The organism is Holdemania massiliensis AP2 (assembly GCF_000327285.1).
GTDB lineage: Bacteria > Bacillota_I > Bacilli_A > Erysipelotrichales > Erysipelotrichaceae > Holdemania > Holdemania massiliensis.
In genome coordinates this window covers 390,810-606,932 of record NZ_HE998568.1, presented here as the reverse complement: position 1 = coordinate 606,932, position 216,123 = coordinate 390,810, and the positions used below count along the sequence as shown (strand labels likewise).

Annotated in this window: 201 protein-coding genes and 1 pseudogene; 161 read left to right on the top strand and 41 right to left on the bottom strand. The window is 46.1% G+C overall.

What is annotated here, in order from left to right; all coding sequences use genetic code 11:
- Both BN162_RS17975 and BN162_RS17970 read right to left on the bottom strand, forming a co-directional pair.
- Positions 1 to 1,048: type II TA system antitoxin MqsA family protein (locus BN162_RS17975; RefSeq protein WP_208854754.1), on the bottom strand; the 1,048-nt coding region annotated here is incomplete at its 3' end.
- 4 nt (positions 1,049 to 1,052) lie between these two features.
- Positions 1,053 to 1,253, bottom strand: coding sequence for a hypothetical protein (locus tag BN162_RS17970; protein ID WP_020225084.1), 201 nt, complete (start codon positions 1,251 to 1,253; stop codon positions 1,053 to 1,055).
- 520 nt (positions 1,254 to 1,773) lie between these two features.
- Between BN162_RS17970 and BN162_RS10640 the strand changes: the two genes are divergently transcribed.
- Entirely contained in the window at positions 1,774 to 3,753 is a 1,980-nt protein-coding gene (locus BN162_RS10640) for an alpha/beta hydrolase family protein (protein ID WP_020225083.1), read from the top strand.
- Between the two features lie 448 nt (positions 3,754 to 4,201).
- Here BN162_RS10640 and BN162_RS10635 read toward each other — a convergent pair whose 3' ends face one another.
- On the bottom strand, positions 4,202 to 5,977 hold the full coding sequence (locus tag BN162_RS10635) for an FAD-dependent oxidoreductase (protein ID WP_020225082.1): 1,776 nt from the start codon (positions 5,975 to 5,977) through the stop codon (positions 4,202 to 4,204).
- Between the two features lie 494 nt (positions 5,978 to 6,471).
- Between BN162_RS10635 and BN162_RS10630 the strand changes: the two genes are divergently transcribed.
- Genes BN162_RS10630 through BN162_RS10585 form a run of 10 tightly spaced genes read left to right on the top strand, consistent with a single transcriptional unit; the run spans position 6,472 to position 20,753 of the window.
- Entirely contained in the window at positions 6,472 to 7,920 is a 1,449-nt protein-coding gene (locus BN162_RS10630) for a M81 family metallopeptidase (protein WP_020225081.1), read from the top strand.
- 20 nt (positions 7,921 to 7,940) lie between these two features.
- On the top strand, positions 7,941 to 9,383 hold the full coding sequence (locus BN162_RS10625; protein WP_020225080.1) for a M81 family metallopeptidase: 1,443 nt from the start codon (positions 7,941 to 7,943) through the stop codon (positions 9,381 to 9,383).
- Between the two features lie 11 nt (positions 9,384 to 9,394).
- A complete protein-coding gene (locus BN162_RS10620; RefSeq protein WP_020225079.1) occupies positions 9,395 to 10,837 on the top strand; it encodes a M81 family metallopeptidase in 1,443 nt (480 codons plus the stop codon).
- Positions 10,838 to 10,866: 29 nt separating this feature from the next.
- Positions 10,867 to 12,306 (top strand): M81 family metallopeptidase, encoded by a 1,440-nt coding sequence (locus BN162_RS10615; protein ID WP_040451971.1) that lies wholly within the window; start codon positions 10,867 to 10,869, stop codon positions 12,304 to 12,306.
- A gap of 12 nt (positions 12,307 to 12,318) precedes the next feature.
- Entirely contained in the window at positions 12,319 to 13,539 is a 1,221-nt protein-coding gene (locus BN162_RS10610; RefSeq protein WP_020225077.1) for a Zn-dependent hydrolase, read from the top strand.
- A gap of 54 nt (positions 13,540 to 13,593) precedes the next feature.
- Positions 13,594 to 15,036, top strand: a complete 1,443-nt coding sequence (locus tag BN162_RS10605) for a M81 family metallopeptidase (protein WP_020225076.1) — start codon at positions 13,594 to 13,596, stop codon at positions 15,034 to 15,036.
- Between the two features lie 12 nt (positions 15,037 to 15,048).
- Complete coding sequence (locus BN162_RS10600) at positions 15,049 to 16,491, top strand: M81 family metallopeptidase (RefSeq protein WP_020225075.1); 1,443 nt, start codon at positions 15,049 to 15,051, stop codon at positions 16,489 to 16,491.
- Positions 16,492 to 16,506: 15 nt separating this feature from the next.
- Positions 16,507 to 17,922: a glycoside hydrolase family 1 protein gene (locus BN162_RS10595; RefSeq protein WP_020225074.1), complete on the top strand. Its 1,416-nt coding sequence runs from the start codon at positions 16,507 to 16,509 to the stop codon at positions 17,920 to 17,922.
- 8 nt (positions 17,923 to 17,930) lie between these two features.
- Entirely contained in the window at positions 17,931 to 19,304 is a 1,374-nt protein-coding gene (locus BN162_RS10590) for a glycoside hydrolase family 1 protein (protein WP_020225073.1), read from the top strand.
- 30 nt (positions 19,305 to 19,334) lie between these two features.
- Positions 19,335 to 20,753: a glycoside hydrolase family 1 protein gene (locus BN162_RS10585; RefSeq protein ID WP_020225072.1), complete on the top strand. Its 1,419-nt coding sequence runs from the start codon at positions 19,335 to 19,337 to the stop codon at positions 20,751 to 20,753.
- Between the two features lie 214 nt (positions 20,754 to 20,967).
- Here BN162_RS10585 and BN162_RS19065 read toward each other — a convergent pair whose 3' ends face one another.
- Positions 20,968 to 21,045, bottom strand: a complete 78-nt coding sequence (locus tag BN162_RS19065; protein ID WP_081587923.1) for a type II toxin-antitoxin system mRNA interferase toxin, RelE/StbE family — start codon at positions 21,043 to 21,045, stop codon at positions 20,968 to 20,970.
- Between the two features lie 29 nt (positions 21,046 to 21,074).
- Entirely contained in the window at positions 21,075 to 21,677 is a 603-nt protein-coding gene (locus BN162_RS10580; protein WP_020225070.1) for a uracil-DNA glycosylase family protein, read from the bottom strand.
- Between the two features lie 219 nt (positions 21,678 to 21,896).
- Here BN162_RS10580 and BN162_RS18950 point away from each other — a divergent pair, with 219 nt between their 5' ends.
- The 4 genes from BN162_RS18950 (at position 21,897) to rpiB (ending at position 24,503) form a co-directional block, all read left to right on the top strand.
- Entirely contained in the window at positions 21,897 to 22,799 is a 903-nt protein-coding gene (locus BN162_RS18950) for an AAA family ATPase (protein ID WP_208854753.1), read from the top strand.
- A complete protein-coding gene (locus tag BN162_RS18945; protein ID WP_208854752.1) occupies positions 22,784 to 23,356 on the top strand; it encodes a DUF234 domain-containing protein in 573 nt (190 codons plus the stop codon). The genes BN162_RS18950 and BN162_RS18945 overlap by 16 nt, the downstream gene beginning before the upstream one ends.
- Positions 23,357 to 23,431: 75 nt before the next feature.
- Positions 23,432 to 24,037 carry an L-threonylcarbamoyladenylate synthase gene (locus tag BN162_RS10570; RefSeq protein WP_020225069.1) on the top strand — a complete coding sequence of 202 codons (606 nt, stop codon included), beginning with the start codon at positions 23,432 to 23,434 and terminating at the stop codon, positions 24,035 to 24,037.
- Positions 24,038 to 24,056: 19 nt separating this feature from the next.
- Positions 24,057 to 24,503 (top strand): ribose 5-phosphate isomerase B, encoded by a 447-nt coding sequence (rpiB, locus tag BN162_RS10565; RefSeq protein WP_020225068.1) that lies wholly within the window; start codon positions 24,057 to 24,059, stop codon positions 24,501 to 24,503.
- Between the two features lie 40 nt (positions 24,504 to 24,543).
- Here the strand turns inward: rpiB and BN162_RS19285 are convergent, their stop codons facing one another.
- Positions 24,544 to 24,999 carry a Fic family protein gene (locus BN162_RS19285; RefSeq protein ID WP_020225067.1) on the bottom strand — a complete coding sequence of 152 codons (456 nt, stop codon included), beginning with the start codon at positions 24,997 to 24,999 and terminating at the stop codon, positions 24,544 to 24,546.
- Positions 25,000 to 25,395: 396 nt separating this feature from the next.
- Here BN162_RS19285 and BN162_RS17965 point away from each other — a divergent pair, with 396 nt between their 5' ends.
- Positions 25,396 to 27,669, top strand: coding sequence for a protein kinase domain-containing protein (locus BN162_RS17965; protein ID WP_147612175.1), 2,274 nt, complete (start codon positions 25,396 to 25,398; stop codon positions 27,667 to 27,669).
- A 632-nt stretch (positions 27,670 to 28,301) separates the two neighbouring features.
- On the opposite strand, the gene BN162_RS10550 is transcribed toward BN162_RS17965, so the two are convergent.
- Positions 28,302 to 29,072 (bottom strand): LytR/AlgR family response regulator transcription factor, encoded by a 771-nt coding sequence (locus tag BN162_RS10550; protein ID WP_020225065.1) that lies wholly within the window; start codon positions 29,070 to 29,072, stop codon positions 28,302 to 28,304.
- A gap of 860 nt (positions 29,073 to 29,932) precedes the next feature.
- Between BN162_RS10550 and essC the strand changes: the two genes are divergently transcribed.
- The 20 genes from essC (at position 29,933) to BN162_RS10450 (ending at position 48,476) form a co-directional block, all read left to right on the top strand.
- Complete coding sequence (gene essC, locus BN162_RS10545; protein ID WP_020225064.1) at positions 29,933 to 34,504, top strand: type VII secretion protein EssC; 4,572 nt, start codon at positions 29,933 to 29,935, stop codon at positions 34,502 to 34,504.
- Positions 34,501 to 35,220, top strand: coding sequence for a LytR/AlgR family response regulator transcription factor (locus BN162_RS17960; RefSeq protein WP_020225063.1), 720 nt, complete (start codon positions 34,501 to 34,503; stop codon positions 35,218 to 35,220). The genes essC and BN162_RS17960 overlap by 4 nt, the downstream gene beginning before the upstream one ends.
- Positions 35,217 to 35,540 (top strand): hypothetical protein, encoded by a 324-nt coding sequence (locus BN162_RS10535; RefSeq protein ID WP_020225062.1) that lies wholly within the window; start codon positions 35,217 to 35,219, stop codon positions 35,538 to 35,540. The genes BN162_RS17960 and BN162_RS10535 overlap by 4 nt, the downstream gene beginning before the upstream one ends.
- Positions 35,541 to 35,555: 15 nt before the next feature.
- Complete coding sequence (locus BN162_RS10530) at positions 35,556 to 35,807, top strand: hypothetical protein (RefSeq protein WP_020225061.1); 252 nt, start codon at positions 35,556 to 35,558, stop codon at positions 35,805 to 35,807.
- 390 nt (positions 35,808 to 36,197) lie between these two features.
- Positions 36,198 to 38,192 carry a serine/threonine-protein kinase gene (locus BN162_RS17955; protein ID WP_020225060.1) on the top strand — a complete coding sequence of 665 codons (1,995 nt, stop codon included), beginning with the start codon at positions 36,198 to 36,200 and terminating at the stop codon, positions 38,190 to 38,192.
- Positions 38,193 to 38,312: 120 nt separating this feature from the next.
- A complete protein-coding gene (locus tag BN162_RS10520; RefSeq protein WP_020225059.1) occupies positions 38,313 to 38,648 on the top strand; it encodes a hypothetical protein in 336 nt (111 codons plus the stop codon).
- Positions 38,641 to 39,981: a WG repeat-containing protein gene (locus BN162_RS10515; RefSeq protein WP_020225058.1), complete on the top strand. Its 1,341-nt coding sequence runs from the start codon at positions 38,641 to 38,643 to the stop codon at positions 39,979 to 39,981. Before BN162_RS10520 ends, BN162_RS10515 begins: the two co-directional genes overlap by 8 nt.
- Positions 39,982 to 39,991: 10 nt before the next feature.
- Positions 39,992 to 40,924 (top strand): tetratricopeptide repeat protein, encoded by a 933-nt coding sequence (locus BN162_RS10510; protein WP_020225057.1) that lies wholly within the window; start codon positions 39,992 to 39,994, stop codon positions 40,922 to 40,924.
- Between the two features lie 318 nt (positions 40,925 to 41,242).
- Entirely contained in the window at positions 41,243 to 42,193 is a 951-nt protein-coding gene (locus BN162_RS10505) for a tetratricopeptide repeat protein (RefSeq protein WP_020225056.1), read from the top strand.
- A gap of 189 nt (positions 42,194 to 42,382) precedes the next feature.
- Entirely contained in the window at positions 42,383 to 42,691 is a 309-nt protein-coding gene (locus BN162_RS10500) for a WXG100 family type VII secretion target (protein WP_020225054.1), read from the top strand.
- A 2-nt stretch (positions 42,692 to 42,693) separates the two neighbouring features.
- A complete protein-coding gene (locus tag BN162_RS10495) occupies positions 42,694 to 43,011 on the top strand; it encodes a WXG100 family type VII secretion target (protein WP_020225053.1) in 318 nt (105 codons plus the stop codon).
- A gap of 13 nt (positions 43,012 to 43,024) precedes the next feature.
- A complete protein-coding gene (locus BN162_RS10490) occupies positions 43,025 to 43,366 on the top strand; it encodes a hypothetical protein (protein ID WP_020225052.1) in 342 nt (113 codons plus the stop codon).
- 317 nt (positions 43,367 to 43,683) lie between these two features.
- Positions 43,684 to 43,989 carry a WXG100 family type VII secretion target gene (locus tag BN162_RS10485; protein ID WP_020225051.1) on the top strand — a complete coding sequence of 102 codons (306 nt, stop codon included), beginning with the start codon at positions 43,684 to 43,686 and terminating at the stop codon, positions 43,987 to 43,989.
- A gap of 12 nt (positions 43,990 to 44,001) precedes the next feature.
- Positions 44,002 to 44,325: a WXG100 family type VII secretion target gene (locus BN162_RS10480; RefSeq protein WP_020225050.1), complete on the top strand. Its 324-nt coding sequence runs from the start codon at positions 44,002 to 44,004 to the stop codon at positions 44,323 to 44,325.
- Between the two features lie 53 nt (positions 44,326 to 44,378).
- The gene (locus BN162_RS10475; RefSeq protein ID WP_020225049.1) at positions 44,379 to 44,738 is read left to right on the top strand and encodes a hypothetical protein; all 360 of its coding nucleotides are present in this window, start codon (positions 44,379 to 44,381) and stop codon (positions 44,736 to 44,738) included.
- Entirely contained in the window at positions 44,725 to 45,873 is a 1,149-nt protein-coding gene (locus BN162_RS10470) for a hypothetical protein (protein ID WP_020225048.1), read from the top strand. The genes BN162_RS10475 and BN162_RS10470 overlap by 14 nt, the downstream gene beginning before the upstream one ends.
- Before the next feature lie 15 nt (positions 45,874 to 45,888).
- Positions 45,889 to 46,893 carry a hypothetical protein gene (locus BN162_RS10465; protein ID WP_020225047.1) on the top strand — a complete coding sequence of 335 codons (1,005 nt, stop codon included), beginning with the start codon at positions 45,889 to 45,891 and terminating at the stop codon, positions 46,891 to 46,893.
- Complete coding sequence (locus BN162_RS10460; RefSeq protein WP_020225046.1) at positions 46,887 to 47,171, top strand: DUF4176 domain-containing protein; 285 nt, start codon at positions 46,887 to 46,889, stop codon at positions 47,169 to 47,171. The genes BN162_RS10465 and BN162_RS10460 overlap by 7 nt, the downstream gene beginning before the upstream one ends.
- Positions 47,172 to 47,187: 16 nt before the next feature.
- Complete coding sequence (locus BN162_RS17950) at positions 47,188 to 47,763, top strand: FHA domain-containing protein (RefSeq protein ID WP_020225045.1); 576 nt, start codon at positions 47,188 to 47,190, stop codon at positions 47,761 to 47,763.
- Between the two features lie 8 nt (positions 47,764 to 47,771).
- On the top strand, positions 47,772 to 48,476 hold the full coding sequence (locus BN162_RS10450) for a PP2C family protein-serine/threonine phosphatase (RefSeq protein WP_020225044.1): 705 nt from the start codon (positions 47,772 to 47,774) through the stop codon (positions 48,474 to 48,476).
- 541 nt (positions 48,477 to 49,017) lie between these two features.
- Here the strand turns inward: BN162_RS10450 and BN162_RS10445 are convergent.
- Complete coding sequence (locus BN162_RS10445; protein ID WP_020225043.1) at positions 49,018 to 49,896, bottom strand: AraC family transcriptional regulator; 879 nt, start codon at positions 49,894 to 49,896, stop codon at positions 49,018 to 49,020.
- A gap of 141 nt (positions 49,897 to 50,037) precedes the next feature.
- On the opposite strand from BN162_RS10445, the gene BN162_RS10440 reads away from it, so the two are divergent.
- From BN162_RS10440 to BN162_RS10430, 3 genes are all read left to right on the top strand, one after another.
- Positions 50,038 to 52,002, top strand: a complete 1,965-nt coding sequence (locus tag BN162_RS10440) for an FAD-dependent oxidoreductase (protein WP_020225042.1) — start codon at positions 50,038 to 50,040, stop codon at positions 52,000 to 52,002.
- A gap of 230 nt (positions 52,003 to 52,232) precedes the next feature.
- On the top strand, positions 52,233 to 52,448 hold the full coding sequence (locus BN162_RS10435; protein ID WP_020225041.1) for a hypothetical protein: 216 nt from the start codon (positions 52,233 to 52,235) through the stop codon (positions 52,446 to 52,448).
- A 14-nt stretch (positions 52,449 to 52,462) separates the two neighbouring features.
- Complete coding sequence (locus tag BN162_RS10430) at positions 52,463 to 53,422, top strand: HipA domain-containing protein (RefSeq protein ID WP_020225040.1); 960 nt, start codon at positions 52,463 to 52,465, stop codon at positions 53,420 to 53,422.
- A 568-nt stretch (positions 53,423 to 53,990) separates the two neighbouring features.
- On the opposite strand, the gene BN162_RS10425 is transcribed toward BN162_RS10430, so the two are convergent.
- The gene (locus tag BN162_RS10425; protein WP_020225039.1) at positions 53,991 to 55,604 is read right to left on the bottom strand and encodes a putative manganese-dependent inorganic diphosphatase; all 1,614 of its coding nucleotides are present in this window, start codon (positions 55,602 to 55,604) and stop codon (positions 53,991 to 53,993) included.
- Positions 55,605 to 55,847: 243 nt separating this feature from the next.
- Between BN162_RS10425 and BN162_RS10420 the strand changes: the two genes are divergently transcribed.
- Positions 55,848 to 56,420: an ECF transporter S component gene (locus BN162_RS10420; RefSeq protein WP_020225038.1), complete on the top strand. Its 573-nt coding sequence runs from the start codon at positions 55,848 to 55,850 to the stop codon at positions 56,418 to 56,420.
- Positions 56,421 to 56,490: 70 nt separating this feature from the next.
- Here the strand turns inward: BN162_RS10420 and BN162_RS18380 are convergent, their stop codons facing one another.
- Positions 56,491 to 57,030, bottom strand: a complete 540-nt coding sequence (locus tag BN162_RS18380) for a biotin transporter BioY (RefSeq protein WP_081587890.1) — start codon at positions 57,028 to 57,030, stop codon at positions 56,491 to 56,493.
- Entirely contained in the window at positions 57,024 to 57,992 is a 969-nt protein-coding gene (locus BN162_RS10415) for a biotin--[acetyl-CoA-carboxylase] ligase (RefSeq protein WP_020225037.1), read from the bottom strand. Before BN162_RS10415 ends, BN162_RS18380 begins: the two co-directional genes overlap by 7 nt.
- Before the next feature lie 361 nt (positions 57,993 to 58,353).
- Here BN162_RS10415 and BN162_RS10410 point away from each other — a divergent pair, with 361 nt between their 5' ends.
- The 23 genes from BN162_RS10410 to BN162_RS10305 all read left to right on the top strand — a co-directional run bounded on the left by BN162_RS10410 (position 58,354) and on the right by BN162_RS10305 (position 80,321).
- Entirely contained in the window at positions 58,354 to 59,544 is a 1,191-nt protein-coding gene (locus tag BN162_RS10410) for a CaiB/BaiF CoA transferase family protein (protein ID WP_020225036.1), read from the top strand.
- Between the two features lie 24 nt (positions 59,545 to 59,568).
- Positions 59,569 to 61,110 (top strand): acyl-CoA carboxylase subunit beta, encoded by a 1,542-nt coding sequence (locus BN162_RS10405; RefSeq protein ID WP_020225035.1) that lies wholly within the window; start codon positions 59,569 to 59,571, stop codon positions 61,108 to 61,110.
- A 48-nt stretch (positions 61,111 to 61,158) separates the two neighbouring features.
- On the top strand, positions 61,159 to 62,400 hold the full coding sequence (locus BN162_RS10400; protein WP_020225034.1) for an SLC13 family permease: 1,242 nt from the start codon (positions 61,159 to 61,161) through the stop codon (positions 62,398 to 62,400).
- A gap of 24 nt (positions 62,401 to 62,424) precedes the next feature.
- Entirely contained in the window at positions 62,425 to 62,748 is a 324-nt protein-coding gene (locus BN162_RS10395) for an OadG family protein (RefSeq protein WP_020225033.1), read from the top strand.
- A gap of 9 nt (positions 62,749 to 62,757) precedes the next feature.
- Positions 62,758 to 63,123 carry a biotin/lipoyl-containing protein gene (locus BN162_RS10390; RefSeq protein ID WP_020225032.1) on the top strand — a complete coding sequence of 122 codons (366 nt, stop codon included), beginning with the start codon at positions 62,758 to 62,760 and terminating at the stop codon, positions 63,121 to 63,123.
- A 14-nt stretch (positions 63,124 to 63,137) separates the two neighbouring features.
- Entirely contained in the window at positions 63,138 to 64,292 is a 1,155-nt protein-coding gene (locus tag BN162_RS10385; RefSeq protein ID WP_020225031.1) for a sodium ion-translocating decarboxylase subunit beta, read from the top strand.
- Positions 64,293 to 64,402: 110 nt separating this feature from the next.
- Positions 64,403 to 66,391 (top strand): BglG family transcription antiterminator, encoded by a 1,989-nt coding sequence (locus BN162_RS10380; RefSeq protein ID WP_020225030.1) that lies wholly within the window; start codon positions 64,403 to 64,405, stop codon positions 66,389 to 66,391.
- 11 nt (positions 66,392 to 66,402) lie between these two features.
- Positions 66,403 to 66,909: a pantetheine-phosphate adenylyltransferase gene (gene coaD / locus BN162_RS10375; protein WP_020225029.1), complete on the top strand. Its 507-nt coding sequence runs from the start codon at positions 66,403 to 66,405 to the stop codon at positions 66,907 to 66,909.
- 201 nt (positions 66,910 to 67,110) lie between these two features.
- On the top strand, positions 67,111 to 67,731 hold the full coding sequence (gene upp / locus BN162_RS10370; RefSeq protein ID WP_020225028.1) for a uracil phosphoribosyltransferase: 621 nt from the start codon (positions 67,111 to 67,113) through the stop codon (positions 67,729 to 67,731).
- Positions 67,731 to 67,916 (top strand): AtpZ/AtpI family protein, encoded by a 186-nt coding sequence (locus BN162_RS18375; RefSeq protein ID WP_147612174.1) that lies wholly within the window; start codon positions 67,731 to 67,733, stop codon positions 67,914 to 67,916. Before upp ends, BN162_RS18375 begins: the two co-directional genes overlap by 1 nt.
- Positions 67,917 to 67,925: 9 nt before the next feature.
- A complete protein-coding gene (locus BN162_RS10365) occupies positions 67,926 to 68,279 on the top strand; it encodes a hypothetical protein (protein WP_020225026.1) in 354 nt (117 codons plus the stop codon).
- Entirely contained in the window at positions 68,272 to 68,997 is a 726-nt protein-coding gene (locus BN162_RS10360; protein WP_020225025.1) for a F0F1 ATP synthase subunit A, read from the top strand. The genes BN162_RS10365 and BN162_RS10360 overlap by 8 nt, the downstream gene beginning before the upstream one ends.
- A 21-nt stretch (positions 68,998 to 69,018) precedes the next feature.
- Positions 69,019 to 69,249 carry an ATP synthase F0 subunit C gene (gene atpE, locus BN162_RS10355; RefSeq protein WP_020225024.1) on the top strand — a complete coding sequence of 77 codons (231 nt, stop codon included), beginning with the start codon at positions 69,019 to 69,021 and terminating at the stop codon, positions 69,247 to 69,249.
- A 40-nt stretch (positions 69,250 to 69,289) separates the two neighbouring features.
- The gene (atpF, locus tag BN162_RS10350) at positions 69,290 to 69,814 is read left to right on the top strand and encodes a F0F1 ATP synthase subunit B (RefSeq protein WP_020225023.1); all 525 of its coding nucleotides are present in this window, start codon (positions 69,290 to 69,292) and stop codon (positions 69,812 to 69,814) included.
- Positions 69,795 to 70,337 carry a F0F1 ATP synthase subunit delta gene (locus BN162_RS10345; protein ID WP_020225022.1) on the top strand — a complete coding sequence of 181 codons (543 nt, stop codon included), beginning with the start codon at positions 69,795 to 69,797 and terminating at the stop codon, positions 70,335 to 70,337. Before atpF ends, BN162_RS10345 begins: the two co-directional genes overlap by 20 nt.
- 4 nt (positions 70,338 to 70,341) lie before the next feature.
- Positions 70,342 to 71,862, top strand: a complete 1,521-nt coding sequence (atpA, locus tag BN162_RS10340) for a F0F1 ATP synthase subunit alpha (RefSeq protein WP_020225021.1) — start codon at positions 70,342 to 70,344, stop codon at positions 71,860 to 71,862.
- A 3-nt stretch (positions 71,863 to 71,865) separates the two neighbouring features.
- Entirely contained in the window at positions 71,866 to 72,708 is an 843-nt protein-coding gene (gene atpG / locus BN162_RS10335) for an ATP synthase F1 subunit gamma (protein ID WP_020225020.1), read from the top strand.
- A 14-nt stretch (positions 72,709 to 72,722) separates the two neighbouring features.
- Positions 72,723 to 74,126, top strand: coding sequence for a F0F1 ATP synthase subunit beta (gene atpD / locus BN162_RS10330; protein ID WP_020225019.1), 1,404 nt, complete (start codon positions 72,723 to 72,725; stop codon positions 74,124 to 74,126).
- Between the two features lie 3 nt (positions 74,127 to 74,129).
- Complete coding sequence (gene atpC / locus BN162_RS10325; RefSeq protein ID WP_020225018.1) at positions 74,130 to 74,522, top strand: ATP synthase F1 subunit epsilon; 393 nt, start codon at positions 74,130 to 74,132, stop codon at positions 74,520 to 74,522.
- Between the two features lie 195 nt (positions 74,523 to 74,717).
- Positions 74,718 to 75,998: an amidohydrolase family protein gene (locus tag BN162_RS10320; RefSeq protein WP_020225017.1), complete on the top strand. Its 1,281-nt coding sequence runs from the start codon at positions 74,718 to 74,720 to the stop codon at positions 75,996 to 75,998.
- Positions 75,999 to 76,677: 679 nt separating this feature from the next.
- A complete protein-coding gene (locus BN162_RS10315) occupies positions 76,678 to 78,234 on the top strand; it encodes an FAD-dependent oxidoreductase (protein ID WP_020225016.1) in 1,557 nt (518 codons plus the stop codon).
- 241 nt (positions 78,235 to 78,475) lie between these two features.
- Positions 78,476 to 78,829: a BlaI/MecI/CopY family transcriptional regulator gene (locus BN162_RS10310; RefSeq protein WP_020225015.1), complete on the top strand. Its 354-nt coding sequence runs from the start codon at positions 78,476 to 78,478 to the stop codon at positions 78,827 to 78,829.
- A gap of 10 nt (positions 78,830 to 78,839) precedes the next feature.
- Positions 78,840 to 80,321 carry a M56 family metallopeptidase gene (locus BN162_RS10305; RefSeq protein ID WP_020225014.1) on the top strand — a complete coding sequence of 494 codons (1,482 nt, stop codon included), beginning with the start codon at positions 78,840 to 78,842 and terminating at the stop codon, positions 80,319 to 80,321.
- Positions 80,322 to 80,408: 87 nt separating this feature from the next.
- Here BN162_RS10305 and BN162_RS10300 read toward each other — a convergent pair whose 3' ends face one another.
- Complete coding sequence (locus BN162_RS10300) at positions 80,409 to 80,894, bottom strand: hypothetical protein (protein WP_147612173.1); 486 nt, start codon at positions 80,892 to 80,894, stop codon at positions 80,409 to 80,411.
- Positions 80,895 to 81,099: 205 nt separating this feature from the next.
- On the opposite strand from BN162_RS10300, the gene BN162_RS10295 reads away from it, so the two are divergent.
- The 4 genes from BN162_RS10295 to BN162_RS10280 all read left to right on the top strand — a co-directional run bounded on the left by BN162_RS10295 (position 81,100) and on the right by BN162_RS10280 (position 84,349).
- Positions 81,100 to 81,300 carry a DUF1146 domain-containing protein gene (locus tag BN162_RS10295; protein WP_020225012.1) on the top strand — a complete coding sequence of 67 codons (201 nt, stop codon included), beginning with the start codon at positions 81,100 to 81,102 and terminating at the stop codon, positions 81,298 to 81,300.
- Positions 81,301 to 81,348: 48 nt separating this feature from the next.
- On the top strand, positions 81,349 to 81,981 hold the full coding sequence (locus tag BN162_RS10290; protein WP_167540017.1) for a M23 family metallopeptidase: 633 nt from the start codon (positions 81,349 to 81,351) through the stop codon (positions 81,979 to 81,981).
- Positions 81,982 to 82,109: 128 nt separating this feature from the next.
- Positions 82,110 to 83,096, top strand: coding sequence for a rod shape-determining protein (gene mreB / locus BN162_RS10285; protein ID WP_081587922.1), 987 nt, complete (start codon positions 82,110 to 82,112; stop codon positions 83,094 to 83,096).
- 59 nt (positions 83,097 to 83,155) lie between these two features.
- Positions 83,156 to 84,349, top strand: coding sequence for an MraY family glycosyltransferase (locus tag BN162_RS10280; RefSeq protein WP_020225009.1), 1,194 nt, complete (start codon positions 83,156 to 83,158; stop codon positions 84,347 to 84,349).
- Positions 84,350 to 84,618: 269 nt separating this feature from the next.
- Here BN162_RS10280 and BN162_RS10275 read toward each other — a convergent pair whose 3' ends face one another.
- A complete protein-coding gene (locus BN162_RS10275) occupies positions 84,619 to 85,494 on the bottom strand; it encodes a LysR family transcriptional regulator (RefSeq protein WP_020225008.1) in 876 nt (291 codons plus the stop codon).
- A 109-nt stretch (positions 85,495 to 85,603) separates the two neighbouring features.
- Between BN162_RS10275 and BN162_RS10270 the strand changes: the two genes are divergently transcribed.
- The 18 genes from BN162_RS10270 to BN162_RS10185 all read left to right on the top strand — a co-directional run bounded on the left by BN162_RS10270 (position 85,604) and on the right by BN162_RS10185 (position 102,428).
- Entirely contained in the window at positions 85,604 to 87,004 is a 1,401-nt protein-coding gene (locus tag BN162_RS10270; RefSeq protein ID WP_020225007.1) for an MATE family efflux transporter, read from the top strand.
- Between the two features lie 217 nt (positions 87,005 to 87,221).
- The gene (locus BN162_RS10265) at positions 87,222 to 87,794 is read left to right on the top strand and encodes a hypothetical protein (protein WP_020225006.1); all 573 of its coding nucleotides are present in this window, start codon (positions 87,222 to 87,224) and stop codon (positions 87,792 to 87,794) included.
- 76 nt (positions 87,795 to 87,870) lie between these two features.
- The gene (locus BN162_RS10260; protein WP_020225005.1) at positions 87,871 to 89,766 is read left to right on the top strand and encodes a SpoIIE family protein phosphatase; all 1,896 of its coding nucleotides are present in this window, start codon (positions 87,871 to 87,873) and stop codon (positions 89,764 to 89,766) included.
- Between the two features lie 143 nt (positions 89,767 to 89,909).
- A complete protein-coding gene (gene tilS / locus BN162_RS10255; protein WP_020225004.1) occupies positions 89,910 to 91,133 on the top strand; it encodes a tRNA lysidine(34) synthetase TilS in 1,224 nt (407 codons plus the stop codon).
- A 21-nt stretch (positions 91,134 to 91,154) separates the two neighbouring features.
- Positions 91,155 to 91,694, top strand: a complete 540-nt coding sequence (gene hpt, locus BN162_RS10250) for a hypoxanthine phosphoribosyltransferase (RefSeq protein WP_020225003.1) — start codon at positions 91,155 to 91,157, stop codon at positions 91,692 to 91,694.
- A 21-nt stretch (positions 91,695 to 91,715) separates the two neighbouring features.
- The gene (ftsH, locus tag BN162_RS10245; RefSeq protein WP_020225002.1) at positions 91,716 to 93,638 is read left to right on the top strand and encodes an ATP-dependent zinc metalloprotease FtsH; all 1,923 of its coding nucleotides are present in this window, start codon (positions 91,716 to 91,718) and stop codon (positions 93,636 to 93,638) included.
- A gap of 237 nt (positions 93,639 to 93,875) precedes the next feature.
- Positions 93,876 to 94,163 carry a helix-turn-helix domain-containing protein gene (locus BN162_RS10240; RefSeq protein ID WP_020225001.1) on the top strand — a complete coding sequence of 96 codons (288 nt, stop codon included), beginning with the start codon at positions 93,876 to 93,878 and terminating at the stop codon, positions 94,161 to 94,163.
- 57 nt (positions 94,164 to 94,220) lie between these two features.
- Positions 94,221 to 95,066, top strand: coding sequence for a Nif3-like dinuclear metal center hexameric protein (locus BN162_RS10235; RefSeq protein WP_020225000.1), 846 nt, complete (start codon positions 94,221 to 94,223; stop codon positions 95,064 to 95,066).
- A 447-nt stretch (positions 95,067 to 95,513) separates the two neighbouring features.
- Positions 95,514 to 96,614: an SIS domain-containing protein gene (locus BN162_RS10230; protein ID WP_020224999.1), complete on the top strand. Its 1,101-nt coding sequence runs from the start codon at positions 95,514 to 95,516 to the stop codon at positions 96,612 to 96,614.
- 2 nt (positions 96,615 to 96,616) lie between these two features.
- Complete coding sequence (locus BN162_RS10225) at positions 96,617 to 97,036, top strand: PTS sugar transporter subunit IIA (RefSeq protein ID WP_020224998.1); 420 nt, start codon at positions 96,617 to 96,619, stop codon at positions 97,034 to 97,036.
- A gap of 61 nt (positions 97,037 to 97,097) precedes the next feature.
- Positions 97,098 to 97,595 carry a PTS sugar transporter subunit IIB gene (locus tag BN162_RS10220; protein WP_020224997.1) on the top strand — a complete coding sequence of 166 codons (498 nt, stop codon included), beginning with the start codon at positions 97,098 to 97,100 and terminating at the stop codon, positions 97,593 to 97,595.
- A gap of 25 nt (positions 97,596 to 97,620) precedes the next feature.
- Entirely contained in the window at positions 97,621 to 98,388 is a 768-nt protein-coding gene (locus tag BN162_RS10215; RefSeq protein WP_020224996.1) for a PTS mannose/fructose/sorbose/N-acetylgalactosamine transporter subunit IIC, read from the top strand.
- Between the two features lies 1 nt (position 98,389).
- Complete coding sequence (locus BN162_RS10210) at positions 98,390 to 99,211, top strand: PTS system mannose/fructose/sorbose family transporter subunit IID (RefSeq protein WP_020224995.1); 822 nt, start codon at positions 98,390 to 98,392, stop codon at positions 99,209 to 99,211.
- A 25-nt stretch (positions 99,212 to 99,236) separates the two neighbouring features.
- Positions 99,237 to 99,959 carry an N-acetylmannosamine-6-phosphate 2-epimerase gene (locus BN162_RS10205; RefSeq protein WP_020224994.1) on the top strand — a complete coding sequence of 241 codons (723 nt, stop codon included), beginning with the start codon at positions 99,237 to 99,239 and terminating at the stop codon, positions 99,957 to 99,959.
- Positions 99,952 to 100,359: a hypothetical protein gene (locus tag BN162_RS10200; protein ID WP_020224993.1), complete on the top strand. Its 408-nt coding sequence runs from the start codon at positions 99,952 to 99,954 to the stop codon at positions 100,357 to 100,359. Before BN162_RS10205 ends, BN162_RS10200 begins: the two co-directional genes overlap by 8 nt.
- Positions 100,356 to 100,622 (top strand): hypothetical protein, encoded by a 267-nt coding sequence (locus tag BN162_RS10195; protein ID WP_020224992.1) that lies wholly within the window; start codon positions 100,356 to 100,358, stop codon positions 100,620 to 100,622. Before BN162_RS10200 ends, BN162_RS10195 begins: the two co-directional genes overlap by 4 nt.
- Complete coding sequence (locus BN162_RS10190; RefSeq protein ID WP_020224991.1) at positions 100,623 to 101,327, top strand: GntR family transcriptional regulator; 705 nt, start codon at positions 100,623 to 100,625, stop codon at positions 101,325 to 101,327.
- A gap of 12 nt (positions 101,328 to 101,339) precedes the next feature.
- Complete coding sequence (locus BN162_RS10185) at positions 101,340 to 102,428, top strand: SIS domain-containing protein (protein ID WP_020224990.1); 1,089 nt, start codon at positions 101,340 to 101,342, stop codon at positions 102,426 to 102,428.
- Positions 102,429 to 103,018: 590 nt separating this feature from the next.
- Here BN162_RS10185 and BN162_RS10175 read toward each other — a convergent pair.
- Genes BN162_RS10175 through BN162_RS10160 form a run of 4 tightly spaced genes read right to left on the bottom strand, consistent with a single transcriptional unit; the run spans position 103,019 to position 105,515 of the window.
- A complete protein-coding gene (locus BN162_RS10175) occupies positions 103,019 to 103,843 on the bottom strand; it encodes a PTS system mannose/fructose/sorbose family transporter subunit IID (protein WP_020224988.1) in 825 nt (274 codons plus the stop codon).
- 2 nt (positions 103,844 to 103,845) lie between these two features.
- Positions 103,846 to 104,586 carry a PTS mannose/fructose/sorbose/N-acetylgalactosamine transporter subunit IIC gene (locus BN162_RS10170; RefSeq protein WP_020224987.1) on the bottom strand — a complete coding sequence of 247 codons (741 nt, stop codon included), beginning with the start codon at positions 104,584 to 104,586 and terminating at the stop codon, positions 103,846 to 103,848.
- Between the two features lie 15 nt (positions 104,587 to 104,601).
- Positions 104,602 to 105,102 (bottom strand): PTS sugar transporter subunit IIB, encoded by a 501-nt coding sequence (locus BN162_RS10165; RefSeq protein WP_020224986.1) that lies wholly within the window; start codon positions 105,100 to 105,102, stop codon positions 104,602 to 104,604.
- Between the two features lie 14 nt (positions 105,103 to 105,116).
- Positions 105,117 to 105,515, bottom strand: a complete 399-nt coding sequence (locus BN162_RS10160) for a PTS sugar transporter subunit IIA (protein WP_020224985.1) — start codon at positions 105,513 to 105,515, stop codon at positions 105,117 to 105,119.
- A gap of 336 nt (positions 105,516 to 105,851) precedes the next feature.
- On the opposite strand from BN162_RS10160, the gene BN162_RS10155 reads away from it, so the two are divergent.
- The 4 genes from BN162_RS10155 to BN162_RS10140 all read left to right on the top strand — a co-directional run bounded on the left by BN162_RS10155 (position 105,852) and on the right by BN162_RS10140 (position 110,823).
- Positions 105,852 to 107,000, top strand: coding sequence for an SIS domain-containing protein (locus tag BN162_RS10155; protein ID WP_020224984.1), 1,149 nt, complete (start codon positions 105,852 to 105,854; stop codon positions 106,998 to 107,000).
- A gap of 66 nt (positions 107,001 to 107,066) precedes the next feature.
- Positions 107,067 to 107,837, top strand: a complete 771-nt coding sequence (locus BN162_RS10150; RefSeq protein ID WP_020224983.1) for a GntR family transcriptional regulator — start codon at positions 107,067 to 107,069, stop codon at positions 107,835 to 107,837.
- A 466-nt stretch (positions 107,838 to 108,303) separates the two neighbouring features.
- The gene (locus BN162_RS17945) at positions 108,304 to 109,263 is read left to right on the top strand and encodes a Gfo/Idh/MocA family protein (protein WP_081587887.1); all 960 of its coding nucleotides are present in this window, start codon (positions 108,304 to 108,306) and stop codon (positions 109,261 to 109,263) included.
- Positions 109,264 to 109,455: 192 nt separating this feature from the next.
- Positions 109,456 to 110,823, top strand: a complete 1,368-nt coding sequence (locus tag BN162_RS10140; RefSeq protein WP_020224981.1) for an MATE family efflux transporter — start codon at positions 109,456 to 109,458, stop codon at positions 110,821 to 110,823.
- A gap of 301 nt (positions 110,824 to 111,124) precedes the next feature.
- On the opposite strand, the gene BN162_RS10135 is transcribed toward BN162_RS10140, so the two are convergent.
- On the bottom strand, positions 111,125 to 111,697 hold the full coding sequence (locus BN162_RS10135; RefSeq protein ID WP_020224980.1) for a pyruvate kinase alpha/beta domain-containing protein: 573 nt from the start codon (positions 111,695 to 111,697) through the stop codon (positions 111,125 to 111,127).
- 149 nt (positions 111,698 to 111,846) lie between these two features.
- Between BN162_RS10135 and BN162_RS10130 the strand changes: the two genes are divergently transcribed.
- From BN162_RS10130 to BN162_RS10095, 8 genes are all read left to right on the top strand, one after another.
- Positions 111,847 to 112,512 (top strand): HAD family hydrolase, encoded by a 666-nt coding sequence (locus BN162_RS10130; RefSeq protein ID WP_020224979.1) that lies wholly within the window; start codon positions 111,847 to 111,849, stop codon positions 112,510 to 112,512.
- An 85-nt stretch (positions 112,513 to 112,597) separates the two neighbouring features.
- Positions 112,598 to 112,999: a PTS sugar transporter subunit IIA gene (locus tag BN162_RS10125; RefSeq protein ID WP_020224978.1), complete on the top strand. Its 402-nt coding sequence runs from the start codon at positions 112,598 to 112,600 to the stop codon at positions 112,997 to 112,999.
- A gap of 55 nt (positions 113,000 to 113,054) precedes the next feature.
- Positions 113,055 to 114,626: a PTS system mannose/fructose/sorbose family transporter subunit IID gene (locus BN162_RS10120; protein WP_020224977.1), complete on the top strand. Its 1,572-nt coding sequence runs from the start codon at positions 113,055 to 113,057 to the stop codon at positions 114,624 to 114,626.
- 100 nt (positions 114,627 to 114,726) lie between these two features.
- A complete protein-coding gene (locus BN162_RS10115; protein WP_020224976.1) occupies positions 114,727 to 115,815 on the top strand; it encodes an SIS domain-containing protein in 1,089 nt (362 codons plus the stop codon).
- 18 nt (positions 115,816 to 115,833) lie between these two features.
- Positions 115,834 to 116,313: a PTS sugar transporter subunit IIB gene (locus BN162_RS10110; protein ID WP_020224975.1), complete on the top strand. Its 480-nt coding sequence runs from the start codon at positions 115,834 to 115,836 to the stop codon at positions 116,311 to 116,313.
- A gap of 50 nt (positions 116,314 to 116,363) precedes the next feature.
- Positions 116,364 to 118,283, top strand: a complete 1,920-nt coding sequence (locus tag BN162_RS10105; RefSeq protein ID WP_167540016.1) for a BglG family transcription antiterminator — start codon at positions 116,364 to 116,366, stop codon at positions 118,281 to 118,283.
- A gap of 13 nt (positions 118,284 to 118,296) precedes the next feature.
- Positions 118,297 to 118,680, top strand: coding sequence for a PTS sugar transporter subunit IIA (locus BN162_RS10100; RefSeq protein WP_020224973.1), 384 nt, complete (start codon positions 118,297 to 118,299; stop codon positions 118,678 to 118,680).
- Positions 118,677 to 119,159 carry a PTS sugar transporter subunit IIB gene (locus BN162_RS10095; protein WP_020224972.1) on the top strand — a complete coding sequence of 161 codons (483 nt, stop codon included), beginning with the start codon at positions 118,677 to 118,679 and terminating at the stop codon, positions 119,157 to 119,159. Before BN162_RS10100 ends, BN162_RS10095 begins: the two co-directional genes overlap by 4 nt.
- A 162-nt stretch (positions 119,160 to 119,321) precedes the next feature.
- Here the strand turns inward: BN162_RS10095 and BN162_RS10090 are convergent, their stop codons facing one another.
- The 3 genes from BN162_RS10090 to BN162_RS17940 form a co-directional block, all read right to left on the bottom strand.
- Positions 119,322 to 119,882: a hypothetical protein gene (locus BN162_RS10090; RefSeq protein WP_020224971.1), complete on the bottom strand. Its 561-nt coding sequence runs from the start codon at positions 119,880 to 119,882 to the stop codon at positions 119,322 to 119,324.
- Between the two features lie 469 nt (positions 119,883 to 120,351).
- The gene (locus BN162_RS10080; RefSeq protein ID WP_020224969.1) at positions 120,352 to 120,537 is read right to left on the bottom strand and encodes a hypothetical protein; all 186 of its coding nucleotides are present in this window, start codon (positions 120,535 to 120,537) and stop codon (positions 120,352 to 120,354) included.
- A gap of 194 nt (positions 120,538 to 120,731) precedes the next feature.
- A complete protein-coding gene (locus tag BN162_RS17940; protein WP_020224968.1) occupies positions 120,732 to 121,616 on the bottom strand; it encodes an AraC family transcriptional regulator in 885 nt (294 codons plus the stop codon).
- Between the two features lie 151 nt (positions 121,617 to 121,767).
- On the opposite strand from BN162_RS17940, the gene BN162_RS10070 reads away from it, so the two are divergent.
- Entirely contained in the window at positions 121,768 to 123,729 is a 1,962-nt protein-coding gene (locus tag BN162_RS10070) for an FAD-dependent oxidoreductase (protein ID WP_020224967.1), read from the top strand.
- 76 nt (positions 123,730 to 123,805) lie between these two features.
- Here the strand turns inward: BN162_RS10070 and BN162_RS10065 are convergent, their stop codons facing one another.
- Positions 123,806 to 124,522 carry an SDR family oxidoreductase gene (locus BN162_RS10065; protein ID WP_020224966.1) on the bottom strand — a complete coding sequence of 239 codons (717 nt, stop codon included), beginning with the start codon at positions 124,520 to 124,522 and terminating at the stop codon, positions 123,806 to 123,808.
- 349 nt (positions 124,523 to 124,871) lie between these two features.
- Between BN162_RS10065 and BN162_RS10060 the strand changes: the two genes are divergently transcribed.
- Positions 124,872 to 127,316, top strand: coding sequence for an excinuclease ABC subunit UvrA (locus BN162_RS10060; protein ID WP_020224965.1), 2,445 nt, complete (start codon positions 124,872 to 124,874; stop codon positions 127,314 to 127,316).
- Between the two features lie 270 nt (positions 127,317 to 127,586).
- On the opposite strand, the gene BN162_RS10055 is transcribed toward BN162_RS10060, so the two are convergent.
- A complete protein-coding gene (locus tag BN162_RS10055; RefSeq protein ID WP_020224964.1) occupies positions 127,587 to 129,299 on the bottom strand; it encodes a class I adenylate-forming enzyme family protein in 1,713 nt (570 codons plus the stop codon).
- A 213-nt stretch (positions 129,300 to 129,512) separates the two neighbouring features.
- Between BN162_RS10055 and hslO the strand changes: the two genes are divergently transcribed.
- The 9 genes from hslO to BN162_RS10010 all read left to right on the top strand — a co-directional run bounded on the left by hslO (position 129,513) and on the right by BN162_RS10010 (position 139,869).
- Positions 129,513 to 130,400, top strand: a complete 888-nt coding sequence (gene hslO, locus BN162_RS10050) for an Hsp33 family molecular chaperone HslO (protein ID WP_020224963.1) — start codon at positions 129,513 to 129,515, stop codon at positions 130,398 to 130,400.
- Positions 130,388 to 131,392, top strand: coding sequence for a tRNA dihydrouridine synthase DusB (gene dusB, locus BN162_RS10045; protein WP_020224962.1), 1,005 nt, complete (start codon positions 130,388 to 130,390; stop codon positions 131,390 to 131,392). The genes hslO and dusB overlap by 13 nt, the downstream gene beginning before the upstream one ends.
- Before the next feature lie 154 nt (positions 131,393 to 131,546).
- Positions 131,547 to 132,992 carry a S41 family peptidase gene (locus tag BN162_RS10040; protein WP_020224961.1) on the top strand — a complete coding sequence of 482 codons (1,446 nt, stop codon included), beginning with the start codon at positions 131,547 to 131,549 and terminating at the stop codon, positions 132,990 to 132,992.
- A 252-nt stretch (positions 132,993 to 133,244) separates the two neighbouring features.
- Positions 133,245 to 134,468 (top strand): S41 family peptidase, encoded by a 1,224-nt coding sequence (locus BN162_RS10035; protein ID WP_390620513.1) that lies wholly within the window; start codon positions 133,245 to 133,247, stop codon positions 134,466 to 134,468.
- 2 nt (positions 134,469 to 134,470) lie between these two features.
- The gene (locus BN162_RS10030) at positions 134,471 to 134,848 is read left to right on the top strand and encodes a GntR family transcriptional regulator (RefSeq protein ID WP_020224959.1); all 378 of its coding nucleotides are present in this window, start codon (positions 134,471 to 134,473) and stop codon (positions 134,846 to 134,848) included.
- Entirely contained in the window at positions 134,842 to 135,726 is an 885-nt protein-coding gene (locus BN162_RS10025) for an ATP-binding cassette domain-containing protein (RefSeq protein ID WP_020224958.1), read from the top strand. Before BN162_RS10030 ends, BN162_RS10025 begins: the two co-directional genes overlap by 7 nt.
- Positions 135,723 to 137,132 carry a hypothetical protein gene (locus tag BN162_RS10020; protein WP_020224957.1) on the top strand — a complete coding sequence of 470 codons (1,410 nt, stop codon included), beginning with the start codon at positions 135,723 to 135,725 and terminating at the stop codon, positions 137,130 to 137,132. Before BN162_RS10025 ends, BN162_RS10020 begins: the two co-directional genes overlap by 4 nt.
- A 414-nt stretch (positions 137,133 to 137,546) precedes the next feature.
- A complete protein-coding gene (gene lysS, locus BN162_RS10015) occupies positions 137,547 to 139,037 on the top strand; it encodes a lysine--tRNA ligase (protein ID WP_020224956.1) in 1,491 nt (496 codons plus the stop codon).
- Between the two features lie 283 nt (positions 139,038 to 139,320).
- Entirely contained in the window at positions 139,321 to 139,869 is a 549-nt protein-coding gene (locus BN162_RS10010; protein ID WP_020224955.1) for a hypothetical protein, read from the top strand.
- A 647-nt stretch (positions 139,870 to 140,516) separates the two neighbouring features.
- On the opposite strand, the gene BN162_RS10005 is transcribed toward BN162_RS10010, so the two are convergent.
- Complete coding sequence (locus BN162_RS10005; RefSeq protein ID WP_020224953.1) at positions 140,517 to 140,708, bottom strand: hypothetical protein; 192 nt, start codon at positions 140,706 to 140,708, stop codon at positions 140,517 to 140,519.
- A gap of 307 nt (positions 140,709 to 141,015) precedes the next feature.
- Here BN162_RS10005 and BN162_RS10000 point away from each other — a divergent pair, with 307 nt between their 5' ends.
- Positions 141,016 to 141,804: a MerR family transcriptional regulator gene (locus BN162_RS10000; protein ID WP_020224952.1), complete on the top strand. Its 789-nt coding sequence runs from the start codon at positions 141,016 to 141,018 to the stop codon at positions 141,802 to 141,804.
- A 71-nt stretch (positions 141,805 to 141,875) separates the two neighbouring features.
- Complete coding sequence (locus BN162_RS09995; protein WP_020224951.1) at positions 141,876 to 143,384, top strand: FAD-dependent oxidoreductase; 1,509 nt, start codon at positions 141,876 to 141,878, stop codon at positions 143,382 to 143,384.
- A gap of 107 nt (positions 143,385 to 143,491) precedes the next feature.
- Here BN162_RS09995 and BN162_RS09990 read toward each other — a convergent pair whose 3' ends face one another.
- Positions 143,492 to 143,836 carry a winged helix-turn-helix transcriptional regulator gene (locus BN162_RS09990; RefSeq protein WP_020224950.1) on the bottom strand — a complete coding sequence of 115 codons (345 nt, stop codon included), beginning with the start codon at positions 143,834 to 143,836 and terminating at the stop codon, positions 143,492 to 143,494.
- Between the two features lie 144 nt (positions 143,837 to 143,980).
- Here BN162_RS09990 and BN162_RS09985 point away from each other — a divergent pair, with 144 nt between their 5' ends.
- From BN162_RS09985 to BN162_RS09910, 16 genes are all read left to right on the top strand, one after another.
- Entirely contained in the window at positions 143,981 to 144,382 is a 402-nt protein-coding gene (locus tag BN162_RS09985) for a pyridoxamine 5'-phosphate oxidase family protein (RefSeq protein ID WP_020224949.1), read from the top strand.
- A gap of 59 nt (positions 144,383 to 144,441) precedes the next feature.
- Positions 144,442 to 145,056 carry a 4Fe-4S dicluster domain-containing protein gene (locus tag BN162_RS09980; protein ID WP_020224948.1) on the top strand — a complete coding sequence of 205 codons (615 nt, stop codon included), beginning with the start codon at positions 144,442 to 144,444 and terminating at the stop codon, positions 145,054 to 145,056.
- Positions 145,043 to 145,831 carry a protein-ADP-ribose hydrolase gene (locus BN162_RS09975; RefSeq protein WP_020224947.1) on the top strand — a complete coding sequence of 263 codons (789 nt, stop codon included), beginning with the start codon at positions 145,043 to 145,045 and terminating at the stop codon, positions 145,829 to 145,831. The genes BN162_RS09980 and BN162_RS09975 overlap by 14 nt, the downstream gene beginning before the upstream one ends.
- A 70-nt stretch (positions 145,832 to 145,901) precedes the next feature.
- Entirely contained in the window at positions 145,902 to 146,762 is an 861-nt protein-coding gene (locus BN162_RS09970) for an SIR2 family NAD-dependent protein deacylase (protein WP_020224946.1), read from the top strand.
- A 289-nt stretch (positions 146,763 to 147,051) separates the two neighbouring features.
- Positions 147,052 to 149,328 carry a hypothetical protein gene (locus tag BN162_RS09965; protein WP_020224945.1) on the top strand — a complete coding sequence of 759 codons (2,277 nt, stop codon included), beginning with the start codon at positions 147,052 to 147,054 and terminating at the stop codon, positions 149,326 to 149,328.
- A 106-nt stretch (positions 149,329 to 149,434) separates the two neighbouring features.
- Positions 149,435 to 150,667, top strand: a complete 1,233-nt coding sequence (locus tag BN162_RS09960) for a metallophosphoesterase family protein (protein ID WP_020224944.1) — start codon at positions 149,435 to 149,437, stop codon at positions 150,665 to 150,667.
- A gap of 219 nt (positions 150,668 to 150,886) precedes the next feature.
- Positions 150,887 to 151,531, top strand: a complete 645-nt coding sequence (locus BN162_RS09955) for a DUF3796 domain-containing protein (protein ID WP_020224943.1) — start codon at positions 150,887 to 150,889, stop codon at positions 151,529 to 151,531.
- Positions 151,532 to 151,535: 4 nt separating this feature from the next.
- Entirely contained in the window at positions 151,536 to 151,736 is a 201-nt protein-coding gene (locus tag BN162_RS09950; protein ID WP_020224942.1) for a helix-turn-helix transcriptional regulator, read from the top strand.
- A 61-nt stretch (positions 151,737 to 151,797) separates the two neighbouring features.
- Positions 151,798 to 152,733, top strand: a complete 936-nt coding sequence (locus BN162_RS09945; RefSeq protein WP_020224941.1) for a MerR family transcriptional regulator — start codon at positions 151,798 to 151,800, stop codon at positions 152,731 to 152,733.
- A 199-nt stretch (positions 152,734 to 152,932) separates the two neighbouring features.
- On the top strand, positions 152,933 to 153,358 hold the full coding sequence (locus BN162_RS09940) for a DUF3842 family protein (protein ID WP_020224940.1): 426 nt from the start codon (positions 152,933 to 152,935) through the stop codon (positions 153,356 to 153,358).
- Between the two features lie 114 nt (positions 153,359 to 153,472).
- Positions 153,473 to 153,988: an ECF transporter S component gene (locus BN162_RS09935; protein ID WP_020224939.1), complete on the top strand. Its 516-nt coding sequence runs from the start codon at positions 153,473 to 153,475 to the stop codon at positions 153,986 to 153,988.
- Positions 153,985 to 154,491, top strand: a complete 507-nt coding sequence (locus tag BN162_RS09930; RefSeq protein ID WP_020224938.1) for a hypothetical protein — start codon at positions 153,985 to 153,987, stop codon at positions 154,489 to 154,491. Before BN162_RS09935 ends, BN162_RS09930 begins: the two co-directional genes overlap by 4 nt.
- 197 nt (positions 154,492 to 154,688) lie before the next feature.
- On the top strand, positions 154,689 to 155,177 hold the full coding sequence (locus BN162_RS09925; RefSeq protein ID WP_020224937.1) for a pyridoxamine 5'-phosphate oxidase family protein: 489 nt from the start codon (positions 154,689 to 154,691) through the stop codon (positions 155,175 to 155,177).
- A 170-nt stretch (positions 155,178 to 155,347) separates the two neighbouring features.
- Positions 155,348 to 155,761, top strand: coding sequence for a DUF3788 domain-containing protein (locus tag BN162_RS09920; RefSeq protein ID WP_020224936.1), 414 nt, complete (start codon positions 155,348 to 155,350; stop codon positions 155,759 to 155,761).
- A 139-nt stretch (positions 155,762 to 155,900) separates the two neighbouring features.
- A complete protein-coding gene (locus BN162_RS09915; protein ID WP_020224935.1) occupies positions 155,901 to 157,049 on the top strand; it encodes an aldo/keto reductase in 1,149 nt (382 codons plus the stop codon).
- 49 nt (positions 157,050 to 157,098) lie between these two features.
- A complete protein-coding gene (locus BN162_RS09910) occupies positions 157,099 to 157,461 on the top strand; it encodes a MerR family transcriptional regulator (protein ID WP_020224934.1) in 363 nt (120 codons plus the stop codon).
- 162 nt (positions 157,462 to 157,623) lie between these two features.
- Here BN162_RS09910 and BN162_RS09905 read toward each other — a convergent pair whose 3' ends face one another.
- Genes BN162_RS09905 through BN162_RS09880 form a run of 6 tightly spaced genes read right to left on the bottom strand, consistent with a single transcriptional unit; the run spans position 157,624 to position 161,399 of the window.
- A complete protein-coding gene (locus tag BN162_RS09905) occupies positions 157,624 to 158,031 on the bottom strand; it encodes a PTS sugar transporter subunit IIA (RefSeq protein WP_020224933.1) in 408 nt (135 codons plus the stop codon).
- Positions 158,032 to 158,592 (bottom strand): YcxB family protein, encoded by a 561-nt coding sequence (locus BN162_RS09900; protein WP_020224932.1) that lies wholly within the window; start codon positions 158,590 to 158,592, stop codon positions 158,032 to 158,034.
- Complete coding sequence (locus BN162_RS09895; RefSeq protein WP_020224931.1) at positions 158,582 to 159,292, bottom strand: N-acetylmannosamine-6-phosphate 2-epimerase; 711 nt, start codon at positions 159,290 to 159,292, stop codon at positions 158,582 to 158,584. Before BN162_RS09895 ends, BN162_RS09900 begins: the two co-directional genes overlap by 11 nt.
- Positions 159,292 to 160,137: a PTS system mannose/fructose/sorbose family transporter subunit IID gene (locus BN162_RS09890; RefSeq protein ID WP_020224930.1), complete on the bottom strand. Its 846-nt coding sequence runs from the start codon at positions 160,135 to 160,137 to the stop codon at positions 159,292 to 159,294. Before BN162_RS09890 ends, BN162_RS09895 begins: the two co-directional genes overlap by 1 nt.
- Positions 160,137 to 160,901 carry a PTS mannose/fructose/sorbose/N-acetylgalactosamine transporter subunit IIC gene (locus BN162_RS09885; RefSeq protein WP_020224929.1) on the bottom strand — a complete coding sequence of 255 codons (765 nt, stop codon included), beginning with the start codon at positions 160,899 to 160,901 and terminating at the stop codon, positions 160,137 to 160,139. The genes BN162_RS09890 and BN162_RS09885 overlap by 1 nt, the downstream gene beginning before the upstream one ends.
- Before the next feature lie 12 nt (positions 160,902 to 160,913).
- Positions 160,914 to 161,399 carry a PTS sugar transporter subunit IIB gene (locus tag BN162_RS09880; RefSeq protein WP_020224928.1) on the bottom strand — a complete coding sequence of 162 codons (486 nt, stop codon included), beginning with the start codon at positions 161,397 to 161,399 and terminating at the stop codon, positions 160,914 to 160,916.
- A gap of 330 nt (positions 161,400 to 161,729) precedes the next feature.
- On the opposite strand from BN162_RS09880, the gene BN162_RS09875 reads away from it, so the two are divergent.
- The 4 genes from BN162_RS09875 (at position 161,730) to BN162_RS09860 (ending at position 164,604) form a co-directional block, all read left to right on the top strand.
- Positions 161,730 to 162,554, top strand: coding sequence for a MurR/RpiR family transcriptional regulator (locus BN162_RS09875; protein ID WP_167540015.1), 825 nt, complete (start codon positions 161,730 to 161,732; stop codon positions 162,552 to 162,554).
- Between the two features lie 156 nt (positions 162,555 to 162,710).
- On the top strand, positions 162,711 to 163,484 hold the full coding sequence (locus tag BN162_RS09870) for a nitroreductase family protein (RefSeq protein WP_020224926.1): 774 nt from the start codon (positions 162,711 to 162,713) through the stop codon (positions 163,482 to 163,484).
- Positions 163,481 to 163,855, top strand: coding sequence for an ArsR/SmtB family transcription factor (locus BN162_RS09865; protein WP_020224925.1), 375 nt, complete (start codon positions 163,481 to 163,483; stop codon positions 163,853 to 163,855). Before BN162_RS09870 ends, BN162_RS09865 begins: the two co-directional genes overlap by 4 nt.
- A gap of 2 nt (positions 163,856 to 163,857) precedes the next feature.
- On the top strand, positions 163,858 to 164,604 hold the full coding sequence (locus tag BN162_RS09860; RefSeq protein ID WP_020224924.1) for an EFR1 family ferrodoxin: 747 nt from the start codon (positions 163,858 to 163,860) through the stop codon (positions 164,602 to 164,604).
- Positions 164,605 to 164,666: 62 nt separating this feature from the next.
- On the opposite strand, the gene BN162_RS18935 is transcribed toward BN162_RS09860, so the two are convergent.
- Positions 164,667 to 165,401: an ATP-binding protein gene (locus BN162_RS18935; RefSeq protein WP_208854751.1), complete on the bottom strand. Its 735-nt coding sequence runs from the start codon at positions 165,399 to 165,401 to the stop codon at positions 164,667 to 164,669.
- 241 nt (positions 165,402 to 165,642) lie between these two features.
- The gene (locus BN162_RS18930; protein ID WP_208854750.1) at positions 165,643 to 165,945 is read right to left on the bottom strand and encodes an AAA family ATPase; all 303 of its coding nucleotides are present in this window, start codon (positions 165,943 to 165,945) and stop codon (positions 165,643 to 165,645) included.
- A gap of 224 nt (positions 165,946 to 166,169) precedes the next feature.
- Here BN162_RS18930 and BN162_RS09850 point away from each other — a divergent pair, with 224 nt between their 5' ends.
- From BN162_RS09850 to BN162_RS09830, 5 genes are all read left to right on the top strand, one after another.
- Positions 166,170 to 166,991 carry a Cof-type HAD-IIB family hydrolase gene (locus BN162_RS09850; protein WP_020224923.1) on the top strand — a complete coding sequence of 274 codons (822 nt, stop codon included), beginning with the start codon at positions 166,170 to 166,172 and terminating at the stop codon, positions 166,989 to 166,991.
- A 49-nt stretch (positions 166,992 to 167,040) separates the two neighbouring features.
- A complete protein-coding gene (locus BN162_RS09845; protein ID WP_020224922.1) occupies positions 167,041 to 167,553 on the top strand; it encodes a nitroreductase family protein in 513 nt (170 codons plus the stop codon).
- Between the two features lie 225 nt (positions 167,554 to 167,778).
- Positions 167,779 to 170,037 (top strand): hypothetical protein, encoded by a 2,259-nt coding sequence (locus BN162_RS09840; RefSeq protein WP_020224921.1) that lies wholly within the window; start codon positions 167,779 to 167,781, stop codon positions 170,035 to 170,037.
- A 190-nt stretch (positions 170,038 to 170,227) separates the two neighbouring features.
- Positions 170,228 to 171,301: a hypothetical protein gene (locus tag BN162_RS09835; RefSeq protein WP_147612172.1), complete on the top strand. Its 1,074-nt coding sequence runs from the start codon at positions 170,228 to 170,230 to the stop codon at positions 171,299 to 171,301.
- Between the two features lie 144 nt (positions 171,302 to 171,445).
- Positions 171,446 to 172,102: a Crp/Fnr family transcriptional regulator gene (locus BN162_RS09830; RefSeq protein ID WP_020224919.1), complete on the top strand. Its 657-nt coding sequence runs from the start codon at positions 171,446 to 171,448 to the stop codon at positions 172,100 to 172,102.
- A 227-nt stretch (positions 172,103 to 172,329) separates the two neighbouring features.
- Here BN162_RS09830 and BN162_RS09825 read toward each other — a convergent pair whose 3' ends face one another.
- Entirely contained in the window at positions 172,330 to 174,651 is a 2,322-nt protein-coding gene (locus BN162_RS09825; protein WP_020224918.1) for an FAD-binding protein, read from the bottom strand.
- 123 nt (positions 174,652 to 174,774) lie between these two features.
- On the opposite strand from BN162_RS09825, the gene BN162_RS09820 reads away from it, so the two are divergent.
- The 7 genes from BN162_RS09820 (at position 174,775) to BN162_RS09790 (ending at position 183,250) form a co-directional block, all read left to right on the top strand.
- Complete coding sequence (locus BN162_RS09820) at positions 174,775 to 175,653, top strand: LysR family transcriptional regulator (protein ID WP_020224917.1); 879 nt, start codon at positions 174,775 to 174,777, stop codon at positions 175,651 to 175,653.
- A 68-nt stretch (positions 175,654 to 175,721) separates the two neighbouring features.
- A complete protein-coding gene (locus tag BN162_RS09815; RefSeq protein WP_040451784.1) occupies positions 175,722 to 176,219 on the top strand; it encodes a membrane lipoprotein lipid attachment site-containing protein in 498 nt (165 codons plus the stop codon).
- Between the two features lie 193 nt (positions 176,220 to 176,412).
- Positions 176,413 to 177,501, top strand: coding sequence for a BMP family ABC transporter substrate-binding protein (locus BN162_RS09810; protein WP_020224915.1), 1,089 nt, complete (start codon positions 176,413 to 176,415; stop codon positions 177,499 to 177,501).
- Between the two features lie 43 nt (positions 177,502 to 177,544).
- Positions 177,545 to 179,068 carry an ABC transporter ATP-binding protein gene (locus BN162_RS09805; RefSeq protein WP_020224914.1) on the top strand — a complete coding sequence of 508 codons (1,524 nt, stop codon included), beginning with the start codon at positions 177,545 to 177,547 and terminating at the stop codon, positions 179,066 to 179,068.
- On the top strand, positions 179,052 to 180,122 hold the full coding sequence (locus BN162_RS09800; protein WP_020224913.1) for an ABC transporter permease: 1,071 nt from the start codon (positions 179,052 to 179,054) through the stop codon (positions 180,120 to 180,122). Before BN162_RS09805 ends, BN162_RS09800 begins: the two co-directional genes overlap by 17 nt.
- Positions 180,112 to 181,020: an ABC transporter permease gene (locus tag BN162_RS09795; RefSeq protein ID WP_020224912.1), complete on the top strand. Its 909-nt coding sequence runs from the start codon at positions 180,112 to 180,114 to the stop codon at positions 181,018 to 181,020. Before BN162_RS09800 ends, BN162_RS09795 begins: the two co-directional genes overlap by 11 nt.
- 10 nt (positions 181,021 to 181,030) lie before the next feature.
- Complete coding sequence (locus BN162_RS09790) at positions 181,031 to 183,250, top strand: CehA/McbA family metallohydrolase (RefSeq protein ID WP_020224911.1); 2,220 nt, start codon at positions 181,031 to 181,033, stop codon at positions 183,248 to 183,250.
- A gap of 398 nt (positions 183,251 to 183,648) precedes the next feature.
- Here BN162_RS09790 and BN162_RS09780 read toward each other — a convergent pair whose 3' ends face one another.
- On the bottom strand, positions 183,649 to 184,110 hold the full coding sequence (locus tag BN162_RS09780) for a DUF1307 domain-containing protein (protein ID WP_020224909.1): 462 nt from the start codon (positions 184,108 to 184,110) through the stop codon (positions 183,649 to 183,651).
- Positions 184,111 to 184,392: 282 nt separating this feature from the next.
- Here BN162_RS09780 and BN162_RS17935 point away from each other — a divergent pair, with 282 nt between their 5' ends.
- The 6 genes from BN162_RS17935 to BN162_RS09750 all read left to right on the top strand — a co-directional run bounded on the left by BN162_RS17935 (position 184,393) and on the right by BN162_RS09750 (position 191,157).
- Positions 184,393 to 184,971: a TetR/AcrR family transcriptional regulator gene (locus BN162_RS17935; protein WP_020224908.1), complete on the top strand. Its 579-nt coding sequence runs from the start codon at positions 184,393 to 184,395 to the stop codon at positions 184,969 to 184,971.
- Positions 184,972 to 185,382: 411 nt separating this feature from the next.
- On the top strand, positions 185,383 to 186,045 hold the full coding sequence (locus BN162_RS09770; protein WP_020224907.1) for a response regulator transcription factor: 663 nt from the start codon (positions 185,383 to 185,385) through the stop codon (positions 186,043 to 186,045).
- Complete coding sequence (locus tag BN162_RS09765) at positions 186,042 to 187,532, top strand: sensor histidine kinase (protein WP_020224906.1); 1,491 nt, start codon at positions 186,042 to 186,044, stop codon at positions 187,530 to 187,532. The genes BN162_RS09770 and BN162_RS09765 overlap by 4 nt, the downstream gene beginning before the upstream one ends.
- Positions 187,532 to 188,323: a hypothetical protein gene (locus tag BN162_RS09760; RefSeq protein ID WP_020224905.1), complete on the top strand. Its 792-nt coding sequence runs from the start codon at positions 187,532 to 187,534 to the stop codon at positions 188,321 to 188,323. The genes BN162_RS09765 and BN162_RS09760 overlap by 1 nt, the downstream gene beginning before the upstream one ends.
- A 111-nt stretch (positions 188,324 to 188,434) precedes the next feature.
- Positions 188,435 to 189,139, top strand: coding sequence for a coenzyme F420-0:L-glutamate ligase (locus BN162_RS09755; protein WP_020224904.1), 705 nt, complete (start codon positions 188,435 to 188,437; stop codon positions 189,137 to 189,139).
- Positions 189,140 to 189,384: 245 nt separating this feature from the next.
- Complete coding sequence (locus tag BN162_RS09750; RefSeq protein ID WP_020224903.1) at positions 189,385 to 191,157, top strand: FAD-dependent oxidoreductase; 1,773 nt, start codon at positions 189,385 to 189,387, stop codon at positions 191,155 to 191,157.
- 135 nt (positions 191,158 to 191,292) lie between these two features.
- Here BN162_RS09750 and BN162_RS09745 read toward each other — a convergent pair whose 3' ends face one another.
- From BN162_RS09745 to BN162_RS09725, 4 genes are all read right to left on the bottom strand, one after another.
- Positions 191,293 to 191,703 carry a YbaN family protein gene (locus BN162_RS09745; protein WP_020224902.1) on the bottom strand — a complete coding sequence of 137 codons (411 nt, stop codon included), beginning with the start codon at positions 191,701 to 191,703 and terminating at the stop codon, positions 191,293 to 191,295.
- Positions 191,704 to 191,740: 37 nt separating this feature from the next.
- Positions 191,741 to 193,396 (bottom strand): amino acid ABC transporter ATP-binding/permease protein, encoded by a 1,656-nt coding sequence (locus BN162_RS09740; RefSeq protein WP_020224901.1) that lies wholly within the window; start codon positions 193,394 to 193,396, stop codon positions 191,741 to 191,743.
- The gene (locus tag BN162_RS09735) at positions 193,393 to 195,132 is read right to left on the bottom strand and encodes an ABC transporter ATP-binding protein/permease (protein WP_020224900.1); all 1,740 of its coding nucleotides are present in this window, start codon (positions 195,130 to 195,132) and stop codon (positions 193,393 to 193,395) included. The genes BN162_RS09740 and BN162_RS09735 overlap by 4 nt, the downstream gene beginning before the upstream one ends.
- A gap of 762 nt (positions 195,133 to 195,894) precedes the next feature.
- Positions 195,895 to 196,824, bottom strand: a complete 930-nt coding sequence (locus tag BN162_RS09725; protein WP_020224898.1) for an aldo/keto reductase — start codon at positions 196,822 to 196,824, stop codon at positions 195,895 to 195,897.
- A gap of 318 nt (positions 196,825 to 197,142) precedes the next feature.
- On the opposite strand from BN162_RS09725, the gene BN162_RS09720 reads away from it, so the two are divergent.
- The 10 genes from BN162_RS09720 to cas5 all read left to right on the top strand — a co-directional run bounded on the left by BN162_RS09720 (position 197,143) and on the right by cas5 (position 208,428).
- On the top strand, positions 197,143 to 197,424 hold the full coding sequence (locus BN162_RS09720; protein WP_020224897.1) for a co-chaperone GroES: 282 nt from the start codon (positions 197,143 to 197,145) through the stop codon (positions 197,422 to 197,424).
- A gap of 25 nt (positions 197,425 to 197,449) precedes the next feature.
- Complete coding sequence (gene groL / locus BN162_RS09715; RefSeq protein ID WP_020224896.1) at positions 197,450 to 199,072, top strand: chaperonin GroEL; 1,623 nt, start codon at positions 197,450 to 197,452, stop codon at positions 199,070 to 199,072.
- A gap of 255 nt (positions 199,073 to 199,327) precedes the next feature.
- Entirely contained in the window at positions 199,328 to 200,773 is a 1,446-nt protein-coding gene (locus tag BN162_RS09710; protein WP_020224895.1) for an MATE family efflux transporter, read from the top strand.
- A gap of 27 nt (positions 200,774 to 200,800) precedes the next feature.
- A complete protein-coding gene (locus BN162_RS09705; protein WP_020224894.1) occupies positions 200,801 to 201,937 on the top strand; it encodes a diaminopropionate ammonia-lyase in 1,137 nt (378 codons plus the stop codon).
- Positions 201,934 to 202,647, top strand: coding sequence for a hypothetical protein (locus BN162_RS09700; RefSeq protein ID WP_020224893.1), 714 nt, complete (start codon positions 201,934 to 201,936; stop codon positions 202,645 to 202,647). Before BN162_RS09705 ends, BN162_RS09700 begins: the two co-directional genes overlap by 4 nt.
- A gap of 62 nt (positions 202,648 to 202,709) precedes the next feature.
- Positions 202,710 to 203,450: a hypothetical protein gene (locus BN162_RS09695; protein WP_020224892.1), complete on the top strand. Its 741-nt coding sequence runs from the start codon at positions 202,710 to 202,712 to the stop codon at positions 203,448 to 203,450.
- Positions 203,451 to 203,473: 23 nt separating this feature from the next.
- Complete coding sequence (locus tag BN162_RS09690) at positions 203,474 to 205,891, top strand: ATP-binding cassette domain-containing protein (protein WP_020224891.1); 2,418 nt, start codon at positions 203,474 to 203,476, stop codon at positions 205,889 to 205,891.
- Between the two features lie 509 nt (positions 205,892 to 206,400).
- Complete coding sequence (locus BN162_RS09685) at positions 206,401 to 206,868, top strand: MarR family winged helix-turn-helix transcriptional regulator (RefSeq protein ID WP_020224890.1); 468 nt, start codon at positions 206,401 to 206,403, stop codon at positions 206,866 to 206,868.
- Positions 206,869 to 206,871: 3 nt separating this feature from the next.
- Positions 206,872 to 208,239 carry an MATE family efflux transporter gene (locus tag BN162_RS09680; RefSeq protein WP_020224889.1) on the top strand — a complete coding sequence of 456 codons (1,368 nt, stop codon included), beginning with the start codon at positions 206,872 to 206,874 and terminating at the stop codon, positions 208,237 to 208,239.
- Positions 208,240 to 208,344: 105 nt separating this feature from the next.
- Positions 208,345 to 208,428 (top strand): CRISPR-associated protein Cas5, encoded by an 84-nt coding sequence (cas5, locus tag BN162_RS19275; RefSeq protein WP_390620517.1) that lies wholly within the window; start codon positions 208,345 to 208,347, stop codon positions 208,426 to 208,428.
- On the opposite strand, the pseudogene BN162_RS09675 reads toward cas5, so the two are convergent.
- Positions 208,418 to 210,715 (bottom strand): annotated as a pseudogene (locus BN162_RS09675) (response regulator); the annotation flags it as partial. The gene cas5 and the pseudogene BN162_RS09675 sit on opposite strands and share 11 nt — an antisense overlap.
- Before the next feature lie 284 nt (positions 210,716 to 210,999).
- Between BN162_RS09675 and BN162_RS09670 the strand changes: the two are divergent.
- The 3 genes from BN162_RS09670 (at position 211,000) to BN162_RS09660 (ending at position 214,140) form a co-directional block, all read left to right on the top strand.
- Complete coding sequence (locus BN162_RS09670; protein ID WP_020224887.1) at positions 211,000 to 212,502, top strand: GntR family transcriptional regulator; 1,503 nt, start codon at positions 211,000 to 211,002, stop codon at positions 212,500 to 212,502.
- Between the two features lie 200 nt (positions 212,503 to 212,702).
- Positions 212,703 to 213,461, top strand: coding sequence for a hypothetical protein (locus BN162_RS09665; protein WP_020224886.1), 759 nt, complete (start codon positions 212,703 to 212,705; stop codon positions 213,459 to 213,461).
- 52 nt (positions 213,462 to 213,513) lie between these two features.
- A complete protein-coding gene (locus BN162_RS09660; RefSeq protein ID WP_020224885.1) occupies positions 213,514 to 214,140 on the top strand; it encodes a hypothetical protein in 627 nt (208 codons plus the stop codon).
- Between the two features lie 205 nt (positions 214,141 to 214,345).
- Here BN162_RS09660 and BN162_RS09655 read toward each other — a convergent pair.
- Positions 214,346 to 216,123, bottom strand: a 1,778-nt coding sequence (locus tag BN162_RS09655; protein WP_020224884.1) for a vitamin B12-dependent ribonucleotide reductase, incomplete at its 5' end; no start/stop codon positions are given.

The window sequence follows — 216,123 nt, the reverse complement described above, 5'->3', positions numbered from 1 at the left end:
CTTGTCTGCAACAGGACAGGCCTTTTTTGAAGGAAATCAAGATTCGTTGAGATCCATCTCTTTTGCATAAGCGTAAGAGATGACTTCTCCCTGTTTTGTCGAGCGATAAACCGACTTCGTTATGAGAGTAATTAGATATTTCGACAGAACCGAACGCGGCAAATTTTTCGTTAATTCGTTCCAGTACTTTGATTTCACGGTCAGAGAGTACACCATCCATCAATTTATGATCTGGAATGACCTGGTGTTTTTCATAACCATTTTTATAAACGACATGAACATGAGCTATATGATTTGTTGTCAATAGACCGAAAAGCAAATCAAAGTCTTGGGGAACTGGCCCATAAGGTAAATGGATATATCGTGTTCCAGAGATAGAAATACCGTTTTCTTTATAGAAAAGCATATCTGAGTAATTTAATAATTTCAGCAATTTTACTTTTGGCAAGCCAGGACATTGATGGGTAAAGAAGAGCACCATGGCACAAAATTTTTCGTAATCAAAAGCTTTAAAACCATTTTCAATAGAAGGCTTCTTATTAAAAATAAGATTGGTCATCTTTTTGGCTAGGGATGATTGCGATTGATCATTCAGTTGATCTAGTGTCTTTAAAAGTTTGTTCTTTTGCTTTTCATCAATAATAATTTCATTATCAGACAAATAATTACGCATGTTTTCTGGGTTTTGTAAGAACAAAAGCAGACTGTTATGGACTTTATCCTGAATTGCTCCATTCTCATAACGATGCACTGTTTTATCACCCCAATTAAGAAGCTGTGCGAAACTTCTTTGACTTAGTCCGTACATTTCTCTGATTTTCTTAATTTCTTCTGGAAACAACAATTTGTGGTTTCTGCGATACTGATTATAGGCAGCGGTAAGCGTTGCATTATCTAGTTCTTCACAATAGAATTCTTCTTGGCAATGAGCACAAACTAAGATTTGTGCGCAAACCTCGATGTTTTCACCACACACATTATAAATTTCTTGTTTTGAGATGATTTGAGTTTCAACAATTTTTCCACAAACTTCACAGAATTTTTTCATAGCCTTAACCTCCTACAACTTCTCGGGCAAATTCATCTTCGTGAAATGCCAGACATTTAAGAATATTCTCTCCATCTTCCTGAACAATTTTTATTTTAATGTAAAAATTAGATCCAGCGAGTATTTTTTTAAATTCCCATAGTACGCCAGGTCTGTCAAAGTCTTGCTTAGGCCCTTTGTAGTAATCATTGACGGTTAATGACATGATTTCATCTTTTACGTCTTGGATCGTAAACCAATTTGTGCTAATGCCTGTAAATTTTTTCTTCTGGGAACAAAGTCATATTTTCCGGTAGAGACTGATCTTTTAGCTTCTTCAAGAAATGTTACGATTTCTGCAATCCTAGCTTGATGGACCATGAACTCACCTCTACCTTAATTATATTCTATAGGGAAGTTGATCAAAATGGTATCATATGACCGCGAATTATTTCCCCTTGTAAAATATCGATACTTGAATTATCGTTGCTTGCAATAAACATAACGTAATCAATGAAGTAAGAAAGTAACAGGAAGAGTTTATGGATTTTCCTTTATTCTAAACCAGAGATTAAATAGCTTTCGAACCGGACTTTTCATAAAAGGACAAATAAAAGATTTTTTATTCCACTGAATCAATTTGAGAGAGGAAAAGAAGCGGAGGCTGAGAATTTTATTCGATCTGCGTCCAGGTTCTTTTCAGATTGAGAAAAGATGCTAAAGTAGGATCAGAAAGAAGGAAAGTGATGATGAAACCCATTCAACCTATGGATCTGAATAGCTACTGGTTCTTGTCCAAATTAACGATGAATCCTTATCGTGAAGAAGTCATTGCCTGTGTTCGCTCCCAAATGGAGCTGCAGGAAAATCGTTACTGTCATGAACTGATGATTAAAAAAGGAAAGGCGTGGGAAACACGGCTAAAATTGAAGAAACCTGGGTTAGTCTGCTTTTTGGATGCGGACACCTTACTTTTAACCAACGCAGAAACATCTTTATTTCAGAGTGATCCCAAGAAAACTCAATTTTTAACCTATTCATTGAAAACCGGCGATCTGACTGAGATCTTTTCTCTTCCGTTTCCAGTATCCTCAGCCCATTATTTAGGCGGCACACAGCTGATCGTCAAAGCTGAGGTGGATGAAAATGTTGGGGAGGATGAAGCGAATTTCCCAACAGGAAACACGTATAAAGAAAACGTTATGGTCTTGGAAGAGCTGCCCTGGTGTGCAAATGGCCGTGGCTTCATTAGCCGTCATCGAAACCGGTTGTTTGTGGCCGACTGGACGACACAGCAATATCAGTCGATCACCTCTTCCGATTTTCAATGTGGCGGTGTGGCGGTTTGCCCGGATCGTCATCAGGTTTTATTTACCGGAATGACTTACAAGGATAAAGCTTCTCAGAAGGAAGGTCTTTTCCTTTATGACGCAGTCAGGCAGGAAGTAACGACGTTGATTGAAGAGGGCGTTTTCCGCCGGATTAAAGAACCTTGTTTTTTGAATGACAGCCTTGTGTTTGCGGCTACGAAAGGCGAGCGTTACGGAAAAAATGAAGCGCTGGATTTCTATCTTCTGAATCCGATGACGAAGCAATACCGGATTTTGAAAGCGCTGGATCATCCTTTGGGAAACTCAGTTGTATCCGACTGCCGGTTAAACAGCGGCAGTGCCGTCAAGGTTGTTCAAGATCAGCTTTACTTTACGATGACCGTGGGATGGACGACGCCGTTATTTCGTCTGGATTGTGATGGAAAGCTGGAAAAGATCCTGGATTTTGATGGATCCATTGACGACTTTGCTTTTAGCGGTCAGACGTTGTGGTTGATAGCGCAGCGGACTAACGCTCTGCAGGCTCTGGTTACGGTTGATTTAAAAACAAAGAAGCTAAAAACTGAAATAGATTGGAATCAGGCGGCGCTGCTTGACCGTTATGTTGCTCAGCCGCAGTATTTTCCTTTTTCTTCACGCGGCCGCAGGATTGACGGCTGGGTTATGCCGCCGATTAATTACGATCCCAGTCAACAATATCCGGCGGTACTGCAAATTCACGGCGGTCCTAATCTGGCTTATGGAGAAGTATTCCATCATGAAATGCAGATGCTGGCCAGCGCCGGATATTTCGTGCTTTTCTGCAATCCTGTCGGATCGGTGGGCCGGACTGATGAATTTGCGGATATCCGCGGCCGGTATGGGGATGAAGATTATCAGAATCTATTGGATTTTATCTCAGCTGTGCTGCCGGCTTTTCCAGCGATTGATTCTAAACGGGTGGCGGTCTGCGGCGGCAGTTACGGCGGGTTTATGGTCAATTGGATTATCGGCCATACATCTCAATTTGTCTGTGCCGTCAGTCAGCGATCGATCGCTAACTTCATGACGATTTACGGTTTGAGTGATTTTGGTTATTATTTCGTGCGCGATCAGCTGGCGGCGGAGCCTTTAAGTGAAGCGGGGCAAGCTGCGATCCATCAGCAATCGCCGATCCGGTATGTTGGTAACGTACAGACGCCGACACTGTTTCTGCACAGCGATCAGGACTGGCGGTGTCCGCTGTCGGAAGGACTGCAGATGTTTACAGCTCTGACCGATTTGGGAGTCAAGACGCGGATGGTCTGTTTTCAAGGGGAGAATCATGAACTCAGCCGCAGCGGGAAACCTCAGGCCCGGCAGCGCCGTTTATTTGAGATCCAAAGCTGGCTGGATCAGTGGTGTCATAAGCAGTGAAAGAATTAAAAATGAGATAAAACGATTAAAATCACAGCCTATCGTTCGCATGAATGATACGATATAGGAATAAAGCGGAAAGACGGCAATGCTGCCGCCTTTTCATTTGCTCATTGAGGTTTTCTTTCGTGAATTGCAAAAGTAAATGCAAGCTTCCTAAATCAAGAGTGATATTTACTTCTGCAAATTACGATAGTCACCAGAGATACCGGTTTTTCAATTTTTTGTTGTAATTTTATCGATCTTGCAAATTCGAGCTGAACATCTCAAAAGCAGGAACATCTGAATAATCTAGTGCATCGTTGAGTTTTTACGATTCTTTAACCCTTGCAATGACTTTAAGATGGAAAAGGGAGGGGCATTGTGTAAAAAATGGAGTATTCTAACCTAAGCGGCTGAAATACTCCATTTTGTTCATTGTTTAAAGGTTTTTATCTTATCGGATTAATTATTCAGCCAAAGCCGCAGAAACAACTCGGCCGGCTTCCACACCCGAGGTCATGGCCCATGTGAATGTTGAACTTGGCAAATACAAGTCACCTTGAACGCCGCCGACCACTTCACCGGCCGCATACAATCCAGGAACAGCTTCTTCCGATGTGTTTAAGACCTGCATGGAATCATTAATGCAGATACCGCCTAATGACGTTGAATAACGGATTGACATTTCCAGTGCATAGTAACGGCCTTCTTCAGCAATGGTCGTGGTTAATTGGCGTCCGAATTCATCTTCGGCCCCGGCAGTCACAGCTTCATTGTACTTCGCAACCGTAGCCTTGAGAGCCTCCGCCGGAACATCCAGTTTTTCTGCCAGTTCTTCTAAAGTATCGGCCCCCTTATAGAACGGCTGACCTGTATAGTCATCCGCTGTCCACTTAGCCGCATCTTCCGCGGAGTAAATGCTGGCCATCGCAGCATTGAACGCATCATAGTTTTCCTGATCCATCAGTAAGTATTGTCTTTCATTCTTTTCCATCGCCAGCATCAATTCCCAAGTATCCCCGTTTTCACAAGCGAATCTTTCCCCTTTTTCGTTGATCAGGATACCGCTCATGTTGTAGGCTTTGCCAACACCCATGTTTGTGTACTGAGGAGCACCGCTTGGAAGAATCATCGTGTTAGGCTGCTTATTTAACCAAGTCAAGTTACGAGTAGCACCGTCAACTGCCTTGATCATTTCCAAAGCATCGCCATCATGACCGGAATGTCCTGAATAACGGAAGGCGAAGTATTCTTCCGGAACGATGTCCTTGTTATGACCATAACCCCCGGTTGCCAGAATAACCGCTTTAGCATTGATTGTGTAGTTAGCCTCTTCTCCAGTGGCCTTAACGCCTACAACGCTACCCTCATTGACAATGAGTTCAGTGGCCTGAGTGTTCAGCAGCAATTCAGCTCCTGCATCCAGCATAATTTCTTTCAGCTTGAGCATTGCCCCGGAACCGCTGCCTTCAAAGGAATAGCTTGCCCCGGAACCTTCATGCTTGTACGGCATGTTGCCGCCATTTTCATCTACGATCCAGTCGAAGTTAGGTCCGATAATTCTGGTGAATAATTCAAGGGTTGGAAGATGGTTTTTGTTATGGCCGATGGCCAGCAGCCGTTCTTTTAGGGCTTCTGGTGAATCTTCATAACCCGCTTCTTTTTGCCATGTGCTGTTTGTAGCGGACAAAGTTCCCCCTGCCATAGCGCTGGCGCCGCCGACCATCGGTGTTTTTTCAAGCAAGATTACTTTATAGCCATCTTTTGCAAGATACTGCGCCGCCATCATCCCTGAAGATCCGCCGCCTACGACAACGACGTCCGTATCCAAGGTTTCCTCTTTTAATTCGGCTTTTTCCGGGGCGGCACCGAATTTATCCATATCCGCTCCGGCTTGAGCCAAAGCCTCATTCACCGCAGTTCTGAAACCGGCGGATGTAACGGTAGCGCCAGCCACCAGATCTACCCCTGTCGTTTGGTATTCTACCATCTTATCTGCTAAAATAGTAACGGCTTCTGAACCAATCCCCTTGGTTTCTTTGTGATCCACGACCTTAATTTCAGTAATGGCGTCTTCAGTGACGGTAACATCCAGTTTGATGTCGCCTTTGAACCCTGTCCCCACGGAAGAATAAGTGCCGGGAGTCATTTTTGTTTCCGGATTGGCTGTTGGCGCTGGCGATGATGAACATCCGGCTAACAACATCAGTCCGCACAACAAAAGTGCTGATAAACGTTTCATTTTTTTTCTCTCCTCACTAGACAATCGTCTACTATTATTTTATTGGTAATATCCGGCCGTGTCAATTCATTGGACGCACAATTTTAGAATCATTTTTATTTTTTCAAGTGAAAAGTTAAATTCCAAATATAGGCAGGGCATGCGGATAAAAATTTAATATGATCAGAGGAAACATGAAATAGAACAGTTTTGGCTGCTGGGAAGTCGTATTGTTTGTTTGTTGTAAAGAATTCAATGCCATCGGACAAAGGTTGATAAAAAGAGCAGAAGAAGGTTTTTTTAGGATAATCAAGGTTATTGCCGGGATGCGGAAAACAAGTTGACACCCCTATCGAAATCGCTTACAATTAAAACGAAGTTGGATTGTTATTGTTTTACAAAACAAGCAAAACCAATTTGCAGGACTTTTGTGTCTTGCAGATTGGTTTTTTTGCTTTTTTGAGATGATTTTAAAACAATCCAGCCCGCAGGAAACAGAAAGAGAGGAATCCCGTATGAAAGTTTTGATCGGCCAGTTTGTGACGGAATCCAACGCCAACATCCCTCATCAGTGTGAAATCTCAGACTATGATATTGCCTTTGGTGAAGAATGTATCCAGAAAATGCAGATTCGTGATGTGTTTGATCGCCATGACATCGACTTGATCCCCGCGATTTATGCCAATGCCGGAGCTAACGGCGTTGTCAGTGAAGCCGCCTTTGCTTATATTGAAAGCTGTTTTTTAAAGACGGTGAAGGAGCATCGTCATGAAATCGACGGTATTTATCTCATGCTTCATGGAGCCAGTGAAGTTGCCGGGCTGGCAGGAGGTTCTGGGGATCATCATATTATTCAGGAAATCCGCAAGCTTGTCGGACCCTACATTCCCATCGCTGTTTCCTGCGATCCTCACGGCAATTTAAAAAAGGATTATGTGGAAGCCCTGCAAATTCTGCGCAGCTACCGCCAGTCTCCGCATACGGATAAGGAAGAAACCTACGAAAAAGTCACGGAACTCTTATGCCAGCTGCTAAAGCAGCGTCAGCATATCCATGCCGTTTACCGCAAGCTGCCCCTGATCTTAGGCGGGGAACAGAGTGTTTCAGCGGATGAGCCGGTGCGTTCGATTAACATTTATATGGATGAATTAGAACAAGACCCGCGGATTCAGAGCTGTTCCTGGCATGTCGGCTATATCCGCCATGACTGCGCGGTCGCTGGCTGCGGCATCGTGGTCGTGCCTGCCCGCACGGAAGATCAGGCCTATGCGGAAACAATCGCTGATCAGCTGGCAGACTATGTTTGGCAGCGCCGGCATGAATTCCATTATACCGGCTTAACAGCTAAGCCTGAACAAGCCCTGGCGATGACGCTGGACTTTGCGGGAAGCCCGGCGGTCATTACCGATTCCGGCGATAATACAACCTCCGGGGCGACAGGATGGAACACATTTGTGCTGCGTCAGGTCTTAGCGGAGCCCAACTTGAAGAAATCCTTTCTGTTTGCGCCGATCTGCGATCCGAAAACCGCAGGCCAACTGAAAAACTGCCAGCCAGGGGAAGCCGTCAAGATCTGTTTGGGTGCGGGGGTTGACGCACTTTCAGAAAGCGTCCCGCTGGACGTTGTCGTGAAAAGGCATGGTGAAATCGCGCGGTTTGTCGGCGAGGAGCTGATTAAGGTGTTCGGCGGCTGTACCCTCGTCAGCGTTAAAGACAAGCCCATCGACATTCTGATTTCAGAAACCAGCCAGCCGATCATCATGAACGCGCAGCTGCGGCATATCGGCATTGAATGGACAGATTATGATGTAACGGTGGTGAAGCAGGGTTACATCTTCCCGGATTTTAAAGCTCAGGCCGGCTTCTATGTCATGTCGCTGACCGACGGCGCGACACCGCAGGATACGGCTTCCATTCCATTTAAGCGGATCATGCGCCCGATGTTTCCCATTGATCAGATCTAAATAGAAAAGAGGATAAGAATATGAAAGTCTTAGTCGGTTTGTTTACAACTGAATCCAATGCCAATGTTCCGGGAAAGAATGAGATAACGAGTTATGATCTCGGCTTCGGCGAGGACTGCATCCGCAAATTGCGGGTGGCTTCGGTCTTTGAGGAAGAAGGGATTGAGATGATCCCCGCGGTGTATGCCAGCGCCGGGGCTTCCGGGGTGGTCACCCGTTCCACCTTTGATTATATTGAATCGCTGTTTCTGGATACTGTCCGCAAGCATCTCCATGAGCTGGACGGTATTTATCTGCATCTGCACGGCGCCAGTGAAGTAGAGGAAATCGGTTCGGGCGATCATCATATCCTGTTGTCCATCCGCAAGCTGGTCGGGCCGTATCTGCCAATCGCGGTGGCCTGCGATCCACATGGCAATCTGTGTCAGGAATATGTGGAAAACTGTACGATTCTGCGCAGTTATCGGGAAAGTCCGCATACCGACGCCGATGAAACCAAGCGCAAAGTGGCGAAGATGCTTTGCGATCTGCTGAAAAAACGTCAGCATATCCATGCCCTTTACCGCAAGCTGCCTTTGATCTTAGGCGGAGAACAGAGTGTATCAACGGATGAACCCGTCCGTTCGATCAATCAGTATATGGATGAGTTGGAACAGGATCCGCGGATTTTAAGTTGTTCTTGGCATGTCGGCTATATCCGTCACGACACGGATGTGGCCGGCTGCGGCATCGTTGTTGTTCCGGCATCACAGAAGGATAAAGCCTATGCTGAAGAAATTGCCGATCAGCTGGCAGCTTATGTCTGGGATCGCCGGCATGAATTCCACTATACCGGTCTGACCGCCAAGCCGGAGGAAGCGCTGCGGATGGCGCTGGAGTTTGAGGGGAAACCAGTGTTCATCACCGATTCCGGGGATAATGTGACTTCCGGCGCGACCGGTTGGAATACCTTCATCCTGCGTCAGGTCTTAGCGCTTGATCAGTTAGAAAAGAAGTTCCTGTTTTCCAATATCTGCGACCCGGAAACCTGGAAACAGCTCAACGAGCTGGAAATCGGCAGCGAAGCGCACATTCGCTTAGGCGTCAATGCCGATGAGTGGTCGAAGGCGACAGAGCTGGATGTAACCGTTCGTTCCAAAGGTTATTTGCGCGGATATCTGATGCATGATCATGACGCGCACTACGGCGATGCAGTGGTCGTTTCCGTCAAGGGACTGCCCATCGATATCAGCGTGGCCTCGACCCGTCAGACGATGTGTGAAAAACACCAGTTTGACCAGATCGGTCTGGATTGGGATAACTACGATGTGATCGTCGTGAAGCAAGGCTACATCTTCCCGGAACTGAAAGAAAAGGGAAAACTCTGCATCATGTCCTTAACGATGGGAGCAACACCGCAGGACACAGCTTCGATTCCTTTCAAACGAATTATGCGGCCGATGTTCCCGGTGGATCAGATTTAGAGGTGCGTAGGATGAAGGTTTTAATCGGCTTCTTTACCACGGAGTCCAACGCGAATATCCTCCAGAAGGCCAATCTGGCGAATTATGACTTAGCTTTCGGTGAGGAATGCCTGCGTAAAAACAAAATCAGCGATGTCTTCGATCAGACGGGGATTGCGATGATTCCCGCGCTGTATGCCAACGCGGCCGGGGCCGGGGTGATTGAAAGGAATGCCTTTGATTATATTGAAAGCTGCTTCTTGAAGGCGGTGCGGGAACATCTGAATGAACTGGATGGGATTTATCTGCATCTGCATGGCGCCAGTGAGGTCGAGGGTCTAGGCTCAGGTGATCATCATTTGATGAAGAAAATCCGCGAGCTGACCGGGCCGTATCTGCCGATTGCGGTGGTGTGTGATCCCCATGGCAATCTGACGCGGGAGTACGTGGAAAGCTGTACGATTCTGCGCAGCTATCGGGAAAGTCCGCACACCGACGCGGACGAAACCAAGCGCAAGGTTGCGCAGATGCTTTGCGATCTGTTGAAAAAGCGTGAACATATTCATGCCATCTACCGCAAACTGCCTTTGATCTTAGGCGGGGAACAGAGTGTATCCACGGATGAACCGGTGCGTTCAATCAATCAGTTTATGGACCAGCTGGAACTCGATCCGCGGATCTTGAGCTGTTCGTGGCATGTCGGCTATCTGCGGCATGATTGTCCGGAAGCAGGCTGCGGCATCGTCGTTGTTCCTAAGAAAACCGAGGATCAGGCTTATGCGGAAAAGATTGCAGACCAGCTGGCAAACTATGTATGGAATCAACGTCATGAATTCCATTATACAGGACTGACAGCTCAGCCGGATGAAGCCTTGCGGATGGCGCTGGAGTTTGAAGGCAAGCCTGTCTTTCTCACGGATTCCGGGGATAATGTCACCTCGGGAGCCAGCGGCTGGAATACTAGCATGCTGCGGCAGTTTCTTGCGGTTAAGGATTTAAAGAAACGTGTCCTGTTTGCGACGATCTGCGATCCGCAGGCAATCGCACAGCTGCAGGACAAGGCGATCAGTGAAAATACCGCGCTTGACTTAGGCATGAATGTTGATGATCAATCTAAAAGAGTTGCCTTGAAAGGGAAGATCATCGCCAAAGGCCCCCTGATGGGCAATCTCTGGAGCGGGCGCAGCCGGGTTTGGGGACAGACGGTTACCGTTCGTCTGATTTCACAGCCGATTGACATCATCATTGCCTCCAACAATAATACGCTGTGCGAGCAGCATCAATACATCGCGGCCGGTGTGGATTGGGATCAGTATGATGTGATCGTTGTCAAGCAAGGCTATATCTTCCCGGAATTAAAAGCAAAAGGGAAACTGTGCATCATGTCGTTAACGATGGGCGCAACGCCGCAGGATACCAAAACGATTCCATTCAAGCGGATTATGCGGCCGATGTTTCCAATCGATGAAATGTAAAAGAAGGTGAGATTTTGAAGGCAAAAGGAATGAAAGTGCTTGTTGGCCAGTTTAAAACTGAATCCAACGCCCAGGTTCCGATGCTGAACGAACTGGATCGTTATGATTTAGCCTTTGATGAAGAATGTCTGGTCAAATCGGAGGTGGCGGAAGTCTTTCGCAGCGAAGGCATCGAGCCAATTGGTGCCTTGTATGCGGATGCCGGGCCTTCGTGCGTACTGAGTTGGGCAGCGTTTACTTATCTTGAACAATGCTTTTTACGCTCCGTTCGGGAACACCTGCACGAATTGGACGGCATCTACCTGCTTTTGCACGGCGCCAGCGAGGTGGAAGGGTTAGGTTCCGGTGATCATCACTTGTTGAAGAAAATCCGCGAACTGACCGGGCCGTATCTGCCGATTGCGGTGGCGTGTGATCCGCATGGAAATCTGACGCGGGAATATGTGGAAAACTGTACGATTCTGCGCAGCTATCGGGAAAGTCCGCATACGGACGCGAAGCAAACGAAGCAGAAAGTGGCGCGGATGCTTTGCGACTTATTAAAAAACCGACAGTCTTTCAAACCTGTCTACCGCAAGCTGCCGTTAATCTTGGGCGGGGAACAGAGCGTATCGACGGATGAGCCGGTGCGGTCAATCAATCAGTTTATGGACCAGCTGGAACAGGATCCGCGGATTCTAAGCTGTTCGTGGCATGTCGGCTATCTGCGTCATGATTGTCCGGAAGCGGGCAGCGGTGTCGTCGTCATCCCCGCTTCCCTGAAAGATCAAGCTTACGCGGAAGAAACCGCGGATCATCTGGCAGAATACGTTTGGGAAAGACGCCATGAATTCCATTACACAGGCCTGAGTGCAAAGCCCGAAGAAGCTTTGCGGAGGGCATTGGAGTTTGAGGGGAAACCGGTGTTTCTGACCGATTCCGGAGATAATACAGGCTCCGGCGCTCCGGGATGGAATACCGAGCTGCTTCGGCAGACCCTGGCGCTGCAGCCGCAGAAACGCTTCCTGTTTGCCAATATCACCGATCCGCAAGCCTACGCCCTTGTGCGGGATCTGCCTGCGGGGACGACGCTGACGCTGGATTTGGGAACCAACGCCGATCCTTGGAGTCAGTCGGTTTCACTTCCTGTTCAGATACAGGCGAAGGGTGAGCTGAAAGGCTGCATGATGCATGACCGCAGCGCCACCTTTGGCCATTCGGTGCTGGTTTCCATCCTGGATACGTCAATTGACGTCAACCTTGCGGATACCAACTGGGGCATGTGCGAAGAACATCAGTTTGCCAGCGCCGGGATGGATTGGGATGAATATGACATTATCGTTGTGAAGCAGGGCTATATCCAGCCTGAATGCAAAGCGAAAGGGAAGCTGTGCGTGATGGCGCTGACGCCCGGAACGACACCGCAGGATACGACTTCGATTCCATTTAAGCGGATCATGCGGCCGATGTTTCCAATTGATGAAATTTAGGAGGAAAAAGTAATGGAAATCAATGCAGGCCGGTTATGGAACCGGCTTCAAGAACTCGGTAAAATCGGTGTGGATCCCCATGGCGGTATCACCCGCTGGACGTTTACCGAGGAGGATATGCAGGCCCGGGACTGGCTTGCGGATCAAATGAAACAAGCCGGTCTGAGTGTGCGGGAAGATCCGGTTGGCAATGTGATCGGCACTTACAATCCTGCCGACAGCTTAGAGGCTCCGGTACTCAGCGGATCCCACTTTGACACCGTCCGCTGCGGCGGAATCTTCGACGGCTGTCTGGGCTTGCTAGCAGCCCTGGAAGCGGCGCAAACGCTTAAGGAAAACAACGTGATGCTCAAACGTCCCTTGATGGTGATCGGCTATCGTGATGAGGAAGGCAACCGGTTCAGCTCCGGCATGGTGGGAAGCAAAGTGGTTACGGGCAAAGCGGACGATGCCGATTTTCTGGCACAGGATGCGACGGGGATCACGATCGGGGAAGCGATGAAACAGCGCGGCTATCACCCGGAAGATTATAAACAAGGCCGGATTGATCCGATTCATGCCAGCGTGGAGCTGCATATCGAACAGGGCAAGGTTTTGGAACAAGCCGATTGTCCGGTCGGCATCGTCGAAGGGATTCCTTATCTGCGCTTCTACGAAGTCACCCTCAGTGGCTGCAGCGGCCATGCCGGGGCGACGCCGATGAACGACCGTCAGGATCCGGTTGTCGCGATGACGAAGTGGATTCAGAAGATCACAGCACTGGCATCCCAGCAGCCTTACACCGTCGCCACCGTCGGCAACATCCAGACCTTCCCTGGTTCTACGAATGTGATTTGCGATCATGTCACCTTCTCACTCGATATCCGCAGTCTAAAAGAACATCACATCGACGACTGCCTGGCGGCGATGAAGCCCTTGGAAGCGGAGCTGGAAAGCGCGGGGATTGGCGTAAGCTGTCAGCTGCGCCATATTCTCTACGGTCTGGCTTGCGATGAACGTCTGAAAACGGATCTGGAACACATCATGAGCCAACGCCGGATCCCTTACCAGCGGTTGATGAGCGGCGCGGGGCATGACAGTCAGAACTTCAAGGATGTCTGTCCCTGCGCGATGATCTTTGTCCGCTCCCAACACGGCTATTCCCACCGCAAGGAAGAATACAGCACGCCGCAAGACTGCGCGGCCGGAGCTCAGGCTCTGCTGGATTTGCTTGCCCAGCTGACTATGGAATAAAGTCATCCAGCTTCCATTACAGAAGAAAGATAAAAGAAAGAAGGAATTCTATCCATGAAAGTTTTAATCGGAACCTTTGTTACTGAATCCAATGCCAACGTACCCGCAAAAGCCCGGATGAACAATTACGATCTGGCTTTCGGCGACGACTGCCTCCGTAAGATGAACGTTTCTGACATCTATGAGGATGCTGGAATTGAGATCGTTCCGTCGATCTACGCCGATGCCGGCGGCAACGGGGTGGTTACCAAGGAAGCTTTTGATTATATCGAAAGCTGTTTTGTGAAGTCAGTGCGTGCGCATCTGCATGAATTAGACGGCATTTATCTGTTTCTGCACGGCGCCAGCGAGGTTGAGGAAATCGGCTCGGGTGATCATCACATCTTAAAGACGATCCGGGAAATCACCGGTCCGTATCTGCCGATTGCGGTCGTCTGCGATCCGCATGGCAACTTGTGTCAGGAATATGTGGATAACTGTACGATTCTGCGCAGCTACCGCCAGTCGCCGCATACCGACGCCCAACAGTCCAAGCGGATTGTTTCCCAAATGCTTTGCGATTTGTTGAAGGATCGGCAGCACATTCATTCTGTCTACCGCAAGCTGCCGCTGATTCTGGGCGGGGAACAGAGCGTGTCCGCGGATGAACCGGTGCTTTCCATTAACCGTTATATGGATGACCTGGAACAGGATCCAAGGATCCGCAGTGTTTCCTGGCATGTCGGCTACATCCGCCACGATTGCGACGTGGCGGGCTGCGGCATCGTGGTCGTTCCGCAGAACACGGAAGATCAGGCCTATGCTGAAGCGATTGCCGATCGGCTGGCGGCTTATGTCTGGGACAAGCGGCATGAATTCCATTATACCGGACTGACAGCCCAGCCCGACCAGGCTCTGAAAATGGCGCTGGAATTTGCCGGGAAACCGGCGATTATCACGGATTCCGGCGACAATGTCACCAGCGGCGCGACCGGCTGGAACACGTTTATCCTGCGTCAGGTGCTGGCTGTGGAAAATTTGGAAAAGAAGTTCTTATTCGGTACGATCTGTGATCCGGACTGCTACAAAAAGCTGGCGGAGCTGCCGGAGGGAACGGAAACCACGATCAGGCTGGGTACTGGTTATGATGAATACTCCGCCCCGGTCACCCTCGATGTGACGATTCAGTCGCATGGGGAGCTGCGCGGCTTCATGTACCGTGATCACAACAAGGCCTACGGCTATGCGGTAACCGTCAGCGTCAAGGGGATGCCGATCGATATCATGGTGGCCTCCAACCGGTTCGCGATGGTGGAAATTCATCAGTTCGTCGACGCCGGCATCGATCTGGACGATTACGATGTTTTGGTTGTCAAGCAAGGCTACATTTTCCCTGAACTGAAGGACTATGGCAAGCTGTGCGTGATGTCCTTAACCGGCGGAGCGACGCCGCAGGATACAGCTTCCATTCCGTTCAAACGGATTATGCGGCCGATGTTTCCCATCGATCAAATTTAAAAGGAGGACGCTATGAAAATTATCGCGGCGAAATTTACACTGGAAGCCAACGAACACGTTCCGATGTTTTGCGATCTGGAAAACACAGCGCTGAGCTTTGGTCAAGAGGCGCTGTCGCATATGCAGCTGGGCGAGGTGACTGAGCGGCCGAATTTAGAACTCATTCCGGTCTTGTGCGCGGATGCCGGCTGCAGCGGCGTCATGCGGAAGGGCTGCTTCGACTATCTGGAGCAGCGGATTCTTGGCGCGATCCGTGAGCATCTTGCGGATCTCGACGGTATCTATCTGCATTTGCACGGCGCGAGCTTTGTGGAACAGATCGGCAGCGGCGAGCAGCATTTGCTTCAGCAAATCCGCAAACTGACCGGACCCTATCTGCCGATCGCGGTCGCCTGTGATCCGCATGGCAACCTGACTCAGGAATATGTTGAAAACACGACGTTTATCCGTTCCTATCGGGAAGCTCCGCATATTGATATCGCGGAAACGGTTCAGCGCACATTTCAAACGCTGATCGATCAGATTGAGCATCCTCAGGGTGGCCGGCCGGTCTACCGCAAGCTGCCGCTGATCTTAGGCGGGGAACAGAGCGTATCGGTGGATGAGCCGGTGCGTTCCATCAATCATTATATGGATGAGCTGGAGCAGGATCCGCGGATTCTAAGCTGTTCATGGCATGTCGGTTATCTGCGCCACGATTGCCCTGAAGCGGGATGCGGAATCGTTGTGATTCCTGCGGGCGCTGCGGATCAGGCGTATGCGCGGAAGATCGCGGATCAGCTGGCAGAAACCGTCTTCAGCAAGCGGCACGAATTCCACTACACCGGCACGACGGCCAGCCCGGAAGAGGCCTTGCGGATGGCGCTGGAGTTTGACGGCAAACCGGTGTTCATCACTGATTCCGGCGACAACGTCACCTCGGGGGCGATGGGCGCCAATACGTTCATCCTGCGTCAGGTTCTGGATCTGCCGCAGCTGAACAAGTCATTTTTGTTCGCGGCGATTAACGATCCGGCTGCCTGCGCCCAGCTGAGCGCCTGCGCTGATGGGCAATCAGCATCGGTGACCTTGGGGATGAATCTGGATGAACACAGCCGCCCTGTCAAGCTGAACGTCACCGTGCTGAATCATGGCCGGCAGGCGGGGACAGCGATGTATGGTGAGAAAGGGGATTATGGCCCGATCGTCACGGTTCGGGTTGAAGGCACGCTGATCGACATCGCGGTGACCGACAACAACCATTCCTTTGTCGAAGAGCGTCAGATTTCCGCCTGCGGGGTGAGCTGGGATGATTATGATGTGATCGTCGTCAAGCAAGGCTACATCCATCCGGAAATGAAAGCTAAGGGCAAGCTGTGCGTGATGGCGCTGACCGGCGGGGCGACGCCGCAGGATACCCGCCTGATTCCATTTAAGCGCATCCAGCGGCCGATGTTTCCAATTGATGAAATTTAAAGAAAGGATATAAGGATGACTGAAAAATTTTTATGGGGTTCCGCGACCGCGGCTTACCAATGCGAGGGCGCGTGGAACGCGGACGGCAAGGGACCGAGCATCTGGGATGAGTTTTGCCACAGTGAAAAGAACACGACCGGCATCACCGGCGATGTGTCCTGCGATTTCTTCCACCACTACCAAGAGGATATCCGGATGATGGCGGAGGGCGGACAGAACACCTATCGCTTTTCGATCAGCTGGTCGCGGATTGTGCCGAAGGCTGACCGCGTGATCAACGAACAAGGTTTTGAGTTTTACGACAACGTGCTGACAGAATGTGAGAAATACGGCATTGTTCCTAATGTCACGTTGGTTCACTACGATCTGCCGGACTATGTCGGCGCTCAGGGGGGCTGGTGCTGGGAAGGCATCGCGGATGAATTCGCGTATTACGCGGCGGCGGTATTCCGCCATTTCGGCGACCGCATCCCGCTGTATGTGACGATCAACGAGCCGACGCACAATGCTTCCTGCTGCTACATGGTCGGCAACTATCCGCCCAATGAGAAAGTCAATATGCAGCACTTCTGCCACTGTGCCTACAACATGGTGATGTGCAATGCCAAAGCGATCCGGGAGTTCCGCAAGCTTCATCTGAAATCCCAGATTGGTCTGGTCCACGCCTCCTGCAGCGCTGAAGCGCTCAAGGCGACGCCGGATTATCTGGAAGCGGTGGAAAACGGCGATTTGTTTACCAATGACTGGGTGCTTGATCCGGCGATCAAGGGGGAAATCCCACAGAAGCTGATCGACAAGGTAAAGGCCTCCGGGATTGATCTGTCGTTTATGAAGGCGGAGGACCGCGCGATCATCGCGGAGAATACGATTGACTTCCTCGGTCAGAATGCCTACAGCCGGCTGTTGGTGAAGCCGTATCATTCCGGTGAAACGTGCGCGACGGTCAACAATGCCGGTAACAACGATGGTTCCGGGAAGGCCGCCAAGGAAGGCAAAACCGTGAAGGGCTGGTTTGAGTCCGATACCGATCCGGACGTACCGCTCAACCCTTGGGGCCGGGAAATCTATCCGCAGTGCATCTATAATACCTTGATCAAGCGGAAACAGAAATACGGCGATATTCCAATCTATATTACGGAGAACGGGCATGGCGCGTATGACGTTGCGGATGAACAAGGCTATGTCGTTGATGACGACCGGATTGAATTTCTGAACAATTTTCTTGAACAGATTCTGAAAGCCAAGTCCGAAGGGGTCAACGTCAAGGGCTATTACGTCTGGAGTACGATGGATTTATACAGCTGGATCAATGGTTATAAAAAACGTTACGGCTTGGTGCGGGTCGATTATGACGATCCGGACTTAAAGCGCACGCCGAAGAAAAGCTACTTCTGGTATAAGCAGTTCATTGAAGACCATCAGGATTTGTAATCACGGGCATGCAAAAAGAAGCCAGACAAGGCACAGCCTTTCCCGATGACTTTCTGTGGTCAGCCTCGACCAGCGCTTACCAATTTGAAGGTCACTTTGAAAACGATGAAAAAGGCTTGTCCGTGCAGGAGGTGAAGGCTGGGCAAAAAGTAGTCTTGTGGAAAGCCGCGGATCATGTCCATCATCTTGATGAGGACATCGCGTTGTTGAAGCAGTTGGGTGTCCGTGCCTATCGGTTTTCGATCGCCTGGTCACGGATTCTTCCCGAAGGAAGCGGCCGGGTCAGCGAGCAAGGGCTGATGTTTTACCATCGTCTGATCGACGGATTGGTGGAGAATGGAATCCTGCCGATCGTCACCCTGCTGCACGATGATCTGCCGCTGGCGCTGGCTAGGCAGGGCGGCTGGTTTAACCGGAAAACGATCGACGCTTTTTTGACGTACTGCCGGATCCTGTTTGAACATTTTGGCCGTCAAGTGTTCCTGTGGCAGCCGATTGGTGAACAGAACCTGCAAGTGATTGCCGAGATCACAGCCCAGCGTCACACGCTCAGTGAGATCTTCCAGATGAATCATCATCTCTTTCTGGCTCAGGCCGGCGCGGTTAAGCTGGGGCGCGACTATGGTGTTTGCGGAAAGTTCAGTCCGGCCTTGAATCTGGTTGAGGTCATCCCCGCCAGTCCGAATCCTTTGGATGTGCTGGCAGCCAAGCAGATGGCAACGATCCGCAACTGGATGTTTCTGGACGTCGCGATGCAGGGGGAGTATTCCAGTTCAGACCGGGCGTTGCTCAGGCAGCTGAACGCCGAACCCGTATGGCAAGTGGAGGATGAAGCGCTGCTGCGGGAGGGCGTGTGTGATCAGATCGCCTTCAGTACGTACACCTCGGTGTGTGTTGGAGCATGGAAGCAGAGCGGATTTCAGGATCATACGGGTATGAAATATGGGTTTAACCTGCCGGGAATGTTTGAGATTGTGCCCAACCCCTGTTTGAAACCAACGGAATTTGCGGCGGAAGTGGATCCGTTAGGAACCCGGCTGATTTTGCAAGAGGCTGCCCAACGATACCAGAAACCGATCTTTGCGATTCTTCGCAGTCTTGGTCAGGAAGAAACGATCAGCGAAGAGGGCAAGATTCACGATGAAGCGCGGATCCGCTATTTAGCGCTGCAGTTTCAGCAGATGAAGGCGGCGATAGCCAACGGTGTTCAGCTGATCGGGATCTGCCCTTGGAGCGCCTTTGATCTGGTCAGTACCGCTGAGGGGTGGAAGCGCCGGTATGGATTTGTCTATGTGGATCAGCAGCAGAATTGCAGGCGGATTCCGAAGCAGAGTTATGCTTGGTATCGCGGCGTCATCGCGGAAAATGGGCGGACACTATGAAACTTTAAAATGAAAAATGAGGTGAAGAAAATGGAAAAACGACCGTTTTTATGGGGCAGCGCCACGGCGGCCTATCAATGTGAAGGGGCTTGGAACATCGAGGGTAAGGGAGTTGGCGAATGGGATGTCTTTTCGCATGAAAGTCCGCTGAACATTAACGGAGCAACGGGCGATGTGTCGTGCGATTTCTATCATCATTACGAAGAGGACATCCGGATGATGAAGGAAGGGGGTCAGAATTCTTATCGCTTTTCATTGTCCTGGTGCCGGATTTTACCGGAAGGACGTGGCCGTGTGAACGAGCAGGGGATCGCGTTTTATAATCGGGTGATCGACTGCTGCCTAAAACATGGCCTGGAGCCGAACGCCACGCTGTTTCATTACGATCTGCCGCAGGCGCTGGCCCAACAGGGCGGCTGGGCAAACCGGGATATTTTGGATGCCTTTGCGGAATATGCGAAAGTTTGTTTTGAGGCTTTCGGGGATCGAGTTAAGCTGTGGGTGACGATCAATGAGCCAAAATATTATGCTTACTGCAGCAACATGGTCGGCAATTATCCGCCGAATCACAAACTTGATTTCGATCGATATTTCAAGACGGTTTATCATGAAGCGGTGGCCAGCGCCAGAGCGGTGAAAATCTATCACGATTTACAGCTGGGTGGGGAAATCGGGATTGTTCATGATTCGAGCAATGTTGAGGTCGCCCCGCAGACGAAGGAACCGGAGCGGATTAAGGCGATCGCCGATCTGTTTTATAACCGTGTGATCTTGGACGGCGCTATCTTAGGCGAATTGCCGGGCGGCTTGATTCCATGGCTGCGGGAAAATGATATCGACACTTCCTATATCCGCTTTGAGGACACGCTGACATTGGCACAGGGCAAGGTCGATTTCCTCGGCCTGAATGTCTATAACCGGTTTTACATCACAGATTACACTGAGGGTGAAACCGAGGTGTTCCATAACAACAAGGGCGCCGGTTCCACTGCCAAGGAAGGAATCCGGATTAAAAACTGGTATGAAACGACGATTGACCCAACGACGAAGCGGAATCTGTGGGGCCGCGAAATTTATCCGCGCTGCATGTTGAATACACTGATGGAAATTAAAGAACGCTATGGCGAGATTCCGGTTTATATCACGGAGAACGGCCATGGCTGTTATGAAACACCGGATGAAAATGACATGGTTCAGGATGATGAACGGATTGAAATGATGCAGGGGTACATTGATTTCATGTTCAAAGCGATGGAAGCAGGCTGTGATGTCCGGGGGTATTATGCCTGGAGCACGATGGATTTGTACAGCTGGGTCAACGGCTATGAAAAGCGGTATGGTTTAGTTCGCGTTGATTTTGACAACAACTGCCGCCGAATACCGAAGAAGAGTTATTTCTGGTATCAGAAGCTGATTCAGGGTTTTCAGAATTGCATAAAAGAGAAATGAAGAAAAGATCCGCAGACAACACGCTGCGGATCTTTTTGAAAAAGTGCTTGGAAGAATCAATGATGGTGAGTTCGGAGATTTCCGGTAAGATATTTTGTATGCAGTCCTTGGGTAAAGCTTTTACTTTACTTTCTTTCGTAGTTTTTATTTGATATTGATGAGTTTTTCAGCGTACCTATGTCGGCTAAGGTTAAGGTAAGAACTTCATCTTCGATTAGATAAATAAGCACCAATCAGGTTGAATATGACATTTGCGAAAACCCTTAAAATTTCCTTTTAGTTGATGATCCATATTTTTTTATCTAATGGAATTCAGAAAGCTTAATCCCGCGATGGAATCAGATCCAGCATGCGAGCGATATCTTCTGCGGCCATCGTCATCTTTGATTTTTCGATTAGAAGATTACCGCCTGTCATAATATAGGATGGAAGAATCCGGATGTTTTGATAAGTAAGCACGCTGTTGCGGAGCTTATAGGTAGAAATAGCAGGGACAGCATTTTTGCCTGTCGTCTTCTTTGCGATCTTGTTGAAGGCTTTCTTGGCGACATCGCCCATCAAAAGAATGACTTTCAGATTGGGAAACAAAGCAATTTCTTTTTCTAAATAAGGAAGACTACGGTTGAGTTCATCATTACTGATGGAAGTGCTGACTTTGGGTGTTTTTACGGCGTTGGTGATGTAGATCCCCCGCTCCAGCAGCTGTTGAACGTCAGTAATAGGAAAACCGGCAGCTTCAAATAAGGCAAAGGTAGTTGTCAGGTAATCAGCATCAGCATAGCCATAGAAATCCTGCATGGGATCGGTTGGTACAACCTCGTTGATCAGTAGGGCGTGGATGGATAGAGGATCGAGTTCGATGTTATTGAGCTGGATATCAGGATGAATCCCCAGCTCTTTCTCAAGTTCATGACGAATATTCATACTCGGTTTCCTTTCTTTTCTTCCTTTATTATAAGGGAGAATAGTTGACAGCGGGGTGTCAGGATTGATTCTCTTTTGCCAAGGAGTTCACAAGATAAAATCACAGAGGATAAAGAAGTCAAAAAGAAATTGAAGTTCTGATATTTTTTCTTTTATTTGAGGGGATAATGATATTAAATCACGATTTACTAAATTTAGATTTAGTAAAAGGAGGGAACTATGTTTATCGGGAGAGAAGCAGAACTGCAATTTTTGGAAAGTCAATATCGTTCAACAGGTGGAAAGCTTGTTGTTCTTTACGGACGAAGAAGGGTCGGAAAAACTGAAACATTGAGGCAATTCTGTGAAGGAAAGCCGCATGTCTATTATGCTTGCCAGGAAAGTCCGGATCGCATGCAGCTGAGGGCGTTTTCTCAGAAGCTTTTAAAAGAGAAAATCCAAGCCAGCGCGTATATCCAGGAATTTGATGAATGGGAAAAAGCATTTTGGGCAATTCTTGAATTACCCTATAAAGATCAGAAAAAACTAGTTGTTATTGATGAATTTCCCTATATGTGCAGAAATAATCCAGGTATTCCATCAATTTTACAGAACTTATGGGATGAAGTCTTAAAAGATTCCGATGTCATGATTGTTTTATGTGGGAGTGCCATGAGTTTTATTGAGAAAGATCTGTTAGCTGAAAAAAATCCACTTTATGGAAGAGCGACAGGTATTTATAAAATGACGGAAATGGGATTTTATGATGCTATTCGGTTTTTCCCAGATTATTCAAATGAAGATAAGATATTGGCGTATTCCATTCTTGGCGGAGTTCCTCATTATCTTCGCCAGTTTGACTCCAACTTATCTTTAACAAAAAATATTAAACAAAACATTTTAATGAAAGGCTGCACCTTATACAGTGAGGTTGATTTCTTATTAAAACAAGAACTCAGGGAAACAGCAGTTTATAATTCAATCATTGAAGCTGTTGCGATGGGCAATACACGGTTAAATGAAATTAGCCAGAAGTCATTGGTGGAGGATACAGCAAAGACTGGAGTTTATCTTAAAAATCTTATAGAACTTGGTATTATTGACGTGAAATTTCTGTTGATGCGGGAATGCAAGAACGAGTAAATACAAACCGAGGCTTATATAAGCTGACAGATAATTTCTTTCGTTTTTGGTATGCGTTTGTTTTTAATCACTATTCGGATCTGGAAATGGGGGATGTAGATGGCATCTATGAGTATGTCGTAGCTCCGCAACTGCATAAATTTGCTTCTTTCACTTTTAAAGAGGTTTGCAGACAGTTTGTAAGACGTTTACAAAAAGAAAATAAACTGCCTTTTTGGTTTTCAAAAATGGGCCGTTGGACAGGAAAGACAACAATTCGTGATAAGACCAATGATTCAGGCTACCGCATCGGTGAAACAGAAATTGATATTCTAGCCCTTTCACAGGATAAGAAGAAATTGCTTGTAGGCGAATGTAAGTTTAAGAATACGTCGTTTCGTTACTTAGAATACTTGGATGTTTTGGCAAAATTAACCCCATTAAAAGAAACAGCTGAATTTTACTATGCCCTTTTTTCACAGTCTAGATTTGATGATCAGCTACAGGCGCAGGCTAGGCTTGATGATCATCTTTGTTTATATGATTTAGCTGACATTATTTTAGGAGATAAGCTTTAAGATTGTTCGTGAAAACAGGCTTGTAAGATCGAGAAAATCCGATATAATGAATCTGGAAAGAAATCGGGTGAAAGCATGGAAACACAGCGTTTAACAATGAAAGACAGTGGTAAAATTGTTGAAATTTTAAACAATGGCGGTGTAGTAGCATTTCCAACAGATACAGTCTATGGCCTGGCGGTGCGGTATGATTTGAAAGAGGCAATTCTAAAGATGAAAGCGGCAAAGCAAAGGCCGGAAACGAAGCCCTTTCCAATGATGGTGGCCTCAAAAGCTCAGATTGAAAAAGTAGCGGTCACCGACGCTCGCTCCCAGCGATTAATCGATCATTGGATGCCGGGGGCGTTGACATTGATATTTCAAAAGAAACCGGAAATTGATGATTTGGTAACGAATGGGTTTCCAACAATAGGCATCCGGATGCCGGATGATGAATTTGTTTTGGAGATTATCAATCGTGTCGGAGTGCCGTTGTTAGTGCCGAGTGCGAATTTGAGCGGATATCCACCCTGCACAACCTCGGAAGCGGTGCTGGAACAGTTGGATGGACGAATCGATGCGGTTGTTCTGGGCGAAAGTGGAGCGAGTACGTCGAGTACCGTTTGTGATACGACAGGCAATGAGTTAAAAATTTTGCGTCAGGGACCGATTCGGCTGGAAGATTTAGAAGCGACAGAATAAAGGAAATGAGGAATCGAAAATGAAAATTGCGATGGCTTGTGATCATGGAGCATTTGAAAATAAAGAAGCGTTAAAGGCTAAATTAATCCAGGAAGGCTATGAAGTGGAAGATTTCGGCTGTTTCAGCGCTGATAGCATTGACTATCCGAAAGTCGCCTATCCGTGCGCGAAAGCGGTAGCGGAAGGCAAAGCAGACCGGGGTATCGTCATGTGTGGTACGGGTATTGGTGTCAGTATCGTCGCCAATAAGGTGCCAGGGATCCGCTGCGCGCATGTGCATGATCTGGAAACGGCGAAACTGACTCGAGAACACAATGATTCCAATGTTCTTGCAATGGGTGGACGGATTATCAGTCAGGAATTAATTGAACAGATCGCGGAAGTCTGGCTGACGACAGAATTCTCCCACCAAGAGCGGCATCAGCGACGAATTGATCAGATTGCTGAACTTGAGAAAAAAGCATAACGACGAAGAAAACGGCAGTTGAGTTGAAAGCTGCCGTTTTTTATTTTTTGGTTTTAAATGATTCTACTTTTACATATTTTTGATTACGGCTATGGGGCTTATCTGGAATCGTCATTCTAATTTTACCGCTATTCAGCAAAGGTTTAAGGTATGCTTTGTGGAAATAACTAGAATTAATAAGTTTTGCATAAACCATCATCTCGGCTTTAGTCCTTGGAATAGAACAAAATTCAATTAGTCCGGCTAAATTTACTGCGTTATCTTTAGCGTTATCTTGAAGATTGTTTAACGGCCCAACCGTTGCAGTTGCTGCATCAGTTAAAGGAATAATTGTTCTAAAAACATCCCCTTCTAAAAATATAGGTTCAGAGTCAGAATATAAGCGAGTATACTTATAAGTATTTCTCATTCCTGAACCTAGTTCATCAGCTAATCCTATTTCGCGGAATACTTTAAAAATTGGAGGGTTTTTAGGAAAGGGTTCAAAGTTTGTCAAACTCAAAGCACCAAAACCATGAGAACGATTGCTATTTTCAGGTCTATTGTAACATTCCTATCATCGCAAATCTTTTAAAAATTTCAATTTATATGTAATAAAAGGATTAATTAATGTAATAAAGCGAACGATAAGATTAGATTAAACGCTGTAAAATAAATGTATAAAAAATTGAATAATGGCAGGAATGAGGCAGTAATATGAATTAATTAATCCGTAATTTAATCAAATAGATTTAAAGAGAATATCAAACCTCAAAAGATTCTTTCTTCTATACTCATAATGATTAGTTAAAAATCTATGATAAGGGCAGAATTATAGCAAAGAATTAATTTTGAATATGCATTTAATAACATTAGTCGATTATGAAAAAATTTATTATATGGGGGTGTTAATTTGAAAAGTTATTGTCCATATTGCATGAAGCTGATTTCGTCTAGTCAATTTTGTCCATTTTGCGGTAAAGATGTTAGTAAATACACTTCTTCCAGCCATCATCTTCGTATTGGAACAAAACTTAAAAATCAATATATTATTGGACGTGTATTAGGAGAAGGTGGATTTGGAATCACGTATTTAGGCTTAGATACTAACTTGGAACGAATTATAGCAATCAAAGAATATTTTCCTACAGCATTTGTAAAGCGCGAGACTTCATTAGATACGAAAGTGACGTGTTATACTGATGTTGGCAAAGTTGCTTATGAAAAAGGAAAAAGCCAGTTTATTCAGGAAGCCAGAATTATAGCTCGATTGGATTATATACCTGAAATTGTGAGAGTCATGGATTATTTTCAGGAAAATAATACGGCTTATATCGTTATGGAATATTTGAAAGGAAAGACGTTAAAACAACTGGCTGATTGTGAGAGGATTCCAATAGAAGATTTACTTCAAATGTTGAAGCCATTGTTTCAAGGAATGCAGGTTATGCATCAAGCAGGTCTTATCCATCGAGATATCAGTCCAGATAACCTTATTCAACTAAATAATAAAAAGATTAAACTTATGGATTTTGGTTGTGCTCGGGATCTTGAGGGTGGGCATACGATGACGGTTGTTTTGAAACATAGCTACGCGCCAATTGAACAATATACAGGACATGATCAAGGACCTTGGACGGATATCTATGCACTTTGTGCGACAATTTATTATTGCCTAACACAGAAGCTTCCACCGCGAGCCTTGACACGAAAATCCGGAAGTGAGGATGAACTAATTCCGCCAAGAAAATTAGGGGCTGCACTTACTGCAGGGCAAGAAAAAGTACTTTTAAAGGGACTTGCTGTCCAACCATGTGACCGTTGGCAGAGTATAGAGGAATTCTATGAAGCACTTTATGGTCAAACTATGGGTCAGCCTGTTCGAGAATCTTTGGAATTTAATTCTGCTTCTTCTACAAATGAAAAAAATGGATCTTCAACGGAAATAATTGTCCCTATGCCTCAAACTAATGGAATAATGCAAAGTAGTAAGGGAAGCTCTAAACAAAAGAAATCTGAACCAAATGATTCAAATTTGATCAATAATAATGGTTCACAAGATGTTCATTATTCTAAAATAAACAAAGTAGGGATTGTTGCTGCAATAGTTTGCTTTATAGTTTTGATTATAGTTGCAATTGGATTTAATCAAAAATTTTCGTCTGCTACTCCGCCTTCCTTAGATGCATCCTTAGATAATCAGGAAAATAATCGCATTCTTTCAAGTATTTCTGAAGATGGTATTATACAGTATATAGTGTATAATTCTGATAAACAGCCTAAAATAGATCTGCCAGAAAGTGAGTTGCAGCCTGACGTCATTTACGATAACCTTGTCTATATTCCTGAGATGTTCTATGGCAGATATCAATTGTTAGGAACTGATGAAGAAACACAGTCTTTTTGTCAATCAACTGATGAGATAATTGAATATTCAGAATATTCAGCGATTGCAGGGGGAAATAAAACAAAAGATCTGGCAGCAATGCCAATTATGATTTTGGCAGGGCCGAAGAATCTTAACATTAGTCGAGAAAATCTTGATATTGGGAATAGAAATCCGAATTATCTTATGCGAGTATCTTATAAGGATAAATACACGGAGGAGTTGATTATCCTAACATGCTGTTATGAAGTAGAGGGAAGAAAACTTAAACTGTGGCCGTTACAGCAAAATCAATATATAGATGGAATTATGACGTATAAGGTTGATGAAGTCTTTTTTGAATATGAATTTGAATTTAGTGGAACATCATTAACACTCAAAAGAAATGGATCAAGTGTAACATTGAATGCAGGCTATAACTATGGAACTGAGGAGAATCCACGCATATATATCGACGCGTATCGGACTCCAGGTTCTGAGCAATTAGAAGATATTGTAGCATTTCATTTACTTTGGGATACAGAAGAAAATGGAAAATATAATCGTTTCTATGTTAGCTATATTAATCGCGACGACCAAATTACAATTTCTTATGATGATACTGCGATTTTGTCTGAAAATGGGTTATTTACATTTACTCACACGTATTTGGAGGGGGAACAGAAGGTGCTTACTTATCAATACGTGTATTTCCTTTGTAAAGATGATGGCATAATTCTTACAGATGGAATAAATATTTATCAATACTCGATAAATACTTTTGAATATAAAGAAGCTGTACTTAATGGTCCATATAATTAACTAAACTATCAACACCATATATAAAGGAGGGCTCAATGATAATCGAGTCCTCTAAATTAGTTCATGGTAGTATATAATTAGAAGCTAATTAGAGATGTGAAGAACAAACCCAAATCAGTTTGAAGACTAGTTAAATGAAAGCTGGATCAACTCAATTCTAGCTCCAATTTTGGGTATACATTCAATAGAAAGAAGTGAAATCCATCTCATCTGACGTTTGTAAGAAAATATCACAAGATAGGCTATTTTGGCTAAGATGCATTCTTTTGCGTATATAAAAGCTTTGTTTATGTTGTCCATTTTGTGAATCAAAAATGACATCAATAGATGAAAAGGATTCCCTTACATCAATCAGACTGGTTTAATGGAGTTTTTCGAATTAAGGTTGCTCTCCTTTTTGTTTGATTTTAGTTCGGCTTGAACCTCGCGTTAACTGACTTCATTCTAAAAAAAGGTAATGTATATATCATAACTATTGCTTTGTAACTTACTAATTAATGCTATGAAAGCTGAAACAAATAGATTTTAACAGTTGAATATTTTGTATGAAATTAATAAATTGTGAAAGGTAATGAAGCAGTCTGGATGTTAATGCTAGGGAAGAAAGTTTTAGCAATAACGACATCAATTTATTAGAGAGGATCAAAATAAAGTGCGGAGATTTTTCTGCTGACATGTTTGCGAAAGTTTCGAGAGATAGGGATGATTTCATCATTGAATAAAACAAGAGTGTTGTTGCTAACAGTTTTAACATAGTTCATGTTTACAATATAAGAACGATGAGTTTGAACAAAATTATCTGGAAGAATAGAAAAGTATTTATCAAAACCTCCATAGGTTGTTATAACAATATGATTTTTTTCTATTGTTTCTGAGAATGAGTTAAGAGGTGTGTTTTTTGATTTTCGACAGACAAACTGTATTTTCCGTAACGATTTTTCTAAATAAAGAATATCATGCGTTGGAACGATTTTTGTAATTCGATTCATCGTAATTGGAATATCTGTATAATTAAGATCTTTATTAATAATTGAAATGGCTTTTTCTAGCGCTATAGGAAGTTTTTTATCTATGTCTTCCTTTAATATGCAGTAAATATGCTGGCAGATATAAACTTCAGGGAAATAACATGGATAATTAGTTAAGAATATGATCTTTGCGGTAGGAGCTATATCAGACAATTTTTGTGCTAGGGAAAGACTTGTTGTTTTTTCTGTATCAAACCAGATGTCTAATAAAAAAATGTCAAATGGATTGTTTATTAGATCACTTTGTAGGCTCTTCAAATCAGAATATTCATTAATGATAAAACTCATGTTTAAATTATTTGCTATTTTTCTAGTGAATCTGCTGATAAGTTCTAAATTCTGAATATTGTCATCGCAGATGGCTACTTTTATCATAATGTTCCTCCTAATATAACTTAAAAGTTAGAATTCATGAGATAATCATGAATTGTTCTCTTAATACTCTGACTAGTACAACGTAAATTAACAACAATAATAAGAGAATTCTATCATTACTTATTATATGTTTGTTGTACTAGCGAATGTATCTGTGTTGGCATGTCACCATTTTCACAAACTTGGTATAAAAATAGAATGTCAAAGTATCAAATTAACTTTTTATACAAAATTGTCTGTTGTTCGAATAAAGTTGCACAGAGATTGCATTGTTTCAACGAACAATATTATACAAGAAGAATACTGTATTCAGACTTAAGATACTGCAATATTAATGCTTTCTAAAAAGTTTGTATCATTGGTAAACAGATATAGACTATGGGAAAAGTCTTGAGGCGTGTGATAAACAGAAGCTTTGTTATCAAACAGCTACTTAGGCATCACCTGAGAAGGATAAGATAAATTAATTTGCGGATTAGAAAAGGCTATGGAAAATTTAAAACCTATTTAATGTTCAGGATACTAATCATATAAGTCAATACATATTTGATATAATAAGACAAATAAATGTACTGTTTTTCGGATTGTTTTAGAATACATTCAACTGACATAAAATTAGACCTAGTTTCTTGGATATTATTGCCGTAGAAACTGTGAAATTATATGGAATCTCCTAAAAAACTTCACTCTTCGACAATTGCCTTTGTCTAAGAATAAATATATTTTCCCTCGAGAACACATTAATTTCAACTTAATTGTATTTTTAGGTATATTTTGTGTAATAAGTGGTAAAAAATATTAGATTAATTCATTTTAAAATTAAATTAGAAATTAATTTTTAAGTAAAGGGGATATTTTTTATGAATTACGTTTTACGCCTCCATTTTGAAAAGAGCTATAAAGAATGGGTTTTGCCTGATGTGAATAATCAAACACTGAATTATATCGTGAAGAAAGAATTATGTGGCTTGGAACGCGATATTAATTTCAAATTGAATGTTTATGATGGAATTTGGTCTTTAAATATTGAAAATCCTTTGATAATCACAGGAAAGTCAGAGGGTGAATGCACTCTTCAGAATAATGAATTATTGTACGCAGAATATTTGGGGCATAAGTTCAATGTATCATTTCATCTGATTACAAACGATTATCTTCAATTTACTAAATATAAAATTCCCAATTCAGCGATTACCATAGGAAGACTGGAAGATAACACGATTTCCTTTGATTTTGAAAATAATGTATCGGGACATCATGCTGAATTGAGAGCTCAAAATGGTATCTATGGTTTGTATGACATGAGTCGAAATGGAACATATATTAATGGTTGTCGGGTAGGTGAATATAAAAATCCACAATTCAGAGAGTTAAACTATGGTGATGAAATCTATATATTAGGTTTGAAAATTATTTATTTGAAAGATGTTCTGGCAATAAATCGAGATTATTTGCCCAATGTTATGGTTCATCTTGAAGAAGATATGGGAGAAACATTAAAAATTACTCGAAAGGGTTATGCAGACATCTATGAGCGTTCTCCTAGAAAAGTTAGGAAGCTAGAAACAGAGTCTGTTGTAGTAGAAGGTGCTCCTAATCCAGCACAAAATCGTAGACAGCCATTATTATTAACAATAGGTCCTTCATTAACAATGGTGATTCCGATGGCCATTGGAGTTTTGTTTACTCAATGGAGCTATTCTCAATCGGGAATGATGTCCAATAGTGCTTTTATGTATATGGGTATTGTTACTTCTGTTACTTCAGCAATTATTGGCGTAGGATGGGCTTTGGTGAATATACGATTCACTTCGAAGCAAGCAAAAGAAGATGAGAATAAACGTGTTTTAGGATATGGGAAATATATAGATAAGATTAAGGAAATGTTAAATGAAAATGGTTCATATAATTTAAATGCGTATAATGAAAAGTATCCAACTAGTGAAATATGGCTATCTTGGATCCCTGAGCAGTATCATCGCGTTTGGGAGAATAATTTAAAACATGAAGATTTTTTGGATGTTCGCATTGGAACGGGTACCATAAAAAATCCAGTAGAAATTGTTGTTCCCAAAGAACGATTTTCATTAATTGATGATAAATTACAGGAGCAGCCACATAAAATTTATGAGGAATTTAAAAATATTGAACAGGCTCCTGTGTTATTGAACTTGAAGAGAACTCGACTATTGGGAATCGTTGGAGAAAAGCGGATTGATATCTTACATGTGTTAATTGCGCAGTTAGCTTCAAGGTATTCCTATGACGAGGTAAAGACTGTATTTTTATTTAATCAACAAAATGAAGAAATAGAAATGATGAAATGGCTTCCCCATACATGGACAGATAATCGTAGAATGCGGCTAGTTTCTCAGCAAAAAGAGGAATGGAATGAAATACTATACTTATTGAATAATGAGATAAGGACAAGGATGGAAAACAAGAATGCATCAAAAATTCCACATTATATTTTGGTTGCAGCACAAGATATTGTTTTTGAGGATGAATATCTTGTTAAAGTTATTGAAAATAATGATTTGGGTATGTCATTAATTGTCTTGGCAGACCATGTTGAAAAATTGCCAAATAGCTGCAATGAGGTGCTGGAAGATCAGAATGGTGGCAGCTATCTTTTCCTCGATGAAAAAGAAGAAGGCAATCATTCCTTTACTTTTGATTATATAAGCAAAAACACATTACAATCAGCATTGAGAGCGCTTTCTAATTATCGCATCCAGGAAAGAGGCTCAGTTGGCGCTGTTCCTGAAATGATTACTTATATGCAGATGCTTCACATCAGGAATTTGGCACAGTTTAATATTTATCGTAAATGGCTAGAAAATCGAACCTACAAAAGTATGCGTTCGTTAATTGGCTTAAAAGCAGGAAATCAACCGTTGTATCTCGACATTCATGAAAAGGTTCATGGTCCTCATGGTTTGGTTGCTGGAACAACCGGTTCGGGAAAAAGTGAATTGTTGCAGACTTATATTTTATCATTGGCAATGAATTATCATCCATATGAAGTCTCCTTTATCTTAATAGATTACAAAGGTGGCGGAATGGCACAAAGCTTTGAATGCTTACCGCATACATCAGGAATCATCACGAATTTAGGTGGAAATCAGACGACCAGAGCACTAGCATCAATTAATAGCGAGATTCGTCGGCGTCAGAAAATATTTAATGATTATCGCATTAAGCATATTGATGAATACATCGAAATGTTCAGAAATGAAAAAGTAGATATGCCGATTCCACATTTAATAATGATTGCAGATGAATTTGCAGAATTAAAGAAAGAACAACCTAATTTCGTAAAAGATCTAGTCAGCGCATCTCGTGTGGGGCGTAGTTTAGGAATTCATTTAATATTAGCAACACAAAAACCTAGTGGTGTAGTTGACGAAGAAATTTGGGGAAACTCTAAATTTAGAATTTGTCTGCGTGTGCAGGATAAACAGGATTCTAAAGATATGTTGAAGAGAACGGAAGCAGCGTATATTACGAATGTAGGAAGAGCTTATTTGCAGGTGGGTAATGATGAAATTTTTGAAGAATTTCAATCTGCATGGAGCGGAGCTCCTTATGTGGAAGATCAGGAAGGTATAATGGATAATTACCCACTTAGACTGATTGAATTGTTGGGTCGTAAAATGCCAGGAAAAAAGAAAAAAGAGAAAACCAAAGAGAATGTACAGAGTCAGTTGGATACAGCTGTATATTATATTCGAAAAACGTTTGAAGAGAATAAAGTTCAAACATTAAAACCAATTTGGTTACCACCTTTGAAGCGGCGGATAGGATTGGAGGAAATTCCCCTTACGATACAGGAAAATCGACTGGATGTTTGTTTAGGAATTGTTGATGATCCTGTGCGTCAACATCAGTTTCCATTCCTTCTAAATCTGATTGACAGTGGTCATATTATGGTTTCAGGGAGCATTGGCAGTGGAAAAACAACTTTGCTACAAACATTGGTATATTCATTAATTAACAATAATGATGTAAACACAGTACATGTTTATATAGCAGATTTTGGAAGTAAAACCATGAATATCTATCAAAATGCTCCACAGGTAGGAGCTGTACTGTTCGAGAATGAAAGTAGTCGTTTACATAAACTGATCAAAACTTTGATTGCTGAATTGGGCAGAAGAAAAACGAATTTTGCTAAAAAAGGTATTGTAACATTCCGAGAGTATTTTAAGAAATACAGTAATTGCCCTGCATTTATATTTGTGGTTGATAACTACGCATCCATGATGGAAGAAAATCCGAAAATAGAAGATGATTTGTTCCTGTTGAGTAGAGAAGGTTCTGCCTATGGTATTTTTATGATTTTTTCCTGTCTGGGTTCTTCTGAAATCAAAACAAGAATTCGTACTAATTTCCAAACGGGAATTGGTTTGCAGTTGAATGATCGTTTTGAGTACGAATCAGTACTACAGGGGAAAATAGAAATGCTTCCTGAAAGCAAGACACCGGGGCGCGGTTTGATTAAAAGTAAAAACGAATGTCTGGAGTTCCAGACTGCACTGATTTTAGATTCCACGAATTCTGAAGAAACACATGCATATATTGTGGAAACTATAGAACATTTAAAGTTGAAAACACAAGGGAAAAAGGCGTTGACAATTCCATCGATTCCTTCTGAAATGGTAATAAAAACATTTGTTGAATCTGAAGAAGTTAAGTGTTTGCGCAATTCTCCACGATATTTACCAATAGGTTATGATCTTGAAGAAATTGAAATTGTGAAGATAGATCTTTCCAAACTCTTTTGCTTCTGTGTTTCTGGTCTTCCTAGAAGTGGTAAAAGCAATTTTCTGAAATTAATTGCAGCGTTAAAGAAAGATCAAAATGCTGATGTATATGTAATTTCAGAAAATTCAAGTATGAAATCAGAGTTTGAGAGCTTTGGAGTAAAGTCATTAATTACAAATGATAAAGAACTATTTGATGTTATGAATGAGAAGGTAGTTCCTGAATTCATCTTACGTAATAAAACATGTAAAGCACAATATAATCGAAATCCGGATATAGAGATGGATGAATATCTGGGAATGATGAAGCCGATTTTCGTTCTTATCGATTCAATGCAATTTTTCATTGATACAATTTATTCGTCAGAGAAGAATATGTCAAGATTCTTTGAAATGTGCTTCGAAAAGGGAGAAAAGCATGGAATTTACTTCTTTGCGGCAATAGCGCCAAATGATTATCAGAATTGTCTGCTCAGGCCAGCGTTCAAGGAATTTGTGAGCTGGAAGACAGGCTTGCATTTCGGTGGGCAAGCAGATCAGCAACGCATCTTTGATTTTGACATTGCTTTAAGTGAAAGAAGCAAGAAACTTAAAGCGGGAGTAGCCTGGATGATAGAAGAAACGAAAACAATCCGATTGGCTGTACCGAAAGCAAATAAAATATGAATGTATGCTTACTGAATTTTCAGGAAAATCCCGGAGAGTTTATCAAGATTTATCGTGAAACAATCCATAGAAAGTATCGCTTTATTAAAAATACTGAGTTTTTTCAAAAGGAGCAAGTCAAAGTTTTGTTGGGAACTAAGCCATATCATGATGTGTATATTATTTTGCTTGATGACTGCACTCAATCTATTCTTGAAATGATTGAGATGATCCGCAGAATCAATGAACGTACATATTTTATCTTTTCGATAAAGCAAACTGACGAATTTATGGAGCTTGTTCGTCCATCAATTCGTCCGAGCGCAATATTAACATATCCATTAAACAGGGAATTGCTGCGGAAGACTTTCGAGGAAATTCATGTTGATCAGAATAAACGATGTCAAAAACAAAAAAACCTATGTGTAAAAATAGAGGGAGAAATTCACAATATTCCTCAAGCAATGATTTTATATATCGAAGCAAGAAGCAAGAAAATGGTTATTCGTACCTTTGGACAGGAAATTGAATTTTACTCAACATTTGGTCAAATAGCAGATAAATTGGATGAGCATTTTCTTCGTTGCCATAAAGGTTACATGGTTAACTGTGAAGAAATCAAACAGGTTGATTCACACAACTCTTTATTGATTTTGACGAATAATGTTAAGATTCCTTATTCTAGAGGATATAAAAATAATGTGAAAATGTGGCTTGAAAAGAGGAAGAGCGAATGAAAGTCGCCTATATATTTACTCAGGAAGAATTGAGTGCGCTGTGGAGTCTGTTGATTGATCAAGTGTCTTCAGAAAAAGTATTCTGCGAACATTTATCTTGTAAACAAAGTTTGATTAAAAAGAAATTTATTCATTACGAGCTTGAACAGCTTAAAATAGATCCTGTTATCGCTTTGATTTTAAAAGAAATGTCGATAGCAGATAAAGTAAATCAGTATGAAAATAAAAAAATTTATCAAGGAGAAAAAATCGTATTAGAAATCTGTTCTAATAATCACGAAATAAAAATACAAGTTTTTGATATTGAACTATACCGATAGAAGGAGGAACCGCATATGGCAAGAATATATTTGGAAGCAGAGTTTGTAAGTTTGCATCAAAAGTTTGAAATAGAGACCGATGATTTGATTTCTGGAATAAAATTTAAAGAACAGCTTTTAAAGCAAATGGAAAATATTAATCCAGGTTTATCTTTCTCAATAAACCAAACAAATTTATATATTCCTAAATTGCAAGTTGCACTTAATGAGCATTGGACTTTAAAAGAAAACAACATTGTAGGCGGAGATATTGTACTAGTTCTTTGATGAATCGAATAAATAAGAAGGAAAAATTAAAAGTTGATTTATGATATGCCATAGTTTTTTCATAGTAGATTATCGTTTTAATCAGAGAAATATAAAGTAAGTATTATTATTTTCAATCTAGTTGAGGAAAAAGGTGTACGCTTTTAAAGCCATATAGAATCAGTAAATCTCGATAACGGAGTTATCATCTACCAAAGAAGTTTCAATGTTCTAGAACGGGAACAATAGAATAGTAAAATTTGCTTCCTAACTCTTGGCTAGAAAACTTACAAGTAGATTTATTCACTGCGATCACACTTGCAATTAAAGCATTGTTTTAAGCATCATTTTTATCCAGGAACATACTGAATATCGTAAAGCATTAAATTTATTTAACAGGAAGAAGGAAAAATGGAACAACTAATTAATAATACATATCGCATTTTAGAAATAATCGGAAAGGGGGGCATGTCTACTGTTTATAAAGCAGAACATGTCCGATTGGGGACAATCTGGGCTGTAAAACAAGTATCAAAAAATCAGAAAGCAAAGTTTGACTTTCTAGCAGAAGCGAATATATTGAAAAAATTACAGCATCCCATGTTACCCAAAATTGTTGATATTTTTGAAGATAATCATTATTTGTATGTTGTAGAAGATTATGTTGCCGGTGATAATTTAGAAACCGTTTTAAAACGTCAGATTAAGTTTGATGAAAAAATCGGATTAATCTGGTTTAAACGCATTGCTGAATGCTTAGGGTATTTGCATAATCAGAAGCCTAATCCAATTATTTATCGTGACATGAAGCCTTCTAATATCATGATACAACCTGACGGCAATTTGAAACTAATTGACTTTGGTATTGCGCGTGAATATAAGGAAGAAGCAATTGCTGATACAACATTTGTTGGAACGAAAGGTTACATGGCTCCAGAACAGGCTGGGAAAGCGCAATCAGATGCTAGGACAGATATTTATTCATTGGGTGTTACAATGTATCATATTCTATCTGGAAAAAGTCCGTATGAGCCTCCATATCGCTTTATTCCGATTCGAGAATTAAATCCAGAGTTGTCTGTAGGAATTGAAACGATTATAGATCGTTGTATCCAACAGGAACCAGAAGATCGTTATGCTTCTACGAAAGAACTTATTGAGGATTTAGATCATATTTATCGTTTTGAGGAAACGTATCAAAAATTCATTAAAAGGAAAAGATATAGAAAACTTAAACTTTGGTTAATGGGAGGGATGTCCATTATATTGATTCTTGCTGGTTTTGTAGTCAAAAAAAATGAAAATGCCAGTATTTATCAGCAATATATCAATTCAGCTCAGCAGCTGATTGATAAGCAACCTATGGAGGCTCTTAGCTATTTGGAAGAGGCTCAAAAGCTGGATAGTAAACAAACATCTGCATATATTTTAAAGGCTCGTGCTTATTATAACGCTTTAGATTATGATCAATGCATTGCGTATATAACAGAAATTCAGACAACACAAGATGTATTAAAGCAGGATCAAACTATGGAATTAATTCTAGCTTCTGCTTATTTTGAAAAAGAAAAATATCCTGAAGCAGTAGCTTGTTATGAAAAGCTGCTGAGAGAAACAGAAAATCCAGATGAGAATTTGTCAAGAGATTATGCTGTTGCTCTGGCAATGAATGGAAATATAGACGACGCTGAGATGATTTTGGACCAGCTACAAGATGAGGGGGCGGATAAGGATCTGATTTCTTACATAAGTGGAAGCATTAGTTATTCTTTGAAGAAGTATGGTAACGCAGAGCAAAGTTTTAAAGATGTAATAAATCAAACTGGCAATACAACTTTAAAGAGAAAGTCAGTGATCTCCTTGGCTGCAGTATATCGAGATGCTGCTTTAATTTCAAATAGTGAAATTGAAAACGCTAGAACTAAAGAAATAGAACTCATTAATCAGTCGATACAAAAAGATGGATGGAGTAATGATTCTATTTTGTGGGAAATGTTAGGAGCTGCTTATTATAATCGAGCAATCTATGAAACAGATAAGGATTACGATGATTTAATTAGTTCTGCTAAGGCTTTTCAACAGATATTGGATCTAAACATTCAAAAAAAATATATCTATGTTAATATTTTTATTGCTTATCAACAAGCCGGAGAATATGAACAGGCGCTTACAGTTTTGGATAAAATGGAGTCTGCTTATCCTGACGCCTATGAAGCTAACGCTTATAGGGCAACTTTATACATTGTAATAGAGAATGAAAAGCCTCAGGAGAAAAGAAACTACTGGCCAGCTTATGAAGAATATCAAAATGCGAAGAAGAAAATAAAGGACGAGGATAATGATTCTCAATTTGTTCAACTTCAAGGGTTGATTGATCAGTTAAAGAAAGGCCATTGGCTTGATTAAGAAGGCGACTTTAGGTGTGAGTAGTAATATTCCAACATGCCCATGCTTTATGGCTTAAAAAATAACAGTATAGATACAAAAATTAACAAGGATTAGAATAGATTCACTGGGGGAGTAAATATGGGAAATATTTTAATGCTGTGTGGGATTATCTTATTTGTGATTACAATTGGGTTAGCGTTTTATTATAAAAAGAGGCCGCTGATTTATGAAAAAAATAATGAAATTCAACCTAGTAAAGGGAAGACAGAATTTATAAAAAAAGGTTATGCAACAGAAGATATACTAGATAAAAAGGACACAGAAATGTATCATGATGATCATTTGATGACTACAGAAGTGTTACAAAAAGAAACAGAGCTGCTAGATTCTAGAAGTCAAACTAAACCAATGGAGTCATTGCTTGGGGATACAGAAATTTTAAATTCTGTTAGAAAAGATGAATATCATGATTAAGAAATGGGGATTAATTCTATGCTTATTAATTAGTATAATAGGGTGTCAGTCTAAAAAGGAAATCTCAAAATTCAATAAAGGGTTACAGCTAATTCGAGAAAATAATTATGAAGAAGCAATTTTGTATTTTGAGGAAATGATTACTATTGATCCACAAGATCAAAATGGTTACACTGGTATAATTATTGTCGCAGCTATACAAAAAGATCCTGAACTGATTGGCTATTATATTGAAGAGGCAATTCAAAATATTCCAGATAAGCAGGAGAGTTTGTTTGCACAGATTAAAGATGAATTGGTGCAGTTAAAAAAATCAGAATCTGCAGAATTAATTGGAGAGTTTGAAATTCAGGTCAACGAAGGAATGCTTCATTCTAAAACATCACCCATATGGATTATTGAACCTCAATTTGATTTTGATTATGTTGATGTGGTGAATTGGAACAGGGGGAGAATTACTGCAGATAGTTTTATGAATGGTGCTGAGGATTATCGTAGTTGTTATGTTGATGCATTATCTTATGAACTAATGAATGAACGAAACTGCCAAGGTTACTATGACAAAGATTATGTTAAAGTAGTTCAAGCAGGAAACTTTAGTATCTATGACTTTCATGGAAATAAAATTAAAGAGTTGAAAGATGAAACTATTCAATATGGGTACACAATTACAGCACGTGGAGAGATCTATTTGGGCTATTCAATTACTTCAGAAGTTTTTGATTCGAATGGAATGATAGAATATTTGGACGTTGAATTTTATGGTGATGATTTCAGTCAAAATGTAAGAATTCGGGGTATTCCTACATTTGCAGGAGATGGATATTTTTTGAATAAAACAAATAATGGGATAGAATATTGCAATTATGAGGGTTGTTTTGGCATTGAAACATTAGGATTATCCAATGGAGCTTATCTTATTGATTCTCAAACAATTGTTGATCAAGCGGGCAATGTTTATTATCTGAATGGTTTTGCTGTTGGTGGAATATCCAACAATTTTATTCGCGTTTCTGATAAAGAGATTAATTATTGGAGAGAATCAGAGCCTAGAATAGAAGATTATCGATTTGGATTCTATGATATTTATGGAAATCAGATTACAGAGATGATCTATGAGAACGCCTATGATTTTACAGGAGGCTATGCGGCAGTTAAATTGGATGGAATGTGGGGCTATATTGATACGAACGGAAATATAGCGATACCATTTGAATTTGAAGAGACACGACCTGTTTATGATGGAAAGGATTGGGCGAAACGAGATGGTTTATGGGGAATTTTAGATGTTGAACAGTCGGTTTCTAAATATACGATTTACATAAAGGAGTGAATTAGAAGAAATGAAAAAAATACTATTAGTATTAATTATTATCTCACTAAGTCTTTTGGCTTGTTCAGCAGAAAATAAAGGTGATGTTAGCTCACAATACAACTTGGGAATTAAATATGTAAATGAAGGAAATTATGAAGAAGCAATTCTTGCTTTTGAGGAAGCAATTAATATAGAACCTAAGAATTCCGATCTTTATCTTAATATAGCTGATATCCTTATTAGAAAAAATTTATTTGAAGAAGCAGAAACTATATTGGAGAGAGGATATAAAGAAACCAAGTCAAAGGAAATAAAAGAGAAATTGGATGAGTTTAAATCAGGAATTATTAAAGATAATACCGGACAAATACGTAAGGAAAGTGCTTATGACACTTCACAGAATTTAATCTGGTATCGAGTTTATAATGTGGAATTTGATCATGGAAGTCAAGACGGAGAAATTATTTCATATAATCATTTAGGAGAAGAGACAAGCAGATGTTTACTTGGTTATAAAGAAAATAATTATTCAGTAAGTTATGCGTGTGGTTATGATGATAATACTGGAGAATTAATCCAAATGATATACCATATAGGAGAAAACCAACGTATTGAAAAAACAGAATGGCTCGATAAGCAAGGAAATGTTACACAATACGATCTTTTTATTGATATAGATGCAAATACTCGACGAGTAGAAACATATTCTTTTGGTAAGCTACATTATTATACAGTTTTCGAAACAAGTGGTAATACAACGAAACAAACACGTTATGATGCTGAAGATAACGTAACAAGTATGTTTATTATAGTAACAGAAGATGATAAAATAACATATTCTACTTATGATTCTGAGGGGAAATTAAATGGAAAACATATTCGAATCATTGATGAAAACGGAGATATTACTGAATACTATGACGCAGATGGAAATTTATTGCAGACAATAAAAGATAACTAAGTAAATATTAAAGGCCAGCTAAGCTGAGGAGAAATGTGATTGAAATAGGTTGCTAAAAAATGATATTTGAGTTGCGTCTAAATTTCTTCTTGATATATGGATTAGCCGTATTATTACGTATTGAAGTTATAAAATGCCATTGTAAATTCATAAATATACTTTTTCAGCAGCCTAGATTAAACTACCTTTTACCAGTATTTGAGGCCGTATCATTTTCATGAAGGAAAAGCGTGGATAAATTGAAGAATTCTGAAATTGAGCAGTCGTCTTCCAAATTAACGAGTTTACATGAAGGAAGGGAAATGAAGAAATGAAGAAATGAAGAAAATACTATCAATGCTAATTATTATATCGCTAAGTCTAGCAGCTTGTTCAGAAAATAAAAATGCTGCTAGTTCACAATATGAGTTAGGAATTAAATATTTAAATGATAAAAAGTATGAAGAAGCTATACTTGTGTTTGAAGAAGCGATTGAAATTGATCCGCAGAATCCTCAGAATTATATTGCGTTATCTGATGCCTATGCACTACAGAATTTATTTGATAAAGCAGAAGAAATTTTGGAAAAAGGATATAAGAACACAAAATCTATAGATATAAATGAACTCCTTTTGGGTGTATATGGACAAGAGAAGAAGGATACTTATAGCAGAATAGAAACGGTTGTTGACGTAAATGGTATTCGAACAGAAACTGCTTATAACGCAAATGATGAAGTTTTGTGGTATCGGGTACACAATGTCCAATGGAATAGAGAGAAGTACTGTCAGGAAGGAACAGTGCAAGCATTTGATGTGGAGGATAGGCTAATGAGCGAATGTTCTATGTATAGAGAAGGTGAAAAGATTTACACTTGTGGATTTAATGAAGATACTGGAGATGTATTAAAATTAGTTTTATATCGTAATAATATAGATAAAAGTATTATAACGAAACAGGAATACTACTATGTTGAGGGGAATATGATATCATATCTAATTCGAGAGGAAATAGACAAAAAGAATTATAAAATGATTGAATATACTTCAGAAGGGGATTTGAAAGGATATGTTCAATTTAACAATGATGGAAATTCTGAGATACAAACACATTATAATAATCAAAAGGAACTAACTTACAAAATTGTGACATTGATAGGTGAGGATTCAATAATTTATACATATTATGACGAAGCTAATATTCTTTTAAAAAAAGAAGTTCGTATTAATAATGATGACGGAAGTTCGATGGTAAAATGCTTCGAAATAACCTCACTAACTCAGCAGTAAAAAAGAAAGTGAGTTAAAGTAAAGAAGATATGATTATTGATTTTAACACTTCTCTAATATTTTGAGGGACTCAAGAAAAAGCAAGTTATGAAGCCCAGCATGCTGTTTGTCATCAAAAAGATGCAGGTTGTCAGGAAAATCTGCATCTTTAAAATTTTAAAAATAAAATATATTTAGAAAGGAGGCAACATGGCTAAAAAAAAGATAGAAGTAACGGTAGATGGAGCGGAACTTATAAAGTTGAGTGATCAAATGGCAGAAGAATACCGAAAAATAAAAGCTCAGATCGATAAGTTAGAATCAGAAATCACTCCTGCTATCGAACAAGCCTGGGGTGGAAAGGCGGGTGTGGCGTATATTAAAGAACTCAGGCAAAATATTAAATCACTTCAAAAATATAGTGACTCATTGGTCACTTTGCTTGCTGCGCTTTCCATTTGTGGAAAACATTATGAAGCGACAGAAAGTAATGTTATTCAGCATGTTGCAGCAATTTGATCATGTCGGATATTAAGTACAATGAGGGGACTTTAAAAACGCAAGCAGAAGAAATGAATCAATGTTATTCGCAAATTGTTTCATCAAACATGTTATTGGATCAGAAGTTAAACATTGTTGGTAACTATTGGCAAGGTGATTCTTTTGATGAGTTCATGACTTTGATCAAGAAAATAAAATTGACACAAGAAGTCGTGATGGAAAATTTTAAAGAATCAATTTCAAAGCTTGAGCAGATAACAGGTGTTTACACTTCCGCTAGCGAGAAAGTAAGAAAGAAAAATGAAAGTTTACCTACAGATGGAGTCTTTTTAGAGTAGCAGAGGTGATTGGATGAAAATTAACTTTAATTACGGAAAAGCTATGGCTGATGCGGGAAAATTAGATGAATTTGCAGGTGAACTCGAATATTTAGCTAATCATAGAATTGAAATGGTACTTGAAAATCTCAACATGTCATGGCAAAGTGAAAGTTCTGGAATGATGCTGGAAAAATGCAGAAATGAAAAAGAAAAAGTTTTAGAGCATGCTTCAGAACTTAGAAGAGCAGCTTCTAATTTAAGAAGTGCAGCCGCGCAAATAAAAAAAGCAGAAGAAGAAGCTTTGGAAGCGTTGAGGAGGGCAAGACAGGAAGCGTCAGAAAAGGCAAAGGGTACAAGCAAAAATTTTGATTAAAAGTTCATATTGAATGAATAAGATGTTTTTCAGTAATGATAAACTATTATTTTAAGTATGATAACCAATATCAAGTTATGGTTAAGCAGTTTTGATAAAAGCCTTAACTTGGAAAACATGTTTGCATTGCGATTAAGAAAATTAATTGATAATGGAAAACACATAAAGTTTAAACGTTAAGATGTAATTATAAAACGCTTAAAAAGAAATAATGTATAAATAATAAATAAATTATTTGTGCATAGAATCTAGTTAGTTATATTAGGAATATGAGAGTTAAAATAGAATTATCTTAAATCGTAAAGGAGGAATTGAAAATGGCTGGAATGGGTACGGAATTAACGACATCAAAAATGAAAGAGGTAGTTAATCATCTTTCTGAACAGGTTAAAAGCTATGATAAAGCAGTGGCAAGGCTGTATGAAATTGGTGAAGAAATGGATACGATGTGGGAAGGTGAAGCATCCAATAAATTCAAAGCAAATTTAGGAAATGATAGAAGTAGATTTAATGCTTTAACAACGATGCTAAATCGTTATATTGAAGTATTGACTCAAGATATTCAAACGTATGCACAAGCAGAATCAGAAGCAATCCAAATTATTGCAAGTAATCGTAAATAGGAGGGAAAGAACATGACAGATATGATTTTAAAGGTACAACCTAATGTATTAATTTCCAAGGCATCCGAAATGGCTACACAGAAAAATACAATTATATCCATTATGGAGCAGTGCAAAACTGAAATTAATTCTTTACAGGCAGGATGGAAATCGCAAGCTTCAGATGAATTTCAGATTAAGTTCAAAGGTGTTTACGATGATATTGATAACATGGCTGCAATAATTGATTCTTATATTAAAACTGTAAATGAATTGGCAAATATTTACGAACAAGCTGAAAAGCGAGCTACAGCTGCGGCGGAAGGACTGCCTACAGACGGTGTATTTAAAATGTAGCTTCCATGTATCTTAAATATAACTGGCAAAATATTGTCGAATGCTCGGAGGAAATGAATCGAATCTATCTTCAGATAGATTCGATTTCTTCGCAGATTGGCTTGATACAGAATGAGTTACAAAACAATCAGTTGTCTTCAATGACAGGGCAATTACTCAATTTGCATTCAAGGCTTAATGAAACGATTGCTAAAGGATTTATTTTTTCAAAAATGCTTGAAGAAATAGCGGAACTATTCTATACAGCTGACTGTACTATACTCAAAAATAATGACAGTCTTCCGATTAATATAACCGATATTCAAAGTTCATTACATTGGTCGAAAGATCAAAGCTTTGGAGATAATGCTGAAAATCTTGTCGTTGAACCTTGGTTAAAGAAAATATTGGAGGAAAAATATGACAAAGATTAATTTTAAACTAAATAATATGAAGGAATGTGCTGAAGAGCTTTTGACTGTAGGGGAGATTCTTGATCAAAATCAACAACGGTTGACTACTTTTGTTCGTTCTTTGGATCACTCTCAAAGATCAATTAAAACAATTCGGGATTATGTCTATACAATTCAAATAGGACGTTCTGGCAATCATTTTACACAACTAGGTGGATCTGTAAAAGCATGCTGTGAATTGTACGAGTATAATGAAGAATATAAAATTTTCGGTCAAATTAACAATTTAAAATCTGTTATGAATGCGAATAATGTGTCTGATAATGATTGTTTAACAGATTATATTAGATTGTTGACTGTTGGTGGTGGCGTTATCAGCAATATTATTGGCGGAGGTGTTATCAACGATATTATTGATAAAATCATTATTGGGAATAGTAAAGATAAAGTTATAAAGCCAATTGAAAGGCAAGAACTTGAACCAGATGATATGCAGATAAAGCCAATAGAGTCAGAGCAGGAAAAGATAATTAATAAATATTTGAATGAAAATCCGGATAAGCAATCATATATAACTATTCTGAGAAAACTTGGAATGGCAGATGAAGAACTTCGGAATAAGGTTCAAAATAATGCAAATATGTCATTGGAATTAAAGAATGCGCTCCAAGTACGCAATGATGGTTTTATTGAGGCAAATGGAGGAACTTTTGGAAAAAATCAATGTGTAGCTTTGACCCATGCAAAGTTTAAATATTATATGTCTGGAGATGGCCCTAAATTTATTAATGGATACAGTGGAAATGGCTGTGATTATGTTAATAATTTAGTTGATAATTCGAGCCAGACAGGCGTACCAATCACACAAACAAAATACACTGGAAGTGATTGCCTTCAGCAAATTGTTAATAGTCATCCAGGAGAGCCTGTCACAGATATTATAGTCTCTTTTCAATTTTCTGGTAGTGGAGGGAGTGCTGGCCATGTGATTTATATTGATGCAATTGTAGATGGTCAGGTGTATTTAACTGACAATTGGAAAAGTAGTGAAATCCTGTGTTATTCTATGGATGAATTTATAAAGTTTTATAATGCTCAAGGAAATGGCAATCATTGTGGTCTTCCAATAGGTGCAGTCCATTTTACAAAAAACTAACAAAGGAGTTATTATATGGCGCAATTGGCATTCAAGATTGCAGCGATGCAGGAATGTTCAGAACAAATGTTTGAGATTGCAGATTATTTGAATGATAAGCAGAGGGAAATAACGTTTTTTGCAAGAAGTTTTGATAGTTCTCAACGTTCTATTAAAGCGCTACGGGATATCGTGTATCGTATTGAAATTGGTCGCTCAAGTAATCGTTTTTGTGCTTTGGCCGGGGGGATACGTGAATTTTGCGATTTATATAACAATAATGAGCAAGTTGTAAGAAATATACTTAATAATCATTCTGACGAAAGCAAACAAGGACTAAAGGTAATAGAAGAAAATATTAGCACAGCTGTTGATGGATATGAATCATTTTCAGATTTCTATGCATTATTAAAAATTATTACTGCAGAACAAGGAAATAAAAGATTTCAGAATATAGGAATTTTAAAAGAATTATTTGATGAAGATAAATTTTTTAGTCAGTCTGCGGAATATTTTAGCCTGTTTGCTGACTCATATGAAATTACAAATAAGCTGATGCATGGTGATGTTGAAGGAGCACTATATCAACTATTTCAAGAAGCAGAAGAAAAAATTCCTGAAATTATATCAGGCGGAGTTATTGGGCCGCTTGAAGGAAAGTTATATTACAACTTCGGAAAAGCTATTGGGGATAATTTTATGGAACACTATGAATTGCTTTTTAGTAAGCAATCAGGAAATTTTCTTAAAGATCTAACAGATGTGGCATGGGGCATGACAGTGGAAACTTTATATGATTTTGGAATGGAAACAGGTTTGGAAATAGTAGAAAAAGGTGCTGCATTATTTGGAATTGATTATTCGGAAATATTGAGAGATCTTACTGGTAAAGATGGAATTGAAGGTGTAAACATCATGATGGAAGATTTTACCGAGTTGATGTTTGACGGCACTGTTTCAATTGTTCAAAATGTTGGCAGTTTTATTGGTGATAAACTAAATGATGTCGGAAAAGCAATAGGAGGAATTTTGCCATGGTAGCCAAAGATTTTTTACCAATAGGAAGTATAGTGAAATTAAAAGAGTATAAGAAAAAGTTAATGATAACAGGGATTCTTCAATATATTAAAGACCGTCCGGAGCAAAGATATGATTATCTTGGTGTGTTATATCCAGAAGGTGATATTGGTAGTCAATTTCGATTGACTTTCAATCATAGCGATATTCAAGAAGTTGTTTTTCGTGGATATGAGGATGAAACGCGAGAGAAGTTTATAAAAAAAGTGGAGTCTCTTATAGGGGAAAAGAACGAGGTGTAGAAAGGAAATTAAAGACATGGAATATATTATTTTTGCGTTATTCGGGATAATCGTTTTGTTTTTTTGTTATAGGGAGTATAAAAAAAGGAGAGTAAAGCCTCAAGGTTATTGTCCTAAATGTGGCGCTGCATTACAAGAAATAAATGAATTTTGTCCAAGATGCGGGCATCGTTTGAAAGAGGTAAAACCAGAGATAAAAGAGGAAATAAAAAAAACTGAAATAGAAGAAACAGGAACTAGTTTTTTCATTCCCCAGGATGAAGCTAAAACTCAAAGTCTGTGTGAAGTAGAAAATCCAAAGCTTGAATTAAGAGTAGATATTAATTCTATGATAAGCGAAATTCAAATTAAAAAGTTTCCATGTCTCGTAGGACGCTTAGCTGGAGAATGTGATGTTTTGATTGAAGAGCCAGCGGTTGGAAGAAGACATGCGGTAATTGATTGTGTAAATAACGAGTTTTATATTACAGACTTGAATTCTAATAATGGAATTTATATTAATGGGCTTAAAATAGAAGGTTCTAAAAAAATTAAAATTCGCAAAAATGATGTTTTGAAAATTGGAAGAGCTTTAATTACGATTGCTGAGTAAGATGGATTATGATTAAGGTTTCAGGATTCACAACTCAAGGTAAGATTAAATCTGTAAACGAAGATAGCATTTTTGCAAAGCGTTGGATTTTTAAAGATCAAGAAATCGCAGCTATTGCAGTTGCTGATGGAATGGGCGGGTATGATTGTGGAGAAGTTCATTCCCAGACAGCCATTAAGATTTTAAAAGAGCATGTGCAATGGGAAATTTTGAATATAGAGAATAGTCAAGAAATTTTGGATCAATGTTTTTCGATTATTGATCATTTAAGCCGATTATACAATCAAGAAAATATGAAACAAGGGGGGACGACACTAACAGTTGCAGTAATTATTGAAACTATCCTAATTATGAAGAATATCGGCGATACACGTTGTTTTTTCATAAGAAATGGCGTAGTTGAACAATTAAGTGAAGATCATGCAATTTTTGACACAAAGGGAAATAAAACTTCAACTTTAACAAAGTGTCTGGGAATGGGAATGTCGGAACGAGCCTATACAACCATGCGTAAGTTGCAAAAAGGTGATATTGTTATTATTACGTCTGATGGATTTTATAATAAATTAGATGAAAATGAAATGATTAAGATAGCTGAATTAATGGAAAAACAAGATGAAACAGTCATTTCATCTACAATTCAGACATTATATGATCGTGGGGAAAATGATAATATTTCAATAGTTTTTTTCAATTTACTTAATAAACTATGATTCTAATATCTATTACGCAAATTACTTAGCAACAATCCAATTTGTTATTGAGTTGTTGCTTTTCCTTTTAAAGATGGGGTTAACGACCCTAAATCAGTTTGATATGGAAGACAGAAACAAGGATCAACCCGATCATAGCCCCATTCTTGGGGCGTCGGGGCTCAACTGAAACGGATTCCCTCACATCAGTTAGGTGTTAATCCAATGGAGTTTGTTTCTATAAGAGTAACCTCATTTCAGTTTGATTCTTCTTTGCCTTAGACCCCACGTTAATGAGTTTCATTCCTAAACCCCGAGATAATGTATATAATCGAATTTTAAAACACGGCAGTTCATTGAAATGACAATGGCTGCCGTGTTTTGATGAGTGCATATAAATTTATTCTTTAATAATATATTATTTCTTCGAGATTCTTATTTCTGCTAATTAGGCAAAAATAAAGAATGGATGAATCTAAGTAAAGGACATAGATAAGATCACGAAAAATTCTGTTCGCCTTTTGAATTGGTTTGTGTATGCTGCTTGCTGAAATATTTTATATCACTGATCGCGTCGGCAAACACAAAGCTTTTCGCGATATTGCGTAGGAGAAAGCAGAAAATTTCTTTTGAATTGACTGCTGAAGTAAAATGACTCATAACCAATCATCGCTGCTATTTGCTGGATTGACAATTCCGGATCTTTTAATAATTGCTTTGCTCGGGATAATTTATAACGGATAATCAGTTGATTTGTAGAACAATTCATAACGTTTCGGCAGCAACGATAAAGATGACTCTGGGATAAAGCAAGATAAGAACAAAGTTGACCGACCTGAACAGGTTCATCAAGATGTTCGTTCAGATAAAGAAATAGCTTGTCGACAACCGCCTGCTCTTTTACACGACCTTGGGGATCCATGATAGCCAAAGGCTGCCGGCGCAGGATCTTAATCAGCAGCATTGTTAAGCTTGCTTTCAATTGAGCGTAACAGCCATCTTGCTTCGACTGCAGGCTGGCATAACAATGGCTGAAGCTTTTCCATTCAATCCCTGTAATTAAATGGGTAAAAACCAAGGTTCCTTCAATTTTCATCCTAGATAAAAATTCTTGTTCTCGAGTTATTGGATATACGTTAAAGAATATTTCATAAGAATTAATTGGTTCGTTTCCTGTTACTGCGTTATATATCGTATACGGCGGAATGATTAGGCAGTCTCCTCCGCTTAGCTTATATTTTGTATCTTGAATCATGATTTCGCAGTTTCCCCGTTCGACAAGAATAATTTTAATATGCGTTCCAATAATGTTCTTAAGCGTTTTTCCACTCTGATTCGGCCAGTTAGTAAAATAATCAATATCCAATCGAAATTGATCAAGATAGGCAGAAATTGGATCTTTCTGAATGCGGAACTGATTGAGCCGTTTAGATGTATCCATCGCTTCCTCCTTTGTCATTTTTGTGCTTCTAACATGGAAGGTTTTCTTGACAGCCTTAGCATGATAATCACAAAAAAGAAATGAATATGATATGTGAATTTACTACCAAATAGTATATCGTAGAAACAGGAGGAAAGAAAGATGAAAAAAACAGGGATGAAATCGACGGCAGCCCTGCTGTGTGCTTTCTTAGTAAGTACGCTGATCAGCGGCTGTGCAGCTCAACCCAAAACAGATCAACCAGATGTTTCACCAAAGACGCAGTTTGATGTTGTAGAGAAAGCGGATGTGGTCATTGTTGGTGGTGGCGGAACAGGAATCAGCGCTGCATTGACTGCCGTGGAAAATGGTGCGGAGAGCGTCATTTTGGTAGAAAAGCTTCCTGAACTTGGCGGCTTTATGCGAATGAAAACCGGTCAGTTTTCAGCGGCCAATACCACTCTGCAAATCGAACAAGGTTTAACTGAGGATACAGTTGAACGCTATGAAAAAGAAATTTTGAAATTTGGAAACTCCAATGGCGGACATCCGATTGAGTACTTGGTTAAAAGCTATGCAGAAAATGCAACAGAAGCTTGGGAATGGGTGTATGAAATGGGTGTGAAGGACTATCCATTTATGACGGATAAAGATGGCAATAAGGTCATTGTTAATCCTGGACATATGCCGTATGAATATAACCGGACGTATGTTCCGATGCCGAAGGAAGATTCAAAATTAGCCAATCCGGTTATTGAAGTCATGCTAAAAGAATTAGAGAAACAAGATAAAATCCAAGTATTTACTTCAGTGGCGGGTACAAAACTGATCACCAATGAAAAAGGTCAGGTTTGCGGGGCAGAAGGTGTCGGAACCGATGGCAAGACTTATCAGTTTCATTCTAATTACGGAGTGATTATGAGCACCGGCGGCTATGCAGCAAACCCTAAATTATTTGAGGCATATTCTACGGATCTGCATAATTTGATTTCGGCGTCCCTTTCCAGCGATGATGGTTATGGATTGCGAATGATGCAGGAAGTCGGCGCCGGAATTACAGAAGAAGCCATGAGCTGGATTGAAACGTATCCAAAAGGGATGGTCAATGAAGGTTCAACGACGCAAGGTGTCAATGGTTCGACCGGCACTTATTATACCGGAGGTATTCTGGTTAATATTCTGGGAGAACGCTTTATCAATGAATGTGCTTGGGATGATGAAGTCCGCAATGCGGGTCTGAAAGCTCAGCCGGAAAGCTACATGTTTGAGATTTTTACAGATAAAATTCTGGAAGATACCCAGGGTACGTTACGTGGTGCTTATGATTCCTTTAAGGAAGGTGGAATTTATCGTTCTCGTTTAGTGGAAGCAAATACGTTGGAAGAGTTGGCAGAAAAACTTCAAATTCCAGTGGAAACCTTTGTTCAAACTGTTGAAGATTACAACAAGGCTGTAGAGGCAGGGGTTCCTGATCAATTCGGACGTGAGTTTGAAGTGAAACCGAATGAAAACCGTGTTGAAGCGATTAATAAAATTGAAGGTGATCGTTTCTATGCACTGAAGCTTCAGCCGATTGTTCTTTCTTCGCGAGGTGGTATTTTGGTCAACGATAAAAACCAGGTTACGACAGCTGAAGGAACAGTTATCCCAGGTTTATATGCCGGCGGCGAAGTCGTGGGTCAAATGTGGGGAAAAACCATTGCCCCGGGCGTTGGCATGAATGGTGCTGTAACGTGGGGACGAATTACAGGAAGAAACATCATGAATCTGCCAATGGAAGAAGGCTACGAAGTTAAGCCTGCTCCGGATATGTTCGATCTTTCTCTCTTTGAAAAGGATACAGCTGCCGTTTCTGGAGTTGATTTTAAAGATTTAACCGATGGTGTATATGAAGGAACTGCCGATGGTATGAATGCAGCTGTAAAGGTCAGCGTTACAGTCAGTGGTGGTGAAATTACCGAAATTAATATTGTTGAGCATCAGGAGTCATCAGGAATCAGTGATCCGGCAATCCAGCAAATGCCAGAAAAGATCATTGAAGCTCAATCCAGTAAAGTGGATGCCATCAGCAACGCCACAATCACTTCCAATGCGATTAAACAGGCGGTGGAAAACGCTCTGCAATAAAGGGGAAGACTAAATCAATACGTTGTTTAAACCATTGCCGGATTTGTTGACAAGTGCCAATAAGTCCGGCTTTTTTATATCATTTTTTGTGCTATTGAAAATAATAAGCAACTTGAGCAGTGTCATATTTGCTTTTATCCGTCATGGAATTTACTAAGGAATTTAATCGTATATGATTTTAACATCGTGTATAATATAGATAATAAAGATCGAGGAAGGAGGTATTAGGTATGTCTAAGTGGATTGACGATAGCATCATAATTGATTTCCCCATTCCTAATCCGATTCAACAGATTATAAGCGAATTAGAAAAATATGATCAAGAAGAGGATGATTATTTCTACTTTGATAGAAGTGAACTATTAGAGAATTTGACAAAGGATTATGTCTATGAAGAAGTGTTGACCGCAGAGCAGAGAGAGCTGCTAATACAAAAATACAGTTAGGAGGTCAGGGATAGATGCAAAAGATCATTGATTTCAATGCATGCGAAACAACTTTACGATTTTATGGTGGCGCAGCTGGAAGTAAGTTAGGAATTTTGTACCAAGGAGAACCATGGTTTTTGAAGTTTCCGAAATCAACTAAGGGAATGCGAAGAATTGATACTTCCTATACCACGGCCTTATCGGAATATTGTGGCAGTCATGTTTACGAGATCCTTGGATATGATGTGCATCAGACTCTATTAGGTATTAAAGACTCTAAGCTCGTTGTGGCTTGTAAAGATTTTACAGATAAGAATCATCGCTTACTAGAATATCGGGAGTTAAAAAATGCCTATAATAAAGACTTAGAAGAACAATTAGATCGATCAATATCGGAATCAGATTCGGGAATGCATGCGACGAATTTACAAGCTGTGATGATTCATTTAGATTACAATCCTGTTTTAGTTCAATTACCTGAGATAAAAAAACGCTTTTGGGATTGCGTTGTTATCGATGGCTTTATAAACAATAATGACAGGAATAGCGGAAACTGGGGAATTCTCATCGCTGCATCGAAGAATCTTCAATTGGCTCCTATTTATGATAATGGCGCAGCATTCTCAAATAAACTTTCAGATCAGCAAATACAACGAATTCTAAGTGACCCTATTCGATTAAAGCAAAGTACAACGATGAATATTAGTTCAGGGTATTTACTAAATGGAAAGTTAATGCATTATGAAGACTTAATTAATCAAGATTTACCAGACTTAAAAAAAGCTTTGCAGCGAGTCGTTCCTAATTTGAGAGAAAAAATCGAAGAAATATGTAACTATATACAAGAGATTCCCTTAGAATATCAAGGGATATCTGTAATGAGTCCATTAAGAAAAGAGTTTTACATAAAAGGATTGAAGTTCAGATTAAATGAAGTGTTAATTCCAGCTTATGAGAAGTGCGCAGATAAACAAGCTGGGGATATAATCTAGAACGTGAAATATAGTTTATTTGATTTCACTCGATAACCAACCGAAATAATAGCATCCAGATTGTAATATTCAGTCATATGTGTCTGAGTTTTTCCAGATATAGTCCCATGAACAGTGGTAGTCGCAAATTTTGCGACTACCACTTGTTGGATAAGGAAAACCCCTTGCTATGGAGAGCCAGTAAAAACAAACAAGAAATAAAAAGCGCTAAGGGCGCTAGTTAGGGCAAGGTTACCTGTCAGATCCTCAATAAACCTTTAGGTTTCCGCAGCGTCAGACCCTTATAGGGTTGTGATTCGGCCAGTTTTTCTGACAGAGGGCAAAATTTCAGAGCAAACGTATAGATGAATGAATAACATAAATTAAATACATATTTTAATATAGTTATAAGCAACAATAATATTAACGATTGATAGGCACCCTACACAATTTTAAAGATCCACCTAACCCTATGCAATTTTAAAGCGCCGAAAGTTGTTTCTATTAAAAAAGATCTCTCTTTTACCGTCCAACGTATGAATCTGGTTGTCTGTTTCAGAGAAATCCTATTAATTTGGCAATAAGCTGTTTATTTATTCAGCGTATCAATCACCACAGGCAGCACCTGTTTCTTTCGCGAGATGAAGCCCGGGGCAAAACTATCGGTTAAGACCGTTTTGAAGCCTTCTTCAACGACCCAGCTCTTCTTTCCGGTATACAGGAAATGCGACCCGGATCCTTTCGGATCGGTAAATAGAATCAGGAGTAAATCATAATGGAGCTGCAGATTCTGATCTTCCAGATAAGCTAAAAACTCCGGTTTGACTTTCTGGTATTCTGCGGCACAGCGGCAGACAACCTGACCGATTGCGACTTTGCTGTCCTGAACACGATACTCTTTGAAATCTTCATACATCAATTCCTGAAACGACTTGTTCATCAGGGAGTCTGAAGTGCCCACTAATTCCTCGGCTAAAGTCTGAGCCTCAACTCCTGAAATCTGGGATAACTTCGCTGCCATCACACGATCCACATCGGTGGTTGTTGGTGATTTCAGATTCATCGTATCCGAAAGCAGACCGGACAACAATACACCAGCGATCGCCGGCGGCATTTCGACCTGATGCTGCTCATACAATCCGGCGACAATCGTACAGGTAGATCCGACGATCTGATTGACGAAGGAGATCGGACTTTGCGTTTCAATTCCGCCGAGGCGGTGATGATCGACGATTTCAATGATTTCCGCGAATTCCAGATCATGAATACTCTGCTCTTTTTCGTTATGATCGACGAGAATCAGCTGTTTCTTGCGGTAATTAAACAGATGATAACGCGAGATGGCGCCGATGACTTCTTCTTTCTCATTGACAACCGGATAGGTGCGGAACCGGGTCTTGGCAATTCGCTGGCTGGCGCCGTCTACCGTTTCACTAGTGCGGAAAACAACGACGGCGGAGGTCATGACTTCAGCGACACTGGGACTTTGGAAGATACTGTGGGCCACCGTAATCGCGCTGAGCGGCGTGTGCAGGATCGACACCTCTTCTTCCCTAGCCATTTCCAAAGTAATAGAATCGACCCAGTTTTCGCCGCAGATTAAAATCAAGGAAGCCTTCTGGCGAATGGCGGAGCGCTGCACTTCAGGGTTGTTGCCGACGATGACAATCGTTCCTGCTTCAATCGTGCTGTTCTGACCTAAAGAAGGCATAAGATGAACTTTGCCATTCGGATGAAATGGTGCCTGATGCAAAAGCGAAGCTTTCGTCGTTTTGATAATGTTGGCTAAAGGAACACGGCTCATCAAATCCTGCAGTGCTTCTTCATCCGCAGTCCACAGGTTTGTTAAGTCAGAAACAGAGACAATGCCTTCCAGATGATGCTTGGAATCCACGATAAAGATGCCTTTATTCTTGCGCGATAAAATCGCATCCAGGGCTTCTTTCATCGTTGTATCCTTGCTTAAAAGCATGGCTTCATCCATGTCGATTTCAGCCAAGGTGCATTTGGCACTGGTCAAAAGCATCGGAACGGGCAGGTGGAAACGCTCCAGAATGTATAAGGTCTCCTTATTAATTGCGCTGAGCCGGCAGGGCAGTGTATGCATCCCCAGCTGATTTTTCAGCGCTGAGTAAGCGATTGCCGAACAGATCGAGTCAGCATCCGGGTTTTTATGACCGATCACATAAATAGGTTTATCCATAGCTTATCCTCACTGAATTCATCATAGCGAAGTTTCCATAGAAATACAAGATGTTGAATATGACGAATGTCTGAAGAATTAGGAAATCTGCCTATATTAAGGCAGATTTACATGTTTGAATTCATTTTACCTTAAAGTGAAGGTAAAGAAAAAGCAGGCTTTAACTGCTTGTTATGCTATAGTGAAAGACAGAGATAATATACATTTGTCTGGTGTATTTGAGAGCAGAGTGAGGCGAACAAAATGAAATCGTTGACAGTAAAAGAAATGACCCAGTTAGGATTGCTCATGGCTATGGTGTTGGTGATGGCATGGGTTCCTTATCTGGGATACATTTCAATCGGACCTATCTCCGTAACGCTGATTCACATTCCTGTATTGATTGCGGGTCTTTTATTCGGAGTCAAAGGCGGAGCCTTGACAGGACTCACGTTTGGAATTTCCAGCATGATGATTGCGATGATACGTCCCGCGGCAGTAACGGATGTATTGTTTGTGCATCCCCTTGTTTCTGTGCTTCCACGAATTTTATTTGGGGTTATTGCCGGTTTAGGCAAACCACTGCTCAAAGGGAATCCAAAGAAAAGTATTCAAATTTTGTGGTGTATAGGTGCGACTCTAATCCATACAGTTATGGTAATGAGTGCTCTGTATCTTGTGCATTTTTCAAAACTAAGTGAACTCGGTTTAGTGACTTCAGGGATGGGAATTACCGCCTTTGTTTTTGGATTTATCGGTGTGGCATTGATTGAAGGGATTGTGGGCGGAGTGATCGCCTCAATGGCTTATGGACTGCTGAAGAAGCAAGTTCGTTAAACATGGTTGTGAAGACTTCAATGTAGAGCTTGGGTATTGCGATTTGATGATCGTGAATACCTGAGCTTTTTTACTGAAAGAATGAGGTTGGTAAACGGTGAGCAAGGATCGAGGCTAAAGCGATGCCAGCTAAATCCGAAGGAACAAAGGTGAGAAAATAGACACTGAGCAAAGTTGATAAAGAACGGGGGGCTTGCAGTACCCATGAAAATAGACAGGCGAGATAGGGAAGGGCAAGACCGTATAACACAACCATACCACAAAGTCCACAAAACAAATCCCTAAGTAAAGTATGCCGGGGCAATCTGTGATAAAGCAAACTGCATAGACCAGAGGCTGGAATAAAGCCTAATAAATAACCAAATGTAGGACTTAACAGATAACCCAGTCCACCACCGCCGGTAAAAACAGGCAGACCCATTAAACCCAAAACAACATAAAGACTGACGGTCAGCATTGCTTCTTTCCAAGAAAGCAGAAAAGCAATCAGGACAACCATGGTCCATTGCAGGGAAATCGGTACGCCTGGAAGGGGAATCTTTAATTGACTGCTCAGGCATAACAACGCAAGCAGCAAGCCGCAACGGGCAAGCTTTTGCGTTTTTAACATCGGATGCTGACCTCGCCGCTGTTCAGCAGGCAGGAACTGCCATCCTCTTTCTCAATCATCAGCTCGGCCTGATCATTTATCCCCTTAACATAAGCGGGATAAGGTGTTCCATAGAAGGGGAAAACCTGGATTTTGCGATCTAGACAACAGGAATAATGCCGGTACTGCGGCATGAAACTGCGTTTGCCTAAACCGCGGTAGAGATCGAAGAATTCATTGATAAAGGAAGATATTAAAAAGTTACGATCATACGCCAAAGGCGCAACCGCAGTCAGCGAGGTCGCTATGGACTGCAAGGCTTCGGGGAACTCTTCCTGTTTTTCGTGGACGTTCAATCCCAGACCTAAGATAACATAGCTAACATGATTCGCTTCCATTTCGAGTTCAGCTTCAGTTAAAATCCCTGCGATTTTCTTGCCTTGAAGCAAAACATCGTTCACCCACTTAATCGAAGGCTGTAAATTATAATTCTGGCGCAGAACGTGACACAAAGCAACGGCAGCCGCAGAAGTAATCAGAGTAGCGTCTTGAACGGTACAGGCTGGGCGCAGAAGCAAACTCATATAGATTCCTTTGTGTGCAGGGGAGAAGAAACTACGTTCTCGTCGTCCACTTCCGGAAGTCTGTGCTTCAGTTAAAACCAAAGTTCCTTCAGGGGCTTTTTGCCTTGCGAAGATTTTGCATTGCCGATTCGTTGAATCGGTCTGATCTAGCAGATGAATTTGAGTGATTGTCTGTGCTTTGAGATTCTTTTCAATATGATGAATACTCAAAGCATCCCAATTACGTAACAGGCGATATCCTTTGCGCGTTGAGGCCTCAATTGGATACCCTTCTAATCGTAGCTTTTGAATTTGACGGCTGATGCAAGTCCGGGAACAACCGCATTGTTTAGCCATCGTTTCCCCCGACACCCATTTTCCAAGATGAATTTCTAAGGTCCGAATTAATCGTTCTGTCATCATTACACCTCATTTTCTGGTTTCATGATAACGTGGAAAAAGATTGTAAACAAGAAAAACAACAAAGCTGCAACAATCAGAATGTAAGCGCTTTTATTTGATATGTGAAAAAAAAGGTAAGAATGCCTTTGATCAACGGAATTCAAGGCTCATGACAATAAGAAAACGATCTTTTCCGCCTGAATTAAGTTCTGAAAAAAATAATTTATTGTTTACAAATGGCCTTGGACAAAGGCTTTTTTAATTATATTGATAAAAATAGGAGATTGTTACAATGAAACCATAGGAAGAGGCACCCTGAATCAACTTATAGCGCGCGGATAAGACAGCGGTGAGCCGCTTCCCAAGGAGGAAGATTGATATGTTACCACTGGAAGGAATTAAGATCGTCGACTTGACACGTGTATTGTCAGGACCTTATTGCACGATGATCCTTGCGGATTTCGGTGCGGAAGTCATCAAGATTGAAACACCGAAGACAGGGGATGATTCCCGCGCCTTCGGACCTTATGTCAATGGGGAAAGTGCTTATTATATGAGCATCAACCGCAACAAAAAGAGTATCTCCGTCAATACACGAACCCCTGAGGGCTGTGATTTAGTAAGAGAGATGATTGCCAAAGCAGATGTTGTTGTTGAAAACTTTAAACCTGGAACGATGGAAAAATTGGGAATGGGATATGAAGATCTGAAAAAGATCAATCCTGAGATCATTTATGTAGCTTGTTCCGGCTTCGGACATACAGGTCCATACTCAAAACGTCCGGCTTACGATGCCATCGTTCAGGCGATGGGTGGGATTATGTCGATTACGGGTGCGGGCCCTGGCCAATATACCCGAGTCGGAGCGTCGATCGGTGATATTACCGCAGGCTTGTTTTCAGCCATTGGGGCTTTAATCGCGATTGTTGAAAAACAAAAGACAGGCAAAGGTCAAAAGGTCGATGTAGCCATGCTGGATTGCCAGGTTGCCATATTGGAAAATGCGATAGCTCGCTATTGTGTCAGCGGGGAAATCCCTCAACCTAAAGGCAATCGCCATCCATCTGTAACACCATTTGAGGATTTTGAATGTTCCAATGGAGAGAAAGTGATGATTTCAGTTGGCAACAATGGCCTGTGGGAAAAGTTCTTAAAAACAGCAGGACGCATGGAACTGTTTGAGGATCCGCGCTTTGCGACCAATCCACTACGAACCGCAAATTATGCAGAACTGAAACCGATCATGGATGAAATTATGAAGAGCCGGACATCCGATGAATGGTACGAACAGCTTGTTGCAGCCAATGTACCAGTAACCTTTGTCAATACCATTGATAAAGTCGTTAATAACGAACAGATTTTGGCACGTGACATGATTATTGAAGCCAATCATCCGAAGGTAGGGCCGTTTAAAATGGCAAATACACCGATCAAAATGTCGCACAGCCAAGGCGGCTTGCGGACACCGGCACCGACCGTGGGTGAAAATACCGATGAAGTGCTGCGTGAATTCTTAGGAAAGAATGAAGATGAAATCGCGGCAATTCTGGCTAGCGGAATTTTGGAATGAGTATTTCTGAAAGGAAGAATACGCATGAATAAAATTGAACAAATGCAGCAAAAACGCGCTGTTATTGAAGCGGGAGGCGGTGAAAAAGGGGTCGCGAAGCAGCATGCCAATGGTAAGCTGACGGCTCGGGAACGCATTGTCAAGCTGCTGGATCCAGGCAGTTTTGTCGAGTTGGATGCTTTTGTTGCCCACCGATGCACGAATTTCGGGATGGAAAAGACATCTGTACCTGGAGAAGGTGTTGTCACGGGTTACGGAACGATCAACCACCGGTTAGTTTATATTTACGCTCAGGACTTTACTGTCCTGGGCGGCTCCCTGGGTGAGATGCATGCCCAGAAAATTGTCAAAGTTCAGGAAATGGCGTTGAAGACAGGGGCGCCGATTATTGGAATCAATGATTCCGGCGGAGCCCGCGTTCAGGAGGGCGTGGATGCCCTTTCCGGTTATGCCAAGATCTTTTATAACAATGTTGCCGGATCCGGTGTGATTCCGCAGATTTCAGTGATCCTGGGTCCCTGTGCAGGCGGGGCGGTCTATTCACCGGCGCTGACTGATTTTATCCTGATGGTAGACCAAGTCAGCAAGATGTTTATCACCGGTCCGGAAGTCATTAAAACGGTAACGGGAGAAGACATTCCGCAGGAAACCCTGGGCGGAGCCTATACGCATAATTCTGTGAGCGGCGTTGCACATTCGATTGATTCAACTGAAGAAGAATGCTTCCAACGGATTCGTTCTTTATTGAGCTATCTGCCGCAGAACAACATGGAAACTGCGCCACAGTTGGCATGTTCGGAAGATATGAATCGAATTGATCCGCAGCTCAACACAATTTTGCCGGATTCTGTCAACAAAGCTTACGATATGAAAGAAGTAATCACGACGTTGGCGGATCATGGCGAATTGTTGGAGATTATGCCTCTGTATGCTCAAAACATCATCACCGGCTTTATTCGTTTGAACGGGAAAAGTGTTGGGGTTATTGCCAATCAGCCGAAAGTCAACGGTGGATCGCTGGACATCAATGCTTCCGATAAAGGAGCCCGGTTTATCCGAACGTGTGATGCTTTCAATGTCCCAATTCTAACATTACAGGATGTGCCAGGCTTCCTTCCAGGATCCGAGCAGGAATATGGAGGAATTATTCGTCATGGAGCAAAGATGCTGTATGCCTATTCTGAAGCCTCGGTGCCTAAGGTTACTGTCATTTTGAGAAAAGCTTTTGGCGGTTCCTATATTGCGATGTGCTCGAAAGAGATGGGTGCGGACTTTGTCTATGCTTGGCCAAGTGCGCAGATTGCGGTTATGGGTGCTAGCGGCGCAGCCAATATCGTCTTCCGCAAAGAGATTAAAGCGGCTGAAGATCCAACAGCCATGCGAACGGAAAAAATTAAAGAATATGAAGATACGGTTGCCAATCCGTATGTGGCGGCTGCCAGAGGATATATTGATGACGTTATCGAACCGGCGGAAACTCGCCGCCGCATCATCAATGCTTTCGACGTCCTGCAATCTAAAAAAACGACATATCCTGCCAAAAAGCATGGGAATATTCCGCTGTAAAGCGGAGTTTCCCCACTTTCTTCAAACCAAGTAAAGGAGATGAATTTAATGAGTATTGAGGTTATCACACTCATTTTGTTGGTGCTGACTATCGCGATCGGATATTTCCGCAAGATTAATACAGGACTGGTAGCCTTAGCTGTAGCCTTCTTCGCCGGATTGTTTCTGGTCAAGATGTCAGGCAAGGAAATCATTGCTGGTTTTCCAACATCCCTAATTTTCACACTGATGGGAATGACTTTCTTATTCAGTATTGCCAAAGTGAATAAGACGATGGAAATGATTGCTCTGACAATTGTAAAAATGGCTCGCGGCAATACCAAAGTTATTCCGTTGTTATTCTTTATTTTAGGCGCTGTTCTGTCTGCCCTGGGACCGGGACCGGTAGTCATGACCGCGATCATTGCGCCGCTGGCCATGCCGGCAGGCAAAAAAGCAGGAATTCCGGATATTTTAACCGCCTGTTCGGTCATGACAGGCTGCTTAGCCGGCGGCTTAGCACCGATTACTGCTTCCGGCTTAATCGCCTATAATTTAGGCCAGGAAGTGGGCGTAGCAAATTATACGCCGGTCATGCTTAATTGCATGTTGACCAGCACCATCCAATTTGTGCTGTATTACATTATCTTTAAAGGATACAAGCTAAAGAAGCAGCCTTTAGAAGATACGGAAGAAAACAAGGTTAAATTAGATCAAAAGCAGATTATCACGTTGATAGGAATCGCCTGTGTTATCCTCAGTATTGTGTTCTTAAAAACAGATACGGGATTGACGGCTTTCTGCGGCGGCGGCATTTTACTGCTGTTGGGAGTTGCCGATCAGAACAAGGCTATCGCAGGAATATCGTGGTCAACGATCCTCTTGGTCTGTGGCATGGCGGTTTTAGTGAATGTAGTAAAAGTGGCCGGCGGCATTGATATGCTTTCAACAGCTTTGGGCAGTGTGATGACACGCAGTACTGGTGGACCAATTTTGATTGCGATGTCGGGATTGATGTCTTCTGTTTCCAGTGCCTCCGGCGTGGTTATGCCAACGCTGATTCCGACAATTCCAGGGATTATCGAACAAATGGGCGGAACGTTATCGGCAACGGCCTTGTTGTCAGCGATTGTAATCGGAGCGCACTGCGTCACGTTGAGTCCTTTATCCACGCTGGGAGCGATGAGTTTAGCCAGTGCGAATGAAGAAACCAACAAAGAAACAATGTTTACCCAGTTAATGATCTTAGGCTTCAGTGCTATTCCGCTTTGTGCCCTGTTCGCTTTCCTGGGATTGTATAACATTTTCTGATTGTTCACAAAGGAGGATCCAGTGATGTATGGAAATGAAGTTTCTCTGACCCAATCTGCGATTGTCACTGTTTTCAGTATTTGCCTTGTCTTTCTGGCCTTATTTCTGATCAGTGAATTAATTACGGTGATGGCCAGACTGATTAACAGAAAGAAAGAAACACCGGATTTTAAGCCGGCTGCTGAAAAAGTGGAAACTCCTGAAGAAGCGCCGCTTCCGTTGGCTGTAATTACGGCTGCCGTCGCTTGTATGGAGGGTGCCGATAAGCTTGTCATCAGAAAGATTGCCGTTGCCAAACCAAGTGAATCCACTTGGACGCAGGCAGCCCGCCTGCGAGCGGTTAAATAAGGAGGATGTATGAAAAAATTCAATATTACTGTTGAGGGAAAGACCTACGAGGTCGAGGTTGAGGAAATTGGAAGCACAGCTGCCGCAGTCTCCCGCCCGACTCCAGCTTCAGCTCCGGCTGCGGCGCCTGTCAAAAAGCCAGCGGCTCCAGTAAGAGCCGGCAGCAATGAAGTCAGAGCCCCAATGCCGGGAACCATTCTGCAGATCAAAGTAACAGAAGGGCAAAGCGTCAAAGCGGGCGATGTACTCTGCATTTTAGAAGCTATGAAAATGGAAAATGAAATTGTTGCACCGCAGGACGGTGTTATTGCGAAGATTCATGTCGCTAAGGGGACGAAAGCCGCTACAGGAGACATTTTGATCTCACTCAAATAAAAGGAGGGTAACCTATGCTTGAATTACTGACTAGTTTCTGGGAAAGCACCGGGTTCTCTATGATTTTTGAAATGATGCCGTTGGAACTTTTTGGACTCCAGCTCATGCTTCCCGGCCATCTGATCATGATCATCATTGCCTGTATCTTTCTGTATCTGGCAATTTGGAAAGGCTACGAGCCCTATCTTCTGATTCCAATTGCTTTCGGTATGCTGCTGGTCAATCTGCCTTTAGCTGGACTAATGGAAGAGGGCGGTTTGCTGCGCCTTCTATATACAGGAACAGAATTGGGGATTTATCCGCCGTTGATCTTTCTGTGCATCGGTGCGTCAACTGATTTTGGACCTTTAATTGCTAATCCCAAAAGCTTATTGTTGGGAGCAGCGGCTCAGTTAGGTATTTTCTTCACCTTTATCGGTGCAATTCTTCTGGGCTTTACCGGACCAGAGGCGGCTTCAATCGGGATTATCGGCGGTGCAGATGGCCCGACAGCCTTGTATTTAACAGGAAAACTAGCGCCGCATCTGCTGGGTTCCATTGCCATTGCCGCTTATTCTTATATGGCGTTGGTGCCGATCATTCAGCCTCCGATTATGAAGCTGCTGACAACCAAAGAAGAACGGCAAATCAAAATGGTACAGCTGCGGCCGGTATCCAAAACGGAAAAAATCCTGTTCCCGATTGTCGTCACGATTTTTACAGTATTGCTGCTGCCATCAGCTGGTGCGTTGATCGGTATGCTGATGCTGGGCAATTTAATCAAGGAATCTGGTGTCGTTCCGTTTTTAACCGATGCGATCTCCAATTCATTGATGTATATCGTCAGTATTCTTCTCGGTCTGACGGTTGGGGCAAAGGCAGATGCTTTACATTTCCTTAACACACAGACAATCTCCATCGTTGTGCTAGGCTTGGTTGCCTTCTCTGTAGGTACAGCCGGCGGTGTGTTATTTGGTAAGCTGATGTGCAAGCTGACTAAGGGCAAGATTAATCCACTGATTGGAGCTGCGGGAGTCTCAGCAGTGCCAATGGCAGCGCGTGTTGTTCAAAAGGAAGGCCAGAAATACAATCCGAGCAACTTCCTGCTGATGCATGCTATGGGACCGAATGTCGCAGGGGTCATCGGTTCAGCTGTTGCCGCAGGACTGCTGCTGATGTTCTTCGGCTGATCGCAACAGGCTGGAAAATTTTTCCAGCCTCATTTTTACTTGAAGGGTGTAAAAGAACAATTAGATTATGATAGGCTGATAAACAAAGCTAGGGGAAGGTGGGAAGAACCATGGCGACATTCTCGAACCGGCAGCTGTCAATCCTGACACAGCTTGTCAATCATCCGCAATATGTCAGCAGTGAAGAATTAAGCTTGGTGACCGGTTTCAGTCCAAAAACAATTCGTAAGGATATCCAGGAAATGACGGAGATTTTAGAAGAAAGCTATGGAATCCGCGTTCAGTCCAAAAAGGGAATTGGATACAGTCTTCCGGCTTTGAGTTATGATCAGATGGAAAAGTTAATTCCGATTTTTGACAATGCCTACAGTGCAATGATTCCTTACTCTAGCAATGAATTGCGGATTCATTATATTATTCAGAGACTGATTGCCAGCGATGAAGTCATTCGGATTAATGATCTGGCTGAAGAACTCTATATCAGCCGTTTTACAGTAACGGAAGATTTAAAGATGGTTCGCCATCTGCTTCATAATTATAATCTGAGACTGCAGCGGCAAAGCAATGCCGGCTTAATCGTAGCTGGTTTAGAACGGCATAAACGCAGCTGTATTCTAAATGAATACGGAATCTTTCAGCTGATGCGAAATACCATATATGACTGCAGTAGCTACAAGGAACTGGTCTATTTGGATCCTGCTTCTTATCACTATATCCGTCAGAAAATTCAGGAAATATTCAAGGAAAACAACAAATACACAATCTCGATGAAAGGGGTTGAAAAGGTTGTTTTAGCTGTAATTGTGATGATCAACCGCAAGAAAAAGGGCTATGATGTCGATTATTCTCAGGATCATGAAGAACGCTATGCCATGCAGAGTACATTTTCTTATTTGGTATCCAAACGGATTTTAACGGTGATCGGGGCCCATTTGAAGATTCTTTTTAGTGAAAATGATTTTATCTTCTGTGCTGTGATTCAGCTGGGTTTTCGTAATTTTCTTTCTTATGATGAGGTCTATGTCAAATCTTTTTTTGATGAAGGCTTTCGCATGGCACAGTTAATCGTGGATACCTTGGTAGAACGAACGCAAATCGTTGAATTTTCCCGTGACCGCTTGCTGAAAGAACGCTTGGCCATGCATTTGATTCCAGCCTTGATCCGCATTAAACATAATTTAATCAACGACTATATTCCTGGCTACATCACACATAAAAAGTACACTTTATCGACGGAATTTGCGGTTATGGCCTGCGAGGTAATCCGCAAAAAACTTCAAATCAATTATATCAGTCCCAATGAAATTAATTATATGGCCTTTGTCTTTTATTCAGCACTTTGTCGGATAAAACCGGATAACAATAAAGATTGCCGTTTTGCCATTGTTTCGGTCATTGGCCGGGATGTCGCAACTGTACTTGCGGAAGGCGTGCTCAAACGATTTGATCAATTTGCTCGTCTGATCGTTCCTTTTGCCCAATATCAGATCGATTTGATCCATGATGATGACTTTGATTATGTAATTACCGATCTGCCCCGAGAAGCGTTTAATCATTTAAATATTCCGATTTTGGAAGCGAATTTTGCTTTGGGTTTTGATAATGACCGGCTGATTGCCCAGCACTATCATAACTTGTTTTTCAAAGTGGTTACGTTAAAGACCTTCTTTAATCCTGAATTATTTTTCATTGATCCGAGTTCTGTCAACGCTGAACAGGCGTTACATTTTATGGCAGCGCAAATTCAGCAGGTTCTAGGCGTGAAAAAGGATTTGGGCAAGGACTTATTACGCCGGGAAAGAGCTTGCACAATTGAGCGAAGCAATAACTTGGCTTTTATGATTACTCAGGATTTTTATATGCCTAAAAGTTTCTTTGCGGTCAGTATCTTTGAGCATCCGATGATGTGGTTTAGAGAATCGGTGCAGATCCTGATGATTTTCAGTCCTGGACAGCAGTCTAGGCGGGACATTCTTCAGCTGAATCGGGAATTTGAACATTTTATCAACGATCCTGAAGCCATCGTGAAGATCCTTCAAGAACCTACTTATGACAATTTTGTTCAGACAATGGAAACTGTCATCCTTTCGCTGGTGTGAAGGAGGATAAAATGAAAGTCGTAATCCCTGATGCTTTCGATCCATTAACATGGATGCATATGGATTTAATTCATCGTACTGTCCAAATTGCAGAGGAAGTCGTGCTTTTAGTCATGGAAAATTCAGCGTTGTCTGACTGGTTTACGATTGATCAGCGGATACAGATGATTAGGGACAACTTCCCGCAATGCAATACGCTGCAGATACAGTCAGGTACAGGCTTAATTGTTGACTGCGTCAAAGCGATGAACATTTCGGTTATCATCAGACCCTTAACTGAAAGGAACTGCCTGCAATCTGAATTGAAACAGGCTTCCGTCAATGCTGTACTGGAAGACCAGATTGAAACGCTCTTTCTGCCCATCAGACCTGAATATGCGTTTATTGACAGTGAAGCGGCAAAACAAGTGGCTTTATTTGATGGGGAATTATCTTATTTTGTACCTCCGTCTGTTCTGCTTCCGCTTAAGCACAAAGCTGAATCCTTAAAGTATTTAATTCGTCGTGAGACGGGTTGACATTTACTTTGTAATTGTCTTTTTTCCTGACAATCTCTGCGGTTTGTCTATGTTGCCAAAGGCGATTTTTCCGTATAATATCAACCGAAAAGGAGGGCGTGAGAAAACTCGATGCACAACTGACGGAATCCTTTGTATTTTCCACTTTTTCAATGGTATAATAACAAATGATAACGCTTTGCAAAGAGAAGGAGAGAGCTTATGTTAAAAGTCATGAATCACCCGCTGATCACGCACAAGCTGACTCAGATGCGGAAGGTGGAAACCGGAACCAAAGACTTCCGGCAGAACCTCGATGAAATTGCCGGGTTGATGGCCTATGAGATCTGCCGCGATCTGCCGACCAAGCCGGTTATGATTCAAACGCCGATCTGTGAATGTCAGACTGAAGAATTATCGAAGGAAATTGTTCTGATTCCCATTCTGCGCGCCGGGCTGGGACTGGTCAACGGCATTACTGATCTGATTCCGACAGCCAAGGTTGGATTTATTGGTCTGTACCGCGATGAAGAAACACTTCAGCCGCATGAGTATTTTGCCAAGTTTCCCAATACGATGCCGGATGCTGTAAATATGGTTCTGGATCCGATGCTGGCAACCGGAGGCTCCGCGGTGGCCGCGATTGATATGATCAAAAAGCGCGGAGCGAAGACAATCAAGCTGGTTTGCCTAGTCGGGGCTCCGGAAGGCGTCAAAGCTGTTGAAGAAGCGCATCCGGATGTCGATATCTATCTGGCGGCGCTGGATGATCACCTGAATGAAAAAGGCTACATCGTTCCAGGACTTGGCGATGCCGGCGACCGCATTTTCGGCACGCGATAGTGAAAAGCTGGATCCAGGCGATGACGCTGGGATTCACCGTGATCGTATCCATTCTGGCGCCGACGCTGATCGGGCTATTGCTGGATGAGACCTGCGGGATTCGCCCCTGGGGTGTCATCGGCGGCATCCTCTGCGGGGCTGGGTGTGCGTTTGCGGCCTTATGGCAGCTGACGAAAACGAAATAAGGAAAACGTATGCGTAAACAAGGAATTTCATTGACGCTGATCCTGTCGGGCCTGGTCGTGCTGATCGGGGTCCTGACTGACTGGCGGATTGCGTCCGGCTTCATCCTGGGCGGCGCCATTTCGGTTTTGCTGTACTGGCGCACAACGATGTTCTGTGATCAGGTTTTAGATCAGCAGGCATCGGGAAAACTTGGATTGATCGGCCATTTTCTGTTCAGCTATCTTCTGATGGCGATGCCGCTGTTGATTTCCGCGCTGGTTCCGGAGGTGTTCAATATCTTCGCAGCCGCCGGCGGCCTGTTTCTGATGAAGATCGTTTTGATTCTTGATTCAATATTAGAAAGGAGGGAAAAAGATGGGTAAACCGCTGCACCTGACGATTCAGTCGGATGTGTTCATCATCTTGGGCGTGACGGCACTGCTGTGTCTGGCCGTGATCGCCTTGTCTAAAAAGATTGATAAAACCGATCCGCTGGCCAAACCGCACGGCGTGGTTCTGTTGGCAATCATGCTGGTGGAAACGCTGGATAACCAGGTCAAGGACAATGTCGGACCCCGGATCGCTAAAAATCTGTCGCCGTATGTCACGACGATTGCGATTTACATCTTTTTAAGCAATATTCTGGGCCTGTTCGGCTTCTCTTCTCCCACAGGCAATTACAGCGTCACGCTGATGCTGACGATCGTTACCTGGGTGCTCGTTCAGATTGCCCAGCTCAAAGCCGGCGGCTTTAAGGCGTATATGCACGCCTTTATTGAACCGATGCCGGTCTTTCTGCCGATGAATATCTTCGGCAAATTTTCGACGATTCTGTCGATGTCCTTGCGACTGTTCGGCAACGTGTTGTGCGGAGGCATCATTATGTCTTTGGTCTACAGCTTTACGTCATGGTGCTCGACTGCATTGATTAATTTACTCGTTCCCGTCGGATCGGCGGTCAATTTTATCGCCCCGATTCTGACCCCGGCGCTGCATTTCTACTTCGATCTGTTCGCCGGATTTATTCAGACCCTGATCTTCATTACGCTGACGATGGTCTTCATCGGCAATGAAGTTCCGGAAGAAATGAAAAAAGCATAACCATTTTAGGAGGAAAAAATTATGGATATCGCAAAAGGTTTAATCGCTATCGGCGCTGGTCTGGCTGTTATGACCGGTATGATGACAGGTATTGGTGAAGGTTTTGTCGCCGGCAAGGCGGTTGAGGCTATCGGCCGCAATCCGGAAGCTGAAGGTAAAATTCGTTCGACGATGATTCTGGGTATCGCCTTATCTGAAACCTGCGCTATTTACGGCTTATTGGTAGCGATCCTGCTGATCTTCGCGTTCTGATCGGGCCTCGATACGAAACGGATAGAGCAGGAGGGAAGATATGATTGATATTGATGTAATAGGCCAATTGCTTCCCAATCCGATCACGATGCTGACGCAGCTGTGTTCTACGCTGGTGCTGTTTCTGATCATCAAAAAGTTTTTGTGGAAGAGCATCACCAACATGCTGGATCGGCGTGCCGAGAAAATGCAGGAAGAACTGACGGCGAGCGAACAAGCTCACCAACAGGCGCTGCAGGATCGTGAGGATGCCCGTTTACAGCTGAAGGAAGCGGTGACACGGTCACAGACGATCATTGAAAAAGCGACGGTGGAAGCCAAGTCGGTGCGGGAAGAAATTGTCCGCAAGGCTAAAACCGAAGCCGATGATCAGATCGTTCGGGCCCGCGGCCAGATTGAGTTGGAACGTTCACAGATGCAAAGTGAAATCCACAAAGAGATGGTTGAGGTGGCGATGAGCGCGGCCGAAAAGCTGATCGGAGAAAAAAGCAACGAAGCCAGCGATCGCCAGGCTGTCGATCAATTTGTAAAGGAAGTAACAGCGTATGGCCAGTCAGGTCGCTGAACGGTACGGCCAGGCACTCTTTGAACTGGCTAAAGAAACCGGAAACCTCGTTCACTGGGGTCAGCAGGCCCGTTATTTAGCGGCAGTGGTGGAAGAAAATCCGCAGCTGCTGGATTTTTTCAACGCGGTGAAGATCAGTGCGGAAGAAAAAAAACAGATGGTTAACACTTTGTTTTCCGGTCAGATTGATCCCTTGCTTGTGCATTTTCTGGATCTTTTGATTGATAAAAAGCGAACGAAGAACACCGTTGAGATTCTCCGTCAATTTATCAGTCTGGAAAACGCCGAACGCGGGGTAGCCGAGGGTTATGTGTACTCGGCACGCAAACTGGCAAAAGAAGACATGATCCGCATTGCTGAAGCTCTGACTCAAAGTCATGGACAAAGTCTGGAACTGACCAACCGGGTTGATCCGCGGTTAATTTCCGGATTTAAAGTGGTGATCGGCAACGAGGTGATTGACGGCTCCATGAAATCAAAAATTGAATCACTGAAAAGTGAACTGTTGAAGGAAAGCAGGTGAGAGAATGAGTTTAAGACCTGAAGAAATCAGTGCCCTGATCAAAGAACAGATCAAGCACTATGAAGATAAAATTCAGTCGAACGACGTCGGCTATGTCATTCGTGTCGGCGACGGAATCGCCTTAATTCAGGGATTGGACAAAGCGATGTCATCCGAGCTGCTGCTGTTTCCGCATGATGTCTACGGCATGGTGCTGAATCTGGAAGAAGACCATGTGGGCGCAGTCTTGCTGGGCGATGATACGCTGATCAAAGAGGGCGATGAAGTCAAACGAACCGGCCGGATTGTCGAAGTTCCGGTGGGCGACGGGATGTTGGGCCGGGTAGTTAACGCCTTAGGCCAGCCGATTGACGGCAAGGGCCCGATTGTCTGTAACAGAACCCGTCCGATTGAACGGGTAGCGCCCGGGGTTATGACGCGGAAAGGCGTGCATCAGCCGTTAATGACAGGCTTAAAAATAATCGACTCAATGATTCCGATCGGCAAAGGCCAGCGTGAGCTGATTATCGGCGACCGCCAAACCGGCAAAACCGCGATTGCCGTCGATACCATCCTGAATCAGAAGGGTCAGGATGTGTACTGCATTTATGTCGCAATCGGTCAGAAAGCCAGCACCGTGGCGCAGATTATGGAGAAACTTCGGCAGCATGATGCGATGGGATATACGACGATTGTTGCGGCAACGGCCAGTGAAATGGCTCCGCTGCAGTATCTGGCGCCGTATGCCGGCTGCGCGATTGGTGAGGAATGGATGGAACAGGGCAAAGACGTGCTGATCATCTATGATGACCTTTCCAAGCATGCGGTCGCTTATCGTACCATGTCGCTGTTATTAAGAAGACCGCCGGGACGTGAAGCTTATCCGGGTGATGTTTTCTATCTGCATTCCCGGCTTCTGGAACGGGCCGCAAAGCTGAATGATGAACTGGGCGGCGGTTCTTTAACCGCCTTGCCGATCATTGAAACACAGGCCGGCGATATTTCGGCCTACATTCCGACCAATGTCATTTCGATTACGGATGGTCAGATCTTCTTACAGACAGAACTGTTTAATGCCGGCGTCCGTCCGGCGGTGGACAGCGGATTGTCTGTATCCCGAGTCGGCAGCGCGGCGCAGACCAAGGCTATGAAGCAGGTTTCCGGTTCCTTGAAGCTGGATCTGGCGCAGTATCATGAAATGCTCAGCTTCTCGCAGTTTGGTTCCGATTTGGATCCGGTGACCAAAGCGACGATTGATCATGGCGCGCGGCTGACGGAATTGTTAAAGCAGGGACAGTATTCGCCGTTAACGATGAGCGAACAGGTTTTATCACTGTTTGCCGCCAAGAACGGTTATCTGAAGAACGTACCGGTCGAACAGATCAAGAACTTTGAAGAAGGCATGCATAAATTCTTTGCACAGGACAAAGCCGATCTGATCGATCGGATTGACACAGAGAAAAAATTGGATGCGGATTTGGAAGCGGCGCTGAAGCAGGCGATGGATGAATATCTGCAGCAGTTTCAGCTGATCAGCGGGATGTAGTGCATGGCGCAGGGAAAGCAAGCGTTAAAGGGACGCATTCGTTCCGTCAGCGCCACCCGGAAAATAACCAGTGCGATGGAGCTGATCGCCAATGCCAAGCTGCAGAAACAACGCATTCAGATGGAAAAAAACCGGGAATATGCGGATACGCTGCGTCAGATGGTCAGTCAGATTCTGGCGAACAATCCGGAAAGTGACTGCGTCTATTTAAAGAAAAATCAATCACCCCGCACCTTAACGTTTATGTTTACCTCGGATATGGGGCTGTGCGGAGCGTATAACGCCAACCTGCTGCGGATGGCTCAGGAAATCCTGGATCCGCAGGATCCGATGATTGTGATTGGCACCAAAGGCACCAGTACATTGCGTCAGAAAGGATTCAATCTGATCCATGAGCCGATAGGGTCCGATCATGTGGATTTCTATGTGTTCAACGATTTGGCGGATGAAGCGCTGAATCTGTATGTTGACGGTGAAATCGGAAAGATTCAGATTCTTTATTGCCAGTTTGTCAATGCGGTAACCTTTACCCCGCAGCTTTTGACGCTGCTGCCGGTCAGTCCGATGGAGCGGGAAGGCCGGGAGTTTAAGGTGGAAACCTTATTTGAACCAGGTCCGGATGAAATCCTAAAATCCCTGATTCCGATGTATGTCCGTTCTTTGCTTTACAGCACGCACATGCAGACGAAAACGGCGGAACAGGGTTCGCGCCGGGTTGCGATGGAAAGCGCGACGGACAATGCCGACGAGCTGATCGATAAGCTGACACTGCAGTATAACCAGGCGCGTCAGGCGGCGATCACACAGGAAATCACAGAAATTGTCGCCGGGGCCGATGCCTCGTAGCGAAAGGAGAGTTTATGGCTAATAATATTGGAAAAATCGTACAGGTCATCGGACCGGTTGTCGATATTCGGTATGCCGCCGGAAATCTGCCGGCGTTAAACAACGCGATTGTTGTAGATAAGGGCGAAGGACAGCGGATTACCGTTGAAGTCGCTCAGCATATCGGCGATGACGTTGTTCGCTGCATCGCGATGGCTTCGACTGACGGTCTGGTCCGCGGTATGGAGTGTCTGGATACCGAAGCGCCGATCAGCGTACCGGTCGGCCAGCAGGTACTGGGCCGGATGTTCAATGTCCTGGGCGATGAGATCGACGGTTTGGGCGGCTTGCCGGAACCGAACAAGAAACTGCCGATTCACCGCGCTGCGCCTTCCTTTGAGGAACAGCTGACGTCGGCGGAAATTCTGGAGACCGGCATCAAGGTCATCGACCTGCTTTGCCCGTATGCCCGCGGCGGTAAGATCGGCCTGTTCGGCGGCGCCGGGGTTGGCAAAACCGTCTTGATGCAGGAACTGATTCACAACATTGCCAAGGAACATGGCGGCATGTCCGTTGTGGCTGGGGTCGGTGAACGAACCCGTGAAGGCAATGACATGTACCACGAAATGAAGGACTCCGGCGTTCTGGACAAAACGGTTCTGGTCTATGGTCAGATGAACGAAAGTCCGGGCGCAAGAATGCGCGTGGCGCTGTCAGGCTTGACGATGGCGGAATACTTCCGCGATCAGGAAGGTCAGGATGTTCTGTTGTTTATTGACAATATCTTTCGTTTCACCCAGGCGGGTTCAGAAGTCTCGGCGCTGTTAGGCCGGATGCCGTCTGCGGTGGGTTATCAGCCGACGCTGGCGACAGAAATGGGACAGCTGCAGGAGCGCATCACATCAACCAAGCGGGGTTCGATTACTTCCGTTCAGGCGATTTACGTTCCGGCGGACGACTTGACAGACCCGGCTCCGGCGACGACCTTCTCGCATCTGGACGCGAAGACGGTTCTGGATCGTTCCATCGCGGCTTTAGGTATCTATCCGGCGGTCGATCCGCTGGAATCCAGCTCACGGATGCTGGATCCGTTAGTCGTGGGTGATGAACATTACGAAGTGGCCCGCGGCGTCCAGCAGTTACTGCAGCGCTATAAAGAGCTGCAGGACATCATCGCGATTTTGGGTATGGATGAACTGTCGGATGAAGATAAGAAGATCGTAAACCGGGCACGCCGGGCGCGGAACTTCCTGTCGCAGCCGTTTCATGTTGCCGAACAGTTCTCCGGTTATAAGGGAACTTACGTTCCTTTAGCGGAAACTGTGCGAAGCTTCAAGGAACTGCTGGCGGGAAAATATGACGATCTGCCGGAACAGGCCTTTATGTTTGTTGGTACGATTGAAGAAGCGGCGGAGAAAGCCCGTCAGCTGGGGCAGTAGCGTATGATCCACTGCCGCGTGGTGACGCCGGAAGGACTGGCGAAGGAACTGGATACCACCATCCTGAATGTGGTCAGCACTGTCGGTCAGCTGGGAATCTTATCCCGTCATGTACCGCTGGTCACACCGCTGGCCATATCCCGCATGATTACGGAAGAAAGCGACGGCCGCAGGGAATACGCGGTCGCCGGCGGTCTGTTATATTTTGAAAATGATCTGGCAACGATCCTGACCGATGCGATTGAGTCCAAAGAGGAAATTGATCTGCGCCGGGCAGAGGAGGCCAAACAGCGGGCTGAAGCTCGGATGGAGGATCCCAATATGGATATCCGCCGTGCTGAAGTTGCTCTGAAGAAGGCCATGAATCGAATTTCGGTGAAAGGCGAAGTAAAATAAAACTAAGCGACGATTTCTTTCTTTAGAAAGAAACCGTCGTTTTTCTTTTAAAAGTGAAGCCGGAAAAAATATAAACGGTCAACTTAGAGAAAGCTTTATCAAGATAAGCTCCACGGTAATTCATACGTTCCGGTATAAAGCGGTTTCAATCTGCAGAATAAACTCTTATAATAATAACAAAGGGAAGGGTGACTTATGAAAACAGTCTATATCAATGGAATTGTGTTGGACGGATCGGAGAACATGCAGCCTAAGACAGGGCTGGCGATTGTAACGGAAGGGGAAAAAATCGTGGCGGTTGAGCCGTGTCAGGCGGCTTATGATGGATCGCAGATCATCGATTTGAAAGGGCATTATATCATGCCGGGGCTGATCAATCTGCATGTTCATCTGCCAGCCAGTGGAAAACCAAAGAAAAAGCAGAGTGATCCGAAGAAATTAGTAAAGCTGATGACAAGCAATAATTTCCTGCGCAAGATCATGCTGAAAATGTGCGAAGGTTATGCGAAGACGCAGCTGATGAGCGGAGTGACAACGATTCGTACGGTTGGCGGCGTTGAGGACGTCGACACGCAGATCCGAGATGCTATCTTAGCGGGAAAGATGGACGGTCCGCGGATCCTGGCGGGAAATATGGCGATTTCTGTACCTGGCGGGCACATGGCCGGTTCCCTGGCTTATGAGGCTACAACTCCAGAGCAAGCTCGTTCTTATGTCCGTCAGATTGCCAAGGACAAGCCGGATCTGATCAAATTGATGATTACCGGTGGCGTCTTGGATGCGAAGGTCAAAGGCGAACCTGGAGAGTTAAAAATGTCGCCGGAAATTGTGAAAGCGGCATGCGAGGAAGCGCACGCGTTAGGTCTGCATGTCGCGGCGCATGTGGAAAGTCCGCAGGGCGTGCAGGTTGCGTTGGAGAATGGGGTAGATACGATTGAACATGGGGCATTGCCGAGCGAGGCAATCATCCAGCTGTTTCAAGATCGGAAAGCGTGTCAGGTAGCCACGTTGTCGCCGGCCCTGCCGTTTGCGTTATTCGACCGTCATGTCAGCCATGTGTCTGAAATGGAGCAATATAACGGCAAGATCGTTTTTGACGGCATTGTGGAGTGTGCGAAAGCGTGCTTGGCGAATGGAATCCCAGTTGGCTTAGGTACGGATACGGGCTGTCCCTATATCACCCATTACGATATGTGGCGGGAAGTGAATTATTTCCATAAGTTCTGCGGCGTATCCAATACGTTTGCCTTATACACCGCAACGAAACGGAATGCGGAATTAGTCGGCATTGGCGATCAAACCGGTTCGATTGAGGTCGGGAAGTGCGCGGATTTCATGGTCACTGAGAAGAATCCTTTGGACGATCTCACAGCATTGCGGAATATTAAGATGGTTGTCGCCCGCGGCAAGCGTTATGCGGATCCGCAGGTTAAGAAAATGTCGGATGTGGAACAGGCACTCGATCCGTTTATTTAAATATAGAATGAAAAGAAACAGATCGTCGGACTGTAAGCGGCAGCCCGGCGGTCTGTTTTCAAAATGGTTAAGGAACAAGCAATGATGATGCAGTCATTGGTTTTGATGATCAGTTAGTTAAGTAGCTGCAAAAAATAAGGTTGAATATAATCAAAGTTTTTAACTTGAAAGTTGAAAAGTTTATTTGTTTTTATAGTTTTAGATGAAGAAGTCTAAAACTTCTTTTGCATATTAGCGCGATTTTATTAAGCACAGATAAAAAACAGGGGTTTAATAGAATTCCGATATAATCGTTTCATTCCGTTTTGTAAATATTTATATCGGAAAAAATAATTGGTATTTATAAAAAGATTCTGAAATCGGAATGAAATTTCTCGGAGTGTTTAAAATATTCTATAATCAAAACAGGAGTAAGGCGATAAAATGATCGCGGGAACGGAGTATTTAGAGCGGCTTTGGTCTTAGAAGGACGAACAGTTGATTAAGGTTGTTACAGGATTCAGACGATGTGGAAAATCAACATGCTCCATGCCTGGACTATAAAGTAAGGTTAGCACGAATGTCATCTGTTGTTTATCAACGCGGAAAAGATCACGATTGCTGGACTCTTGTGAATATATTGACGTGCTATTTCTTTCGTATTATACTGACTTTAACATTCATAGAGGAGGGAAAATGAATGACTAAAATTTCCAGAAGAAGCTTTTTGAAAGGTTCGGCCTCGTTGGCAGTCTTGGGTGTGCTTGGCGGATGCGCCCAACAGAACGACTCAGGGAAAACGCCGGAGAATACCCCGGCAGCACCGAAATACAACGCGACGAGCAAAACGGGGTTGTGTCCGCTGGATTTCTCTAAAATGGAGAAGTTAACCACTGATGTCGCGGTGATCGGCGGAGGCGGCGCGGGCATCTGTGCGGCGATTGCGGCAGCACAGAACGGCGCTCAGGTCCTGTTAATGGAAAAGTTGGGCATGCTGGGTGGCGCGACAATTCTGTCCGGCGGCAAGATTCCGGCAACCGGTACGGAAGAACAATTGGCCTATGGTGTGACTGACGATACAGTTGAAGCCAATGCCCGTGATATTCTGCGTCCTAATAATTACAGTGTTCGTGAAGAGCTCGTTTATACGGTTTGTGAAAATGCCAAAGATATGATTGAGTGGACACGCGAAATGGGTGTGAAATGGACAATCATGGATTCTCTATACTATGGTCAGTCGGAATACCGCATGCACAATGCTGAGGGCAACGGTGCAGGCATGACTCAAGCGATGATCGATACGCTCAATGCAACGGAAGCCATTACGACTCTGCTGGAATTCTCAGTTGAAGGTCTGACTTTAGAAGGCGATGTCGTAACGGGATGTTACGGCAAGGATAAAGCAGGAAAAGAATTTGTGATCGAAGCTAAAAATGTGGTTCTGGCTTCTTCCGGTTTTGGCAATAACGATGAAATGCTGGCGCAGTATTGCCCAGAAACGCTGCCGGCGGTTAAGATTGTCGCAAGCGGAGCGACAGGCGAAGGGATTCTCTGGGGCGAACAGCTGGGGGCGAAGCTGGCCTGCATGGGAGCATATCAGGGCTATGCCTTCCACAATGTGGACAACGATACAACCAGCGATCAAGGCTTAGCGAATAACGGCGGGATCTTTATTAACGAACAAGGCCACCGCTTCTGCAACGAGTACGGCGGATATTCCGAATTAACTCCGCATATTCTGGCGCAGAGTCACAACCTCTGTTATCTCTGCTTCACAGATATTCAAAAAGAAAAATGCGCAAATTTCGCGAAATGGGATGAAGAAGGGATTGTGTTCAAAGCGGAAACCATTGATGATTTAGCTGCGGCGATTGGCGTAGATCCGGCAGTAATGAACAAGACGGTGAGTCAGTATCAGGCGGGTATCGAAAAAGGCGAGGATCTATATAACCGCACAAAACTGCCGGCCAATTTCGACGGACCTTATTACGCGATTAAGATTACTGGGGAAATTCGGCATACACAAGGCGGAATTGCTACCGATGTGGATGCCCATGCGCTGCGCGTGGATGGTTCTGTAATTCAGGGCCTTTATGCGGCAGGGGGTTGTACAGAAGGCTTTTCTTCGGGTGATGGAGCCGCATATATGTCCGGCAACGGGCTGCTGCAGGCCATGATTTTTGGGAAAATTGCCGGCATCAAAGCGGCAACCGAACAGCGGGGAGAAATCAAGGCTGTTCAATGGTCAAAAGCCTGACGATCAGAACAGGGAAATCGATTAAAAACGGCGCATTCGATGAGAAACGTCGTTTTTTTATTCCAAATGGACTGCTTAAGAAGCGATGGACATGATTGTTCTTCTGCAGCTGGAAACGGCGTAAGATATAAATCTTTTTCATCTTAGAATCAGACTATCGGAATCGTCTTGACAACTTTAAACTATTGTAGTAGTCTATAACTATCATGAAGACTATTGTAATAGTCTTGAGGAGGCAGAGATGAAGCTATTTGACTCAGAACTAAAGATCATGGATGTTTTATGGCGGCGCGGGAAAACGCCGGCGAAAGAAATTGCGGATGAATTAGGCAATACCGTCGGCTGGAATAAGAATACCACGTATACGGTGATTAAAAAATGCGTTGATAAAGGAGCCGTGCTGCGGACGGAGCCTAATTTTCAATGTGAAGCCTTGATTCAGCGGGAGGAAGCTCAGCGTGAGGAAACAGAGGAGCTGATCAACAAAATGTTCGGCGGCAGCGATGAGTTGTTCTTCTCTTCCTTCTTAAAAACCAAAGGACTCAGTGATGAAAAAGCCGATGAACTTTTAAAACTGATCGAGAAAATGAAATGAGGAACAGACAATGTGGATTGTAAAAATGAATATGCCATTGATTCTGATGAGTCTTGTGGGGGCGGGGATGATCGTCATTGTCATTCTGTTAAAAAAAGGTTTCGGGCGGTTTCTGCCGCAGCGATTGTTTCCTTTGCTTTGGATTTGTGTTTTAATTCGCCTGCTGATTCCTTTTTCAATATCCAGTCCGTTGAATCTGACGTCATTCTCGAAATGGGGAAATTGGGCTGAATTCAGAACGTTTGGCATTGCGGAAAGCACGAATATCGTTGTCATGGATGAAGCCCCGGCAGTTCAGAAAGGAACGCAGACGCAGACCTCAGTAAACAATGAGATTTCAGAACAGATAGCTATGCAAGCCCCTGCTTTTCAGCTGAATTGGAATATTGAAACAATTTATACGACAGGCGTATTGGCAACGGGGATATTTCTGATCTGGCACTTTATCCAGACACGCCGTAAGTTTGATGCCAGTGTTTTGATCGAAGGGGATCCGCGGATCATTTCAGTGTTGGACGCCCAAAAGGTCACAGCCGAAGTCTATCTCAACGATCGGATTCAGGGACCCTTAGTTTTTGGTTTGCGAAGACCTTTGATCTTCCTGCCTTCAACGCTGGATTTTACCGACAGTGAGCTTCTGCGGAATATCCTGCAGCATGAATGCACGCATATCCGTCGGCATGATAATTGGATGAAGCTGGCCGCTGTGGCAGCCTTAAGCATCCATTGGTTTAATCCGCTGGTTTGGCTCATGGTCAATGCGATCAGCCGTGATCTAGAGGAAGCGTGTGATGAAAGCGTGCTGACGCAAATGAATCTGGAACAACGGCAGAGTTACGCCCGGGCATTGATTCAGATGTCGCGGAAGCAGCTGAAATTCGCCTGGAACTACTGTGCTTTTAGCCGCAATGAAGTGGAACGGCGAGTGCGCAAGATCGCCGCATATAAGCCATTGCGGAAAATTGTGATGGTTGCCTGTGTGGGCTTCATCGCTCTGTTTTCGATGTTCACCGCTGCGGCTGCTCAGGCACCGTTTATCGCAGAATTATCCTCCAGCTGTTCCAGTTCCGATTCCCGGTTTATCCTGGAAGCCGAGCTGAGGCGAGATCTTAATCTTTCGCTGTCATCGCAAACTCGCAGCCGGGCAGATCAGGCGCTGATTCAGGTGCTGAAAGACAATCCTGACAGCGGACTGGCGGCGCTGAAACAAAAAGCTGCTGCGGCATTAGCGGAAGAGTTCCATGCCGAAGTGCAGGCATTCCATATTGACGCCTATCTGAATTTGGATGAAGCGGAGCTTCAAAAGGAATATCAGGCACATGCGATCCTCTATCAGAATCAACGATATACTTATGAAGGAAAACCGGTCAGGAATTTTGAAGATTCGATGGCGGGGCGTTATTTTATGAATGATGAAGGGGACGTGGATGTGTATGTGGTTCGGGATGATCTAGGGAGGATCACAGAGCTGAAAACATACGTTGTGAAATAAAGTTAAAAAATCCCGGTACAGTCTTTTGCGAGAAAGCAATGCGCCGGGATTATCCTTATTCATTGAGTAAATAAAGATGTTCCCTATTTACCGGTAAAGAATGATGGAAGGAAATAAAAACAGATATGGTGCTGTCAGAATTGCCAGTAAGAGCGCGGCTTTCCGTTTCTCAGACAATGTCCAAGGAAGCCGGCGAAAACTGATTTTTAAATTGAACAAATAGATTAAGCCGCCGGATAACACGGTGATCGCAGCGGTGATCAGAAAGCCCAGAAGATGAGCGTACGGATTAAACTGAATCGCATAGGCAACAGAACTGCCGACACTGAAGGAAATGAACATCAACAGAGCACCGCCGATAAAATCGGAGAGATAGCCAAATCCAAAGATCCAGAGGAAACATTTTTTCCAGGCTGATTTGAAGTCCTGATGATTGAGCCTGCAGCCTAAGAACAGGACCAGCGTATCAATGATGATGTTGCCGATGAAGGTTAGGATAAAAAATCCGGTTGAAGGGATGAAGAGGAAAAACCAGAGGGGAAACAGGACATTGTATAAACGATATTTATGCATAATTTCTCCTTCCATATCATTCAGGTCAGAAATGCTGGAGATCAGCACGCTGTCCTTTCACTTGTTTTCATTATAAAGGAAGCGCGGAAAGCGGAAAATAGGAAGTGAGGAACCGTAAGAAATTTGACAGAACTGTCAAGAATCGCTATCATGAGAAAAACGAGGGAATTCCGGCTTTCCCGATAAGAAGAAAGGAAGATTCTTTATGGAGGCAATCGTTCGTGTCGCTGTGCACTTAGGCTGTTTTGCGTTGGCGCTCTATGCCATGCAGGCGCTGAATTATGAAAAACTGATCCGCAGCGGTCGTGTTGTTCAGGCACAGCTGCTTTATCTTTTGGTCGCGATGTGCATCGCGCTTTTATCCGCGCAGTTTTTACTCAATCTCGTCATCAAGATTCATGTATAAATAAAAAGGACATGGACATACTCACCACTAGAGGTGAAATCCATGTATATGTACGAAAAGAAAAGTACCAAGGGCAAAGCGGCCGCGGTCATTTTAATGACGATGATCCTGATTCTGATCTCCGGCTTCTTCATTGCCAATTCCACTTTATTCAACAACCGTCCCGTCCTTCCGGTTAATCAGCCGGACGCCGTTGCTTCTTTGCATATTCCGGTGGTGCTGCCGGCCGATGAAACCGTTGCCGCACCGTTTGCGATCAACGCCAAGGAAGTGCTGCATTTCTTTGAGAAAACAAAAAGTGAGGATGTCCTCGCTCAGGCTGTCACCGAATTTGAAGGCGTGTACCGGCCGAACCAGGGACTGGATTATGCTTATGACGGCAAAGTCTTTGAAGCGACTGCGATGTTAGGCGGTACGGTAACCGAAGTCAAGGAAGACGCGATGTTTGGAAAAAGCGTGACGGTCAAAACCGGAGAAGATCTGGAAATTACGTATCAGAGTTTATCTCAGGTGTCGGTGAAAAAAGATCAGGTTGTCAATCAGAACGATGTTCTCGGTTTAGCCGGAGAAAACATCTATAACAAGGATCTGGGAATCCATCTTCATGTCGTGGTGCAGAAGGACGGTAAGCTGATTGATCCGGCAACGATCATCGGCATGAAACCGGCTGAAATAAAATAGCACTTCGGTGCTGTTTTTTTCTGAGAGATACGCTTCTGAAATAGTTACAAATTCATTAATTCTGGTGTTATTTTGAGGAGTTGTGTTATAATGTTTGTGTTTACACGAGATGCGGAGGTTGGTTTATGTTGTTTACCAAAGAAGTAGGTATCGATTTAGGTACTGCAAATACATTAATTTACGTTAAAGGTGAGGGCATCGTGTTGAACGAGCCTTCCGTTGTTTCATTAGATGCGGAAACGAAGAAGTGTCTGGCAGTCGGCCAGGATGCGAAGGAAATGCTGGGCCGTACACCGGGACGGGTCATGGCGATCCGTCCGTTAAAAGACGGTGTTATCGCTGACTTTGAAGTCACGGAACTCATGCTTGAGCATTTTATCCGCAAATTAAAGCTGAAAGGCATGTTCTCCCGTCCGACGATTTTAATCTGCTGCCCATCCAACATCACATCGGTTGAACGGAACGCGATTCGCGATGCCGCTTACCGCTGCGGTGCAAAACGCGTTTACATTGAAGAAGAACCGAAGGTGGCAGCCATCGGTGCAGGTTTGGATATTGCCAAGCCAACAGGCTCGATGGTTTTGGATATCGGCGGCGGTACGACAGACGTTGCGATTTTATCCTTGGGTGAAATCGTCACCAGTACATCCTTGAAGATTGCCGGCGATAAGCTCGACCGCGATCTGATCAAATATGTTAAGGAAAGCTATAAGCTTTTGATCGGTGATCGTACCGCAGAAGAAATCAAGAAGCGCATCGGCACTGCCTGGAGAGGCAGCCGCAGCGATTCAATGGATGTCAGCGGCCGTGACTTGGTCACCGGTCTGCCGCACACGATCACATTAAATTCAGAAGAAACAGAGCTGGCGATGCGGGAAAGCTTGCAGGATGTTGTCCGGGCATGCCGCACAGTCCTAGAACAGACGCCGCCTGAATTGAGTGCTGATATCGTCAGCCGCGGTGTGGTTTTAACTGGCGGCGGAGCACTTTTGCAGGGCATTGATCAGCTGCTGATCAATGAACTGAACGTCCCAGTGTATGTCGCTGAAAATGCGTTGTCCTGTGTTGCGGAAGGCACCGGCGTCATGCTGGAAAATCTGCATCTTGTCCGCTAGTAACCAACAATATCGCTGAGTCAGCGATATTTCTTTATCGTAGTTTGGGGGTACTTTCAATGCTGCATTTGATTGAAGGCGCCTTTCCGTTCTTTGCACTGCCGTTTGTGATTTCCTTAATCTGCGTACCGATTGCGAAGCGCATCGGGTTTGCCTTAAAGGTCTACGCGGTGGAAAATAACCGGACGGTACATCACGGAAAGATAGTGCAGATGGGCGGTTTGGCCGTTTTCGTCGCCTTTATGATTTCCATGGCCTGTTTCCTGAAAGCGGATTCGACCATTAACGGCATCCTGATCGGAGGCTCGGTGGTCTTTTTGGGCGGCTTGCTCGACGATATGATTAATCTGTCGCCGTTAAAAAAACTCTTGTTTGAAGTCGCCGGGGCGCTGATCGCAATCTTAGTCGGAGGGATTGGTTTAACTTCGATTACTTTGCCGTTTGGAATTGAAATCAATATGATGCCGTTTTCCTTTTTGGTATCCTTTGTCTGGATCGTCGGCGTGACCAATGCGATCAATCTGATCGACGGCCTTGATGGCTTGTCGGCAGGCATCTGCTTTATCGTGGTCTGCACGATTGGGTTTATCGGCTTCTTTATGGGACGGCGGGATATTCCGGTTATTTCATTGATTCTGGCAGGTTCCATCGCTGGTTTTCTGCCGTACAACTTCCATCCAGCTTCAATTTTCCAGGGTGACTGCGGGGCGCTGTTTCTGGGCTTTACGCTGGCGTGCCTGTCGTTGCTGGGATTTAAGACAACCACGTTTATTACGTTAGGGTTTCCGGTCATTATTCTGTTCGTTCCAATTTCGGATACATTGATCGCGATGATCCGGCGCAAGCTGAGCGGAAAAGGAATCATGCAGGCAGACCGCTCCCATCTGCATCATATTCTCATGTATAAACTGAAGTTGGGACACCGCAATACCGTGCTGGTGCTGTATCTGGTAACGATTTTATTTGGCGGCTGCGCGGTGCTGAGTTATTTCAATGAACAGTGGGGACTTATCCTGTTAATTGTTCTGACGTTTGTCGCTGAGATTTTCATCGAAGCGACGGAGATGATCAATCCGAAATGGCATCCATTGCTAGGCTTATGCCGACGGCTGACAGGCCATCCGAAAAAGAAAGTCTTATTGGAGGAAACAGATCCCAGTGATGCCAGTGAGATTCTGACGGAAGCGGAATCTGAAATAGAAGAAACAGAAAGCATGGATGCGGAAGAGCCGGATGAAGACTCCCAGAATTAAGTGAAGATCATCTTGCAATGACCAACAAGCATGGATTACTGTGCGATCTTGTTCACTGACTTGAAAATGACGACAATCAAATCTATTAAAAAGGACTGAAAAGCGCTTTGTTCCGCGGTTTTCAGTCCTTTTTCCCATTTTGCCTGTCAAAGACAGAAAATGGGATCGGTTCTTGTTTGATGTTGGATCTAGTGAAATCCCTGATTCAATGTGAGCTGAATACGATTATATGGATGAAATTCCTGTGGACAAGATAGACGTTCTCATGGTTAAGCTTCAAATAAGGCTTTAAAGTAATGGATCAGATAATGATAAAACGGATGGACCAATGTCAATCGTGCGCTGTCCTGCGGATGCAGGGAAATCCGCAGTTCCCGGCTGCATTGGGGATTGGAAATCGGGATGAGCTTTACATCTTCGCCGAATTCACCCCAGGTATGCTCAGGCCAGAAGCCGATTCCGCTGCCAGCGCCGATCAGATTGCGCACTGTTGCCGGACTGTCGCTTTCAAAGATGATCTTGGGATGAAACCCGGCCGCCAGACAGAACTGATCGCAAATCTTTCTGAATTTTCGGTTGCCGGCCAGACAGATGAAGCCTTCATCTCTTAACTCCCTGAGATCAATCGCATTCAGACTGCTGTAAATCGAGTGGGAGGGAACAGCTAACATGATCCGTTCTTTAAACGAAACGGAATTGGCGGATCGTTCAGAGCGTTCCTGCTGATCTGTCAGCGTATCGATTGAAAGATCACAGATCTGCGCCAGTTCGTTTTGCATAATCGAAAATAAGATTTCAGCGTGATCATGCTTATAGGCGATGACGGCTTCCGTCACGGCATTGGAGGCTGCCAGAACATTGATGTGCAGTGTACAGGCGCTGCGATGAGCGAGCTGCTGCATTTGATCCGGGATTTGGTTGAGCCGCTCCAGAGGTTCCTGCAGCATGCCATACAGAGCGCAGCCATACTCCGTCAGGATGATATTGCGTCCGCGGGAAGCGATCAGCGGTACGCCGAGTTCAGCTTCCAAACGCTGAATGGATTTGGTAATGGCCGGCTGAGCGACATGCATTCTTTCAGCAGCACGGGTGACGTGCTGGAGTTCAGCAACCGCGGCAAAGTAGCGAAGCTGGGTTAACTCCATAAACTTTCCCTTCTTTCATAACTTTAGGTTATTAATTCAATCAATATTAACTATTACATATTATACATGAACGGTGCTATACTTGGAAAGCATGATAAGGGGGATTTTGATGAATAAAGATCTGACCGTAGGAAAACCGGCATCGGTACTGTGGCAATATTCGCTTCCGCTCTTCGGCAGCATTCTGTTTCAGCAGCTTTACAACATTGCCGACAGTTTTGTTGCCGGACGCTGGATTGGGACCTCAGCGCTCGCGGCTGTGGGCAATTCCTATGAGATAACATTAATTTATATCGCTTTTGCCTTCGGCTGCAATATCGGAACTTCTGTGGTGGTCGCCCGGCACTTCGGCTCAAAGAATTACAGCCGTTTAAAAACAACGGTGACGACTTCGCTGATTGCCAGCGTCGTCATCGGTCTGCTGCTGATGGGAATGGGGTTGATCGGCGCTGACTTTCTGTTAAGACTCATTCAGACGCCGGCGGAAATCTTCGGCGATTCCTTGGAATACTTGCTGATTTATTTAGGCGGCTTTCTGTTTCTGTTAGTTTATAACATTGCGACCGGAATTTTTTCGGCATTGGGCGATTCGCGCACACCTTTCTATTTTCTGGCCGTATCTTCGGTGACGAATGTGTTTGTCGATATTCTGTTTGTGGCTCAGTTTCAGATGGGCGTAGCCGGTGTGGCCTGGGCGACATTTCTTTGCCAGGGGATCGCGGCAGCTTTGGCACTGGGCGTTGTCATAAAGCGTTTGAAAAGTTTGCCGGAAAGTGAAAAAGCTCCTTGGTTTTCCGCAGACTGCTTGAAAGAATTAAGCTTGATTGCCATTCCCAGTATTTTGCAGCAGGGATTCATCTCTGTGGGCAACATCATGATTCAAAGCATGATCAATGGCTTCGGTATGGCAGCGGTCGGCGGTTATTCGGCGGCGGTGAAGCTGAATAACATGACGATTACTTCTGTGACTGCGATCGGCAATGGAATGTCTAATTATACGGCGCAGAATGCCGGCGCCGGGCTTCCGGATCGAATTGAAGCGGGATTGTCGGCCGGGATTAAGCTGGCAGTGGAGATTGCCTTCGTTTTCACCGGGCTGTATCTGCTGGCTGGACCAGTGTTTGTCGGTTTGTTTATCACCGACGGCAATCAGGCGGCGTTATCCGCAGGCGTTCTGTTTCTGCGGATTGTTTCTCCGTTCTATCTGGTCATCGCAGTAAAACTGATCGCGGACGGTATCCTGCGGGGAGTCAATCGCATGAAGCTGTTTATGAGTGCAACGCTGACAGATTTGGTCATTCGGGTCGTCTGCGCGGCGGTTTTCTCCAGAGGATTAGGCCTGACTGGGATTTGGCTGTCCTGGCCGATCGGCTGGATCATCGCGGCTTCCTTGTCGCTGTTTTTCTATCATGCGGTGAAGCAGCAGCGCTTTGATATTCCGCCGACCGATATCCGTCTGGAAACAGCGGAAGAAGCGGCACAAGCCCAATGGGTTCAGCGCGAAGCCTGAGCCTGCAGCGTGATTGTTGACGAATGTCATGAATTTTAAATAAACAAAGGAAACCTGCGGCGTCAGGTTTTTTTGTTTCTGCTATTTTCTCAATCCGTCAGGATTCTAGAAGGAACGCTTTCAAAGTCTGCGCAGAAAAAAATAATTCTCGGAAAACGAGAAGAAAGAAGGCAAATCGCGATTTTGGGCAACATTATAGTCGGGAAGGTGAAGAAAGATGAAAAACAACCTGATGTTGGAACGCCAAGCGTTAAACTTGTCGCCTATTTATAGTGAGGATCCTTCTTTAAAGGAACAATGGGGAGCCTATCTTTCCTTAAAAGAGGAAGAATTCTCCGGATTGTCGGTTCGGCAGGCTCATTGTCATTTGGTCAGCGAAGCGAATTGGCTGAGCCGTAAAGATGCCCGCAGCTGCGTTCAGCTGGGAGTCAAGGCCAGGATCGGAGATATCTGTTATATTGACTTTGGCCAGGCCTATTTGAATGAGGCAGGATTTCAGCACTTCGGCATTATCCTCTCATTCTGCAACGGCAAAGCGTTCGTCGTTCCGATGACGTCCAATCCGGTTACCTACAGAATGGCGTATGATCCGATTGAATGCCCGAATGGCCGCCGGCACTTAATGCGCATCGGTCTGATTGAAGGCATGAAAAAAGAATCAGTGCTGTTTCTGAATGACTGCAAATACATCAATACTGCCCGGATTATAGACGTCAAAGCGACGATCCCAGAGAACAGCGCACTGTTTGGCCGCATCGTCAGACGTGTCAAGGAATGTCTTATGCTTTAGAATTTTACACCGACTGGAAGATTCGACAGAGTTTTCAGCTGACCTTTCTTACAATAGCCTTAAGAAGGTGAAAAACATGAGTCAGCTGACCCTTAAGAAGTCAACGGCATGGCTCCGGAAGATTCATTGGAGCGATGGTATTTTAGTTTTAAGTTTTTTCTTCACTGCGCTTTCTTTTCAATCCGCAGTGTTTCTTTATCCTGGACTGGCCTTTTTCTATCAGCGAAATCGAAGGGAGGGACTGGCGGCGGCGATCGGCACGCTGGCTGGCAGCAGTTTCTCCGGCTTTGCCGGATTTTACTGCCAATTACTGCTGCTGGTTTTCTTCCTGCTGCTGATCTGTCTGATCCAACTGCTGCGGCAGAACTTATTTGCCTGGTTTCCGATGATCTGCGGACTGAATGTGCTGCTGGCCAATCTGGCGATCGGTACAGCCTTGCCGCAGGGCTTGGCGGCCGCCGGGGCCGGCGTGTTGATCTGCCGTTTTACCCAGTCGGACTGGATGTGGATTGATACGGAATTCAAGCTGAGCATGATGATGCTGGGAATTTTGGGAACCAGTTTGATTTACCCTCTGATGCGGTTATTCCCATTGGAGGGCGCTTGGATGGCCTCCGTTTTAGTGATGGCTTGTCTGGCGATGACGATGCCGGTGCGGGAATATCTGGCCTTATGCCTGGGCTTGTTGTTCTGTTTTCCCATTGGCGCACACACGCCGGTGTGGTGCAGCGCCTTGCTGCTCATGAATATTTTGCGTCAGGATTTAGGCTGGATGCGGTTTTTAGGCTGGATGGTGCCGTTGATCTGGACGCAGCAGCCGGCCTGGGCTTTAGCCGGCGCAATTGTGATCTTTCTGGCAGCGCAGCAGTTCCCGGCGCTGCAGATCGCGCAGCATTGGGTAAGCGAAGAAAAGCAGACACTGAACGGTCAGCGCATTGAAGGCCGCAAGCGGACACTGCTGCATCAGTTATCGCAGTTTTCCCACATCTTTGATTTGATCGCCGATTATTTTGAACCGATCCAGCCAAGCCAATCGCGGATTTTGGAAGGGATGGCTGATGCGCTGGATACCGTAGCGCTGCAGATGAAGCAAAGCGTCGTGGATGATGAGGCGCTGAGCGAGAAACTCGTCAATCTATTAGAAGGCTATCACTTTGAAGTAAAGCGCGTCCATGTCCAGCAATGGGAGGAGGGACCGCTGCAGGTGGTGATTGATTTCTCCCAGTTAACGCACAGCGAACTGGAAGAAGTGGTGCTGCCGCTCATTCACATGGTGATTGATTCCGATCTGAAGGTGACGCGGTTTCAGCGCAACCGTATCTTCTATACCGGCAGCCGGCTGGAGCTGTCGACTTCTCAGCCATCCTCACTCAAGACAAGATTATTTACGTTAAAGAAGGATCCGGAGGTTTCCGGGGATACCAGTGCGGTATTCCGCAACGGTCAGATGACGATCTGCACGATCAGCGACGGTATGGGCTGCGGTCCGCAGGCCGCTCGCAGTTCCCAATTCGTGACGCAGGTTCTGCAGCGGATGCTGAGCGCGAAGCTGCCGGTAGAAGCAGCCGTGCAGAGCATCAACGCGCTGCTTCATGCTGATCAGCGGGAATTGTTTGCCACACTCGATTTTCTTTGTTATGATCAGCGCCGTCATCAAGCGTTTCTCAGCAAGTCCGGGGCCTGTCCGACCTATCTGATCCGTCAGAAAGAGGTGATGGAGATCAGCGGAGAATCGCTGCCGATCGGCATTATTCAGGAAATTGAAACGGATTGCTTTCAGATTGAATGCCAGGATCAGGACTGTTTTGTGATGAGCAGCGACGGTGTTGAAAAACAGGTGCTCGATCAGTGGGTCCGCGGCGGAGATCCTGATCAGATTCTGCAGCGGATCGAAAGTGGTTTGAAGTCGATCGAAGAAACTGGCTGTACCGATGATGTCACTGTCTTAGTAGCCCGTGTCAGCAAGCGCTGATGCGGGTTTTCCCCTTTTTATGGCAAGAAGAAAAGAAAACAAAAATTGACAATTCTTTCGGATTGTCGTAAGCGAATCCCTTGGCATTTCAAACGATCTGTGGTTCAATAAGTAAAACCAGCTGAAATAAAGGAGGCGATCGCATGCGATGGGATCAACTGGCAGAGAAAAAGTGGATCATCGGCGTTTCCGGCGGACCGGATTCGATGGCTTTGCTTGATTTATGCCGGCGCCATCAAGTTGCGGTCGTCTGCGCCCACGTGAATTATCATCATCGTCCGACGGCCGATCGGGATCAGCAGCTTGTAGAAGACTATTGTCATACTCATGCGATTCCCTTTTCCAGTCGGTCCCCCATCCAGGAAGCCAGCGGAAATTTTCAGGCTTGGGCACGGGACGTTCGGTACGCTTTCTTTGCCGAGCTGGCAAAAGCGGAAGGAGCGGCCGGAGTGTTGATCGCCCATCATCTGGATGATTTTCTGGAAACAGCTCTTTTGCAGCAGGAATCAGGCCGTCAGAGCGAAGTGCTGGGCATCCGCGAGGAAGGCCGGGTATTGGGGGTGCAGGTCGTTCGCCCTCTGTTAAATAAAACAAAGCGGCAGCTGCAGGATTATTGTGATCGGCATCACATCCCCTATGGCATTGATGAATCGAATCTCAGTGACGATTACCGCCGCAATCAGCTGCGGCATCACCAGCTGGCCGAACTGAGTGAAGCTCAGAAACGTTCAGCAGTTCAAAAATTGAAGCGCCGCAACCGAAATCGTCAGAAAAGAAGGGATGCTGTCAAAGCTAAGCTGAATCCTGCGAATCAGATCATTTCCCAGGAAATATTCCTGACGTTGAATGAGGCAGAGCAGCGGATCTTCCTGCGTATGTGGATGCAGGAACAGGGGGCTTCCGTCCCGTCGGAAGCCTTCCTGATCGAACTGACCAAAGCGCTGAAACAGAAACAAGGCAATTTTAATCTGACTTTCAGTAAAGACCGCCGATTTCAGCTTGCTTACGGATTCTTTTCACTTGACTTCACAGAAGAGGTATCTTATTGTTATGTTCTGGATAAAATAGAATTGTTCGCGACGCCGTATTTTAAGGTTGCGATGCAGGGAGAAACTACGGAAGCTGTAACCCTGACAGAGGAAGACTTTCCGATCACGATCCGCAGTCCGCAGCCGCAGGATGCAATTCAGCTGCGCTTCGGCACAAAGCGTCTAAACCGATGGTTTATTGACCGAAAGATTCCGCCGGATCAGCGCCGCAGCTGGCCCGTCGTTGTCAACCGCCGCGGAGAAATTGTTCTGGTCCCGAAAATAGGCTGTAATGTCGCACATTACTCTAACAATCCAACTTGTTTTGTGATAAAATAGTAATATTCTGGAGGTTTGACTATGCATCCATGTTTAGAAAAAATTTTACTCAATGAAGACGAAATTGTCGCCCGCTGCAAAGAGCTGGGACAACAACTTACCGAAGAGTACAAACACAATGAACAACCCCCGCTGCTGGTCGCGTTGTTAAAGGGATCTGTTCCTTTTTTGGCAGAATTGATCAAGCATATCGATCTGGACATTCAATTTGATTTTATGGATGTTTCCAGCTATGAAGGCACGGAATCCATTGGCGATATCAAGATTATCAAGGACTTAGACTGCTCGGTTAAAAACCTGGACATTCTGTTGGTCGAGGATATTGTGGATACCGGCAGAACACTGAAAACGGTCAAGACCATGCTGAAAAACAAAGGCGCAAAAACCGTGCGTGTCGTCACGCTGCTGGATAAACCGGACCGCCGGGTTGTCGATATTGAAGCAGATTATACCGGCTTTGAAATTCCCAATGAATTCGTAGTCGGATTTGGACTGGACTTCAATCAGAAGTACCGCAATTTTCCATTTGTCGGAGTTTTGAAAGAAGAATGCTACAAGTAACGCTAGCGAAGGAGTGATACAATGCGTAATAATCGTTGGATCAATTTTGTTCCGTATCTGATTGTGATCCTGGCGCTGTTCAGCTTAATGAACATGAATACCGGGACTGCGACACAGAACCTGACCTACAACGAGTTTCAAAAATTAGTGGAAGAACAGAAAGTCACCGAAAGTGCTTTAACCGTCGGTGACAATGTCATTAAGATCAAAGGTGTTTTCGAGCAGGATGGCAAGAAGGTGGGTTTTACCGCTTCTGTGCCGCGCTCGGAAACCGAAGTTGACGCGCTGATGAGCGCCTTGAAAGCGGCCGATGTCAAGGTCAGCGATATGAACGAATCCAATTTGTTTTTGGATACGATCATGTCTTTGATCCCATTTGTGATTTTCGGCGCGATGGCGTTCTTCTTAATTACCAAGATGAACGGCGGCGGCAACAACAAGGCGTTTGAATTCTCCAAATCCCGGGCCCGGCTGGAAGGCAACATCAAAGTCCGCTTTGAGGACGTCGCCGGCTGTGACGAGGAAAAACAGGAGATGGCCGAAATTATCGACTACCTGAAATCACCGAAAAAATTCGCCAAAATGGGCGCTCGAATCCCGAAGGGGATCTTAATGGTCGGCTCGCCGGGTACTGGTAAAACATTGCTGGCCAAAGCTGTGGCTGGGGAAGCGGATGTTCCGTTCTATTCAATTTCCGGTTCCGATTTCGTTGAAATGTTTGTCGGCGTCGGCGCCAGCCGTGTCCGCGATATGTTTAAGAAAGCGCAGCAGACAGCGCCGTGCATGATCTTTATCGATGAAATCGATGCGGTTGGCCGGCAGCGTGGTGCCGGCTTAGGCGGCGGTCATGATGAACGGGAACAGACCTTAAACCAGCTGTTGGTTGAAATGGATGGAATTACGGATAACGCCGGAATTGTTGTTATTGCGGCGACCAACCGTCCTGATGTTCTGGATCCGGCTTTGCTGCGTCCAGGCCGGTTTGACCGACAGATTACCGTATCTCTGCCGGATCGCAGAGGAAGAAAAGCGATTTTGGAAGTCCATGCCCGCAATAAGAAGCTGGCGCCGGAAATTGATCTGGATGCTTTAGCCAAGCGGACGCCGGGATTTTCCGGGGCAGATCTGGAAAATGTGCTGAACGAAGCGGCCATTTTGGCTGTGCGTGAAAACAGTGATCTGATCCATATGCACAATCTGGATGAAGCGATTGACCGCGTTATGATGGGACCGGCGAAGAAATCCAGAAAGTACGATGAAAAATCCAAGAAGTTAGTGGCTTACCATGAGTCCGGCCATGCGATTGTCGGCCTGAATCTGGAAAACTCCAATATTGTTCAGAAAGTGACGATTATTCCGCGCGGCACAGCCGGGGGTTATAACCTGATGACGCCGAAGGAAGAAAAGATCATGAATACTAAGAACGACCTGATGTCGGCGATTACCGGCTACATGGGCGGTCGGGTTGCTGAAGAAGTCTTCTTTGATGATATTACCACTGGGGCGGTCAATGATATCGAACAGGCGACCAAACTGGCGCGGGATATGGTTACGCTGTATGGGATGAGTGATCTCGGCCCGGTGCAGTATGACCATGGTCAGCAGAATGTCTTCCTGGGCCGGGATTACAACTCGGCAAGCAATGTGTCCGGACAGGTTGCCTTTGAGATCGATCAGGAAATCCGGAAGATCATCGACCAGTGTCATGATGAAGCCAAGAAAATTATCCTGGAACATAAGGAAGAATTGATCAAAATTGCGGAGGCTCTGATTGAAAACGAAACGCTGACCGCAGAACAGATCGATAAGATTATTAAAGGGGAACCTTTCCTGGATTTGCCAGCAGCCCCTGAAGTGAAATCGGAATCGGAAGAAACGGTTGAAACCGAAACGATCGTAACAGAGATCACTGAGAATTCTCAAACAGAAACAGAAGCTGAATAAGCGAGCAGAAAGATGGTCTATTCGGCCATCTTTTTTTCATAGGTTTTGATTTTATTTGCTAAAAACCCAAAAAAAGCAATATTTTAAAATATAATTGAAATCTGCTTTTTAGTTATATGAAATATCGATTATAATAAAGAGGAACAAGAATGAAAGCAAGGGACAGCCGTAATTGATCGACCGCAGAAAAGAGATTCAATTTTTATAATAATCATAAAAAATAAGGCAGGAACAAATATGGATTACAATCAAATATTAGCAAGACGGATTCAGGAATTGTGCGAACTCAAAAATATTTCATTGGAAGTATTAAGTCAGAAAGCAAAGATCAGTGAACGAACATTAAGAAGACTTGTCAAAGGTCTTTATAAAAATCCCGGGATGGCGACGATTTTTCGTATTGCCTATGCGTTGGATATGACATTGGCCGAGTTTTTGGATTTTCCGGAAATCAATGAAGTCGAATTTTCCAATTCAGGATTATCACCTACTTCACAAGCCGACGATCAAGAGCTGGAATCCTGAGATTCAGGCATAGAAAATCACTGGGAAAGGGATTACAATACACGCAGGAGGTTCGTTATGAAAATAAGTGAAGTTATTCAAAAAATGAAGCAGTACCATCGCGGAACGGTCAGAGGGGAACCGATCGACGAAGCGACAACTCGGGATCAGATTCTGTATGGAAATCCGGATCAGGAATGCACGGGGATTGTGACGACTTGTTATGCTTCGGTTGATGTGATCCGCAAGGCTCACGCCAGCGGAGCCAATCTGATCATCTCGCATGAAGCGCTGTTTTGGAATCATGGTGATCATACGGACTGGCTGGAAGCTGCGCAGAACAAGACTTTCCTGGCTAAGAAGCAGCTGCTGGAGGAAACCGGCATGGTTGTCTGGCGTGATCATGATTATATCCACTCAGGAATACCGATGAACGGCGGATACGTTGATGGGATTTTCCATGGGGTGATGGTGACTTTGGGCTGGGAAAAATATCTCAGCTGTGATCCAGCCCGGCCCATGGTTTTTGAATTGCCGGAAACACCGGTGAAGGAAATCGGCCGTCAGATTATTGAAAAGTTCCATCTGACAGGATTGAAAATGCTGGGAAATACCGAGGCAAAAGTACGGAAGGTTGCGATTGCCGGACATATCCTGGGTGGTGATAATGATACAATTACCTGGATTGAACAGGAAGGAATAGAGCTTGTGATTGCCATGGAACTGATTGACTTTACCGTCAGCGAATATATCCGTGACAGCGCGATGCTGCAAAGACCGAAAGCGATTCTGGCAGTCGGGCATTTCAATACAGAAGAACCGGGAATGGAATATATGGTCCGTTACATCCCGGAAGCGCTGGGTACCGCAATTCCATGCCGGTATATTCAGTCCGGCGATATGTATGAATTTATGACAGTTTAGTCTGTCCCAGATGTTGACGAGAGTCAGATCGATTTAAAATCTTGTTGATTTCAAAATGAAGTCAGCTGCCGATTGAGCAGTTGGCTTTTTTTGTTGATCAAGATCTGGCAGGCTGAACAGGAACACCTTGAATAAACAAGCGTTCCTGCTTCGCAGAGAATGCTCCAGAAATAAAAAATTTAAAAATATAGGAATATTAATGAATGATTATACATATATAATGCTGACGGAAAGGGAAAAAGGTGTATGAGATGGTGGGATAATATCAGCGTAAATCAGAAAAAAATCAGGGATTAATTGTTACAAAGGCATGTGTGTCAAGGAAATCTGAAGAGACGAAGTGGAAAAATATACAAAAATCTACAAATTATTCTTGACGTAAGCGTATTCATAGAATATATTATGTATATACAAGAAATGAAATTATGATTATACAGGAGGGGAAATATGGAAAAACCAACAATGGTTGGATACATTTTAGATCAGGGGCGGGCCTTGCGCCAATCCTTTGCCCAGCGGGCATGCTTTGTCAATCCGATGGTGGAGTTGTTTCAGCAGCACGACATTCGGAAAATTTATTTCTTAGGTTCCGGAACAAGCTATCATGCCTCGCTGAGCTTTAAAAACTGGTTTGAGCAATTTATTCCTGTTGAAGCTGACGTGGTCATCCCTACCGTTTTTACCCATTATACGCAGATCAACAACAATCAAATATACAAGCCGGAACAGATTCTGGTGGTTGGCATCAGCCAGTCGGGAACCAGTGTTTCCACTGTCGAAGCGATGCGCAAAGCGAAAAGCGAGGGTTATCTGACAGTCGCGCTGACCGAAGCTTTAAGCAGCTTGATCACTCGTGAAGTCGATGTCGTCGTGCCCTTGACCTGCGGTAAGGAAGAAATTCCAATCGAAACCCGCGGCTATATCATCACGCTGCTGACGGGTTATCTGTGGGCGGTGGAAATTGCCGGAGCCCTGGGCCGATTGAATTCAATCCAGTTACAACAAAAGCTAGATGACGCTCAGACGATGCTTGCGCATTTCGATGAACTGACAGCGGAAGTTCAGCTGTGGATCGACCGCAATCAACCAGAGCTGTTGAACATGGAAAGAGGCCATATCGCAGCGTATGGAACGCATTATCCAACCGCACTGGAAGGCGTGCTGAAAATGTATGAAACCTTCCACAAACCGTTAAGCGCCTACGAACTGGAGGAATTGATCCATGGTCCGCAGATGGCGTTCGATGAGAAGACCTATTTGTATTTTATTGCCAGCAATGAATTTGAACGCAGCCGGATCCCGCTGTTTCTCGATTGGATCAAGGAAAATGAAGTAACTGAACACGTCTTTGTTTTCTATCATGATCAACAGACCACAAGTCCTAAAGATCTGCATTTCCACAGTCCGATCGCGCAGGATTTAAGTCCGCTGGCCTTCGTTGTTCCCTTCCAGCTGATGGCGGCCCGCAACTGCGAGGCGATCGGCTACGATACCAGCGTCTACCCGCCGAAGCGCCGGGCGTTCGCGCATAAGAAAATGGAGGAATAACGATGAATCAATTTCTCATTGCAACCCATTCCACCCTGGCTGAAGGGCTGGTCCATGCGGTTCACTTCTTCAACAGTGAAGCAACCAACGTTCATTATCTCAACGCTTACGTTGAGGACAATGAATTTGAGAAAGCGCTGCGCGCCAAGCTGGATGAAATTCCTGACGGCAACCTTGTTGTTCTGACCGATCTGGCCGGAGGCAGCGTCAATCAGATCGCTGCCCGACTGATGCAGGAAAAACCGTTTATTCTGGTCACCGGCATCAACTTCCCGCTGGTTCTGGAGATGATCTATCAAAGTGAGGACATCACGGCCGATTTGGCAGCGGAGATCGTCGAACGGGCAAAGGCCGAAATGCTGTGCATGAACACGTTGAGCTCAGAAACCAGTGAAGAAGCCGACGAAGACGACGAGCTATAAATTTCAAAGTGAGGTAATGACCTGAACTGAATCAGGCGTTATAGAAGGAAAGGAGGATTTTATGATTATTTTAGTCAGAGCGGATGACCGGCTAATTCACGGCATGGTGGCTGTGTCCTGGACTTCCGCAATTAAACCGGAAACGATTCTGGTAGCCAATGATGAGGCGGCAGGGGACAGCTTTAAAGCCGCTACGATGAAGCTGGCCAAACCAGCCGGCGTCAAACTGATCATCAAGACAAAAGACGATTCCATCAAGGCTCTGAACAATCCGATCAACGACCGAAAGAAAATATTCCTGGTTACGGAAACGGTTGAGGATGCCTGCTATATCTGGGAACGCGTCAAGGGGATCGCCAAGCTCAACATCGGCACGGCCGGTGTCAATAAGAAGCCGGGCGAAGAATACATCCCAACTCTGCCGCAGGTCTTCATGACGCAGAAAGAATTTACCTGCGCCAAGAAGATGGCGGATGCCGGCGTAGAAGTATTCGCGCAGATCACACCGTCCCAGGACCGCATGAACTTCAAAGAAATCGAAAAAATATTTGCCAAATAGAAAATTATAAGGAGGGCAAAAACTTATGCTTCAGGGATTCTTAGTCGCGCTCGTCGCAACCTTGATCTACATGGAAAGCCGCATCGGCGGTCAGCACATGCTGGATCGACCAATTCTCATCGGCCCAATCGTCGGTTTGATCATGGGTGACTTCACAATGGGCTTAATCATCGGCGGCAATCTGGAATTAGTCTGGATGGGCTTAGTCGGAATCGGAACTTCAACGCCGCCGGATGTCGTTGTCGGCAGTGCCCTGGCGACAGCGTTAGCCATCAAAACCGGTGCTTCTTACGAAACCACGTTAGCGCTGGCGATCCCGATTGCTTTGCTGGCACAGGTCGGTTCGATCGGCGTCTGCATTCTGAACACAACCTTCGCTCACCGCGCCGATAAATGTGCGGATAAAGGCGACTGGAAAGGCGTTGAAATGTCCAACTGGATGGGCAGCGCGCTGTATTTCGTCTTCAAATTCAGCATGATTTTCCTGGGCTTCATCATCGGCGGCGACGTCATTACGGCGATTGTCAACAACATTCCGGCTGTGATTCAGTCCGGTCTGGCGCAGTCCGGCAACCTGCTTCCGGCTTTAGGTATCGCGATGCTGATCCAGCTGACCTTTGACAAGAAATTCGCAGCCTTCTTATTCTTAGGCTTCGCGTTAGTGGCCTTCTTCAATGTCAGCACGATTGCGGCCGCCGTAATCGGCGTAATCTGCGCTTATGTTTACTATCAGTTCGCTCCAAGCGGCAAAAGCGGCGCTGTGAGCGGCAGTGATGAAAGTGAGGAACTGTAAGATGACGATCGGAATGAAAAAATTAAGCTCGAAGACATTAAAGAAAGTCTATAATCGTCACTATCAATTATTGGGATGCTTCAACTACGAACGTCAGATGTCGACCGGCTATGCCTGGACGATGATGCCGGCGATCCGCGAGCTGTACGGGGATGATGAAGTCCGGATGAAAGCCGGCGTTAAGCGGCACTTGGAATTCTTCAACTGTGCGACAACACCAAGTCCGTTTATCATCGGCATTACCTGCGCAATGGAAGAACAATGCGCCAGCGTTCCGGAGGGAGAATTCGACGTAGCTTCGATCAACTCCGTCAAAGCAGCGCTGATGGGACCGTTAGCCGGGATCGGCGACAGCTTCTTCTGGGGTACGTTCCGCGTTATCGGCGTCGGCGTCGGTGCGCCGCTGGCGGTTGCCGGCAATATCCTCGGCCCGATTCTGTATTTCCTGATCAACTTCATTCCTTCGGAAATCGTCCGCCGCGTCGGCTTCAAGATCGGCTATGAAGGCGGAAGCGAATTCTTAACTCGGATCTCGGAAGACGGTACGCTGAATAAGCTGACCGAAGCGGCTCGAATCATGGGTCTGGTCGTTATCGGCGCGATGATGGCTTCGATGGTCAATGTCAATCTGGTCACGGTGCTGAATATCAACGGCGCGCAGGTTGTCCTGCAGGAAATCTTTGACGCGATCTGTCCGAAAATTCTGCCGCTGGGCCTGACCTTCGCTTGCTACTGGGGTCTGCAGAAGCGCTACTCCGGAACTGTGATCATGATCGCGTTGCTGGTCTTAGGCGTTTTGGCTGTCGCATTAGGTCTGTTGTAAAATTAGAAATCAGGGGTGAAATCGGATGAATAAAGAAGCAGTGCTGGAAAGTCTGAAGGACGGCTTAATCGTTTCCTGTCAGGCAGTGCCGGAGGAACCGCATTATATGGAAGGCATCACGGTCAAGTTCGCAGAGTGTGCGGCCTGGGCCGGAGCCAAAGGCATTCGTGCCAATTCACCGGAAGATATCCGGGCGATCAAGGCGAAAGTCGATCTTCCGATCATCGGAATCTGGAAAATTAACCGCAATATTAAGGATGTTTATTTAACACCGAATCTGGAGGCTGCCAAAGCCGTCTGGGAAGCCGGAGCAGAGGTCATCGCCGTTCAGGCGACGCATCATTACCGTGATGATGGAAAGCTGGCGTATGAAACGATTCGTGAAATCAAGGAAAACATTCCGGAAGCCTTAATCTTTGCCGATGTCAGCAATGCTCAGGATGCCCGGATCGCTGCCGAAATGGGGGCGGATTTCGTGGCGCCGACCTTAGCCGGTTATACCCAAGCCGGAGCCTTCGATAAGCTGGAAATCAAAGACGCGCCGGATTACATTCTGCTTCGGGATATTGTGGACGCTGTTCAGGGCACAAACGCGCGGGTGATTATGGAAGGCAAAGTCGCAACACCGGAAATTGCCGTTCAATGTCTGTATATGGGCGCTTATGCGGTCGTCGTCGGCAACGCGATCACCCGGCCGCACATTACCGCAAAGCGTTTTGCCCGCGCTCTGAACCGGTTCCATGACTAATCCGATAATCTGGGTCACGCTGCTGTGCTTGTTCGGCAGCGTGATCTATAAAAAATGGGTCAGTGAAAAAGCCCTGCGCAAGCTGTATGCGCTCAAAATGAAGCAGGATACCGACAATTTTCTTAAGATGATCGATTCCCCCTATTGCAAGTTCAATTTTTCCAAGGTGTCGCTGCAGATGATGAAGCTGAATTATTTCATGGATCTTCAGGATCATCCGCAGGTGCAGAAAACCTATGATCAAATGACTTCGCTGAAGATGAACGCGGATGAAAAAATCGCGCTTTATTCCCGCATGTTCGGCTATGCGCTGCAGTTCAGGGACCGAGCTTTAGCTGAGGTCTGCCGCGACCAGCTGACGCCGCTGCTGAACGGGAAAAAGGCGGGAAGGCGGAGTTGATCCGCGGTGAGGTTGAGCAGCTTGACCGCATTTACATCCAGAAAGACACCAGTCTGATCCAGGAGCTGATCGAAGCGCTGCCGGAATGCGAAAACGATGAAATCAAATCACTGATCGCCTTCCGCATCGCAAAACTTTATCATTATCTCAACGAGCCGCAACAGGTAGAGATTTACCTGAACCGAGCAATGAGGTATACTAATAATGATAAGAATAGAAAGTCGCTGATGGCGATGATCAGCGATCCCTCGGAGCTGGATTAGATGAATAAATATGAACAAATAATTAATTACTACCGCCAACAGATCGTCGATAAGGTACTGAAGCCGGGCGATCAATTGCCCAACGAAATTGAAATTGCGCAGACGTTTCAGGTTTCGCGCATGACCGCAAACAAGGCCCTGAATATCTTAGCTCAGGAAGGCTGCATCCGCCGGGTGAAAGGCCAGGGAAGCTTTGTGGACAACCAACAGATTGTCAAAGCGATCGGCAACTTAACGAGCTTTACCGATGACATCACAAAGATGGGGCAGAAGCCGGGAGCGATTCTGGTTGAATACCGGATTGAACGGGCTGATAAACTGCCGAATCTGATGGAGAAAATGAAGCTGGGGCCGGACGATGCGATTCATTATATCGTGCGTATCCGAACCGCCGACGAAACCCCGATTGCGATCAGCTATACCTATCTTTCGCAGAAATACATGTCCAGTGTGGATCTGCGGAAAATTGAAGGTTCAGTCTATCAGATCATGCAGGAAAACGGTGCGCATTTCAAATACAGCGATGGCGAGATGACGGCGATGATGCCGACAGAAGACGAAAAACGCTTGCTGAAAATCAAGGATGTGGCGCTCTTGCGCAATATTACCTGGATGTACGACCAGGATGACGATCTGATCGAATACACGGAGATGCTGTATATCGGTTCCCGTTATAACTATTACTACCGTACAGTCAATCAATAAGGAGGGTCATTCATGACGGAAAAAAGCTGGGATATGTACCAGTATATTCTGGAGTCCAAGCCGGCGGTGAGAAATATCGTCGAGCATCAGGATGAAATCTTTGAAGAAGCATTAAATTACTGTGCTGAGGGCGAGATCGAACAGATTTACGTCGTTGGTTCAGGAACCTCATATCACGGTGCACTGGCCTGCAAGAAACTGCTGGAAGATGTGCTGAAGGTCAAAGTCTTTGCCAGCTATCCGATGCAGTTTAAAGACAACGAACTGATTTTGAACAAACATACGCTGGTGATCGGCATTTCTCAAGCCGGCCGCAGTTCTTCGACGATTGCCGCATTGGATAAAGCCCGCAGCTTGGGTTTGAAAACCATTGCGATTACCGGCGAGGCCGGAAAACCAGTCAGCGAGCATGCCGACGTTACGATTTTATTGGCCATCGGCATGGAATATGCCGGCCCGAAAACCAAAGGGTATATCGGCACGATGGCCACGATCATGCTTCTGGGCATGAAGCTGGCCGTGCGCTTAGGCCGGATCAGCGAAGATGAAAAAGAACGGCTGAGCGCTCAGATGGTCAAGACCTGCGACAACATTCCGGAAATCGCCGAACAGGCGAGCCAGTGGTATCTGCGCAACAAGGAAGATCTGCTGCCATGCCGCCGGATGATTCTGGTGGGATATGAAAGCTGTATTTCCGCAATGATGGAAGGCACGCTGAAAGTGCTGGAAGCGGTGCGGTACAGCGTCGTTGGATATGAACAGGAAGAATTCATGCACGGCGTGTATCATTCGATTCACGAAGACACGGCGATGGTTTACCTGGCTTGTCCGGGACAGTATTTCAAGCGCTGTCTGCGGATGCGTGATTATTTCGCGCGGGAACGACATAATCCGAACTATGTGATCACCTCGGATGCTTCCCAAGCTGAGGATCCGCATAACTTTGTTTATCCGTTTGTCAACGATCCGTACTTTGCAACGATGGAATACATTGTCCCGCTGCAGGTGCTGGCGCGGAAGTTATCGCTGGATCTGGGCATTGACTGCAACATCGCCAGTGATCCGGATTTCCACAAAAAGATGGGCAGCTACACTTACTAGCTTGATTTCCTCCCTTTCCTCAAGTCAAATGGTGAGTGACCGCTGTGTTTGCCAAAACACCTTTTGGCAAAGCCCAAATGAGAAAGCGTTGACCTTGACGGCAGCGCTTTTTTTGTTTCTGCAGTCTGAATCATCACTTCCGTAAATTTTCTCCAACGAAACAGATTCGCTGATTAATTCGCATAGCCAATCGGAAGTAAAGCCGGCAGGAATGAAGCGAATCGATCATCGCAGCTTCAATAAAAAATGGATTGACTGCTCAGAAAGAGAGTTTAGAATTTCTTCGCGCCGGCATTATGCTTATCCAAAGCAGGAAGCGGCTGAGTATAAGGGCAGAAGTACATCCTTTGGGAAGTGAGCTAAGGAATAAGATAAAAATTCCTGCCCGTTTTATTCAAGCACGGATGGGAGAGATTCGCGCGTTTTGTCCGGCATAGCGAATGCAATAAAGTCTTCCTGCTGAATTTTTTGTGCCGGAAAAGATATTTTAATTTCATGACACAGGAAGGTTGAAATGGGAGCTGCATTGTTTTCATGCGCAGCAAAAAAGCAGACAACTGCCTGCTTTTTGCGGATGATTTCGTTTTTGATCAACCCATTGGGAAGAAGCCGACGGCTGTCAGCAGGATGCCTAAGCCTAACAAGATAAACAACAGCTTGTTGACGCTGACGCCTTTTTGAATGTAGTGATAGACGATGACGGAAAGCACTAACGGCAGTAAGTTCGGCATGATGCTGTTGAGCACATCGGCCAGAATAAAGGATCCGCCGCCCATATTGAGCTGCAGGGAAACCGGAACGGCGACAATCGTCGGCACCAAACCGCCGATAACGACTAAGCCCAGGATCTTTGCGGCTTCCGTTACTTTTTCCAGTGTTCCATCCGCCTGAATTTTCGCCAGAAATTCCCGCCCGCCTTGATAACCTAGTTTGAAACCATAGACACGGGTCAGCGTGGACGGGATCAAATTCAACAGTAAGTACAGGACGACGCCTAACAGATTTCCAGCCGCCGCCAACGGGGCACCGATGCCGCAGGCGATGACGCGGAAGGTTCCCCAGAAGAAGCTGTCGCCGATTCCCGCTAACGGGCCCATCAAGGCAATCTTAACCGAACTGATTGACTGCGGATCAAACGAACCTTCCGGAGCGTTGGCATATTCTTCTTCCATCGCACAGGTGATGCCCAGACAGAAGGGAACAAAAGCGCAGGTCGTATTAAACATTACATTGTGGCGGATTAGTGCTTCTTTCAAATCTTCCGGATCCGGATATAATTTCTGCAGCGCCGGAAGCAGCGCGCGCATGTAGGAAATTCCCTGCTGCTTATCATAGGTATAACAGCCCAGCGCCTGATAGGAGCGCCAGAACACTTTATTCAGTTCTTTTTTTGATAATTCAACCGGCGTCGCCATGATTAGTCCTCCTCCTCCGCTTTGGGTTTAAATTGATAATAGATATAGGCACAGACCAGGCCTGTCAGCGCAACGCCCATTGTTCCCATACCCAGATAAGTCGGCAAGAGGAATCCCAGCGCAAAGAAGCCGGCATATTTCCAATCGAATGTAAATTTTAATAATATGCCGATGCCAATTGCCGGCAGGAGCTTGCTGGCGTTGGTCAAACCGTAGCGGACAACCCCTGGAATTGAATCAATGACAGCCTGAATCGCAACCGAACCAGCCATAAATCCCAAGGCGATAACAATGAAGTAGACAACAAAATAGATGATGCCACCGCCGATGCCTGTCCACCAGATCATTTTGGTATCACAGTTTTCCACCGCTTTGTTGGTTAAGGAAGACAGCACCGCAGAGTTGACGGACGAAATAAACGTATTCATAACGCTGGCTAATAAAGCTACCGGAATGGCCAGTGCGACGCCTTCTTCCACAGTCAGACCGCTGGTAATGACCAGCGCGGAAGCCAGTACGCTACCGCTGACAACTTCGGTCGGGGCCGCGCCGATCTGAACAACCCCCGCCCAGATCAACTCCAGCGTACCGCCGATGATCACGCCTTGTTTCAAGTCCCCTAATAATAAACCGACAAGTGTGCACAGCCAGATTGGCCGCGCGATCATCTGCTGACCGAACCATGATTGTTCGATCCGGCCGTAGCCGGCAACAAGGCCGACTAAAATCGCTTGTAAAATCATACCCTTTTCTCCTTCTTATTCAAATTTTTTGGCGAATTCCGCAAAATCCACGGCCGGCATCTGCGGGGTGATCTGGGCGAAGACTTCGACGCCCTGATCGTGGATATGCTTCAAACTGATAAATTCTTCCGGGGAAGCAAAGACGCCGTCGCTGATTTCCACTTTTCCTTCAGTGACCCGGCCCTTGGTGCCGTCCACTTCCGGACCGACATTGACGCGGCGGATTTCCGGACATTGGCTGACAAGTGTTTCAGCATCGGCAATCGTACCGACGGTGATGAAAATTTTCTTCGCTTTGTACTTAGGGCCGTTGAGCCGATCCGCAGCTTTGGCCAGCGTCCAGACGTACATATCGACATTGGCCGGCTTAGCAAGTTTGAGCGTCATGGTGTGAAAACTATCGTTGGCCGCGGCGTCATTGGCTACCACTAAAACATTCGGTTTCAGTTCGCCCACCCAGGTCACAGCGACCATGCCGTGGACTAACCGCCCGTCGACGCGCAATAAACTGATCATCGCGATTCTCCTTTCTAGTCGTCGTCTTCCTTGCCGCATGTTAACAGATCGTTCATGTAGCAAGTTTGACGGCAGGCGTTTTCAATGATTTCTTTCAGCTGCGGACCCGTCAGATCCGCTTCGGTGAAGGCGCATTCCAGGATCATGGCTAAATTCATGCCGGTGATCAGATGGAAAGCATAGTGCTGAAGGTTCTTAAAGAAGATCTGATTCACCGAACCTCCGTACAAATCGGTAAAGACGATGCAGTTTTGTTCGGCATATTGTTGCAGTACGGCTTCGGCTTTGGCTTCAAAGCCTGTTTCCTGGACAGTTTGTTCCAGGATGATGATGTTCTGTACCCCGAAAAACTCCAGGGTTGCCTTCATACCGGAGGCAAGCTTGCCATGGGAGGCGAGGATGATCTGATTCATTCGGTTCTTAATTTCCCCCTTTCAACGAATTCTGTAGTGTGAGTGCTGCCAGATTTAATCCCAGTATAATCTATAAATATATATTTGTAAATATATAATTCATGAAAATATATATTAAACGGCGGAAGTTAAGGTTCCAACTCTATTAGATAAGAAAAAAATACAGAATTTACAAAATTCTGAGTTATTTCCCCGGTCTTTTTGATTATGGATTGATGAATTCAGAGGAATTCCATCTCAGCAATCAAAACAAATATATATTTACTCTTGATTTTTTTACGGCGAATGGTATATTTGTGGTGTGATGCCAGATGATTTCAAATAAAAGGAGAATAAATGAGAAGCATGGAAAAAGAAAAACTATCAATGATCGGTCACATTCAAGATACGCCGCGGGTTTTGAAAAAGGCTTATACTCTTCGCGATGAATACATGAACGACTTTGTCGACGCCTTTGTCAGTCACGACTTTAAAAAGGTGTACTTTTTGGGTTCTGGTACGTCCAATCATGTATCCATGGTGATTAAGAATCTCTTTGTCGATCTTCTGCACGTGGAAGGCGTTGCCTGTGCGCCGACGATTTTCACGAATCATGAAAATCCGAATCCTTCGGGTGTTTTTAAGAAAGAACAGATCTGTGTTATCGGCTTCTCCCAGCATGGTGACAGTATATCGACATGCGAAGCTGTCAAAAAGGCGTCGGATGACGGTTACTTTACAATCGCCGTTACCGAACAGTTGGACAGTGTGCTACAGGAGCTGGCAGATGTATACTGTCATTTAGTCTGTGAAGAAGAAGAAATCGGACCAGAGACCCGCGGTTATACAGAAACAATTTATCAATTTTATATTCAGGCGATCGAAATTGCCCGCCGTAAAAAGCTGATCAGCGAAGCGGAATTCCAGCGGCTGGATGAAGAAGCCAAAGCGCTCGCTGACAATTTGGAAATTGTTGTCAAGGAGTCGGTCGACTGGTATAATCGTAATAAACAAGAGTTTTATCAAATGACAAAATCCTCGATTGCCGGCTATGGCTATAACTATCCGACTGCGCTGGAATCGCGTTTGAAATTCTTTGAAACCTATTCCCGTCCGTGTACCGGTTATGAAATGGAAGAACAGATGCACGGTCCGATGCGTGCGTACAATCAGGACAACTATATCTTTATGATCGCTTCCGAAGGTCAGAAAGAGCTGAATCGGTTAAAAGAGTTAGTGCCTTATTATAAAGATGTCTTTACCGAGCATGTGTTTGTCATCACCTGTGAAGAAGGGGTCGCAAGCACTGATAGGGATTTGAAGTTTTCGGTCAGAACATCTGATCTGCTTTCCCCCATTCTTTATGTGATTCCTTTTCAGGTGCTTTCTGCCTTGATCTGCGAAGATACGGGCATTGATACCAAGGTCAGTCCAATCAAAAAGCGTTATGTTTCATCCCATTATCCAAGCTCAAGACACAAAAATCTAAGTCAGGATCCCCAGTAAATTCATATTCAGTATCCGGCAATCCTGTTGGGGGTTGCCGTCAGTTTGCAAAGCAGGAGGTAGACCATGCCGAAACTTCCAAAGTATGTGGAAATCGAGAATTATTTTAAAGCAAAAATTGAAAGCGGAGAGCTGCAGGCCGATCAGCCGCTTCCCCCGGAAAGTGAGATCTGCGCAAAGTTTTCCACCAGCCATATGACAGTTTCCCGGGCGATGAACGAATTGGCCGTGCATGGCTACATCAAGCGGATTAAAGGAAAAGGAACCTTTGCGGATCATCGTTTCCAGACGAAAATCAAGAAAAACTCGGTGCGGACAGAAAGTATTACTGATATGATTCGCAATGCCGGATTAAAACCGTCGGCTGAGCTGATTAAATATGGAATTATAAAAGGCAAGGAAGCTCCTGAAATTGCATCAGTGCTGCATGTTGCGGAGGATGATTTTCTGCATTACTTCATTCGGACACGTTATGGCAGCGGCAGCTTAATCTGTATTTCTTACTCTTATATCTCGCAGAATATTTTGCCGACAATGGATATTAAGCGGTTGGAAGGTTCGCTGAACCAGTATATTGAGGAATTGGGAATTGAGCGCTCCTATGGGTATATGGAACTGGGAGCTTGTCTGCCCAGCCCGGAACAGGCGAAACTGATCGGATCGAATCATGTGCCGCTGCTTCGCCAGACGATCATGTGGAATGTGAACGATGAACCTTTTGAGCTGACAATGCATTATTTTGTCGGCGATAAATTCACGATTACTCAAGACAAGATCATGTCACAGCCGGGACCGTCGGCAGTCCATGATCATGTTTCAGAGCCTTTGGTAAAATAACAGAACGAATGAAATATTGTAAAAAGATGACTGTGCGGTCATCTTTTTATGATTGTTGGGTTGTTCCTATGAATTGGAAAAAGTAAATTTGGAAAGCGATTACCGAAAATGGCTACATTTAGCTAAAAAATGTAATGGATGTTGATTTAATAGGCATGTCAGTTTGTATTTTGGATAGCCCAGGCTATGTTCTGACGCAGCCAAGGATAACTCCCTTATTCAAATCGATAAAACCTCGGAAAAAGCCTTTGTTTAGGGACTTTTCTAAGGCATTAGTTGGTTCGGCTGTCAAAAAAGTCTAATCATCATAAGTTGGATAAGCATGCAGTTAGACAATATTTCCGCAAGGATTTCTGCAATGAAGATCGAATTCTGTAAAATCGTAAGAAAACTGTTATGAAAGTTCACAATTTCGTCCTTTTTCTTTGAGCCAGGTCGGCGTATAGTGATAGTAAAGGAGTGAGAAATGATGCGATTTGGAATCTTAGGTTACGGCGGAATCGCGCAGCGCTTTGTGGGTGACAGCGCTCAGGTCAGGGAGGCTGAGATTACCGTGATCGCTTCCCGAACGGAAGCCAAGCAAAAAGCGGCCGCCTCAGCGGTTAAAACAGCGCAGATTGTGGACCAGTATGACGCCTGTCTGAGCAGCCCGAATGTGGACTGCGTTTACATCGCTTTACCGCATTTGATGCATAAAGAAATGGCCATGGCAGCTTTGGCTCAGCATAAGCATGTGCTGGTGGAAAAGCCAGGAACGTTAACCACCGCGGATTGGGATCAGCTGTGCGAAGAAGCAAAGCGCCAAGACTGCTTTCTGATGGAAGCGTTAAAAACTCCGTTTTATCCAAGCAGTGAGATTGTTAAAAATCTGATCGAAGATGGAGCGATCGGTCAGGTCTATGAAGCGGATGTCAATTACTGTTACGATTTAAAAGATCAAACCAAACCCGGTTGGTATATTCACGATGCGAAACAGGGCGGTGCGCTGTATGATATCGGCAGTTACCTTTACTATTTTGTGCTGGATTTATTTCCGGATTGTTGCGAGGAACTTCAGGTTCAGGCAGAGCTTCGTAATCAGATTGATGTTCATTTTACCTGTGAATTGAACACCCGAAGCGGGGTTCGAATTTTGACCGAAGGGGCGATCGACCGTGAACGCCCGCGGGAAGCGCTGATCCGCGGTACAAAGGGAACGCTGCGCATCCCTTATTACTATCGGGCGGAAGAAATCATTCTGGAAAATGCGCAGGGCGTTCAGACAATTCGTCCAACGCTTCATTATACAGACTTGGGTGGGGAGATTGCGGAAGTGTGCCGCTGTGTCGGCAATGGCTGGCTGCAGAGTCCGCTGTATCCGCAGGCGAAAACCCGCGAAGTTCTGGCTTTCATGGAAGCCATCCGCAGCCGCTTTCCCCAAATCTGAACTAGATAAAACAGAGGCGAATCTAAAGCGTAAGCCAATTCTGAACTTTGGGGATCACGGCAACACTCAACTTTAGAATTCATCCCTTTGCGGTTAAAAGAAAACTTCACCAGAAATGGTGATTTTTTTCTGCTTCTGAAGCAAGGTCGAGTTCTCTATACTGAAGGAAGAAGAAAGGAAAGGGGGATAACGATGCACCGGCAATCTGCTAGAACATTTTACCGTCAGGCGCTGAATTTGTGTCTGGCTATGATAGCCCAGCAGCTGATTCTCAATCTGATCACGATTATTGATAATGTCATGGTCGGGCGGTTCGGTGATTTGTTTGTTTCTTCCGCAGCCATCGTCAACCGTCTGTTTACGGTGCCCAGCAGTTTTCTCAACGGCATTCTGGCGGCCGGCGTTGTCTACCTGGCGCAGTATGCAGGGGTGGATCAGCCGCAGCGCATGCGTCAGACCTTCCGGTTTTCCATTCTCGTTTCCGCGACGATGATGCTTCCCTTTATTCTCGCTGGGATCGCTTTTCCCCGATCGTTAGTCCGCTTGTTTTCTTCTGATCCGGCCTTATTGGAGCCGGCAACCATTTACCTGCGGTTTCTGGCTTTGTCGATGATTCCGTATGTACTGTCCCAGGCAATTGCCAACGCTCTGCGCTCAATCGGTCAGGTGAGGCTGCCCTTATACGGCAGCTGTGCGGCGGTGATCGTGAAGATCGTTGCCAATGGCATTTTGTTGGACGGGATGAGAGCCGGGATGGCAGGAGCTGGGATCGCGATGCTGATCTGCCGCAGTCTTGAAGCCTTGATCATGGTTGTTCTTATGAAACGTTCACAATGCGTGTTTGCGCAGGCATGGAAGGTCACGCCGAGAATACCGCGGGTGCTGGCGTTTCAAATCAGTAAGACCATGCTTCCGATCGGATTGAACGAATTGTTCTATGGCTTAGGGCTGGCGGTGCTGTTTAAAGGCTATACGTCTTTCAATACGGCAACGACCGCCGGCTATTCGATCGCGATGACCTATTATGAGCTGTTCCGCGTCCTCTTTCCGGCGGCGGGGACCGTCTTGACGATTCTGGTCGGACCGATTTTGGGGCAGGGGAAAAAGGATGACGCCAAACAGGTTGTCAGCCGGGTGTTCAAGCTGGCACTGGCGCTTTCGGTGCTGTTTGGCATCCTGATCTATTTGTGCCGCTGGACAATTCCGCTGCTTTACAGCGGGTCAGCCGTATCCTTAGCCACCGCGGATCAGCTGATGCAGATCATGGCGCTTTTGTTTCCATTGGCGACCGCGCATTTCCTCGTCTATTTTGTCTTCCGCAGCGGCGGCGACAGCCGGTCGATCTTCCTGATTGATTCGCTGTTTATGTGGGTTGTCCCGATTCCGCTGTTGATGATCCTGACACAGAGAACCTCCTTGCCGATCACTACAGTTTATTTCTGGGTGGAAGTCAGCTATCTTTTAAAATGCCTGTTGGCGGTGGGCTTGCTGAAAAAGGAACGCTGGCTGCATAATCTGACTGAAATGGAAAACACAGAAGAAAGCAAAGCTGCGGAGTAAACAGAAAAAAGAATTCATCCGTACCGATTATGATACGAAATGAGTTCTTTTTTAGTCTATGGAAAGCCGTTGAGAATAACTTATTTCAATCCCCATGATGAGTCCTCTATCGCTCATCATGACACGGCAGCGCTGCTGCCTTTACTCTCGTTTCTTAGTCGGCTTGACTTCATGTCCGCGGGGGATAGAGGCCCCCTGCCGTTGAGCCTGTTTTTGCCGATTTCTCCCTCCCCCTGCACAGGTGGGAAAATCCTCGCTTATTTCGTTGAAGCAAGGTTAAGTCATGGGAGAAAAAACGTGTTTATTCCGCCTGCATGAGGGCAGGCTTGCAGAGAATTTCATGAATCCGGGTGCTTAATATCGAAGCGGAGTATCCCGGCGTCAGAACCATGGCCGTGTCAGCGCCTTCCGATGTGCCGCCTAAAGCAACGATTGCTTTTCCCCACTCGATGACATCCGCATCCAGCGCCATCACCGCGCATTCAAAACAAACCTTGACGCCTTGCCCGAATGTCCGAAGGGTGGCAGCCATGATTTCCAGCGGATAAATTCCGCCCTGTTGGCTGCTTAAGCCCCGTTCACCGCCGCTGAGCGCGTGGGCGGCTGTGACAATCACAACCCCATGATCCAACAGCTCCTTCTGGATCTGTGCTGGCATGCGGTTCTGACCGTGGTTTTTCGCGTCGGAAACCGATCTGACGCAGATCAGCTTGCCTGGGTAATCCTGTTTCTGCGCTTCGTCGATCACCGCGCGGGCGGTTTTGCCTGCGGAGGAGGCAAAGACGACATCGGTCTTCATCTGTTTGGCTTTGCGGATGGCCTCATGGGCTGCCGCGGCTGTATTGCCGCAGCCAGGATTTGAAAATAAAAGCATACGATCCCTTCCTTCTGCTTCTATTATACCGGAAATCCGGGCTAGCTGACGAAGTGTCCTGCACTAAGGTTAGTGATCTTTTTCCGTTTTTGTTCAGGGAAAGGATTTCCTTATAATGAACTCACAGTGAACCAGAAAGGAGGCAGAGAATGGAAAAAGTTGTGATCTTTGATATGGACGGCGTGCTTGTCGATACGGAACCTGTGTATTACCGACGGCTCGAAGAATTTCTGATCAGCCGCGGCTATCACTTTTCCCGCGCTGTGCTTGATTCGCTTGTCGGAGAAAGCAGCCGCAAAACATTTTCGATTCTAAAACAGGCTGATCCAGCATTTTATGATAGTGAGGAAACCTATCGCCGCGATATGCGCACCTTTCATCGCCACCACCGGATCGTTTACCGCGAGCTGGCGAATCCTCATTTACATCAAACGCTGAATCAGCTGAAAGACACAGGCTGGCGCTTAGCGCTGGCATCCAGTTCACCGCAAAGCAATATCGAACAGGTGCTTCAGGAGCTCGAGATCCTGTCCTTGTTTGAAGTGATCGCCAGTGGTGATGATTTTAAGGAAAGCAAGCCCAACCCTGAGATCTATCTGCATGTGGCTTCCCGACTGCATGTTTTGCCCCAACAATGTCATGTGATTGAAGATTCCACGTATGGCATTCTGGCGGCTGTGCGTGCCGGGATGCGGGTGCTGGCCAAACGTGATGAGCGGTATGGCTTTGATCAATCTCCGGCGCATCAGCTCTTTGACGATCTGATGGAAATTCCGGGCCTGCTGCAAGCGGCTGTCTTTGATTCACTGCACTAAAAATAGTGCAATTAATTGAGTAGTTAATGCTTACAAAGCTTTCTATAATGGCATTGACAAAGGACGAAATGGAAAGAGGAATAATGTGAAATATCTGATCGCGAGTCATGGCGAATACGCCGCCGGTCTGGCCAGCGCGCTGCGTCGGTTAAGCGGAGAAAACGCCGATGTGATTCCCTTATGTGCCTACACCGATGAGCTTCCCCTGGAAACTCAAATGCAAACGATCATGGCGGGCCATGAAGAAGAAACCTGGATTATCTTTACCGACCTCTTGGGCGGCAGCGTCAATCAATATATGATGCGCCATCTGCTGAAGCCCAACTGCCACATTCTTGCCGGGGTCAACCTGGAATTGATTCTCGACGTGCTGAAACTGGAAGAAACAGACGATCTGGCGGCCGATCTGCAGCGCTGCATTGATCAAGCGCAAACCCGGATCTGTTATGTTAATTCGATGCTGCAAAAGAAAGGAAGCGAGAGCTGAAAAAAACTGAATCCTGCCGTTTCACAAACTAAGGTTAAGAAAGGGGTAAACACTTATGTTACTAAACGCACTGCTTCTGTCGCTGATCTATCTCGTATCCCGAACCGATATGATCAACGGTTACATGATGCTGACCAAACCGATCGTTCTCGGTCCGCTGGTCGGCCTGGTTTTGGGGGATCTGCAAGCCGGTATTCTGATCGGCGCCACACTGGAATTGGCCTTCATCGGCGTCATGAATATCGGAATTTCCGTATCCATGGACGTTTCCATCGCGACGATCGTCGGCGGCGGGCTGGCGATTCTCTCCGGTCAGGACGCGGCCTTCGCTTTGACGATTGCGATTCCGGTCGGAATTCTGTTCAACATGCTGAAAACCTTCATCCGCGTCGTCATGCAGTATTGGATCGTTGAAATGCAGAAAGCCTGCGAAGTTGGCGATTACAAGAAGGTTGAACGGTATCACTGGCTGACCTGGTGGCTTTACAGCATTATCATGATGGTGCTGGTATTCGGTTCGATCTATCTGGGAACCGGCGCGGTTCAGGCGGTTGTCGACTTCATTCCGCAATGGATTTACAACGGCTTAAAGGTCGGAACGTCCATCCTGCCGGCTTTGGGCTTCGCGATGCTGCTGAACATGATCTGGACCCGCGAAATCGGCGCGTTCTACTTCATCGGCTTCGTGCTGTCGGCCTTCTTGGGCATGACCAATACAGGAGTGGCGATTTTGGGCGCCGCCTTTGCGGTCATCGCCTTCTTCTTCATCAAATCGGAAGACACGGAAGGGGCAGAGGAAGAAGTCAGCGAGGAAAACCGGCAGACCAAACGGCTCAGCCGCAAAGCCTTGATGGGCGTCTATTGGCGCGCGCATACGCTGGAGGCTTCGTTTAACTACCAGAACTATCAGGGATCAGGCTATTGCTATGCCATGATTCCGGCTCTGCGTGAATTATATCCGGATCAGAAAGATCTGGCGATGGCATTAAGCCGCCATTATGAATTCTTCAACACCACGCCGCAGGTATCGACGTTGATCTTCGGCATCTCCTGCGCGATGGAAGAAGAAATTTCCAGCAATCCGGATCTGGCTCCGGCTTCGGTCAACGCGGTTAAAGCCGCGCTGATGGGTCCGCTGGCCGGCATCGGCGATTCGCTGTTTCAGGGAACTTTCCGGATTATCGCGGCCGGTGTTTCGGCTCAGTTAGGCTTGCAGGGCAATGTCCTGGCACCGTTTGTCTTCATCGTACTGTACAACGCGCCGCATTTTTTGGCCCGCTGGTATCTGATGTGGAAATCGTATGATTTCGGAAGCAAATTTATCAATAAGATCTACAAATCGAACATTATGGATAAGCTGACGCTGTGCTTCGGAATCCTGGGCTTAATGGTCATCGGGGCGATGACGATGTCGATGGTATCGGTTTCCACACCGTTAGTCATTCAGTTCGGTCAGATGGAACCGTTGGCGCTGCAGTCGCTGTTTGATGAAATTCTGCCGGGCTTACTGCCGCTGTGCATCACTTGGGCGACAGCCTGGTTATTAAAGAAGCAGGTCAACATGCTGCACATCATGATCGGCATGTTCATTCTGGGCATCGTCTGCAATGTGATCGGCATTTTGTAAGCACAACACCAAAACTGTATTTAACGATGGAGGAACAAGGCGTTGTCTTTCAGCCTTGCTTCCTCTTTTCCATCAACATCACTAAAGGAGGAATTGTCGAATGGAAACCATGATGGGTTATATTGAAGAAAGCGCGGCGCAGTGCCGTTACAACATTGAACATGCTTCAGAGCTGGTCAGACCGGCGGTGGATCGGTATACGCAGAAAGCGTACAATCGGATTCTGATCATCGCTTCCGGCTCTTCCTATAACGGCTCATGCCTGGCGAAATACTTCGTTGAGAAAATCCTGAAGGTCAGAACCGAAGTCGTCACCTCGTTTACATTTAATCATTATGAAACGATTTTTGATGAACAGACGTTTGTGTTCGGCGCCGGTCAGAGCGGGCGCTCCACCAATACCAACGACGCCCTGCAGAAAGCCCGCGATCATGGCTTGACCGCGATCGGCTTAACCGGCAATGTGGAAAGCGTGATGAAGGATCATTGCGACTTGTGCCTGAACTGGGGCATGGGGATTGAAAAGATCGGCTTTGTCACCAAGGGTGTTGTGACGCTGGGACTGTACTACATGTTGTTTGCCATTGAAGCCGGCAAAGCCAAAGGCCTGCTCAGCCCGGCAGAGGCAGAAAGCTATTATGAACAGCTCAGACAGGCTTGCGGTACGATGGATCAGACGGTGGCCAAGGCCAAAGTCTGGTACGCGGCCAACGAAGAAGAATTAACGGACTTGAAGCGCGTGCAGATTCTGGGCTATGGACCGAATCACGCTGTCGCCTTGGAAGGCGCGCTCAAGATTGCGGAAACCACCGGCCATGCCGCGACCGCTTATGAAATGGAAGAATTCCTGCACGGCCCGTCGATTGAAACCAATGCCGACCGCACGGTGATCATTGTGGATTCGCTGGGTGAGCCAAGCGAACGGGCAATTCGGATGTACGAGAGCGTTCATGAGCTGACCTCACGGGTGTATCTGATTACCAACCGCGTCATCGAAGATCCGAAGGTGCTGACGATCGACCACCATCTTGATGAACATTTCAGCGTGCTGTTCAATGTCATCCCCTTCCAGATCATTTCCGCGATGGGCCGCGACAAATGGGTGAACCCGCTGGACGAAGCCCGCAAACGGATGAACGAGTTCATGGGATCCAAAGCACCGAAGACCGGCAATGAAATCGGTTTATAAGCAAGGGAGGCAACAACGATGATAAAATTACTGCGTGTCGACGACCGTTTGATTCACGGCGCTGTCGGATTTTCCTGGACGAAACAGCTTTCAATCCATATGATTATTTTAGCGAATGATGCGATTGCCAAAGATGATTTTCAGAAGATGACGCTGGACATCGCCAAACCGCGGGGCACGAAGCTGATCTGCGAAAGCGTAGAGAAAGCCAAGGCCTTGATTCGCACGCACTTAAAAAGCAGCACCAATGTCATGATCATTACCAACAACATTCCCGACGCTTACCAAATCTTAACGGATATTCCGGAAATCGGGTCCTTGAATCTGGGCGGAATCCGCAAGAACGCCGAAACCAAAGAAAATCTGATCGGAGCGATTGCGGTATCGCAGAACGATATTGATCTGTGCAACAAGCTGGTCAGCGGCGGCTTTGAAGTGGAGCTGCGTTTGATTCCGGACGGGAAGAAGACCTACTTTAAGGACTATAAGCTACAGTAGCAGGATGCAGGGGCAACCCTGCATTCTTTTAAAGGAAGGAGAGGATGCGGGTGGAATACATCAGCGACCGTCTGGAACAGATTCTGATCACACTGGGAGACGCCAGTGAACCGCTGACCAGTGCCCAGCTGGCTGAAAAGGTCAAGGTGTCGGCGCGCACGATTAAAAAGGATGTCAGTGAACTCAATGCGATTCTCAAGGATTATGACGCGGTCATCCATGCCCGTACCGGCGTCGGCTACAAGCTGTCCGTCAATGATGAATTTCTTTATAATCAGTTTTTGACGGAGCTGAAGCGGCGCGAGCTGCGGACGGCGCAGACCGTTCCGAAGTATCGTTATGAACGCGTGAATTATATCGTGAAAAAGCTGTTGACGGTGGATTATTATCTGACGATTGAGGATTTGGTCGACGAGCTGTATATCAGCCGTTCAACGCTGACCGCGGATTTAAAGGAAGTGCGGGAAATCTTCAAGGATTACAATCTGGAGCTGACTTCCCGGCCGAATTACGGGATTCTGTTAGTCGGTGAGGAAATCGCTAAGCGGCTGTGCATTGCCGAATATTTCTTCCATGCCAACATTTCAACCGGATATTTCGCAGCCGACAATGCGATGTTTGTCAGCAGCACCAATCAGGATGAGATTCGCTTCGTGCGCGATCTGTTGGAAGAAATTATGGAGAAATACAGCATTCACATGTCGGATCAGTCGCTGCAGAACTTTGTCATTCACATCATCATCGCGATCCGGCGCTGGAAATTCTATAACTATGTGAAAGTCGAGGATGAAAACGGGAAGGTTCGCCAGCAGAGCCTGATCCGTGAATGGCCGGCCGCGCGGGAGTTGGTGGAGCGGCTTCAAACAAAGCTGGAAATCCTGCTTCCCCAGGAGGAAATCCTCTATTTTGCCCTGCATTTCAAATCCAAGCACATCACGCAGCTGGATGAGATCACCAGTGAGGAAATCGAACAGGTGGAAAAGACGCTGTACGATATTTACCGAATGCTGCAGAAACGCTTCGGCGTGATTGCGATCAACAAGGATCGGTATGAGGAATATCTGCGGATGCATATTCCGGCGATGGTGGCGCGGCTGCGCAGCGGATTGGTGATGCGCAATCCGATGATCTATGATTTTCTGAACAAATATCTGTTTTCCACGCACATCACGATGATGATCAGCGATATTCTTGAACAGAATTTCAGCGTCCGCATGAACAAGAATGAATTTGCCTATCTGGTGCTGTATACCAACCTCTTGTTTTCAACGGAAAGCCGGACGCACAATGGAAAAATCCTGGTTGTCTGCGGCCGGGGCAGGCCGGAAACGATCACGCTGATCAACGAAATCAATGAAAATCACGCGGCGCTGGCCGGCAGCATTGAAATCTGCGACGTCAGCGAGCTGGAAAATCACGATCTGCATCAGGCTGAACTGATTCTCAGCACGGTTCCTTTGGAAGCCTCCTATGCGGTGCCGTATATTTACATGGACGGGCGGCTGTCGTATGGCGAGCAGATCCAACAGTCGATCAAGCATAACCGATTGTCTTTCCGCAAGCTGCGGCAGTATTTTTCCCCGCGCTATTTCAACGGCAGTCTGAAGGGCAGCGTGCGCGACGAGGTCTTTCGTGAGGTAGCCAAGGGGTTTGACAACTGGAAGGAAATCCTGGCGATGTTCTGGGAGGCGGAACACATTCTGTCCCATGAAACAACCAAGGGCGTCGTCTTTCTGCATACGCTTAAGCCGCTGCCCGAAAGCTTTATCTATATCGGTTTTTTGAAGAAACCGATCATCTGGAACAAGCTGTGGGCGCAGACCGTCATTTTTGTCAATATCAACGATGACCTCGATTCGCTGCGGCTGGGTTATGATTTTATCAGCGAGATGATCAATGATCCGCGCGAGCCGTTTTCGGGGAAGTTGACCGACTATGACAGTTTGATTGAAGTGCTGAGTAAAAATTGAAAGGAGCAAGCTTATGAAATATTTGATTGCCGGACATGGCGGCTATGCCGAAGGTGTAGTCAACACCCTGAAATTCTTTAAGGATGATTTGAACAATGTTGATCTGCTTCCGTATACCTCGGATTTTGAGGAACAGCTGCAGGCCTATTTAGAGCGGCATGATCCCGCTGAACCTTTGTGCATGGTCACAGATCTGGTCGGCGGCAGCGTCAATCTGGAAGCGATGCGGCAGCTGCGCAAACGGAATTTTTACCTGATCAGCGGAGCGAATATCTCGCTGCTGCTGGAAATGTTGTTTTCCGAGGTGACGGAAGGGGCGCAGATTGAGGAGATCGTTGTTGCCGCCAGGGATCAGATGGTCTACGTCAACGCGATGATGGGAGCGCAGTCTGAATGATCCGGCAGGTCAGCGTAGATGACCGCCTGCTTCATGGACAAGTGGCGTTCTACTGGACCAGCTATTATAACTTAGATACCATTCTCGTTTTAAACGATGAGGCGGCCAACGATGAATTCACGAAGATGATTCTGGGACTGGCCAAGCCGCGCGAGGTGCGCTTACAGATTGCGGAGGTGGAGGCCGGTTTTGAGATTGTGCAGAAGCAGCTGGAATCGCCGGAAAACGTGCTGATCATCGTCGGCAGTTTGTTTGATGCCAATCAGGTCTTAGAACATTTTCATCAGCTGAAGACGCTGAACCTGGGCGGGTTGCGCATGCGGCCCAATGGGAAGATTCTCAATGAGCGGACAGCGCTGACCAGCGAGGATATTGCGATCTGCCGGAGGTTATTGGAACGGAAGATCACGATCACGGTACGGCATTCCCCGGAAGTCACTGAGAGCCTGCTGAATGAGAATGGATTAAAACAGCTGTAAAGCATGTCCAGTTTGGATTTGCTGGACAGAAATATAAGCAACCCACGCTGAAAATTTAGATAAGCGTGGGTTTTCCTGTTATATAGATAGAAACTGATAGAAAGCAGTTTCCCGCTGGCTGCATTTCCGGATTACGATAACCGTATTATCCGTTTGTTGTCTTTATTGAAAAGACGTATCTTGAAAACAACCATTTTCTTCTAGCACAGCTTCAATTTCCTGAATATTCTGCATAAAAACCGCAGCCAGATATGCTCCATCACCTTCGTGAAGGCTCGTGCATGAAAGATACTTGTTAACCAAAGAAAGATAGCGTTCTGGTAAACTGTAAAGTTTTTGATATTGCCGCCTGGATAAATGAATATTCTTGTCAATCAAACTAAAAAATTGTTTTTGTGTGACGGCATAGCCCAATTCATCAATATGGAATTCTTCTTTCGTATATCGCTTTGGCGTATAAGGGAAGGCTGTTCCTAGGATTCTTCCGCAATCATAGTTTAAAGCAACATCCATGATCTGTAATGTGCTGACGTTCCGAATTACACCGAAATTGTTTAAATGTCTGTCCGTGTTGTCCAATAGCGCGTCCGATAAAAGTTGTTTCTGTATTTTTTCCTTTGCGCTGGATACCAGTGCTTCTTCAAGGAAATCAAGATAGACTTTAACAGGTTCTTCAAAACCTACACCTTCTTTGCCCAGCAGAATTTGTGCCGCGGGTATCAATTCAGTGTCCGGAGTGATAAATGTTTTACATTTTGAAACAAGCAGCGGTCTTTTTAAATCAGAAATAATCTGATTTTCATATTTTGTAGCAGGAAGACCAAGAATGCTGGCAATTCATAAGCCAGCACTTCATGGATGGGTTTAGTGAGAAGCATCGTGTTGGCCGACTTCAAAAGAACTCGATCTTTTGTTTTCTCATCCATCATCCAAGCTTTATCTAACTGTCCGCCAGTTGTGCTGTTGGGAGAGAAAATCATGTCAATTTTAGCATATTCATTTTCTCTTTCCGAAAAAGATCACAATAGAAATTTCTTGTATTCAAAATCATTTTGAAAGAAATTGATCGCTTCCCAGCTTGCCTCATTTCCGATTTAGTGGAACCCATATTGATCGGAAAGGGACAATCCGAAAGACTGAATTGCCTTTTGTTTCAGTTTCAATTCGTTAGCATAGGAATAACGCCTGACATTCATTGCGCTGTTATAGCCATAGCGTGAGGCAAGCCCGTCATTGAGCGCAAAATCATAATCACATTCTTTGTATTGAGTGAATCAAGCTGAAAAACATCAGAAATAACCTCTACGTCGCCGCGGCGTTCATTATACACAAATGACAGAACAGGCATGGTTTTATTCATTAAAATATATTTTTTCATCGATTTGACCTCCTTTTGTTTAGGGGCAAATTGCCCGCTTTATTTTCTGCATTGCTTGATCAGAGAAATGTTTTCCTTGACACTATTCTACCATATTTACTGCCATGCTATTGACAACTTGTGCTGCCTTTTGCATATCAGTGATCTCTTAAACGGGTTTGATTTCAAGCATAAAAAATCAGAGCGAAACGGAATTAATCCGCGGAACTCTGATTTTTAAAATGCTTTCTAAATTGTGTCGGCGTTAGCCCCACGGCCGATTTAAAGGTGCTGCAGAATAAATAAATCGAAGAAAATCCGGTCGCTTCCGCAATCGCTGTGATCGAATCGTCCGTTGTTTTTAATAGCTCCTGACTTTTCTGCAGCTTAAACTGCAGGACAAACTGGCTGGGCGACTGCTGAAGCAGCTTTTTAAAACAGCGGTATAAATAACTTTGGGAAACATGGGCGATCTCACAGAGCTGTTCAACCGTCACATTCTCGCTGAGATGCTCCTGCAGATAGCGGACGCATTGATTGAATACGGTTTCCTCACTGGAACGAACATGCGGGGAGGCGGACTGTTGATGATCTCCTTCATGCCGCAGAATTCTCAGCCGCAGAAGCAAACTCTTCAAAAGCAGCACAGCTTCCAGATAATACCCCGGCTTCTGTTCGCTGACCTGCCGAATCGTATGCTGCAGCTGATGTACCAGCACTTCATTGATCGTATCATGCAGCACGAGAATCTGCGTCAGCTCCAGCGATTCGATGAACCGCGCGACTTTATGCACGGGCTGTACGGTGAAATGCAGAAAGAAAAACTCGATTGTATCCTCACCCAAGGAGCTGACAGTATAAAAGGCGTTGATGGGAATGATCATCAGATCGCCCGGCCCGACCCGATATTCCTGATCTTCTACAATGATCCGGCAGTACCCATGCTGGAAGAAGATTATTTTGAAGTGATTCATGAAAATACTGTGGTTGATCAGCGGCGGTTGTTTGGTAAACTTACCAATTTTAAGAATTTCATAATCAAATTCTTCTTCGATTTTGGAAAATGTATCTTTTCCGATCGGGGTATAGATCGAATTCATTCTCATTCACCTCATTTCTCTAAACTTAAGTATATCATAACTTATTCAGTCCTGAAAATTAAGGTTCTGAAATTCTTAAAAATAGGAGTGAATTTAATATTGTGAAAACATTCCTAAGTGCTAAAATGAAACCAAGAAGGGAAGGAAAGAAATGAAGAAAACACTAGCTTTATGTTCGGCCTTCTTGTTGATGGTTTCCGCTTTGAGCGGATGTTCAACATCCAATGGAAAACCGGCCGATCAGCCGTCGGCTTCTCCGGCCGCGGCGTATGATGAGGAGAAAAATGCCGATGTGATTGTTGTCGGCGCGGGCGGAGCGGGGTTGTCCGCTGCGATCTCCGCCGTTGACAACGGGGCCCAGAACGTCATCATTCTTGAAAAGACCAACCGTACCGGAGGCAATCTGAATCTGACGTCAGGCTCGATGTCGGCCGCGGAAACCTCACTGCAGAAGGAAGCCGGCATTGAAGACACGAAAGCGTCCTTTGTCGAGGACATTATGAAGAACGGGGCTCAGCTGGGCAACCGGGAATTGGTCGAAGCGTTTGTTAACGAAGATACCGATATGTTTGAATGGATGCTGGAACACGGTCTGGCAGACAATCAATTTAATCTTGATAAAGCGACCGGCGGGAAGGCGGTTTTCGCACCGGAACACCAGTTATATTCAGTCCAGCGGACGTATAAAGCCAAAGCGGATGATCCTGAGCATTATTCCAGCGCGGCGCATGAAGTGCTGGATCAGTACATCAAGACTTTGGATAACGTCGCGATTGACTTCAACACCGACGGCGTGAAGCTGCTGGCGAATGATAAGGGCCAGATCTTAAGCGTCGAAGCGGTTACCGAAGACGGCAAGACTGTCAAATATACCGCAAACAAAGGCGTGATCATGGCGACCGGCGGATATTCCGGAAACTTTAAGCTGATGGGCAAATATGCCGAACATGGCGCTGATTACCTCAGCTCTACGACCTCGATGGGAGAAGGAATCCGGATGATGCAGGAAGTCGGCGGCAACGTGGATGAAACCGCAATGAGCTATATTCCGACGTTCCCGATGGGGGTTCAGACCGGTCCGCAAAGCGGTACGATCGGCTCGACCTATACCTGGAAAGCCGGCGGCATCTGCGTCAATCAGGAAGGCAAGCGGTTTGTCAACGAACAGGAAGCCCGCGTGGATGTCCGTGAAGTTGCTTTGGAAGAACAGCCGGGCGCCGTTCAGTATGATATCTTTACCGATAAGATTGTAGCCGATCTCTCAGCTGCCGGCGGCGATATGATGTATCAGCTATACTTCAATCCGGAAACCGGACGGGCGAAGAATCTGGTGAAGTCGGCAGCGACGCTGGACGAGCTGGCATCGATGATCAATGTGCCGGCGGAAGCGCTGAAGGCAACCGTTGAAACTTACAACAAGGCCGTTGACGGGGAAGTTGAAGATGAATTCGGCCGCAGCTTTGATCCGACACCGTCGGCATACAGCGTTGCCGTCAACAAGATTGAAGGCGACAAGTATTATGCCATTCCGTTAAAGGCGCTGGTCGTTATGACACTGGGCGGCGTTTCTATTGATACAGAAGCGCATGTTCTCGATGAGAGCGGCAATGTTATTCCAGGTCTGTATGCGGCAGGCGAATGCACCGGCGGCATCTGGGGTAAGTTCGTATCCGGCGGCACCGGCGTCATGGGTCCGATCACCTTCGGACGGATTGCCGGACGCGCAGCGATGAACGACACCCTGGCAGAAGGCTATACCGTCAAAGCGGCCTCCAACCTGTTTGACGCATCCCTGTTTGAAAAGGAAACAGCATCTGCCGATCGTTTCGATATGAGCAAGCCGCTCAAAGACGGTGAATACACAGCGACTGTCGATGGACAGGAAGGTCCGATGAGCGTCAAGACGACGATCGCAGACGGCAAGATCAGCGCGGTGGAAATCACGGAGCAGCATGAAACCGCCGGTGTTTCCGACAAGGCGATCAGCGATCTGCCTGCGTCCATCGTCGCGGAAAACTCAGTCAATGTGGATACCATTTCCGGCTGCACGCTGTCCAGCGGTAGAATCCTGGATGCGGTGACCGACTGTCTGAATCAGGCATCCGCTCAGTAATCTTACAGTTGGAATCAACAAAACAGAAGGGTACCCTCAGTGAGGATGCCCTTCTTTTCTATCAGGTTAGTTTTGATTATCGGTCTGGGTCAGGATTGAAGAACCAGTTAAAATCACCGTGATAGATCATCTGACGGGTCATCCCGCCGTCGATGCAGATATTCTCGCCAGTGATAAAAGAAGCCTTATCCGAGCACAGAAAGAGCACCATGTTGGCGATGTCAAGCGGATTTCCGACACGGCCAGCAGGATGCTGCAGGCTGTCGGCTCCCGGATATTCACGAAAGCCGGTATCAATCCATCCAGGAGATATTGAATTGACACGAATCCGTCCGGAAAAACTGACAGCCAGGGCATGCGTCAGGGCAGCAATGCCGCCTTTGGCTGCCGTATAGCTTTCAGTCTGCGGCTGACTCATTCGATCCCGGGAAGAGGCAATATTGATGATGACAGCTCCTAGGGCAAAATGTCTGGAAAATAATTTAGCCAGATAAAACGGAGCGGTGACCCCAACCCGAAGCGCATAGTTAAACTCTTCATAAGAACACGCGTCTATTCCCTTCATCAAAGGCAGGGCATTGTTGATTAAATAGTCCACATGGCCATAATCGGAAAGGACTTTTTCGGCGAAAAGGGTAAGTGTTTTCTCTTCCGCAAGATCGCCGGTGAAGTATCCGCCAGGCTGCTTGTCAATATCGCAGACGATCGCGCCTTCCTTTTGGAATTCATCGCTGATGCATCGCCCAATTCCCTGGACACCGCCGGTCACCACCACAACTTTATCTTTAAACATAAGCGCTCTCCTTTTTCTTTGACTCATTATACCATAAGGAATAACGGATAAAGTCAATCAGAATTCAAGCAGAAAGATATTGGCCTAGGGAGCGCCGATCGGATTTGTTTTTTATTGGTTTTTCCATCAAAAATAAGATTTTGAAAACGGATTGACTGGTGATGTTTTTGCCTAAGTACAGCCTTGAAGATGATATAATAGAACAAAATAATAAATAAGAAAACGGAAAGGGTGGAAAACAGACGATGGAGGCAGATCAAAAAAAAAGCAGGAAAAAAGGATTCCCGATAAGATTGAAGTACGCAATGCCCGGGTACATAATCTGAAAAATATAGATGTGGATATTCCATTGAATCAGATCGTCGGCATCGCCGGTGTTTCTGGTTCCGGAAAATCCTCGCTGGCTTTGGGCGTTTTGTATGCGGAAGGTTCAAGACGTTATCTCGATGCGCTCTCCACGTATACGCGCCGCCGCATGACCCAGGCGGCTAAGGCGCAGGTGGATGAGGTGAATTATATTCCCGCGGCGCTGGCGCTGCATCAGCGTCCCAGTGTGCCCGGCATCCGCAGTACGTTCGGTACCGGAACAGAGCTTTTGAACAGCCTGCGGTTAATGTATTCCCGGCTTGCCAGTCATTGCTGCCCGCATGGACACTATGTCAAACCTTCGCTTGCCGTGGCCGCCGGTCAAAAACTGGTTTGTCCTCAATGCCAGGTGCATTTTTCGGCCCTTTCCGCGGAAGAGCTTGCCTTTAACAGTCAGGGAGCCTGTCCTGTCTGCGGCGGAACAGGTGTTGTCCGCACCGTGGATCAGGCGGCTTTGGTTCCTGATGAATCCCTGACGATTGATGAAGGCGCGGTAGCCCCCTGGAATACGCTGATGTGGTCGTTAATGACAGATGTATGCCGGGCGATGGGAGTGCGCACAGATGTTCCGTTTTCGCAATTGAGTGAACAGGAACGGGATATTGTCTTTCATGGACCGGCGGAGAAGAAGCATATTTTTTATAAACCAAAAAAAGGCAATCAGGCCGGGGAATTGTATTTCACTTATTTCAATGCCAATTACACGGTGGAAAATGCACTGGCAAAGGTCAAAGATGAAAAGGGCATGAAGCGGGTTGAAAAGTTTTTGAAGCAGGATGTTTGTCCGGAATGCGGCGGAACCCGGCTTTCAGCCGAGGCAAGAAAGCCGAAGCTGCAGGGAATTTCGCTCGATGAAGCCTGTGCGATGACGCTGGATCAGTTAGTCGAATGGGTGAGTCAGGTGCCGGATTCCCTGCCTGTCGAAATGCGTCCAATGGCAGAGGCAATCTGCGAATCCTTCCAACTAGTGGCCAAACGTCTGATTGATTTAGGCTTGGGTTATCTGAGTCTGGATCGGGCGGCCGCAACCCTTTCGACCGGGGAGCGGCAGCGCATGCAGCTGGCTCGGGCAGTCCGCAACCGCACAACGGGGGTATTGTATGTCTTGGATGAACCGTCGATCGGTCTGCATCCGTCGAATATCACCGGTTTGACCGGAGTGATGCAGGATCTGATTGCCGATGGGAACTCCGTGGTGCTGGTCGATCATGATACGCAGATCTTATCCGAAGCAGACTGGATTGTGGAATTGGGGCTGGAAGCGGGGGCTGAGGGCGGACGCATTCTTGCCCAAGGTCCGCTGCAGTCGGTTGTCAACAATCCCCAATCGCAGATCGGTCCCTTTCTCTTGGGACAAGGCAGCCGGCGGCAAAGGAAACCCATTGGGCCTGACCAAGTGTTTGATCGGGGTAGAATCCACTTATCAACCGGCGAGATTCATACTGTAAAACCCTTGGAAGTGGACATTCCGCAGGGACGGCTTACGGTGGTGACAGGCGTGTCCGGATCAGGGAAAACCACGCTTATTCTGGAAAGTCTGATTCCCGCGCTTGAAGCCCAAATCGCCGGGAAGCAGCTCCCCTCTCATATTAAGGCCATTTCAGCGGAATCAATACAGCAGGTGAAGCTGATCGACGCGACTCCGATTGGAGTGAATGTGCGCTCAACCGTAGCGACGTATGCCAATGTTCATGATGAACTGCGGAAAATTTATGCAAAAACTCCGGAAAGCCGGGCTTTGCAATACAAAGCCGGAGATTTTTCCTACAATACCGGACAGCTGCGCTGCCCAACCTGCGACGGAACGGGAACGATCAGTCTTGACGTTCAGTTTCTTCCCGATATTGAAATCCCCTGCCCTGACTGCCGGGGAACTCGATATGCCAAAAAAGCTGATCTGATTAAGCGTAAAGGCAAAGCTGGAAACGCCTATTCTCTGCCGGAAATCATGGCGATGGATGTGAAGCAGGCGTTAGCAGCGTGTGAGGACTTAAAAACAGTTGCGCAGCGGCTGCAGGTTCTGCAGGATTTAGGTCTGGGCTATCTGACGCTGGGGGAAGAAACACCGAGCTTATCCGGCGGGGAAGCGCAGCGGCTTAAGCTAGCTTCAGAAATGGGAAGAAAGCAGACCGGAACCGTATTTGTTTTTGATGAGCCGACAATCGGACTGCACCCCCTGGATGTCCGCACTCTGCTGCAAGTCTTTGACCGGCTGGTGGAGTTTGGTGCGACGGTTCTTGTGATCGAACATGATCTGGATATGATTTCCAACGCTGATTATCTTATTGATATGGGACCGGGCGGCGGGAATGCCGGGGGTCGGATTGTCGCTGTCGGCACCCCGGAAGAAGTGATGGACAATCCCCAAAGTGTAACGGGGAAGTATTTAAAACAATACAAGACGCAGCATTCAGAAAAAATAAGTTAAATCAGGTTTTCATTCAGCCATTTATGGTTTAGGGAGAATGAAACTTTCTTCTTTGATTATATCAAACAGCATAACTACTCGGAGGATTGCTTAAATAAGAAATTCTTCTAAATGATGGATGTTACAAGGCGATGAAGATATGAAAGTGTAAATTCTGCGATAACTCAAGCCCTTTATAGTAGAACAAAACCTGGCTTCTAGATATTATTAATATTATATCTTTTTTGTTATATTAGATAAAGTAAATGGGAATCCATCTTATATATTCTTTTATATAAATGTATTCTCAAGCTTTTTAAAATCAATCTTTCCAACTGGGGTTAAAGGTAATTGATTTATAAATTTGAACCCTATAGGCTGAGCATATTCTGGGAGTTCTTTAGAGCAAATCTCTTGGATCTGATTGATTACCTTTTTTTCAGAGTAACCTGATTTGCAGACTATAAAGACAAATGGCAATTTACCTTGAGTATGTTCTTTGTCATTTATACCAATAGCGCAACAATTATTAACAGAATCAATTTGCATGATTGTTGTTTCAATTAAGGATGGAAATATTTTGAAGCCATCATGTCGGATAATCATTCTTTTTATCCTGTCCTTTATAAATAGGAAACCTTCTTCAGTCATATAGCCTATATCACCGGAGTGTATCCACGTTAATCCATCATCGTGAGTTCTCAGAATATCTTGTGTTGCTTTTTCATTGTTATAGTAACCTTTCATTGTATTTGGTCCAGTTATGCATACTTCACCAAGTTCATTATATTTCATTTCTTGGCTTGTTTCAGGATCAAAAATGGAAATGACTGTATGAGGTAAAGGAACACCAACACTGCCAATTTGATTGCATTCATTAGAAATGCATACACTTACACATGCCGCAGCTTCAGTCATTCCGTAACCTTTTGTAACTTTATCGTTACAGTGGTGTGATTTTAAAAATTCATTAGTTCTTATTTCTAAAGAACTATCCATCGTATCACCGCCTACAGTTGGAGCGATGATATAGGATAAATCTTCATGTTTTAATTTAGAGCTGTTAATAATATTCTCATAATGGGACGGTACTCCAACCATGTGATTTGGGTGGTATTTAATTAGTAAGTCATCAAAATTTTTAGGGTCAAAAGAGGGGATTAGAATAGTTTCCATGCCTATAATTAAAGGTAAGTGTAAACCATTTCCAACACCATAAGCAATGAATGGCGGCATAATATTTAGCCAACTATGATTCCGATGCATATTTATTCCGGATATGGAACATTGATAAGCTGCTGCATTTAAATTGTCATTAGTTAGCATAACTCCTTTAGGAAAACCAGTTGTACCACCAGTATGAACGATAGTTACTGTGTGATTTGGTTCGTAAGAATAATTAGGGATTGCTGAGTTTTCTAATTGTAAAAATGCTTTCCAAGCTAAAATTCTATTAGAGTAAGAAATGATATATTTATTTTTCAGCTTATATAATGGTTTAATGAAAGATGGCAATGAATCAGAGGGAGATACAACTATAATTTTTTTAGTAGTTGTGGTTTTAAAAACATTAGATATCTTAGCATATGCAACATCGACCACAACTAATAGATCTGATTTAACTTCATTAATATAATGATTAATTCCTTCTATGCTTGTCCTAGGATCAATCATATTAGAAATTGCTCCCAATTTACTTAGAGCGTAGAATAAATAAACAGTTTCTGGGAGAGTTGGCAAAAGTATTGTCACAATACTATTTTTTTCTACTCCTAAGGAAGTAAGTGATTGTGCAACTTTCTCAATATTTTCAAATAATTTTGAATAACTAATTTTATTATTATAATAGTTCAGTGCTATATTGTTGGGATATTTTGCATTGTTGATAACAAGATAATCATATATAGTCATGGAAGGTATTGCATTTTCTATTTTATTCATATCATAAAAATTTAACCACGGTTTATCAATAGACGGGTACCCTGTTTGAATGTCTTGTTTCATTATTATATATCCTCCTTGAATACAACTGAAATTATAGCACTATTAAGGCAGTAAAGTATTAATTTAACTAAAGTTAAGTACAATAATTGTTAGTTTAGCGAGAGATTCATTTCGATGAGATAAAGTATAGATAAATATATGGATTTGACAAGCCCAGGCATTAATAATAAACTTAGGATGCTAAAAACGAAAAACAGAAAAGAGGTTTCTTATATGAAAGATACATTAATTCATGCAATCAGTGCGAATGGACATATTCGGGTTCTGACCTGTACCTCAACACAGCTGGCGGAGCAGGCGCGGAAGCAGCACGATCTGTGGCCGACCAGCGCGGCCGCTTTGGGGCGGGTCTTAACCATGACCGCGATTTTAGGCAGCATGTTAAAGACGGAAAAAGAGAAGGTCACCGTGCAGATCAACGGCGGCGGTCCGATTGGTACGATCATGGCAGACGGCTGGGCCAATGGCGATGTGCGGGGATTTGTCGGCGATCCTGAAATCTATCTGAAATACAACGATACCGGCAAACTGGCCGTCGGCACCGCCGTGGGCAAGGAAGGCTATCTGAAGGTCATCAAACGGATGAACATGAAGAATGACTTCACCGGGCAGGTAGCCCTGGTCAGCGGCGAGATTGGTGAAGACTTCGCTTATTACTTTACAATTTCGGAACAGACCCCTTCTGCGGTATCGCTGGGCGTGCTGGTTGATACGGATAATTCCGTCATGGCCTCAGGCGGGATTTTAATTCAGATGATGCCGGAAGCAACGGAAGAAGATATCAAGCTGGCAGAGGCCGCGGTTGCGAAGCTGCGCCCGGTTTCTGAGCTGGTCAAGGAAGGCCATGACGCAAAGGCGCTGGCCATGATGTTGTTTGAGGATCTTGAAATTCTGGAAGAAAAACCGGTTCAATGGCATTGTGACTGCAGCAAGCAGCGGTTTAAAGCGGCTTTAACGACGCTGGACCGCTCAGAATTGGAAAAAATGCTGGAAGAAGACCACGGCTGTGAAGTGAAGTGTGAATACTGCAACAATAAAGTCCAGTTAACGGAAGAAGATCTCCGCACGATTCTGGAGTTCAAAGCGGCATGTGGAAAATAAGGGATCTGGAAATTGCCAACCCGGTTGTCATCGCGCCGATGGCGGGTATTTCCAATGCGGCGTTTCGCACGATCGCGCATGAATTCGGGGCCGGATTGATCTATACCGAAATGATCAGCGATAAGGCGATTTGTTACTCCAACAAAAAGACGATGGAGATGACGCAGCTGGCGCCGGATGAACATCCGATTGCGATGCAGCTGTTCGGCCATGAGGAAGCTTCGATGATTCAGGCCGCGCAGGTGCTGGATAAAACGGATTGCGACGTGATCGACATCAACATGGGATGCCCGGTGCCGAAGGTGGTCAATTCCGGTTCCGGCAGCGCCATGATGAAAGATCCTGAGTCAGCCTATCAGCTGGTGCGGAAAATTGTGGCGGCAGTGGAAAAGCCGGTTACAGCCAAGATCCGCTTAGGCTGGGATAGTTCATCAATCAATGTACTGGAAATGGCGCAGGGCCTGGAAGCGGCTGGGGTCAGCGCTCTGGCTGTCCATGGCCGTACCCGCAGTCAGCTTTACGAAGGTCAGGCAGACTGGAGCTGGATTAAACAGGTTAAAGAAAAAGTTTCGATTCCGGTTATCGGCAACGGGGATATCCGGTCAGTCGAAGAGGCGATGGCCCGGATGGAGGAAACCCATGTTGATGCGATTATGATCGGCCGGGGCGTACTGGGCAATCCCTGGCTGATTCGCGATCTGGTTCAGGCTTTATCGGGCGAAGGTCAGGTCAAACCGGTCAGCGATCATGAAAAATTTGAAATCGCGCTGGAACATGCCCGGCGATTGTGCGCGTTAAAAGGCGAGCGGATCGGAATGAAGGAAATGCGCGGGCATGCGTGCTGGTACATCCAGGGAATTCCCTACTCCAATCGGATGAAAGACCGGATTAATCAAATGACAGCTTATGCCGAATTAGAGTCAATGCTGCGTCAGTATGAAGAGGCGTTGGTCAGCGGGAACTTTGACTGGCTGTTTCCAACGGAATTTTAAAACATATACAAAAGCCATTCCTGTACAGGAGTGGTTTTTATTTTGTTGATTCAAATTGACAAAATTGAAATTGTGTTATACTGTATTATCATAAATAGTACAGATTGGAGATATGCCGCTGATCGGAGGGTATAACGATCTTTGGGGGATTAATATGAAAAGAAAATTATTTGTGATTTTGACAGTGGTCTTGCTGCTTTGCGGATGTGGGACAAAAATGAAGCCGCCGCAGGAAGAAGAACAATGCACAATTAATGAAGATTTACGGATACGGACCTTGGCTGAAGTCTGGTACTCAGCTAAGAATTATTATGGATATTGGGAATCCTTGTCAGAAATTGTAGACTGGGATGCAGCTTTCGATCAATTTCTGCCGCGTGTGAGGGAAGCAAAGAATGATGATGAATATGTTGATTTGATGCGGGAGTTTACAGCATTGCTGCATGATGGGCATACTCAATATATTCCATTTCAGGGATATGTATCGAATAAGGGAAGTCTGCCAATTCGGTTGGAATACCTTGACGGGACGATCTATTTAGTTGGAAAAAATGACAAAGTTGATGTTGAGCTGGGCAGTGAATTGGTCAGCGTTAATCATGAACCCGCTCTGGATTATATCTTGTCCAATTATAGTAAATTTGTACCGGTTCTGACAGAACCCGCCCATACGCGCGAAACTTTAGAGCAGTTCAAAAGTGATTATATTGGCAAAAAAATTACGCTTCAATTTAAAGCAGAAGACAATTCCATGCAGGAAATCCAATTGGAGTACAGTCAGCAAAAAAACTCCATTACTGAGGAACTTTCAGTGAAAATGAGTTTTGATAGCATTCTGTATAATTCACAAACGTATACCGTGGCACCGGTCAATGATGATATTCTTTATATTGAAATTCGATCCTTTTCCAGCGGCGGAATGGATAATACGTTTACGAAGATAATCTTACCGCAGCTTGAAAATTATCGCGGCTGTATTCTTGATGTCAGGCAGAATCGCGGTGGAAATTCTTATCATGGCGACGTTATTCTGCAGTCTTTATCAGCAGAGGGTGTTCCTTCTAATTTCAGTTTTAGTTCTGTTTTCATTTCCTCAATGGTTCCTTATGCTTCGGATAATGTAGCTTTTCAAACCGATGATCTAACGAAGTCAGCGGCACAAAAAATGATGAAACATGCTTATTATGGCATGGAAGAAGAATTGTCAGAATATGTATTAAGCCAGGCAGATAACTGGTATACGATGGATGTGCCGAAAGTGCTGACCATGCCGGTTGTGGTCTTAACCTCGGATCAAACTGGTTCCGCCGCGGATACCTTTGCAGCGAAAGCCAAGGTGATAAAAAATTTCACGGTAATGGGTCTGACAACACATGGCGCAACAGGAAATAATCATAGTGTAGAACTTCCGGACGGCAGTTTATATACTTTATCTGTGGATAATGCGTATAGTCCTGAAGGATATTGCATATGGAATCATGGCGCAATTCCTGATATTGAAATTTGGCAGACCCTTGAAGACTTGAAAAATCGAGAAGACACCGTGCTTAACACTGCAATTAAAACATTACAGGAAACCTTACAAAAAGAAAAAGATTAAAAAAGCAGGAAAGGATGCAAAATGAAAAAGTTAATATTATATCTGATTGTGATGCTTCTGTTGGCAGGGTGTTCAGAAAAGCCGCAGGACTTAGAAAAACCAGAACAAGCTCAATGCACAAAGACAGTGGAAGAACGCATTGCCGCATTGTCTGACATCTGGTCAACAGCCCAATATTATTATGGCTACTGGAATGAAATGCCGGAAGATTTTGATTGGGATGCAAAATATCAGGAGTTTTTGCCGCGGGTGATGAATGCTAAGAATGATGATGAATATGTCGATGCCATGCGGGATTTTGTCGCTCTGCTTCACGATGGACATACCAGCTTTATTCCGGCTTCCGATCTTAGGCTTAATCAGGCCTATTTGCCTTTTGATTTAGAAGATCTTGATGGTCGGCTGTTTCTGAAAGCAACTAGCTTAGATTTTGAAGTGCCGCTAGGCAGCGAATTGATTGAGGTTGAAGATCAGCCGGCCTTGGATTATATCCTGGAGCATTTTGAAAAATATGTCCCGGTACAAACGAACCCTGCACATCGCAGTGAAACCGTAAGACAATTTTTAAAAGATGAAAAAGGGAAAGAAATCACGTTGAAATGGCTTACGCCGCAAGGGGAAACCTTAGAGTTAAAAGGCTGCTATGAAAAATCAGGTTCCATTTATTTGAATCAATTGAGGGCATCGGCGTTGTCCAATAAGAAAGCTCTTCTTCATTCCAGTCCTTATTTTGTTTATGAGATTAATAAAGATCTTGTTTATGTGGAAATTTCAACTTTCGTTGGTCAAAGCTTTAATCTTTATGAAAATCAAGTGATTCCAATCTTAGATCAGTATCAAGGTGTTATTTTTGATGTGAGAAATAACAGCGGTGGTAATTTTACAAATGCCTTAATTATCCTGCAGTCTTTTTCTCAGGCACCCATCCCGCCTTTATACAATTTAGATTCTGAATTTCACTCTTCCTGGGTTCCCTATGGGGACGATACGAACACGATCTTCTATTCTGGAAGCGACATGAATCAAAAGGCAATGCGAATGATGAAGCACGAATATTATGGCGCTAATGAGGAGGTGGAAACGATACTGGAGGAAATGGAAGTTGAGCCTCATCCGATTTTAACAACACAGATTCTGGATAAGCCCGCTGTGATCCTAACCTCGCAATTTTCAGCTTCTGCCACTGAAATGTTCGCCGCTACTGCGAAATTGCTTGATAATTTTACGTTGATGGGGCTGACAACCTATGGCGCAATGGGCAATAACTGCCGTGTCAATTTATCCGACGGCAGCGCTTATTCTTTGTCGGTGAATCAAAGCTTTTCGCCGGATAAGCAGCCTTTTTGGAATCGCGGTGTCCAGCCAGATATCGAAATATGGACATCACCGGAAGACTTATTGATGGGGGAAGATACTGCACTTAATGAGGCGATTGCGATGCTGCAAAATCAGATCAAGGAACGAACAGGAGAATGACAATGTTTACAATCGATCCACGCAGCCGTCAGCCGATCTATGAACAGCTGAAGGAGCAAATTATCCGGTATGTCAGCCTAGGTGTCCTGCAGCCGTTGGATCGGATGCCCTCTGTGCGGATTTTGGCGCGGGAGCTGGGGATCAATCCCAACACTGTTGTGAAAACGTATCAGGAGCTGGAGGACGAAGGTATTTTGATTACAGAGCCGAAGAAAGGCTTCTTTGTCAGCGACCACGATGTGCATGCTATTTTATGCTTAAGGCAGAAGGAAGAATTCCGAAAGGCTGTCATTCAATGTCAGGAAACGGGGATATCCGAAGAAGAAGCGTTGAAGATCGTCAAGGAAGTGTATGAAGGAAAGCAGGGATCAAGATGTTAAGGGTGGAAAATTGCCGCAAGGTCTATGACTTGCAAACAGTATTGGAACATTGCAGCTTAGAATTAGCATCTGGTTCAATTTTAGGTTTGATTGGGATTAACGGGGCAGGAAAATCGACGCTGCTGCACTGCGTCAGCGGAGCGATTCCTGTCGATGAAGGAAAGATTACATGGAAAGACCAGCCAGTGCTCGATCATCCAGAGGTCAAACAAAAGATCTTCCTAGTTCAGGATGAACCAGTGTTCGCACAGTCGGAAAATGTCCGGGACTTGATTGGCTATTTATCCTTATTTTACCCAGCGGCAGATCCGGCTTTATTCTATGATTTATTAAATCAGTTAAACCTGGATTCTGAATTGCCGTTCTCCGCTTTCAGTAAGGGGATGAAACGGCAGGTTCTGATGGCTGCGGGATTGGCGGTGCATCCAGAACTGCTTCTGATCGACGAGGTATTTGATGGATTGGATCCCTTTGCCCGGCGGCTGCTTCAAGGTCAGCTGGCAGCGCAGACGATTGAGGAAGGCATGACTTCGATCTTAACTTCGCACCGGTTAGGGGATTTGGAGAACTTCTGTGATGAATATGCCTTGTTGGATAACAAGCGGATCCTGCATCAAAATTCTCTGTTTCAAACGCAGCAGGAGCTGGTTAAAGTTCACCTGGCTTTTGATCATCCGATCGATCCCGCGATATTCCAAGATTTTGAGGTGTTAAAGCTGGAAATTCATTCCCGGATGGCTCAGGCGATTCTGCGCGGCCGTCAAGATGAGGTCGAAGCGAAGCTGTGGAAATACTGTCCGGTCATTCTTGAAGTGTTTGACTGCACTTTGGAAGAAATATTCTTGGCCCAGCTAGAAAAACGGGAGGAACTGCGATGATCCACAAGAAATTATTGATATCCATGCTTAAAAAAGAGTTCAAACTATGTTTATGTTTGATGTTTTTGGATTTGTTGATCATGCCGTTAGTCTACGTCAGTTTTCCAACAATAATGGAGGAAAACGCCAGCCTCTTGTTTAACTTTTATTTTATCTATCTCTTGCTGCTTGTAATCATTCTGGTTCAGCGGCAGCTGCGCTTTACGATGAAGCGAGAGGAGAAGATTCATCACTATCAACTGCCTTTAACAAAACGAAGTTTAATTTTGACGCGGTTAACCGTTGGATGTATCGTCTTTTTGCTTCCTTATCTGGTCGCCTGGCTGACCATGGGAATTTTGATGCTTCATTGGCAGATTGCAACAGCCGTATCCATTTTTGAGGGAACCGTGCTGCTGATCATGGCGACGCTGGTTTACCTATGCTTTTGTACCTGGGTCTTTCTGCGCAGCCGTAATCTGTTTCAGGCGCTGCTGACCATCGCGGTCTGGACATTGGCTCCGGTCTTCATCGTTTCAGCGTGCGTCAGTGTGATGCGGAAGACTGTGATCTATCACTATCAACTTAAGGAATTCTTGACGCTGCTGCATGATTTCGGGTGTCTGCCGGGATTGTTTACCCTGGCAGCGAAGGGATTAGTTCTTGATTCCACATTTCCTTCATTGGGGATGTGCCTGCTCGTTGACCTCGTTTATGTGTTGGCTGGCGGATTTGCGGTTTTCCAGATGACAAAGAATTCACCGTTGATCGAACATAAAACGTTAACACAAAGCGCTGTATTTAAACTGATGCCGGCAGTTTCCGCAGCCGCGGTGATGATTTGGGGATCACTGACAGCTGTGAGGCCGCAGCAGTGTCTGCTCTCTGTGATTCTGGCCGCGGTCTTGTATTTGTTAATCCGCTTTCTGTCTTACTCCAAGATTCAGTTCAACAAAGCGATACTGCTGATGTTAACGGTTGAGTTTGTGTTTCTCCAGGGAATTTTTTGGTCATGGCGAGTCAGCGGAGGCTGGGGCATGACCAAGGATATTTCCGCTGAAGAAGTTTACTTTATTAATATTTATAACTGGAGAGGAAAAACGTCGGGATATTATCAATATTGGAGAGTTGAAAATACGGCGAGCTTAACAAAGGAAGAAAAGGAGATTTTGGTTGCGGCCCAGCAACAGGCAGAGCGGCGATACCGCAGCCAAGGACTAAAATCAGCTTCCGGGATGGTTGCTATCCGCTATCGTTTTGTTGATCAGAATATTGAACTCTATATTCCCTATTATTCGGATATCATGGAGACTTTACTCGCAGAATTGCAGGAGCATGATGTGCAGCTTTTTAGTTATATTAACGTTGACTATCCAGGCTGGGAGAATGCGTTCTATCTGCAGGGCTTAAACATTGATTTGTTTTAGAAAAGCGGAACAGAGGATGATAAAAACTCTCGGCGAAGAATTTTGGTATCACTCAGGAAGAAAAGGCTATGGGAAATTTTGTAAAAGGCGTTTGTTAAGCCCTGAAATGACGTTTTTTTCGTTGACAAACAGTTTGAAAATGCTATAATCTAAACGATTATTTGCGCGAGGAACAGAGGAGTAATCCGGCAGTGCTGCAGCGAGAGAGTCCCGGACTGGTGAAAAGGGATATGCAGAAACCGGATGAATAAAGGCTGGGAGCGCATCGCAGACCTGCGTTATAGGCAGACTGAAATGAATCAGTCACGAAGATGATTAAAGCGATTTAATCATGAATTAGGGTGGTACCACGATGATAACTCTCGTCCCTATCGGATTTGAGAGTTTTTTTATTGGTTAAAGGAGGAAAAGAAAATGGAACAGAAGTTATCAGAACAAGAACTGGTTCGCCGTCAGAAGATGGAAGATCTTCGCGCGAAAGGCATCGATCCGTTTGGACATGCGTTTGCGCGTACGCACCGCTCCGCACAGCTGCGCGAAGAATTTGGGGAATTGAGCCAGGAGGAATTGGAAGAAAAGAAGATTTCCTGCGCGATTGCCGGCCGGATTATGACCAAGCGGCGGATGGGCAAGCTGGGCTTTATGCACTTGCAGGATCGCGACGGTCAGATCCAGGTCGTCGTCAACAAGGGACTTGTCGGAGAAGAAATCTATGAACTGTTTAAAGCAGCCGATCTGGGTGATATCGTCGGCATCGAAGGCTATGTCTGCAAGACCAACACCGGCGAATTATCGGTGAAGGCGGAGAAATTTGAACATCTGACCAAGGCACTGCGTCCGCTGCCGGAGAAGTTCCACGGTTTACAGGATGTTGAAGAACGCTTCAGAAGACGGTATGTCGATTTAATTATGAATGAAGACAGCCGCAAGATCGCGATGCTGCGGCCAAGAATCATCCGCGCTGTCCAGCATTATCTGGATGGTCAGGGATTGATGGAAGTCGAAACGCCGGTGCTGCAGCCGATTTTAGGCGGCGCCGCGGCTCGTCCGTTTGTCACTCATCACAACACGCTGGATATGGATTTCTATCTGCGCATTGCGACTGAGCTGCCGTTAAAGCGTTTGATTGTCGGCGGTCTGGAAGGCGTCTATGAAATCGGCCGTCTGTTCCGAAACGAAGGCATGGATCCGAAACACAATCCGGAATTTACGACGGTGGAAGCGTATGTTGCCTACAGTGATATTGAAGGCATGATGGCGTTGAATGAGGGTTTGTTTGAAAGTGTTGCCATGGAAGTCTTTGGCAAGACCGATTTCACATTGGGCGATAAGCCGATTTCCTTAAAGGCTCCGTACAAGCGCTGGCATATGGTGGATGCGGTCAAAGAAGTCACCGGTGTGGATTTCTGGAAGGAAATGAGCGTCGATGAAGCGCTGGCACTGGCGAAAGAACATGGTGTTGAAGTTCAGCCGCATGAACGTACTGTTGGTCATATCATCAACCTGTTTTTTGAACAGTTCTGTGAGGAAAAGATTACACAGCCGACCTTCGTGTATGGTCATCCGGTTGAAATCTCGCCACTGGCTCGCAAGAATGCGAAAGATCCGCGTTTTACTGACCGCTTTGAGCTGTTGATCTACGGCACGGAATATTCCAATGCGTTCAGCGAACTGAATGATCCGATTGATCAGCGTCAGCGTTTTGAAGAACAGCTGAAACTGAAAGAAATGGGCGATGCGGAAGCCAGCGAAATGGATGTTGATTACGTAGAGGCGCTGGAATATGGTCTTCCGCCAACCGGCGGCATTGGAATCGGCATTGACCGCTTCGTCATGCTTTTAACAGGTCAGGAGTCAATTCGCGAAGTCTTGTTATTCCCACACATGAAAAACCGCAACGATTAATACTAATTAAGAAAAGAGAAAGAAAAGTACCGAGCAGGATGATTATAAATCACCAGGAGGTACTTTTTATTTGTTTAAAGGAAGAAATAAAATTAGGTCTTCTAAAAACGGGATATAGTCTATGATAAGTTCTAAACGCGTTTTTTCTAAAGAAGTGTCCAGAAAATACAAGCTTAAATCCAGTTTAATTGGGAAACAACAATGGAGCGAAGATTCTTTCTGTTTCGATGAGTAGAAAAATACAGCAGGATATTGTAAGCTATTAACAGGAGGATTAAATGAAATGGTACTTTCCGAAAAAGACGGGGAATTGTTCTATGAACTATGGCTTCCACTACTTGATTATTGCAATCAAAACTATGGTAGGAAGAAAAATGTTAAGAAAATGTCAGAGGAAAAAGAGTTGAACCCGCAGGAAGTCAAAGCTGCAGCCGATATGGTCTGGGAAAATGTATCGATCATTGACGAGTATTTAAAATGCCATAAGGATATGCCAGATGAACATCAGAAGATTATCTCTGGCTGGAAAAGATGTGTAACTGATCATTTTATTATTGAACGGTATCTCAAGAAAGGCTCTGTCTTTATATCCATGTCGAATGAAAATGTATATCTGGTGGGAGGAATTATTTCGAGCATAGAAGAAATGTTTTACCCATATCGGATGCCTATGATTGTTGAAGCTACACTGTTGCCTTTCAGAGATCAAATTATAACTGATGGACTAATCGTCCCTTACTCAAATTTTTTGATTGGCGGGAATATGGCAAGAGACTATAAAGAAATTTATATGGAAGCCAAGCTGGAAAAACAAATAATCAAGACGCTCTAAAGTGAGTAATTGCCACATGCAATAATCCAAGAATAATAAGAGTTACAGATTCTTAGAATTTATCTGAGGTATCATAACGGCAAAAGAATACGGAATTTGCCGAATTGATAAATAGAGATGAAAGTTATGGATATTCTTGAAATAATGCTACTACAATCCTACTGGCTTTAGACGGTGGGTAGTTCACGCGACAAAGGGTGAGATGAATACATCGCGGAAAATATAATAAACCTCTGATGAAAGCTTTCCAAGAGAAAGTCCATTAGAGGTTTTTGATTTGCTTTGTAAGCGCGGATTGTAAGCTGTAGATATGAAATTCGCATTTAGTTGCTTGTTTTCTTGATCAAAATAGTATTCTATTTGATAAATTGTATTTGAGGATTTATCAACAGAAGATGTGATATCGTATCCGCAATTCAAAAGGGCAAAGTAGTGTTGATAGATCAAGCTAATTAACTGTTTAACGAATGCCCTGGCATAATAAAAGACCGCGTTGTCTGCGGTCATGTTTACTTAGTATTTTGAGTGAACGCCTGGTTTGCCTCGTCTGCATCTTCTCGTTAGGAATGGCTTTGTTCCAACCCAGAGCTTTCTCAACCGTACAATCCTCAAGATCTTGCATTATTTTTTTCTCTAATACTAAGTTTTTAAAACCAATCTTCCGAAGAACGATAACCCTTTTTATGGAGTTCCTCTACTTCTTTTTTATATGCCGGCCATTCTTTAAGAACTTTTTCTTTCAATTCCGGAGGACAATCATCAGTAAATCTAAAAATAGTTCCATCAGGGAGAACGCTCATATATCCACTCATGTAATCAAATTTACGTTTCTTGCACATTGTTGTTATCCTTTCTGTTAACCTCACGAAGCAGCCCATCAAATGTTCAATCTGTTTCAGATGTTTTGATAATGTAGTTTTTTATAGCCATAGATTTTATTCACTTTGATTATATTCTAATTCATTTATCAGTGCAAATTTATTGATTTGAACATCATGATTTTGATTGCGTTCTACTTTAGCTCAATTATTTAAATGAATGGTACTCAATGATTTGAGAACAGAACAGGTTTATAACATGCAGTCAGTTAAAATTATAGAATAGTAGAAAGTGATAATGGTAAAATGTTAACAATGAGGTGATTCTATGTTTAAAACCGGCCAACTGTCGCGCGCCTTTGAAATTGATCGAACCAGCTTAAACTATTATGTCCGCACCGGTCTGCTTAATCCGGAAATTTTGGATAATCAATATCATACTTATTCATTTCACGATTTCGTGGCTTTATCCTATATCCGTCATTATCGGGGCTTGGGTTTTTCCATGGCGCAGATCAAAGCGCTGACAAGACAGGAAGACAATCAGGAAAAGCTTGCGGACTGCCAACAGGAGATGCAGACGATTGAGGATCAGATTCGGTTATTGCGGCTGAAACAGCGGTATTTGGAAAACTTGATGAAATTGATTCGTTTTTATGAAGAACACCGAGATCATCCAGTGATAGTGATGACTGAAACATATTATTTCATAAGGCGTGAAGACCTGCGCGATCCCGTATTCAAGGCTTTATATAAGCAGCTGCCCAGCAATGAGTTTGCGGCAGTCTGTGATGAAGATTTCAAGGTAACACTGCAGCCGCAGTCAGCGCAGGGACTGGTCATGAAAGAAACCTGGCTGAAAGAGTTTCAGCTGACACTTCCCAAACAGGCGATCTGTTACCCTTCAGAAAAACGTTGTCTTTGTGCCTTCCGGGTGAGTGGAAAAAATTTTGACAGTCAGCTGCAGGCTGCGCTGCGCAGCTTATATGCGCGGATGGAAAAACAGGGGGTAAAGCTGCGGCGGGAGTTTGTAATCTATCTTTTAATTAGCAAGTATAATCAGGCAGATGAATATTTTGATATCTATGTAGATATTCCTTTGAAAGCGCTTGACTGATGAATAGTTCATCAGTTTATACTGTTCTTGTGAATGGATGAACGATATCTGTTTTCAAGGAGGGAAAGAATTTGAAAGAATTATCGAGAAGAACCTTCATCAAGGGTGCGGCGGCATCCGCAGCGACTTTGACCATCAGCTCACTGTTGGCGGGCTGCGCGGCTAATGAAACACCGAAGACGGACGACAACAGCGGAGCAAATCAGAGAACCTGGGATAAAGAAACGGACGTGTTGATCCTGGGCGCCGGCGGTGCGGGGATGTGCGCTGGCTATGAAGCAACTCAGGCTAGAGCAAAGGCACTCATTCTGGAAAAGGCGGAGAGCTTTGGCGGAACGTCGATTCGCTCCGGAGGAATCATTCAGGCTTCGGGAACGACAGTTCAGAAAACTCTGACAGCTTATCAAGACGATACTGCTGAAAAGCATGCGCAGTATTATCTGGAAGAGGGCGAAGGAACGCTCGATGAAGAACTGGTAAAGGACATGACAGCGGGTTCGGCAGGCCACATTGAATGGCTGGAGAGCCTGGGACTGGAATTTACGAATGTCACGGGTTCCGCGCATGTCCCGATGGCGGATGAAAGCAATTATGCGGATCGAATTCATGGAACGGCCGTAGGAGCTTCCGGCATGTTTACGGCGGTTCATGATGCTGCGGAAGCCAGCGGGGCTGAATTTATGTATAATACGGAAGCGACAAAGCTGATCGTTGAAAATGGCAAAGTGATTGGCGCCGAGGCCCTCTTGGATGGCAAGACAATTGTAATCAAAGCCAATAAAGGCGTCATTATAGCGACCAGCAGCATTGACCACAATCAGGACATGAGCAAGGCTTTAAGCCCGAATCAATATTATGACAACGTCAATTCAATCTGTGCGGCTGCACCGACCAATACCGGCGACGGCATTCGGATGGCAGCGGCAATCGGCGGACAGCTGACGCATTTCGGCGGGGTTATTGATTTGACCGGAAAAACCAGCGCCGGCATCAATCGCCAGACACCGTTAATGCCTTGCTTTTTTGTCAACAAATACGGCCGGCGTTTCACCTGCGAAGATACGACTTATGCGCTGACTTCGCGTGAGCTGTGGCGGGAAATGACGAAAACGAATCATGCCTGTTATACAGTCTGCGGTCCGAATTCAGTCATGACCCAAGAAAAGCTGGACGAAATGGTTGCTTCAGGGAAAGCTTTTACGGCGGCCTCCATGACAGAATTAGCAGCACTGATTGACGTCAATGCAGAGAACCTGCAGGCAACGCTGGAACAATGGAATCGTGATATTACAGAATCCGGAGCTGATCGGCAGTTTGATCGGGCGACAGGACTCGAAGTCATTGAAAGCCCGTACTATGCGTTTGAAGAAGGATTCATGAATTTGGGATCCATCGGCGGACTGAAGATTACGCTGAATTGTGAAGTTGTAAATGTGCAGGGAGAAGTGATTCCGGGGCTGTATGCGGCAGGCATGGCTTCAGCCGGCTGGCTGGGACCGTTCTATCCAGGTTCAGGCACAGCGTTATTGGGAGCGATTCACTTCGGCCGCAAAGCCGGTAAAGTTGTCGCTGCGCTGTAAGTCTTTTTTGGTTCAAAACGGAAGAAGAATATTCAGGTAATCGAAAAACGGCGGAAAATCTGCCGTTTTTTTGCTATCTTTTTATGCTGGATGCTATACGGAAAAACTTATCTGGGTAATTCATGCTTCGCTTGATAAGCAGATCCCCAGACCTGCATGGAATCCAAAATCGGCTTCAGACTCAAACCTAAGTCAGTTAAGGCATATTCCACGCGCGGAGGAACCTCTGCATAGACGGTACGCGTCAGTAAGCCGGAAGCTTCCATTTCCCGCAGCTGAGCTGTCAGCACTTTCTGCGTCACTGTGCCAATTGATTTTTTCAACTCGCCGAAACGCTTTGTTCCGGTTAATAAATCACGCAGAATCAAAACTTTCCATTTGTTGCTGATGAGGGTTAATGTGACCTCAACCGGACAGACCGGCAGACTTCTATCATGAAGGATTTCACTCATAAATTCTCTTCTTTCTTCAATAGTATCTTTTGGGAACCTAGAGCACAATTAAGTGCTTACTTTCTTTTTGATCCCTTTGGCGATATTCTATAACTGTCGAAGGACAAACGCAAGTCCTTTCGCTTAAACAAGGAGGAAATTCAAATGCAGAAAGTCATTCAGTTCTTAAACGAAAACCCGGTTCAGTATCTGGCAACCATCGGCCGGGATGGAAAAGCAAAGTGCCGTCCCTTTATGTTCGCCGGAGAGAAAGTGGGGAAGCTGTGGTTCTGTACGAACAACACGAAGGACGTCTACCAGGACATGCTGGCCAATCCTTATATTGAAATCAGTGTTTCCAGCCCAGCCTACGCGTGGATTCGTCTGCATGGCACAGCGGTGTTTGAGGATAATCATGAAGTGAAGGAAATGTGCCTTCAGAATCCGATCGTTAAGGGACAGTATCAAACGGCTGATAATCCGATTTTCACCGTATTCTATTTGGCGGATGCACAGGCTGTGATCGCAGATTTCTCCGGCAATCCGCCGCAGGAATTCACGCTGTAAACGATAGCCGGCAGATTTGATAATCTGCCGCTTTTCACTGAGGAAAGGAGGCGAAGCGGATGAATACGGAAACAATTTTAAAGATATTACAGGAAAGAATTCACTCAACCATCGTTGCAACAATTGGAGATGATGGTCATCCTCAGGTTCGAGCGATTGACATCATGCTGATCGAGGATGGGAAACCGATATTTTTGACAGCGCGCGGGAAAGCTTTTTACGATCAGCTGATCAGCCAGCAGTTTATCGCCTTATCAGGTGTGAAGGAAGGCTGTTCCATATCCCTGCGGGGAAAGGTTCGCAGCGCGGATTCAGCCTTGCTGGAAAAGGCGTTTGAACAGAATCCCTACATGCAGACAATTTATCCAGGGATAACGCGGAAGGCGCTGGAAATGTTTGAACTTTATGAAGGGCAGGGCGAATATTTTGATCTCAATTTCCGTCCAATTTATCGTCAAAGTTTTACGATTGGGGGTGCGGAGAAAAACAAATGGCAATATACAGTAACATCCGCCTGCAGCGGTTGCGGCTTGTGTCTAGACATTTGTCCTCAGCATTGTATTGAACGGATCGGTAAAAAAGTGCGGATTCAACCAGAGCACTGTCTGCATTGCGGGTTATGTTTTGAAAGATGTCTCCATAAAGCGGTGGTGCCGACGGATGAATCAAAATGAACACTGTGGCTGGCTGATCCGCGGCTTGCTGGAAGAACAAGGATTAGAAAATCAGATTGATATGCCAACCGATCTTTTGTCGAGAAAGCAGCTGCTGCGAGCGTTGATGAATGTGCGCCCACCTAAACCAGTAGATTCAAAGTGGCTGGAGATCCAGGATGCCTATTATCAGGAAGAACTGCGAAATTCTGCCATTATAGATGCTGCGGCCCTGCCGGAAATTATACCAGGGATCAGTCTATGGCGCGGAGATATTACTAAAATCAAAGTGGATGCGATTGTCAATGCGGCCAACAATGCTTTGTTAGGCTGCTTCATTCCACATCATGGCTGTATTGACAACGCTGTTCATTCGTATGCGGGAATTCAGCTGCGCTTGGCCTGCCACGAATTCATGGAAAAACAAGATGTTCCGGAACCGATCGGACAGGCTGTTTTAACGCCGGGTTTTAATTTGCCGGCTAAGTGGGTACTGCATACCGTGGGTCCACAGGTTCATGGCGTTCTGACTCCTCAGCACTGCAAACAGCTGGAAGCCTGTTATCGTTCCTGTTTGCAAAAAGCCCAATCTTGTCAATTTTATACGCTTGTATTCTGCTGCATCGCGACTGGTGAATATCATTTTCCCTCCCTGGCGGCAGCCCAGATTGCGGTTAGCACTGTACAAAAGTTTATAGCTGAAAATGAAATGCCAAAGAAAGTCATATTTAATGTTTTTCAACAGCGTGATGAACAAATCTATCAAACTTTGTTAAACAAACAGAACAAGTTTTAAAGAAAACAGCAGCGTGATATGTGCAGTGGTTTTCTGATCGTTCAGGCGAAAAGGATACACCGATAGAAATATGGAAAAAAAGACGAATATGCTGATTTTATTGAAAAAAGCTCTGGATGAAGCTGATGCTGTTGTGATTGGCGCCGGTGCCGGACTTTCCAGCGCTGCCGGCATGACCTATTCGGGTCAACGCTTTACCGATCATTTTCAGGATTTTGCGGATCGTTATGGATTTCAGGATATGTATTCAGGAGGATTCTATCCGTTTGCAGCGCTGGAAGAATATTGGGCTTATTGGAGCCGTTTTATCGAACTGAATCGTTATTGTTCACCACCCTATCCAGTTTATGATGATTTGTTGGAATTGGTAAAGAATAAGGATTATTTTGTCATTACAACGAATGTCGATCATCAGTTTCAGAAATCCGGTTTTGAGCGTAAACGTCTGTTTTATATGCAGGGAGATTTTGGGCTATGGCAATGCAGCGTGCCTTGCCATCCGAAAACATATGATAATGAAGCGTTTGTACACCAAATGATTCGTCAACAGGCTGACTGCCGGATTCCCCCCGCCTTGATTCCCGTTTGTCCGCGATGTGGTAAACCCATGAGTATGAATCTCAGGATGGATACAACTTTTGTTGAAGATGAAGGCTGGCATTCCGCAGCTCAACGTTATAATCAATTTCTGTACAGACATCAAAATCACAAAGTTGTATTTTTTGAACTGGGGGTTGGATGGAACACTCCGGGAATTATCAGATATCCCTTCTGGCAGAGAACCAAAGTTTGGCCGCAAGCCGTCTACGTCAGTGTGAATCTGGAGGGTACAGTAATCCCAAACGAAATCCGCAGTAAAACAGTTAGTATACAAGATGATTTGCGGCATGTGATCACACAGCTAAGATCTCTTGATCAATCTTCCTTTTGATCCGATAAGTTTACCGACCTTTCTTTACAAGCTGGTCAGATAGCGGAATAATTGAAAATAGGGACAGACCGGGGTGCCGACTGGTCGGCTTTAATCGAAAATCATCGGATTCCGAAGAAAGTTGTTTTAAAATGAAAGCCGGCATAAGCTGATTGAAAGGAAGTCAGCAGATATTAATAAAAAGTAAGAAAAGAGCTTGAATCTGAGCACAATCTATTAGAAACTAACATCAGGAAGATGGATTGAATTCTGATCAGGAAATTCAATCCTATGGATAGGAGCAGAAAAGATGAATTTGGAATGGACGGAAACCGGCAGAATTACAAAATGTGTTTTTCACCAGGGAGAAGCGGTAGACTTTCGTTTGGATGAATATGGCGGGCCTGCCTGGCAGTGCCGACTGGGGGAGGAGCTGCGGATTTCCACCTCGCCGCGGTATAAAGACGGCTGGTTTAAAGAAGCCTTTTTTGGCATTGAGCTGCGGCATCGGATTAAGATGGAAGGGGAGTGTCTGATCATCGAAGCCGAAGCGGAGAATCAAAGCTCACAGACAATGCCGCTGGATCAGCTTGGCTTAAGGATCGGATTGGACTGCAGCATGGAAAGTTATCCACAATGGGATACGGTATTTGCGCCGACAGTGCTGCGTTGCGAGAAGACGTATTTCTGGGGGCTGTTAAAAAGTCCGCGCGGGCGTCAGATCGCAGTGTACAGTCCGGATCCCATTGCCAGCTGGCATTTGGATTACAACCGCTTTTTCGCCGATGGTGGTCACCGCATCCTGACCTTCTGTCTGGATTTTATGCAGAGCGGAAAGCTGCCACCGCGGCATCCGCAGTCTTTGCCGTTAGAGCCGGGAGAAATTCGCCGCTGGCGGGTTGAGCTGACGGAACTAAGCGGCGAGCAAACATTAAAATGTTGGCTGGCGGAAAAAGGCGTGCCGGTATTTGCGGGTGAACGATGGAGCGCAGAATGCGGAAGTTCATTGACATTTCAGCTGTTGTCTGCAACGGAACCCACACTCAGGGCGGAAGGTGAGCCGGTGAATTGCCAGCTTCAAGCACCGGGCGTCTATGCCGTAACTCTGCAGTCAGATCAGCCGCGGGAAATTTGTCTGATCGCCGAGAATGGGCGGCATCAGAGCGAGGCCTGGGTTCAGTTTATTCACCCCTGGCAAACGATCATGGAGGAAGCCGCCAAGCAGGTGCTGCTCCAACCGCAGAAAATGGGAACTCATTGCGAAAGCTGGTATGGCCTGTTTACTGGAGCACTGGCGATTGTGCATGATTTAAATTTTGACCACGAGGCTTATTATCAGAAAGTTCGTGAACTCATTCCGCTGGGCTTTGATGTGGAAAAGGGCTGTCCGATCGTTCATCCCGGACGGATTCAAAACACGGCCTGCATGATCGGTTTGTTAGCGGATCTGAGCATGGCAGCTCAGGATCGCAGACCGCTGGTGCTGGGAGCCAAGCTGGCGGATTGGCTGATTGAACACCGTCAGCGTGCTGATGGTGCTTTCTGCAATGGCAAGGGCAAGCATTATACCAGTGTGATCTATATTGCCAAAAGCATCCTGGAACTGGTTCTGGAAGAACGCAAACAGCCCGAAGCCTTCTGGCAGCAGTGTGCCCAGCGCCATTTTGTAGCTGCGAAACGGGCGATTGATGAGCTGGCGCTGCATCGTGATAACATTGAAACCGAAGGACAGGCCACGCTGGAAGATGGCATGCTGACATGTTCCGTGGCTCAGCTGACAATGCTGGCAAGACTGTTGGATCCGGATCAACGTCAGCCGTATATTGACGCGGCCGAGGCTTTGGTTGAAAAGCACCGCTGTTTAGAACGAACCGCGGTAGCGGACAGCCGCTGCACTCAGACGACACTCAGATTCTGGGAAGCTCAGTACGACGTTCTCATTATGGGCAATATGATCAATTCTCCGCATGGCTGGAGCGCATGGAAAGTTTATGGGATCCTGGATCTGTATCTGCTAACGGGGAAACGGGAATATCTGATCGACGCGATGAACACGCTGATGAGCTGTGTCAGCCTGCTTGATGTGGAAAAGAAAACGCTGAACTGGGCGTTTGTGCCGGATCCGCATCGGGAAGTCATGGCCTTTGTCAGCGATCCGCAGCAGCTAGGAAAAGGCAAATTTGTAAAGCAGACGATTGCTGAGGAACGGGTGGCGATGATCAGCCGCTGGTACCGCGCTCCGGAAGAGACCGCGGTGTTCGGTTATCTGGGCAGCTGGCCGGATGTTTCAACCGATCAGGGTGGCTGCTGCGACAACGACGTCCATGAGATTTTTAAATGTGCGGAGGAAGTCATTTTAACTAAAGCCTATGTGCATGAAGAAAAGGGTAGCAGGGATGTCTTTCACTGCACGGCCGAAAATACCGCGGAAGGTCTTGTGATCCGGCTGCGCGAAGCGCTGGTTGATCAGGTTCATGTTTTGCTTTCCTCTGAAAAGAAAGTGACCGTCGAATTTGCTTCCGGCACAGTAACCGTCATCCTGCAGCGCGGATGGATTGAGGCGGATGGAACGGTGAGGGCAGATTAAAGAGACAAATGGGAACCCGATTAACAGATACAAGCCAGTCCGGTTTTCAAAACAGAAAGCTAAATAAACGCAAGATGCGGGATCATCCAAGGAAAGAAGGCAGACGATGAGATGGAAATGGAAGATTGGATTGATGGTCAGCCTGTTGTTAGTCAGCGGATGCGCTAAATCAACTTTGCCGTCCGCTGCTTCGCCGCGGACGCTCGTCATTGCGACGGATCTGCATTATCTGGCGCCTGAGCTGCATGATCAGGGCGAACGCTTTCAGCGATTAATTGAGGAAAGCGATGGGAAGCTGACAGCCGAGAGTGAATCCATCGTAGATCAATTTATCCAGGAGATGCTGATGAAAAAACCTCAGGCCGTAATTTTAAGCGGCGATCTGACATTCAATGGGGAAAAGCTCAGCCATCAAAAACTGGCACAGAAGCTTCAGCGATTAACTGAGGCCGGGATCGATGTCTGGGTCATTCCCGGCAATCACGATTTAAACAATACCTCGGCGGCCTCATTCAGTCAGGATCAGGCCCGGCGCGTGGAATCGGTCAGCGCCGCGGAGTTTTCCGCAATCTATCAGAATCTGACGAACCGGAAGGCGATCAGTCAGGATCCGAATTCGCTGAGCTGCCTTGTTCCGATTGCCGAAGATCTGATGCTGTTGCTGCTGGACGCCAACAGTGAAGCCGTAGCGGGAACGATCAGCGAACCGACTCAGCAGTGGATTCAAGCTCAGCTTGAACAAGCCCAGGCTGAAAAGCAAACCATTATCTCGGTCAGTCATCAGAATCTGACAAAGCATACGACGCTGTTTTCCTCTGGTTTTAAGATACAAAATGCCGATGAAGTCAGAGCGCTGCTGAAAGTTGCGGATGTCCGCGTTCATTTCAGCGGCCACATGCACATCCAGCACATTCAAAAACAGGAGGGAATAACGGATATCGCAACCTCCTCGCTTTCCGTGTCACCGCTGCAGTACGGCTTGATCACATTGGATGAAGACCGCACGCTGCATTATCAAACGCAGAGGCTGGCTCATCCTGAGTTAAAAGCGAAAGCCAAACAATGCTTCGAGCAGACAACCCATAGGCAAGTTCAGCGTGGTCTGGCTGACTCATCCCTGTCCCCGCAGGAACAAGCCGCCATGATCGAATTGGCGATCAGGATGAATAATGAAATCTTTGATGGAACGCTGGCTGACAATTTCGCAGCCATCCTGCAGGATCCAGCCTGGCTGCTGTGGAAAAATCAAGCCGGAAGCTTATTCTTCAGTCAATATCTGCAGGCGATGGTGGAGGAAGCCCAGCCGAACCAGAATGAAATTACGCTGGCGCTGCGTTGAGGAGAACCCAATCCACAAGACTTTCAAATGAATACGAATCAGAGGAATTTTTATATTCCTTTTCATCTCTGGGCAGCGCTTGGGAAACTGCGTCACTTCTCTGTTAAACAAAAAAATGCAAGGATGTGATGTATTTATCTTATTCAATGATTGACATTCCTATAATAAGTGATATATTTGTCTTGTAAAGAGATAAATATATCTCGTGGAGGAACTTTGATGAATAAAAAATCGATGTTTCGCTGGCTGATGGCCGGCGGTGTTATCCTGTTGATCGTCTTGCTTTCCTGTGCTTATTCCGTCTTTGAAAATGAAAGCCGCTTGGTAGCGCCCATGGATTTTTCCACCTACCAATTTCGGGTAAAAGATTTACCGATGTTAATCTCAATTCCTCTGCTTATCGTTTACATTCTGGCGCTGATCGTGCGGTTGTTTCTTGCCTTAAAGCAGCAGCGTCTGCAGGATCAGCCTGGGTATACGCGCCGCGTAGATCCACGATTCGGCTTGTTCGGCTTTTTTGGCTTCTTAGGCTTCCTCGGTTTTTACAGCTATGCAAGCCAACGTGTGATCTTCCCGTTTTTCTTCTTTGTTTTCTTCGGCTTTTTCGGTTTCTACTATGAAGGAAAAATGTCGGGTACGCTGGCGGATGAGATGTTTGAGGAGCATCGTGTAAAAGCGCAGCTAAAAGCTTATAAGGTGGGGATGAGTCTGATCTTTGCGATCTTGTGGCTGGTCGGCTTCGGTTTGTTTAACCGGCAGTTAGATTATGTAGCGATTTACCTGACGATCGGGATTTCACTGGCGTATGCCGTCACGTTGTTTTTAAGCGAGTACCTGTTGTACCGCTACGAACACCAGGAGTAGGATCATGCCGGAATTTATTTGTCAGTTAAAGCAATACCGCGCAGAGAAAGGGCTGACGCAGCAGCAGCTGGCTGATCTGGTGCATGTTCGGCGGGAAACGATTATGCGCCTGGAAAAAGCGCAGTATAATCCCTCGCTGAAATTGGCGATTGATATTTCACGGGCAGTTGAACAGCCGATTGAGAAATTATTTATCTTTGATTGATAGAATCAGCTTGAGTCAGACGCGGCGTCCGGGTTTATACTGAAGCTGCGAGGTGAAGAAAATGCGAATTCATGAAGCAGCGGAACAGCTGGGGTTGAGCCAGCGGGCAATAAAATATTACGAAAATGAGGGATTGCTGAAAGTCGGACGGGATGAAAACGGCTATCGCAATTACACCCAGCAGGATCTGAATCAATTGAAAAAAATCTCACTGTACCGCCGATTGGGGATTGCCGTGAAAGATATCGAAGACTTATTAAAAAACGAAGATCCTTCGCGTCTGCGGGAAATCCTGATCAAAAAACAAAATCAGCTGCATCAGGATCACATGCAGCTGCAGGCTTTGGAAAAATATCTCAGTGAAGGAGATCTGGATGAGGCACTGCAGACGATAGACTATGAAACAATTGCACAGGCGATGCGGGATATGTTTCCGGGTTTTACCGGGTACTATTTCATGCATCACTTCATGCCGTATCTGCAGATCCGGATCACAACGCCTCAGCAGCAGGCTGCCTATCAGCGGATCCTGGCCTTTTGGGATTCGGTTTCCATTAAAATTCCATTGTTGCTGCGTCTGATTTCCTTTGTGCAATATAAGCTGGGCGGGGATAAAGCGTTCAGTCAGGCTGAAAAGATGGAGAATCAGATGAAGCAGATGATTGAACTCAGTGATCAGGATTACGAGAAACTGAAAAGACAAGTATTGCAGGGCGTTAAACTGAAAACGAGCTTTCCGATGAAATATCATCCGGCCTTTATAGCTCAGCGCAAATTGATGAAACAGCTGCAGGACTGCGGCTACAATGATATTTTCATTCCCAGCATGATCGCCCTTTCGCCTGCCTACAAGACCTATCATGAAGCGCTGGACCGCATGAATCAGCGGATATGCGAGGATTTGGGGCTGTATTACAATACTCGCTATGAGCTTGTGTTCAAAGCGAAGACGAAGCCAGCTGATCAACGGGAGGAAAGCAAGGATCGGCCTGTATAGGAAGCTTGTAATAAGAAATCGGATAAAGCAGGAACTTCCTGAACTGAGATCCGATTTTTTCTTTCTTTTAATAAAATGGAAGACAAAGGACATTTGAGCCAGCATAACACCTTCCAATTGATCGTTTTTTCAAAAAAAGCTTGACCTGGAGCCAGCTTCAGGTGTTAATCTAATAGAGAACAGAATAAGGGGGATTGCGATGAAAGAAAAAACACCGCTGGTCGTGGTCATTGACGGACAGGGCGGGATGATCGGCCGGAAATTGTGTGATCGGCTGCTGGAGTGCAATCCTGAACTGAATCTGTTGGCCCTGGGCACCAACAGCGCTGCAACTTCAACGATGCTGAAAGGAAAAGCGCGGCAGGGCGCAACCGGAGAAAATCCGGTTTTAGTCGCTGCCCGGCGGGCGGCGGTGATTGCCGGTCCGGCTTCCCTTGTCGTAGCCGATTCGATGCTGGGTGAAATCACTCCGAAGATGGCGGCGGTGATCGGACAGAGCGATGCGGAAAAGGTCTTAATCCCTTTAAACCGCTGCGGAATTCTGATCGCTGGGGTTCAGGATTGTTCTGTCGACGAGCTGATTGAAAAGGCTGCCGGCCTGATCCTGGAAAGACTTGCTGTTTGATGTTTTCGGCAGAAGCTGAAATGTCGTTCCAACCAGAAACAAAAAGCGAATGCGGAAATCACGAAGGTTTCCATGCGGCAGAGCACTGTTGTTTTTGAGTAGGAGAAAACAAAGATGAAAAATACGAAACATTTGATTATTACGGCTTTATGTATGGCCTTAGGCGTTGTTCTTCCAATGGCCTTTCACGTCATTCCCAATGCCGGCAGCGTGATGCTGCCGATGCACATTCCGGTTTTGCTTTGCGGTCTGATCTGCGGTCCGATCTTGGGCTTGATCTGCGGAATTTTCACACCGGTGCTGTCGTCCTTGGTTACCGGGATGCCGGGTCCGGCGTATCTGCCAAGCATGATCTGCGAGCTGGCGGTTTATGGCCTGCTTGCCGGAATCATGATCAAAGTGATGAAGACGGAAAAACCGATGATCAATCTGTATGCCGCGCTTGTCACAGCGATGATCGGCGGACGGATCGTTTATGGATTGATGAACGCACTGATTTTTAGAGCTGGGGCGTATTCCATTCAAATGTGGATGACGGCGTCCTTCGTAACGGCGCTGCCGGGTATTCTTCTGCAGCTGCTGATCCTGCCGGCTGTGGTTTATGCCTTGCAGAAGGCGAAGCTGGCGTGAGTGAACTGACGGACATCCTGCTTTGGCATGCCGCGCATTATCCCGCAATGCAGCCGCAGGATGCAGTCAAGCTGATTTATCAAAACGAATTCGGCTGCGAGCATCTGATTGGCGATGCGCAGGGAATGCTGGAATTTCTCAAGCAGGAGATCGAAGCGAATACGGATCGTCCCCGCGTGCGGTCCTGGGATGAACTTGGCAATGGTTTGGTGCGGCTGCATTTAGCCGGATTAAAACCGACTCAGGCGGAAGCCATCTTTGAAGCCATGCTGCATACGGCTCAACGGCATCAAGGCCGTGAAGCCGCATTTCAAATGAAGCTGAAAGAATTGGAAAATCTGGCGCAGCGAGGAAAAATGCCGTTTGATGAACGGACATGGAAAACTTGGCTAACGAATTATCCAGGCGGCGCAGTGCATCATTCGGACGTTTATCGGCGTCAGGAACATCCAGCATACAGAGTGATTTTACAAGCTTACGCAATCGATTTAGCTCGTTTGTAAAATAACAGGTCTATTCTTTTCCTAGGAGCTTTGTCAATCGGAATTCAAAGAGAAACAGGTTCAGCAGATAACATCGCTGAACCTGTTTTGAATTGTCAGGACAGAACTGAAAAGGGACGGTATAATGGATTCGAGAAACAGATGAGCCTGAGTTCTCATGGACAAAGGTTAGATAAGAAGGAGGAGAGGGAAAGACAATGAAGGTATTGGAAGATAAAAAATGGATTCAAGGAAAATGGATTAAGAATCAGGAATGTTCAGATTTAGAACTGAGAAAAAGAATGGATGTTTTTACAGATCTTCTGCAGCGCAAAAAGACGATGGTCTGTTCCTATCCTTCCCCAAAGGGGATGATTATTTCCAAAGCGGTGTATATCAACTTTGTTGAAAATGGGAAGGAAATCTGGATAAATACCGATGAGAACGCGGAATTTTGTCAGTATTTAAAGTCGAACAAGCAGGTGACCGGTATTATTTTTGATGAGGAATCGGTCTGCGGAGTGATGCTGCAGGGGCAGGCGGAGTTTGAGCAGCGGGAAGCGTATATTAGAAAATCATGGCGAAGTGAGCTGAACGATTGGTATCCAGAGGGAATGTTCGGCGGTGATTTCAAAGTTATTCATTTTACGATCCAGCAGATCAAAGTCTTCTTTGATTCCAGAGAAACTTACATTGAGCTGGGATGATCAATAAAGCAAGGAGACTAAGGCGGCAACTGTGAAACTTGCATCCTTTTTGATATATTTTTTATGATCGGCCTTGATCAATTCTGCTTCCACGGCTAAGATAAGCTCAGAGAGATCTTGAGCTTAACCAATATTTCAAGCTGGGGAACCCGTGAAATGGAGGAATCATGATGGGTGAAAGAATGCTCGATAAGCTGAATACACCGACATTTGAGGAGATGGCGGAAACTTGCGGTAAAAGCCGTGCGTTGTTTATTCAAATCAATGAATTGCTGTCTGCCGTTTGCGGCACGGTACAGACGATTTGCTTTCCCTATGGGAATCACTATGGCTGGGCAGTCGCTCATAAAAAAAAGAAAAAACTGATCTGCAATGTTTTTGCGGAAACAGATTCGTTGACGGTGATGCTTCGCTTATCGAACGAACAATTTGCGCAGATCTATTATCAAGTTGAACAGGAAACGCAAGCCTGCATTGATAAGAAATATCCTTGCGGGGACGGCGGCTGGCTGCATTATCGGGTAACCAATGAAGCTCAGTTTCGCGATGTTCAGAAGATGCTGGAATTGAAATGCAGAGCGTAAGCAGACTTTACTCTGTTCGATCAAGATAAAGAAAAAGTATTCTTTTATCATTTTTACAATAAAAAAAGCTTGACCTGGAGCCAGCTCTAAGAGTTACGATAAAAGCAGGAAATCGTTAGAAAAACAGGAGGAAGCAAAGATGATCTATCGTACATTAGGCAGCACAGGCCTGAAAGTCAGTGAGATTGGTTTGGGCTGTGAAGGATTTACGGAAGAAGAAGGCCGGAACACCTATGCTTTGGTGGATGCGGCAGCGGAGGCGGGAATCAATTATTTTGATCTGTATTCTCCTGATCCCAACCTCCGTCATCACCTCGGCGAAGCCCTGAAAGGACGGCGGGATCAGTTTATTATTCAGGCTCATTTGTGTTCCGTGTGGATCGACGGTCAATATAAGCGCACGCGGAAGGTCGAAGAAGTACGGGCTGGATTTGAGGATTGTTTGACTCAGCTGCATACTGATCATGTGGAAGTCGGCATGATCCATTATGTGGATTCCTTGAAGGACTGGCAGGAAATTGCCGAGGGACCGGTGATGCAGTATGCGCTGCAGCTGAAGAAAGAAGGCCGGATCGGACATATCGGTTTAAGCAGCCATAATCCGGAAGCGGCGATCAAAGCAGTGGAAAGCGGCTTGATCGAAGTGCTGATGTTCAGCGTAAATCCCTGCTATGACCTGCAGCCGGGAAGTGAGGATATCGAAACCTTATGGGCGGATGAAAGCTATGCAAAACCATTGGTGAACATGGATCCGCAGCGCGAGGCGCTGTATGAATTATGCCAGCGCAAAGGCGTGGGCATCACCGTTATGAAACCGTTTGGCGGCGGAGATTTATTGGATGAGAGCCTGTCGCCGGCAGGCAAAGCTCTGACCCCGATTCAGTGTCTGCATTATGCCCTGACCCGTCCCGGCGTTGCGACCGTGCTGCCGGGAGCGCATACGGTTGAAGAGCTGCGCCAAAGTGTTGCTTATGAAACCGCCAGTAAGGAAGAACGGGATTATGCTTCGGCGCTGGCGTCCTTCCCGAAAATCAGCTGGAAAGGCCATTGTATGTACTGCGGTCACTGCGCTCCATGTCCGATGGAGATCGACATCGCCACAGTGACAAAATTTTTAAATTTGGTGAAAGCTCAGAGCGGGATGCCAGAAACCGTCCGGGAACACTATGCGGTTCTGGAACACACTGCCTCTGAATGCATCGGCTGCCATGCCTGTGAAAAACGCTGTCCGTTTGATGTGGAGGTCACGGAGAACATGCGTCAAGCCGCGGCTGTATTCGGCAAATAATCAGTTTGCAGTGAAGCATAATCAAAGGGAACAGGAGGGATTAAAAGGTATGAATATTGCGGAAGTCAGTAAAAAATACAATCTCACACAGGACACGCTGCGTTATTATGAACGGGTAGGACTGCTTCCTAAAGTCAACCGCACAGCCAGCGGTATTCGCGATTATACTGAGGAAGACTGCCGCTGGGTAGAGTTTATCAAATGTATGCGTCAGGCAGGCCTGCCGATTGAAGTGCTGATCGAATATGTAGCGTTATTCCAAAAGGGGGATGAAACAATTGAGGCCCGCAAACGGCTGCTGATCGAACAGCGGGAGCAGCTGATTGAAAGACTGGATGAAATGAACAAGACGTTGGAACGCTTGAATTATAAAATCGCTGCCTATGAACGCAATGCCGAATGTCATCCCTGATTAAAAGGAGAGCGAAAACTCGGCTGATATTCAGATTTAAGGCTCAGATTGCAAAAAAATTATGTTTTGACTCCACGGTATAGTTCGTTTGTTTGAGCTATGCCGTTTTCTTATGGAAAAGGATAGAAAAGCCCCTGTCTGATTTTCAGACAGGAGCCTGAATTATAACTCCAGTTTTGCCCGCAGATCCAATATAGTATCGGCGGCGATCTGGGTTAAATGAGCGGTCAGCGCATGCAGATCCATCGAATTCAGGGAGCCCAGCGCCTCCATCACTAACGGCAGATTGACGCCGACTAAACACTGAATTGGAATGTCGGAAAGTTCAGTCAGCGCCAAGGCTGTCATGTTGCAGGGCGTTCCCGCGAACAGATCGGCAAAGATCAGCACGCCGTCGCCTTCATTCACTTTGCGGACTTCCGCGACAATCCGGTCTTTTAATTCCAGCGGATTATCCTGCGGATTTAAGCTGAGGGCTGTTATGTCAGAGGCCTGGGGAAAAAACATTCCGGCGCTGACTTTCAGCGCTTCGGCCAGCGGCCCATGGGTGACGATCAGAATTTGAATCATTCAGCATTCCTCCTTTGTTTCTTTTTCTGCGGCCTCCGATGCCTGCCGTTTCAGAATTCCCCGACAGAAAGCCTCAACTTCTTGTGCTTCACCCAGTACCCGCAAAGGGAGAATAAACATCTGATGCGGGGCATGGAAGAACAACAGCGTATGAGCCAGGGGGACTATGCGTTGGATATCCGAATAGGTCAGCGTCTGGCCTGCAATTTGAATGTCATCGCTGAAGACCGCGGTTACCGGAATGTATCGGGCGTTGGCCAGCGTTTCTTTGAACAGCCCGCTGACTTGGTTATGCAGATAGATTGTCCAAAGCCAGCGGCTGATTTTTAAAATCCATAAGACGCTGAGTCCAAGGGTGAGGATCCAGCCTAAAAGCGTGGAAGCGCCATGGAAATAGATCAGGGTGAAAAGAGCCAGGATCGGAATGCTCAGCTTTATCGCCAGATACCGCGTTTTATTGCGGGGCAGCAGGGAAGCCAGAAACTGATAGGCTTCTGCCAACTCCACGTCCTGAAGGGTAAAGGTGATCGATTTGTCCATGCAGTCTGATTTATTCCGCATGATCCTGTAGCTGCAGGTAATGGTTCAGGAATCGTTCAGTAATTAGATGCGGCCGAGTGATGGCGGTGCCGATCGTGATCATATCTGCCCCAGCTTCTACCACGGCGTCGATGTCTTTCAGTTCCCAGATTCGTCCTTCCGCGTTGACCGGCAGGGTGAAATCGGCTTTCAGCTGCCGAACCAGTTCTGTATCTGGGCCTTCAATCGGCTTGACTAAGCCTGACAAGGTTGTGGAGAGAATATCAACAGCTCCGCTTTGAGCGCAGATCTGGCATTCTTCATAGGTCGCGCAGTCTGCCATGACGCCGATGTTTGGAAAAGCTTCACGGATTTGATGAAGCAGCTCCAGCAGCTCGGATTTGCCGCGTTTTTTCGTAATCCGGGCGTCAAGCGCAAGCAGATCCGCTCCCGCTTCCACCACTTCGCGGGCTTTTTCAAAGGTCGGCGTAATGAAGACGTCATCCAGACTGTTTCCCGCTTGCGGCATGATTTTATTGATTCCGATGATGACTAGATCCGGACTTAATGAACGGGCAGCCCGGATGTCCTGCGGCCAGCAGCAGCGAACAACCTTTGCCCCGCCCAGCATCGCGCTCTGTACCATTCTTTTCATGTTTTCCGCACCGTAGAGCGGCGTATCTTCGTAAGCCTGGCACGAAACGATCAGCTGGCCTAGGCAGGCGTTTACACAGGTTTTCATCAGACTGTCAAAATTCCTGAGAAGTATCCGAGGATCGCGATGACCAGATACAGCAGGATCATTTTGGTCGCGCTCCAGTTCTTCTTGGCCATCAGATAATAGGTGCCCAAAACGGCTAAGAAAACCGGCAGCTTCGGCCAGACGCCATTGATTAGTGACTGCAGATCAACGATAACAACGCCGTCTTTGACATATTGAAAGCCTAGATTAATGTTGGCATAAGCACAGGCGATGCAGCCGACGACCATCAGACCGACAATGTTTAAGGCGCTGATGATGTCATCCTTTAAATCATTGCCAAGGATCAGCTCAGCGGCTTTCGCACCGAAGGCAACGCCGCGGTTAAATAAGAACCATGTCAGCGGCACCATCACCGCTAAGAAGGCGACGATGTAGAAGATTGCCCCAGTAATCTGCCCGTCCGCGCTGAGTCCGCAGGCAATCGCCAACAGAATCGGAATGAACGTTCCCGGCAGCAGCGCGTCGCCAATTCCGGCAAACGGTCCCATCAATGCCGATTTGATCGACGTGATCAGATCTTCCGGAATATCCTCGCCGCGGGCTTTTTCCGCTTCCATGCCCAAAGTGATGCCCGGAATCAGACAGCCGATGAACGGCTCGGTATTGAAAAACGGCAGATGACGGGCCATCAGTTCCTGCTGCTTTTGTTTGTCGCCGGGGTAGAGATCTTCGCGGATATCGCCGAACATCTTGACTAAGGCCGGAGCCTGCATCGTTTCCGGCTGATACAGGGAAAGATTGAAGCACATCCAATTGATATAACATTTGCGGATCAGCTTTTTAGAAAGCACGCTGTCTTTCTTTTCTTGATTGATGGAAGTCATCAGTTCTGCACCTCTTTCCGACTGCGGCTAATTTTGAATTCAAATAACGCGAACAGAATGGCGAAGACCAAAACTGTCAGCATGTCGACGCCTAAAACGCCGACAAAAGCGAAACCAACGGTGAAGAAAATGAGATCCGTCGGATTTTTAACCAACAATTTCATTAGAATGGCGAAGCCGATTAACGGCATTGGATTGCCAAAGATGGTCATGATGTCGATCAGCCACTGCGGCGAATTCGCTACGAGCATTTCAATCGCGCTCTGCCCCCAATACAAACAGATGAAAGTCGGAATGAAGCGGAACAGGAACTTGACGGCGTTGCCCCAGACCGGAACCCAGGCCGCGGCTTTTAATTTCCCCTGTTCCACCAGCTTCTTCTGATAGTTGACCGGCAGCAGCGTTGCGGCATAGCACGGCGTTGCCATGATCTGACCCACTGCCGAAGCCGTGACCGCCAGGGCAACCGTCGTTCCGGAATCCAGATGCGCGACGACGCCTAACGGTATCGCGATAAAGGTAGCCAGATTCATATCCGGCGTAATCGATCCGCCCGGCGTGACTAAACCGATGAAGATCAGCTGCACATAGGTGCCTAAAATCATCGCGGTTTTGACATCGCCCAGAATCAGACCGATGAACAGAGCCGAAACTAACGGCCGGCCAAGGCAGTACCATCCGATTAAGCCGCCGCCCAGAAACGGCGTGTGAATGTAAGTCAGATAACCAAGCAGAGAAATGAGTATGACCTGAAGTAAATTCATCACGATCCCTCCTTATTTCATTTTGTTTTTGAAATCTTTGTATTCGATCCGCTTCATGTCCGGAACAACCTGAAAGAAAATCTCAATCCCTTTCGTATCCAGAACATCCAGATCGGCAATTTCCTGAGCCGTGAGGTAAGTGCCGTCCTGGACTGTCATTGTATTGTCGCGTTTTTGAACCGGACCGATCATCAGGCTTTTCGGCAGTTCTTCTATTTGTTCAAACAAGATTCTGGCAATAGTGGGAAAACGGAAGACGATCATCGTTCCGACTTTGTCCGCGATCGCCTCACGAATCGGATCGATCGCTTCCTCCACCGTGTAGACGTCGTTTTTCATCCCCGGCATCGCGATTTTTTCTACAACATATTTCATTGTGGAATTGGTCGCGGTGAATTCATCAATGACGATGATATGTTTAATGAAGTAGTGCTGAACCAGACGGGTCATGCATTGGCCGTGAATCAGACGGTCGTCGCAGCGAATGAGATTGATCATGCTTTTCCTCCTCTCTGAAACTGTGATCGTACGCTGACGGATCTAACTAAAGCATAAGAACTCACCTCTCCTCTTTTATAAAATACTCCAAAATATTATAAATTGGAGTATTTTACTCCAAACACAGAATACACCCGTTTGACAAGATAAGCAATAGTTTTTTAAAAGTTTACAATGAGAACGAAGCCGAGGATTGATTTGACAGGGGATGTGTCCCTTTGGATTTCTTTCTTTTTCCGAACGAAAGAGGCTTGTTGGTTTAAAATTTATGATATGATTGAAACAGAGTCTGACAATGAAATCCTCTTAAAAAGAAAGGCAGGAATCCTTGTGTCCATTTATACGAAAATCAAAGACAATTACGCGTCCTTTACGAAAAGTGAGCAGCGGGTTGCCAAGTATTGTCTTGACAATTATATGGAGGTCAGTACGCACACGCTTTCGCAGCTGGCAGAAAAAGCGAACTGCGGGGAAGCCACGGTCGTCCGCTTCTGCAAAAAGATCCGCTGTGAGAGCTATCATGATTTCAAAGAGGAACTGGCGGAGGAAACGCGGGAACACCGCAAGAGTGAAAACGATTCGTTTGTCACTCAGATTTATCACAATATTCAGACTTCTATTGAATACACAATCGAAAATCTGGATTTGAATCAGCTTGATGAGATAGCTGGTCGGATGGAGAAGGCGGGGATCATTTTCTGCGCCGGCGTCGGCAATTCCGGAATCCCAGCCGAGGCTTGCGCGATGCGTTTAGTGCGCAATGGAAAAAATGGCGTCTATTTTAAAGACAGCCATTTTCAGTCGATTTATCTCAATGAATTGAAACGCGGCGATATTGCGATTTTCTTCAGCGCTTCCGGTGAATCCATTGATACGCTGCACTGTGCTGAAATTTTGAAACAGCGGAAAGTGACGACCGTATGCGTGACTTCGTCCATTGTTTCTTCCTTAGCGTCGCTTTGCGACTACTGCATTCTGATGAAGCGTTGGTCTGGGCCGCTCGGCGGAGGCAGTATGATCGGACAGATTACGCAGCTCTATATTGCCGACCTGCTTTCAACGCGGACCGGGATGATTGATCAGAAGGCAACACTGAAAGCGAAAGAAACCACGTTCGACTACATCCTCGATAAGATGAATAAGGAAAAGATATAAGGGGTAAGGGTCTGCCAGAGCTGAGCTTTTAGGAAGCGGGATACGTTTCAGCTGGGAAAGGACAGGGAAATGGTAATCACTTTCTTTACCGATGTTGCAGCCTTCCGTTCAGAATGGTTATAATGGTTAACGAACATGAACGAAAGGAGATCCACCATGGAAAAACATCAGGTTCTTGTAGACAAAAGCCGGTGCATCGGCTGCGGCTTTTGTGTGCGGGATTGTCCTGTCAACCATCTGCAGCTTCGTCAGCAGAAAGCACAAACGGTGTCAGATCACTGTATTCAGTGCGGACATTGCGTTGCAGTGTGTCCGAAACAGGCGGTCAGCCTCTCCGGTTATGCCTGCGCGCCGGTTGAAAAACCGAAGCTGGACCGCTTGGATCCTCAGGCTTTATTGGACACGCTGCGGTTTCGCCGCACGATCCGGCAGTTTCAGAAGCGAGAGGTAGCGCCGGAAATTATGGATCAAATTATCGAAGCCGGATGGCTGACACATACGGCAAAAAATAAACGGGATGTTTCCTTTGTTGTTTTGGATCAGCAGAAAGACCGCATTGAACAGATGGCGGTTAAGCTGTTCCGCAGAATTCAGCCGGCGGCCGGGCTGGTCAATTCGCTGGTGCGGGAACATCCGATTGATGATCATTTCTTCTTTTTTGAAGCTCCGGCGGTGATTGTCATTTTAGCCGAGGATAAAACGAATGGTCTGCTTGCGGCGCAGAATATGGAATATGTGGCTGAAGCATGCGGCCTTGGCGTTTTATACAGTGGTTATTTCACGATGGCGGCGCAGGCATCCGGTCAAATCCGAAAGGCCTTAAAGCTTCAGCGCGGACAAAAGATCGCGATGACGCTGGTACTGGGCTATCCGGCGGTTCATTATCAGCGCTCCGTGCCGCGGGATGAACCGGAGGTGACGCGGCTGTGAAATCGGATAAGCGGGAATGTGAAGAACGAGTCCGGCTCATCGCTGAAGGTTTCCAACAATGCCGCAGCGCCTTTACGGCGATCGGCGATGAAACGCGGCAGCTGATTCTGCAGGTTTTGCTGGAAAGTGATCTTAACGGTATCCGGGTCGGCGAGATTGCGGCCAAAACCCATCTGACCCGGCCTTCAGTTTCCCATCATCTTCAGATATTGAAAGCGGCCGGGATTGTCGCGATGCGTCAGGAAGGAACAAAGAATTATTACTACTTGAGCCTGAAGCAGACGCAGTGGAAGGCGATAGCGGATTTAGTCAATCTGATTTATGCGAGCGTTGAGCATATCAGTGCCGCGGATGCACGCAGGGAGGGATAAGGATGATTTGTTATTTTACAGGAACCGGCAACAGCGCTTATGTGGCTTCCAGAATAGCCGGCCAGACTGAACAGGAGGTCCTCAATCTATTTGAAAAAATTCGCAGCCAAGATCACACAGCGCTGCATTCTGAAAAGCCGTGGGTTATTGTCTGTCCGACCTACGCCTGGCGGATACCGCGGATTCTCAGCACCTGGCTCAAACAGACGCCGCTGACCGGCAGCCGGGATTTGTATTTTGTCATGACCTGCGGCGGCAGCATCGGAAACGCAGAAGTTTATTTGAAAAAGCTCTGCCGGCAGAAACAGATGAATTTTTGCGGCTGTTTTCCGATTGTGATGCCGGAAAACTATCTTGCTTTATTTACCACTCCAACCCAGGATGAGGCGCTGGAATGCATCCGCAAAAGCGAGCCTTGGATCGATCAGGCCGCTCAGGAAATTCGTCAGGAAGTTCCGTTTTCATCCATTCAGGCAGACGCAAAAGACAAGCTGAACAGCGGGATCGTCAATGTTTTGTTTTATCCCATGATGGTATCCGCGAAAAAGTTTACGGTAACCGACGCCTGTATTCACTGTGGGCTATGTGCGAAGGTTTGTCCTTTGAACAATATCCAGCTTCGTCAAGGCCAGCCTCAATGGGGAAAGAACTGCACTCATTGCATGGCCTGTATTTGCCGCTGTCCGAAAGAAGCGATTGAATACGGTACGCATAGCGTGGGATTACCACGCTATACCTGCCCTTTGTAACCCATGAGAAAATCCCCATCTCTGATTTGAAACGGAGATGGGGACTTTTGGGAAATTGATATTCAGATACAAAATACGGCGTAAAGGGGTACGATTTTCTTATTTTCTTCCCAACCAAAGTTCTTAGCCGAACATTTGATGGCATAAGCCGGTTTATATAGCTCCATATATCGCTTGAGACTCTTTGCTTTCGTGTTATCTGCAGCTTTGACTTCAATCGGGATGATCTGGTTTTCGCGCTGAATAATAAAATCAATTTCAGCACCTCGTTCTGACTCCCAATAGTAAGGGGAATATCCATTCACAATAAGTTGATTATTCACATAATTTTCTGTCATTCCACCTTTAAAATCATTAATTTCATCCACCATATAAAGAATATCTGTTGCGGATAATTCTTTTTTTGCACAAAGCAGACCTGAATCAGAAACATAAATCTTAAAGGCGTCAATATCTCGATCATTCTCTAGTGCTTTCCTGATCTGCTCTGCTCGGTAAATCCGCGAGGTAATTCCCGAAAGGCAAAGCCATTCGATGGCATTTTCAAATTCAGCGGCACGGCCTCCTTTTTTCACAAGTTTATATTGGAAACGCGTGTTCTTTTTAGAAAGCTGAACGGTTATGTTATCATAAACCAACCGGGTTTTCTTAATTTCGTTGGAATGATTGTATTTACTCATATCATTCAGATAACCAGTCAAAATCATTTCTTGAGTAAGATAGTCCTGTGTTTGGGTAAACTGCATGACACATTCAGGCATTCCCCCCACGATGAGATATTGTCGATACAACTGCATTGCAGCATCGTGATAAACGGCCGGCAGCGGTCTGTTTGTATTAAAACTTTGTTAATTTGCAGGACGAGTTCGCGCTCTTCCATAGCAAGCATGAACTCTTCCAAATCCATTGGGTACATTGTTTGAATATCAACTTTACCAACAGGAAATGAAAATTCGGCTCGATTGACTGCAACTTCCAATAGACTTCCAGCAGCAACATGATATTCCGGAGCACTTTCACAAAAATATTTCAAACTCGTCAAGGCTCGTTCGCATAATTGTATTCATCAAAAATAATCAACGTTTTCTCTTTGATGATGGATTGATTGGCAAGATGGGGCAAGATCGGAATTAAATAATCTGGCTGGATGTTCTCGGCAAATGTTTTAGCTAGTTTGGGATGGGTTTCAAAATTAAAATAAGCAACATTCTCATAATGGATTTGTCCAAATTCAAGTAATGTATATGTTTTTCCGACCTGCCTCGCTCCTTGCAGAATTAAGGGCTTACGATATGGATTTGATTTCCATGATTTTAAAAACATCATCATTTTTCTCTGCATAGCAAACCTCCTGTGTTTATTTCATTGCATATTCATGTAAAATTCAATGGAATAATTTAATGAATTAACACTATTTAACGCGAAAAACCAAAAATAAGTTTCTCATCTTAAGAACAGCAAAGTCAGAGTTTTATTCAAGCTGAACTGAGATGGTTTCTATTTCAATAAAACTTTCAGAATGCTTCTCTATTCAGTTATAATAGAGGTACTTCAGGAGGAATTTCATGGTTAATTTAGCGCAATGCGAAATCCGTATGGTTTGTCTGGATCTGGACGGCACGTTGTTCACGCCTCAAAAGAAGGTCAGCGAACGCAGCCGTAAAGCGATCGTGGCCTGCCTGGATCGGGGCATTGAGGTGATTCTCGTTACCGGCCGGCCGTATTTGTTTGCCCGCGGTGTCGCATTATCCATTGATCCGCGCGTGGATGTTATCGGCTATGTCGGAAACTACCGCAGCATTCGATCTCAGGCGGAAGGAACGCCGATTGCACGGGAAACCGCCTTGGAAATTCTGCGGCTGCTTCAGCGCGAACATGTATGGATGCAGGCCAAGACGTTTCACCACATCTATGGCAATGCCTTGAATTTGATTCGTCCGGATTATCAGAAGGTTACCCGGAACAATCCGGCTCAGGAACGAATTGAAGTCCACAGCTGGACGGACCCACTGCAAAGAATTCAGGAATCGTCAGAGCCGGTTTATAAAATTATTGCATTGGGCGGAATCAAGGTGAAAAAATTGAACCAGCAGCTATCATCCCTGCCGGGCATCAAGGTATACAGCTATGCGAAGACCAATCTGGAAATCACGTCGGATCAGCATGACAAAGGAACAGCCATCCGCTGTGCAGCAAAACAGCTGTCAATTCCGTTGAATCAAGTTTTAGGTGTGGGGGACAGTCTGAATGATATCGAAATGCTGGAAGTCTGCGGCGTCAGGGCAGCGATGGGCAACGCTTCCTCAGCTTTAAAGGCGAAGGCCGATATCATTACAGGCACGAACGCCCAGAATGGCGTGGCTCAGCTTTTGGAACAGCTGGTTTAAACACTAGACAGGCAACCTAGCATCAGAAATCAAGGAGGAAGGAAAACGTATGGAATTTCTGGATTTGGCCGCTCAGCGGTATTCCGTCAGGCGTTTCGACAGCCGAAAGGTCGATTCACTGCTTGTAAATCAGATTTTAGAAGCCGGCCGGCGGGCGCCCACGGCGAAAAATCTTCAGCCGCAGCGCATTTATGTCATCCAAAGTGAAGCGATGTTAGCCAAATTAGCCGCGATCACATCGATGACGTTCAACGCGCCGCAGGTCATGGTTATCTGCGGGGATGAGCAGGAGGCTTGGGTCAATCCATTCAATCAGCACAGTTCTGCGGAAATGGATGCTTCCATCGTCGCCGTCCACATGATGCTCCAAATGCAGGAACTGGGGATCGGCAGCACCTGGGTTTGCTGGTTTGATACAGCCCAGGTGAAACAAGCTTTAAACCTGCCGGAAGCGGTTGAACCGTATTGTCTGCTTCCTTTCGGGTATCCGGCGGCAGACTGTCGCCCATCCCGCCAACATGATCAGCGCAAGCCGCTGGATCAAACCGTAAAGTATCTCTGAACACATTCATCGATAATTTCCAGATAAAAAAGGTTTATACACAGTACATTCAAAGATCTTGACCTGAGGGTTTTCTTTGAATGTTTTTTATGTATGCGCAGAGGTTTTCTTTTTTTGGGTCTATTGTTGTAAACCGTGACTGGTGCTATAATGAAATTAGATCAATATTGAAGTGGGCAGAAAAAGAATTTGCGAGTATATTTACAGGAATGTGGAGGAAATAGGATGAAGATCAAACGAAGAAAACAGATTGGAATCGGGATATGTCTGATCCTGGGATTGTTAGGACTGGGCAGCTGCAAGTCCTCTGATGCGGCAAAGGGCTCAAACGAGAAATGGTTGAGTCAGGCTGATTCACAGGCAGTGATTGTAAAAGGGACTTATTATATGCCGGATTTCGATCAAAATCAGATCTATGTCTGGCATTTTCAGGATCAGTCTTTGTCGACCTGGGATTTTGTACAGGAGGCCAATCTGGAACCCAGTAAGATTCTTAGGATCACATCTTTTGATGATCAGCATTTGGCAATTTGGACTCAGACTGAGGAAGAAGCGACTGGACTTTATGAGATGAATCCGTTGACGGTAAACCTGTGGAATTTGAAAGAGAGCCGTCTGGAAAGACAGATTCAGGCAAACGGTTCGGGGCAGATGCGGGGTGAGGACTTATACTGGATCGTTCAGAATCAGCTGTGGCATCAATCCGTAAATCAAGACGAGGCTAAGATGGTCGCAGATCTGAGTACCCTCGTCGGTGATATGCAGCAGGTTAAAGTGGAAACCGTCCAAGATTTGTATGTGATCGTTTCTGCCGAACAGTATTCCCCGGAAAGTGTGCGGACTTATTTTAAAATAGATCGCAGCGAACAGACAGTTTCTTCCTTTGCCGTGCAACCTGAAAACTGGGGTGCCCCTTATTATTCAGTGGCTTATTTGATTGGTGCGGATGATGAAAAGCTGTACTTTCAGATTTACGGTGCAAAGCAGGTTGTTTATTTTTCTACGGATCTGGAAGGAAAAAAGGCTGAGTTGATTACGCTTCAGGATTCACTGAGCAATCAGCCATGTTTATCGGAAAAAGGTATTTATTCCGTGGTATCCAATCGTAAAATTGGTAATTTTGACAATCCGAGGCAATGTCAGGTGATTCGTCAACAGAATTATGATAAAACACCCATCGCAACTGTGGACTGCGATCTGGAAACACGGCTGACAAGGGTGGGCGGATGGCTGAAAACAGCGACTTTGTCCGGCAATGGAATGCATCGGATTTCATTAATTCAGCCTGAAACAGGTAAGACTTATGAGGTGGTGCAGAATAAAAACGCGTTTTATCAAGCGCAGGAAGACCAAGCGCTGGATGGCATTGATCAGCCGATGCAATTCGATCAGGAAGTACCGGCTGCTCAAGGCAGTGCCCTGGATCCTGGAGAACTGCTTACCTTAGAAGGGAAAGTGGTGGAAGTTGAAGACAAGATTTTGGTTCTCAGTGCTAATGGGAAGACTTTGCAGCAGTTGAATCCAGAAACGGGTACCTATGAAGAACGCTACTTTATATCGCAGGCGAAATATCCACGCGGAAGAATGCGTTCGATGATCCCGGTTGAAGATTGGCTGTTCATTAAGGCAACGATGGATCAGCCTGGAGGTATGGAGTGTTTACTGATCTTGGATAATCAGGAATTCACTCCAGTTTATACTCTGGAAAATGTCAGACTTGTTTCCGCGGCTCAGGGGAAGGTATATTATATCCGAAATCGAAATGGGACTGAAGCAGCCGAGGTGCGCTGTCTTGACCTTTCCAGCGGAGAGGATGTGCTCCTTCTGGATGAAAGATTGTTTAATAACGAGTCTTATGGTTCATCGCTGAGCGGGATAACCTATGATGATGCCCATCATTGTTTATGGCTGATTCAGGGTGGTTTCCGCAGTGGAGATCTTTATCAGTATGATCTGACGAATCAAACCTTAACGTTAAAAGCCCGTCCTGAACAAATTGATACCTACAATGAACAGAGTTTTTTGTTAACTCCATCAGCGCGGCCGAAATTGCTTTTGGGTTTATGGCAGGCGGAAGATTTGATTGGTGATAATGTAGACTATTATTTCCTGGAAGGAAATCAGGCAGACTTACTAATCAAAGATATATCGATGATGGGAAGTGCCGTTCTTACGCAGCGGGGTGCATTTACCGCGGAGCTCTCAGACGGGGATTACGCGCAGCCGTTTCAGGACTATAATTCACCAAGCTATCGTCCTTATTCAACGATTTATTATCGCAGCGGGGAGCGCAAGGATGAACTGTTTCAATTAGACAGTATGGAAGTGGAATTAGCCTATCTTCCATCGGTTGATCTGTTATGGCTGAGGGCGCAGGATAAACAGTCAGAATATCCGCAGGAAACCTGGATCAGTTATCTCTACGATCTCAATTCCGGTGAACTGCGTACAATCAACGAAGAAACCTTCAACATCTATGAGTGAATGTCTGATTGGATTGATCAGAAGTGGATGAAGATTCAGCTTTTGAGATCCTGTTGGATTTCTGAAACCAAGTTACGCTGAAATACAGGAAAGAATTAAGGAAGATGAAATGAAGAAAAGGCAGAAAATAGGGCTCCGGCTAATCCTGTCTGCACTGCTTGTCAGTGCCTGTGCAGCGGAAAAAGTTCCGGTGATTTCAGAAAGTCATGAATGCTGGTATACGGATCAAAATTCCGATTCAATATTGATGGATGGAGTTTTATGGACACCTACGTTGGATCATCATGCTATTTTACGCATGAATACGATAACCGGAGAATCCGAAATCTGGGATTTTGCATCAGAACAAGCGTTGGGTGAAATAAAAATCCGGCGCATCACAGTGGTGAATGAGCGCTATTTTGCAATATGGCTGACCGCATCATCGGATTCAACGCTGCCCATTGCGGCAAAAGAATTTTATTTTCTTGAAGATGAATCCTTCATTCCCGCAGCGGTTGTCATTTGGGATCGTTCAGCAGGGGAAATCAGAGATATCTTGAAAGTCCCTCTGGGAGCCGTGGTTCACGGGATAAATGCCTATGTCATCACGGACAATATTTTGCGGCGAATCGTGTTAAGTCAGGGCTTTGCAATCAATGAAAATTCATTCTGGGATCGAGTTGAAGGCGGTGAAAAAGTGGAAGTTGTGTCTGCGGTTGACAAACGCTTAATTTTGCAGGTCAGAGCGGGAAACTCAGAGAAGGAAACGAATTCTTCTGAGCAGCGATACTGGATCTGGAATTTTGCATCACGTTTGCCGGATCAATGGATTGAAATTTCGTTTATCCCTGATTTTGGGGCAGAGAGGGCATCTGTGGAATATATCGGAAACCGGGACAATGAGTTATTTTTCCAAACACAGAATGAAACGGGTACGCTTGTTTTCCAAGCCGGAGCTGATGGAATCGGTCAGATCCAGGAGTTAGGCTCGCTCGCTAATAGCCAGGTATGTATTTCTGAAACTGGGTATTATTATGGAACTGTGCTTTCAGCGCAGTCGGGTACGAGAGCGCCCGGACTTCTGTTAATGCGAAAACAGGGGGCTGAAACAGTGGTCATCAGTGAGTTTCAAGATGGAGTTTCAGCCGAAATTTCACCCCTGGGAGGATATTTATTAGTGCAGGTTCAGATGGAAAACGGGCAAATTCAACAGTTTCTGATTCATCCCGCAACTAAAGAAAAATTATGCCTGCAGGAATCAAGCGAAGCTAAAGTAAATTAAAACAGCTGGATAGAGTAGAAATTTGATCCAAGGAGTGTTTGCGTAAGGGCTTTGCGGAAGATCTGAGACTTTTTACAGGAAAGCATTTTCACCCCTATTAAAATAAGCTATAATCTTTACCAGAGAAACAAGAGGTGAGTACGAATGCAGAGTTTTGAGAAAGTTTTAGAATCCATTCCCGAACGTGTGCGGATGCGGCTGATTCCGGTCACCTTTGAACCAGGGGATACGATCATTGAAAAAGGTGCGCCCGTTACCTGCGGCTATATATTCACCGAAGGCGTACTGGATGTGCAGAGTGTTAACACCCGCGGCATTGCCTATACTTATGTGACCAATTATGAAGCCCGTTTTGTCGGATTGATGGAAATCTTCTCGGATCACCATCGTTACTGCTGCTCGCTGAAAGTTGATAAACGCTGCTGCGGTTATCGGATCAGTAAGGAAGATCTGTATATCCTGTTGTCGGATTGTGATCCATTTAAGGAATATTTGATTTGTTACTGGGCTAATCAGTTTTATGAGTCTTCGATTAACGAATCCCGTTATCCTACCAATTCGATGGATATCAAGCTGATTGATTATCTGCTGCGGTTATGTGATGCGCTGAAACCAAGCGGGGATCTTATTCGAATCAAGATCAAGAGGGAAGAGCTGGCCGCATTTATGGGCTGTTCCCGACGGACGGTTTATCGACTGCTCAGCCAGTTTAAAAGTGAAGGGCTGATTGGAAAAGAAGGAAATACCTTAACCATTACCTCTGAACAAAGAAAGAAATTGTTTAAAAAGCGGGAAGAGTAAGCAAAATTAAAAAATTCACACATCGGCAGATAACTAGAAAACTGATGTGTAGCGGCTGTTTGGTTAGAAGCAGCAGGAAAGTCAAAACATAAAAGATTCAGGAAAGGACAAGCCTGCGGCAGAGTCGTTTCCTGTTTTGTTTTATCCGGTCTTTTGTCGGGTATAAAAAAGCTGCCGTCGGTTGAATAGCTCCATTCGACAACAGCTTGACAGGATAGGAATATCGTTTATTCGTTGGACAAGGACTGGGCTGCATGAATTCCAGCTAAGCGGCCGGAAGTGAAGGCAAAACCTTGATCAACACCGCCGTAAGTGACATAGGGTTTCTTTTCCGAATACAGCACGCCGGAGGCATCCAAGCCTGCAGCATACAGGTTATTCATCGGTGAACCATCAGCTTTAAGGACTTCCAGGTTGGTATTGACGTCCAAGGCCGCACAAGTGCTGTAAGGATAATTTGTCATTTTGATCGCATAGAAAGGCCCTTCGCCAGAGAGTGGGTCTAAGTTCTCGGCCTTCTTATTGAATTCTTCATCCAATCCCGATTCACAGGCATCATTATAGGCTGTGACCGTTTGCTTTAAGATTTCAGGCTCCATATTCAGCTGTTCTGCTAAAGCTTCTACCGTATCCGCTTTGAAAACAAATCCCGCTTTTATGGCAGCTTCCATGACTTCATGCGCGTTGGGAATTGGTGTGCCCGCCGGAGCCCAGCCATTAGCGCCTAAGTTTACAGTCATCATGTAGGCTGGCGCTGTCCGCAGACCTCGTTCTTCAATCGCACGAATTTGATTCTCACTGTAAAGGGAATAATAGTTTGGACCTGAAACCCAAGCATCAAAATTCAGACGCGATTCATCAGCGAAACGGTTTCCTTTGGTATCGACGGCCAGTGAATCCGGGGCGACGCCCATGTAATGCGGCAGATCCCCTTCCGTCCATTTAGTTGGCTTCATCGTCTGCATGCATAGTTGATCTTCCAGGGTATGATATTCAAAATTGTTCAGGAATCCTGCCGCACCGATGATATGAACAGCCGGGCACATTCCGATGTTATAGGTTGCTGCACCCTGAGTGATCGATGACTCGATCAGCTTGCCGTCATTTTGCTTCATTCCGACCATGTCCCAGGTTCCTGATAATGGGTAATATTCATTGGATAAATATTTTGTGGTCATTTCGGAATTAGACAGGAACCCGCCGGTTCCCATAATGACCTTCTGCGCGTGGATGATATATTCCGTACCATCGGCCGTACTGCGGGCTTTGACCCCGGCGATGCTGCCGTTTTCCAGGATCAGATCATAAGCTTCGGTTTCCAGCATGATTTGACCGCCCATTTCAGTAAATTTTTCCATGCAGCGGTCATAGAATTGGATGTTGTGCTGACGTCTTACCGTCATTCCTTCCTTGCTCGGCGCATAGGAGAACAGAACGACATTGGAATCCGCTTCCGTTAAACCTGTCTGCGGTTTTTCAAGCTCAAGTCCATAATCTTCAACCAACCAGTCTAATGTATTGCCGGATTCATCCAGCAAAAGTTCGATCATTTCCGGTTTGGCATCACCTTCGACATAGTCTAACCAATCTGCCAAAAGGGCGTCGCGGTCTGTGAAATCATTTCCGTCGTTATACTTAGCGGCTAATCCCTGTGGATTGACCGCAAAGACGCCGGCGCATAACGAGGAAGCACCGCCATAACGCCCTGCTTTGTCAATGGCCAGAACGGAGACATCGGACGGATTTTTTTCAGATAAAGTTTCTGCAGCGCTTAAAGCCGCAGTTGTGCCGGCTGCCCCCAAGCCAACAACTAAGATATCCGTATTGAGTTCTTGCGCGTCAGTGGATTTTGCGGCAGCCGCTTCAAACGCGGATATCGCCGATGGATCGGTTCCGGCAGCTTCCAAAGCTTCGGCAATCGCTTTCTTAGCCGCACTTTTGATCGCGTTGCTGGAAACAGTTGCCCCACATACAGAATCGACGGCAACGGACTGCTGCTCAATCATACGCTGCGGAAGAATTTCAGCTGCACTCTGAAAAATACCGACGGTATCTGCGGAATCCGGGTTGACGTCAATGGAAATCAGATTTGTTTCATCGACTGTTACACTGACTTCAATATCCCAGGCTGAACGGAATCCCGGGGCTGCAGCGGTATAGGTGCCGGGTTTCATCTTCACTTCCGCGGCCGCAGTTTGGTTACCGACAGCCGTATTCCAGGCTTGCTTTGCGGCGTTTAAGACTGCTTCGCTGGTGATTGTCGCACCGCTGATGGTATCGACATGGACTGACTTGCTTTCCAGCATGGCTGTCTGCAGTGCAGTCATGGCTTTTCCCCCAACCGTTTCCGTTTCCTGACTGCCCTGGATTTCAACCTGGGTTAAAGCGTTGTCCTGAACTGTGACGGTGACGGAAACTTCACCGCCAAAGCCCTGAGCACTTGCCGTGGCTGTTTGCGCGCCGGAAGAGGTTCCGGATTTGGCACAGCCGCTGAGCAGCAGAGCGCTGGCGGCAAAGAGTATCCCTGTTTTAGACATCAATGTTTTCATTTTCTTTCCTCCGTTTGATAATAATTTAGCATGCCTTGTGTTCAGGAAAGAAGAAGCAGTTGTTTGCATTGGGTGTAACAATAATTACAGCAATGTGTTACAATTAAAAAAAGAGGGATGAGTATGGATGTAAATCAGCTGCATTATTTTCGGACAATTGTTGAACAAGGGAGCTTGAATAAAGCTTCGGAAATTCTTTACATTTCCCGGCAAGGATTAAGCAAAATAATGAAGAAAATGGAAAATGAACTGGGAGCGCAGTTGTTTGACATCACCGGAACCGGTGTCGTTCCAACCGTGTTCGGTCAATCGTTATATCAAAGATCGGAAGACTATATTCGGTTTCATCAGAATTTTCTTACGGAAGTTGATAAAATGAAGCTGAATCCGGCCCATGAACTGAATATTGGTCTTCAATCCGGATTTTCTGAAGGTTTTGGTAAAGACTTTCTGGCAAATTTCATCATTCAGAATCCGGATCTGTCCATCCGTGTCCGCTCCTATACCCGGGAAAGAATAATTGAGGCGATGGATCAAAAAGATATTCCGATCTGGATTGCCGCGGGTCATTATAATGATGCTGCTTTTCATCCTGTCTACACCCGCAGAAACAAATTGTTTTTGCTTGCGGCGCAAAATCATCCGCTGGCCCAACAGGAGAAAGTCTACCTCAACGATCTTGCGCCGTATCCGCTGATCGGACTCACTCATGATATTGGACAGAAAGGCCGAACGGAGGCGGAGATCAACAGAAACAAATTGAAAACTCCGGATTTCTATCTGAATGCATCAGATCGGAATCTGATTATGAAGCTTGTTCAAAGCGGACTTGCGGTGAGCTTTAATGCAGGCTGGCAATATACAGAATATCCGGGAATTGTTGCCTTGCCTTTAGCGGACTTGGAGGTCGAGGTCGAGGTTCATGCATTAATCCGCAAAGATGTAGCCGCAAATGAACCGGTGAAGCGATTTTTGGATTATTTAAAAGCTTTCAACACATGAGCAGACGGACTGACGAAAGCGATTTGTTTTTGTGGCAAAAAAGGAATGACGGAAATAAGGTGAAAATGATGAAAAAAATGGTGATCGGTCTAAGTGTTGCATTTTTATTGACGGGCTGTTCTTACATAAACGAGAAGGAAAACCACAAGGAAGATTCTGAATTAAACCAAGAAGCGGGGATAGAGCTAAGTCCGGATGAAAATCCTCAGTTTAATCATGATCCGGCGGAGAATGGGGAGAATATAGTCGATTCAGGACTTAATCATGAAGAAATTATGGCTGGGAATTTTGCTTCATTTGCCGGTGAATATGTCAATTCAGAAGGAACGATAATGCTTCTTGATGAAGCAGATATTGAAAGAAGACTGCTGGATGTTATGTGCATAGAAGACGGACATTATTACTTAAACGTAAAAACGGATGATGGATTTGGTTATGGAATTGATGTTTACGGTATCGGAGTGGAAGTATCCGATTTTGAAGGATTAACTGATATTACAAAAATTCGCGTTTGCTGTGGTCAAGCGGGTCCTATGAATATAGAAGAAATTTTCAATAAAAAGTAAAAAAATAGGATCCAAGGGTCAGTAATTATGCGGGAAAATGACGATTTCATTACAGATCGGAAAACGCTTACAGAAGAAATCGAAAGAATCACAGGAAATATAGTAAAAGTGACATTTGTCACTTTTTTTGTAAGCTTTTCCATGATATAAATCTACTGTATTTGTAAGCGTTAAGCTTACCAGGAGGGAAAAGATGAAAAAGTTAGGACTTCTCTGTACCGCCGCACTGCTTACTTTATCGCTGGCTGCCTGCTCAGGCAACAACGCTAAACAAGGCGGCACAGACAACAACGGAACCGCCGGTAATGATGACAAAAAGCAGATCAGTGTTGCAATCGTTCTGTCCACCGGGGGACTGGGCGATAAGAACTTCAACGACATGTCTTATGATGGACTGACCCAGGCCAAAGCGGACTTCGGCATTGATTTCCAGTATGTAGAGCCGGAATCAGCCAGTGACTTTGAAGCGGGTTATCGTCAATTTGCGGATTCTGGAAAATATGATTTGATCATTGGTCTGGCTACCGATCAGAATGATGCGTTAACTGCAGTTCAGGCAGATTATCCGGATCAGAAATTCTCCATCATTGATTCTTCGGTCGAGCTGCCGAATGTCAGCGCCGTTTCTACCAAGTGGCAGGAACAGACCTTCCTGTGCGGCGTTTATGCTGGCTTGGGCACGCTGTCAGAGATGCCGAAAGCCAATGCTGACAATGTTGTTGGCGTTATCTTAGGTATGGACAATCCGAACCTGCGTTCCGGTGTCGTTGGCTTTGAAGCAGGTGTTAAATATGTTAATCCTGAATGCGAAGTTCTGACTGCGACAGTGGGCAGCTTCAGTGATTCGGATAAGGGTAAAAACATTGCGATGTCGATGTATAACAAGGGTGCGGATTTCATTCAGCATATTGCTGGTGCTTCCGGCCTGGGCGTCTTCAACGCGGCGAAGGAAGCAGACCGCTATGCGTTCGGTGTCGGCGGAAATCAGAATGCCATCGATCCAGATTCGATCGCGGCGACTTCCATCCGCAACGTTAACGAAATGGTTTACAACGAAGTCAAGGCTTTAGTTGAAGGCACATGGACCGAAGGCGTCAAGATCAGCGGCTTGAAGGAAGAAGCTGTCGGATATTCCAATGAGTTCTCCAATGTTGAAGTTCCTGAAGATATTGCGGCAGCGATTGCGGATATCAAAGCTAAGATTCAAAACGGCGAACTGGTCATCTGTGAAACTGAAGATGAACTGGAGAGCTGGGTATCTTCCAATCAGTATACAAAATAAGCTGACAGCTAAGTTGATTTTGTAAAAGAAAAAGGAGGAAACAATGAACAGTGTAGAAATGATCGATATTGTTAAGCAATATCCATTAGTACGAGCTGTTGATCATGTTTCCTTTTCTTTAGGTGAGGGAGAGATTCATTCCCTGCTGGGAGAAAATGGAGCCGGCAAATCAACATTGATGAAAATCCTCTACGGGATGACGTCGCCGGATGAAGGCGAAATCCGCATCAATGGCAAACCGGTTAAGATCAAGAGCCCCAAAGACGCAATTCAGCTGGGAATCGGCATGGTGCATCAGCATTTCATGCTTTCCCCGGTCATGAGCGTAACGGAAAATATCATCGTCAATCATGAGCCGCGTAAAGGCTGGCTGATTGATGAAAAAAAGGCCGAACAGCAGATTCAGGAGCTGATCGACCGGTTTCATTTCAACATTGATGCGCGGGCCAAGGTTCAGGAGCTGTCGGTTGGCGAGCAGCAGCGCGTAGAGATTCTCAAAGCGATCTACCGCGGCGCTAATATTTTGATTCTGGATGAACCGACCGCGGTTTTAACACCGCAGGAAGTGGAAGAACTGTTTGTCATCATGCGGAATTTAAAGAACGATAAGAAATCCATTATCATCATTACGCACAAACTGAAGGAAACGCTGGCCATTGCCGACCGCATTTCGGTTTTGCGGGATGGGAAAATGGTGGAATCCGGTCTGCCGTTAGACAATGTTACGACAAACGATCTGGCTCAAATGATGGTCGGCCGGGAAGTGGAACTGAACGTACGCCGGAAGAATACCAACCTGGGTGAAGACTATTTCCGGATTCAGGATCTCAAGCTGAGCGAACGCGGCGTGCAGGTGCTCAGCGGAATATCGCTGACGATCCGCAAAGGCGAAATCCTCGGCATTGCCGGGATTGAGGGGAATGGTCAGACGGAATTGATTGAAGTGCTGACCGGACTGCGCAAGGCGGATTCCGGAACGATCACGATGGGTCTGGAGTCGATCCATGGCGATGCGCATACATTTTTGAAGCATAAAATCGGGCATATTCCGGAGGATCGGCTGACCCGCGGCTTAGTCAGCGAAATGTCGATTGAAGATAATCTGATCTTAGGCTACCATGACGCGCCGCAGTTTCTGAAGCAGGGCATGCTGCAAAAGAAAAATATTCAAAGCTATGCGGATGAAGCGGTCAATGAATATATGATTAAAACGCCGAATGCCCGTGAACTGGTTTCCTCGCTGTCCGGCGGAAATCAGCAGAAGGTTGTCATTGCCCGCGTTTTCAAGCAGAATCCGGATGTTCTGATCGTGGCTCAGCCGACCCGCGGCGTGGATGTCGGCGCGATGGAATATATTCATCATCAGCTGCTGCAGCTGCGCGATGAAGGCAAGGCTATTTTGTTAATTTCGGCTGATCTTGATGAAGTTCGTTCGCTGTCTGACCGGATCGCGGTGATCTATGATGGCCGGATCGTCAGCGTGCAGCAAGCAGAGGACGCCGATGAACTGTCGTTAGGATTGTTGATGACCGGCGGAAAGGAGGCGCGTCATGAGCAAGCTGTCTAACCGTTTGATGCAAACCAGCTCCATCGTGATTTCGCTGGTTTCCTTTATGCTGGCGATTCTGGTCAGCTGCATTATCATGTTATTTTGCGGCTATGATCCGATCTTTGCATATTCCGTGATCATTGAAGGTTCATTGGGATCGGTGCGTTCCTTCACTAATACGTTAATTCAGGCGACGCCGCTAATTTTTACCGGTCTGGCGTTTATGATCGGCAAAAAGGCAACGTTGATCAACTTGGGCGTTGAGGGCCAGATGTATACCGGCGCGATGGTTGCGGCCTTGGTCGGTATGACGCCGCTGCCGCTGCCGGGGGTGATCCACCTGCTTGCGGCATTAATCTGCGGAGTGATCGGCGGCGGTTTGTCCGGCGCGCTGATCGGCTTTCTGAAAGTTAAGTTTGGATCGAATGAAGTGATCACGACAACGATGTTAAACTTTATCATCATTAATTTTTGTGATTATCTGGTCAATTATCCGCTGAAAGCCGAAGGGGCAGTCGCCCAGACCAACAAAATTGTTGAAGGCGCGCTGTTAGGCAAAATGATTCCCGGTTATCAGCTGACCTGGGCGATTGTGATCGCCGTGATCGCGGCTCTTGTAGTTAAATTCATCCTTGAGAAAACACGCTTCGGCTATGAAATCCGGGCGGTGGGTTTGAATATGAAGGCCGCGGAAACGGCAGGCATCAAGGTCGGCGGCGTCATGATGAAAGCAATGCTGTTCAGCGGCGCGCTGGCCGGTTTGTGCGGAGCTGTGCATGTAACCAGTGTCGGCAAGCGTTTCATCAGCGGCTTTTCGCCAGGATATGGATTCAGCGGCATCTCCGTGGCAGCGCTGGCCAGTGATTCGCCGCTGGGAATCGTTCTGGCCGGCATCATCTTCGGCGCCTTGAAAACCGGAGCGATGTATCTGAACATGATGAGTCAGATTCCAACGGAATTTGTCAGCGTGATTCAGGCGCTGGTGGTTATCTTTGTTTCAGCGCCGTTGCTGATCCGCGCGCTGATCGGCGCAGACCGGAAGAAGAAGGGAGGACAGCGTCATGCTGAATAATGTGACAGGCATTTTAAGCACGATGTTCTCAATGTCGATTCCGCTGATTTTAGCGGCCTTGGGCGGCGTGTATTCCGTGCGCAGCGGGATTATGGCGCTCGGCTTGGAAAGCATGATCCTGACCGGTGCGTTCACCGCGGCGGTAGGTTCCTTCTATTCCGGCAATGCCTGGATCGGCTTGTTGTGCGGAATCCTGGGCGGAATGATTTTTGGTTTATGCCATGGCGTTCTGTGTATCCGCTACAAAGTCAATCAGGTCATCAGCGGTATCGGCTTAAACTTATTGGCGACGGCGGCGTCGACCTTGCTGATGCAGATTATCTGGGGCAATAAAGGCAACTCTGAAGCCGTGGCTTCGGTCAATACCAAACTGACATTTCTAAAGGATATTCCGATTCTGGGCGATATTTTCAGCCGCCAGTCTGTTCTTCTGATCTTTGCGATTGCGGCCTGTATTCTCAGCTGGTTTATCTTATTTAAGACGCCGTTCGGCCTGCGGCTGCGCATGGTTGGCGAAAACCCGAAAGCGGCCAGCAGCATGGGCATCCCGGTCCGCCGGATGAAATATATCGGCGTTTTGGTCTGCGGCGCCTTAGCTGGTTTAGCTGGGGCCTATCTGTCGATCGACAGTCTGAATATGTTTGTTCGGGATATGTCGGCCAGCCGCGGATACATTGCGATCGCCATCGCGATCCTCTCGCGCTACAATCCGCTCAGCGTGTTGCTTTGCGGCTCGCTGTTTGCGTTGTGCGACGCCGTTCAGATTTATGTTCAAGGCTACGGAATTCCTTCGCAGCTGGTTCAAATGATTCCGTACATCGTCACGCTGCTGGTTCTGGCCTTTGGCGTCAAGAACATTCAGCCGCCTGCCGGTGTGGGTAAATATGAAGATGAATAAAGGAGGAACTATGGAACATTTCAAGCGTACGTCCGTTGAGATTACCGATATCTGGCAGAGCAGCTGCCAATATCCGGATGTCACCGTCAACAGCCAAAACGAAACCTTTGTGGTTTGGGAGAAATATCTCGATCACACGGAGGTGATTCAGTTCGCGCAGATGATCGACAATCATCCGCATAACGAAGTTCAGATTTCCGGCTCCGGCCTGGCGCTGCGGCCAAGTATGCACACTTTCAATGATCGGATTATCACGGCCTGGTCCGAATTTGAAAACGAAGTCTGGAAGCTGTGTGTCCGCGAATACAAAGACGGGGTATTCGGGGCTGTTCAGGTGATCGACGAAGGTGAAGCTCTGTTCTATCCATCGGTAAAGGATGACGGAACGCATCCGGTTGTTGTCTATAACCGTCAGGGCGTTGGTTTCAGCGATACCCTCGTTGCTACTCTGGGTGAAACCGTAACACGGGAAAAGGTGAATACCGCCATGAAAAGCTATCGTCCGTGCTTTGATCACGATGGTTTGGGGCATTGCTTTGTTGCCTATGATTTGTATAACGGCGTCAATTATGATGTCGTTGTCCGTGCTAAAATCGACGGCGTGTGGGGCGAAGAAATCAAACTGAATCAAACGGCGATTTACAGCACGCATCCGGTGATGACCCGGGTTGGAAACAAAGTGACAGTGGCCTGGTATGAGAATGGCAAGCATTGTTATTTCAGCAATAACGTCGCTGACGTTGAAGTCAAAGCAGGTCAGGCTGTCGTTTCCAACTATACCGTGCTGACAGAAAACCGCAACTGGTACAATAACATTGATATTACAGCGAATTCTCAAGGCTATACGGTCGTGACGTATACTTGGGGAAAATACAATGCGATCATCCGTGTCCGGGATCTGGAAGGCGTCTGGTCTCAACCCGTCGTGATTACCTACAATGACAGCCAGTGTGCTGTGCGTCCGCATATCGCTTTGGATGAAAAGAATGTTCTGCATTATATCTGGCAGTTTGGCAATAAGAACGGCCATATGCACCGTTATGCATCGATTGTCTACAATGAAGTTGCCCTGGAGGTATTGCCGCAGTTCTATGATCTGGAGATTGAAAACAAGATTGACCAGTTCGTGCAGCCGATTCCGGCCGAAAAAGCCTTGGACAGCCGCAGCGAGGAAGAAGTTGCGGCATGGCTGAAGAAAAACGGCTATGAAAACCTGACTTTAACTTTTGGTGATATTCACGGGCAGTCGAATCTGTCGGATGCCTTAGGCGAGATCGATCAGTATTATCATTATGCAATCAAAGACGCCAAGATGGATTTCTGCGCCTTAACCGATCATGATGATTATCCTGATATCGCGACGGATTCGGAATGGGAATGGAATCGTACGACCCGTAATCTGTTCAATGGCGAAAAGAACTTTGCGGTTCTGTTAGCTTATGAATGGACGTCGAACGAATACAAGCACGACTTCGGACATAAGAATGTTTACTATCCATCCAGCACCGGCGGACTGTACCGCAGCACCGACCCGGAAGGCAATAATCCGACAGTTCTGTTTGCGAGCATCAAGAAAGATGGCGGTCAGTGTATTCCGCATCATCCGGCAGCCAACTGGGGGCTGGTTTCAGCGGCGACAGACTGGGACTACCATGATCCGGAAGTCCAGCGCGTCGTTGAAATTTTCTCGCGTCATGCGGATTACGAAAAATTTGAAAATCAGTCAAAATATACCAAAAACATCATGAAATTTGAACGGCACTGCGCGCAGGACGCCCTGGCCCGCGGTTATCATCTGGGCTTTATTGCCGGTTCAGATTCGCATCAGATGGAGCATGGTGTGGAAGGCGGAATCTTGGGCGCTTTCGTACCGACACTGACCAGTGAAAACGTCTGGTCGGCGATTTATAACCGCTTCACCTATGGCACCAGCGGCGCCCGAATTCTGGCTTCGCTTAAAATCGGCAGCCATCACATGGGTGAAGAAATTATGATCCCGGCTGGGGAAAGCGTTAAGCTGGATGTCAGCGTGCTGGCCGTGAATGATCTCCGCACAGTTCAGATTATCAAGAATAACGAAGTTCTTGTTGAAATGGAAGGCTGCGGTCAGGCGATGGACTTCACAGTGGAAGACAGTGAACGCGGCGAAGAAGATTATTACTATCTGCGCGTGGAACAGGCCGATGATCACTGCGCATGGTGTTCTCCGATCTGGGTCAAGCGCGGATAAGCACGGTGCTTTGCTGAAAAATCAGAATTTTATCCGAACAAGGAAAGCTTTTCTTTAACGAAAGAAGCGAGGATCCCCCACCTCTGCAGGCGGAGGGAGAAATCGTCAAAAGCAGGCTTAAGCAGCGGCGGGCAATTATCCCCCGCTGACATGAAGTCAAGCTGATCTGGAAACAAGATTAAAGGCAGCAGCGCTGCCGTGTCATGTTGAGCGATATAGAACTCATCATAGGGAATGAAATCCGATTCTTTCGTAAAGAGATCATTGGAAAATACGATAAAAGGAACAGACAAGATTGGCGCAACTGCCCAGTCGAATCTGTTCCTTTTTTCTAAAAATCGATGAATCCCAAGACTAAAAAATCCGGCAGTTTAACTAAAGTTTCAGTCCAGCAGCGTTTATTTGCACTGAAAACCTTGATCTTTCATCTGCTGAACAATGGTGTCCATATTCATTTCTGTATTGGTAAGATCAATTCCAAGATTGCTTAACATCGTCGGATCTACTTCTTTCAGATCGATTTCAATCGTAGCGCTGATGGTATCCTGAATGTCAACCGTTGTTTTAATCCCTTTGATTTCCGTTGAAAAACCAGACTGCGCCAAAATCGCATCGGTCATTTGAGTTTTTTCTTCCTCAGAAAGTGCTGAAAAGTCCATGTTTCCGAACATTGCTTTGTCATAAGTCATCTGCATGGACATGACAGTGATCTGATTTTCTTCCGCTGTCAGGTTGTACGTTGCAGTCATAAGTCCTTCCTGAGTGTAGCTGCAGGAAGCTGTTTGCTTTTTTGGCGCACTGGAACAACCCGCAATCATCAGGCAGGCTAAGGCAAGGGTTAAGATTAAGATCTTTTTCATTTTTCCTCCATTGCGGAATTACCGCAGTATCACAGTTATTCATGCCGGTTTTCGAAGAATCCCTGATGAGAACCGGCCTCGAAGTTCTGTTACTAGTATTATAAACGAACGGGTAAGCTTTTAACAGTCAAAAAACAAAGAGAAAGAGAACACTGCAATTTTGATCCTTATTCTAGACTACGGATACAAATTGATTCAAAAAATAAGTTGTCAGTTCTGTGATCCCATTGCCGAAGTGCGATTAAAAAGTGATATAATAAAAAAAATTAAAGGGGAATCAATATGGGAAACGCAGAGAAACAGACCAAACAGAAAATTATGGAAATCGCGAAAGAACATTTTTCCCGATATGGGTATGCCGGAACGAATTTAGAAGCAATTGGAAAGGAAGCGGGGGTGACTCGCGGACCGTTGTATTACTATTTCAAGAATAAAAAAGAGCTGTATGCGGCAGTGATTGAACAGGAAAAAATTCGTGTTGTCGATCAATACAAACAGATCTTTGAACAGCCGTGTTCGATCTATGAAAAATTAGAGAAAGATATCCTTTACTGTTCTTCCAGCCAATCTCTGCTTCGTCAGATTGGGGTTGGCGGTCAGGGAGAACCGGAAATCCCCATGCAGGATTATTCGCAGAAAGTGTATCAGATCAAGGAAGAAGCGCTCAAGCGGGCTGTGGATAAGGGAGAGTTAAGAACGGATGCCAAGATTGAAGAAATGCTTCAATTTTTGTATATCTTTGTTTATGGCATGACCGAACTGCGAAAAACTGAGAATTCGGAACTTGTTCTGAAACAGCGAACGCTGATGCAGGATGCCCAAATGTTTGTCGAGATTTTTTCTGTCCGTTACGGAGTTTGACGGTATGACCTTAAAACGAATAACGTAAAAAGAAGCTGCGGCATTTCAGGGAAAAAAGAAAACTGTGGCTGCTCCCCACTTTTATAGTAAAATAATCAAAAGGAAAGCATTCTGAAAACACGGCTCTTTTGAAATCTGTTTCTCGGTCTGCTTTTTTCTTCTGCTAAAATTTAGATTAGACTCTTTTTCTTCATGATCTTCCGTAATTTGTAATCATTGCTTCAAGGCACAGGCTGTTATAATAGAATCATGCAATGAGATGAAGCTGACTGAAACCCAGATTCAGGCTAAACGTCAAAAGATAAAGGACTGTCCATGTCAGGCTTGAGCGCAGTCAGCTTCGGTTTTCTGCGCCGTATTCTGCAAATAGCCAGAGGTGGAAATTTTGCGGAGTTAGAGGAGAGGGGAACTATGGGAAAAATACTGTTGATTGAAGATGAAGAGGCAATCCGTACATTGATGCGCTTGGCTTTAACAGCGGCCGGTTATCAGACTGCGGAGCTGACGGATGGAAAACAGATCATAGAAACACTCGAACATGGCGGACTTGATCTGATTCTTCTGGATGTCATGCTTCCAGAGGAGGATGGTTTTTCCATACTGAAAAAGATCCGCCGCTATCAGGTGCCGGTAATCTTTGTCAGTGCCCGAACTCAGCTGGCGGACAAGGTACAGGGTCTGCAGGCCGGAGCGGACGATTACATCACCAAGCCGTTTGAAATGATGGAACTGCTTGCGCGGGTGGAAAGTGTTTTGCGGCGGACTGGAAGAAAGAACGGCATTCTCACATTTCAGCATCTCTGCATCGATGAAGATCAGCGTCAGGTCAGAAAGGCTTCGGGCCAAAGCTTAGAGCTGACGCCTAAGGAATTTGATCTGCTTGTCTTTTTTGTCCGTAACCGGAATATCGCTCTTTACCGTGAGGAAATACTGGAAAAGGTCTGGCACGATGATTATGAAGGCACGACGAGAACGGTGGACATGCACGTTGCCTCTCTGAGGCGGAAGCTGGGCCTGAGCCGCCAGATTGTATCCGTTTATAAGATCGGCTATCGGCTTGAGGACCGGCTGTGAGACTGCGCTATCAGCTGGCGCTCAGTGCCTTTGCGCTGTTTGCCTTGATTTTTAACGGCGCTGGGCTGATGCTGATTGAGATCAGTGCGCATCAGCGTTTTCAGGATCAGCTTGAGGCGATGATCGGGCAGAACCGGGCTCTCGACGGCCTTCTGACCACCACGGTTTCATTGCTTCAGTTTTATCCGTCAGTCCAATCTCTGGATGAACAGCTGAAGAATCAGCTGGAAAAGATGCTGAAGGAAAACGTGCTGGAAACCGGCGTTCGCATTTTAGATGACAGCGGCGTCTGCCTCGCTGAGAATCAGTTTCCGGAGATTGCCGATGATCAGCTGACACTTCCTCAGCCAGATCAGATCTGGCTGAAAACGAAGCGGTTTAAAGATCGGGAATACCTGATTTCCGCGCATCAGGTGGCGCTGAATTCTCGAACGCTGATCGTGCAGACCAGTGCGGAGATCACAGAACTTCGCTTAGATCAGGAGCATCAGCGGTGGCTTTTTCTGATCATTACCCTTGTGGCTTCCGCAGTCTATCTTGGCGCCATGATTGTGATCAGCCGGCGGCTGACCCATCCTGTGGAGCTGCTGGCAGAGCGGGAACGGCAGATTGCTTCGGGGAACTGGCATCAGCGCTTAGACCTCAGCGGCAGCCGGGAGCTGAAGGCGCTGGCCGTGAATTTCAACCGCATGGCTGAAACTGTTGAACAAAAGGTTGCAGAGCTGGAAACTGGCAATCAGGAAAAGGAAATTTTTATTCATAATTTATCGCATGAAATGAAGACGCCGCTGACGTCGATATTAGGCTATGCGCAGCTGCTCAGACGGACAGCGATGAAACCGGAAGACGCTGAAAAGGCATTGGATGTTATTGAATCAGAGGCGCGGCGGATGGAACAGCTATCATCCCGGCTGATGCAGCTGATCATGGCGGCTCAGCCCCTGCCGCCGCTGAAATCACAGTCCGTGGAGCAGCTGCTGAAGCAGGCGGCAGTACGATTGGAACCTGTGCTTCAGGCGGAGCAGCTGCAGCTGATTGTGGAAAGTGAACCGCTGGAGCTGGAAATGGAAGAAGAGCTGATGCAGGCAGCCCTTCGCAATGTTCTGGATAATGCTGTCAAAGCCAGCTCTGCCGGCGGCTGCCTCTGGCTGAGCGCCTTCCGTCTGAATACAACGATAATCATTGCTGTGCGGGATGAAGGCAGCGGGATACAAGACCCGCATCCGGAGCGTATGCTGGAACCCTTTGTCATGGAGGATAAAGCCCGGACTCGGAAGCATTATGGAGCCGGTTTGGGTCTGGCGCTGACACAGCGGATTGTAACGGCTCACGGCGGCCGGGTTGAAGTAAAAAGCAAACCTCATGCCGGGACTGAGATTCGTTTTGTATTTCCGCTGTCTTCAGAACAGCCAACGGCATCCGATAAAAGTCAGCTTGAAAAAGAATCTGCGGCTGGGAAAGCGAAGACTGGAAAGGAAGGCTGCTGATGAGCATAAAATATAAGATAAAAAAGACCGCCGTCCAGATTCAAGACGGCCTTCGATTTCATGGTGAAATGATATGGCATCGACTTTCTCTTGTTCCCCGTCAACGCGGCGCAGCATGGCAACTGAGGTTTTTGGCCGGCCTGATGCTGATGAACATGCTGACCGGCTGTTCCGCCCGATCGGAGTCGCTGATGATCCGGGATTATCCATCTAGCAGCGGGCCGGCTGCTTTGTTCAGTGAAGAGGAACGTCTGAAGCAGCGGGCAGTGGATACCCTGAATCGTTATTTTGGACTGGAACTGACGGTTGAAGGCTGGCAGTGGGATATCCATTATAGTTCCGCAATCAGAACCGAAACGCAGGAATACGTCATGATTGAAGAAATGGAAACGATGCTGGTCTTGTTTCTGCGTCAGAGAAATGCGGATGAGATCAGTTATGGCGTCTGTCTGGATGAAAAAACACAGGAGGTGCTGGCTGCCCAGATGAATTTTGAGACTGCCCAGCCCCTAAAAATTTCACCGGAAACAGAACAACAGATACAAAGTCAGGCAAAAACTTGGTTTGAAATCAACCGTCCGGAATTTGACATGGCATCGCTGACCGGTATTTACGCCGTGCAGATGAAAAACCAAATTGCGCTCTCGATCTTTGCCGACGCTCAGGGACATAAAGGCTATCTCTATACAAACTTGGCTGATGGGCGGCCGATGGCTTTCGGCACCGGATCCTTTGCGGAGAATCTGCTGGTGTCCATAGAGAATGCAGATTTTCAGGCTCCTAATGAATAATTTCAATGTGGACTGAGATAATGCCTGCAGTTTTTACAACTTCATAACAATTTGCATACACTCTGACAACAACACACGTCTAAGCTGTTTTTATGAAAAGAGGACGTCGTGATGTTAAAAGTGAATGAAAACAAACAGAAAAGAATCGAGGTCTCTGGTTATAGCTATGACCGTTACGCCCTGAAAACGCCGGTCATCACGGAACACGATGATCTGGATGAGCTGCTTCGCCAGGTAGTGGCGCCGCAGCTGGAAAAGGGAGATCTTGTATTCATGAGCGAAAAAATGGTGGCCTGTACTCAAGGCCGGGCTTTTCCGCTGTCAGCGATTGTGCCGGGCCGTCTGGCACGGCTGCTCAGCCGTTTCGTAACCAAAACGCCCCGCGGAATTGGTCTGGGCATGCCGGAAACCATGCAGATGGCTATTGAGGAATGCGGTGTTCTGAGAATCTTACTGGCCGCGGCAATCGGCATGCTGGGTAAGCTGTTAGGTCAGAAAGGCTGGTTCTATCGTGTAGCCGGAAGAAAAGCGGCGGTGATTGACGGTCCCTGTGATTACACTCTGCCTCCATATCATCAATATGTTGTGCTGGGACCGCTGGATCCCCAGCGGACAGCGATGCACTGTGCTATGCTGCTGGACCATCCGGTTGCGATTGTGGATATCAATGATTACGGAGCTGAAATCCTCGGCGTCTGGCCGGCGTCTGTCAACCGCCGAAAGCTGGCGGAGATCCTCAGTGATAATCCGTTGGGGCAGAGTGATCAGAGTACGCCGATCGGGATTCTGCGTCCTGTTTCAAAATCGGGAATGTAGGCAGCGGCCGGACTTGAAATAGGATTGAAATCCAGACTTGAAGAGATCCAGTTATTTTCAGAATTGTTTCCTTTTATCGTTTTGCTATAAAATGGGGAAAACTCAGAGTATAGACTAAAACGCTCAGGTTTTCTCTCAATTTCTGATTTGTAACAGTCCTTTTCTTACTCTTGTACTATTTTATGCATTGATGTATAATTGTGATAAAGAAAACATGCGTTGATGCATGTCAAGGAGGGAAGGGCATGAAAAAGCTCATTTGTCTGTGTTTAGCATCGTTATTATGCTTAGCTGGATGCTCCGGCAGTCCGAAATCACCAACTTCGGGCGGAAACAGTTTATTCAAAGCGGGAACGTACACCGGAACAGGGAAGGGCAACAACGATTCGATCACTGTAGAGGTAACCTTTACGGATACGGAAATTGCCTCAATCACGATTAAAGAACATCAAGAAACCGCAGGGATCAGTGATCCGGCAATCGAGAAGATTCCGCAGAGCGTGATGAGCAGCCAGAGCCTGGCGGTAGATACCGTTGCAGGGGCAACCAAGTCAAGCAAGGGAATTCTGGAAGCGATTGAAGACTGTGTCGTGCAGGCGGGCGGCGATGCAGAACAGCTTAAGACAGCTGCCAATCAGACGGCAAAAACCAAGACGGAAGAAAGCCGTGATACGGATGTGATCGTCGTAGGCTCCGGAATTACCGGAATGAGCGCGGCCCTGAGTGCCAAAGAAGCTGGGGCCGATGTCGTTGTCATTGAAAAGCAGGCTGTGACCGGCGGCACGACGGCGATTGCGGGCGGTTATTTGATCAGCATTGATTCCAAACTGTATGACGATACTGATTTTGATGATTCTCTGGATACATTCCGTAAGTATTGGGATGAGCGGATGAGTTATTCTGGCCAGCAGTCCGGTTATCCTGATGAAACGCGGTGGGAAGAGATTGTTTCCAAAACCGGAGAAACGGTCGATTGGCTGCAGGAAAAAGGCGTGACCTGGGAAGTCTTTACCGGTTTTGGGCCTTATCCGACAGCGCATAATCCATTAGGCGGACGCGGCTTGATTGATGAAATGGTCAAGATTGCAGAGAACCAAGGAATCGAAGTAATCACGGAGTGCAAGGGTGAAAAGCTGGTTATTGATGATCAGGGCGCCGTTGTCGGCGTCGTTGCGGAAACGGCAGACAAAGTGATTACCTTTAATGCCTCCAGCGTCGTTTTGGCTACCGGCGGGATCTCTGCGAATGGTGAAATGGTAAAGCAGTATTCACCGAAGGTTGCCCAGGCGCAGACGATTTCTGTTGCCGCGTCAGGTTCAACCGGGGATGGCATGACTATGGCATTGGAAGCCGGAGCTGTTCCGTTTGAGAACTTCTTTACTTCGATTTGCGCAACCACGGTGGATCCGAGATTAGCCAGCCAGGTGGAGGAGGCGGCAAAGCTGACAACGAATAAGCAGCTGGGCGTCAATGCCAAGGGTGAACGTTTTGCCAGCGAAAGTGCGGTTTATTATGATGCTTTAGGCTCGGATATGATTCAGGACGGCAATGCTCCGTTCTACTATATTTATGATTCCAGCGATGCGGATACAGCTGCAATTCTGGAAAAAGGAGCAGCGGCCGGCGCCGTAGTCAAGGCGGATACGATCGAAGCCTTAGCGGAAGGCATGAAGGTGGACGCAGCCGCGCTGAAGGCCAGCTTTGACCGCTACAACCAGCAGGCAGAAGCCGGGAAAGACGAAGATTTCGGGAAGTCGCCTGAAAACTTAGTCTTTTTGGATCAGGCTCCTTATTATGCCGTGATCTTCTATCCGACGACTTTCGGATCTCAGGGCGGGGTTTTGACCAGCGAAACCGGTCAGGTCCTGAACCAGACCGGCGAGGCCATCCCGGGCCTGTTTGCGGCCGGCGAAATGAGCAATCGTTATTTCTATAACGAAAATTATGTTTTGGCAGCTTCTTTAGGTCTGTATGCTACAACCGGCCGGATTGCCGGCACGGCAGCGGCGGCGAAATAAACCGCGGCGGATACTTGAAGCACTTAGCCTAAAAAAATAGAACGCTTCCTCACCCCATGGGAGGAAGCGTCTTTTCTGTCTGGCAGAACTTTTCAAAGAGGCAAGGGCAGAATCATCACGGCGGATGATATCCGCTCAGAATTCTTCTTCAGCTTCAGTGATAGGAACTTTGCCCTTATTTTCCGGCAGCGTGCGGATTCCAAAAATAAAGTACAGGATATGAAAAAGCCAGACGCCCAACAGAATAAGCCGGCCGACAGGAACACGGGACATCATGATCCATCCCAAGGCCATCATCAGTGTCACTGCTGTCATAATCCGTAATTTTGTCCTGGCAGTCATGCCTTTTCCCTGAACATAGCTTTCCAGATTCTGCTTATAAAGTGCGGTATTGAGAAGCCAGGTATGCAGCCTTTTGGAGCTTTTCGCATAGCAGCAGACCGAAAATAACAGAAAGGGAACGGTCGGAAGCAGCGGCAGTACAGCGCCCAAAGCACCGAGGATCAGACTGACGGTACCCAGCGAGATCAAAAGAGTTCGCTTCATATCATTTTTTCTCCTTTTTCCTTAAATCGATGCATCATCAGCTGCGCCTTCCGTTTTCAACGGGGATCACCTGATCGGCGATCCGCATCGTTGAAGCGCGATGGGAAACTAGAACGACGGTCCGATCCTGTGTTTCTTTCTGCAGCGCATGCAGAATGATGGCTTCGTTCAGGCTGTCAAGATTGGAAGTGGGTTCATCCAGAAGAATCAAAGGCGCTGAATGCAGAAATGCCCGAGCCAGACCCAGCCGCTGCCGTTCTCCGCCGGATAAGGTATCGCCCAGCTCACCTACCGGGGTATCATAGCCTTGGGGAAGCGTGAGAATCCAGTCATGGATGGAAGCTTTGCGGCAGGCTTCCTGGATTTCTTCTAGGGTTGCGTCTTGTTTGGCAATCCGCAGATTGTTGGCAATCGTATCATGAAACAAATGGGTTTCCTGGGTAACATAGCTTTCCAATTCCCGCAGATTAACCGTGTTGATATCGGAAATCGATGTGCCGGACAGTGTGCATGTGCCTTGCCGGACTTCCCAGAAGCGCATCAAGAGTTTCAGAAAGGTCGATTTGCCGCTGCCGCTGCGGCCGACGATGCCGGTGATTTTTCCCTGCGGAATATCTAGCGAGAGGTCGGAAAGAATTTCTTCTTCTCCATAACTGAAGCTCAGATTCTCGGCCTTGGCGCCGGTGAAGTCAATCTGCGGCCGGCCGGTGATTTCATCGACAACCGGCGTTTCTTCCAGCAGGTCCAGCACACGGTTGCCGCTGGCCAAGGTGTTCTGCAGCGTACTGCCCAGATTGGCCAAGGCGATGACCGGTCCGAAGGAGCTCATCAGACCGACAAAGGCCAGCACCGCACTGCTGAAATCCAGCCGGCCTGTATGAACGAGCAAACCGGCGGCGATCAGCAGCAGACTGTCAAAAAGTAAAACCAGAGTCTGAGTCAGCGCTATATTTTTTCCATTGAGAATTTTCATCGTCAATTCATGCTTGGCTAGGACTTCCGTACGCTGATCCAGATCAGCCAGGCGCTGTTCGCCAACATCAAACTGCAGGATCTCCGAAAGTCCGCGCGAGGTTTCCAGAACCGAACTGCTCAACGACCCGGATTGCCGTCGAAGCTGCGTGCCTAAACCCTGCGATTTTCGGTGGATATAGAGCGGAACGAGGATTCCGACAGTGACATAAGCAGCCAGCGCTATGACCCCTAACAGCGGGTGGAAGCGGCCGATCCAAAGGGTCATAAACAGGCTCATGAACAAGGCGATCAGAATGGGAGAAATCGTATGCGCATAAAAGACTTCAAGCAATTCAATATCAGAGGTGATCAGTGTGATCAGATTCCCTTTATCCGCCCCTTCCAGTTTTGCCGGCGCCAATTTCCGCAGGGCGCTGAAGACTTGAGAACGGATCAGCGCCAGCAAGCGGAAGGCTATCGTATGATTACAAGCCTGTTCACCATACCGTAAGATACCACGCAGCAAAGCTAGGACAACGATCAGCCATAAGCCGCCTAGATATGCGGCAGTGCCTGGAAAAATAATGCTGAGCAGCACACCCGCGCCTTCAATAGTAATGAAAGCAGCACCAAGATGACCAAGAAAACCAAAGGTGACAGCCATCACCATCCAGCCGCTCAACGGTTTAACCAGACCGATCATTTGCCGGCACAGCGTATAAGTATTCCGGGTTTTCATGCGTTTACCTCCTCGCAGCCGTTCTCCAGCTGCTTCTGGGTGTGCCAAAGATCAGCATAGACACCGTTGTATTTCAATAAATCCTCATGCGTTCCAACTTCTTTCAGCGATCCCTGTTCCAGAACCAGAATCTGATCCGCATGCTGAACCTGAGTTAAATGATGGGAAATCAGGATGACCAGATGCTGGCGGGTCAGCTGGTGAATCCGGCTGAGAATATCAGCCTCACTTTCTACATCAATATTGGAAGTCGCTTCATCAAAGATGTAGATAGGCGTGTCATGCAGCAATGCGCGGGCTAAAGCTAACCGCTGAATCTGACCGCCTGAGAGATTGGCGGCTTTTTCCAGCAGGATAGTATCCAGACCTTGTTCACTGCGCAGAAAATCAGCCAGGCGGGTCTGTTCAAGAACGGTCCAGAGCTGTGAATCATCCGCGTGCGGATTGCCGATTAACAGGTTGTCGCGGACGGTGCCTTTAAACAAAATGCTGCTGTGACCGATATAGGTCACGGTTTTCATCAGACTGGTCTCACGGATCTGGTTTAATTCCAGAGATCCAAGCCGAACATGGCCGCTGTAGTTTTGATTTTGTCCGGTCAGAATCTTGGCCAGCGTCGATTTGCCGCTGCCGCTTTCGCCGACGATCGCAATCAAGCTGCCGAAGGGGAAGGCTGTGCTGATGTTCTTCAGTACCGTTTGATCAGGCTGGTATTGGTAGCCTAAGTTTTGAATTTCAATCGTCGGATGGGTTTCGGTGATGATTTCCGTTTTTTCGGAAGGTTCGGGCAGATCGAGCAGCTGAAAAATCTTGTCGCTGGCGGCCATGCCGTTCATCGCAATGTGGAAGAAACTGCCCAGCTGCCGCATCGGAATGAAAAATTCAGCCGATAAGAAAATAATGGCCAACGCCTGAGCCAATGAAATAGCTCCGGACCGCAGCTGTGCCGCAGCCAGAAATACACCCAAGGCGGCCCCGCCATAAGCAACCCAATCCATGATGATAATCGAGTTGAGCTGCATCGTCAGCACCCGCATGGTGATCTTGCGGAAATGCTCGGCTTCAACGTCCATTTTCAAGGCCATCGCTTCATCGGCCTGATAAATTTTTAGGGTTGTCAAACCTTGCAGATTTTCTAAAAAGCTGTCGCCCAAAGAAGCGTATTGTCCCCAATAGCGAGAGAGCAGTTTCTTTGCAAAGGTCTGCACAGCCGCAATCGCGATGGGAATTAATGGAACGCAGAACAGAAGGGCTAATGCCGAAGGCAGGCTGATCCAGGAAAGGGCGGCAAAGAGCGTCAGCGGCGCCAGCATACTGTAAAAAAACTGCGGCAGATAAGCTCCAAAGTAGGTTTCCAGCTGATCAACGCCTTCAACCGCAATTTGTACGATCTCCGCTGTCGCAGTCTGTTCCCGATAACTCACGCCCAGACGCAGTAATTTTTCCAGGATCTGCCGGCGTAAAATCTGCTTGACAGAGCGCGAAGCCTCGAAGCTTTTACGGCTGGCGGCGCTTGTGCAGAACCACCGGACCACCAAACTGCCGAAAATAAGTACGGCGGCGCAGCTTAGCCGCAGAGCGTTCAGCTGATTTTTCCACAAGGCTTCCAACAGAAACGCGAAGGTAAACAAAATGATCAGGTTGGCGATCAAACTGCCCCATTGCAGCAAAACTTGATCCCTGACAGCCTGTTTTGATTCGGGTACGGCCTGAATCAGTCGTTTATTGATCATCATTGAGAAAACTCCTTTCGTCAAATGTTAGTGTGAGATAACATTTGATTTGAAAAGAAGGCGGATGTTGTACCCGCGTTCTTTTTATCTTCAACATGATGAAATTTAACATTGATTAAACGGTTTGTCAATCAAAAGTTAAATTAAGCTAACAATGATTTGATTTTTCTTTCAGGATTCACAAGGGCTGAGCCAGAGCTAGATACTCAAAGAAACGGATGACTGCCTTTTATTGAGCTTTGCCTCAAAGATTTTCGCATATTCTTCAGGGGTGTCGGGGGCTGAGTGAACTCAGGGATTGGTTCCACATAAAAGACAGTGAACGAGCTGGGGCTGTTCGGCGTGATTTGGCAGTTTCTTTTAAGAAAACCGCAAAGGCTTGAACAGTATTCTTTTCGTTGCAGAATAACAAATAATAGTCATCTTCTATATCACTCAAATGCTCCAGCTGAGTTTCATCCATAATCAGAAGTTCAGGCGTTTTTGAAATCTCAGCCCCCAATGAACTTTTCTTGGATCTGCAGGCAGCAAACAGAAGCAGGCTAAGCATAAAGCATGGTAGTTTTCGGGGAAACATAACTAAGAACCCCCTTTTTCAGTTCGTCGTTTTTTAATCCTATGCAAGATGATGAAATGTCCGATGTCCAGATTTCAGATTATCGTTTTTAATCGATATTTACATTGATCTGTTAGTAATTCTGACTTAAAAAAAGCCCATCGGAATTCGCCGATGGGCAGGAATTAAAAGAATAATATGGAACTGTCTTAACAGGCTTTCAGTTTGGCATACAATTCGTCTTCTAATAAAGCGCTGCCGGCAGCGGCATTGGCGATGGCTTGCTTTGGCGATTTGGCGCCGGGAATAACGACAGGTTGACAAGGATGGTTAAGAATATAGCGCAGACTGGTTTCGATCAGATTTTCACGGCCGGCAGCGGCGATGATCCGGTCTAAGCGGTCCATTTTCTGCAGATAAACTTCACGGGCACTGCCGCCTTCGTTAAACGGTGTTCGGATTGTGTCCGTGAAGTGCGTTTCGCGGGTATAATGACCAGAAAGAATGCCTTGGGCTAATGGGCCGCGGACAAGCACACCGATGTTGTTATTCAGGCAGTAGTCCAGCATTCCGTTAGTTTCCGGTGTTTTATTGATTAGTGAATAATCCAGTTCGACCACCTCGCAGCTGCCGCGGCGGTTGAATTCTTTCAGGACGTTCAGATCATCCGTCGAAATTCCATAATGGCGGATCAATCCTCGCCGTTTCAGCTCATCCAGTCCATCCAGCCAAGGTTCGGTTTCCTCCGGCTTTAAATCATTGAGATGACACAGCGCAACATCCAGGTAATTTGTCTGCAAGCGAAACAGCGAAGCATGGCAGGCTTCGATTACGATGTCGGCACAGGTAAACTGCATCGCTCCGCCGAACCGTTTGGCCCAGTTGCCGAATTTGGAGATGAAAACGACATTCTCACGCATTCCTTTTAAGGCCTGTCCCAGCCGTTCTTCCGAACAGCCTCCGGGGATGCCGTAAGCATCCGCTGTATCAAAAACGGTAATACCCTGGCTGTACGCAGTCTGAATTGTATCGTAAACCTGTTTTTCATCCAGTTCACCCCATTGATTGCCAATGTTCCAGGTTCCCATACCCACCGCCGAAACATCCAATCCTGTTTTTCCTAGTTTTCTTTTCAGCATATGTTTCCTCCTGACTTTTTTCCATTATATCATTGTCAGGGAAGGAAAGGGAATCCTTTAAAGACTTCAGTTTTGAAACCTAGGTCTGCAAAGATCGGCTTCGGTGCATTTCTTCGCGGATTTATTATCCATTCCGCCGTCAAAAAGGGTGAAGCTTCGCTGTTTCTGTGCGATAGACTTGAAGCACAGCCTGTCAAATTAGAATTTCTTGCAGAAAGTCGCGAAGAAGTGTTGACAAAGAAGCTTGGCAGACTATAATAATAAGTGCTAGCACTGATGAAGCAAGAGTGCTAAGGTGAGCGATAAGGAGGAATTACGATGATTAGACCATGTAATGATTTTGTGCTCTTAGAGAAAGAAAAGGCAGAAGAAAAAACCGCCAGCGGGATTATCCTGACTGACAAAAACACAGAAAAACCGACCGTCGGCAAGGTGCTGGCAGTCAACGGCGGACATGAAGTTGACGGCAAGCATGTAGATTGCTGCGTCAAAGTCAACGATCGTGTTATCTACGAAAAGTACGGCGGAACCGAAGTCAAGATCGACGGTGTGGAATATCTGTTAGTCCAGGAATCCAAGATCATGGCTGTAATTGAATAAATAAAAAATAAGGAGGAATGAGAATATGGCGAAGGAAGTCCGTTTTTCTAAAGATGCCCGCGTTGCAATGATGAAGGGCGTCGATACGCTGGCCGATACGGTCAAAATTACATTGGGTCCGAAAGGCCGTAATGTTGTTCTGGAAAGAAGCTATGGTTCACCGCTGATTACCAATGACGGTGTTACGATCGCAAAAGAAATCGAATGTGAAGATAAAATTGAAAACATGGGCGCTAAGCTGGTTCTGGAAGTGGCGTCTAAGACCAACGATACAGCCGGCGACGGCACAACGACAGCGACGCTTTTGGCGCAGTCGATGATCCACAAAGGCATGAGCAGCGTTGAAAAAGGAACCAATCCGGTTTTGATGAGAAGCGGTATGGAAAAAGCCGCGAAGTTCATTGCCGACAAGCTGCTTGAACAGACGCATAAAGTGGAAACCAATCAGGATATTGCCCAGGTTGCGGCGATTTCTTCCGGAGATGCGGAAGTCGGCGAAATCATTGCTAAAGCGATGGAAAAGGTTGGCCGTGAAGGCGTAATTACCGTCGATGAATCCAATGGCTTTGAAACGGAACTGGAAACGGTTGAAGGTCTGCAGTATGACAAAGGCTTCATCAGCCCATACATGGTTTCCAACCGGGAAAAGAACGAAGCGGTGCTGGATAATCCATATATCTTAGTGACTGACCAGAAGATCAACACGATTCAGGAAGTTCTGCCGTTACTGGAAAAGATCGTCCAGACCAACAAACCGTTATTGATCATTGCTGATGACATTGATCAGGAAGTCGTTGCGACGCTGGTGCTGAATAAGTTAAGAGGCACCTTCAATGTGGTCTGCACTAAGGCGCCAAGCTTCGGCGACAATCAGAAGGCCATGCTGGAAGATATTGCGATTGTTACCGGCGCGAAGTATTTCGCTAAGGATCTGGCTATGGAGCTGAAAGACGGCGAAATTGAAGATCTCGGCCATGCGAACCGGGTTGTCGTTAAGAAAGACGATACGACGATTGTCGGCGGAACCGGTGAGAAAGAAAAGATTGATGATCGAATTGCGGAATTGAAGCAGCAGATTGAAAATACAACGCAGGAATACGATAAGAAGCGTCTGAATGAACGTCTGGCGAAGCTGACAACCGGTGTTGCGATTGTCAAGGTCGGTGCGGCGACAGAAAGTGAAATGAAAGAAAAGAAGCTGAGAATTGAAGATGCTCTGAATGCAACGAAAGCGGCAGTCATGGAAGGCATCGTCATCGGCGGCGGCGCAGCTCTGGCTTCCATCTATCGTGAATACCGCGATGAGCTGAAAGGTGAAACCTCCGACGAACAGAAGGGGATCAGCGCCGTCTTTGAAGCCATCGTTAAACCGTTGTACCAGATTGCAGAAAACGCTGGTTATGATGGAGATCAGATTGTTTCCCGTCAGCTGACTGAAGGCAAGAACGTCGGCTTTGACGCGAAGAAGGGCGAATGGGTTGATATGTTTGAGGCCGGTATTGTGGATCCGACAAAGGTTACCCGCAACGCTCTGCTGAATGCAGCTTCGATTTCAGCCCTGTTCATCACAACTGAAGCGGCGGTTGCGGAATTGCCGGAAAAGAATGCTCCAGCAGCTCCAGCTATGCCTGAAGGCGGCATGTACTAAGCCTTCGTTTGTATAACATTGAGTTCCAGGCAGACAGCACATCCCCCAGTGCTGTCTGTTTTTTTGTTTTTGACGTCATGATTTTATATCCTGTTTTATAACATCTGCGCATTTACTGTGACCAAGCAGAGATTGGCAGATCAATCCGGATTGAATCAAATCATAAGCAAAGCAGTAAGGACAAAGCTGAAAGCGTTTTCCGATAGAGCTGTTCATGATATAATAAATCTTACAACAGGGAAAGGACGATGAGGAATGGCGGGGGAAACTGCACAGCTGGCTTTGGATCGGGTGGAAGCCGGGGAAAACTTAGAAATTACAAAAACACGAAAGACATTGCCGGAGGGAATTACGCGGGGAATGTTGATGAAGGATGTCTTACGGATTGCCGGGCCGTCTTTTGTGGAGCTGACGCTGACGCAGCTGACCTCCATGGCCGATTTAATGATGGTCGGACAGCTGGGGGCCTGGGCGATTACGTCCGTCGGATTAACAACGCAGCCGAAGTTTTTAATGATGACGATGTTTATGGCGATGAATGTCGGGGCTACCGCTCTTGTGGCTCGTTATAAAGGCGCAGAACAGCCGGGAAAAGCCAATGAAACAGTGCGGCAGGCTTTGATGCTGACGCTGATTATGTCAATTGCCGCTTCGTTAGCCGGCTTCTTCTTTTCCGAAACCATGGTTCGGTTTATGGGGGCGACGGATGAGCTGAGTTTGGTCAACGGAACAATTTATCTGCAGATTCAGATGGCAGGCTTTGTGCTGATGGCGCTGACTACGACGATTACGGCGCTGCTGCGCGGAGTGGGGGATTCCAAAACCGCGATGAAATACAATGTGACGGCGAATGTCGTCAACATTGTTTTGAACTGGATCTTGATTTACGGCAATCTGGGATTTCCTAAAATGGGTGTGGCAGGAGCTTCGCTGGCCACGGTCATCGGTCAGACGGCCGCCTTTCTGATGGCGGCCTGGGCCTTGATGAAGAAGGGCGGATATCTTGAATTTCATCTGCTTGAGAAATATCACATCGATAAAGAAATCCTCGGCAACATCTTTGCGATTGGTCTGCCGGCGATGGTGGAGCAGCTGTTCATGCGCTTTGGCGTCATCCTCTATTCTAAAACGGTAGCTTCCTTAGGCACGGTGGCGTTTGCCACGCATAATATCTGCATGAACATTCAGGCTCTGTCATTTATGATCGGTCAGGGCTTCGCGGTTTCCTCGACGTCGCTGGTCGGCCAGTCATTAGGAAAAAAACGCACGGATATGGCCCATCATTATGGAAAAGTCAGTCAGCAGATCGGAATTGGCTTTTCCTTGATTCTGGCTATGATCTTCTTTGTGATCGGCGGTCCGATTGTCGCCCTTTACAGCAATGAAGCAGAAGTCATCGAACAGGGGACGCGGATTCTGATGTTTCTGGCGCTGATTCAGCCATTCCAGGCGACGCAGTTTATTCTGGCCGGTGTTCTGCGCGGCGCTGGGGATACGAAGACCACGGCTGTGGTCATCTTTGTCACAACCCTGATCGTTCGTCCATTATTGGCCGTTTTAACGGTTTACGAGCTGAAGTGGGGCTTATATGGAGCCTGGATGGCCTTGGTTGCGGATCAGCTTTTGCGCACTCTGCTGATCTGGCTGCGTTACCGAAGCGGAAAATGGCAGTTGATGAAGCTGCGGGGCGAGCAGGCATAAACTGAAATCAGGAAAAGGAGATAAATTATGAAATCAATTCAAATAGCGGAGGGAAAATTAGCGCGCGGGCCGCTGCCGGCCATGTTCAGCGCCCGTCATTACGAGCAGGTTAAGGCCTTTCATCAATCGCTGGCTGACTATGCGCCAACGCCGCTGATCCATTTGGAAGCTTTGGCGAAGCAGCTGGGCATCAGGGCGATCCTGGTTAAAGACGAGTCGCAGCGGTTTGGACTCAAAGCTTTTAAGGCTTTGGGGGCCAGTTATGCGGTTCATCAGATTCTGGCTGAAATGCCGGATCAAAAGCCGGTTTTTGTTACGACCACGGACGGCAATCATGGCAAAGGCGTGGCCTGGGCGGCGCTGCAGGCGGGCTGCCGGGCAGAGATTTTTATGCCGAAGGGGACCGTGGCCAGCCGGGTTGAAGCGATTGAAGCCCTGGGCAATGCCCAAGTCACAGTGACGGAATGGGGATATGATGAAACGGTGCGCTGGACACGGGACTATGCTCAGCGGCAGGGATATATCCTGGTTCAGGATACCGTGCTGCCCGGATACCATGAAATTCCGCAGAATATTGTTTTAGGCTATACAACGATGATCCGCGAAGTTTATCAGCAGCTTCCGCCTTCAATTCAGCCGACGCATGTGTTTTTGCAGGCCGGGGTCGGGTCGATGGCCGGGGCGGTTTTAGGCTGGCTGGCGGATACGCAGAAAGATCAGCTGCCTGTTACTTCAATCATTGAGGCTGCGGATTCAGCCTGTGTTTTTGCTTCCTGTCCGCGAGGCGAGCTGGTGTCGAAGGCAGGAATCACGCCGACGATCATGGCGGGGCTGAACTGCGGTGAAGTCAATCCCGATATCTTTCCTGTCCTGCGTGATTATGCTTCGTTCTACTTTGCCTGTGCCGATGAAATTACTGAGGCGGGGATGCGTCAGTATGCCGATCCATCCGACGGAGATCAAGCGATCGTTGCCGGAGAATCCGGAGCGGTAGGCTTGGGTCTGTTGATGAAGTTATGTCAGGACGCGAGTTATGCGCAGATGAAACAGGCGTTAGGCTTGGATGAGAATTCGGTTGTCCTGCTTTTCAATACGGAAGGCGCAACCGATCCTGCGGATTATCTGCGGGTTGTCGGCCGGCCATGGATTGAGGTGAGCGGATGAAGAAAAATTCAGACCGCACTCTGACCGCTGTGGTCGTTGCCGTAGTTCTGCTTGCGCTGATCGGTTTTGGCATTGCCGTACAAAATGTCGATCAGATCTTCCCGGAGATCGCTTCCGCTACCCCTAAGCCTCAGCCTATTTCAAAAACGGTGGCGCTGCCTTCCTTCCTGGACGGCTGTCTGCGTCATGAAGAGAATACGCTGACCATCACGGAAATGGATGGGATGGTGAGTCTGCTTCAGAAATACCGCTGTGAGGTCAATGAGCTTACGGAGGCAGATAAGCAGCTTTTAGCCCAGGGCATCCCTTCGATCAATACGCAGGAAGTCCATTTTTCCATGGAAATTCAAATTATTCCGGAAGCTTCGCAGCTGCAGCATCAGCTGCTTCAGGAAATGATCGAATGGCAGAAGCTGGTGGAGTATGTCGGCTGTTTCTATCACTGCGTGCGGCTGAGCACAACCGAAATCAACGAAGCCAACATCATGAACTACGCAGAAGTTTTGGATGAGCAAGCCTGGCAGGTGGATCAGATTTATCGGATTGACTATGAAGTGTTTGGAACGGTCGGCGATCGTTTGTTTATGTTTAATATCGCAGAAGTACTGAAGCCTGCCCAATCTACGGAGGAAATCAACGTGCTCGACGTAACCGATCCTCAAGTCATAGCCAAAATCCGGCCGTTAGTTGATCTTGAAGTTCCTCAATAATTTTTTCATCCTGATATGAAAAAATCAAAAGACGGACAGAACGGAGAAAGGGGATATTTATTATGGCAAACCAGGCAAAGACACAGACCAGCGATCGGTTTATCCCTACCCGGACGCTGGTTTTCGCATTAATTTCCCTGATCGGATCCGGGCTGCTGATTCAGAATCTTGATTTCCTCTATCCCCTTTTCCATCAACCGGAACCGCTGCCGCAGGCGGTTGTGGAATTGCCGCCTTTCTTAGAAGGCTGCCGATCAGATGAAGTAAACCGCATGACTGTGACGCAGTGCGAAGACCGGCTGTATCTGGATTTGCAATACCATTGCTCGAACATGGAGATGACCCGGGAACAACAATTGCTTAAGGCTCAGGGACTTTCAGAAGATACACGTTCTTATCTGGACTTTGGAATAACCGTGGAACAGTTTGATGATGGGCAGAAGCTTGAAACCGCGCTGATACAAGAATTGATGCGCTGGGCACAGTTTTATCAAAGAGCAGGCTGCTTCTATTCTTGTGTTCGGATAAATGAAACAGAAATCACGGAAGCGAATATGTTGGACTTTGTAGAAGTTTTAGATGCTCAAAGCTGGCAGGCTGACCAGCTGCTGCGGGTGGAAGATAGGATTGTCGGAACGGCGGGCAAACGGATGTTTTCTTTCAGCCGGATCAATCGGACAAAAATCAACGCCGATCCCACACAGAGTATTCCCTGGGATTTAACGGATCCGAAAGTCATCGCCAAGATTCGCCCGTTAATCGATACAGAGGTTCCGCCTTCTCTTCAGTTCAGCGCGGAATAAGCGGGAAAGGAAAGTCAAAAACAATGGATAAAATAGAAATTCTGAACGCCCGGGAAGGAAATCTGAAGGACGTTTCACTGACGCTGCCGAAAGAAAAGCTGATCGTCTTGACCGGGGTGTCCGGCTCCGGGAAATCTACATTTCTGATCGACGTGCTGTTTAATGAATGTCAGCGGCAGTATCTGGAAGCTATGGGCATGCAGGGAATACCGAAACCCAAAGTCAGGAAAGTCCGCGGCGCCAGTCCGGCGATTGTGATCACCCAAACGATGGAAAATAAAAATCCGCGCTCGACGGTCGGTACCCAAAGCAACATCTATACCGATCTGCGGATGATCTATGAGAAGCTGCACCGCCGCACCTGTCCTCAGTGTCATCGCGAGATTGAAGCGGCCGAATGTCGGGAAACGACGGAGAAAATCAACGGGGACTTTCATGTAACTATGGATTGTCCGCATTGCGGGTTCCGCATGGATAAGCTGACCCGGACTTATTTTTCATTCAATACCACGGAGGGAGCGTGTCCGGCTTGCGAAGGTTTGGGACAGATTTCGGTGATCGATTCAGCGCGGATTCTCGATGATTCGTTATCGCTTGAACAGGGCGCAGTGCGCTTTTGGGAAAAACGGTATGGCGAATATCAAAGCGAGCTTTATTATGCTGCCTGCAAAGCATTGGGAATCGAGGAACCGCATAACGTCCCGCTGTCGCAATACACCGTCCTTCAGCGCAAGCTGCTGCTGGAAGGAAAGGCTTCGCTGCGGGGGAAGCCAGATTTAAAAAAAGCAGGCAATTTTGAAGGGGTGGTTGCCAACCTGAAACGGCGCTGGGCTGAAAAAGGCGGTCAGGCTTCGGCCTTGGATGCTTATTTTAAACAAACGCCATGTCCGATCTGTCATGGCGAACGGCTCACTGAGCTAAGCCGTACCGTAACAGTCAACAAGACCCGGCTGCCGGAATTATCTGCGCTTTCACTGACGGCGCTGCAGAACTGGATAGAACAGTTGGATGCTATTTTATTCGGCAATGCGAGAATTGTGGCAGAAGCGTATCTGCGCGATATTCAGACCAAACTCAGACGGCTGATTCGTTTAGGCTTAGGATATCTGACGCTGGATCGGCAGATTGTGACGTTATCCGGCGGTGAACGGCAGCGGCTGCGCTTGGCGGCAGCGCTGGATTTGGAAATGTCGGGGTTGGTGATCATGCTGGATGAGCCGACGGCGGGCCTGCATCCGCAGGATACCGAAGGTCTGATTGATCTGCTTAAGCATCTGCGGGATCTGGGCAACACGGTGATCGTGATCGAACATGATCTGGAGATCATGGCCGCGGCCGATCTGTTAGTGGAATTCGGTCCGGGAGCGGGAATCCATGGCGGCCGGATTGTCAGCTTCGGGACCTTAAAACAGCTGCAGGCGGATCCGGCATCCCTGAGCGGCGCCTGGCTGCAGCGTCCTGATGAATTCAATCCGCATCCCAGACCGGCTCAGAATTGGATTACGATTGAAAATGCCAGTCTTTATAATTTAAAGCATCTTGATGTAAAAATACCGATCGGCTGTCTGAACGCCGTTACCGGGCCTTCCGGTTCCGGTAAATCAACGCTGATCTTTGAGGTGCTTTCAGCCGGGCGCTGTCCTCAGGCGATGATCCGCGGTTTGGAAAATTTTGATCAGATCGTCCGAATTGAACAAACTTCGATCACTCGAATGAAGCGCTCCAATACTGCGACGTACACCGGAATCTACACGCTGATGCGCCAGCTTTTTGCTCAGACCGAACAAGCCCGGGCAGCCGGACTGAGCGCGAAGGCTTTCTCTTTCAATACTCCGGGCGGCCGCTGCGAAAGGTGTCAGGGCATGGGAATTGTGGAAAGCAATTTGTTGTTTTTCGCCAATACGGAGATCGTCTGTCCGCAATGTCAGGGTCAGCGGTTCAATGAAACGGTGCTGGATGTCCGATACAACGGTATGACAATTCGGGAAGTTCTGGATCTGACGGTCGAGGAAGCGCTGGATTTTTTTGCGGATCAGCCAAAACTTCATGCTCAGCTTGCCCTGCTGGCCGAAACCGGCTTGGGTTATCTGCCGTTAGGCCAGCCGCTGACGACGTTGTCCGGCGGGGAAGCGCAGCGCTTAAAGCTGGCGGCAGAGCTGATTGAAAATCCAAGCGGTAAGAGGCAGCTCTATTTAATGGATGAACCGACGACGGGTCTGCATCCGGAAGACATTGACCGCTTTATCCGGCTGCTTTACCGGCTGCGGGAGGCAGGCCATACCCTGATTGTGGTTGAACACAATCCGCAGCTGATCCGTGCCTGCGACTGGGTGATTGATTTGGGTCCGCAGGGCGGCGATCAGGGAGGACAGCTGATGTTTGCCGGTGAGCCGCAGGTCTTAAAATCCGCCGGCGTCAGTGCCACAGCCCGTTATTTGTAGCCGGAATGGCTGGCGGCGGTCTTTTTGAGAGGTACTCATGGCTTCAATCGCGGCGTGCAATCCTAAACTGAAGCGAGCGGATTGAATCGGCTGGTGAATTGGCTTTTTCAACTTTCAACGAATAAGCGAGGATTCCCCCACCTCTGCAGGTGGAGGGAGAAATCGCCAAAAACAAGTTTAACGGCAGCGGCGGGCATCGATCCCGCATTGACATGAAGTCAAGCCGATCTGGAAACGAGATCCAAGGCAGCAATGCTGCCGTGTCATGTTGAGCGATATAGGACTCATCATGGGGATTGAAATAATCATTAGCTGGAATTCAACGGTCTTCTCAGATCGTTGTTTTTTTAATTGGTGATGGAATCAATCTCGATACAGAGAGGAAAGAATAACCAGCGCGAGGAGGAAAGAATAGGAATAAGACGGAGGATGGCTTGACTTGCGTCAGATCCGGAGTATACTTAGACATGTTCGTATACAAGTAAACTAATTGGCAAGGAGGCAGGCAGATGAATAAAATCCGTATACCTATCTTCAACGTTGAACAGATGCTGAAAGGCTATGCGCGTCTGCGCGAGGCTTACAGCCGCTACTGCGCGCGTTCTGTAGCGGGCGAGGTCTTCTCACCCAATGAGATGAATGTTCTGATCTTTTTGTTCAACAATCCGTCGATCAATACTGCGAAGGAGCTGACCGTGACGCTGTCGGTTTCCAAAGGACTGGTCTGCCGCAGCGTTGACGCTCTGACCCGGCGGGGCTATCTGACCAGTGAGGAAGATGTCCACGATCATCGAATTCTGCACTTGAAGCTGACGCCCAAAGCCGCGCCGGTGATCGGCCAGATGCGTCTGAGCATGGATCAGTTTTCCCATACCCTGACACGCAATATCACGGAGGAAGACCTGGCTGTTTACAGTCGGGTTCAGCATCAGATTTATGCGAATATCGAAGCGATGACGAATCAGAAAGGGGATTAAACGATGCTTCAATCCAAGGAAACAAATTTAGGAGAGGATCGGGTAGGCCGGCTGTTTTTCGCGCTGGCGGTACCGGCGATTACCTCTCAGGTTGTCAATGCACTCTACAACATGGTCGACCGCATGTATATCGGCCACATTCCTGGCAATGGGGCAGCTGCGCTGACCGGTGTCGGCGTGGCTTTTCCGCTGATCATGATCATTTCGGCTTTTGCCGCGCTTGTCAGCATGGGCGGCGCGCCGCGGGCTTCCATCATGATGGGCAAAGGGGATACCGAACAGGCCAATAAAATTTTAGGCAACTGCTTTACAGCGCTGGTGATCACATCCGTGGTGCTGACCGCTGTGACGATGCTGTTCTGCGAGCCGTTATTGATGTTGTTCGGAGCCAGTGCCAATACAATTGTCTATGCCAAAGCCTATATGATGATCTATGCGGCCGGAACGATTTTCGTTCAGCTGACATTGGGGATGAACGCGTTTATTTCGGCGCAGGGGTTCTCCCGCATCAGTATGCTCACTGTGATTATCGGCGCGATTACCAATATCGTTCTGGATCCGATTTTGATCTTCGGCTTCAATATGGGCGTGCGCGGAGCGGCGTTGGCGACGGTGCTGTCGCAGGCTGTTTCCACAGTTTGGGTACTGCTGTTTTTAAGCGGTAAAAAAAGTCAGCTGCGGCTGCATCCGAAATATTTCAATATCAATACCAAGATCCTATTCCCGGCTCTGGCGCTTGGCGTAGCGCCGTTTATCATGCAGTCCACCGAAAGTCTGCTGGTCTTATGCTTTAATTCTTCTCTGCTTAAATACGGCGGCGATCTGGCGGTCGGAGCGATGACGATCCTGTCCAGCGTAATGCAGTTTTCGATGCTTCCGCTGCAGGGACTGACGCAGGGAGCGCAGCCGATCATCAGCTTTAATTACGGTGCGGGAAAGATTGACCGGGTAAAGCAGGCCTTCCGCCTGCTGTTAGTCTGCTGCCTGGTTTATTCAACGACGATGTGGCTGCTGTGCATGGTGGCCCCGCAGATGTTCGCGGCGATCTTTACCAGCGATCCAGCCCTGACGCAGATCACGGTATGGGCGCTAAGAATTTATATTGCCGCGGTGTTCCTGATGGGGGCGCAGCTGGCTTGCCAACAGACCTTCATCGCTTTGGGCAATGCCAAAATTTCCACGTTCCTAGCCTTGCTGCGCAAAATTATTCTGTTGATTCCGCTGATTTACATTCTGCCGAATTTCTTCGAAAATCAGGTATTTGCGGTCTTTGTGGCGGAACCGATCGCGGATACAATTTCCGTACTGACCACGGTGATTTTGTTCTTCCGCTTCTTCCGTCAGGTAGAAAAGCAGCAGGTGCATGCTTAGGATTTAATGTCAGACAGACCGGAATCTCCGGGGCCGCAGGCTGAATTCTGAATTAGCTAAATATTAAAAAACGAAGCTTGAAGTCCTGTTAGGCTAACCGCAGGATTGAGCTTCGTTTTATTTGTTAAAAAGTCTGTTCACTTGCCTCACCTTTCAACTGCTGCAGGATCTCTTTGCGCAGCGCTTTGATATTCAGCGGTTTGGCCAGATGCCCATTCATGCCGGCTTCTTTGGCCAAGGCGATATCTTCAGCAAAGGCGTCGGCAGTCAGCGCCAGTATCGGGATTTGCTGGGCATCCCGGCGCGGCAGACGACGAATCTGACGGGCAGCCTCATAACCATTGAGGATCGGCATCTGAACGTCCATCAAAATCAGGTCATACCAATGATAGGGGGCGTGTTCCATTTTCCAGATGCCCTCCTGACCATTTTCAGCCGTTTCCACACAGGCGCCTTCCTGTTCTAAAAGCTCAACGGCGATTTCACGGTTTAACGCGTTGTCCTCGACTAACAGAAACCGTCTTCCCGCAAAGCTTTCCGCAGGCTGATCGGGATGAGGATGAACGTCAGTTTTCCCCATGACATAGGTTTGCAGCGCCCGGCAAAGCGTCGAAGCAAACAACGGCTTGGAAATAAAGCCGTCAATTCCGGCTTTTCGGGCTTCCAGTTCAATATCGCCCCAATCATAGGCCGAAACAATCAGAATCGGGACAGTGCCGGAAATCTGGCGGCGGAGCTGCCGGGCTGTTTCCGGACCATCCATGTCCGGCATTTTCCAATCGAGAAAGACGGAGTCAAACCGCTTGTTCTGCGCCTTGATCAGCGCTGCCTGCCGCAGGGCTTCCTCTCCGCTGGCTGCCAGAGTTACCTGCACGCCCAGCTGCTGCAGGGCTGTTGTCATCGTTTCGCTCATGATGACATCGTCATCGACAACCAGCACATGCAGGTTGGGGAAATGGGTTGTCAGTTCGTCTGGTTTCTGCTGGATGCGCAGCGGCAGGGTGACAGTAAAGGTGCTTCCCTGTCCAACCTGACTTTCCACTTCAATTTTTCCATTCATCAGATCGACGAGCCGGTGCGTGATCGCCATGCCTAATCCGCTGCCTTCGGTTTTGTCAACCCGGCTGTCCATCTGACGGGAAAACGGCTCGAAAAGCTGGCTTAGAAACTCCGTATGAATACCGATACCGCTGTCCTGCACGATAAACCGGAACTCAGCATATCCGCCGCTCATTTCTGCCTGTTCTTCAAGCGTAAATGTGATCGAGCCTTCCGGAGGCGTAAATTTGGAGGCGTTGGATAAAATGTTGATCAGAATCTGACGCAGCCGCAGCGGATCCGACCACAGCTGTTCATGCCGCACATGCCGCAGATGAATGGCAAATTTCTGATGCTTGGCTTTGAGCATCGGCTGCATGATCGCGACGATATTTTCCAGTGTTTCCGGCAGCGTGAGCGGCTCATTGTTCAGCGTCATCCGGCCGCTTTCAATGCGGCTCATATCGAGGACGTCGTTGATCAGTCCCAGTAAATGTTCACTGGACAGCGCGATTTTGCGCAGACAGCTGCGCAGCTTGTCAGGATCGTCCAGATGCAGAAGCGCCAGATCCGTCATCCCCATAATGGCGTTCATCGGCGTGCGGATATCATGCGACATGCTGGAAAGAAAATCAGATTTGGCGCGGCTGGCTTGGTTGGCGGTTTTCAGCGCCGCTTTCAGTTCCACGGCCTGATGTTCCAGCTTGGTCTGCATCTGCCGCAGTTCTGTTTCATTGGTGACATCCAGGTAGATGACCAGATAGACCGGCAGGCCGTCTTTTACGCCGATCTGTTCAGCGTTAATCTGCAGCCAAGCATCGGCGCCGCTCTGCCCCCGCATTTGGGCTGTAAAATGAACCGGCAGACCGTTGCTGAGTCGTTCACGGTTAGCCTCCAGCTGCTCGGCGCTGCGGGCAACATTTTCTACAAACAGCGGATAATCCTCGTTCTTCCAGCTGTCTTCACCAAAAAAATCAAGAAACTTCCGATTCGCGTCCAGAAGCTTCAGCTGCAGATCGGGGCCAATCTGATATTTGGCAACAAAACCCGGCAAATTATCATACGTAACGGATTGTTCCATCCGCATCTGCATCACTTCGTCGATGTTGTTCATAACGGTATAGGCGACCTGAACACCGCCGATCTGTTCATCGACAAAGGTGGCGGCCAGCTGAACCCAAATATAGCTGCCGTCCTTGCGGCGCATCCGGGTGACCGTGGTATAGCCGGGCTGGCCAGCTGAGATTGCTTTGATGACAATCTGCTGGATCGCATGCCAATCCTCCAGGTTCTGTGCATAATACAGATCCGGGCGGTTGTGATACAGCGCTTCATATTCCGCCTGCGGGTAACCGATCAGATCATAATAAAAATCATTGGCCCAGATCAATGTGAAATGCTCGTCCAGAAGATGCTTGCTGACGCTGACGTGAAGCATGTTCATCAAAAGCGTATAATCCTGATTCTGACGCGGTACAGCCTGCGGATTGATGGCGTTCATGGCAATTTCCTCCCTGATATCCAGCTGAAGACAAATCTGAAAATTCTGATGAGTCAACAGAACAGAGGGGCAATTGACAGTTTGTCTTTATCTATTAGGCTATCAGATTATCTGACTTTATTGTACCTCTGCGGAGCTAGGTTGGCAAGGGTCATTTCCATCCGATTCTGCTCATGATATAATATAAAATAAAGAAAAAAACAGCGGAGGAGGCACATAAAATGCAGTCGGCAACGACATTGTACGATTATCTTTATCAATCGATCTTAACGCAGATCCGCTGCGGAGCTCTGCGCCGCGGGGATCAGCTGCCTTCCCAAACGGAACTGTGCCGTCAGTATAATGTCGGCATAACCACCGTTCGCCGGGTTTACCGTATGCTTCAGGCGGAGGGCATCGTTTCTTCCGGCGCCCGGACGAAAGCGGTAATTCAATGTGATCTGCCGCAGGAAAAAAGCGCCGGGCTGGCGGTAATGCGCAAAGCCATCATTTTAGATATGTTCTGCAGTCTGGCTCCGTTGTATCCCGGACTTCAGGCCTGGGGAGCAATGCAGATGAAAGATCTGAACCCGCTGCGTGAGCTTTTGGAACAATTTGCGAAATCCGAGGAACAGCGCGGGCAGCTGCATGCCTATTCCCAACTGTTGGATTCGCTGTTCCTCCCGATGCACAACCAGGTGTTGATGGATTGGGCTCAGGAGGTCAGTCATTCCACTTATATTCCGCTGTATGCTACGCTGCAGCTGGATGCCCGCTATGCCCTGCCTTTTGAACAGTTTCAAGCTCTGATTCAAGAGCTGTTCAAAGCGATGGAAGCCGGACGGCGTTCGCAATGTGAGGATCTTCTGCGGCAGATTTATTATAAAGGCTGGACCCGGGCGGAGAAAATTCTGAATGCTTTGACCGAGGATTGTGCGGAAGTGAAAGCTCCTGCTGAATATACCTGGGCTGCGCTGAACAGCCGTACGCCGAAATATACGGCGGTTGCCCGGTCTTTGTCAAATCGCATCCGCAGTCAGGAGTTTGCTTTTCAGCCCTACATTCCCTCTATTCCGCAGTTGATGCAGGAATATGACGCGTCCCTGGCGACGATCCGCAGCGCGGTTGCGCTGCTTAATGACATCGGACTGATACAAACAGCGCCGAAGAAAGGTTCGGTCATTCTGCGCAGGCCAGTCCCGGCTAAGACGATGAAACTGGAGATCGCGTTGGTCAGGGAGAACATCATCTATTTTCTGGATGCCCTGCAGCTGCTGGCGCTGTGCTGGTCTCCGCTGGCTAAAACGGTTTATCCATTTCTGTCCAAAGCTGAATGTGAACAGTATGCGCAGCGTTTAGCGGTTTTGGGACTGACCTCGGATTCCTTGTTAAGCGAACTGCTTTGGCAGCTGGGAGAAAAGGCTGTCTATCCTGGGCAGCGAAGTCTTCTGGAACAGCTGAAAAATCTTCTGATCTGGGGATATTATCTCAAACATCTGCCGCTGGATGCAGATTATCCGGACTTAACGCAGCCGGAGCGGATTGCGGCGATTTTGAATCAGCTTGTTCAGGCTCTGAATATGCAGCGAACAGATCTATTTATTGAACTGTTGCAGGCGCTGTTCTTTCAGGCCTATGCGCTGGCCCGTTCCCTGGTTTTGTACTATGGAGGTCAGGAAAGCGAACTGCCTGCCGCTTTTCCCACGGGGGCTGCGGTTGATCTGAACTGTCATAGAGAAGCGTGAATTAAAATGGAAAAGCACTGTTTTAAACTTTATCTTATGAAGCGGTTAAAAAAAGCTGCAGCGATGAAAAGCGGAAGTCCAATCTCAGTCAGATTTTGTCGGAATTCATTTTAGCCTATGATATACTTTACGTACCAAGACTTGAAAAAAATCATCAGGCCTGCGTCCTGATAAGCCAAGCAAAGAAAGGAAATTGGAAGATGAAGAAAAGAATAGGATTCGGATTCACCGCGTTGGTTTGCTTACTCCTCAGCGGCTGCGCAAAACAGGAATCGGCCCAGGAAATCATGGCTCGGGTAGAAGCTCAGTCTGCCCAAAATGAGGCTGTTCAGACCCTTGAACTGGATGGCAAAATGAGTATGGAGGCTCAAGGCATGACCTTGGATTTTCCGCTGTCCGGTGTAATTCAGACCCAGCCGTTAAGCACCGTAGGAGAACCTGCGATTTATTTTGAAATGGGGACAACCTTTTTGGGACAGGCTATGACGTTCAGCTTCTTTGTTCAGGATCAGACATTTTATTCCGATATCATGGGAGAAAGAAGCATTGAACCGTTTGTTTCGTCCGATTCAGAAAACAACGAAACCCAGTCCATCGCATCGATGTTTCAAAAATTCTCAGTGGAGAAAACAAGTGAGGGTTACCGGCTGAGCTATCAGGCCGATAATTTTGCGGAGCTTCAGGGAATGCTGGAAAGTTTGATCGAGGAAACGGGGAATGAAGAAACGCTGAACAACCTTCGGGATCAATGGAAGGATATCGATGACTCGGTCGCTTTGGAGGCCTGTACGCTGAATTATGATATCAGCAAAGAGTATCAGATGACCCGCGGTGAACTGAATCTGGCTATTTCTACGCTGGAAGAGGAAATACCAACGCGGATCAGCTTTACTTTGACGCTGATGATCAGTACAGACAAGCCGATGACGCAGCCGGATCTTTCCGGATGGCAGCTGTAAGCCGCTGATTTCAGGCTTTGGGGTCATACTGGATTTAAAAGGAGGGATCAGTGTGCGGAAAAAAATCGAAATCGGCATGATGATCTTTGTTATTTTGTACGGCGCCGGCTTTTGGACGTGGAAAAGCTTCCGTCATCAGCCCTATTCCTTTGCGCCGGTCAGCATGACCACAGAAGCGCTGAAAGATGAAGTCCACATGGATATCACGCTGATTAACGAACTGTTCCGCGATCAGCTCAGCCGTGAGATTTCACCTGCGCAGGCAGAAGTGCAGTTTCACGGCGAATGTTATACGATCAACTATGCTCCCAGTTTTACCGCGGATCCCCAGCCGATCGGTCTTCGCTATTACGGACAGGCAGATTCTCCGGACGGCCGTTCCCTTCGTCTGGAATTGGTTGTCAGCGAAAAAGATCTGAGCGCGGTGATGCCGCTGCAGGAAAATCGAGTGTGGCTGGGGGAAGAACGGCAGCTTGGATGGCTGGGCACAACCGCGGCGATCATGGAATATCACAATGTCGGTGATTCGCTGGAAGGTCAGTTCATGTTTAAGCATAACGATTTATTCTACTTGGGAGAACTGGTTTACGGCGAGCCGGGACTGACAGGTGAAATTCTTACCGATCAGCCAGTCTGGGAAAGCGTGATGAATCAGCTGTTTCCGTTTTTAAACGATTAACGGTTGTCACTCTGATATGTAACGCAGATCCATTAGGCTGCTGCCAGGCAGCCTGCACTTAATGCGAAGCCGGGAAAAGCCAAGCTGTAAAGAAGCCGGAGAAAATAAACATGAAAAAGGATTGTCATTCGCAAAGCCGAAGGCAATCCTTTTCAATACAGATCCAAGAAGAGAAGTCATTTCAGACAGAAAATCCGGCGTCAGTTTACAGCCCGCATTTCAGCTGAGCGTTGCAGTTGGTGCAGGTATTGCACCCGCCGATTTCTTCTACGATGCCTTCCAGACAGATCGGACAGATATCGCCGACTTCTACGCCGATGTTGCGGTCCTGTCGGTCGGCGCGCAGGTCGGTCTTCTTTTCCGCTTCCTGCGTTTTTTTGACCGGAACCCCGAAATCGCGTTCGATATCCATCTGATCCCAGCTGTTTTCTTCTTCATTGCTTAAGGTCAGCACTTGGGAATCACGGGAACCATCGACATAAACAGTACCGCCTTTAGCGCCGCCGGCATACAGCCGCTCATAAATTCCCTGCACCTGGCGCACAGAGAACCCGCGCGGAGCATTGACAGTCTTGGAAATGGAAGAATCAATCCAGCGCTGAATTGCACACTGCGTATCCGCATGTTCTTCCGGCGTCAGTTCCATGGCGCTGACAAAGAATTCCGGCAGTGTGTCGCGGGTATAGCCGGGGTTCAGTGCCAGCCACTGATCGACGATGGCGGCGTTGACTTCAATAAATTTGCCCAGCCGTCCGGAGCGGAAGTAAGAGAAGCTGAAATACGGTTCCAGTCCGGTCGAAACCCCAACCATCGTCCCAGTCGAGCCGGTCGGAGCAATCGTCAGCAGATGGGAATTGCGGATTCCGTATTTCAGGATATCCTGCCGAAGATCTTCATCCATCTGTTTCATATAACCGGTATTGATGAACGCCTCACCGCTGGTAAAAAACGGAAAGCTGCCTTTTTCTTTCGCCAGTTCAACCGAGGTCTGATAGGCCGCGCGGGCGATACAGTGGAATACCTGATCAATGGTTTCCAGCGCTGCGGCGGAGCCGTAACGCTTGCGGTTCCAAATCAGCATGTCATGCAGACCCATCACGCCCAAACCCACGCGCCGTTCGCCCAGCGCCTGATCCTCATTGGCTTTGAGAAAATACGGTGTGCTGTCGATGACATTGTCCTGCATTCTGACTGTCAGAGAAACGGTTTGAGCCAGCTCCTCGAACAGGATGCGTCCGGTCTTTTTATCAACGAAGTTGGCCAGGTTGACCGCCGCTAGGTTACAGACAGAATAGGGAGCCAACGGCTGCTCTCCGCAAGGGTTGGTCGCGACGACTTTCTGCCCATAAGCTTTGGCATTGGTCATTTTGTTGGCGTTGTCAATGAAGAAAATTCCCGGTTCCGCCGAATAGGTGGCGCAGAAGCAGATCAGATCCCACAAATCGCGGGCGCGGATCGTGCGGTAGGTTTTGATCGGATAACCCAGCGCTTCCCACTCGCGCACATCTCCGATCTTATGCCAATGCGTGTCGTAGGCTTCCTTCTGCTGCGGCGTATAATTGGCAATGTCTGGGAAACGCAGATCGAAAGTTCCGTCTGTTTCGACCGCGTGCATAAATTCATCGGTCAAAGTGACGGAAATGTTGGCGCCGCTTAAGAATTCCGGATTGACAACTTCCAGCCGTCCTCCTTCCAGCAAGGTCTGCTGGGCATAATCCAGCACTTCGGCCGGGGTATTTTTATTGTCGATCAGAGTTTCCAGCATCTGCCGTTCCAGCCGCGTCAGCGGAATAAATTTCAGTTTCCGCTGCGCCAGTTCCCGAACCTGCTCGTCTTTGTTGTTCTCACTCAGCCATTTTAAAACGCGCGGATTCTGCATTTTGGAGATGATGAATTCTATGATATCCGGATGCCAGTCAGCCAGCATAATCATCTGAGCTCCGCGCCGGGAACCGCCCTGTTCAACCAGGTTGGTCGGGTTGG

What these genes read in the sequence shown, in the direction of transcription:
- BN162_RS17970 (WP_020225084.1), bottom strand. Translation starts at nt 1,253, where the DNA reads ATGTCATTAACCGTCAATGATTACTACAAAGGGCCTAAGCAAGACTTT.
- BN162_RS10640 (WP_020225083.1), top strand. Translation starts at nt 1,774, where the DNA reads ATGATGAAACCCATTCAACCTATGGATCTGAATAGCTACTGGTTCTTG.
- BN162_RS10635 (WP_020225082.1), bottom strand. Translation starts at nt 5,977, where the DNA reads ATGAAACGTTTATCAGCACTTTTGTTGTGCGGACTGATGTTGTTAGCC.
- BN162_RS10630 (WP_020225081.1), top strand. Translation starts at nt 6,472, where the DNA reads ATGAAAGTTTTGATCGGCCAGTTTGTGACGGAATCCAACGCCAACATC.
- BN162_RS10625 (WP_020225080.1), top strand. Translation starts at nt 7,941, where the DNA reads ATGAAAGTCTTAGTCGGTTTGTTTACAACTGAATCCAATGCCAATGTT.
- BN162_RS10620 (WP_020225079.1), top strand. Translation starts at nt 9,395, where the DNA reads ATGAAGGTTTTAATCGGCTTCTTTACCACGGAGTCCAACGCGAATATC.
- BN162_RS10615 (WP_040451971.1), top strand. Translation starts at nt 10,867, where the DNA reads ATGAAAGTGCTTGTTGGCCAGTTTAAAACTGAATCCAACGCCCAGGTT.
- BN162_RS10610 (WP_020225077.1), top strand. Translation starts at nt 12,319, where the DNA reads ATGGAAATCAATGCAGGCCGGTTATGGAACCGGCTTCAAGAACTCGGT.
- BN162_RS10605 (WP_020225076.1), top strand. Translation starts at nt 13,594, where the DNA reads ATGAAAGTTTTAATCGGAACCTTTGTTACTGAATCCAATGCCAACGTA.
- BN162_RS10600 (WP_020225075.1), top strand. Translation starts at nt 15,049, where the DNA reads ATGAAAATTATCGCGGCGAAATTTACACTGGAAGCCAACGAACACGTT.
- BN162_RS10595 (WP_020225074.1), top strand. Translation starts at nt 16,507, where the DNA reads ATGACTGAAAAATTTTTATGGGGTTCCGCGACCGCGGCTTACCAATGC.
- BN162_RS10590 (WP_020225073.1), top strand. Translation starts at nt 17,931, where the DNA reads ATGCAAAAAGAAGCCAGACAAGGCACAGCCTTTCCCGATGACTTTCTG.
- BN162_RS10585 (WP_020225072.1), top strand. Translation starts at nt 19,335, where the DNA reads ATGGAAAAACGACCGTTTTTATGGGGCAGCGCCACGGCGGCCTATCAA.
- BN162_RS19065 (WP_081587923.1), bottom strand. Translation starts at nt 21,045, where the DNA reads ATGGATCATCAACTAAAAGGAAATTTTAAGGGTTTTCGCAAATGTCAT.
- BN162_RS10580 (WP_020225070.1), bottom strand. Translation starts at nt 21,677, where the DNA reads ATGAATATTCGTCATGAACTTGAGAAAGAGCTGGGGATTCATCCTGAT.
- BN162_RS18950 (WP_208854753.1), top strand. Translation starts at nt 21,897, where the DNA reads ATGTTTATCGGGAGAGAAGCAGAACTGCAATTTTTGGAAAGTCAATAT.
- BN162_RS18945 (WP_208854752.1), top strand. Translation starts at nt 22,784, where the DNA reads ATGCAAGAACGAGTAAATACAAACCGAGGCTTATATAAGCTGACAGAT.
- BN162_RS10570 (WP_020225069.1), top strand. Translation starts at nt 23,432, where the DNA reads ATGGAAACACAGCGTTTAACAATGAAAGACAGTGGTAAAATTGTTGAA.
- rpiB (WP_020225068.1), top strand. Translation starts at nt 24,057, where the DNA reads ATGAAAATTGCGATGGCTTGTGATCATGGAGCATTTGAAAATAAAGAA.
- BN162_RS10550 (WP_020225065.1), bottom strand. Translation starts at nt 29,072, where the DNA reads ATGATAAAAGTAGCCATCTGCGATGACAATATTCAGAATTTAGAACTT.
- essC (WP_020225064.1), top strand. Translation starts at nt 29,933, where the DNA reads ATGAATTACGTTTTACGCCTCCATTTTGAAAAGAGCTATAAAGAATGG.
- BN162_RS17960 (WP_020225063.1), top strand. Translation starts at nt 34,501, where the DNA reads ATGAATGTATGCTTACTGAATTTTCAGGAAAATCCCGGAGAGTTTATC.
- BN162_RS10535 (WP_020225062.1), top strand. Translation starts at nt 35,217, where the DNA reads ATGAAAGTCGCCTATATATTTACTCAGGAAGAATTGAGTGCGCTGTGG.
- BN162_RS10530 (WP_020225061.1), top strand. Translation starts at nt 35,556, where the DNA reads ATGGCAAGAATATATTTGGAAGCAGAGTTTGTAAGTTTGCATCAAAAG.
- BN162_RS17955 (WP_020225060.1), top strand. Translation starts at nt 36,198, where the DNA reads ATGGAACAACTAATTAATAATACATATCGCATTTTAGAAATAATCGGA.
- BN162_RS10520 (WP_020225059.1), top strand. Translation starts at nt 38,313, where the DNA reads ATGGGAAATATTTTAATGCTGTGTGGGATTATCTTATTTGTGATTACA.
- BN162_RS10515 (WP_020225058.1), top strand. Translation starts at nt 38,641, where the DNA reads ATGATTAAGAAATGGGGATTAATTCTATGCTTATTAATTAGTATAATA.
- BN162_RS10510 (WP_020225057.1), top strand. Translation starts at nt 39,992, where the DNA reads ATGAAAAAAATACTATTAGTATTAATTATTATCTCACTAAGTCTTTTG.
- BN162_RS10505 (WP_020225056.1), top strand. Translation starts at nt 41,243, where the DNA reads ATGAAGAAAATACTATCAATGCTAATTATTATATCGCTAAGTCTAGCA.
- BN162_RS10500 (WP_020225054.1), top strand. Translation starts at nt 42,383, where the DNA reads ATGGCTAAAAAAAAGATAGAAGTAACGGTAGATGGAGCGGAACTTATA.
- BN162_RS10495 (WP_020225053.1), top strand. Translation starts at nt 42,694, where the DNA reads ATGTCGGATATTAAGTACAATGAGGGGACTTTAAAAACGCAAGCAGAA.
- BN162_RS10490 (WP_020225052.1), top strand. Translation starts at nt 43,025, where the DNA reads ATGAAAATTAACTTTAATTACGGAAAAGCTATGGCTGATGCGGGAAAA.
- BN162_RS10485 (WP_020225051.1), top strand. Translation starts at nt 43,684, where the DNA reads ATGGCTGGAATGGGTACGGAATTAACGACATCAAAAATGAAAGAGGTA.
- BN162_RS10480 (WP_020225050.1), top strand. Translation starts at nt 44,002, where the DNA reads ATGACAGATATGATTTTAAAGGTACAACCTAATGTATTAATTTCCAAG.
- BN162_RS10475 (WP_020225049.1), top strand. Translation starts at nt 44,379, where the DNA reads ATGAATCGAATCTATCTTCAGATAGATTCGATTTCTTCGCAGATTGGC.
- BN162_RS10470 (WP_020225048.1), top strand. Translation starts at nt 44,725, where the DNA reads ATGACAAAGATTAATTTTAAACTAAATAATATGAAGGAATGTGCTGAA.
- BN162_RS10465 (WP_020225047.1), top strand. Translation starts at nt 45,889, where the DNA reads ATGGCGCAATTGGCATTCAAGATTGCAGCGATGCAGGAATGTTCAGAA.
- BN162_RS10460 (WP_020225046.1), top strand. Translation starts at nt 46,887, where the DNA reads ATGGTAGCCAAAGATTTTTTACCAATAGGAAGTATAGTGAAATTAAAA.
- BN162_RS17950 (WP_020225045.1), top strand. Translation starts at nt 47,188, where the DNA reads ATGGAATATATTATTTTTGCGTTATTCGGGATAATCGTTTTGTTTTTT.
- BN162_RS10450 (WP_020225044.1), top strand. Translation starts at nt 47,772, where the DNA reads ATGATTAAGGTTTCAGGATTCACAACTCAAGGTAAGATTAAATCTGTA.
- BN162_RS10445 (WP_020225043.1), bottom strand. Translation starts at nt 49,896, where the DNA reads ATGGATACATCTAAACGGCTCAATCAGTTCCGCATTCAGAAAGATCCA.
- BN162_RS10440 (WP_020225042.1), top strand. Translation starts at nt 50,038, where the DNA reads ATGAAAAAAACAGGGATGAAATCGACGGCAGCCCTGCTGTGTGCTTTC.
- BN162_RS10435 (WP_020225041.1), top strand. Translation starts at nt 52,233, where the DNA reads ATGTCTAAGTGGATTGACGATAGCATCATAATTGATTTCCCCATTCCT.
- BN162_RS10430 (WP_020225040.1), top strand. Translation starts at nt 52,463, where the DNA reads ATGCAAAAGATCATTGATTTCAATGCATGCGAAACAACTTTACGATTT.
- BN162_RS10425 (WP_020225039.1), bottom strand. Translation starts at nt 55,604, where the DNA reads ATGGATAAACCTATTTATGTGATCGGTCATAAAAACCCGGATGCTGAC.
- BN162_RS10420 (WP_020225038.1), top strand. Translation starts at nt 55,848, where the DNA reads ATGAAATCGTTGACAGTAAAAGAAATGACCCAGTTAGGATTGCTCATG.
- BN162_RS18380 (WP_081587890.1), bottom strand. Translation starts at nt 57,030, where the DNA reads ATGTTAAAAACGCAAAAGCTTGCCCGTTGCGGCTTGCTGCTTGCGTTG.
- BN162_RS10415 (WP_020225037.1), bottom strand. Translation starts at nt 57,992, where the DNA reads ATGACAGAACGATTAATTCGGACCTTAGAAATTCATCTTGGAAAATGG.
- BN162_RS10410 (WP_020225036.1), top strand. Translation starts at nt 58,354, where the DNA reads ATGTTACCACTGGAAGGAATTAAGATCGTCGACTTGACACGTGTATTG.
- BN162_RS10405 (WP_020225035.1), top strand. Translation starts at nt 59,569, where the DNA reads ATGAATAAAATTGAACAAATGCAGCAAAAACGCGCTGTTATTGAAGCG.
- BN162_RS10400 (WP_020225034.1), top strand. Translation starts at nt 61,159, where the DNA reads ATGAGTATTGAGGTTATCACACTCATTTTGTTGGTGCTGACTATCGCG.
- BN162_RS10395 (WP_020225033.1), top strand. Translation starts at nt 62,425, where the DNA reads ATGTATGGAAATGAAGTTTCTCTGACCCAATCTGCGATTGTCACTGTT.
- BN162_RS10390 (WP_020225032.1), top strand. Translation starts at nt 62,758, where the DNA reads ATGAAAAAATTCAATATTACTGTTGAGGGAAAGACCTACGAGGTCGAG.
- BN162_RS10385 (WP_020225031.1), top strand. Translation starts at nt 63,138, where the DNA reads ATGCTTGAATTACTGACTAGTTTCTGGGAAAGCACCGGGTTCTCTATG.
- BN162_RS10380 (WP_020225030.1), top strand. Translation starts at nt 64,403, where the DNA reads ATGGCGACATTCTCGAACCGGCAGCTGTCAATCCTGACACAGCTTGTC.
- coaD (WP_020225029.1), top strand. Translation starts at nt 66,403, where the DNA reads ATGAAAGTCGTAATCCCTGATGCTTTCGATCCATTAACATGGATGCAT.
- upp (WP_020225028.1), top strand. Translation starts at nt 67,111, where the DNA reads ATGTTAAAAGTCATGAATCACCCGCTGATCACGCACAAGCTGACTCAG.
- BN162_RS10365 (WP_020225026.1), top strand. Translation starts at nt 67,926, where the DNA reads ATGCGTAAACAAGGAATTTCATTGACGCTGATCCTGTCGGGCCTGGTC.
- BN162_RS10360 (WP_020225025.1), top strand. Translation starts at nt 68,272, where the DNA reads ATGGGTAAACCGCTGCACCTGACGATTCAGTCGGATGTGTTCATCATC.
- atpE (WP_020225024.1), top strand. Translation starts at nt 69,019, where the DNA reads ATGGATATCGCAAAAGGTTTAATCGCTATCGGCGCTGGTCTGGCTGTT.
- atpF (WP_020225023.1), top strand. Translation starts at nt 69,290, where the DNA reads ATGATTGATATTGATGTAATAGGCCAATTGCTTCCCAATCCGATCACG.
- BN162_RS10345 (WP_020225022.1), top strand. Translation starts at nt 69,795, where the DNA reads ATGGCCAGTCAGGTCGCTGAACGGTACGGCCAGGCACTCTTTGAACTG.
- atpA (WP_020225021.1), top strand. Translation starts at nt 70,342, where the DNA reads ATGAGTTTAAGACCTGAAGAAATCAGTGCCCTGATCAAAGAACAGATC.
- atpG (WP_020225020.1), top strand. Translation starts at nt 71,866, where the DNA reads ATGGCGCAGGGAAAGCAAGCGTTAAAGGGACGCATTCGTTCCGTCAGC.
- atpD (WP_020225019.1), top strand. Translation starts at nt 72,723, where the DNA reads ATGGCTAATAATATTGGAAAAATCGTACAGGTCATCGGACCGGTTGTC.
- atpC (WP_020225018.1), top strand. Translation starts at nt 74,130, where the DNA reads ATGATCCACTGCCGCGTGGTGACGCCGGAAGGACTGGCGAAGGAACTG.
- BN162_RS10320 (WP_020225017.1), top strand. Translation starts at nt 74,718, where the DNA reads ATGAAAACAGTCTATATCAATGGAATTGTGTTGGACGGATCGGAGAAC.
- BN162_RS10315 (WP_020225016.1), top strand. Translation starts at nt 76,678, where the DNA reads ATGACTAAAATTTCCAGAAGAAGCTTTTTGAAAGGTTCGGCCTCGTTG.
- BN162_RS10310 (WP_020225015.1), top strand. Translation starts at nt 78,476, where the DNA reads ATGAAGCTATTTGACTCAGAACTAAAGATCATGGATGTTTTATGGCGG.
- BN162_RS10305 (WP_020225014.1), top strand. Translation starts at nt 78,840, where the DNA reads ATGTGGATTGTAAAAATGAATATGCCATTGATTCTGATGAGTCTTGTG.
- BN162_RS10300 (WP_147612173.1), bottom strand. Translation starts at nt 80,894, where the DNA reads ATGCATAAATATCGTTTATACAATGTCCTGTTTCCCCTCTGGTTTTTC.
- BN162_RS10295 (WP_020225012.1), top strand. Translation starts at nt 81,100, where the DNA reads ATGGAGGCAATCGTTCGTGTCGCTGTGCACTTAGGCTGTTTTGCGTTG.
- BN162_RS10290 (WP_167540017.1), top strand. Translation starts at nt 81,349, where the DNA reads ATGTACGAAAAGAAAAGTACCAAGGGCAAAGCGGCCGCGGTCATTTTA.
- BN162_RS10280 (WP_020225009.1), top strand. Translation starts at nt 83,156, where the DNA reads ATGCTGCATTTGATTGAAGGCGCCTTTCCGTTCTTTGCACTGCCGTTT.
- BN162_RS10275 (WP_020225008.1), bottom strand. Translation starts at nt 85,494, where the DNA reads ATGGAGTTAACCCAGCTTCGCTACTTTGCCGCGGTTGCTGAACTCCAG.
- BN162_RS10270 (WP_020225007.1), top strand. Translation starts at nt 85,604, where the DNA reads ATGAATAAAGATCTGACCGTAGGAAAACCGGCATCGGTACTGTGGCAA.
- BN162_RS10265 (WP_020225006.1), top strand. Translation starts at nt 87,222, where the DNA reads ATGAAAAACAACCTGATGTTGGAACGCCAAGCGTTAAACTTGTCGCCT.
- BN162_RS10260 (WP_020225005.1), top strand. Translation starts at nt 87,871, where the DNA reads ATGAGTCAGCTGACCCTTAAGAAGTCAACGGCATGGCTCCGGAAGATT.
- tilS (WP_020225004.1), top strand. Translation starts at nt 89,910, where the DNA reads ATGCGATGGGATCAACTGGCAGAGAAAAAGTGGATCATCGGCGTTTCC.
- hpt (WP_020225003.1), top strand. Translation starts at nt 91,155, where the DNA reads ATGCATCCATGTTTAGAAAAAATTTTACTCAATGAAGACGAAATTGTC.
- ftsH (WP_020225002.1), top strand. Translation starts at nt 91,716, where the DNA reads ATGCGTAATAATCGTTGGATCAATTTTGTTCCGTATCTGATTGTGATC.
- BN162_RS10240 (WP_020225001.1), top strand. Translation starts at nt 93,876, where the DNA reads ATGGATTACAATCAAATATTAGCAAGACGGATTCAGGAATTGTGCGAA.
- BN162_RS10235 (WP_020225000.1), top strand. Translation starts at nt 94,221, where the DNA reads ATGAAAATAAGTGAAGTTATTCAAAAAATGAAGCAGTACCATCGCGGA.
- BN162_RS10230 (WP_020224999.1), top strand. Translation starts at nt 95,514, where the DNA reads ATGGAAAAACCAACAATGGTTGGATACATTTTAGATCAGGGGCGGGCC.
- BN162_RS10225 (WP_020224998.1), top strand. Translation starts at nt 96,617, where the DNA reads ATGAATCAATTTCTCATTGCAACCCATTCCACCCTGGCTGAAGGGCTG.
- BN162_RS10220 (WP_020224997.1), top strand. Translation starts at nt 97,098, where the DNA reads ATGATTATTTTAGTCAGAGCGGATGACCGGCTAATTCACGGCATGGTG.
- BN162_RS10215 (WP_020224996.1), top strand. Translation starts at nt 97,621, where the DNA reads ATGCTTCAGGGATTCTTAGTCGCGCTCGTCGCAACCTTGATCTACATG.
- BN162_RS10210 (WP_020224995.1), top strand. Translation starts at nt 98,390, where the DNA reads ATGACGATCGGAATGAAAAAATTAAGCTCGAAGACATTAAAGAAAGTC.
- BN162_RS10205 (WP_020224994.1), top strand. Translation starts at nt 99,237, where the DNA reads ATGAATAAAGAAGCAGTGCTGGAAAGTCTGAAGGACGGCTTAATCGTT.
- BN162_RS10200 (WP_020224993.1), top strand. Translation starts at nt 99,952, where the DNA reads ATGACTAATCCGATAATCTGGGTCACGCTGCTGTGCTTGTTCGGCAGC.
- BN162_RS10190 (WP_020224991.1), top strand. Translation starts at nt 100,623, where the DNA reads ATGAATAAATATGAACAAATAATTAATTACTACCGCCAACAGATCGTC.
- BN162_RS10185 (WP_020224990.1), top strand. Translation starts at nt 101,340, where the DNA reads ATGACGGAAAAAAGCTGGGATATGTACCAGTATATTCTGGAGTCCAAG.
- BN162_RS10175 (WP_020224988.1), bottom strand. Translation starts at nt 103,843, where the DNA reads ATGGCGACGCCGGTTGAATTATCAAAAAAAGAACTGAATAAAGTGTTC.
- BN162_RS10170 (WP_020224987.1), bottom strand. Translation starts at nt 104,586, where the DNA reads ATGATTTTACAAGCGATTTTAGTCGGCCTTGTTGCCGGCTACGGCCGG.
- BN162_RS10165 (WP_020224986.1), bottom strand. Translation starts at nt 105,102, where the DNA reads ATGATCAGTTTATTGCGCGTCGACGGGCGGTTAGTCCACGGCATGGTC.
- BN162_RS10160 (WP_020224985.1), bottom strand. Translation starts at nt 105,515, where the DNA reads ATGAATCAGATCATCCTCGCCTCCCATGGCAAGCTTGCCTCCGGTATG.
- BN162_RS10155 (WP_020224984.1), top strand. Translation starts at nt 105,852, where the DNA reads ATGAGAAGCATGGAAAAAGAAAAACTATCAATGATCGGTCACATTCAA.
- BN162_RS10150 (WP_020224983.1), top strand. Translation starts at nt 107,067, where the DNA reads ATGCCGAAACTTCCAAAGTATGTGGAAATCGAGAATTATTTTAAAGCA.
- BN162_RS17945 (WP_081587887.1), top strand. Translation starts at nt 108,304, where the DNA reads ATGATGCGATTTGGAATCTTAGGTTACGGCGGAATCGCGCAGCGCTTT.
- BN162_RS10140 (WP_020224981.1), top strand. Translation starts at nt 109,456, where the DNA reads ATGCACCGGCAATCTGCTAGAACATTTTACCGTCAGGCGCTGAATTTG.
- BN162_RS10135 (WP_020224980.1), bottom strand. Translation starts at nt 111,697, where the DNA reads ATGCTTTTATTTTCAAATCCTGGCTGCGGCAATACAGCCGCGGCAGCC.
- BN162_RS10130 (WP_020224979.1), top strand. Translation starts at nt 111,847, where the DNA reads ATGGAAAAAGTTGTGATCTTTGATATGGACGGCGTGCTTGTCGATACG.
- BN162_RS10120 (WP_020224977.1), top strand. Translation starts at nt 113,055, where the DNA reads ATGTTACTAAACGCACTGCTTCTGTCGCTGATCTATCTCGTATCCCGA.
- BN162_RS10115 (WP_020224976.1), top strand. Translation starts at nt 114,727, where the DNA reads ATGGAAACCATGATGGGTTATATTGAAGAAAGCGCGGCGCAGTGCCGT.
- BN162_RS10110 (WP_020224975.1), top strand. Translation starts at nt 115,834, where the DNA reads ATGATAAAATTACTGCGTGTCGACGACCGTTTGATTCACGGCGCTGTC.
- BN162_RS10100 (WP_020224973.1), top strand. Translation starts at nt 118,297, where the DNA reads ATGAAATATTTGATTGCCGGACATGGCGGCTATGCCGAAGGTGTAGTC.
- BN162_RS10095 (WP_020224972.1), top strand. Translation starts at nt 118,677, where the DNA reads ATGATCCGGCAGGTCAGCGTAGATGACCGCCTGCTTCATGGACAAGTG.
- BN162_RS10080 (WP_020224969.1), bottom strand. Translation starts at nt 120,537, where the DNA reads ATGAAAAAATATATTTTAATGAATAAAACCATGCCTGTTCTGTCATTT.
- BN162_RS17940 (WP_020224968.1), bottom strand. Translation starts at nt 121,616, where the DNA reads ATGAATTCGATCTATACCCCGATCGGAAAAGATACATTTTCCAAAATC.
- BN162_RS10070 (WP_020224967.1), top strand. Translation starts at nt 121,768, where the DNA reads ATGAAGAAAACACTAGCTTTATGTTCGGCCTTCTTGTTGATGGTTTCC.
- BN162_RS10065 (WP_020224966.1), bottom strand. Translation starts at nt 124,522, where the DNA reads ATGTTTAAAGATAAAGTTGTGGTGGTGACCGGCGGTGTCCAGGGAATT.
- BN162_RS10055 (WP_020224964.1), bottom strand. Translation starts at nt 129,299, where the DNA reads ATGAAACAAGACATTCAAACAGGGTACCCGTCTATTGATAAACCGTGG.
- hslO (WP_020224963.1), top strand. Translation starts at nt 129,513, where the DNA reads ATGAAAGATACATTAATTCATGCAATCAGTGCGAATGGACATATTCGG.
- dusB (WP_020224962.1), top strand. Translation starts at nt 130,388, where the DNA reads ATGTGGAAAATAAGGGATCTGGAAATTGCCAACCCGGTTGTCATCGCG.
- BN162_RS10040 (WP_020224961.1), top strand. Translation starts at nt 131,547, where the DNA reads ATGAAAAGAAAATTATTTGTGATTTTGACAGTGGTCTTGCTGCTTTGC.
- BN162_RS10035 (WP_390620513.1), top strand. Translation starts at nt 133,245, where the DNA reads ATGAATGCTAAGAATGATGATGAATATGTCGATGCCATGCGGGATTTT.
- BN162_RS10030 (WP_020224959.1), top strand. Translation starts at nt 134,471, where the DNA reads ATGTTTACAATCGATCCACGCAGCCGTCAGCCGATCTATGAACAGCTG.
- BN162_RS10025 (WP_020224958.1), top strand. Translation starts at nt 134,842, where the DNA reads ATGTTAAGGGTGGAAAATTGCCGCAAGGTCTATGACTTGCAAACAGTA.
- BN162_RS10020 (WP_020224957.1), top strand. Translation starts at nt 135,723, where the DNA reads ATGATCCACAAGAAATTATTGATATCCATGCTTAAAAAAGAGTTCAAA.
- lysS (WP_020224956.1), top strand. Translation starts at nt 137,547, where the DNA reads ATGGAACAGAAGTTATCAGAACAAGAACTGGTTCGCCGTCAGAAGATG.
- BN162_RS10010 (WP_020224955.1), top strand. Translation starts at nt 139,321, where the DNA reads ATGGTACTTTCCGAAAAAGACGGGGAATTGTTCTATGAACTATGGCTT.
- BN162_RS10005 (WP_020224953.1), bottom strand. Translation starts at nt 140,708, where the DNA reads ATGTGCAAGAAACGTAAATTTGATTACATGAGTGGATATATGAGCGTT.
- BN162_RS10000 (WP_020224952.1), top strand. Translation starts at nt 141,016, where the DNA reads ATGTTTAAAACCGGCCAACTGTCGCGCGCCTTTGAAATTGATCGAACC.
- BN162_RS09990 (WP_020224950.1), bottom strand. Translation starts at nt 143,836, where the DNA reads ATGAGTGAAATCCTTCATGATAGAAGTCTGCCGGTCTGTCCGGTTGAG.
- BN162_RS09985 (WP_020224949.1), top strand. Translation starts at nt 143,981, where the DNA reads ATGCAGAAAGTCATTCAGTTCTTAAACGAAAACCCGGTTCAGTATCTG.
- BN162_RS09980 (WP_020224948.1), top strand. Translation starts at nt 144,442, where the DNA reads ATGAATACGGAAACAATTTTAAAGATATTACAGGAAAGAATTCACTCA.
- BN162_RS09975 (WP_020224947.1), top strand. Translation starts at nt 145,043, where the DNA reads ATGAATCAAAATGAACACTGTGGCTGGCTGATCCGCGGCTTGCTGGAA.
- BN162_RS09970 (WP_020224946.1), top strand. Translation starts at nt 145,902, where the DNA reads ATGGAAAAAAAGACGAATATGCTGATTTTATTGAAAAAAGCTCTGGAT.
- BN162_RS09965 (WP_020224945.1), top strand. Translation starts at nt 147,052, where the DNA reads ATGAATTTGGAATGGACGGAAACCGGCAGAATTACAAAATGTGTTTTT.
- BN162_RS09960 (WP_020224944.1), top strand. Translation starts at nt 149,435, where the DNA reads ATGAGATGGAAATGGAAGATTGGATTGATGGTCAGCCTGTTGTTAGTC.
- BN162_RS09955 (WP_020224943.1), top strand. Translation starts at nt 150,887, where the DNA reads ATGAATAAAAAATCGATGTTTCGCTGGCTGATGGCCGGCGGTGTTATC.
- BN162_RS09950 (WP_020224942.1), top strand. Translation starts at nt 151,536, where the DNA reads ATGCCGGAATTTATTTGTCAGTTAAAGCAATACCGCGCAGAGAAAGGG.
- BN162_RS09945 (WP_020224941.1), top strand. Translation starts at nt 151,798, where the DNA reads ATGCGAATTCATGAAGCAGCGGAACAGCTGGGGTTGAGCCAGCGGGCA.
- BN162_RS09940 (WP_020224940.1), top strand. Translation starts at nt 152,933, where the DNA reads ATGAAAGAAAAAACACCGCTGGTCGTGGTCATTGACGGACAGGGCGGG.
- BN162_RS09935 (WP_020224939.1), top strand. Translation starts at nt 153,473, where the DNA reads ATGAAAAATACGAAACATTTGATTATTACGGCTTTATGTATGGCCTTA.
- BN162_RS09925 (WP_020224937.1), top strand. Translation starts at nt 154,689, where the DNA reads ATGAAGGTATTGGAAGATAAAAAATGGATTCAAGGAAAATGGATTAAG.
- BN162_RS09920 (WP_020224936.1), top strand. Translation starts at nt 155,348, where the DNA reads ATGGGTGAAAGAATGCTCGATAAGCTGAATACACCGACATTTGAGGAG.
- BN162_RS09915 (WP_020224935.1), top strand. Translation starts at nt 155,901, where the DNA reads ATGATCTATCGTACATTAGGCAGCACAGGCCTGAAAGTCAGTGAGATT.
- BN162_RS09910 (WP_020224934.1), top strand. Translation starts at nt 157,099, where the DNA reads ATGAATATTGCGGAAGTCAGTAAAAAATACAATCTCACACAGGACACG.
- BN162_RS09905 (WP_020224933.1), bottom strand. Translation starts at nt 158,031, where the DNA reads ATGATTCAAATTCTGATCGTCACCCATGGGCCGCTGGCCGAAGCGCTG.
- BN162_RS09900 (WP_020224932.1), bottom strand. Translation starts at nt 158,592, where the DNA reads ATGCGGAATAAATCAGACTGCATGGACAAATCGATCACCTTTACCCTT.
- BN162_RS09895 (WP_020224931.1), bottom strand. Translation starts at nt 159,292, where the DNA reads ATGAAAACCTGTGTAAACGCCTGCCTAGGCCAGCTGATCGTTTCGTGC.
- BN162_RS09890 (WP_020224930.1), bottom strand. Translation starts at nt 160,137, where the DNA reads ATGACTTCCATCAATCAAGAAAAGAAAGACAGCGTGCTTTCTAAAAAG.
- BN162_RS09885 (WP_020224929.1), bottom strand. Translation starts at nt 160,901, where the DNA reads ATGAATTTACTTCAGGTCATACTCATTTCTCTGCTTGGTTATCTGACT.
- BN162_RS09880 (WP_020224928.1), bottom strand. Translation starts at nt 161,399, where the DNA reads ATGATCAATCTCATTCGCTGCGACGACCGTCTGATTCACGGCCAATGC.
- BN162_RS09870 (WP_020224926.1), top strand. Translation starts at nt 162,711, where the DNA reads ATGGAAAAACATCAGGTTCTTGTAGACAAAAGCCGGTGCATCGGCTGC.
- BN162_RS09860 (WP_020224924.1), top strand. Translation starts at nt 163,858, where the DNA reads ATGATTTGTTATTTTACAGGAACCGGCAACAGCGCTTATGTGGCTTCC.
- BN162_RS18935 (WP_208854751.1), bottom strand. Translation starts at nt 165,401, where the DNA reads ATGCAGTTGTATCGACAATATCTCATCGTGGGGGGAATGCCTGAATGT.
- BN162_RS18930 (WP_208854750.1), bottom strand. Translation starts at nt 165,945, where the DNA reads ATGCAGAGAAAAATGATGATGTTTTTAAAATCATGGAAATCAAATCCA.
- BN162_RS09850 (WP_020224923.1), top strand. Translation starts at nt 166,170, where the DNA reads ATGGTTAATTTAGCGCAATGCGAAATCCGTATGGTTTGTCTGGATCTG.
- BN162_RS09845 (WP_020224922.1), top strand. Translation starts at nt 167,041, where the DNA reads ATGGAATTTCTGGATTTGGCCGCTCAGCGGTATTCCGTCAGGCGTTTC.
- BN162_RS09840 (WP_020224921.1), top strand. Translation starts at nt 167,779, where the DNA reads ATGAAGATCAAACGAAGAAAACAGATTGGAATCGGGATATGTCTGATC.
- BN162_RS09830 (WP_020224919.1), top strand. Translation starts at nt 171,446, where the DNA reads ATGCAGAGTTTTGAGAAAGTTTTAGAATCCATTCCCGAACGTGTGCGG.
- BN162_RS09825 (WP_020224918.1), bottom strand. Translation starts at nt 174,651, where the DNA reads ATGAAAACATTGATGTCTAAAACAGGGATACTCTTTGCCGCCAGCGCT.
- BN162_RS09820 (WP_020224917.1), top strand. Translation starts at nt 174,775, where the DNA reads ATGGATGTAAATCAGCTGCATTATTTTCGGACAATTGTTGAACAAGGG.
- BN162_RS09815 (WP_040451784.1), top strand. Translation starts at nt 175,722, where the DNA reads ATGAAAAAAATGGTGATCGGTCTAAGTGTTGCATTTTTATTGACGGGC.
- BN162_RS09810 (WP_020224915.1), top strand. Translation starts at nt 176,413, where the DNA reads ATGAAAAAGTTAGGACTTCTCTGTACCGCCGCACTGCTTACTTTATCG.
- BN162_RS09805 (WP_020224914.1), top strand. Translation starts at nt 177,545, where the DNA reads ATGAACAGTGTAGAAATGATCGATATTGTTAAGCAATATCCATTAGTA.
- BN162_RS09800 (WP_020224913.1), top strand. Translation starts at nt 179,052, where the DNA reads ATGAGCAAGCTGTCTAACCGTTTGATGCAAACCAGCTCCATCGTGATT.
- BN162_RS09795 (WP_020224912.1), top strand. Translation starts at nt 180,112, where the DNA reads ATGCTGAATAATGTGACAGGCATTTTAAGCACGATGTTCTCAATGTCG.
- BN162_RS09790 (WP_020224911.1), top strand. Translation starts at nt 181,031, where the DNA reads ATGGAACATTTCAAGCGTACGTCCGTTGAGATTACCGATATCTGGCAG.
- BN162_RS09780 (WP_020224909.1), bottom strand. Translation starts at nt 184,110, where the DNA reads ATGAAAAAGATCTTAATCTTAACCCTTGCCTTAGCCTGCCTGATGATT.
- BN162_RS17935 (WP_020224908.1), top strand. Translation starts at nt 184,393, where the DNA reads ATGGGAAACGCAGAGAAACAGACCAAACAGAAAATTATGGAAATCGCG.
- BN162_RS09770 (WP_020224907.1), top strand. Translation starts at nt 185,383, where the DNA reads ATGGGAAAAATACTGTTGATTGAAGATGAAGAGGCAATCCGTACATTG.
- BN162_RS09760 (WP_020224905.1), top strand. Translation starts at nt 187,532, where the DNA reads ATGAGCATAAAATATAAGATAAAAAAGACCGCCGTCCAGATTCAAGAC.
- BN162_RS09755 (WP_020224904.1), top strand. Translation starts at nt 188,435, where the DNA reads ATGTTAAAAGTGAATGAAAACAAACAGAAAAGAATCGAGGTCTCTGGT.
- BN162_RS09750 (WP_020224903.1), top strand. Translation starts at nt 189,385, where the DNA reads ATGAAAAAGCTCATTTGTCTGTGTTTAGCATCGTTATTATGCTTAGCT.
- BN162_RS09745 (WP_020224902.1), bottom strand. Translation starts at nt 191,703, where the DNA reads ATGAAGCGAACTCTTTTGATCTCGCTGGGTACCGTCAGTCTGATCCTC.
- BN162_RS09740 (WP_020224901.1), bottom strand. Translation starts at nt 193,396, where the DNA reads ATGAAAACCCGGAATACTTATACGCTGTGCCGGCAAATGATCGGTCTG.
- BN162_RS09735 (WP_020224900.1), bottom strand. Translation starts at nt 195,132, where the DNA reads ATGATGATCAATAAACGACTGATTCAGGCCGTACCCGAATCAAAACAG.
- BN162_RS09725 (WP_020224898.1), bottom strand. Translation starts at nt 196,824, where the DNA reads ATGCTGAAAAGAAAACTAGGAAAAACAGGATTGGATGTTTCGGCGGTG.
- BN162_RS09720 (WP_020224897.1), top strand. Translation starts at nt 197,143, where the DNA reads ATGATTAGACCATGTAATGATTTTGTGCTCTTAGAGAAAGAAAAGGCA.
- groL (WP_020224896.1), top strand. Translation starts at nt 197,450, where the DNA reads ATGGCGAAGGAAGTCCGTTTTTCTAAAGATGCCCGCGTTGCAATGATG.
- BN162_RS09710 (WP_020224895.1), top strand. Translation starts at nt 199,328, where the DNA reads ATGGCGGGGGAAACTGCACAGCTGGCTTTGGATCGGGTGGAAGCCGGG.
- BN162_RS09705 (WP_020224894.1), top strand. Translation starts at nt 200,801, where the DNA reads ATGAAATCAATTCAAATAGCGGAGGGAAAATTAGCGCGCGGGCCGCTG.
- BN162_RS09700 (WP_020224893.1), top strand. Translation starts at nt 201,934, where the DNA reads ATGAAGAAAAATTCAGACCGCACTCTGACCGCTGTGGTCGTTGCCGTA.
- BN162_RS09695 (WP_020224892.1), top strand. Translation starts at nt 202,710, where the DNA reads ATGGCAAACCAGGCAAAGACACAGACCAGCGATCGGTTTATCCCTACC.
- BN162_RS09690 (WP_020224891.1), top strand. Translation starts at nt 203,474, where the DNA reads ATGGATAAAATAGAAATTCTGAACGCCCGGGAAGGAAATCTGAAGGAC.
- BN162_RS09685 (WP_020224890.1), top strand. Translation starts at nt 206,401, where the DNA reads ATGAATAAAATCCGTATACCTATCTTCAACGTTGAACAGATGCTGAAA.
- BN162_RS09680 (WP_020224889.1), top strand. Translation starts at nt 206,872, where the DNA reads ATGCTTCAATCCAAGGAAACAAATTTAGGAGAGGATCGGGTAGGCCGG.
- BN162_RS09670 (WP_020224887.1), top strand. Translation starts at nt 211,000, where the DNA reads ATGCAGTCGGCAACGACATTGTACGATTATCTTTATCAATCGATCTTA.
- BN162_RS09665 (WP_020224886.1), top strand. Translation starts at nt 212,703, where the DNA reads ATGAAGAAAAGAATAGGATTCGGATTCACCGCGTTGGTTTGCTTACTC.